This is a genomic window from Paenibacillus sp. MY03 (assembly GCF_002165585.1).
GTDB lineage: Bacteria > Bacillota > Bacilli > Paenibacillales > Paenibacillaceae > Pristimantibacillus > Pristimantibacillus agaridevorans.
Genome location: NZ_MXQD01000004.1, coordinates 230,687 through 461,372, shown reverse-complemented (window position 1 = coordinate 461,372; position 230,686 = coordinate 230,687). Strand labels below are relative to the sequence as shown.

The window sequence follows — 230,686 nt, the reverse complement described above, 5'->3', positions numbered from 1 at the left end:
TGAGGTAGGAGGAGAGCGTCGACTTGCCCGCCCCGGATGCGCCGACAATGGCGTAAGCCTGGCCTTCAATGGCGACCGCGCTGCCATGCAGCGGGAGAATCCGCTTCTGCATCAGCAGAATGCCCATACAGCTGCCAAGCAAATAAAGTTTGATTTTGTCCTCATCGGCCGTGGGGGAAGACGAGACCTCTATCGTACGGCCGTCCTTGATACCGAAGATGGCCGTATCCGGCACGCGAATAAGAACACTGTTTTCTCCTACGGCAAGAAATTCGTTTACTTTCGTAAGCTCCTGCCACAGCTTCTCGAGAGGCTGGCGAGTTATAACCACATCAGGCATGTTTCCATTCATACCGCTGTCGGTACTGTCGATTAAGCGAAGCTCAGGCAAGCGGAACTCGCTCTCGATGATCAGGCCGAACGAGCGATAACGTGTCGTCTTCTCCGGTATATTCATCGTAATCACTCCCTGTTGTCGTTAATGGGTCGCAGCCCGTCAGGCGGGCCGCCCTTGTACGATGATGTACAAGGGCGGCCCGTACAGTTGCGGCAGAACGAATGCAAATGACGACGGACTAACTGTAGTGGATGACTTCCGTCGGATCCGGTTGAATATCATCCGGCAATCTGACACCGGGTCCGGCCATTGTCATATTGACATTCAGCACCTCCAACTGCGGTTGCTGCCACGACTTTTTCGTTTGTTTTTCCATATAATCACCTCCTCTCAAGCGCTGAATATGACTTGCGGGCTTTAACCGCAACGCTGCAGGAATCGACGCAATATAACGGACCGCATCAGAATGCGGAATTCGTTATCGAATACGATCTCCGGTCGCGGCGAGGCTTTAACGGCATGCCAAGCGTGGTTTAGCCCCTTCACGTCCAAATAACCTGCGATACGGGGATCATCGATCGTATCCCTGAATTCCTGCACGAGTTCATTCCATGCCGGAAGCATGCGGTATAAACCGTCTGCTCCCTGGATGCCCCTCACTTGCTGATTCAGGCGAACGGAGTCGGGCAAATAACCGGAAGTTGCCCTCCGTATCAACGAGCGGCCGTAACCGTTTTGCACATACTGGTTCTCCGGCAATGACAAGCAGAACCGTATAACTCTAAGGTCATTAGTAGGATCGCGGTCCCACAACGAGTGGCGCAAGGATTGCATGCAGCCTACCTTGCCGGTTACCGTCCAGTAATAGGGCTTCTCGAATTGCTTGCGTCTGACATCGTACACGTTCTGTGAAGGATCGCCCCAGAAGTCGTAGCCATGCTCCCTTAAGCGTTCATATACATGGGTTCGTTCGGCGAACTCCGGATGAATCCATTCGGGCAAACCATCTCTTTGCTGAGAGTCGCTCCGACCAGAAAGGCGAGGGAACGCCTTGCGAGTAATGACGCGCGACATCTTTTTCCTGCTGACTCCGATGTTCTCGCAGAAGGAATTAAATTCTTGATACAGCGTAATCAGCTTGAATTTGCGCAGCAGCTCCACATGATAATCTTGGACGGGTCCCCAGGAGATCGTCCAATTGCCGCGGCTGCCACTGAGCAATACGCCCATGCCCGCTTCGCTTGCTTTTTCGTAAATGCCCTTCGTCCAAAATGAATTTTCGTAAAATTTATACGGCGACTCCAGAATATCCAGCCAGTCGTCGATTGCCGAGAGCGGATCATAGTTCGGAAAGTCATAATAACTGTCCTGAATATTGCCTACATAATCTACGGTTGCTTTAATGTTGTCCCGCTCGTTCGCAATCCGGCTTTTTGGCGTCCAGTCCGTGAAACCTTCGAGCGGCACGTAGCTGAACGTGTACAGCGTTTTATTGTGATTCTGCAATTCACGGGCAGCAAAGCTCGCGACAGATCCGGAATCCAATCCGCCGCTTAACTTGGAGCCGGCCTTTTTGAAGGTGCGAAGCTTGGAGGAAACGGCATTCCGGAATACGTCGCGGAACGCCTCTACATATTCCTCGTTGGAACGCAGAATGAGCTTCTTTTTCGTCGTAATCGTGCAATATCTGGCGAAGGAGAGGCGGCCGTCCCGGAGAAGGAAGCTATGGGCGGGAGGCAGCTGTCGGATCGATTTATATACAGTAGAGAAAACGTCGACCGATTCCGTCGAGATCGGAATTGCCAGAAACTCGGATAACCATAGTTCGTTCAGTCCGCGCTCTACGCCAGGCAGCGACAGCAGCGGCGCAATCGTCGTGCTAAATGCCGCGAATTCACCCGTAGTCGTGTAATAAAGCGTACGATTGCCGGAGAAGTCTCGCGCGCCGAACAAAGTTCGTTTTCTGGCATCCCAGATCAAGAACGCGAAATCGCCGACAAGGTACGCAGGACTTTCGTATCCCCACTTCTCGTAAGCAAGCAGCAATAGACGGCTGTCTGTCACGGCAGCCCGCTCCGATGCATGAATATGCAGGAGATCGAACAATTCCGTGCGGTTATCAATAATAGCGTCGGCCGTAATGGCGAGGCCGGATGCTTCATCCCAAGATGGAAGCCGCTCCGACAGCGATTCCGGAGTAATCCATTGGCCGTGGCAGCCAAGGAAGACATCATTTTGCTGCCACATGCCGACATAATCGGCCGGAAATTTCGCGAAACCATCCATCACGCGAGGACCGTATTCAACAGCCAAGGGCTGCCCGTTCAAACTGCAAATGCTACTGATTGCGCTCATAAGCCCTCCAAGTTGTTCTTGTTATAGAACAGTCAGACGAATAAGTGAACATCCCGTAAATATAAGGATATATCAATTGTTTATTTCAAATTAATTCGTTCTGAAAATCGTATAAAGTACGTTTTGTTCTTTATTAAGAACTCGAGATAAGGTTATCATCAACGTTATTCGTTGTCAACAGTTCCAAGCAGATTTTGAGGGGAAAACTTGGAACCGAGAAGGACATTGACAGTCTGGAAGATCGAATGATAAAATTTTTACGATCGTTCTTTATAAAGAACGAGTGGGAATAGAGGTGTTTGCATTGCATACAGCTTCGGAATTGTTTATGCCGGGAGAACCCGCGTTCTCGCTTTCCTTATTCCTGCCTATTGTAAGGCTGGAAAGCGGGAGGTGCGTCGAGGGAGGGAACGCCGAAGGAGCGTTGTCCGTGTTGTGGCCGGATCGGAGCCTGGCTTTTTACTTTAACGAAACGGGGAGCCGCATCTGGGGACTCTTAAGGGAATCGGTCACGGTCGGCGAAGTTGTCAACGCGCTTCTGATTGAGTATGATATTGATCGAACGACATGCGAGTCCGAAGTATTCGGCTTTCTCGCTAAGCTGTCCGGGGAGCGCTTGATTCAATTCGGCTTATCCTTCTAGGACGCAGGGAGGTGCTCAAGCGGCTGAGTGATCTTATAATCGTGCTGATTGCCTTAATAGGCATGTCGGCGCTCTTCTACTTATTATTGATAATGCCGACGCAATGGCTCAAAATCGAACGCGTCGCTCATCCTATTGGCCTGGGAAAACGTTTTTTGCAGATCAGCGATCTTCACGTCGATATGCTTCGAATTGGACCTGATAAGATGGAAGCCGTCGTCCGGGCGGAGAAGCCGGATTATATCGTGCTTACAGGTGATTATACGTACAGACGGGAGTATTTGCCCAGGCTGGCTCTATATTTGAAAGCCATTACTGCGGTCGGGGTCCCTGTCTATGCCGTGCTCGGCAATCATGATTACCAGCAGCCGCGCCCTCGGGAGATGTTGACGCTGTTCCGGGAGCAAGGCATTGCGATATTAAGGAACGGCAGCGTGTCGCTTCCCGAGTTTACATTGATTGGCATTGACAATTACAGTACAGGGCATAGCCGAATATCGGAGGCGTTCCTGAACATCGAGCGGAGCAAACCCGCGATCGTCATTACCCATGACCCTAATGTCGTATTAAAAATGAATCAAAATTATGATTATTTGATGGCAGGACATTTCCATGGCAAGCAGTTCAATATTCCTTTTTTCTTTAAGTTGAAGCCGAAGGGTCCGTTGTCTCAGCGGGGAATCTATCGTGGCCTTCATAGAAGCGAACAAGGAGCTTATTATATTTCGAAGGGAATCGGTCAGGCCGGCGTAAACGCAAGGTTTATGGTACGGAGCGAGGTGACGGTTCACGAACTTTGAAAATCGGCGCCCGGGGGCAGCCGGCACATGCCGGCTGCCACTACGGGCGCTCTTTAATGCGAATAGGGCTTACGGCTCGTCATGCACCTCGGGAACGCCAGCTCGATAATCGTCCTCGCCGGGATACTCCCGCGGCAGATCCTTGTGCAGCGACTTGTTCTCATAGCCGTAAGCGCTCTGTTTATGCTGCCCCATCCGCCAAGGCGAGCTTTTGCCAAGGGATTCTCTAAGCAAGTCCGAGCCGTAGGGTCCTTCGGGAAACTCCTCCGCGATCAGATCATTCTCATGAGATTGTTCGGTCAATAGCTTATCGTGATAATCGCGGTCGTCATAATCACCGTGAAACACTGGCTGTTTCCTCCCTGAATAAATAGTCATGGTTGTACATTAATAACGTACCCCGATTAATCGGTAAAATTCACCGTGCCAACGACAAAATATAAAAATTGCCTCAGCTCATCGCCTTCTTCCTCCGTCAGATTGAAGACATGTTCCAAATAACCTTCCTCTTCGAGATCGTCAGGACCGATGATGGCCGTTTTGCCGAACTGCAGATCCGTTACAAGCTTCTTGCCATAAAAGCGATTGGTCGTCAAGATGGCGAGGTCGAACCGCTTTAGGCCGGGCGTAATAAAAGTGACGAATCTGGTGGACGTATCCTCCAAGGAATCCGACAAAAAATCATAATTGGGCAGCTGCATAGAAATCCCTCCGTTAATGGATGCTGGTAGTCATTATACCCTACTCCTCGGGAAGCCGGCAGTGCGAATTTAAAGAGGGTACTGATAACCGAACTTTTTGAACACGCATTTAAAGTGTGCATGGATGTCCGTTCAGTTTCTGCTTGTAAATCTCTTGATGATATGGTAGCATGTAACCAATCGAATAGACGAACGGACTGTGTGATAACGAGGAAGCACCTCTTTTGCCATATTGGCGGAAGAGGTGCTTTTTTTTGTTCAAATATAGGAAAGTATATGATTTCGCCATACTTTCTCAATATTTCTCGGAATGAAACGCGCCGCGCCGCCAAAGGACGGCGTAGCCGTTTCACCTTGTTCTCCACGGTACGTTGTCGTTATTCGCTACCAATGATGAGGTGAAAGGTGAGTGACGTATGCAAATCGTATTCATGAACACATTTGAGAAATCGGCGGGGGATGCGGGGATCGAAAGCGCAAAGCTGTACATTGGGGAGGATCAAGGCAGGTGGTCCGTCGAATGGCGGGAGGATGCGGAAGAAGGGGAACGGATGGCGGTCTGGTTCGAGGGCACGTCATGGGAAGAGATGATGATTGCTTTCCGGCTTGGCATCGCCCGGATGATGGGAGCTGGTTTTATGCCCATTATTGACGGCATGCTGGAGAGCCCTCGCGCGGGTAACGGCGGGTACTTGACGATGCTGCAATGTTATGGAGAGCTGCATGCCGACCAGGAGCTGTTCCAAAGCCTTCGCGAATGGCGCAGAAAGGCGGCGGGGGCGGAGAAAAAGTCTGCCTACCTTGTGGCGACGAACCGGATGCTGTGGATGATCAGCGCATTCGTGCCTCAATCGGACGAGGAGCTGCGTCAAATTCCGGGCTGGGGCCAGGTCAAGCATGCCGCATACGGCGCAGATGTGTTAGCCGTTACAGCGGGCGCTTCGCGCACGACGACCTTCCCTCTGGATTGGGTGGCGGAACGGCTGGATCCTGACGTGTTCGCCACATGGCAATGCAAGCAGAAGGAAAACAAATATAAGCTGCTGATGGACCGCCAGCAAGAGAAGAAACAAATATTGAGCGTTCTTCAGCAAGGCGGACAACTAAGCCAGTTGGAAGAACAATTATCGCTGTCCAGACGGGAGCTGCTCATTCGAATCGAAGGATTGGAGGCGGAAGGATACGATGTCGAGCCGTTTGTGGAACGCGAGCTTAGCGAAGTGCCTGAATCCGAGAGACAGATGATTTGGGAAGCGATGTCTGCAATGGGCGACCGTTATCTTAAGCCCGTGCTTGAGCAAGTATACGGACAGCAGGAGGAAGGGAAGTCCGGTCGTCAGGTCGAGCAGCTCTACGAACGTCTTCGTCTGATGCGAATTCGTTATCGCCGACAAGCCGGCAGCAAGGCTGTTTGAAATAATCAACCTCACAGTGCAGGACCAACGGGCTTAGGTCTTAAGGAGCGTATCGCCATTTAGTAGTATACTTGTCCTAGTGATTCGAGTATAATAAGTCTCAAAAAGACAAACTGCGAATTTTGTCGAGAAAAAAGGAGCGCTTCCCTGTTATGAAGGCAGAGTATATAAACCCGTTTCTTGAATCTGCAAAAATCGTAATCGAGCAAGTCGTGCAAATTCGGCCTGCGACAGGACAGCTAGGTCTCAAGGACATTAAGTTTGTTGAGAATTATATCTGGATTCAGATCGGTCTCAATGGGCAGATGAAGGGCGATATTGTATTCGGACTAAGCGAACAGGTAGCACTCAAGATGGTGTCGGCTATGATGGGAGGCTTTGTGATTGCTGAGCTTGACGAGATATCCCGCAGCGCAATCTCCGAGCTGGGCAACATGATCAGCGGCAACGCCAGTACGATGTTGTACAATCAGGGTGTTAAGGTTGACATTACGCCGCCCAAGGTCATCCATTCCGCACAGACAGCCGGCTTTAACGCCAAGCAGGCACTGACGATTCCGCTAATAATGGAAGGAATCGGCGAGCTGGACATTCAAGTCCTCATCGCTTCATAATCGCAAGAAAGCTCCTTAGGGAGCTTTTTTTTGCTTCCGGGGTGAGAGTGAAGTAAACTTATGGATAATAGAGGTTATTCAAGAAGTGAATCGCAACCAATTCGGAGTGGTGATGTGAGATGCTGAAGGGGAAAATCGTTCTTATATCGGGAGCATCCAGCGGTATCGGGGCCCTTACTGCCGGCTTAATCGCACGCAGAGGTGGCATTCCTGTACTGACAGGGCGTAATGAAGCCAGGTTGGCCAGGACGGCTGGGACAATCGGAGGCCAGAGCTCCTACTTTGTCATGGATGTGACCGATATGAAGCAAGTGGAGGATGTAGTAGAGAAAGTCATCCGCCAATACGGTAGAATTGATATTCTGCTGAACAACGCCGGCTATGGTCAATTCGAGAGATTCGAGGATATGTCCGTGGAGAGCTTCGAATCGATGATGGATACGAATTATATGGGCGTTGTTCGCTGCACAAAAGCCGTGCTTCCTCACATGCGCAAGCAGGGCGGAGGACATATCGTTAATATCGCTTCCATGGCGGGCAAGATCGGATCGGCGAAGTCGACGAGCTACACCGCGACGAAACATGCCTTGCTTGGTTTTACAAATTCGCTGCGGATGGAGCTGCGTAGCGAAGGGATTGTCGTGTCGGCCGTGAATCCGGGACCTATCGACACGGAATTTTTTGCTATTGCTGATCCATCCGGCTCCTATACTAAAAATATTGGCTGGTTCATGATGAAGCCGGCTTATGTGGCCAAGGCAATCGTCCGTGTCATGGAGAGACGGAAGGCGGAGCTGGACCTGCCGCATGCCGCTTCGGTTGGAATCAAACTGTATGGATTAATGCCGCGGGTCGCGGATCGGCTGTTCGGCGGACTGCTTAATCGAAAATAAAGGAAGCTACAAGAGGGGCTAACAAGAAATGGAAAACGGCAAAACATGGGTAGAACTTGGCTTAAACGAAAAGCTGACAAAGCTGTTGGCGGAACGCGGAATGGCGGCGCCTACTGACGTGCAGGCGGATACGATTCCGGCCCTGCTTCAGGGGAGGGATGTATCTGCCCGCTCGCAGACGGGAACGGGCAAGACGCTGGCGTTCCTGCTTCCGATGCTGCAGCGAATCGATGCGGAACTGGGCCATATTCAAGGCATCGTCATCTCGCCGACTCAGGAACTGGCGATGCAGATCGTCCGCGTAGCGGAAGTATATGCTGAGCCGCTTGGCATTCGCGTTCAACAGCTTATTGGAGGAGCCGCGATGAAGCGCCAGGTGGAGAAGCTTAAGTTGCGTCCCCAGCTTGTCATCGGAACGCCGGGACGTATTCACGAGCTGCTGAAGAACAAGAAGCTGAAGCTGAACGAGATCCGTCTCGCCGTCGTTGACGAAGCGGATCAATCCTTTCAGCTGGGCTCCGAGAAGGATCTGGAAACGGTGCTGTTTGCCATGGGCAAGAATCGTCAGATTGCATTTTTCTCTGCTACGTATCCCGAAGAGATGGCCAGATACGAGGGGCGCTGGATGAAGGAGCCTGTCCGCTTCCAGCTCGCCATGGAGCATCGCGTATCGTCGACAATCGAGAACTTGTACGTCGTGAGCGACCGTCGAGATAAAACAGACACAACGCGGCGTCTTATCCGGCTGCTAAATCCAGCTTCCGCGCTGCTGTTCCTAAATGATACGAATGAGATCGGGAACTGGGAATCCAAGCTGAAATACGAGGGTTTCGCCGTAGAAACATTGTATGGCGACTCCGACAAGCAGCGCCGCGCGGCAACGCTGGCCAGGTTCCGGGAAGGGACATGCCAGTTGCTGCTTGCAACGGATGTCGCCGCGAGGGGTCTCGACATCGAGGGACTTCCGCTTGTGCTGCAACTGGATCCCGCCGTGGATGCGGATCATTATGTGCATCGCGCAGGACGTACGGGAAGAATGGGCAGGCGGGGGACGGTCATTACGATCGTGACGCCGCAGGAGTTGTTCATCATGGAGAAGTTCCGCAAGTCGCTGGGGATCGATCTCTCGGAGCGATCGATGTACAGGGGCAAGCTGCTGTCTGATGAGCAGCTCCGTGAAGCGACTCGACCAAGATCGCTCCGGAACGGGAGCAAGCAAGACAGCGCGGGAAGCGAGCCGGCCGAGCAGGCGGGAGAGCGGGGCAACGTCAACGTCAGTCGTGCGGCAATCTCGGCTGCCGCAGGTAAACAATCGGGACGGTCCGAAACGGGCGGGCGGTCCGATCGGCCTGGAGGTTCAAGCCGCGAGGCCGCAAGTTCGCGGACGAGTTCCAAGCCGGCACCAAGCAGGACTCAATCCCCCGGAAAAAAAGCAGAAAAATCTGCGACGAATCCGGCTGAGATGCCCGCTGCCAAGCCTGTCACGAAGGCTCAAGCCAAGGAGCAGAAGAAACGCGAGGGCAAAAATAAAGGTGCTCCGAAATGGTTAAAAGAGAAACGGGATTCGGCGAAAAAGCAATAAAAAGAGTGCGTGATTTTACCAGTTTGGGAACAATCACATAAATGTTCTGAAATATTAGAGGCGGGGCTCCCGCCTCTATTTTGCTTTCGACAGGGCAAGCAAAATGAAGCATAAAAGTATGCTTCAATGAGCCGAACTGGTGCTGAATCGTCGAATGAAGCATAAAAGTTTGTTTCATTGAGCCGAGCTGGTGCTGTATCCATACCTATAAAGTAGGCGAACGAGCAGCTATAGGCGTTAAAAACGCCGATGGACCGGAGTCGTCTAATCAAACGGATGCGAATCTCAGGTGCGAATAGGCAGTGAACAGCGGGTTGAAATTGCATAAGGAGATTGTCCCAAAAGACCGCTTTTGATCACAAAGCAGGTTGCCAAGCGTACCCGACATAAAATTATTTTAATAGCCACCCCCCTTAAACGGACTTCCCCATGCGAAAGGTATGGGCGAAGGTATAAAGCGGCATGTCCCGCTAACGTTTAAAGGAGAGTGGCTATTATGACGAAAAAGACTTTATGGAAAAAGACGGCGGTTACCGCGACTGCGGTACTGATGCTGGCAAGCGGCGCGACGTCCGCATTCGCGCACTCGAACGATTACGATAATGGCAAGAATGGTAAAGGTAAAAACTGGGATCAGCACGATAAGAAGAACAAAAACGACAAGGACGATGACAGAGACGACGATGACAAGTGGGACAAAAACAAAGGTTGGGGCGACAACGACAACAAATATAAGGTCAAGTGGAACTTCGAGGATGAAGACCAACTGGAGTGGGCGCTTGAATACATTATGCGTCTCGCGGCGAAAGGCGTGTTCACGGGTTACGAGGATGGCACGTTCAAGCCGAAGCAGCATATCTCCCGCATTGAGACGCTGACGGCTGCCGTCAGGCTGATGGGGCTGCGCGCACAAGCGGAATCCGCAGAGGAAATGGGTACGGAGCTGAACTTCAAGGATGCAGACAAGCTGAAGAAAAAATATCCTTGGGCAGTCGGTTACGTATCCGTAGCACTGGAAAATGATTTGTTCGCCGAAACGGAGACAGAGATTAAACCGGAGCAAAACGCTACACGGTTATGGTCGACGATCTTGTTGATCAAATCGCTTAAGCTGGAGGAAGAAGCAAAAGCTCTGAACAACACGAAGCTGGACTTCAAAGACGCGAAGGAAATTCCGGCAGGCTCTGTCGGCTATGTAGCGCTTGCCTTGCAGAAGGGCATCATTACGGGTTATGAGGACAAACATGGCAATAAGACGTTCCGTCCGAACCAGCCAGTAACGCGCGCCGAGCTGGCGGCGCTGCTCGATCGTACAGACAACGAGATGCCGGATCACGACGCACGCGCCATTCAAGGTACGCTGAAGACTGCAGCCAATGGTGCTCTGACGATCGTTCAATCCGATAATACCGAATTGGCGCTTGCCGTTGATCCTACGGTCTTTATCTTCCGCGATGACAAAAAAGCGACGATCGCCGATCTGAAAGCCGGTGACAAGCTGTTCATCCGTACTTACCAGAACAAGGTCGTGTTTATCGAAGTTACAGAGAAGGCGCCGGTAACTACGGCGTTTACGGAGCTTGGCGTCATCAACACGCTGAATTTCAACGCTCAGGCGAAGCTGGCTACGATTACGGTTACTCGCACGGAGTCCAACAATTCGACGACTACGCTCATCTATAACGTGGATGCCAACGTATCCGTCGTAGGCGACGCCACCAAGCTGAAGATCGGCCAACTGGTCGAAGTCAAGGGCGAAAACGGCACCGTCAAAACGATAACGATCAAATAATAATGCAATCATTGTCCGGCAATACGCCGGTCATAAGCTGAGGCTGTCCAATCGGGCAGCCTCTTTTCTATTTTTGAAATTTGCCTCCAACTTCGGTATGCTGATAGATAGTAAACATGCAGGGTAATTAAGGAAAACCGTGGAGAGGATGCTGGATGTTATGAACAAAATGGACAAAGTGCTGCAAGTAAGCGGCTTGACCGGCGGATATAGTCCAAAGAGGCCAGTGCTGCATGAAATTGAATTCAGCATCAGACCGGGCGAGATGGTGGGGCTGATCGGTCTCAACGGTGCGGGCAAAAGCACGACGATCAAACATATTCTGGGGCTGCTCACCCCGCAGCAGGGCGAGGTGGAGGTGGCGGGTGTGAGGCTGGCGCAGCATCCCGAGAAATATCGATCGGCGTTCGCATACGTGCCGGAATCCCCGGTGCTGTTCGACGAACTGACGGTGGAGGAACATCTCCGACTCGCCGGGATGGCTTACGGCGTACCCGGACAAGACTATGAGACACGCGCCGAGGAGCTGCTTATCGAGTTCCAGATGGTGCCGAAGCGCCGTGCATTCGCCGCTCATCTCTCCAAGGGAATGCGGCAGAAGGTGATGATCATGAGCGCGCTGCTGGCTTCGCCGCCTTTGTATATTATCGACGAACCCTTTTTGGGATTGGACCCGCTTGGCATTCGTTCGCTGCTAGACAGACTGGTTGAGGTAAAGCGCAGCGGGGCTGCCATTTTGATGAGCTCGCATATTCTGTCCACGGTGGAAGCCTATTGCGATTCCTTTATCGTCATGCATCAGGGACGTATCGCCGCACAAGGCAAGCTGGAGAATATTCGGTCCGCTGCGGGCTTTCAAGAAGGGACGGGGTCGCTGGAGGATGCGTTCTACCGGCTCGTTGCAGGAGGGGAGAGCTGATGGCGGAGGCTGGAGCCCGGCTTGCGGTGACTTGGAGCGAACGTGCCCGCGCATTCCGCAAGGAGATTTTTCCTTATTTGCGTTATATGGCGCAGAGCGGTTTTCCCGCTTTCCTATCATTATTGTTCATTGCTTCCGCCATCGGATATTTTGGTCTGATTCGGGACGTCCCGCCAGACTTCCCCTTAATAGAAGTTGGCGTCGTCTTCCTGACGCCCGTACTCTGCTGGAGTCCTCTTCGTACTTGGCTTGCCCCGGCGGATGTTGTTTATTTGATGCCGAGAGAGCATGAGATGAATGTATATCTAAATCGATCATTGCGCTATTCGGTCATCTGGAGCAGTATTCTGGCCGCGGCCGTGTTTTTGCTTTATGTGCCGGTCTACCAGCGCGGAGGCGGCGAGAACGATGTCTGGCTGTTGGCCGTGGCTCTGCTGCTCTTGAAAGGAGCCGGACATTACGGGGCTTGGCGCGAGCGGCGAATGTCATGGGGGGCTGCCCGGATTTTCTTTCGGATTGGCCGTTGGCTGCTGACGGCAGGCGTCACCTGCGCCTGGCTCCTCTATCCGGAATGGCAGGCTGCCTTGTTTATGTTTATTTGCATGGCGCTGCTCGCTGCCGCATATCGTCTGCCGCGCAATCAGCGGTTCCCTTGGGAGCGGCTCATCCGGGAGGAAGAAAGGACGCGGAAGCGGTATTATTCGGCCTTCGGCATGTTTATCGATGTGCCTGTCGTCTCGGCTAGCATCGCCCGCAGGCCTTATCTGTCCTGGCTTTTGCCGCGAATCCGCTACGGGCAGAACCATGCATATGTGTATCTGTACGCGGCATCGCTTATACGCACGGAGATCGGAGGCATCCTGATCCGTCTATTGCTGCTTGGCGGACTGGTATCCTATTGGGCTGCAGACGCCGCGACCCTCGAAGGATGGGGAGCTGCGATCTCCTATGCCATCTTCGCATTCGTTATGACGCTCCAGCTTGGAGGTCTGCGTTATGTGAACCGTTACACGGTTTGGAAAAACATTTATCCGCTCCCTTTGGATGGCCAGCGAGAGCAATTCGCCAGATTGGATAGGGCAGCATTGCTGACGGGACTCTCCATCCTGTGGTTGCCCGCGTCGTTGCCGCTGCTTCTCGGCGGTTATTACGTTGCGCCGATCTCCATTGCCGCAGCGATGCTGATCTATGTTCTTGCGATCCGTCCGGCGCGCTTGCGGAGAAAGCTCCTGCTTGAGGCGGAGGAGGATTAACGAACAAAAAAAGCTCGAACAACCATTCACAGACTTGGCCCGCAACCCCGCCAGTTCCATACGGAACCGCGGCTCGCCGGCCAGGTCTGTTTTTTTGCGGGCAACGGACTTAAAGTGGTCGGACTCGCGCTACGGCGATAATCCGACCGGAGAGTGGGCTCGCTGGCAGGTTCGGAATCCGATTCGAGTTCTATTTGCGCTTCTAACAGGCGATTAGCACATTTCGGACTGTTCAGAGACGGCTTTGCTGGCCTATCGTAGGAATCAGCCCGTGAAACGTCACTGGACATGAGGAAGGAGCAGAATACGGATGGGATTCATCAGGGAACTAACGAAAAATCGCCAGCTTTACGCGTTGGCTATTCCGGGTATCGTTTTTTTGGCATTGTTCTCCTACATCCCCATGGTCGGGCATCTGATAGCGTTTCAGCGTTTTCAGCCTGTCAAGGGAATTTGGGGTAGCGATTGGAGCGGACTTGCCAATTTCGAGTTTTTTTTCGGAGGACAGGATTGGCTGCGAGTTACCTTCAACACTGTTTATTTGAACGCGTTGTTTCTGGTGTTCGGCATCGGGGCGGCGCTGCTGCTGGCAATCTTTATAAACGAGGCAGGTTCGGTCCTGCTGCGAAAGCTTAGCCAGTCGCTCATCTTTCTTCCTTACTTTATTTCGTGGCTGGTCGTCAGCTTGATGATGCTTGCGTTTATGAGCTCGGACGGGCTGCTTAACGATTGGCTCGGCCGATTGGGTTTGGAAGGGGTGAACTGGTATCAGAACGCGAAGTTATGGCCGTTCATTCTGACTGTCGTCTACGTCTGGAAGTTTTCCGGTTATTATTCGATTATTTTTATGGCCGCCATTGTCGGCATTCCGAATGACTATTACGAATCGGCGCGAATCGACGGAGCGACACGGCTGCAGCAGATCGTTTACATTACGATTCCGTCGATCCGCTCCGTCATCGTCGTGTTGACGCTGCTCGGCGTCGGCCGAATTTTCTTTGGTGACTTCGGCATGATCTACGGCATTATCGGCGACAACTCGATCTTGTATCCGACGACCGACGTTATCGATACGTATTCGTTCCGGGCTTTGCGTCAATTAGGCAACTTCGGCATGTCTTCGGCCGTCGTGGTGTATCAATCCATTATGGGTTTGGCGACGATTTTGCTGTTTAACCGGCTTGCGCGGCGCATCGATCCCGATTCGAAACTGTTCTAGGAGGATGATGTTTATGGGCAATCAGCCGCAGCAATCTACCGTTCTGTCGCCTTCCGGGCAAACTCGTCAATCCGCTGGAAGGAGCGCGGGCGAATCCGTTTTTTTAACCGTCGTGTACGCGGTCATTGTTTTGTTCGGCGTCGTGTGCGTCGTGCCTTTCTGGCTCGTGCTTGCGAATTCTTTTGCGACGGAGGGCAGCTTTCTGGCGAACGGCTATCAAATGCTGCCGGAGGCCTGGAGCCTTGACGCCTATTCGTTCCTGCTGAAAGGCAAGCAACTGCTGCTCAGCTACCGCAACTCGCTGACGGTTGCCGTCGCGGGCACGGTCATCGCGGTGACGATTACGTCGATGTTCGCTTATGTAATTGCGCATCCGAAGGTGAAATACCGCAACATTATGGCATTTCTGACTTACCTCGCCATGGTGCTTGGCGGCGGGCTGGTCGGCTTCTATATTATGGTCGCCAATTGGCTTCATCTGAAGGACAGCCTGTGGGCGCTCATCCTGCCTTATGTATTGAATCCGTTTTACGCTTTTATACTGGTCGCCTTTTACAAGTCGCTGCCTTACGAGATCAACGAAGCGGCAACGATCGACGGAGCGGGCGATATGCGGCTGTTCTGGAGCATCATCATCCCCGTCTCCACGCCGGTTATCGCCACGGTATCGTTGTTCTACGCCATTCAATTCTGGAACGACTGGTATTTGTCGCTGCTGTTCATCGACGATTACAAGCTGCATCCGCTGCAGCTCATGATCCGGCAATTGATCTCGAATCTGAACATGTCCGCTTATGTCGGCGGCGGCGCGAGCTACCGGGTGGCGGCTCCGGCCAGCTCGATCCAGCTCGCGACAGTCTGTCTGACCATCGGTCCAATCGTGCTGCTCTACCCGTTTTTGCAGAAGTATTTTGTCAAAGGCATTACGATCGGCGCCGTCAAGGGCTGACGCCAAACTTGATTTAGCCGGAAATCTCGGTTAAATATACAATATACACTCAGGAGGTCGTAACAATGAATATTCGAAAAGGAATGGCGGGGACGCTGGCCCTGCTGCTGACGACGGGCATGCTTGCCGCGTGTTCTTCGAACGGCGGCACGGACGCTCCCGCCGCGAGTCCCGGCTCCACGGCGGCTACGCAAGAAGGCAAGCTGGATCCCGTCACGCTGAAAATTATGATTCCGGGCGACAGGCCGCGAGACTTCGACGCCGTCATCGCGGAAGCGGAGAAACGGATGGCGGACTCCCTGAACGTGAAGCTGGACGTCGTGTTCGTCCCGTTTGCGGATCTCGCCCAGAAGACGCAGGTGACGTTGTCTTCCGGCGAACCGATCGATCTTATTTTCGATGCGCCGTGGCTCCATATTACCCAACAGATCGCCGCCGGCAGCTATGCGCAGCTGGATGATCTGCTGCAGCAATACGGCCCGAACATTTTGAAGAACCGGCCGCAGGAAATGTGGGACGCGAACAAGTTCGACGACAAAATTATGGCCATCCCTAATGGCGTTACGTTCGTCCAGGGCCGCGTCTACTATGTGAGGAAGGATCTGCGCGAGCAGCTTGGCATTGCGCCGATCGAGACGTATGATGATCTTATCAAGTTCGCTTATGCGGTCAAGGAGAACATGCCGGACATCGTGCCGCTGCTTCCGTCGGGTCAGGATGTCAGCAAAGGGTTGTCGGAAGGCGCCTACCGCCGCTATTGGAAGGAAAACGTCGACAATGTGATGCCAAGTCCGGTGCTGCCGGAATCGCTGGTGCTGTATACGAAAAACAACGACGGAAAAATTTACAACCTTTTCGAAGAGATGGAGCCGTCTGTATGGTCCTGGATCGAAAACTCGCGCAAGCTCTATCAGGATCAAATTATTAGCCAGGACGTTCTGGCCATCAAAGAACTGCTTGAGCCTGCCAAACAAGGAAGAGTGGCGATCATTCCAAGCAACGAATTTGGCGTAGGCACCGATACGCAGCAAGCGCTCAAGAGCGTCAATCCCGAAGCCGAATTCGAGGCGGTTACGTTTATGAACGAGGAGAAAGGCGCCATCTTGACGAATGCGCTACAGTACAATTTTATAAGCGTGCCGGCCGTCAGCAAAAACAAGGAGCGCGCGATCCAGTTCCTGGATTGGGCGAATCAAAAAGAAAATTACGATCTGCTCGCCTACGGCATCGAAGGCACCAACTGGGAAGCGGTCGGCGATAACCAATACAAAGTGCTGGGCGACGGCTACGCCTGGTTCCCGTACGCGTGGATCTGGAATCCGACGCTGGACCGCCAGGATGCCGCCCAGGACGAAGAGACGTCGCGGCTCGACGCGTGGAGCGCGGACGTCGGCAACTTTACGATGGACGTGCTTGCCGGGTTTACGTTCGACAGCGCGCCGGTCGTCAACGAAATTTCGCAATACGTCAGCATCGAAGCCAAATATTATACGGCCATCTTTAACGGCGTTGTCGATCCGGACGATTATTGGAACCGTTTTAAGGCGGAAGCGGCGCCGCTGGCCAAAAAAATCCAGACGGAATTGCAGAGCCAGATCGACGCGTTTCTCGCTTCCCGCTAACGGCGACAGATAGAACGAGGCATGCAGGCAGTTAGCGGTTATTTCTCCATAAGCAGCCGGTAGTCGACTTTCGGGAGCGGGAATAAGAACAGATGAAGGGGAGTTACGATTGCGACTGTTGCCTGAACAGACATACCTTCGGAATTTTTTGAAAATCGGAATCGGGTTCGCGATTATTATTCTGATCTTCTCCTTTTTCCTGAGACGGGAATATGCCGAGCAAGCTTATGGCGACGTGAATCGGCTGATGAGCGCCAAAACCTCAAGCGTCAGCCAGGGACTGGAATACCAGTTGGATCAGCTGCGAGCGTACGCGCTCAACATGTACCAGGACCCGGATATTTTCCATTGGCTGATGGCGGATCGCGGCGAGCCGTTGGTTGCGTCTTCCGCGCTGAAGTCGATATCGAAATTTTTGAGCTTGCAGTCCTTTATCGATACGACCTATTTGATCAATATGAAGACGCGGCAGGTGATCGACTCCGGCGACGGCATTCATACATTCGACAAATTTGCCGATCGGGGGGTACTGGATCGCATTCTCGAGCAGCCTCCGTCTACGCTGCGGTTTTACAATCACGAAAGCCCGGACGGGAACGCCCGCCTCGCCCTGATCGCGCCGGCGTACAAAAGCGGGATCAGCAGCCAAGGTTATGTCGTGATTTTGCTGGACAAAGAGCTGCTTGAGACGTATTTGCTGCAAAATTTGAACGAGGCATCCACCAATATCATGGTTGTGGACGAATCCGGAGCCGTCATTCTCGGCGGTTCTCCGGATATCGACGCCGAACAGATTATCCGACGCGATCCGGCTACCCATGAAACGAAGTCGGGCGATCAAATTTATTTGGTTCACTCTTACGCGTTCAAAGCCGAGGAATGGACGCTCCATTCTACCGTGCGGGTAAAGGACATCAGCAAAAATATCGATCGGATCCAGTTCCGCATATTCGGCATGTGCCTGTTTCTGCTGATCGTATTGTCCGTCCTGTCCTACTGGAACTCGCGTCGCCAATTCAAGCCGTTCAGCCAGCTCGCAAGACAGATCAGGAAGACGGTTGCGCCGGATGCGCAGATGGCCGAACAACGCAATTATTCGGAGTTCGCCGTTATTAAGACGGGACTCGACCATATGGTAAAAACGATGGATGAAATGAACAACATCATTCGCAATCATCGCGACGTGGTCAAAAACGAGCTTCTGCGGCAATGGCTGCTGCAGGGCGGCTACAGCAAGGAAATGGAGGAAAATGAAGCGCTGAGGCCGTTTCTGGTTTCGGACATTCGGCTTGCGGTCATTCGGATCAACCGGTTCCAATCGTTTTCGGAACGGTATTCGTACGCCTCCAGGAAACTCCTGCTGTACGCCATGGGCAATATCGCGGGCGAAATATTGAGCCGGCACGGCTTCGCGGCAGAGAGCGTGGATCTCGGCAGCGATCAGCTCGTTTTGCTGGTCGGGGGAGGCGCGGAAGACGCCGATCCGGTGCTTGCGCTCAAAGAATCGGACGCGGCGATCGGGCAGTGGCTCAATCTGAATGTCACTTCGGCGATCAGCGATCGAACCCCGATAAAGGCGAATATGCGCGCCCTGTATGAAAAAATAAGCGATTTGACGCTGCTGCGGTTTTTTGACGCGGACGACAAGGTTTACGTGGAAGCCGATCTCGCACCTTATTTGCCTGAGCGGCAGTCGGATCTGGACGAAGGCGCCATCCATCAATTGATCGAGTCGACGAGGAAGGCGCAGAAGGAAGCGGTTCGCGAGCAGCTCGACTTCATGTTCGAAGAGCTCCAGAAGCTGACGTACGCGGAATGCCAATTCCGGCTTAAGCTGCTGTTGTTCCACGTCTTCAAGGCGTTCAGCAAGGCGATAGGCGAGCGGGAACAAGGCGCGGATCAGCTGCTTCGGCAATTCGACACCTTGATGGACGTCAAAGATTGGCTCTACAGGCAGCTCGAAGCTCTAATTGACAGCGCGGCGCTTCAACATTCGTCTTCCACGCGCAGAGAAGAGCTCGCCGCCGAAATATTCGATTACGTGAAGCAGCATTTGCACGATCCCATGCTGACGCTCGAAAGCATCGCGGACTATATGATGCTGTCAGGGAGTTATGTCCGTCTGGTATTCAAAGAGACTTATCACATCACGCTTTCCGGCTTCATCCATCAAGAACGTCTGGAGCAGGCGAAGCAGCTGCTGGTGTCCACGGACTGGCCGGTGCTCGACATTGCGGAGCGATCGGGTTTTCAATCCAAAACGACGTTTTTTACCTCGTTCAAAAAATATACCGGGCTTACGCCTAATCAATACCGCGAGCAGAATCGGGAATAGCCGGCTCTCGCCTGGCCGTATCGGAATCCATCCGAAATCGGCCGGCTTTAACCAAGAGTGAAAACGCTTTCAAAATAGGAGGTTACGAATGATATGAGAACAGCTGCTGGAAAAAAAGGGATTCATCTGCTTCTTGCCTTTTTGCTTGCCATCGGGTTATGGCCGCCCGCGCCCGCCGTGGCTGCGGAACCGCAAGAGACGAAAACCAATCTGCTCGCTGCGGATATGGACACGGGGTTCGACGGAGGGACAAGTCCGTTTACGCTTGAGATTCCCACGTCCGGCGGCTCGCAGCAGATTGTGCAGATCGGCGGCAATAACGCGCTGGAATTTCGCGACGCGTCGCTGGGCGCGAATGCAAACAGCAATTTCTATTACGAGCTGACAAGCGGAGCTTTGCTGTCCCGGATCAATGACATTTTCCGAATGCCGGTCGGGACGACGCCAACGGAATTTGTATTCGAATACAAGCTGCTCCGCAGCGCGGCGAGCACCAAGCCGGTGCCGGGCAATACATACGCCCAGCTGCAGATGGCGCCGTACGACAACGTGAGCGTTCCGAGATTTCCAGCGGGTTATCCGAGCATAACGGGAACGGCGGCTTACACCAATACGACGCCAAACGAGCTGAAGACGATTAACGACGAGGATCTCCCAAGCTACCGGTTCAGCATCGTGCCGAACGGGGGACAGAAGCTCATTACCAGCTTCAAGATCGCATTCAGCATTCGCGTAGATACGGGAGCAACGGACGAAGCTTACGTCATCGACGATCTGGCCATCTACGAAGCGGGGGGCGGCGTCCCTGGCGACGACGAAGCGCCAAGCGCGCCATCCGGTCTGACCGCTACGGACGTCACCGATACGAGCGTCAAGCTGTCCTGGACGGCGGCGACGGACAATACGGGCGTAACCAAATACGACATTTATCGCAACGGCGCGTTGTTGGCATCCGTAAGCGGTTCTACACTGACGCATACGGTTGCCGGACTGTCGCCCAACACGACTTACCGGTTCACCGTGAAAGCCGGCGACGGCGGAGGCAACGTCTCTCCTGCGAGCAACGAAGCGACGGCGACGACGGAGCCGTCTCCGGGCGCACTGCCGGAGCCGTTTGGCAACGGCGACATCGGCGACGCGAGACTGGCGGGCGACGCCGTATACGACGAAGAGACGGATACCTTCACGGTTCGAGGCTCCGGAGCGGATATTTGGGGCAATGCGGATGCATTCCATTATGTCTACAGGCCGTGGAAGGGGGATGGCCAGATCGTGGCGCGCATCTCCGGCATGTCGAATACGGTGGCGTGGACCAAGGCGGGCGTCATGATCCGCGGCGGCATCGCAGCCGGTTCGCCGAACGCGTTGATGATGCTGACCGGATCATACGGCACGAGTTATCAGAGCCGACTCCAAACGGGCGGCGCGACGACGCAGCAAGCCGGAGCGGCCGGCGTGACGGCGCCTTATTGGCTTAAGCTGACGCGGGAAGGCTCCATGATCAGCTCCTATCATTCCATCGACGGAGAGAACTGGACGTTGGTCAAGCGGGAGGGGATCGCCCTTGGCGAAACGGCCTACTTCGGGCTGGCGGTTACGAGCCACGACAACAACAAGCTGAGCAGCGTTGTGTTCGACAACGTCAGCGTAGGGCCGGTGCCGGCGGAAGAAAGCTCTTACGCGCCGCAGCCGGGGACGCTCGAGACCCGCCGCGAATGGTTGTGGAACAAAACAAAATCGATGTCGGAAGTCGGCGGGCAGCTCAATATTTCGCAGATTGTAGCCCAACTGCTGGACGGACAGAACGAAACCGTCAATCTGCAGAAGCTGAACACGATGTTCCAGTCGTACGACTGGGAGCAATACAAGACGGTTGCGAAGATGTATGCGTATCTGCTCGTGGGCGACAAATTCGACAGCGCCTTGACGGAGCATGTGCGGGATTATTTCGCAAGCTACGCCTATGCGAAGCTGCCTCAGACGGAGAACCTGCGGATGAGCAATTATGCAGCCGGTTATCTGGTCGGCCAATATTTCCCCGATCTTGAGGATTTAAACGGCGTATCGGGCGCGGCGCTCAAGAGCTCGAACCGCGCCAACGTCGAGGAGATGCTGGATGCGGGCGTCCGCTTCGGCTGGGCGGAATACGAAAGCCCTGAGTATACGTTTATGACGTACCTCTGCCTCAACGCCCTGTACCAGTTCACGGATGAGCCGGATTTCAAGCAGAAGGTGAAGATGGCGATGGACGTCATGTGGTTCGAATGGGCGAACGACTGGATCGACGGTATTTTTATCTCGACCTCGAACCGCGCGAAAGGCGACGCCGTCTCGGCCAACGATCCGTCCTGGAGAGGGGCCGACCATACGGCGCTGTCGTGGATGTATTTCGGCTCGCACCGCGCCCAGCAGAAGATCGGCGAATCGGATGCAGGCGTTCCCGCTTCCTACCGTCCGTTCCTGGAATATTTGGGCATGGCCGTTTACGAGGGAATGGAATACGAGCCGCCGGCGATGGCCGTCGAGCTTGGACAACTGAAGAATAAGGACTACATGTCGCGCAAAACGAATATGCAAAATTCCAGCGGCCGACTGCTCAATACCTATCGTCAGGCTTATGTGAAGCCGACCTGGGGCTTATCGACGGAGGTCACTTACAATCGCCAAGACAACTGGATTGAAGAAATCCCGGTCGCGCTGCGCTGGCAATCCGACGCGCCTAATCCGCTCTTCCGCGTCAACGCGGACCAGCCGGACGCGGCGATTGGCAACTATAATCAGCCGGAGAACCATCGCATCATGCAGGACGCCAAAGCGGCGCTCGGCGTGTACAAGTCGCTTAAGGAGCCCGGAGCCGCCGATAGCTATTTGACCGCCATGTTCCCGGACACGGGCTCCATTCTCGAATGGGAAGAGCAGGACGGCTGGGTATTTAACCGGACGGAGCAGATGTATTTCGCCTTCAAGATGATCAAGCCGTATACCTGGCATTACCAGACGCCGACGGATCCTGCCGACAAGGTGAAGCCGATGACGCCTCACCCGACGAAGCAATTGCATTATAACTACAACATTCTGCGCAGCAAGGCGGATACGAACGGCTGGGTGCTGGATACGGCGGAGATTGGCGAATACGGCGATCTTGACGCCTTCAAAAACGCGATTCTGACCGAGACGGAGCTAAACGCCGACGGGATTAATGCGGCCAGTCCGCGCCTTGTGTACACCAATCTGAGCGGCAACGAGATGGACATTACGTTCGACAGAGCTTCCGGCTCTTACGCAGGCACTCATCGGATCAACGGCGAGCCGATCGACTACGACAGCTTCAAGCTGTTCGACACGCCTTGGCTGCAGCAGGAGAGGGGGTCGGAGCTGTTCGCGGCGACCTACGGAGAAGAGTCGCTGACCTACAACTTCGGCAGCTGGACGGTGACGAGCCGCAATTCGAACGAGACGGTAGCCGTGACCGGCGTCGCGGTCAGCGAGACCGAGCTGACGCTGGGTGCGGGCAAGTCGTTCCGGCTGCATGCCGAGTTCAAGCCGGCCGACGCGACAAACCGGAACGTCGTCTGGAGCTCGAGCCGTCCGTCCGTCGCCGCAGTGAGCGGCAACGGCACGGTGACGGGCGTTGCGCCGGGAACCGCCGTTATTATGGTAACGACAGAGGACGGCTCCTTTACGGCGGAGACGGATGTGACGGTTGTGATCGAGCCGTTGTTTGAGGACGGCTTCGAGAACGGCATCGCGGCGTGGGAGCTGTTTGGAAGCGCGGACTGGCGCATCGAGGGCAGCGGAGCCGACGCGAAGCTGACCGGCTCGACGGTGCTGACGGGACCTCAGCGAGCCGTCGTAAAATCGTCGCTGCTCCCTTACGCCTCGACGGATTACAGCATGAGCTTTACGGGAGCGGGCAACCGATTCCGGGCGATGTTCCGCTATTCGTCCGGAACGAGCTATTATTTCCTGGAATTCAAGGACGGGAGCGCGGCCGAGCTGTGGAAATATCCCGGTACGTCTACGCCGGAGCAAGTCGGCGCGATCGTCCAGATCGGGGACGTTCTGCCGGGTTTTGCGCTCACGGATTCCCATGATTACGTCATTGAAGCCGAAGGCGGCGAGTTCCGCGTGTTCATCGACGGCACGCGGGTGGCGACCTTCGAGGACGACTCGCTGGCGGAAGGAGGCGTCGGCTTCTCGGTGAAGAGCGTCGGATCCGAAGCGAAGCTGGCCGTCGATCGGATCAGGGTGATGCCGCTGATCGAAGAGCCGGCTGCCGGAGGCGGCGACGACGACGATGACAATCCGCCTGCGGGCGGCGGCAACGAAAGTCCTCCTGCCGGAAGCGGCACCGGTAACGGAAGCAGCAGTACTGGCAACGGAAGCGCAACGGAAACCGACCACACGCTCATCGTGCCAGCCGACAAACTGCAAGGAAAGGCGGACGGCACCATCGTCATCGTGGCTCCTGCAGGCATAACGGAAGTCCGACTTCCGGCCGGAACGAGCGAACTGGTGGGCGACAACGCCATCGAAATACGTTTGGAGGAGCTGTCGCTCGTGATTCCATCCTCCGTGATCCGCGAGTTGACGGCCCTGCTGCCGGAAGCGGAACGGGCGAACGGAACCATTAAGCTGACGCTTGCGCCGTTGCCTGCCGCCGAAGCGCAGAAGGTCCGCGCAGCTGGAGAACGTGCGACCGGAGCGGTTATCCGGCTCGGCAGCGCCATCTATGAGCTTGGTCTGTCCATCGAAGGAAAGGCTTCCGCTTCGTTGACTCAATTCCCGGAGCCGGTCACGATCCGTTTAAAGGCTGATTCGGCGATTCGCAGCGAACTTGCCGGCATCTATTATTTGCCTGGAAGAGGGCGGCCGGAATATGTCGGAGGCGACTATGCAAATGGCTGGTGGACGGCGGAAGTGCGTCGCTTCAGCAGATATGCCGTGCTTGAAGTAGCAAAGTCGTTCGACGATCTGCCGGCCGCGCATTGGGCGTACAACGTAGTCCGCGGGCTATTTGCCAAGGGAATCGTCCAAGGCACCGGAACTTCGACATTTGCGCCGGAGCGGACCGTGACGCGCGCCGAATTCGCGGCGATGCTGGTAAATGCGCTGGGACTGACGAAACGGGGCGAGCTGCCGTTCGAAGACGTGCCTGCGGACGCCTGGTTTGCTGAGCCCGTGGCAATCGCATACCAAGCGGGCATCGTTGCCGGGAAAGGCGCAGCGATCTTTGATCCGAACGGTCTTGTGACCCGCGAGGAGATGGCGGTTATGGCGATGAGGGCGATCGGACTGCGCGGAGAAACCGCATCTGTCGACGCGGCTGCCGCCTATAGCGACGAATCGGAACTGTCTCCATGGGCTGTCGCTTCTGTAAAGGAGGCGTCCGAGCTGGGACTGTTGCTAGGTAGAGGCGAGGGCCGGTTTGCGCCTAAAAACGGAACGACCCGAGCCGAAGCGGCGCAGGTGCTGCACAGGCTGCTTGCGTTGACTTAGAAGCCGATCAGACAAGCCTCCTTAGCCGTTTGCCGCGGTACTGGAGGCTTGTGTCTGCCGGGAAAAAGAAATCGGACTTTTCCCCCGTGTTTTCGTCCTTCGCTCCGGTTTTCCAAGGCGCCGATTGCCGCTAAGCTTAAGCATGTAAGCATTTTCTTCGGGGGATGCGGTCAGTGAGAGGATGGGAGGAAAGCCGGATGGGAGAGGCGGCTGTCAAGGTTGCCGGTCGGAGAGAAACGCCGCCTGAGCGGCGGACAACAGGGTTAAGGAGGTTATGGAAATACAAGCTGCTGTACGTGCTGCTGATTCCCGCATTCGTCTGGGTATTTTTATTCGATTATTTGCCGCTGTACGGGATCAGCATCGCGTTCGTCGATTACAACGCGATTCAGGGATTGTCTGCAAGCCCATGGGCAGGGCTGAACTATTTCCGGATGCTGTTCGAATCGGAGATGTTCATGAACGCCTTCGTGAACACGCTGATCATCAGCTTATACAAAATGATAAGCGGTTTTATATGCCCCATCCTGTTAGCGCTTGCACTTAACGAAATCCGTTCGGCGTGGTTCAAAAAAACGTTGCAGACGGCGGTCTATTTGCCGAGATTCGTATCGTGGGTCGTGTACGGGGGCATCATCACGCTGCTCTTGTCGCCGGAGACCGGCATCATCAACAAGGTAGTCGAATTTTTCGGCGGCGATCCGGTCTACTTGCTCGTCGACCCCGCCTACTTTCGGACGATTCTGGTCGTTACGGATGCGATGAAGGAGATGGGCTGGGCGGCGATCATCTATATCGCGGCAATTGCCGGCTTGAACCCGGAAGTGTACGAAGCCGCCATTATGGACGGCGCGACGCGGTTCAAACGAATCGTACACATTACGCTGCCGGGCATTGCGAGCACGATCGTCGTTATTTTTATCCTGCGGGTCGGCTACGTCATGAGCGCGGGACTGGATCAGGTCATCAATCTGTACAACCCGATGGTTTTCGAGGTCGGGGATATTCTGGATACGTACATTTACCGGGTCGGCATCGAGCAGTTCAGCCTCAGCCTTGCGGCCGCGGCCGATGTCATCAAAGGCGCGATCGGACTTGTGCTGGTGCTGGTCGCCAATCATATCGCCAAACGAATCAACGACTCCGGTATTTTTTGAGGAAAGGGAAGAGAACGCATGAAGCTTACGCGAGGCGAGACGACCTTCGTCGTCTCCAACTATGTCGTCCTGACGCTTGTTACGATCATCATCGTCCTTCCGTTCTGGTACGTGATCTCCGTATCCCTGACGCCATACTCCATTTTCAGCGAACGGAACGGCATGATTCTGATGCCGACGTCGATCAGCTTCGATTATTACGAATATTTGCTGAAAAAAGGATCGATGATCTACGCCTCCTACGGAAACACGATCCGCAATACGGCGGGAGGCGTCGCGCTGGCGTTGTTCCTGACCGTAACGGCGGCTTACGCGCTGGCGGATAAACGGCTGCCGGGACGCAAAATCATCATTCTGTATTTCGTATTCACGATGTTGTTCCGGGGCGGCATGATCCCGACCTACATTACAATCAAAGGGCTCGGGCTGCTCAATACCGATTACGTCCTGATTCTCGTCATGGCGTTCAGCGCCTTTAACATGATTATTATGAAATCGTTTTTCGAAGGCATTCCGGAAAGTCTGAAGGAATCGGCGGCCATTGACGGGGCATCGGAATTTAGAATATTATGGCAAATTGTGTTGCCTCTGTCGCTGCCTGTCATCGCCACGGTTGGACTTCTTTACCTGGTCGTTTATTGGAACGATTTCTTTAACGCCATGCTGTACGTCACCGATTGGGACAAAGCGCCGGTCCAGCTCGTGCTTCGCTCGATTATTGCAAGCTCCAGCCTGCCTCCGGAACTGCTTGAGCAGGCGGGAACCGCGCCGCCGCCCACAATCGGGATACAGATGGCCGCCATCGTCATTGTCGCTTTGCCCATGTTGATCATTTATCCGTTCGTGCAGCGTTATTTTGAGCAAGGCATGCTGATCGGCTCGGTCAAAGGGTGAAGCGCCGTCAACCCGGTTTATCCCCTGCGGGGTAAATATAGTTTTATAAGATAGGACATTTGAGGAGGTCTATGAACCATGTCGAAGAAAAAGAAAGTTTGGCCAGGCGGATTACTGACCGCCGTAGTGGCAGGCACCATGCTGGTGGCGGGCTGCAGCACGCCCGACAACGCTCCGGAGGCGTCCCCCTCGTCGGCCCCGACCGAAGGAACGGTCGCCACGGCATCGCCGGCTCCCGCCGAGCCGTATGAGCTGAAATGGCTGAAGGCGCAAGACATCTCGAAGCCTTACGACCCGGCCAAGGACGTTGTCAAACAAGCCGTTGAAGAGAAACTCAATATCCGCATCGTGCCGGAGATGGTCGATGTCCAGCAGTACAAAACAAAGCTGAATCTAAAGATGTCGAGCGGAGATTTTCCGGATGTGGTCCGGATCGATTTCGTCGACGACTTCCAGAAGTATGCGCAGCAAGGCGCGTTCGTCGACCTGACGGATCTGATCAACGAGCAGAACACGCCTAACATTATGCGAGAGGTTCCGGCCGAAGTGTTGGAGCAAGCGAAGGTAGGCGGCAAAATATACGGCATCCCGTACCAAGGAGGGCCGGGCGCGGGTTATCGCTGGAATCTGGTCATGCGCAAAGATTATCTGGAATCAATCGGAGCGCAAACGCCGACGACGCTGGATGAATATTACAACGCGCTGAAACAAATCAAGGCGGAGAATCCGAAGGTTATTCCGCTAGGCGGTTACACGGCCCAGATCGGCGAGCCGAAATTCGCCAACAACTCGTTTGACCATATTTTCGGCGCGTTTGGCGTTACTCCTGGTTTCTTTACACAAGAGAACGGCAAGTTCGGCAACTACGACATCGATCCGCGAATGAAGGATGCGCTGTTGTTCCTGCAGCAAATGTACAAGGAAGGGCTTATCGACAAAGAGTTCGCGACGATCAAGGAAGAGCAGCTGCGCACAAAGCTGTATAACGGCCAAATGTTCTCGTGGATGGGCTGGTGGTCGACGGCCAACGGCTACGACACGATGGTGGAGACGGGCGAACTGATCAAAAAAGGCGAGCTTGCGGCCGACGGCAGCCTGCCCGACCAGAACGACCAGCCGTACAAATATTTGACGCTGACCTCTTCGCTCACCGGAGCGGACGGCAAGGCGGTAGCGCCTGCGGGAGCGCCTTTCTCCCAAATGAACGCGATTAGCGTCAAAACAAAAGATCCGAAACAGGTATTAGCCATTATCGAGGAGTCGCTGTCTCCGGAAAATCAAATGTTGACCGTCTGGGGCATCGAAGGCAAAGACTACAAATTCGAGAACGACAAGATGAAAGCCATTACGGATCTTGTCGATCCGCAAACCCAGCAGGATCCGGACGGCAACTACCGCGGCATCCAGAGCTACCTGTTCGCGCCGGGTCTTAACGGCTGGCCGCGTTACCTGGAGTCGCTGCCGCTCCGCGCGTCGGAAGCGCTGGACGTGGCGATCAACAACCCTTATCAAATTACGGACGCCTCCAACTACCTGGACTCGCCGACGAAGATCGCCAAGCTTGTCGAGCTGAACACGATGCGCGATTCTGTCTTTACCCAGATTATTATGGGCGCGGACATCGCCAAGTTCGACGAATTCGTAGAGAAGTGGAAATCGCAGGGCGGAACCAAAATTTTGGAAGAGCTTGAAGCTTCGTTCAAAACAAAAACGGGCCAATAAGCCGTCATCCCTCCCGCTTCGCCGCGCCAGCGGCGGAGCGGGAGCGGGCGTCTTTGGCTCCGCAAAAAGAAGGAGGAAAGCAAGTGAGAACAACTAGTCGCGGCATCGCGATGCTGCTGATCGTTGCATTATTGCTGCCGTTTCTGCCTGCTCCTGCAGAAGCGGCGGAGCAGGAACCCATCATCGAAGAAAGCTTCGCGGGCGGACTCGCCAATTGGGATTTGTTCGGGAGTACGGCCTGGCAGGTGCAGGGCAGCGGAGCGGACGCTTTGCTGACCGGGACGACGACGGCGACTTCGCCGCAGCGCGCCGTATTAAAACAATCGGCTTTTCCTTACAGCACCAAAGATTACAACGTCGAATTCAAGGCGCAAGCGGACCGGTACCGGTTGATGTTCCGCTATACGTCGGGAACCAGCTATTATTTTTTGGAATTCAAAAACACGAGCATGGTTGAACTGTGGAAATACCCCAATTCTTCGGCCAGCGTCATCGTCGGCGCGCCGGTAGACATCGCTTCCGTCGCTCCCGGCTTCAACATGGCCGACTGGCATGACTACAAGCTGGAAGTTGCCGGATCGGAATTCAAGCTGTTCATCGACGGCAGCCTGATCTCGGTATTCGCCGATTCCGACTTGACCGCAGGCGGCGCGGGTTTCTCGCTGCGCGCATTGAACGCGAGCACGCCCGCCAATCTGAGCGTGGAGCATGTCGCGATCAAACCTCCTGCAGCGGCGCCATCTACCTTTACGATTTCGCATAACCCGCTCTCCGAGCTGCCTTATAATGCGGATCTGCCGCTGATGTTTACGGTGGCGGACGGCAGCGCCGCAACGGCTGCATCGGTTCATTACCGTTATGGCGAAGAGGGGGCCGTTGTCGAAGCTCCGGCGCAGTCCATCGGAGGCGGCGCGTATTCGATTGCGATACCGGGATCGGGCAAGGCGGCGGACATTCGTTACTTCATCACGGCCGAGGATGGCGGCCGGTCGGCCCGTTATCCGGAGAACGGGGAGATTGTGGTGCCGATAGGGGAGATCGTGCCGTATCTGAACGACTTCGAGACCGATCTCGCGGGCAGCATCCCGAACGGCTGGACAACGGGCGGCAATACGAGAGTCATCGAGCTGCCGGACGGCAATCAGGTGCTGAACCTGAACGGATCGGGCAGCGCGAAGCTGAATCTGCCGATGTACCAGAACGCGGACAACTTCGTGATCAAGTTCCGCGCCAAATACGAGCGAACCAGTACGGCGGTGCAAAATACATGGCGCATCCGATACCGCGCGCTGGACGACGCCAACAACAACGCGATGGAGTGGGCGACGCACAACTCCAAATATTTTATTATGCGCAAAACGACGGTCGGCGGCAACTACTATACCGCGAACTACGTGCAATCGCTGCTGGACGAATGGCATTCGTATGAGTTACATGTAAGCGGTATCACGCATCGGCTTGTCATCGACGGCCAAGAAGTGGCGCGCGGCGAGGATTCCGACGTTCTCGCGCCGACGAAAGGTTATTTCCAATGGAACGTCGTCGGCGGCATCAACCTGATGGTGGACGACTTCTCCATCGAGCCGATCTCGGCCCCATACGTCGTCGATCTGCAGCCGGCGGGCAACTTCGCGGGCATCTACGCGATCGGCGAAACGGCGGGGCTGTCCGCGGCGTTCGACGCCGGGGCGGAAGCGCGCGAGATCGGGTTGAGCTACAAGGTGCGCCGGGCGGACGGCGATCAGGCGTTAGTCGCCGAAGGAACGAAGACGTACAGTCTGGGCCGCTACGAGCAACTAAACGATACGTTGTGGTTCGACGCCGGACTCGGCGGCATCGGGACGTACGAAACGTCAGTCGAGCTGACGATTGACGGTCGGCCTGCGCCGGAACTGACCAAGCGCATGCGACTGGCGGTTGTCGGCGAAGCGGCTCCCGTGCGCGAGCTTGATCTGGACAACGAAAGCAAATTCGGACTCAATACGCATTACAAGTTGAACTGGCGCGACGATATCATCGACGGAGCACGCAAGCTGGGCGCCCGCCATCACCGCTCCGGCATTACGTGGGAGGAAGCGGACCGCAACGCCAAGGACGGCGAAGGTGATCCCGTCTACGACTACAGCGACGTCGACGTCAGAATGAACAAGCTTGCCGGGCTGGGGTTCAACCAGATTACGGTGCTCGGCATCGACAAAAACCCGTATTACCAGGAAGGGACCGTCAATACGACCTCCGGACTCAAGTCGATGGGCGATTTTGTCTATGAAACGGTCGACCGCTACAAGGATATCGTTCGTCAATGGGAGATGCCGAACGAGCCGGAGCTGTTCGCCAAACCCTATATTCCGGCGGAATATGTACAAATCCAAAAAATCGCTTATTTAAATATGAAAAAAGCGGATCCGAACGCGATGCTGCTGGCGGGAGACCATACCTCCAGCGTGCTGAGCGTCCTGCCGGGCGAGCTGGAGCTGGGCTCTTACGATTACGCGGACGCCTACTCCTACCATCCGTACGTCTATAATTCGATGCCGGACGGCAATCTCCAGCGGCTGATGAACGGCGTGAAGGATCTGGTCAACGCTTACGGCGGCTGGAAGGACTATTATTTGACGGAAGGCGGCTGGCCGACGGCCAATGCCGGTTATCCGTCCGTCTCCGAAGCGGTGCAGCGCGATTACATCGTACGGGCGTTCCTGAATTACATGATTACGGATCAGATCAAAGCTTACGAATATTACAATTACAAAAACGACGGCACGGACGATCGTTACTACGATATTTTCTGGGGCATCACGGACAACGACGGCAGGCCGAAGCTGGCTTACGCGGCTGTCAACCAGCTCATGACGACGCTCGACCAGGCGCGTTACTTCGGCGCTTGGGACAGCGGCAATCCGGATGTTGCCGTACACGTGTTTCTCAACGACGGGGAACCGATCGTAGTGGCCTGGAAAAAAACGGATCACAAAGACAATCCGGCCGTGAAGCCGCCGGTCAGCACCATCTCGCTGCCTTTCGGAGCGGCGGGCTTGAAGTTGCAAGACATTAACGGCAAGACGCTGACTGCGACAGAAGCAGGCGGACAAACCCGGCTCGAAGTGTCGGGATCGCCGCTCTACATCGAGGGCGCGCCGGATTCGTTCGTAAGGCTTGCCGCCGGTCAACTGCTCGCCGCCAAGATTAACGAGGTCGCGGCCCGTCTGGAAGCGCTGCGGACACTGGACAATTCGGCGGCGCTGGATGCCGATCTGGCCGAACTCGCAGCCATTGCGGCTTCCATCGAAGACGCAGCGGGCGCTTCCGGCATTGCATCCGATTGGGAGGCGGTCATCGGGGACGTATATGACTTGATGACGGTTGTCGCAGGCCGGATCAAGCAGGAAGAAGTTGTATCCGCTCCTGGGTACGTCGCGCTTGAGGCGCTGTACAATCTGGCGGAGAGCGCGTCTGTGCCGCTCGCTTATATGAGCGCGGGCAGCGGTGGAAACGCGCCGGATTACGCTGAGGCCGCCGAATCGGCGAATGAGCTGTATGCGGAGAAAAAAGGCGAGTTCAGCGTCATGCCCGTCTCGACGTCGGCCGTGTACCGGTTGAACCGCTACGGCCGCATCGCGGATGCCGCCTACGAGCGGGGCAGCTATGCCGACAGCTATGCGTACAACGTGCTGGCGCGCGAATTCGCGGGGGCGGCTGCAGCCATCGCCGACTCCGAGCCGCCTAAATTCATCGGCGTTATCGGCAATGTCGTGCCGACGCAAACAAACGGCGAAGCGGGATATCCGAATACGATCCGGGTGTCGCTCGTTAACGACACCTCCTCTCCGCAGGATGTAAAGCTCGGCTTAAAGGTGCCGGCCGGCTGGGAAGCGGTACAATCCGATACGCTGACGGAAACGGTGTCTATCTCCGCCCTGGGATCGGAAGAACGTTCCTTTAAGATCCAGGTGCCGGAGCGCGCGCTCAAGGGAAGATACGAAATCGAGGTCGAGATGGAGCACGACGGCGTTGCGTTCGATACGAAGAAGATCCAGCTGACCGTCGAGGACGGCATCGACGCCCGCATCGTTCCCGCGCGGAAGTTGATCGAGGAGTTGGACATTTTGACGGTCGAGCTGACCGGCACATCCTCTTTCGAGAAGACGGGCGCCGTGACGGTGAAGGGACCGGACGGCAAGCCGCTTGTTCCGATCGAATCCGGCGAGTTCTCCGGGCTTCGCAAGGGAGACGCGCTGCGGCTCGACTTCCGCTGGACGTATCACGAACCTAAACCTTACAACGTCTACGAGGTCGATCTGTCGGTCGAGGATACCGTTAACGGCAAAACGATTTTCCGCGATGCGGCCATGCCGCTGGATTTCAACCTGGTCAACGCCGTGGTGGATATCGTCATCGACGGAAAGCTCGACGAATGGGCGGACGCCTTCCCGGTTCATCTGCGGCGAAAGTCGCAAAACGCGAATGAATTCCACGATCCGGCCAATCTCGAAGCGACTGCGTACGCCAAATGGAGCAATCAAGGGTTGTATGTTGCCGTAGCCGTGATGGATAATATTCACAAACAATCGGAGAATGCGGCGAACCTGTGGAAAAACGATTCCGTGCAAATTACGCTCGATCCGCTCGGCAACCGGCAGTCGCCCTATGGCTCCGACGATGTGGAATGGGGTTTCGCGCTGACCGATACCGGCGGGCTTCTCGTCAATGTGTTCAGCTCGAGCCTGCCTAACCCGAACGGAGATATCAGCGGCCAGACGCCGTTCGCGGCGGTTCGCGACGAAGCGGCGAAGACAACTTATTACGAGCTGCTCATTCCGACCGAATACGTCAAGGATCTGCGTCCCGCGTCCGGCGGCTCGCTGGGCTTCAACGTCGCGGTTAACGACGCGGACTTCCAGAACGGACGCGACAACTTTATTCAATGGACGAAGGGAACGGCGGATTCCAAAAACACGTCGTATTACGATTCGTTTGTATACGTGAATTACGAGCAGCCGCTTCCGGAAGAGGAGGAGGAAGAACCGCAAGGACCTTCGAATCCCGGTCCGCAGCCGAACGTCCCTCCAACCGCTCCTCCGTCCGGCGAGCTTGTTGTCACAGCCGGACAGCTGGGGGGCAGCGACGGCGGCAGAAGCGTGGTCGAATGGCCGGGCGAAGCCGACACGATCATTATTCCGGCCAACGCCGGCGAGCTGCTCGCGGGGAATACGCTTGTGCTGGCAGGGAAGAGCTTGTCGGTTGAGCTGCCTGCGGACTTGCTGGCGGCTTTGACCAAGGAGCTGACGCCGGAGCAGTTAAAAGACGCCCGGATCACGCTTCGGATCGATGAGTTGGCGCCTTCCGCGGCAGCCGGTCTGGTTGGCAAAAGCAAAAGATTGACGAAAGCCGACATCAAACAATGGGGCGGCGCGTTCGAGCTGTCGCTGTCGCTGACGGCCAAGGATGGCGACGCCCGGGAACTGACGGCATACGAGCCGCCGATTGCCGTAAGGATGAAGCCGGACCTGCTGCCGGATGCGAAACGTTCGGGCATCTATCGCATCGACGCCGACGGCAAGCTAAATTATGCCGGCGGAGAGCAAGGATCGTTTGGCGTCGCCGCCGAACTGCATCGCTCCGGCACCTACGCGCTGCTGACCGTCGACAAGACGTTTGCCGATCTCGGCATCGGCCACTGGGCTTACGAGACGGTCGGGGAGCTGTATGCGAAACAAATCATTCAGGGAACCGGCGTGTCGACGTTCGCTCCCAGCCGATCCGTCACGCGAGCCGAGTTCGCGGAGCTGCTGGTGAAGGCGCTGCGTCTGACGAAAGCGGGCGAAACGCCGTTTGCGGACGTATCTTCGGACCGTTGGTACGCGCAATCGATCGCCATCGCTTACCAGGCGGGGCTCGTCAGCGGCAAAAGCGCGTCCGAATTTGATCCGGACGGCGTCATTACAAGGCAAGAGATGGCGGCCATGCTGCTTAAGGGAGCAAGACTGCTTAACGCAGAGGCGCCGACGGGGCAGGCAGTATCCTTCCTAGACGAAGCGGATATCGCCGAATGGGCGCGTCCTCTCGTGGGCGAAGCGGCGCAGCTCGGGTTAATGCGCGGCCGCGGAGACGGCATGTTCGCGCCGAAGGGCGTTGCCAGCCGCGCGGAAGCGGCGCAAGCGATCTATAATATATTGTTCTGATAAACGAAGGGCGGGAATGGGCATGCGACTATGGAAGCGAAGGAAAGGTTCGGGACTGCTGTCCCGGCTGAACTTGCCGATATTTGTGCTGATCGTGGCTATTATCGCTTTTTTCGCAACGGCGGCAAGTTACATCCTGATCCGCGTCCAGAATGCCCATACCCGCGAAATCGCGGAGCAATCGATGAAATTTGTGTATCGCAATCTCTGGTATCAATTCGATACGATGAACAACGTATCGGCTTTCCTGATCAGCAACCAGTCGATCGACAATTTGCTTGAAGGAGCGTACCAACAGCCGTTCGAGGCGGTGGACGACTACTTCGCGCTGCAGAGCAATCTGGAAAATTTATCGCTGCTGTCGCTGCTCAACGATTTTGGCTCGCCCGCGGTAACCCGGCAGTCTTATGTGGTATCGCTGGCGCTGGAGCCGGAGAGCGGCCTGTACGGCATGGCGACGGAACATTTTGAGCCGATAACGGGCATTTTCAAGTCCGAGGATTTGCATGACGAAGAATGGTTCCGGGCTCTTGGCGAAGGCCGGCAAATGACGGTATGGTGGGGACAGCGGACGGGCAGGCCCGATACCGCGATGATCTACTCCGCCAGGCGGAAGTCGAGCATCAAGGACGGGCGAAGCATCGGCACGATCATGATCGGCGCCAATATCGGCAGCGTCCGGAGCGTGTTCGAGAACGCGCCGCTTGCGAACGGTTTCCATCTGCTGCTGGACGAACGGGGGCGGGTCATTTTTAGCGAACGATATTCGTTTCTCGAGGAGGCGGGGGAGCTGCCTTATGTGAAAGCTGCTGCCTCCGCTCCGCAAGGGACGATCGTCGCCCGTCTCGACGGCGAGCAGCATCGGATTATGTTCGACACGCTTGCGAACGGGTGGAAGCTGCTGACGGTGGTGCCGGAGAGCCACTTTGGCCAATATACGTTCGCGATATCGGCCATTGGGGCAGCTACCGCGGTCGCGGCTTTGCTCGTCGCGGCGTTCTGGCTGCGCCGGATCGTCGTACGCGTTACCGTGCCGATTACAAGGCTCGTCGCCGCCATCCAGCGGCCGGAGGTCGCGGAGTTCAAGGAACCGCTGCCGCATCCGAACAGCGGCATCTACGAGGTTGATGAGCTAAATCAGAAGTTTGCCTCCATGCTCGTCACCTTGCACGGCCTCATCGAAAATTCGTTTAAGGAAGAGATGGAACGGCAGGCGCTGCAGCTTGAGCTGCTGCATGCCCAGATCAATCCGCATTTTCTGTACAATACGCTGGACCTCATCAATTGCAGGGCGATTATGGCAGGCGACAGAGAGACCAGCAACATCGTCCGGTCGCTTGCGAACGTCTTCCGGTACGGCCTGAACCGCGGGCAGACCTGGATTTCGCTTGAGAAGGAACTTGCGCAGGTAGAAGCGTATCTTCATATTCAGCAAATGATGCGCGAGAGGCTGCACGTCGATATCGAAGCGCCGGAAGCGCTTCTGTCCGCGCGCATCGTCCATTTGGTGCTGCAGCCGCTGGCGGAGAACGCCATCGTGCACGGCTTCGCCGATTACGATCAGCATACGGATTGCCGTATTGCCGTTGCCGCCTATCTCGAAGGAAGCAGGCTCGTGCTGCGCGTGACGGACAACGGATGCGGCAGCGATTCCGATGCGATGAACGCGAGACTCGGAGAGCAGCCGGGCGGCGATTCGGCCGAGCGGGCGGGCGACGGGGGAGACGGCTACGGTACAATGAACGTGCATCGCAGAATCCAATTGCATTGCGGCAAGGCGTACGGTCTGCGTTACGTAAAGGTTGCCGAAGGCACCTGCGTCGAAGCGGTGCTGCCTTATTCGCCGGAGTGACGGGATAAAGAGAGGAGAGCGGTAGGATGTTCAAGCTGTTGATCGCGGAGGATGTCAAAATGGTGCGCGATACGCTGTGCCGCTCGATCGAATGGGAGAAGCTTGGCATCGAGCTGCTTGGAGCGGCGGAGAACGGCGAGGAGGCGCTGGCGTGGCTTGCGCGGGAGCCGGCCGATCTGCTGCTGACCGACATTGGCATGCCGAAAATGAACGGGCTGGAACTGATCGAGGCCGCTCAATCCCGATACCCGGACATTCGATGCCTGATTCTGTCCGGTCTGAGCGAATTCGAGCATGCGAGGCAAGCGCTCAAGCTGCAGGTAATGGATTACGTGCTAAAGCCGATCGATCCGTCCGAAATTGAGAGAGTATGCCTGCGGGCGATCGAGCAGCTGCGTCTGGAGAGGGCCCGTAAGGAAGAAGCGGAGTTCGCCATTCAAGCCGCCAAGGAGAAGCTGCCTACGCTGCTCGAAGAATTGCCGCCCGATGGATGGGCCGGCAATTTAAAGAAAAAGAAGCTGGTGGAGCGGGCGCTTCAATATGTGGGAGAACATTTTGGACACAGAGAGCTGTCTCTGGCGGACACGGCGGCGGCGGTTGGCTTAAGCGACAAATATTTAAACGCGATCGTTAAGGAAGTAACCGGCTTTACGATTAATCATTGGATGATTCGTCTGCGCATGGAGGAAGCGGCCCGGCTGCTTGAAGATCCGATGATCAAAATTTACGAGATATGCGACCGGATCGGTTATGCCGACCAGGATCACTTCCGCGAAAGCTTCAAAAAACAGTACGGCGTGACGCCGACGGAATTCCGCAACCGCCATCTGTAAAGGATCCGCTTGTGATCGCAAGCGCCGGGACAGGTTCGTCGAAAAAAAAGCGCAAGCTTGAGGGCCAATTCGGCCCCTGAGCCTGCGCTTTCTTTGTTCTATCAAATGCGAGAATGATGAATATGCGATTTAGTGCGCGGCGACTTCCGTAACCGCCTTGTAAATGATGTCGAACAGCTCTTCCAGATGTTCTTCCTCGATGCAGGAGAAGGCGACGCGAAGGTCGGTCTCCCCAAGCGCGATGGCGCCGATGCCGTATTCGTTAAGCAGATGCGAGCGAACGGCTTCGGCCGTGACGCCGGCAAGCTTAAGGCACATAAAGTAGCCGGAGTTGAACGGATAGTACTGGAGCGTATCGCCATAGCGGCCGCTGTCGAGCAACGACTTGACGCGGTTGGCGCGGCGTTTCATAATTTCGAACTTCTCGGCTTTTTGCGTCTCGTATTCAGGCGATTGCAGCGCGCGGAGCACGAACGTCTGGGAAGGATGCGGGCCGCTGGAAATCGTCGCGCGAATGATTCCGAGTGTCTTCTGCTCCAGGGCGGCAAGCGCGGCCGCGGATTCCGAAGCGAACGTAATGAAACCGACGCGGAATCCCCACACAAATTCTTCTTTCGTTGCGCCGTCGACCTTGACGGCCAGCACGCGTTCATGCAGTCCGGCGAGCTTAGGGAACAGCGACTCTTGAAGCGAATCCTCGAAGAACAGGCCGAAATACGCATCGTCTGTAACGGCAACTACGTTGATGCCTGCTTCCGCGGCATCAAGGATTGCGGCCACGATCGCATCGCCTTCTTTTGGCCCGGGCGTATAACCGGTTGGGTTATTAGGGAAGTTAAGCAGCACGATGGCTTTGCCTTTATCCTTCTGCGCGAGAAGCGCCTCCCGGAGTCCTTCGCTGTTAAATTGCATATCCTCATTGTACAAAGGGTATTCCACGATTGCCGCTCCGCGGCGGACGCCGAACGTCAGCTCGTAATTTTCCCAATTTTTATTCGGGATGATGACGGCGTCGTCGGGATCTGCAAATAAATCGGCTATGATGCTGAGGCCGTGCGTGAGCGCGTTCGTCACGACGGGATTGCCGAAGCTCTTCGATTCCAGCGACGGATTGTCCTTTATCATTTTGCCGCGCCAGGCGGTTCGCAGCTCCGGCTTGCCGGCAGGAGGCGCATATTCATATATATCTTTCGGATTGTAGGCGCTAAGCGTGTCTTGAATGAGCTTGAGATGCATGGGCTGTCCGCCTTCGGTTGCAATGCCGATCGTGGCGTTGAACTTGGTTGCCTTCGACTTGGCTTCGGCGGATTGGCTCAAAATGCCTTCTTTGGGAAAGTAGATGTTTTTGCCTAGATTGGACAACATCGCATAAACGTTCGGAATTTCTCTCTGCAAGGTCTCATTTAACTGCTGGGCCAGTGGGTTCATGGCTTGAATTCCATCCTTCCGAAAAAATATTTAAGATATGTTACTTTCTAATGTTCGTGATATTATACCATCTTTACGATTGCTAAACCATGAGATGCTGCTTTTTTTTCGTTGCTTGCAGGCGAACTTGTTTTATAATGAAAATAATTGCTGTCCGCTTTAGGGAAGGAGAATCATTATGCTTGAAATTTCGCCGGATTCGATCAAGCTGCTGCCGGCCTTTGCAAAGATCGTATGCGAACCTGGCTGGCGCTGGGCGAGGCGCGAGAAGCCGATGGCCAACTTCGATCTGTTTTATGTGTGGAGCGGCGAAGGCGAAGTGGAGGTGAACGGAGTCCATTATCAGGTTGGCAAGGGAAGCTGCTTCCTGTTCCGTCCCGGCGACTATACGAGCGCCACGCATCATCCGCAGCGGCCGTTGGTGCTCACCTATATCCACTTTGCGGTGGAGGACGAAATCCGTCAAACTCCCAAACGGTATCGCATGCTGTATGATACGGTCGACTTCGAATATATGTTATCTCGTTATGTCCGCCTCTTTCTCGTAAGCACGTACGCCGCCGAGACGGAAGCGCGGCTGGTGCTGAAGTCGCTGCTGATCCAGCTGCTTCGCGCAGATACCCAGGTGCCAGTGGAGAAAAAGGCGAGCAATCAGCTGACGGAAGCCATTCACGAGATTGCCAACTACATCCGGCAAAATCCCGGCATCGCGCACCGCGTGGAGGATCTGTCGACAAGAGCCCAGCTGTCGCCGAGATACTTCTCCATGAAGTTCAAGGAGATGATCGGCATGTCGGTGCAGTCCTACATGATTCGTATGCGCATCGAACGGGCAAAGCATCTGCTTATGCACGCCGGGATGAACGTAACCGAGGTGGCGGACGCGTTGGGTTATCGCGATATTTTTTTCTTCAGCCGGCAATTCAAACAATATACGGGCAAAAGTCCTTCGGAGATTCGATAAGTGTTCTGGATGCCTTCTGTTTAAGGCGGGGCTTCTCTTGTTTACTTCTAAATAAGAGGAGTGAGGCCAATGAAACAGGATTCAAAGCTGCTTAAATTTTTCGAAGATTTGTACTGCCGATTCCGTGATGATGATGTGCCTGCGATAGGCGCGCAGCTTACGTATTATTTTATTTTGTCATTTTTTCCGTTTCTTATTTTTGTGGTGAGCCTGATGAGTTTTGTCCAGTTGTCCGGAGACAGTGTCGTCGCTGAGCTGATTCGCCTGCTGCCGGAGCAGACGGGCGAAGCGGTTGAAAGCATTCTGCAGGAGGTAACGGACAATAGCAGGGGGACTCTTCTATCGATCGGTATGATCGCGACGCTCTGGTCGGCCTCCAATGGCGTGAATGCGCTCATAAAGGGTGTTAATAAAGCCTATGATGTCGAAGAAAGCCGGCCGTTCTGGAAGTTGAGAGCGATCTCGCTTGCGGCGACGCTTGTGCTAGCCCTTGTCATCATGCTGGCGATTGTATTGCTTATTTTCGGAGAGGTAATCGGTGAATTTCTGTTTGATTGGTTCGCTTCCCCGATCGGCTTCGGACTCATTTGGGGCATATTGAAATACGTCGTTCCCATCTCGTTCATGGTTGTTATATTCTCGCTGATCTACTGGATTGTGCCCAACCGCGAAATTCGGTTCAAAGCTGCCGTTCCGGGGGCTCTATTCGCGACCTTTGGCTGGATTGCAACCTCGTTGCTGTTCCAATTCTACATTAACAATTTCGGCAACTATTCCAAAACGTATGGAAGCATCGGCGGCATTATCGTCCTGCTGGTCTGGCTGTACATCAGCTCCAACATTATCATTCTGGGCGGGGAGGTCAATGCTACGCTTGCTGGCGGGCGAGCGCGGCCCGCTGCCGATATCGCGCAGCCCAATGGCGGCCGCAAGCAAGAAGCGCGCTCTTCTGAACTGAAGTCGGAATGCTAGCAAGCTGTATGACCCTGGAGCAGCAAAAAAGCGATAGCATGGCAAGGGGATCGTCCTTGACTGCTCTCGCTTTTATTTTTTTTATCCACAAGTGTTTACTTTTTGGCCAGATCCCCTAATCGCTGCCCCATCCTGACTTTGGCGCCCACGCCAATCGCGCCGTCAGGGGAATAGGTGCCGTCCTCCATCAGGAGTACAACGGTGGAGCCGAATTCGAAGTAAGCAAGCTCGTCGCCCTTGGCCAGACGATTACGCTGAGGTTCGACGTATCGAATGCTGCTTACGTTCATGGCGCCTACCTTTACGACGGCAACTTCTCCGCCGCCGTGCTTGATATATGTAACCAGCCTTTCGTTGCGGCTAAGCACTCGCGTCATGACCGTTAGTCCGAAATCGTTGACGGGATAAACCTTGCCTTTCAGGTGCTCGCGCTCCATGACGTCCCCTTCGATCGGGGAATGAATGCGATGGTAATCGGTAGGGCTCAAATATAGGACGTAATAATATCCGTTCATATAACTAGCCGCGCGAGGGGTGCGGCCCAGCAATTCTTCGATGGTGTAATCTTGTCCCTTGACGCTTAGCATGGTTCCTTGATTAATGGAGCCTGCTCCGGTAATTAAAGCATCAACCGGACTGACGAGGCTGCGATCGCCATGATGAATGGCGCGGGAGCCTGGCTTCAGCCGGCGGGTGAAAAACTCGTTGAGCGTCCGGTATTGCCCGAGTTCCTTCTCGGCTTCGTGCACGGCTATGCCGTACAGCTTGGCGAAGCGGGGGATAAAGACTCGGCTGGCGGACGATTGCGCGAACGTGCCCGTCATGCGGGAAATCCACTTGCGCGAATAGAGCTCGGTCATGGCCTTAAAGAGCCACTTGGTCATAACAGTCACGTCACGTCCTTTCCTTCTATGGCGGCAAGGCCCCGGGCCTTCCGTCCACCAAACAGTGTGACATAAACAGGCTATTTTATCAATAGCGGGAGACCTTCAGGGCAACTTCGGAAGCGACAGGTTTAACCTCGGAACACCTTAAGTGTTCTTGCGGTTTGATCGGAGTATCCGGTATGATAGGCTGATAAATAGACAAAGGAGTGTGGAAAGCTTGACGGAAAATAATTCCGGCAACCCCGTTGCCGTCATCTTCGATATGGATGGAACGCTGTTCGAGACGGATACGCTGCTCGTCTCCGTACATCGCCGCGTGTTCCAAACGCTTCGGGAGGAAGGACTGTACGAGGGAGAAGCGCCGCCGGTGGAAGAGTTGCTCGCCTGCCTCGGCATGCTGCTTGAGGATATATGGCGAAGGCTGATGCCGGATTCAAGCGAGGAGGCGCGCGCCAGGGCCGACGTACTTCTGCTTCAGTACGAGCTTGAGGGGCTTGCGGCGGGTGAAGGCCGGCTGTACGCCGGTGTCAAAGAGACGCTGGAGGCGCTCAAAGCAGGCGGCAGCAAGCTGTTCGTCGCCAGCAACGGGTTGGAAGCGTACGTGAAGGAAATTGCCAAGCACAAAGGAATCGCGCATTTGTTCGACGGCTTGTACAGCGCGGGCGAATACGGCACGGCAAGCAAAGTGGATTTGGTAGCGAAACTGCTCCGGGATCATGGGCTTGCTTCCTCGAGGGATATCTGGATGGTAGGGGATCGTTCTTCTGACGTAGAAGCGGGAAGCAAGAACGGCTTAACCACCGTTGGATGCGCCTATGCCATCTACGGCAAAGCCGCCGAGCTATCGGACGCCGACAAACGCATCGGCAGCTTCCCGGAACTGCTTGCCATCAAACCGCAACAATAGCTGGACATGGAACAGCCCGCCACACCCGATTATCGGGAGTGGCGGGCTGTTTAGCTTAACGATTCGTCCGCGGCTTGCAACGGGAGGTCGTTCGAAATCGGACTTTCGAACTCGTACCCTAAAGGCGGCGGCGTTTTTTTTTCGCGGATTTGCCCGGCTTTTCCGGAAGCAACGGCAATTCGTCTACATGCGGCGGATCCGGGGTGACGGGAGAGGAATCCGCCTCATCGCCGGCTTCGCGAGCCGCAGCGGCTGAGGCCGTTTTGCGTTTCTTTTGCTTGAACCGCCAGAGGGCGTATTCCAGCGGCTTGACGATGGCTTGCCGATAGACTTCGGTCTCGCCTGCGCGGAAGAATACCTCCCGCGCTGGCTTCGGGTTCACCTCGATCAGCCAGATACGCCCGCTCTTGTCGATGGCCAGATCGATCGCCAGCTCGCACAAGGCACCGCAGACCAGTTCCAGATAGGAGGCGATTCCGACACCGAATTCCGCGACCTCCCGTTTTACGGCCTCTCGCTTGGCAGCGTCCGTGATCCATTGCTCCAGCAGCCCATCCATCTTCGCCGCGCGACCTCCGCCATGCAGATTGGCCGTAATGCTGCCTGGCGCGCCTATGCGACCTGCGCAGCCGGTCACGGTCCACTTGCCTTCGCCGTCCTTCTGGACGAGCAGCCGGTAATCATGGACGCAGCCGCTCGGCAGCTTAAGCTGGAGGCCTTGCTGCGCGATGTATCGAACCTCCTTCAGATTCCATTTGGAGAGATAGCTCCCGAGCTTGTCGCTGCTCATGCGCTGGGGAGACACGATTCTACGATTTTTATCGCGGCCTTGCACGGTCAGCGAACCGTCCTTTAACCGTTCGACCCTGAGAATGCCTCGTCCGCCGGTTCCGTTAATCGGCTTTAAGTATAGCAGCGGATGCGACCGCAGCATTTCCCGGACATCGTTCACGGAGTTGATATAACGGGTCTTGGGCAAGTAGGCGCCGAAGCGGCTGTCCTTCGACAGCAGGTTATGAATTTGCCACTTGTTGCGGAGCGGCTTGTTCAAGTAGGTCAGGCCGTCGTAGCGCGATCGGAATTTCAACAGTTGGTCGTACCGATGCGAATGCTGAATGCGGCAGCGATCGAAGACGAGAGTCGGGAAGCCGGTCCAGCGCCTCGTCCACCGTCCCGTTCCGGGGTGATAAAATAAACCTCGAATTCTGTCTCCGGAGAGGCTTACGTCCTGAGGCGTGAAGACAAATACATGCAAGCCAAGTTTCCGTCCTTCCGTCGTCATCCGTTCGTAATAGCGCCGTTCTTCGAGCGAGCCCGCATCATTGAGGTAGAGTGTCAATATGCCCAGTACGGGCTGCGTCATGCAGCATTCCCCTTTCGAACCTGAGCGTCGATTTGCCTGTCGGTCCCTTGTGAATGGACACGGCTTTCATGCCGATCCGGAAGCATAACGCCATGCTGGGCACATTATCGGCGGCCACATGGCAGGCCAGCCTCCCCAGTCTGTCGATCATCGCCTTCATCAGCACGGTCCCCGCGCCAAGCCTTCTCGCCCTCGGATGTACAACGAGCAGGCAGCCGGCATCGCCGCCGCCCGCCGCGAAGCCGAGGCCGGTTAACCGGCCTTCATGCTTCGTTATGGCAATGACAGCCTGGCCGTGACCGCTGCCGTCCGTCTCCAGCCAATCGGGCTCCATATCTCTTAGCGCGCGAAGTGAAGCGGCCGTAATCCGTTTCTCTCCATGGCGCAAAACGAAGCCAAGCAGCCTCCTCCTTTCCGCACGCCATATTTCCGGTGTCAGAAGCTGCAGTTCCATGCTAAGCGCCTCCCGCTTTGTTCGATTTTTTGCGAGCCAGATAAGCGCTGTATTGGAAGATACGCTCCAGCGACTTCTGGCGGATATGCGGCTCGTCGAATTTCATCGGCTTGGAATTCGCCTCGAAAAACCAGAGGTGGCCGTCGCCGTCCACTCCCAGATCCATGGACATCTCCCCGAGCCGCAGACCCGAAGCCCGCTCGATCTGACGGGCGATCAGTACCGTCGTGCGCCTTACCTTCTGTAAAAGCATATGAGCCCGCTCTGCATCGAATGAATAGGTCAGCAGCTTCTCCGGATCCTCGATTTGACCGCCGCGGGGGACATGGGTCGTAATACTGGAGACTCCAGCAAGCCGTGCGCCAATTCCTGTCATCTCCCATACGCCAAGCCGGTTCTTCTGCACGAGCGCGCGCAGATCGAAGCGGCGGTCCTTAAAGGAAGCGAGCGCAATGCCTTGCTGGGCGATGTAGGCCTCGCCGCCGCTTTGTTTCTGGATGCGGGTCCACAGCTTTCCTAACGTGGAGCAGTTATAGGTGGTGCTCCGTTTGTTTTCCTGTATTTTGAGCCGGTACGGCAACGGTTTCTCATGATGGACCCGGACGGTCATAATGCCTTTGCCTGCCTTGCCGCTCTCGGGCTTCAGATAGAGATAGCCGTGCTTGCGCAGCAGTCTGCCCAGTCCGCCGACTTGAACGAGGCGTCTGGTCGTCGGTATGAAGGGTCTTGTTCGGCTGGATTTGCGAAGCCATTCGAACAATTGCCATTTGTTAAAGAAGGAAGGGTTAAACAGCGTCACCCGCGAATGTCGGCGGCAGTCCAGAATTTTCTGCCGGACGGCAGGCTGCATCTCGTCCTCGCGCTGCGGAATCCGGTTGTAGATAATGTCGGGAAACGGGAGCAGCGCCTTCTGCCACTGCCCGATCTCCTTGTGAAATACGAATCCTCTCAGTTTATTGCGATGGAGCAGAAGCTCCTTGACCGTTAAAACATACACAACAAATCCCATCGCTTGACCGGTACGAATGAGATCGGCAAAGTTGCTCCGGTTGCCCCGAAAGCCGCCGCCCGGCTCGTCGACGGTCAGGATCGCGAGCACCGGCACGGGCCTGCCCAGTACGGCGGCCTTGTGCTCATTCTCCTCTTGCGGCAGCATATTCATTGGCCTGTTCCCCCCTGGAAGCGGCTCAAGTATAGACAGTGGTCAACGATGTAGGAAACAGAGGCTTTCCCTTCGGAGCGCAGCGCGGGCAGTTTAAAGATGGAGCGTCCCGGCTTTGCGTTTGCCTCGAACATCCATACCTCTCCCGACTTGTCGATGCCGATATCGAGTCCCAGCTCTCCCAGCCGATGCGGATAGTTGCGTTCGATCGCTTCGGACAGCTTGACGGCGACCCGTCTGGCCTTGTCGAGAATAATGTCGGCATTGTCGCCAAACGTCCGTCCCAGCGCCTGGCTCGGCGTCATGAGCGAGCCGCCGTTCTTCACGTGGGTCGTGACGCTGCCCCGGCCCGCCTTCTTGGCGCCTATGCCTGCCGCGATCCAGCGGTTGCTCCCGTTCTTGTGCATATGGAAGCGGAAGTCGATCGGGCAGCGGTCCAGTTCGATGAGCCGAATGCCCTGCTGGGCGACATAGCTGCTCATTCGGCTGCCTAGCCGGGCCTGCAGCATCCGCATCATCGTCTGGAAGCTGCTGTAGCGGACAAGCACATTCTCGCTGCCGCGGCGATAACGGACGAAGTAGCCTCTGCGCGGATGGTACGTCAATCTGTAGATGCCGATGCCGAGACTGCCGCCGGTCGGCTTGTAATACAGAAATTTATGTTTGTCGAGGAGCTCCTTTATCTTGGCGGAAGAGGGATTAGGGACAGACTCCGGCAGATGGGCAAGCGCCTCGGGATCGTTGTCGAGCAGCTTGTAGACATCGGCTTTATTAAGAAAGCTCCAGTTAAAGATCGGAATCTGGCGCTTTACGAACCGCTCCCGGACAGCGCTGATATAAGCGGAAGTCTCCGCCTTGCGATTGGGCAGCCGGTTATAGATGACGTCGGGCAGCGGCACGATGCGGCGGTACCAGCCCCCCTGGGCGTTCAGGAAGTAGCCGTTGACCGTCTCCTGCTGCCAGTTGATGTCGCCGGGCGTAAAGCCGAACATGAATGCCTTGCGGTCGCCGGAGCGAATAACCTGTTTGATGAAGCCGGAGCGGGTGCCGAATGGATAACCCTCCGAAGAGTGGATCATATCCGTCAGAATGCCGACCAGCGGCCCCAGCTGGATTTCGTTGTCGCCGTTTGCTTGCACGAAGACATTGCCGGGCTTCGGAATCCGGATCGATTGACGTACCCCCGCGGATAGATACAAGTGGTTGCCGGCTCGCTTCAGCGGCTTGATCGCGGCGGCGATCGTCTCGCCTCCCAGCCGGAGAAGAATCGACTTCTTGCCGGACAGCCTGAGCTGCCCCATGAGCGGTCTGGAGACGTAAACGATCTTATCGGATGCTTGAGAGAAGTGGACGTTGCAAGTTGTCAAACTCATGGATGAACCTCCTGAACTTTTCAAGACCATTGCCTCATGGCCGAGATTTCGATTGCGGGCGGGAAAGGCGGTCCTTGGCGGATCCGCCGGCTGTCGTCAAGGCAGGGGCGTTGCGGCTTGTCAAGTAACGCGCATACTGCAGCAGTCTGGTCACTGCAAGCCTGGCGGCTTGCTTGTCGCCGGCTTGCCGGAAGGCTTCTCTGCCCGGCTTGGCGTTCGTCTCCAGCAGCCAAAGCTTGCCGCTCGGCTCGAGGCCGAAGTCGAAGGCAAGCTCTCCGAACCGGCCGAAGCTCTCTTCCAGCCGGAGCGCGACTTGCCCGCTCAAGGCATGGATTTTGCGAAGCAGATGCTCCGCCTTGGAAGGCGTGAAGTTGGCTCCAAGCGTATCGGCTGCCGCAACCGCGATGCCGCCTCCGTGCAGGTTGGAGGTCATGGAGTCGCGACGGCCCAGCCTGGCTGCGGAACCGGATACTTGCCATTCTCCGGAGGCATCCTTCTGCAGCAAAACTCGAATATCGTAAGGACGATCGTCGAACGTTCGGAGCGGGAGATAGGGCTGGAGCAGGAAAGGCGAACTTCCCATAAAGGATTGGAGCCAGGCGCCGAGCTTCTGGAAGTCCTTGAAGCTTTCCTTGAACGGCATGTTGTTCCGTGTCCTGCCCCGCACGATCAGCGCATCCGGCTTTAGCGGCGGGGCTTCGATATGCAGGAAACCTCTGCCCTGCATGCCCGCGGCTGGCTTCAGCACGACGCCGCGCGGAAGATCCGGCAGAAGACGTTCGAGCTGGGCGATCGATCGATAAGGTGCCGTTGCCGGCAAATAAGGAGCGATCGCGGAGTTATCGCGAAGACTTTCGTAAACGCGCAGCTTCGAGGGTAGCGATCCGTTCAAGCGTTCATGGTGTTTCCGCTCGCTCATGGCGCTGAGTACGGCCGAGCAGCGTCTCCGGCTCTCCGCCGTTTTGGGGAAGCTTCGGTCATAGACGACATCAGGCAGCGGGACGAGTTCCAGCTTCCAGGCTCCTGTTGCATACCGGCAGCCGAAGAGCGATCCCGAGGCGGGATCGAAGCCTTCGGGAGAGAATACGTATACGTCGATGTCGAGCGTTTGCGAGGCGACGCTTAAGCTGCGGCTAAGCCGGGGCTCCGGAGGGAGCAAGGTGCCAGGCGAATCCGGCCGCGCCCCATTGAGCGAGGCTGCCATAATGCCCAATACGATCTTGCTGTGCGGCATGGCTGCTGCCTCCTTTGTCTAGAATCCCGACAGATGCCGGGCATATTGAATCATCATTCGGACGGAAGGCCGAATCTTGCCTTCGTTTAGCGGGGTGTTGTCGTTTTTGGACGGCTTGGAATTGACCTCAAGCAGCCATACTTTGCCGCTGGTGTCCAGCGCCAGGTCGATCCCCAGCTCTCCGAAGTGGGCGGGAATATGGGTGTCGATTCCTTGCGCGATATGCAGAGCCGCGAGTCGGAGCCGCTTGGCGGATTCCAGCCGGCTGACGCTGGTGCTCAGGTTGCTTTTGGTCACGGCCGCGCTGACGGTGCTGAGCGAGCCGCCGCGCGCAAGATTGGAGACGAATTGCTGGTTTCCTGCCGTACGGGCGACGATGGAGGTAATGATCCACTTGCCGGCGGCGTTTTTTTGGACGAGCGCGCGGAAGTCGACGGGGCGCTTCTGAAACTCGATCAATTGCAGGCCTTGCTGAATCTGGTAGCGGGCTGTCTTCATCTTGGCGGAGATGGAGGCATACAGCTTAGGCAAGGAGGGATAGACCGCCCGCTTGGAGCCGGCGCTCATCGCATGGAGGGCTTGGTAGCTCTCGCCTTCCAGATGGGAGACGCGGATAATGCCCTTTCCCAGGCTGCCGCGGGCGGGCTTCAGGAAGACGTGGCTGTACCGCTCGCACATTTTTTTGAAGGTGGCGTAATTGCGCAGCAGATAGGATTCCGGCAAGTAGCGGTGAAGATCGGCATCCTTCTGGAGCGCGTCGAACACCTCGGGTTTGTCGAGAAACTTTTCATTGAATACCGCGGTTCCGTACAGCCGTTTCGCCTCGCTTAGAAAATGCTGCACGTTGGCGGCGTTCTCCAGCTTCCTTGAGGTAAGCCTGTTGTTCACGATATCCGGCGCCGGCATGCGGGTCTGTCTCCAGCCCCCGGCATACGTCCAGCCCTCGACAGAGCTTGCCGAGCCGCCGGACAGCGCGCCTGGCGTGAAGAAGTAGACGTGGGCGCCTTGCGCCTTGCACGCTTCGACGAGCTCTCGGCAGAACATGGTTATCGTGCCGAACGGCTTATCCGGCGTACTTGGGAAGTCGCGGCTGATAAGCACGCCGATCAGAGGTCCGATGGAGATCGTGCCGGAGCGGTAGTTGAACCTGAGCTGCGTACGTCCGGCAGGGGGGAGTCCCATTCGTTCGGCAAGCGCTGGACTGATACGTATTCCGTCCGTTTTCGCGGACGGGATGATTTTGAGCGATTGGCGGAACGCGCCGAATTTCAGCGGCACATGCTGCCCGACCGGTATTTTCCATAGCTTCACATAGGCATCGCCTAACATGATCGTATCCTCCGGAAGCGTCCCGGAGCTCGTCACCTGTATGGCAACTTTCGTTTTAATCATTTCGATTCTCCTTCCAAACCAGGAGCAATTGCGATTAGAGGCGTGGGCCTATGGGTGAATGCACGAACTAATTCATCATATGAACCGTGCGTCTTGTGTGTGATTGCCCCAGTCATAAGGAACGAGATGCCGGCATATACTGCTTACTGCAAGGAAACGCGGACAAGGTACGCGAAAGACGGAAGCGATGGGGTGTTGTTGGACGAGCCTATGGCTTGAAGAACTTTCATGCGAGGGGGAATGGGCAAGGTGAAGAATAAGGGCAAAGGGAAGCTGAAGCACTTCATGTATATTCTCATTGCGGCTGGAATGCTGTTCTATGCTTTCGCGGCAGTCGATTCTGCGGAATGGGGCGGTGCAGGCGGCGTATTCTGGTTCATGTGGCTGGCGTTCGCGATCGTCATTATCGCGGCTAACGCGAATATGCTGCTGCTGACGGAGGAGAAGCGGGAGGCGCTGTCCCACGTCAAGCGAGCCAAGGTGCTGCGCAGAGAGCAGGCCGCCATAAACTTCGTGAATCGCCAGGTCGAGAAGAAGGCGCGCAAAATACGCGGCCATTGACGCGGCTTACAAGCGGGGAAGAAGGCTGCAAAGTGTGGGGCGATAACGTAGCCAAAGTCGGGAAGTAGGTAAGCTCCGCGACGAATGCCAAGATGCTGTGAATCTTAGATGAAACTGTTGGCTCGGCTGTCGGTTTAGGAAATTATGCGAATATGTACAAATTTAGGGCGTGTCTGAATACTCCGAGGGGAGCAGATTTTGCCGAATTTTCGTTCCATGCAAGGAACTTTTGTGAAGGCGTACCGGGGGTACGTCAAGCAAAAGTGACGAAGCAGGGGGCGGAAAGGCGGTGAAAGATGCCCTTGAGCGGGTTTTCAGACACGACCTAATTGTCCGGCTTTCTAAAATAAATTAAATTGTACAATTATACTCAAATGATATTCATGTGAAGACGGAATGGGCCTGATTCAAACAAAAATTGTGTATATTTGAACAAAATTGTATGATTCAGTAACTTTTGGACCGGGAAATGTGTATAATTGCACAATTGATTAGCGGATTCCTCGACTTGCGAAAGCGCGAGCGCGCTTGTGGGGATGTGTGTTTATTTCGTTACGGACAGCTTGCATTGACTACCGACAAATTGCATTTCCTTCTTGGAATGGAAAGCGCCGCTCCGTTTTTGACGGACCGGCGCTTTTTGAAATTATAAGAAAGTATAAGTTTTCTCCATACTTGACCTATAATTCTCGGAATAAAACGCGCTGCGCCGCCAAATGACAGCGACAGCCGTTTCACCTTGATTGTCGTGGATCGCATGCCTTGGATGCAGCTGTTTTTACGGATTTCACCTAAGTTCGTTCGTTTCCGGCAACGTGGCATAGCCAATGACGCCGGTGCGGCGTTCGCTACTCCATCTCCCGGAACTGGACGAGCTGCTTGACGAAGCGATAGACGACTTCTTGCTCTTTGACACTCAGTCCTGTCATCTGACTGATGATTTTGTCTGAATAGCTTTCGGCTTCGCCGCCGTCGATGCGGTTTGAGTTTCCAACCTGCACGAGCTGCTCCAACGGCGTCTGCAGCGCGGCAGCAATTTTGCCCAGTACATCGATGGTCGGATTTTTTTCGCCCCGTTCGACTTGTCCCATATAAGATGCGTTGATCTCGGCGCGCAAAGCCAGCTGCTCCTGGCTTAATCCCTTGGATTTGCGCACGAGCCGAATGTTTTCGCCAATCTGGCGCCCAATGTCGCTCATCCGTGTCACCTCAGCCTAACGATAGGGTTTTGGCAGGTTTTCGATCAACGTTCTATAGTATTTGATTTAAATACCGTCTATAGTCATTGACTTTTAAGTGGATGATTTATTATAATTATCATAAAAATACCAAAAGTGATAGACTGGTGGCGAAAATGGGTGAAGCCGGGTGAGTCAGCAATGATGGTAGAAGAGTTCGAGTTTTATCGCAAGGTGAGAGCAAATTATTGCAATGTGGCTTTCAAGGTTTTGTTCACTTACAGGTTGTCGCATCGGCATAACAAGACGGCCGTTGCCCATGGTTCATTCAGCTGCGGGGTTAACGCCCATACACAGACGTTGGAATATACTCTAAACTTGAAGACGGAGCCGATTCAGAGACCCTATAGCGAGAGCGGGACCTTCTTGTTCTCCAGCGTATACAAGGAAATTCCTTCTCAAGTGATAGAATACGAGAATTATCCCATTCATAAGCAGCGTTACCGCGTTCCCATTACATACGATTGGCATGATTGCGTGCGGAGCGGAGCCAAGTCTGGCATTAATGCGATCTCGATCCAGGCTTTGTTGCGCAAGTGGACATTGCACGGGACCGACGATGAGCCTATCGACGCCATTCTCAAGGTGACAAAGCTGCAATTCGACTGGTAGTCGATATTTCCATTGCAATCTCCTATAATGGTAGCAGACGAGGAGTGATCGATGGATGGCTTCCACCCCAAGCAATGTGACGAGCACGAAGCACGAGCAGATTATGCAGCATATCCAAGGACTTAAGGTAGGCACCAAAATATCGGTGCGGGCCGTCGCCAAACATCTTGGTGTCAGCGAAGGCACCGTTTATAAGGCGTTCAAGGAGGCGGAGTCTTCCGGACTTGTCAGCACGAAGGAACGAATTGGTACCGTCCGCATCGATCGCAAGCGGCGCGAAGCGCTGGATCAGCTGACTTTCGGAGAAGTGGCGGAGATCGTCGAGGCCCGTTTATTCGGCGGAGGAGACGGTCTGGACAAGTCGCTTCACAAGTTTGTGATCGGCGCAATGGAGCTGGAAGCGATGATGAGCTATATCGATAGCGGCAGCCTGCTGATCGTCGGCAATCGCGTCAGCGCGCATCGCTGCGCCTTGGAGCAGGGAGCCGGCGTACTGATTACCGGCGGATTCGAGCCAAGCACGGAGATCGTTCGGTTAGCGGACGAGCAGGGGCTTCCGGTTTTGTCGTCGAGACATGACACGTTCACCGTCGCGTCCATGATTAACAGGGCGATGTTCGACCGGCTCATCAAGCGCAAAATCATGCTTCTCGAAGACATCGTGACGTTCAGCAAACCGGCCGATGTTATCAAATCCGGCAGCAATCTGTCGGATTTTCACCGTTTGTCGCGCGAGACAGGCAACTTCCGCTTCCCGGTTTTAGACGACAGAGGCAGAGTTATCGGCATGATTACGGCGATGGATGCGATGGGCTCAGCCGATGATGCGGCCGTTGACCGCGTGATGACTCGGCATCCCATTACGGCGGCGCCGAATATTACAGTGACGTCCGCAGCCCATACGATGGCGGCGGAGGGGATCGATCTATTGCCTATCGTCGATCGCAACCGCAAGCTTCTCGGCGTCGTGACGCGGCGCGAGGTGCTGGACGCGATGCGGTTCGCGGGCAAACAGCCGGAATCCGGCGAGACCTTCGAGGATTTGATGTGGTCCGGCTTCATTCAATCGGAGTCGAATGGCACGGAGGAAGCTAGCATCAGCTATCGCGGCGCCATTACTCCGCAGATGTCAGGCGCGCTCGGGATGGCTTCGGAAGGACTCGTCTCGACGCTTATGATGCAAGCCGCGAGGCAAATGATTCGGGAGACGGGCAAGCGGGACTTCCTGCTGGAAAGCATGACCTCCTATTATGTAAGGCCGGTGCAGATCGACAGCGAGGTGACGATCAAGCCCAAGGCGATGGAGCTGTCGAGGAAGTTCTCCAAGCTGGAGATCGAGGTGCTGGACGCGAAGGGGCTTGCGGCGAAGGCGATGCTTACCGCGCAGATGATCGATCCGTATTAATTCAAAAAAAAGAGCGGGGATTATCCCCGCTCCGTCGCCCGGTAGGCGCTTAAATTGCGCAGTCCGGCGAAGAGGTTGAACAGGCCGACCACCAGGAAGATGGCGCCGATGACGACCTTAAGCGTCGATTCATTTGACATGAACAGCTGAATGAAGGAGATGAACATCATCATGATGCCCATGCTGATGTTCATTCGTGCGGCATTGATGCCGCGTTTCCTCCCATCAGAGGAACGTCTCGACTTGTAGCTGAACACGACGGACAGCACTAGCGAGATCAGTATTACAGGGAACAGCACCCATTGCAGCAATTCCAATTGTCCCATATGTTGTGACGACTCCTTTGTAGAGGTTACACGCACTTGTATGCCTAATGAAACTTATCGTCGTCTATTGTACCATGTTCCGGCGAAGTTTGCCTTATCACGCTGGAGGTTTCGCCTTGACGCGGACCGTCATCCACACCTGCAGCACGTTGTCTGCCAGCAGCACTGTTTTGAGCTCGATTGCATAATCTTTGCCGCTTACGTCGTCGTATGTTTTGGATTCCAGCAGCTTCCGAACTAGATTGGCATCGGCGTCGATATCATAGATGCTGCGCCCGAGCAGGATGGATAGATCCTCCTTGACCCGCTTCACCAGCTCCGTCTCCGTCATCCGGTCCAGGCGGGCGGAACGCGTGGACTCTTCCAGTACGCGGATCTGAATGCTCTTGATCACCGTGTGCTGGTTCTTGTATTGCTTGAGCTTCGCGATATCCGCTTCGTATTGCCCCAGCCTGGCCTCCAGTCCGTACACCGTATTGTACATCGCCTCGAACTTCGCCACGAACAGGGAGTGCAGCACAACGCCCCCGACGATGCAACCTACAAGGAATACACCCAGCAATCGCAGCGCATCTGCGTATCGGTAGAAGGAAGGCACCCTCATGCGTTAAGACGCCCCTTTGCAAACCAGCTTTACAAGCTCCGTTGCCATATGCGCCCCCAGGAAAGCGAAAATAATAAACGCAATCTGTTGGGCCACCGGCGACAGTTGGCCGGCCGTAAAGTTGCTTTCGATGACTCTGACGGGATCGACCGAGCCGCCGATCGCGGCAACGATCGCCCATATTTTCAGCCGGAGCGCGGTATCCAGCATGACAGTGGCCGGCGGCAACGCCATAAAGACGGAGCCGACCCCCGCAAGCATGGAGCCTCCTAGCACGATGCCGAACGCAATAAAAAAATCGAGTCCCGCCTTGGACAAAAAATAGGACAAATGTTTCCCCTCCTCTGCATGCAACAACCTCTCCTATCATTCTATGGGCGTGTCCCGCATAATTATGATAAAATAGAAGAATACGAATCCATGTTCGGATTGCGAGAGGAGAGATCGGGATGACGGCAACAAGAGAGGCATCATTCGTTCACTTGCATGCGCATAGCGAATTCAGCTTGTTGGACGGGGCGGCGCGCATTCGCGATCTCACCGCCAGGGCGGCGGAGCTCGGGATGAAGGCGCTCGCTCTGACTGACCATGGCGTCATGTATGGAGCGATTCCGTTTTATCGGGCTTGTCTGGCGCAGGGGATTAAGCCCATTATCGGCTGCGAGCTTTATTTGACGGCGGGCTCGCGCTTCGAGAAGGGGGCGCGCAAGGACAATCCAACCTATCATCTAATCGTTCTGGCGAAAAACGAGACCGGTTACCGGAATTTAATGAGACTTAGCTCGATCGCTCACCTGGAAGGATTTCATTATAAACCTCGGGTCGACATGGAATCCCTCGCGGCCCACTCCGAGGGAGTGGTCTGTCTCAGCTCGTGTTTGAAGGGGGAGGTGTCCCAGCATCTGCTCCATGATCGCCGCGAAGAAGCGAAGGCGGCTGCGCTGCGCTATAGGGACATATTCGGCGATGACTTCTATCTGGAGCTGCAGGATCATGGCATGCTGGAGCAAAAGAAGGTGGCGGGCGAGATGATCGGATTGGCGCAGGAGCTCGGAATCCCGCTCGCCGCTACCAACGATGTGCATTATTTGCAGCCGGAAGATGCCGATGTGCAGGATGTGCTTATCTGCATCGGCACCGGCAAGACGGTGGAGGATAGCGATCGGCTGCGCATTGGAACAAATCAGCTTTATATGAAGAGCGCCTCCGAGATGGAATCGCTGTTCCGCCATGTGCCGGAGGCGATCGCGAATACGGTGGAGATCGCGGATAAGTGCAATCTGGAGCTTACGCTTGGCCGTGCCGCGCTGCCGGTGTTCCGCCCCGTGCCGGAAGGCAGGGATTCCTCGTCGTATCTGACGGAGCTGTGCCGGGACGGCTTGGAGAGCCGGTATGCGGCGCTTCCGGCCTGGACGGAAAATGAGGATTTCCGCAGGGAAGCCGAGCATCGTCTCGCTTACGAACTGTCCGTGATCGAAAAGATGGGGTTCAGCGATTATTTTCTCATCGTGTGGGACTTCATTCGGTTCTCGCACGAACGGGGGATCCGAACCGGACCTGGCAGAGGATCGTCGGCGGGAAGTCTTGTCGCTTACACGCTGCGGATTACGGATGTCGATCCGCTAAAGTACAAGCTGCTCTTCGAGAGATTCCTTAATCCGGAGCGGATTTCGATGCCGGATATCGATATCGACTTCAACGACGAGCGCCGGGACGAAGTGATCGCCTATGTCGCGGCCAAGTATGGCGAGGAGCATGTCGCGCAGATCATCACGTTCGGCACGATGGCGGCAAGAGCCGCCGTTCGCGACGTCGGCCGCGCGCTTAACGTGCCGTTCCAGGAGGTGGACCGCGCGGCGAAGCTCATTCCGGGCCAGCTGGGCATTACGCTTGCCGAAGCGATCCGTACGAGCGCCGAACTGCGAGAAGCCGCTGAGCGGCAACCGAAGACCGGATTGTTGCTGAACATGGCGATGAAGGTGGAAGGGATGCCGCGGCATGTTTCCACGCATGCCGCCGGCGTCGTCATCTCCCGCGAACCGCTGACGGATTACGTGCCGTTGCAGCAAGGCGGAGAGTCGATTCCGCTGACGCAATATTCCATGGAGCATCTGGAAGCGGTGGGATTGCTCAAAATGGACTTCCTGGGTCTGCGTACGCTATCCATTTTGGAGCGGTCGCTGGTCTGGATCAAGGAGCTGGAAGGCAAAGATATCGACTTCAGACTGGTTAACGATGCCGACCCCGAGACATACGCCATGCTTGGGCGAGGCGACACGACGGGCATCTTTCAGCTGGAGTCTTCCGGCATGAGGCGGGTGCTGCGCGAGATGAAGCCGACGGATTTCGAGGACATTATCTCGGTGCTGGCGCTGTATCGTCCGGGTCCGATGGAGTTCATCCCGCAATATATTGCGGGCAAACACGGCAAGGAGGCCGTGCACTACCCCCATCCTTCGCTTCGGCCGATTCTTGCCGATACTTACGGCATTATCGTGTATCAGGAGCAGATTATGCAGATTGCGTCCAGTATGGCAGGTTTCTCGCTGGGGGAAGCCGACTTGCTGCGCCGCGCGGTATCCAAGAAGAAACGCGAGGTGCTGGATGAGGAGCGGAGCCACTTCGTCAAGGGAAGCCTGGGACAAGGTTATTCCGGGGAGGACGCTAACCGCGTCTATGATATGATCGTTCGCTTCGCGGACTATGGATTTCCGCGCGCGCATGCAGCGGCTTACGGAGTGCTGGCGTTTCAGACGGCATGGCTGAAGGCGCATTATCCCGTGCCGTTTATGGCCTCGATGCTGGCGTCCGTCACGGGCAACATGCGCAAGACGGCGGAATACGTGGACGAGTGCAGGCGCATGGGCATTCCCGTGCTGCCGCCGGATGTGAACGAAAGCGAAGCTTCGTTCACGCCGGTTGGCGGCTCCGTCCGCTTCGGCCTGGCTTCTGTCAAAAACGTAGGCACGCAGGCGATTGAAGCGATTGCCAGAGAGCGGGAAAGCGGCCCTTACGACAGCCTGCTCGACCTGTGCAAGCGGGTCGATTTGCGCGTCGTGAACAAGCGCGTGCTCGAGTCGCTTATCCAGGCGGGCGCTTGCGACGCGTTCCCGGGGCATCGCGCCCAGTTGCTCGCGGCTCTCGACGAGACGGTAGAGACCGCGCAAAAGTGGCGCAAGGAAAGGGAAGAGCTGCAGATCGAGCTGTTCGGCTTCGAGGAAGTGCAGAACTGGGATGTGGAGCTGCCGGAAGTACGGCCGTTTACGACGTCGCAGCAGCTTGATTTTGAGCGGGAGCTGCTGGGATTGTATCTGTCGGGGCATCCGCTGGACCATGCCGCCGAGCAGTTGGAGGGAGTGGAACTGGACCGTCTCGTTGAGCTTTCGGACGCGCCTGACGGTTATGTCGCCTGCGTAGGCGTGATGGTGGCGGGGCTGAAGCCGTTCACGAACAAGAAGGGCAACGCGATGGGATTTCTGGAGCTTGAGGACCGCATCATGCGCGTCGAAGCCGTCGTGTTCCCGAACGTGTGGAAGCGAAGCGGGGACAAGCTGGAGCGGGAAGGACTGTACATCGTGCAGGCTACCGTCCAGCAGCAGGACGAGGACTACAAGCTGCTCGTCGAGGAAGTCGTGCCGATCGGTCCAGAGCTGACGACAGAGTCGCTCGCGGCTCAAGTGGGTCGTCTTCGCCAGCAGGCCCGCAACCGAGCTGCGCGGAGCTCCGGCTACGGAAACGGATCTGGCCGACCCGCGGTGCCCCAATCGTCAAGCAAAGATTCGTCACCTCTGCCCGCCAACGCTAAGCCGCCTAAGAAGCAGCGTATGTACATTAAGATCACGGTGGAGAAAGAACGATCGGATGTGCTGAATAAGCTTCAACGGTTGCTTGTCTCGCATCCCGGCCAGCTTGATACGGCGTTGTTTTACGAAGGCGAAGGCAAAGTTATCGCCTTAAACGACAGTCACCGGGTCTCCCCGTCGCAGGAGTTGAAGGCGTCGATCGAGAGGCTGCTGGGACCGGACACTGTCGTTATTAAGTAGAAGCAGCAAATGCCGGTTTCCGATACGTCCTGCGTCCAGTACTTGCAATTCTCATGCACATTATGGCCTGTACGAGCATATGCATAGAGATACAAGCCAAGAGGATGCGAGGAGATGAAGCCAATGAACGGTATCGAGAAGTGGCTGGCAAAACGCGGAGTAAGTGTCGACGACATCGCGGAGATCGTTTACACGCTGCAGCGACCCTATAATCCGGATTTGACGATGGAAGAATGTCAGGTCAGCGTTCGTGTGGTGCTGGAGAAGCGCGAAGTGCAATATGTGCTGTACACAGGCATAGCTCTCGACGAGTTGGCGGAGCGAAGGCTGCTGCCGGAGCCGCTGCAGGCCATCATGGAGCGGGACGAATCTCTGTACGGCGTCGACGAAACGCTGGCGCTGGGCATTACGAACGTTTATGGAATGATCGGCCTCACCAGCTTTGGTTATCTGGACAAGGTGAAGCCGGGCATCATACGCCAATTGAATATCAAGGGCGAAAAAATCCATGTGTTTCTGGACGATTTGGTGGCTGGCCTTGCCGCTGCCGCATCAGCGAGGATCGCGCATGGAGACCCCAATGCGAACCAATATCATTTGCCCGAATCGCAGTGACTATGTTATCATTATGACATCATATGGCCTTTGGTGGGGCTAAAGAAAAGACAATGACTCGAAGCGCGATGCTGGCTAGGAGAGGTTTCCTGCCATGCGAATCGGTGCTATACGGCCTGTCATTCGTTCGCGAAACGTTAGGCTTGAGATGCCAAGTGGCGGCAACTGCCGCTCGACATTGGCGTCAAGCTTCAGGAGGTACCATGATGTGGACGGTTATTTACATTGCACCAACAGCAAAAATGGCAGAAAACATCAGAAAACGGCTTACGGAAGAAAGTTTTTTGGTCAAAATCCGGCCCGTCAATCTGTCCAAACAGCAATATGAGATTCTGGTACCGTCCGGTGAGCTGGAGGAAGTACAGGAAGTATTCAATTCCATCATCCGCCCATAACGTGCAGAATTATTAATATTGCGCCTTGAGAGGTGTCGCATACGTGCAAATTAAGGACTTATTCTCGAAAAAAAAATACGCAACCATTCCTTCGGCGACCACGGAGCGTCCCAAACGCGATATTCCGGAAGGTCTGATGAACAAGTGCGCCAAGTGCGGCACGATTCATTACAGCAAGGAATTGGAGAAAAACTTGAAGGTGTGCTCGTCATGTGGGCATCATTACCGGCTTAGCGCGTGGGAGCGGATCGGAATGACGCTCGATGACGGGCGTTTGTTTGAGTACGACGCCGAGATGGAGTCCGTCGATCCGCTTAATTTCCCGGGTTACAAGGTTAAGCTGGAGCAGCAGAAGGCAAAGTCCAATCTGCGCGACTCCGTTGTTACGGGCGAAGGCAGCATTAGCGGATTCCCCGTTGTCGTAGCGGTTATGAGTTTCGACTTCTTTACGGGCAGCATGGGCTCCGTGGCTGGGGAGAAGATTACTAGAGCGATAGAAGCTGCTCATGAGAAGCGCCTTCCGCTTATTATCTTCTCCACCTCCAGCGGAGCTCGCATGCAGGAGAGTATCTTGAGTCTCATGCAGATGGCGAAGACCAGCGCGGCGCTCTCGAAGTTTCAGGGAGACGGCGGTTTGTACATTTCCGTATTCACGGATCCTACGACAGGCGGCGTATCCGCCAGCTTCGCGAGCCTTGGCGATTACAATTTGGCCGAGCCCGGCGCGTTGATCGGCTTCGCCGGACGGATCGTTATCGAACAGACGATTCGCCAGAAGCTGCCGGAGAACTTCCAGACTGCGGAATTTAATCTGCAGCATGGCCAGCTCGACAAGGTCGTTCATCGCAAGGACATGAAACAAACATTAACGCAATTGCTGGACATGCATACCGTGAAGGAGGTGTCGTTCGATGGCGAATGAGCTGCCTTTCGAGAAGCCGATCGTCGAGTTGCGTCAAAAGATTACGGAACTCAAGAGCCTTAGCGTTGATAAGGGGATCGACTTCACCGAAGAAATTCTCCGACTGGAGGAGCGCTGCAGGCAGCTCGAAGAAGAGCTGTACAACGAGCTGTCTCCCGCGCAGAAGATGCATCTGGCGCGCCATCACGGACGTCCGACGTCGCTGGATTTCATCGGAGCCATTTTTACCGACTTCATGGAGCTTCACGGCGACCGCCTGTTCGCGGACGATCTTGCGATCGTGGGCGGCCTTGCCAAGCTTGGCGGCTTGCCCGTGACCGTGATCGGCCATCAGCGCGGCAAAGACACAAGAGACAATATCGCCCGTTTCTTCGGCAGTCCTCATCCCGAAGGTTTCCGCAAGGCGTTGCGTCTGATGCAGCAAGCGAATAAATTTGGTCGCCCGATTATTACATTCATTGATACCAAGGGCGCTTATCCTGGCAACACTGCCGAAGAACGGGGTCAGTCGGAGGCGATTGCCCGCAATTTGAGGGAGATGGCCGGATTCGGCGTCCCTATTATATGCGTGGTTATCGGCGAGGGGGGCAGCGGCGGCGCGTTGGCGCTTGGCGTTGGCAACCGTGTACTGATGCTCGAAAACGCGATCTATTCCGCCATATCGCCTAACGGAGCGGCTTCCATCCTGTGGAAGGATGCCTCAAGAGCAGACGAGGCAGCCGCAGCGATGAGGATTACCGCCAAGGATCTGCTGGAATTCGGTATTATCGAAGGCATCATCGAGGAGCCGCAAGGCGGCGCGCATCGCGACCTCGAATGCCAGTCCGCTGCGATCAAGCGCGAGCTGATTGCTCATCTAAAGGAACTCCTCGACTTATCGCGGGAGGAACTTATCGAGGATCGGTACCAAAAATTCCGCAAGATCGGGTACTTCCAGATGGCGCAGGTAAAGCAGGCAGAGGAGCCGGTTAATGACGAATCATCTGATGCGCCTACGGCAGCCGCAGCCGAGCTAAACCAGGAAGCGGCTCCCGCGACGAACTAACAATCCGCACAATCGTTACAACCGCCCGCGCGAAGGACAAGCCTGGACCGGGCGTGCATGTATATTGGAACAAAAACAAAGACAAAGACATTCAGGCAATAAACGGAGGAACTTAACAATGCGTAAAACAAAGATCGTTTGTACAATCGGGCCTTCCAGCGAATCGTTGGAAAACACAAAAAAACTGATTCAGTCGGGCATGAACGTCGGCCGTCTCAACTTCTCCCACGGAGACTTCGAGGAGCATGGCAACCGAATCAAGAACATTCGCAAGGCGAACGCCGAGCTTGGCACTTCCGTCGCGATTCTGCTGGATACCAAAGGACCTGAGATTCGTCTCGGCAAGCTGAAGGAAGAGCCGATCGAGCTGATTCAAGGGGATGCCATCACGCTGACTACCGAGGAAATTCTGGGTGATCGCACTCGTATTCCGGTAACGTACACCAATCTTCCCAACGATATTTCAGTTGGTTCCACCGTTCTCATCGACGATGGTCTGATCGGTCTGACGGTCGAGTCTGTCGAAGGCACTGAAATTCATTGCCGCATCGTTAACAGCGGTCCTATCAAAGGCAAAAAGGGCGTTAACGTACCAGGCGTCAAAATTTCGTTACCTGGCATTACCGAGAAAGACGCAGGCGATATCGTCTTCGGTATCGAGCAAGGCGTCGACTTCATCGCGGCTTCCTTCGTGCGCAAAGCGAGCGACGTTCTGGAAATCCGGGAATTGCTGGAGAAACATGATGCAAGCCATATCCAGATCATCTCCAAAATCGAGAACCAGGAAGGCGTCGACAATCTCGACGAAATTCTTGAAGTGTCCGACGGCCTTATGGTTGCGCGCGGCGATCTCGGCGTAGAGATTCCTGCGGAGGAAGTGCCGCTTGTACAGAAGATGATGATCAAAAAATGCAATCGCGCAGGCAAGCCGGTTATTACGGCAACCCAGATGCTGGATTCCATGCAACGCAATCCACGTCCGACTCGCGCCGAGGCAAGCGACGTGGCGAACGCGATCTTCGACGGCACGGATGCGATCATGTTGTCCGGCGAGACGGCTGCGGGCAAATATCCGGTAGAATCCGTACAGACGATGTCCCGTATCGCCGAGCGCGCCGAGAGCGCTCTGGAATACCGCGAAATCTTCCTCAAGCAAGCAAACGCGCAGCAAGTATCGGTAACGGAAGCGGTAAGCCAATCCGTTGCAAACTCTGCGCTTGACCTTAACGCCAAAGCGATTGTGACTTCGACCCAAAGCGGCTTTACAGCGCGTATGGTGGCGAAATACCGTCCGAAATCGCCGATCATCGCGGTAACGACGGACGAGCGCATTATGCGCCGCCTGGCACTTGGCTGGGGCGTTTTTCCGGTAAAAGGCGCAGAGGCGTCTACAACGGACGAAATGTTCGAGACTGCCGTTAAAGGCGCAATGAGCACGGGTCTGCTTAGTCTGGGAGACACGATCGTCATTACGGCAGGCGTACCTGTAGGTCGCGCCGGCACGACGAACTTGATCAAGATCCATCATATTGGCGAGCTGCTGGCTCATGGCCAAGGCATCGGCAGCCAAACGGTAACCGGCAAACTTGTCGTTGCTCGCACGGCTGAAGAAGCTATCTCCAAGATGAACGTTGGCGACATCCTGGTAGCAGTCTCCACAGACAAAGAATATATGCCTGCATTCGAGAAAGCCGGCGCTGTCATCACAGAGCAAGGCGGCATTACGAGTCATGCAGCAGTATGCGGACTTAATCTTAGCATCCCTGTCATCCTTGGCGTTGCGAACGCAACGGACAATCTGCATGATGGCATGGAAGTAACCGTTTATGCGGAGACGGGCGTCGTCTACTCCGGTCAATCCAAAGTACTGTAACCTTGGAAGCAATAACATATTGAAGTATTGAAGAAGCGATGGTGAACTCACCGTCGCTTCTTTCTCCAATTCTAAGGAATTATACCGATGAAAGGAGCAAGGCTTGATGTCGGAACAAGCTTGGCATCTGCACCCTCTTCGCGTTCGTTACCAAGAGACGGATCAGATGAGCGTCGTATTCCATGGCAATTATGTAACCTGGTTCGAGATCGGACGTACTGAATGGATACGAAGTGCAGGCTACGATTATAAAACGATCGAAAGCAGAGGTCTGTTATTGCCTGTTGTGGATCTGCAATGCAAATATGTCGCGCCTGCCCGCTATGACGACCGCGTGTTAGTATGCACCCGGGTTGAGGAGAGTACGGCGCTTCGAGTGACTTTTGCGTCGCAAGTTAGGCGAGTGGAGTCGGATGAGCAGTGGCGTGTCATGACGATACCTCAGGGCGAAGCGTTGCCTGGCGAGCTGCTTGCGGAAGGCGGAACCAAACATGTATGGGTTGGTTCAGACTGGCAGCCCGTGCGCATGAACAGAATCATGCCGGAGCTGTATAAGTTACTTGCACATTCAGGCAAATAATAGGCGGATGGAATCAATTTTTGGCGAAGGGGTGGAATAGGATGTATAAATGGCTGCTCGCGCTCCTCTTGCTTGTGCCCATCATTGAGCTTTGGGGGATTCTTCAGATTGGCGAATGGCTTGGCGGGTGGACGACGTTCCTTGTCCTTGTAGGGATGGGGATTGCCGGAGCGTATTTCGCGAAGCTGGAAGGCCGCAAAGTATGGCTCGATGCTCAGCGTCAGTTAGAGAGCGGCATTATGCCCGGACGTTCGTTGATTGACGGCATTTGCGTGCTGCTTGGCGGCTTGCTGCTGCTTCTGCCCGGATTTATCTCCGATCTGTTCGGCATCGTCCTGCTGCTGCCCGTCACGCGACCCATCTTCCGCCGAATCATTTTGCAGTGGCTGGAGAAACGGTTGAGGAACGGTCAGTTCACGATCCGAAGATTTTAGCGGGATTGGAGAAATCCATAGAGTTAACGGATATTTTACAAAACGTTAATCTGCCAATAATAGTCGTCCGCCACAATGGAAAAGATCGTCATTAGCATGAATCCTGTAGGAGGAAGAAGATGACCAAGCAGGTATCGCATTATGTCAACCGGGATTTGAGCTGGATTGAATTTAACCGCAGGGTGCTGGAGGAAGCGCAGGATTTGAGCAATCCACTCTTGGAGAGAGCGAAGTTCCTATCCATCGTATCCAGCAATTTGGACGAATTCATGAGCGTCCGTGTGGCGGGCATTCAGGATCAGATGAGAGCCGGCTTGACGAAAATGGACTTCACGGGTTATACGCCGGCTGGACTATGGAAGCGGCTAATTAAACGTACAACCGCAATGGTCTTCGAGCAATACAAAACGTACCGCGAGATCTTCCGTTCACTAGGCAAGGAAGGCATCTGCATAAGAAGTATCGATGAGCTGAACATCGCCCAGACAAAAGCGGTATCCGACTATTTCCATGAAATTGTATTCCCTGTCTTGACGCCAATGGCGGTGGATCAGAGCCGGCCATTCCCGCTTGTTCATTCCAAGGAGCTGTATTTGGCCGTGCTGCTGCAGCGCGACGGTGCGGCGCCGGAGGAAGAGCCGTTATTCGCTATCGTACAGGTTCCGTCCATCCTGACGCGATTCGTTCCCGTACCAGGCAGAATTAACAGCAAAAAGCTGGAGTTCGTGCTGCTGGAGGAATTGATCGAGCGGTTCATCAATACGCTGTTCAACGGTTATACGCCCTATTCCGTTAATCCATTCCGTATTACGCGCAATGCCGATCTGACGCTTAACGAGGAAGGGGCAGAGGATCTCCTCGAGGAGATCGAGAAGGAGCTTCGGAGACGCCGCTGGGGCATTCCGGTTCGCCTGGAAGTCGTGAAGGGGATGGATCCCTATGCCTTGGAGATGCTTCGTGACGAATTAGAGATCGAAGATAATTTGTTCGAGATAGACGGACCGCTTGATCTAAGCTTCTTAATGCGATTCGCAGGCAGCTTGCCGGGTTACGACAATCTGCGTTATGAGAAACTGGAGCCCGTATATCCAAGAGAATTCGACGACACGGACGATATGTTTGAGGTTATCCGCCAGCGCGACGTGCTGATGTACCATCCCTACGAGTCGTTCGAGGCCGTCAATGACTTCGTTGAGCAAGCGGCGTATGATCCCAACGTGCTTGCGATCAAGATGACGCTGTACCGGGTGAGCGGTCAATCCGCACTTGTTCAGGCGCTTGCGAAGGCGGCGGAATCCGGCAAACAAGTGACCGTCGTCGTGGAGTTGAAGGCGCGCTTCGACGAAGAACGCAACATCGCTTGGGCGCGGCAACTGGAGAAGGCGGGCTGCCATGTGGTCTACGGACTCGTCGGACTCAAGACGCATGCCAAAATCCTGCTTGTCGTCCGCAGAGAACAAGGCACGCTGCGTCGTTACGTTCATGTAGGCACAGGAAACTATAATGACAGCACGGCTACGCTATATACGGATATCGGACTGTTTTCCTCCCATCCTGTTATCGGCGGCGACGCGTCGGCGCTATTTAACGAAGTGACGGGTTATTCTTCGCCATACGAATGGAAGGCATTTGGTGTTGCGCCATCCGATCTTAAAGAGAAGTTATATCGCCTCATCGACCGGGAAAAGGCGAATGCGCTGGCCGGAAAACGTGCTCACATCATTGCGAAGATGAACTCTCTGTCCAATCAGGAGGTCATCGACAAGCTGTACGAGGCGTCTCAAGCGGGAGTCAAGATCGAGCTGATCATTCGCGGCGTATGCTGCTTGCGGCCAGGCGTCCCGGGAAGAAGCGAGAATATTAAAGTGATCAGTATTGTCGACCGATTCCTGGAACACTCCAGAGTTATGTATTTCCATAACGGGGGTTCGGAAGAAGTTTATTTGTCCAGCGCGGACTGGATGACCCGCAATCTGACGAAGCGAATCGAGCTGATGTGTCCGGTGTACCAGCCTGAGCTGCGCGCCATTATGATCAAGATGCTGAAGATGAATCTGGAGGATAACGTCAAGGCGAGGGAATTAAAGCAGAACGGTCTATACGAATCTCTCGCCGGCAACCCGGACGCAAAACCTTTTCGCAGCCAGTTCGAGGCGAAACGGATTTCGATGTGGAAGGGTCACGGTTGAGCGGAATTCCCATCCCAATCCATCCTTTCATAATCTTTAAGCCTATTCCGTTACATGGAGTAGGCTATTTGGCGTTGGAGGCGACCGTTCAGGGACATTTACAGCAAATCCTGGCTTTGCTCGCCTTCCGTATAGATGGAAATCAGCACGATGGCCGTATCTTCCCCGACGTTCTTGACCCAATGCGGGGTACATGCATTCCAACTGAAAGAATCGCCTTCCGCGAACTCCTCGGCGTCTTCTCCTTGCTGGGCGAATATCTTGCCCCGAATGACCAGATGCACCTCCTCGCCTTCATGCGCATGCGGCGTTTCGCCTGTAGAGGCGCCCGGGGGAAATTCGACCAGCATCATCCTCATGTTTTTGGTGCTGCTTAGATGCTCGACCTTCAAGCGGTCGGTGCCGCTCGTCGTCGTTCTGCGCTCGCGAGCGCGAACCTGACCCATGCGATCTTCTTTTTTGAGCAGCAAGTAAGCCAAAGGCACTTTCAAGGCCGTGGCGATATTTTCGAGCGTAGAGATGGACGGAGACGTTTTATTGGTTTCGACCTGGCTCATAAACCCTTGCGACAGGCCGGTTTCTTCGCATATTTGGGCGATCGTCATGTTTTTGCGTTTGCGAATGGATCTGATCGCGGATCCGATATCCATGAGAAGCTACCTTCTTTCGGAATAATATTAGTAATAGCAACTTTAAATACATACTAACAAAAAAGAGGTTGACTTTCTAGCCTTCTCAAGTTAAATTACTTATACATAATATTTATTTGTATTTATAATATTTTTAGAAAAGGAGAGCTTCCCATGAATTCGTTGTATCATTACGATATACATCTCCCGGCCAATATGGAGCAAGGCAGGAAATATCCGGTGGTGTTCACGCTGCACGGCAAAGGCTCCAACGAAAAAAACATGTTCGGGCTGGTGTCCCCCTTATCCGAGCAAGCCATCATTATCGGCATACGCGGCAATCTGCCGCTGGGGGCCGGGTATCAATATTACGAGCTGGTGAGCTTGGGCAACCCGGTACGGAGCGTGTTCGACGATTCGGTTAAAGGGCTTCGGGCGTTTATCGATGACGCCACCGAACAATATCCCATCGATCCGGAAAAACGTTATGTACTCGGGTTCAGCCAAGGCGCCATACTGGCGATGACGCTGGCGCTGACGATGGGAGACGCGCTCAAGGGGATCGTGGCTTTAAACGGGTACGTACCCGGCTTTGTGAAGGAAGAATATCCGTTGCGGAATCTGGATAAGGTGTCCGTATTCGCCTCGCACGGAGAGTTCGATTCCGTCTTCCCGATCCGGATCGGCCATGAGACGAAAGCTTATCTCGAAGAGCGTGCTCCGCTGCTCACGTTTAAGGTCTATCCCGCCGACCACGGCGTCACGGAGGAGAATGCGAGGGACGTGTTGAATTGGATAAGACGGGATGCCGGTCTGGATCTCGGCGAGGAGGGCGAAGCACGATGATGCCAAGTTACTTTTTTGCGCATGGCGCCCCTTCCATCGTATTGGAAAACAATGCATACACGGAGCTTCTGCGAGATTTCGCGCGCGGTCATGCCCGACCGAAGGGCATCGTCTTGTTCTCGGCCCATTGGGAGGAGTCGGTTCAGAGCGTCGGCGTTGCGGATACCTTCGAGACAATTTACGACTTCGGAGGTTTTCAAGATGAGCTCTACAGCATGACGTATCCAGCTCATGGCGACCGCGCGCTTGGCGACGAAGTCCTGCGGTTGTTCGCGGAGAAGGGCATCAAAAGCGTGTCCAACGACAAGCGGGGCCTCGACCATGGAGCCTGGGCAGTGCTGAAGATGTTATTCCCGGAGGCTGATATTCCCGTCGTCGCGCTGTCCGTCAACCGCCATCTTACGGAAGCGGAGCAGTATGGAATCGGTCAAGCGTTGTCATCGCTCAGGGAACGGGATATTCTTATCATTGGCAGCGGAGGCACGGTTCACAATCTGAGAAGGTTGAATTGGCGGGCGGAAGGCGCGGAGCCTTGGGCCGAGCAGTTCGACAATTGGCTGCAAGAGAAGCTCGAGGCATGGGACACGGAAGCGCTGTTCCGGTACATGGTGCTTGCACCCCATGCCAAGGATGCCGTTCCGACGAGCGAGCATTTTATTCCGCTTTTGCTCGCTATGGGGGCCGGAGACGCGACTCGTCAAGCGAAGCTGCTTCACCGCAGCTATCAATACGGCAATCTGAGCCTGAGCTGCTGGCAATTTAATTAACAATTTTTTTGAACAACCTCTATAAGAGTGGAAGGGAAAGGCGTCCATGTCGCAAGCTACGAAAACCGCAATGGAGAGGACCGTGGTCCTCTCCATTGCCGCTGTTTATATGGTGCAGCAATTAACGGGGCTCAAGGGGCTTCAGGTACTGCTTGGCATACTTGTTTTTGCAGCGATCGGGCTGTTGTTGCCTAAGCTGAAAGGCATGACTTTGTGGCTGTCGTCATCTTTTCTACTCATAGGCGCTATTCTGATGTTCGTTCGAGGCGCGGACGCCGCGGAATGGTTCCAAGCCGCGGGTATCAACGTCACGATCGTGACATTGTTCCTGTTTGCGCCGTTGTTCGGCATACCCGTGCGGCTGCCGGAATACGTGGCGGGGCTGAAACGATTGATCGACGCCAGCGCGAGAAGCCGGACGGCCTTGTTGACGGGCACGCAGCTGTTGACGCAGGTGCTCGGCGTCTTCCTCAACGTCGGCGCCATTCCCGTCGTTTACGGGATGGTGTTCGTTATGCCGCAGCCGCTCCTGTCCCGGCTGCTTGCCGGAGCGCTTAACCGCGGCTTCGCGGGGGCGATCTTTTGGTCGCCGTATTTCGCGGCCATGACGATAATTACGACGATGCTGGAGTTGTCATGGTCGTCGATATTGCCGTACGCGCTGGGACTCGCGGTGCTAAGTCTGTTAGTGAGCATGCTGGCGAATCGGCGGGAATTGAAGGAATTGGCGGGCAGCGCTTCGATGGAGGCGGAGGAGCAAGGAGGCGAGACTGTTCCTTTCGCCGGGCAAGATGGCAGGAAGACGGATGAAGCGAGCGCGGCGGCGTTCCCGAAGGGGCTCGTGCTTTATTTGGCGCTGACCATGGCGGCGATTCTGCTCCTGGAGCGGATGGTTCCGCTTCCCATGGTGATGCTGATTTGTTTCTCCGCCGTTGTACTGCCATTGTTATGGTGCGTGTTCAGACGTTCGGCCGGCGTATACGCGGATGGACTTAAACATCATCTCAGCGTTACCTTTCCCGCGCTGCAGAAGGAGATTACGCTGTTTTTGGCCGCGGGATTTTTTAGCGGCGCGATCGGGGCGACGGGGTTCGGCGCGGAGCTGCCCGCATGGCTCGGACATATTCCGCTCCCTGTTTCGCTGACGTTCTCGGCGTTCACCGTGCTGCTTATCGCGGGCACTTCCCTGATCGGGCTGCATCCCATCGTGCCCGTGACGATTCTGGCGGGCGGAATCGTGCCGGAGAGCGTAGGCATCAGCGGCGTTTATTTCGCGGTGCTCCTGCTTGGCAGCTGGGGTTTGTCCAATCCGATCTCGCCGGCTACGGCGGTCAACAATCTGCTGGCCGGCCTGACGGGGCGGACGCCGTTCCAGATGGCATCCGACAATTACAGGTTCGCAAGCTGGATGGCGCTCCTGATGCTGCTGTATTTGGCGATGGTGGGATGGTTGGTCCCAGGGTGATAGGCAGGGCGCGAACTGGTGGGTTTGGGGCTCGTGCGTATGAAAAATCATACACAATGGTGCCGGAACAGTAGATTCGAGGTACGCGAGTATGAAAAATCATACACAATGCGCGCGAACTGGTGGGTTTTGGGCTCGTATGTATGAAAATTCATACACAATGGCACCGGAACAGTAGATTCGAGGCACATGAGTATGAAAAATCATACACAATGGCGCTGGAATAGTAGATTCGAGGCACATGAGTATGAAAAATCATACACAATGAGCGCGAGCGCCAGGGGTAGCACCGGCAAAGAGGAAAGAAGGAAAGAAGGAAAGAAGGAAAGAAGGAAAGACGGAAACACGGAAGGGGCTGTCCCGAGCGGGACGGCCCCTTCCGCGTTTGCATGACGTTTGGTTGCTGTAGACGGTTGCTACCCCTCCAGAACCGGCTCCAGTAACCAATGTTTCCTGAATTCGGCGGCAAGTTCTCCCACCTCGCGCCGCTCGACGGCAAGCGAGCCGAGGGGAGCCAGCGGAGCCAACAGGAGACGTGTGCCGTCTATCGTAATCAGCAGGTCGCCGATTCTCTGCGTCTCGCTGCGATCCAGGGCCGCGGCCAGCTGCAACAGCAAGCCTAGCTTGCCTACCAGATCCAGGTCGGCTTCGGAGACGAGTACGCGGTATGGAGCCGTCTGCGTCCTGGCCTTGCCTTTGCCTCGGAATGAGGCGATGGCGGCCGTCATTACGATCTCGCGGTGCGTCAATCCGTTCAACTGAGAGTGCACGATGAGATAGAAGGAATGGGGAGCGTAATCATAATAATCGATCGATGCCCCTATTCGATGAAGCAGCGACGCGACGTGCAGAATGGTTCGCGCCTCAGGAGGCAGCTCGATCGTCGTTTCCAGCGTTTCCAGCAGATTCAGCGCCAGCCGGTTCACTTGCATGACATGCTGAGTGGGCGCTTCGGTGTGCAGAGAACTGATGTTTTTTAAGCTGAACGCAAGCGGATCGGCGAGCTTGGGCTGATCAGGGAATCGCGTCGAGTGGAACAAGCCGTCTCGAAGCCCGGCACCGCATATGCGGTAATGTCTCGCACGCGCAGCGCGGAAAACGGCTCTAAGAATCGCGACGCCGGGTATGATGACGTCGGCACGATCCTTGGACAGCCCGGGCAGCTTGCGCCGGCGATCCAGCGGCATGGCGCGCATGGCATGATACAACTCGTCGACGCCGTTCTTCTCGATGACGTAGTTGTGCGTCTGGCGGAACGGATAATCGACAGCCGCCTGATGCACCTTGCCGAGGGCGCGCACCGTGCCCCCGACTCCCACGAGCGGCAGTCCGGGAAGCTCGCCGATCCAGAGATTCTCCTTCACGGCCGACATCACGATGCTCTCGATCGATTTCAGCGCGTCGTCCGTCAAACCATCCTTGGAATCGAATTTTTTGTTCAAGCTGACGCATCCGAACGGAAAGGAGACGGAGTGTACCAGCTCACGATCCATAAAAAGCGATACCTCCGTACTGCCGCCGCCTATGTCGATGAGATATCCGTTGTCAGCTTGCAGGGAGTTGATCATGCCGAGAAAGCCGTATGCGGCTTCGTCCTCACCGGATAGCAGCTCGATGAACAGGCCGGTCTCGCGGTGGATCTCATCCAGTATTTGATCCCGGTTCGCGGCGTTGCGGATGGCCGCCGTAGCGACCGTGCGTATTTGGGAAATTCCGTGGTGGGAACAGATCAGCTTGAAGTGCTGAAGCGTGTCTATAAGTTCGGCGATATCGCCAAGGGGCAAAGCCCCGCTCTCATCCATTCTCCCGCTTAATCGCGTGGAGCGCTTGCTGCCGTCGACGACGCGATGCCCGCCGTTATCCGTTCTCTCGTACACGACAAGGCGCACGGAGCCCGAGCCAATGTCGATAATGCCGATACATTGTCCTATCAAAGGCGAATCCTCCGTTTCATTCCGGCATGTTATTGTGGTATGCTGTAAGTCTTCTGGACATTTTATCACACAATGGGCGGCAATTCGAAGTATAATCCATATGCGGCCGTGGAATAATTACTTGTCGAGGCTGGGGATGCCTTCCTTAGCCAAGATGTTGTCCGGCTTGCCGATTTATTTTATGAATGATGCCGATAAAGCATTTTTATGTCCCATTTTGTTGGCTTCATCCCAAAAATCATTTATGATTGATTACGATGAGCAAAAATGGAATCCCATTAATCATTTGATTAATATTTTTGAGTATAAAGGAGAGAGAACGATGACAGCAACTAAAGGTCTTGAGGGCATCGTCGCTGCGGCTTCGTCCATCAGTTCGATCATTGATGGCGTCCTGACTTACCGCGGCATTAACATCGACGATCTCGCAGAGAACGCCTCTTTCGAAGAAGTCGCTTACCTGCTATGGTACGGCAAGCTCCCGAATCGTTCCGAGATTGAAACGCTTCAGAAGCAATTGGACGAGTACGCGGTTGTACCGAATGAAGTGCTTGAGGGCATGAAGCTGTATCCGAAGAATACGAATTCCATGGCGGCTCTTCGCACGGCTATCTCCAGTCTTGCTTTGTACGATCAAGCTGCTAACGACATGTCGCCTGAAGCCAATCAGCTGAAAGCGATTAAATTGCAAGCTCAGTTGCCTGCGGTCGTAGCGGCATTCTCCCGCATTCGCGAAGGCAAAGAACCAGTCGCTCCCAAAAAAGGCGTATCCATCGCCCATAACTTCCTGTACATGCTGTCGGGCAACGAGCCATCCGACGTGGCTGTAAAAGCGCTGGATCAAGCGCTAGTCCTTCATGCCGACCATGAGCTTAACGCATCAACGTTCGCCGCTCGCGTAACGGTAGCTACCCTTTCGGACATCTATTCCGGCATTACTTCCGCTATCGGCGCTCTCAAAGGCCCGCTGCACGGCGGAGCAAACGAAGCCGTTATGGTCATGCTGGAGGAGATTGGTTCGTTCGCGAACGTTGAGGGCTACATAAACAATGCGCTTGCGAACAAACAGAAAATCATGGGCTTCGGTCACCGCGTCTACAAGAACGGCGACCCGCGCGCGAAGCATCTGCAAAAGATGTCCCGCGAGCTTGGCAAGCTGAGAGGCAATATGGAGCTTTACGAGATGTCGGTTAAGATCGAAGAGCTGGTAACGGGCCAAAAGGGTCTGAAGCCAAACGTCGACTTCTACTCCGCATCCGTCTACACGGCGCTCGAGATTCCGCGCGATCTGTTTACGCCGATCTTCGCCATCAGCCGCCTGTCCGGCTGGAGCGCACACATTCTGGAGCAGTACCAGGACAATCGTTTGATCCGTCCGCGTGCCGACTATGTCGGTCCGGTAAACGCCAAGTACGTCCCGATCGAGCAACGCTAATTGACAACAACCAGAGAAGAGAGAGCAAGCGGAAGCTTGTTCTCCTGTTCAAGATCATAAGATACAACCCATTTTTAGGAGGAATTCATTCATGGCACAGTTCGAGAAATACGCGCTTCCAACAGAAGGCGAGCAAATTACAATTGACAACGGCAAACTTCAAGTTCCTAACCAGCCGATCATCCCGTTTATCGAAGGCGACGGCACGGGCCGCGACATCTGGCGCGCATCCAAGCGCGTTCTTGACGCAGCTGTAGAGAAAGCTTACAACGGCGAGAAAAAGATCGCTTGGTATGAAGTATTCGCCGGCGAAAAAGCGTTCAACGAATATGGCGAGTGGCTTCCTGCCGACACGCTGACGGCTATTCGCGAGTACATCGTTGCCATCAAAGGTCCATTGACGACGCCAATCGGCGGCGGCATTCGTTCCCTTAACGTAGCGCTTCGTCAAGAGCTGGATCTGTACACTTGCCTTCGTCCCGTCCGTTACTTCGACGGCGTGCCTTCCCCGGTGAAACGTCCGGAGCTGGTTAACATGGTTATTTTCCGTGAAAATACAGAGGATATCTATGCGGGCATCGAGTACGCGGAAGGTTCTGCGGAAGTCAAGAAAGTGATCGAGTTCCTGCAGAAGGAAATGGGCGTTAACAAAATCCGTTTCCCTGAAACGTCCGGCATCGGCATCAAGCCGGTATCCGCTGAAGGTTCGAAGCGTCTGGCTCGCGCCGCGATCGAATACGCGATCAAACACGGCCGCAAGTCCGTTACGCTGGTACACAAAGGCAACATCATGAAATTCACGGAAGGCGCGTTCAAGAACTGGGGCTACGAAGTGGCCGAGCAAGAGTTCGCTGAACAAACCTTCACTTGGGGACAATATGACCGCATCAAGGACGCTGAAGGCGTTGACGCGGCTAACAAAGCACAAGCCGATGCTGAAGCAGCCGGCAAAATCATCGTGAAGGACGCTATCGCGGACATCGCGCTGCAGCAAGTACTGACTCGTCCAACAGACTTCGACGTGATCGCTACGTTGAACCTGAACGGCGACTACCTGTCCGACGCCCTGGCTGCTCAAGTCGGCGGCATCGGCATCGCGCCGGGCGCGAACATCAACTACCTGACTGGCCATGCGATCTTCGAAGCTACGCACGGCACGGCTCCGAAATACGCGGACAAAGACGTCGTGAACCCTGGCTCCGTCATTCTGTCCGGCGTTATGATGCTTGAGCATCTGGGCTGGCAGGAAGCTGCCGACCTGATCTACAAAGGCATGGAAACATCCATCAACAACAAAACGGTTACTTACGACTTTGCACGTCTGATGGAAGGCGCAACGGAAGTTAAATGCTCCGCGTTCGCCGATCAAATCATCGAAAACATGTAATCAAAGTCGCAGCATACCCTCGGTCGCATAAATAGCGTGTTCAAAAAGTTCGGTTTTCAGCACCAAGAAGATTGGAGGCAGGTAGAAACTGAGTAGCGGAGCGTAGTGGAAGCTACGTGAGCAACGGAAGTTTCGCCTGCATTCAAGATTCGATGTCGAGTAAGCTTCTTGGCATACATCGTGGTGGGAAGCGGACTTTTTGAACTACCTTTAAAAGGCTGGGGGCTTCGGCGTCTTTAAAATGGAAGGGGATCACTCTCATGGCAATCAAACGCAAAAAGATTACGGTAGTCGGAGCGGGCTTTACAGGCGCAACAACGGCGCTTATGCTGGCGCAAAAGGAACTTGGAGACGTCGTATTGCTTGATATCGCGCCGCTGGAGAACCCGACCAAAGGGAAGGCGCTCGATATGCTGGAGGCAACTCCGGTTCTTGGCGTGGACGCGAATATCGTCGGCACGGCGAGCTACGAAGACGCCAAAGATTCCGATGTCGTTATTATTACGGCAGGCATCGCGCGCAAGCCCGGCATGAGCCGGGACGACCTTGTAAACACGAATGCGGGCATCGTCCGTTCCGTTTGCGAGAGCGTAAAGGAAACAAGCCCGAACGCCTACGTCATTATATTGAGCAATCCGGTTGACGCGATGACGTACGTGGCTTTCCAGAGCCTCGGTTTCCCGAAAAACAGAGTTATCGGACAATCCGGCGTCCTCGACACGGCTCGTTACTGCACGTTTATCGCGCAAGAGCTGAACGTATCCGTAGAAGACGTGCGCGGCTTCGTGCTGGGCGGCCATGGCGACGACATGGTACCGCTCGTGCGCTACTCCAACGTTGCAGGCATCCCGATCGAGAAGCTGATCCCGGCTGACCGCATCGAAGCCATTGTGCAACGGGCTCGCGTGGGCGGCGGAGAAATCGTAGGTTTGCTGGGCAACGGCAGCGCGTATTACGCACCGGCGGCTTCACTCGTGCAGATGACGGAAGCGGTGCTGAAGGACAAGAAACGGATTATCCCGGTTATCGCTTATCTGCAAGGCGAGTACGGCTACAATAACTTGTTTATGGGCGTGCCTGCGGTGCTTGGCGGCGACGGCATCGAAAAGGTGATCGAGCTGGAGCTGACGGACGAAGAGAAGGCGGCGTTGGACCGTTCGGCGCAATCCGTACGGAACGTTATTAATGTCGTCGAGGCAGGTTAGCAGCCGGTCGGCAATTCATATTATGTGTTGACGGCCGTATAACGCGGCCGGTACAGGAGGACCCTGACAGATGCTGCCAGGGTCCTTTTGTTTTTCGGGAGCCATCGAAGGAGGGGGAGAGGAATGGAGCAAGCATTATCGTTATTAAAGCAAGTGTATGGCTATGACAGCTTCCGCAAAGGGCAGGAGGACATTATCGCCGGAATCGTGGACGGGCATGACACGCTGGCCATTCTGCCGACGGGCGGGGGCAAATCGATCTGTTACCAGCTGCCAGCCCTGCTGCTGCCCGGCACGACGCTCGTCATCTCGCCGCTGATCTCGCTGATGAAGGATCAAGTAGACAGCTTGCGGCGACTCGGCGTGTCGGCGGCATTTTTGAACAGCTCGCTAGGCGCAGCCGAATACAGGGAGGTGCTGCGAGGAGCGATGCAAGGCGACTATAAGCTGCTCTACGTCGCGCCGGAGCGTCTGGACTCCGCTATGTTCCAGTCGTTGTCGGAGCAGCTTCAAATCCCGCTAATCGCCATTGACGAGGCGCATTGCGTCTCGCAGTGGGGGCATGACTTCCGGCCGAGCTACCGGCAGCTGGCCGGCTGGATCGGCCGCATGCAGAATCGTCCGCTTGTAGCGGCCTTTACCGCGACAGCGACGCCGGAGGTGGCCGAGGATATCGAAGCTATGCTCCGCCTGAACGAACCTCGCCGTTACGTGACGGGGTTCGCCCGCCCGAACCTGTCGCTCTCCGTTGTGACGGGCGTCGACAAGAAGCGGTTCCTCGCGAAGTTTATAAAGGAGCGGGAGGGCGAATCCGGCATTATCTACGCGGCGACCCGCAAAGAGACGGAAGAAGTATGCGCCATGCTGCAGAAAAACGGGATTGCGGCGGACAAATATCATGGCGGCCTCGGAGATGCCGAGCGTGCGGAGGCGCAAGAGTCGTTCCGCTTCGATCGCAGCCGTGTGATGGTTGCGACTAACGCTTTTGGCATGGGCATCGACAAACCCAACGTTCGTTTCGTACTGCACTGGCAAATGCCCGGCGATCTGGAGTCTTATTACCAGGAAGCGGGCAGGGCTGGCCGGGATGGCGAGGAAAGCGACTGTGTCCTGTTGTTCGAGCCTGCCGACATGCAGGTCCAGCGATTTCTCATCGAGCAAGGCTCCGGCGACACGGATCGCAAGTCGATCCAACTGTCCAAGCTCCATCAGATGATGAACTACAGCCGGACGCAGCGCTGTCTGCAGCAGTTCATCGTCGATTACTTCGGCGAAACGGACGTGCAGCCGTGCGGCAAGTGCAGCAGCTGTCTCGACAAGAGCGAAGCGGTCGACCGTACGGAGGAAGCGAAGATGGCGTTGTCCTGCGTCGGCCGGATGAAAGGCCGCTTCGGCGTGACGATGGCCGCCAAGGTGCTTAAGGGCTCCCGCGACAAACGTCTGCTGGAGTTCGGGCTGGACAGGCTTTCCACCTACGGCCTCATGAGTCGCTTGCCCGAGAAGGAAATCGCGGACTGGCTGTACTGGCTCGTGGCGGAAGGGTATATGCGGCTCAGCGAAGGGCAGTATCCCACGGTATCTTTGACAGCGAACGCCTTGCCGGTGCTGGAAGGCAAGCAAGTGATCACGCAGCGCGTACGAGCTTCTGTGCGGCAATCCAGCGGCGGCATGACGGCAGCAGAATCATCGCCGTTGTTCGAAGCGTTGAAGCAATGGCGGAGAGAAGCGGCAGCCCGGGAGAGCGTGCCTCCGTTCATGATTTTTTTCGACTCTACGTTGAAGGATATTGCAGGCGCACGGCCGAGGCATGCGGAGGAGCTCATGTCCATCAAGGGGATCGGCGCGGCCAAGGTGAGCAAGTACGGCGAGGACATCGCGCGAATCGTAGCGGAGTTCGGGGGCGAAATATCCCAAGGGGACGCCGGATCGGGCGGGACCGGTGCTGCGAATCGGTTGACCGGACATGCCGGAGGAGCCGGATCCGTAGGTAAGCAGGGAACTTCATCCCAAGTGACGCGAACTGCCTCCGGAGATGAAATGCCGAGCCATCTGCTCTCGCTGGAGATGTTCAACGAAGGGATTACGACGGGGGACATCGCCAAGGAGCGGGGACTGGGTCAAGTCACTGTGGAAGGACACATCATTCGCGCGGCGGGAGAAGGCTACGAGGTAGACTGGGATCGTATCGTTCCTCCAGTGCAAGAGCCGCTCATTCTTGCGGCCATCGAGAAGGTTGGCGCGGAAAAGCTGCGTCCCATCAAGGACGAGCTGCCGCCGGATGTTTCCTACTTTGCCATTCATGGCGTGCTGTGCAAGCACGGAATTATCTCATAAACGATTCTAGTTCGCCCGCCGGATCCTACCGGCGGGTTTGTTTGTGAATGCCCACTATAAGTTCGAGCGATCCAATTACCGACATAAACCTAAAATCGTGATTTTTTTCACAGCGCCAATATGCTCCTTTATGGTGAAATAGAGATGATCAAAGCAATAGCGGGAGGAGTGATCTCATTGTTATCCGGCGTTATTCTGGCTGGCGGCGCACACCGCGGAACGAACGGAAAAAATCGCGCATTCCTCACAATCGGGGGAGAGACTCTGCTGGAGAGGCAAATTCGTGAAATGAGAACCTGCTGCGACGAAATAACGATCGTGACAGGCGAGCCGGATTTATTGCGCCGTTCGGTGGACCGGGATGTCCGTATTATCAGCGATTACTTCGGCGGCGAGGGGTTGCTTAGCGGGTTCCATGCAGGCATTGCCTTGTCTGGAAATGAGGAAGTGTGGGTGCTGGGCTGTCATATGCCGTTCCCCTCATCACAAGCAGCTATGCTTCTCTACTCGCGAATGATGCAGGGGGGAGGCCTGGCGGCAATTCCGTTTATTAGAGGGGCGGCGATTCCGTTGCACGGGATTTACGATAGATCCGTGTCCGAGATTAGCGGCAAGCTGCTGGATCGCGGGCGGACGGAGTTTTCCGAGCTGCTTGCGGCCATTGACGTCGTCAAGGTTGAAGCCTATTCATTCGAGAGCGAAGGCGTCAACGGCAAGTTCGCAAGATCCGTTAGGACGGATGAAGAGTATCAGGCGATTGTTGCGGAAAGCGAAGCTCGAATAGCGAAAGCGTGAATCTGAAGTGGAGGCGAATAGAATGGCAACGACGGAGAAGGATAGAGCGATCAGAACTACTGTGAACGAAGCTTGGCGGGGGTTTGCGTTCGGCGAATGGACGAAGGGAATCGACGTTAACTCCTTTATCGAGAAAAATTTGACGTCCTACGAAGGGGACGAGCGCTTCCTGGCCGGACCGACCGACCGTACGACTTCTTTGTGGGATCAAGTCAGCATCCTGCTTAAGGAAGAACGCGAGCGCGGCGGCGTGCACGACATTGATGTTCATACCATATCGACGATTACCTCGCATGGTCCCGGTTATATCGACAAGGAGAAGGAGACCATCGTCGGGCTGCAAACCGACGCGCCGCTCAAACGTTCGATTCAGCCGTTCTGCGGCATTCGGATGGCGATTGACGCATGCGAGGCGTACGGCTATAAGCTGGATCCCGAGATCGAAGCTATATTCCGCGATATTCGCAAGACGCATAATCAAGGCGTATTCGATGCTTACACGACTGAGATGAGGCTTGCCAGGAAGGCGGGTATCGTCACGGGGCTGCCCGACGCTTACGGCCGCGGCCGCATCATTGGCGATTACCGGAGAGCCGCGCTTTATGGCGTGGATGCGCTCATTGAGGCGAAGAAAGCCGATCAGCTGGCGCTTGAGCCGGATGTGATGAGCGAGGATGTCATACGTCTCAGGGAAGAGCTGTCGGAGCAGATTCGGGCGCTGTCGGAGCTTAAAGAGATGGCGGCCGCTTACGGGTACGACATTTCGAAGCCGGCCCGCAATGCAGGCGAGGCCGTGCAATGGCTTTACTTCGCATATCTTGCCGCCATCAAGGAGCAAAACGGCGCGGCGATGAGTCTGGGCCGCGTATCGAGTTTCCTCGATATCTATATCGAGCGGGATCTGCAAGAGGGCACGCTAACGGAAGCGGGCGCACAAGAACTGGTCGATCACTTCGTCATGAAGCTGAGACTTGTAAAATTTCTTCGCACGCCGGATTACAACGAACTGTTTAGCGGCGATCCCACTTGGGTGACGGAGTCGATCGGCGGCATGGGGCTGGATGGCCGTACGCGAGTAACAAAGAACTCGTTCCGCTTTCTGCACACCTTGTACAACCTGGGACCGGCTCCCGAGCCGAACCTGACCGTCTTATGGTCCAAGAGCCTGCCCGAAGCCTTTAAGACGTACTGTGCGCGCGTCTCGGCCGAGACCAGCTCGATCCAATACGAAAACGACGATCTGATGCGTCCGCAATTCGGCGACGATTATGGCATCGCTTGCTGCGTATCGGCCATGCGGATCGGCAAGCAAATGCAATTTTTTGGCGCCCGCGCGAATCTGGCGAAGGCGCTGCTATACGCGATCAACGGAGGCAAGGACGAGAAGCTTGGCATTCAAGTGGGGCCGGTCATGGCGCCGATCACATCGGAGGTGCTGGATTACAGCGAAGTGATGGCCAACTTTGATCTCGTAATGGATTGGCTGTCCAAGCTGTACATGAATACGCTGAACGTCATCCACTACATGCATGACAAATACGGCTACGAGCGCATCGAGATGGCGTTGCACGACAGGGATATCGTCCGGACGATGGCTTGCGGCATTGCGGGCTTGTCCGTTGTGGCGGATTCGCTCAGCGCAATCAAACACGCAAAAGTGCGGCCAATTAGAGACGAGCGCGGCATTGCCGTCGACTTCGAGATTATCGGCGACTATCCGCAATACGGCAATAACGATGATCGCGTAGACGACATAGCGGTTTCGCTTGTAGAAGGTTTCATGAATCGGCTGCGCGGTCACAGGGCGTATCGCGACGCGATTCCGACGTTGAGCGTGCTGACAATTACGTCGAACGTCGTCTACGGCAAAAAGACGGGAACGACGCCGGACGGCCGCAAAGCCGGAGAGCCGTTCGCGCCAGGGGCGAATCCGATGCATGGCCGGGACCGCAAGGGCGCCCTCGCTTCGCTGGCTTCCGTGGCCAAGCTGCCTTACGAGCACAGCCTGGACGGCATATCGAATACGTTCTCGATTATTCCCAAGGCGCTCGGGAAGGAAGAGGAGGTTCGCCATCGCAACCTGTCCGCGCTGCTAGACGGTTATGCCGCAAGCGGCGGCCATCATCTGAACATCAACGTCTTCAATCGCGAGCAGCTTCTGGACGCGATGGAGCATCCGGAGTCGTATCCTCAACTCACGATCCGGGTCTCGGGCTACGCGGTCAACTTCATAAAGCTGACGAGGGAGCAACAGCTTGACGTCATCGGCCGTACATTCCACGGAGAAATCTAGATTAAACATGCGATAGGAGCGTGGCACTCATGTCAGGACGAATTCATTCGATAGACACTTTTGGAACGGTGGACGGACCTGGCATTCGCTTCGTCCTGTTCATGCAGGGCTGCGCTTTGCGCTGCGACTTCTGCCACAATCCCGATACTTGGGACACGGCGGGAGGAAGGCAGGTGGAGGTTGAGGATATTCTTAGCGAGATTGAGCCGTACTTGCCATACTACCAGGGTTCGGGAGGAGGCATAACGGTAACGGGAGGCGAGCCTACCCTGCAGGCGCCGTTTGTCGCCAAGCTGTTCAAAGCATGCAAGGAGAGGTTCGGGCTTCATACGGCTTTGGACAGCTCAGGCTTCTGCGACCCTTCTCATGCAGGGGAGCTGATGAGTTATACGGATCTTGTGCTGTTGGATCTGAAGCAGCTTCATCCGGATAAGCATATCCGGTTAACCTCGCAGCCTCATGATCGCATTTTGAAATTCGCAAGCTGGCTGTCGGAAATCCGCAAGCCGGTCTGGATCCGCCACGTCCTTATACCCGGACATACAGACGACAAAGAGGACTTGAGCCTGCTGGGACAATTCATGGGCGAACTAAGCAACGTCGAACGGCTCGAGCTGTTGCCGTACCACGAGATGGGCGTGTACAAATGGGAGCGGCTCGGCAAGGACTATCCGCTGGCAGGCGTGCGGCCGCCCGATGAGGAAGAGGTCAAGCGGGCGCGTCGCATCATCGAGGAGTCCGCCCGCTCAGTCGGGACGGCTCATGCTTGACAGGGATCCTCGCCATCCGTCGAATATTCAGGGAGATTCCTCCCGTTTAATCAGTGCATTCCCCGATGCGGCTGCTGCGGTCCATAGCGTATGATAAATATAGAAGAAACGTACGGGAGGGATTGGCGTCATGACAGTGACTGCGGGAAGACAGAGCGGATTCGGAGCGATATTGACGGACGAGAGCTTCGAGAGGCTGCGGGGCATCATGTACATCAAGAGCGTAGAAAAGGGCAGCTGCCTATTCTGGGAGGGAGACGCAGCCGACAAGCTGTTCTACATTTTCGAAGGCCGAATCAAATCGACGAAGATGTCTGACGCAGGCCGATCTTTGACCCTCTATCTGCATCAAAACGGCGATCTCATCGGCCAGATGGAGCCTTTTAAAGATTCCACGCACAGCACCTCTGCAGAGGTGACGGAGGATGCCAAGGTGGGCGTTATCCAGCGCAAGGATCTGGAGACTCTGCTCTGGCAGCATGGCGACCTGGCTTTGGAATTTATGAAGTGGATGGGGCTGATGCATCGGCTGACCCAGACGAAATTCCGTGATCTCATGTTGTTCGGCAAGACCGGCGCCCTCTGTTCGTTGCTGATCCGTCTATGCAATTCTTACGGAGAAGAGAACGAAGAAGGTATCCGGATCGATCTGAAGCTCAGCAACACAGAGATGGCGGACATGATCGGCGCAACCCGCGAGAGCGTCAATCGGATGCTTGCCGATCTTAAAAAGGAAAATGTGATTACGTACAAGGACGGCCACTATACCGTAAATCGGATTGAATACTTGAAGGAAGTATGCTGCTGCGAGAATTGTCCGAAGGAAGTATGTCGAATGTAACGTAATTAGGAGTGCGTGTTCAAAAGTCCGGTTTAAGACTTTTTGACCAATCTCTAGAAGTCCCCGCCCGCAGACAGCCGGCGGGGACTTCTCGTTAACGATGCGGCCGGGCGCATACCCAGGTGGGGATAAGCGAGGCTTGAGAGGAGGAGCAATTGTGGAGTCATGGGAAGCTCTAAATGGTTACGATAGGCTGGCAACGGCGCTGGAAGATGCTGCACGGGAGCTAGGAGGCGATTTTGCGGCATTGGCGAAGCTTGTCTTACCCGATCGAAGAGGCAGATGGATCAGCACTTATGGTGCAAGCAGTTCGCGCCTTGCGCGAATGGAGCTGAGATCGGGCTTGGGTGTAGGCGGCATGGCTATTCGGCTCGGAGTACCCTATCAGGCAAGCGCCGAGAAAAATGCCCATATGCTTGGCGAATGTCCCGTCATGCTGGCGGAGCGGCTGGCAGCCGCGATCGCCATTCCTTTGCCTGCGCCCGCGAACGAATACGGAAGCAGCGTTCTTGTGGTTGGCAGAAGGGAGGAGGCGCATTCGTTTGAGGAGATTAAAATTCGGCAAATTTCCTCCAAAATGCCATTATGGATTGAACTATCGGCACTCTGGCGGTATGATGGGGGGAAATGGAATGTCATGATGAATGGAGGAGTGGGATGATTAGGATTGTCATCGTGGATGACCATGCCATGGTTCGTTCCGGCCTGAAGATGCTGCTTAGCAGCAAGGGAGAAATCGAGGTCGTGGCAGAAGGCGCCGACGGAGACGAAGGCATTCGGGCGGCGATGGAGCATCATCCGGACGTCGTCCTTATGGATCTGAGCATGCCTCAAGGGAAAGACGGAATTACAGCTGCGTCGGAGCTCAAAAAGCTGCTGCCCGATGTGGCTGTTCTTATGTTGTCGATGCACGACGATTCGGAATATCTATTCCGCGCGATTGAGGCGGGGGCATCGGGGTACGTCCTAAAGAGCGCTCCCCACGAAGAGCTGCTGAACGCGATTCGCACCGTATCTTCGGGGGCAGCCTACTTGTATCCGTCGGCAACCAGGCAGCTGATGAATCGTTATGTGGCTGGCGCGAAAAAGGATGAAAGCGACGCCTTCGACTCCTTGTCGGAGAGAGAGAGGGAAGTGCTGTCCCTTGCGGCCAAGGGATATGGCAATAAAGAGATCGCCGAGCTTCTCTTTATTAGCGTGAAGACGGTAGAGTCTCATAAGAGCAACGTCATGGAGAAGTTGGGACTGAAGACGCGGCCGGAGCTGATTCAATACGCTATGAAGAAGGGACTGCTGCAATTTGACTAAAGGCGAGAATGCCGGGGAGAGCCTTCAAGGCAACAGAATGATTGCGGGACGGGTCGACGCTTTGTTGTCCCAGCTGGCAGACCATGTAAGTGACGTGAGGTTCCGCGAGGAGCTGCGCCAGTCGCTCAAGCAACTTGCGGACGTGAAGTTTGCGCTCGATGAATCGTCGATTGTAGCCGTTACGGATGCGAGAGGCAAAATCGTATACGTGAATGATAAATTTTGCGAAATTTCCAAGTATCCGCGCGAAGAGCTGATGGGAAAAGATCATCGGATCATTAATTCAGGTTATCATCCCAAGTCGTTTATGCGGGAGCTTTGGGCGACGATCGGTTCGGGCAAAGTATGGTCGGGCGATATTAAGAACCGCGCCAAAGACGGATCGAATTATTGGGTGAATACGACGATTGTGCCTTTTGTCGGCGAGAACGGAAAACCGTATCAGTATTTGGCCATCAGAAGCGAGGTTACCCGTCTCAAGAAGGTGGAGGAAGAGCTGAAGGAGACTCTGGAGAAGGTGTTGACGATCCAGGAGGACGAACGCAAGAAGTTTTCCAGGGAGCTCCACGACGGCATCGGACAAAGCTTGTTCTCGTTGCTCATCCAGTTGGATCGCGTCATTGCGAATCCGGATCGGGAAGTCGGCGATTTGCGGTTCTTGCGGGAAAATGTAGCCGGCATCATCGAGGAGGTCCGCGGTCTTGCATGGGAGCTGCGCCCATCGGTATTGGATGATATGGGCATTGAACCGGCGATTCGCTCGTATATCGGCAATTATGAGTCGCATTACGGCATCGAAATCGATTTTAAATGCAAGCTTGCGACCCGTCTCGGTATCCGAGTCGAGACGGTGATGTATAGAGTTATCCAGGAGGCGCTGACGAATATCGCCAAGTATGCAGACGTGTCCGATGCCGCGGTATCGATTCTTGAAGACGGCGAAGAGGTTGTAGTCCGGATCGTCGATGATGGCGCCGGCTTCGATACCACTGCAGTCTCTGTAGGCGTAGGACGCTTTAGCATGGCAGAGCGGGCCCGGATAGCCGGAGGCAGTCTTAACGTGGAGTCGGAGCTTGGCAGGGGAACGATCGTTACGCTCAGAATTCCGCATTCGCGGAAAAATTAATACATTGTGATTTAAATCACATACCCATTCAAAATCGTAGCTTATAATAAGAATCAAGAAGGAGGTTGAAGGCCATGAACAAGACGGCTTTCGTCATCGGATGCCAAGGAATCCGCTTCGCCAGAGTCAAGCGGCGATCCTGCCGCAGAAAATCGCAAGAAGTCGTATTCGTCTAAATGACGGATTCCTCTACTCAATAATGTGAAATAAATCACATACTATACTATGGGAGTGAACAATCATGATGAAATGGCTGAGAGAAAATGTGTACGCTGCTGGTATCGTAACGATTGTAAGGTTGATTGTCGGCTGGGCTTGGCTGGATGCGGGCTTCCATAAACTAAAAGGAGGCTTTGATGCAACAGGATACTTGAAAAACGCCGTTGCCAACCCTGTCATGGATAAAGCAACGAACGAACTGGTGTATCCGACATTCACCAAATTCATCGAGCACTTCGCATTGCCTAACGTAAAGCTCATTAACATCTTGATCCCCGTCGGTGAGTTCCTGGTCGGCGTAGGGTTGATCGTCGGCGGACTGACGGCGGCGGCCGCTTTCTTCGGACTCGCGATGAACTTCATGTTCCTCTTCGCGGGAACGGTAAGCACAAACCCTTGGCTGGTACTGCTGGGCGTAATCGTACTCCTTGCAGGAACCAACGCCGGCAGATTCGGACTTGACCACTACCTGCTGCCGATCATTCGCAAAGGCTGGCTTCGTGTAAAAGGCAGAGGCGGAGCGGCGGGAACGGGAACAGGAGCGGGAGCGGGCGGCAAACTGAACGGAAATACGCTTTAATACGATCACAATTCAAGGAAGCGGAGGCGTTGAACATGACTGCACAGGCAAAGAACGAGGACGTCGACAACGAGCTGACCCAATTCATGCTGCATCATTGCTATACCTGTCCCGACGCGAACGAGTGCGACACGGAGGCCAGATGCCGGGCTTGCATGGAGGAGAAGCGAGAGAAGAGGGAGGAGGAAGAGGGAAGGCAGCTGACTCGAAATCAATTAAAGGAATACGCGCTGTAAAGCGCGAAGCGCCTCAAGAGGCCGAGGGAAACCACGGCGCCTGAGGCGCTCTTTTTTTATCGTACATTTGAAAATATCGCGGATTCTGATAAACTATTAGCTATAGGTAAATTGAAACAGGAGGAATAGGACATGTATGAAGCAATGGTATTGTTACACGTGTTAGGAGCAGTCGGAATGGGGTTTTATGTCGTGCTGCCGATTATGCTGGGGGGAGCCTCCAAAAGCGACGGGAACGGACAAGCCGGTTTGGCGAAGGGACTATTATCCGCCAATCGCATTGCGCAATACTTTCTCATTGTGCAGCTGCTGACGGGCGGATATCTGATGTCCCAAGGCGATTACGCCGTCGCCTGGATGATTATCATAACGCTCTTGTTTCTTGGCATTGCCGCTCTCGGCGGAATCGCATCCAAGCCGCTTAAGGGAATCGTATCGGCTATCCAGTCGGGTCAAAGTACGACAGCTTACGTCAATAATGCAAAGATCATGAGCTTGATTATTCTCGTGCTATATGTAGCAATCGTTTATTTTATGGTATTCCGATTCTAAAATAATAATTTGAGTTGTTAGTACATTGAGGGGGAAGTTGCCGTGCGTGAGGGTTCACCACAGATTGTAACGTTCGGAGAGACAATGGCTCTCTTTATGCCGGAAGAGCACAAGGCGATTGAGAGGGCTTCCAAGCTTGAGCAAGGGTTCGGAGGCGCGGAAAGCAACGTGGCCATCGGACTTGCAAGGCTGGGTGCTTCCGTAGGCTGGTTCGGCGCGCTTGGCAACGATCCGTTTGGCAAGCTGATCTTGAAAACGCTTCGCGGCGAAGGCGTCGATGTATCCCGCGCCAACCTAAGCGGCGAAGCGCCGACAGGGATGATGTTCCGCGAGCATGTGGCGGGCCGTCTCGCCGTCCATTATTTCCGCAAACATTCGGCTGCCAGCCGCATGCGTCCCGAGGATCTCGACGAGGACTACATCCGCGGAGCGAAGCTGCTTCATATCACCGGCATTACGACCGCGCTCAGCGATAGCTGCCGCAGTACGGTCCGCCGCGCCATAGACGTCGCCAAGGAAGCGGGCGTGCAGATCAGCTTCGATCCTAACCTTAGGCTGAAGTTATGGTCCATCGAGGAAGCTCGCGAGACCTTGCTGCCGCTTATACAGGAAGCGGATTATTTCCTGCCGGGCTGGGACGAGCTGAAGCTGTTGTATCAGACCGACGATTACAAGGAGGTCAAAGCCAAGCTTGCAGAGCTTAAGGCAATCAGCGTAGTTAAAGGAATGGGAGACTCGACGATAGTGCTTAATAAAGGCGAAGAGACTTCCATTCCTTTCTACCCTGCGGAGCAGGTTGTGGATACCGTCGGCGCAGGCGACGGCTTCTGCGCGGGTTTCCTTGCGGGTCTGATGAAGGGCATGTCGCCCGTAGAGGCCGTTCGTCTCGCCAGCATTAACGGCTCGCTCGTCGTTCAGATGCGCGGCGATTGGGAAGCGTTGCCGGAATGGGAAGTCGTGGAGCAGCGGATGTCGGCGAAGGCGTGGGTGGAACGCTAATGACGACGGAGCTTACCGGAGGTTCCAAGGGCCAGCGACGGAGGGAAGCGATTTTGCAGCTGTTAAAGCAGCAGGGACGCATTACGATTACGGAGATGGTGGAGCGGTTCGGCTGCTCGGAGGCGACCGCGCGCAGAGATTTGGAGCAGATGGAAGGCGTATATCCCGTTATTCGCACGATCGGCGGAGCCATGTACGATGGCATGGGGACGATGCGAGAGCTGCCTTTCGCGGAGAAGGAAGGACTCTCTATTCTCGAGAAAGAGAAGATCGCGGCGCTTGCCGCGACGCTGATTCACGAAGGGGACGTCATCGGCCTTTCCGGCGGGACGACCAACTTCCTGCTCGCGAAGCTGCTCAAGCTGCGCAAGGGCATTACCGTCGTGACAAACGCGGTCAATATCGCGATGGAACTGGCAGGCAGTCAGATCCAGGTTGTCGTCACGGGCGGCATTATGCGCCATAACAGCTTCGAGTTATGCGGGCCTTTGGGCGAAGGGATGATCACGAATCTCCATATCGGCAAGATGTTCATCGGCATAGACGGCATCTCGGCAGCGGGCGGCATCTCTTCTTACTCCGAGCAGGAGGCGCAGATCGCGAAGGCGCTTATCAAGCGCTCGCAGGAAACGTATGCCGTATTCGACCACACGAAGAGCAACCGCAACTCGTTGTTCTCGGTAGCGGGCGTCGCAGAGCTGAAGGCCGTCATTACCGATCAGACTCTGTCGGGAGCCCTCGCCGCAGAGCTTGAGAGGCACGGCGTTGCGGTTTATGTAACGGACTAGTATAAAACAGCGGCATCCCAGGACTTTTCTATCGTCCAGGGCATGCCGCTGTTTTATTTTAAAGGCAAATCCAATGCGTTCCGCAGTTGAGGCCCGCTATTCCATTATGACATTGTCGAAGTAGAAGGTGCCGGTCTGTTGCTTGTAAGCATGCAGCACGACGCGTACCTGGGAGCCCGCGGCGGTAAAGGTGAGCAGCTTGTTCTGCACCAAGCTGCGGTAGTCGCCGACCTCATGAACGGCTGAGCCGTTGTAAACCCGCAAATAACCGTATGTCGCGTTATCCGAGCTCCACATGTCGGCGCTGATCGTATAGGATTGGTTCGGCGTCACGGCTACGTATTGCTCAGATTCGGCGGAAAAAGCGGTTGACGGGCTTAGGTTCAGCTTACCTCCCGAGATCAACGCCGATGCGGGAGATGCCGAAATATCCGTCCAGCCGGTCGTGTCCGAGAAGCCGCCATTGACGATCAAGTTCGGGCCGGAGGTCGGAGTGGGCGTGAGCGTAGGCGTCGGACTTGGCGTTGTTGTCGGACTCAGAGTTGGCGTAGGGGATGGACTTGGCGTAATCGTAGGCGTTGGACTCGGCGTCGCTGTCGGCGAAGGCGTGCCGCCGGTAGATTGCGCCTTCGGGTATTGATCGAAAGAAGCCCAATCGTTCGTGCCAGGGAAATACGATTCCGGAACGGCGACGTCGCCTGCTTGGTTAAACGGCGTAATGCGAACCCAGTCGACGACCATCTCCGTCGTGTCGAAGTTGGCTTTGCCCGCCCAGTTGCGAGGGAACCACGCCGCGATCCAGAATCTTGCCGTGTTGGTTGGGACATGCGTATAGGTCGTGTTCACCAGTTGGTCGTCGACGTAAAATTCGACGCGCGGCGTCTGGCCGGAGTCGCCCGTATGCCAATCGAAGCGATACGTATGGAACTGGCCGTCGTCCTGAGGCGAACCCAGATCGGTGTAGTTGGTCGTATATTCGTCTTCGTTCTCGCCGACCCATGTATTAAGAAGCGCCTTGCTGAACGAGAAGTTTTCGTGCGCGGCGTTCGGCCGTCCCGGGAATTCGATGTCGATCTCGTGATTGATCGCGTAATAGCCGTCATCGTCGATGCATCCCACCGGCTTGCATTGGAAGCCGGGATCGGCCGGATACAGCTCCTGGTAGTGGAAGGTCCAGAGGGCCGACGAGACGCCAAACTTCGGCGCAACCTTCATTCGCACCTCGTACGAGCCCGAGCCGTAGTAGGCGTTGGTCGCCACGGCGGCTCCGACGCGCTTGCCGTCGGTTCGCTGGCTGCCGTCCTTGTTGATGCCCATGACGGGTCCGGTGTATTTGTTGCCATGGGCTTCTAAGATCAGATTGCCGTCACGCAACTTTACGTTCTGCGGCACGACTCCGCCGTTAAAGCTCATTTGCCCGCCGAGCTGACCGCCCCAGTTTTTATTGGCGATCTTCCATTTGCCGGGATCCAGCGCATCGCCCGTGAAGTCGTCGAACAAAACGTCGGTCTGGGCGGCAGGATCACGGTCGGACCAGCCGTCGTTCGGGAACGACTCCGGGAACCAATCGTCGCCGGGCTGCTCGAACGGCGTAATGCGAACCCAATCGACATCCAGCGTCTCGGTGTCGAAGTTCGGCGTGCCCGCCCAGTTGTTCGGGAACCAGGCGCCGATCCAGAGGCGGCTTGCGTTGGTCGGCACATGGTCGTAGTTGGTCTGAAGCAATACGTCGTCGATGTAGAACTCGACGCGTTTCTGCTCGCCGTCGCCGCCCGTATGCCAGTCGAACCGGTACGTGTGGAACTGGCCGTCGTTGACCGCTTGCCCAAGCTCTACGTATTCGGTCGTATATTCGTCTTCGTTTTCTCCGATCCACGTATTGAACAGTCCCCGATCGTAGGAGATATTCGTATGCGCGGGACCGGGTCTGCCAGGGAACTCCATGTCGATCTCATGGTTGACGGCGTAATAGTCTTGCCCGCCAACGGGCTTTTCCTTGTAGGCGGGATCTCCCGGATAGAACTCTTGATAGCTGAACGTCCAGATCGCGGAGGCAACGCCAAGCGAAGGCGCAACCTTCATGCGAACCTCGTAGCTGCCCGAGGCAAAATAATCTTTGGTAGCGATCGCTCCGCCAACGCGCTTGCCGTCGGCGCGCTGCGAGTAGTCCTTGTTTATGCCTTTGACAGAACCGGAATATTGATCTCCATAAGCCTCGATGATCAGCTTTCCGTCGTCAACCGACACGTTCTGAGGCAGAACGCCTCCGTTGGCGCCGCTGCCTCCCCATTGTCTGTAAGCCTTCAGCCATTTGTTGGTGTCGAGCTCGTCGCCTTCAAAATCGTCGAAGAACACTTCTGTCCGATACGCGTTCGTAGAGTTCGGTTTCTCCAGCGCTATCATCCCCATTAATAGCGCGATGACCAGGAAGGCGATTGCAGGTACAGAATAAAATCTGAATTTTACACTCACCATTCATTCCTCCTAATTGTGAAGTTCCTCTGACTGAACGCGCTAGCATTCTTCTACTCGCCTACAATCCGGAAGTCGATATTGTTAGGCGGCGGAAAGGACAGCTTCACCTCCTTGATATGCTGCTCGCCGAACGGTTCTCCGAGCTCTTTCGCAAGCTTCCTCGCGTGATAGCCGTACCAGAGATCGATGATCAGCAGCTCCCCTTCGCGGATGACCGCGAATTCCTGCAGGAACAGGCGGTTGATAAATGCTTCTTCTCCCAGCTCCAGCGCAGCCGCCCCGACGATGATCTGAATGCGGTCCGCGGATTGTTGCTTGCCCGGCAGAGATTTATAAAAGCTCCAAGCATCTTGGTAGCGTTCGGCCTCGATCAGCAGCCGGATATATTCTTCGGAGAGCGCCTGATCCGGGAAGATTGGAGTCAAAGACAGCGCCTCGTCCCAATAGGCTAGTGCTTCCGCCAGCTTCCCGTCGCGTCGCATCGCTTCCGCAAGATTGCGGTACGCCCATATGGACGGCTGCAGGGAGAGCGACGTACGCCACGCCTCGATGGCTTCTTCCTCGCGGCCATGCTCGTATAACATGACGCCGAGATGGAGATGCTCGTTCCAGCTGCCATGGCGGACTGTCGACACAATGTCGGACAGCAGCGTCAACCATTCGTCCTGTACCATCCAGGAGCGGGGCTGCTCTTCCGGTGTTCGCTCCGGCATGCGACCATCCGCGAGCAAGCGGAGCCAATCCGCATATTCGGCATCCGCGTCTTCCGGATCGAGCGGAGGGAATACAAAGCCTTGCGGCAGCGATCCTAGGCCTTGCCGCTCGCGGCGAGCCTGTTCGAGCGATCCCCAGCCGGAGCCCGCGAACAGCGTTTCGCCAGGCGGCTTCAAACTTTCCTCCGCCAGCGTTTCGTGCAGCCTCAGCAGCTCCTCTTGCGGAATCCGCAGCTCCACTTGATCCCGGACATATCCGTTCGCCGGGTGCCAGTCTGGTCCGATCGCCCGATCGACGGCCACGTCCGACATGCCGAATACTTGGGTAAAAGACCACTCCGTGTCCGGCGGCATGTCCAGCCCATGCATTTGCGTCGGAGCGAAGCCGCCTTGAATCTCGATATAGTTGCCTTCGCCGGGACGCGACAGGAAGTCGCACCAGCGCCTGCCGCCGGCATGATGGCCCCAGCAGAACATCTTGCGGTAACGCAGCAAAGAGGAGGAACGCTCGTAGAACATCCTGCCGTCTTCATAGACGACCGCTTCCCACGGCGCCTTGGCCGCCTCCGGCGTCTGGAAAAAATATTCGTTCGAGAACGGGAAGTTCATCGGATACGACACGTCGGCGCCGGGAACGGTCGGCAGCAGGGGAAGGGTGCCGAGCCCGAATCCCTTGACGCCGTGGTCGATATAGATCACCTCGTCCGTTTCCGAAAATACGCGCGCCTGCGGTGTCTCCGGAACCGCGATATTCGTCCACCAATACATGGGCACCGAAACGTCGTTATCGTTGACGATCCGGACATGGAGCTGCAATTGCTCCGAGCCGGGAGGCAGATGGAAATCCATTTGCCAGAACACGTTTTTGCAGCGCTCGTAATCAAACAGGCGAAGGAACTCATGGCCGTTTGAGTCGGCCAACTTGGCGGCGTGCATGGGGGAGCAGGTGCCGAACGTATGACCGACCTGCCCGATGTTCCATTCGATGCCCCCCGAGAACCAAGCGTTTAGAATCGCGAGATTGCCGGGGCGGAAGACGGGATTGGCATACAAGATATCGCGATTGGTCTCTTTGTCGACGAGGGAATACAGCCTGCCGCCATAGCGGGGGAGAAAGGTGGCGCGCAGCTTCTCGTTCTCGAGCACGATCGTTTCGATATTCATCGGTTGGAGTTTACGGGAGTAACGGTCTTGCATGCGGTAAGGCAAGTAACGCTCCCCCGTCTCGTATCCGAGCTTTTCGCGCTGCCGTTCGGTCAATGTCCCGTTGTCGTTCGTTTCCCGGTTCCGATTGCGGCTCATGAACATGGGCAGCGGATTGTTGCCTTCTATAGGGGCTCCGTCCAACTGAAGCATGGATGGATACACAGCCATGAATCTCAGCCTCCTGGCGTTAGGTATGATGGCCCTCCAACACGTTTTTGCGGTATTCGGAGGGGCTTACGCCGACCATTTTCTTAAACAGCCGGTTAAAATAAAAAGGGTCCTCGATCCCGACCGACAATGCGACTTCCTTGATGCGCGCGTCTCGTTGCTTCAGGAGCTCCACGGCGCGGTCTATTTTGAGCTCGTTAATATATTGAAAAATGCTCTTGCCGGTATCCTGCTTAAAAATCCGGCAGAGATAACTTTCGTTGAGGCTGACGCTTGTGGCCAGCATATCCAGCGTCATCTTGTCGTCCAGGCGCTCGTGCAGGATGGCGATGACCTGCAGCACTTCCTTGCGGCAACTATGCCGCTTGGCGTCCCGCAGCATGGACGAGAGATGGCGCAGCGCCTCCCGTGCCGCCTCCGTGAGCTGTCCCAGCGATTCGGCCTGTATAATACGCTGCCGGAACGCTGTCATGGAGCCGCCGCCAGACGACTCGACGCTGCGGTCGTTCAGCTTTCGCCACTTGGCGACGATGTGCTCCAGATCGGTAAACAGAATCAGGAAGACATTGCATACGAGCTCCGGCGCGCAGCACGCATCCGACATTTCGCCCAGTATGCCGGACATTAGCGCATCTAGCCGTTCTCCGTTTTCTTCTTCGAAGGCGGACTTGAAGCCGGCGGACCAATCGGGAAACCGCGTGCCCGTCAGCCTCTCGTCAAATGTGACGGAAGAAGCCGTCAGCACGAACCCCGCCTCCCGATAGAAGCTGATGACGGACGCGCCGCGGCATAACCGGAATTGCTGTCGCAGCTGGCCCAGTCCGTCAAACCGACCGCTGATCGCGACGTTGACGTCCAGGTTCAAATACGTGCGTATTAGCCTAACGATATGGGAAGCAAGCTGCAAGCTGTCCGCGCCTTCCTCGGTCCAAGCCGTATCATACAGCAGGGCGGCATAGTGCCCGTCGCCAAAGTCGACCAGTTCCATGTCGGTCACGTTCGACGCGATCTCTTTGATAATATTGATGACGGAAAAGTGCAGCAGCTTTCTGTTCTTCAGCTTGCCGGTCGCCAGCGTTTCCTTGTATCTGCAGATGGAGACGTAAAACAGATGCCCCTCCAGCCGGTCGAGCGGAATGGAGCATCGCTCCGCTTCGCGGATTGCGTCCTTTAATCCGCCGTCGTCCTCCAGAAGAAGCTCCTTCCAGGCGGCATTGCGCTTCTCGAGTTGCGTTTCGGTCAACTCGCGCTGAAGGCGCAGGCGATGCTCCCGGTCCTTGCGGTCCCGGGACAGCAGCTCGCCCGCCTTGCCGATTGCCTGGAGTAGATCGTCGGGCCGCAAAGTCAGCTTAAGCAGGTAGTCTACGGCGCCGATCTTCATCGCCTCCCGGACAAGCTCGTAATCGCCATGGTTGCTGAGCACGACGCTTCGTCCGGAGAAGCCGCGTTCCGCCAAGGCGTGCAGCAGCTCGATGCCGTTCATGTTCGGCATCTTGAGATCGGTAATGACGATATCGATCGGGGAGGCGTCGATTAATTGAAGCGCTTGCTTGCCGTCGGCGGCGGTGTCGACCAACTCCAGGCCGTTTTCTTCCCAGGAGATCATGGTGCGCATGGCAACCCGGATTGTCCGTTCATCGTCGACGATAATAACGCGCAGCATCGCCATCCCTCCTTCGTTCTATGTTGCGGATATAGAACCAATTCGAGCGAAGAGTGCCTTTATCCTTTAACCGCGCCTACCGTTATGCCGGATACGATTTTACCCGAGATAAAGATGTACAGGACGAATGTCGGAACGAATACGACCATCGAAGCGGCGAAGATGCCGGCATAGTTGCCGGAGTTGGTAAAGCCCTGCACGATGGATTGCAGCGCCAGTGCCAACGTGTGCGTCTTCGGGTTGTTGGCGAAAATCAGCGCGAAAATATAGTCGTTCCAGATGGCGATGAAGTTGAAGATCGATACCGTGATGAGGCCCGGTTGGGCGACGGGGAGCATCACCTTGACGAACGACTTGACCGGACCGCAGCCGTCGATGGCGGCGGACTCCTCCAGCTCCTTCGGAATGGAGGAGAAGAAGCCCGACAACAGGAAAACGCTGAACGGCACGTTGGTGCAAATATAGATCAGCACAAGCGTCAGGAGGGAGCCCGTCAGCTTTAGCTGAACGAACATGGTGAACAACGGAATCGTGATAAGCAGCGCCGGGATGGACAGCGCGGACAGGAACATCGTCTCCACCAGTCTTCGGCCCCGGAAGCGGACTCTGCCCAAGATGTAGGCGGCAGGCGCCGCGACGACGAGGACGCCGATGCAGGCGCTCACCGTGTAGATAACGCTGTTGAGGAAATAACGGCCCATGTTCATGTCTTTGAACAAAACGAGATAATTGGAGACATGCAGGCCGCTCTCGAAAAGTTCATTCGTGAAGATGCCTCTTGTCGTGCTAAACGACGCCAGGATGGCGAAGCCGAACAGGACGATCGTGAACATCAGCCAGAGATAAAGCGGGACGTAACGGATTTTATTGGCCATGGCGAAGTCCTCCGGTTAATATTCGAGACGCTCTTGGCGCCGGAACAAGAAGTTGATGATGGCCGAGATGACAAGAATGGACACCGTAATGATAACGCCGACGGTTGCGCCCGCTCCTACGTTAAAAGCAGACTCCTGATAGACGCTCGACTTGGCGCCGAACACCTTGATGTACATGTAGTAACCCGGCGTCATCGTCTCGGGACTTTCCTGCCCGAACGTGGCGGACCAGACGAAGAAGTTGATCGCTGTGATCGTCCAAAGCACCAGGGTCATGCGGAAAACATCCTGCAGGAGCGGCAGCGTAATGCGGAAAAACTTGGTCAATGGTCCGGCTCCCTCCAGCAGAGCCGCCTCGTAGAAGTCGTGCGGAATACGCTCCATGCCCGCGTTTAACAGCAGCATAAAGTAGCCGATGGAGCCGAAGCAATAAGCGATCAGCATGGACATGAACAGGTGGTCGTCGCTCGTCCATTGCAAATCGGCGAGGCCGTCCAGTCCGAGGAAGCGGAAGACGGTCGTCAGGAACCCGTAGCTGGAATTGAAAATGTAATGGAGCCAAACGACGCTAAGCACGACCGGTGTGACGGTGTTGGGCAAATAGACGAGCGACCGCCAAAAGCTTTTGCCCTTGACGCCGGACGACAGAATGGCAGCGAAGAGAAAAGCGAAAACCATGACGATGATGCCGCCGATCAGCCATATTTTGAACACGTTCCAGGCCGAATCGATGAAATAGGAGTTGTGGAGCAATTGCCAGTAGTTGTCGAAGCCGATAAACGACCAGTCCGACATACGGCTCGCGATGTTCGGGATTTCGAAGAAGCTCATGAGCAGCGCGCGAACGGTCGGATATAGGAAGATGCAGAGGTACAGCACGACCGCCGGCAGCAGAAATAAGGCAATGGTCGATCTGGTGATGCGCATGTCGTTTCCCTCCTGGGTGTAAAATGGGACCGAAGACGACCTGTATGCAGCAACTCTCGCGAATTGCTGCACATGGTCGGCACTGCCCCCGGATTAGCCCGCGCTATGGAATTTCTTCGCCTCGGCGCTCATCTTGGCGACGTATTCTTCGGCGGTCATCTTGCCCGAGACAAGCTCCATAAAGACGGGGATGATCGTGCTCATGGCAAGATCGGCGTTATTATTGATGCCGGCTCCCCATGGCTGATTCAACTCCGCGCGATCCATGGCCGCGCTGGCTTCTGCGAGCGCGGCCGGCCACTCGGTGTCGACCGTGGCGGGAATCGCCTGCGCTTGCTGGACCATGCCTTCTTGAGCGGATTTGCCGATCAAATATTTGACCAGCTCCATCGCCGCCTCTTTGTTGCCGCTTTTTTTGTTCAACATTAACGCCTGAGCGCCGAAGGTCAGTTCCTTATGACCGCCTTTGCCGTTGCCGTTAGGGATTGTAGGGAATTGGAACGCCCCCCACTTGAAGTCCGGGCCGGCAGTCGCGGATACTTCGTTCGGCAGCCAGGTGCCGTTGAGATAGGCGGCGGATTGTCCAAGCACCAGATCTTGCTGCCCGGCCGGGTACTTGCTGCCGGCGATCTTCTTGGAGAAGTAACCTTTCTCGCGCATCGTTACAATGTCGTTCGCAAACTGGAGAACGATGGGATCCTTCCACATGTCGCCGGTTTTGTCGTTTACGAGTTGATCGACCCATTCGTGTCCCATCGCGCTGCTGAGGTAACCGCCGATAAACAGGTCGCGGTATGCATCGTCGAAGGTGATGGGATCGACGCCGGATTGTTTGATTTTTTCATTCGCGCTCATAAATTCATCCCAAGTCGTCGGAGGCGTAGTTACTCCGGCTTTCTCGAACACTTCTTTGTTGTAGAAGAACAGCACCGCGAAAGGCTGCTGCGGCAGGGCGTAGTAGCCTTCTTCGAGACCCGCCGCAACCGACAACGACTTGGTCCAGCTCATGAGGCTCGGCAGCAAGGATTGCTCCACCGTTTTGCCGTCCATGCCGATCGATGGCTGGCCTACATATTCGTCCAGCTTAAGCAAGTGGTCCTTGAGGCTGCTTATGGCGTTGGCGGGATCCCCTTCGAAAATATCGATTGCTTCGCCGCCGTCCAGCGCCGGCTTAATCAGCTTATTGATTTCGCGCCCCGTAAATTTGACGTTGACCTTTACGTCTGGATTGGCCGTCTCAAATGCCTTGACTGCCGTTTGGATGACTTTGGCCTGCGGCTCCGTGTCGCTCCACATGGACCAGAACACGACATCTCCGGACAGCTTGGACCCTCCATTGCCCGTATTCTCAGTTGGGGCCGGGCTAGGGTCCGCACCCGCGGGGGAAGGGCTGACGTTGTTGTTCGTTCCTGCATTGTTGCCGGAGCATGCGGCGAGCGTAAGGGCCGCGGCCAGCGTTAGCGATGCGATTGCCGTTTTTTTCATGGGTGACTCCTCCTTTTGTCGTAAGTATATCGCCCGCCGCCGCAGTCGGTACATGCACGATCTTGAACAGTACCTTGACGATCTTGAACAGATTGCACAAAAAAGACGCCAACAAGTTGGCGCCGGATCGGCGATGCGAAGTTACTTCACTTTGTCCAACAAATCCCTGAGCCTGGCGAACGTCTTCTCGACGTGGTCGATCCACTGGTCGACCGACATGTCTCCTTTCATCACCGTATTGATCGGGTTAAACACCTCGTCGTTGATGCTAAAAGGCGTCGGCGGCGTCACCCTCCATTCGAATAGAAACGGCTGGACGCCGCGCTCGAACACCGTCGCGGAGTCGTACACGGAGGCGGGCAGCGAGTCCTTGGCGAGCTCGGCTCCGCTCCGTACGGCGATGACGCCAGTCGATTTCTCGGCGTTTAGCCGAATGATGTCGTCCCGATACTGATATTTGATAAACTCCATCGCGAGCTCCTTGTTTTTGGCTTTCTCCGGGATAAACATCGCTTCGAAGCTGATCCGGGCAAATTGCGGGTCGTCCGGCTCGAAGGTCGGCGTGAGCAGGAAACCGAATTCGAATCCCTCCGCGCGGGAAATATCCTTCATTTCGCCCTCCAACCAGCTGCCGTTCGGGATAAACAGCGCTTTGTTTTTCAGAAATTCGGACTGCGCCTGAGTATGGTTAAGGGCGACCGTGCCGGGCATCAGCGCGCCACTGTCGGCCATCTTCTCGAAGAGCTCGAGGACGCGCTTGACCTCCGGCGTGCCGAAGGAGCCTTTCTCGTAGTTCATGATGGCTTCTACCCCCGCAACCCCGCTCTCCGACGCGATGGAGGACCAAAGCATGGAGCCGATGTATCCCGGGTAGACGCCCGGATAAGTGAACAAGGCGATGCCTTCGGTGCTCGCCGCCTCGCCCAGCGCCCAGAATTCATCCCAGGTGCGGGGAGGCGACCACCCCTTCTCCTTAAAGAGAGCTTTGTTGTACCATAATCCCTCTGTCGTTACATAGTTGGGGGCCATATAAACTTTACCATCCCCATAGGGTCTGGCGTAATCCAGAATGCCGTCCATCATGATCCCTTTAAGCGGCACGTCTTGTCCAAGCGCGGGGCTGTCGAACAGTCCCGTCAAATCCATAAACGATCGGCTGCCGATCATGCTCCGCACCATGTTGGTGCTCTCCGTAAACGGCGCGTACAGGAAGTCGGGGGGATTGCCGGCGATGTTCATCGGCTTGATGACGTCCATGATTTTGGGGTTGGCGATAATATTGACCCGCACGCCGGGATAGTCGGCTTCGAACCGCTTTACGACCTCCTCCCAATAGGATTTGCCGTAAGCGCCTTCAAATACCGCTATGGTCAACGCCTTGTTCGAGAAGCCGGTCGAGGCATTTTTGACGGTTTCGGGAGCAGGTTCATGAGAGACTCCCAGCTTGCAGGCTGTCAATGTTACGAAGAAAAAAACACAGAACAGGCCGATCGATATTTTCCGTATCACGACGCATGACCTCCAGTATGGGATGATTGACGGTTCTGCCATTTACTTGTACTATAAGGCCATTCCCGCGAATCGCGCAACGGGAGAGTTAGGAATCGAGAGTCTGGATGAGAGTCTGGCCGGGAGGATGAGCGGCATGCGATGGGTAAGTGGATGGTACCGACTGCTTCGGAATACGAAAATCAAATCGCGGCTTATCTTTGCGCTCCTTTTGCTGACGACGGTGCCGATCTTGTTGTCCGGCATCTACTCCTATCTCAAAACCAGCGAAGCGATCGAATCGAAGATCAGCACCTATTCGGCGGAAATCATGAAGCAACTGCTCAAAAACGTACAGCTCGAAAACCGGAAGTATATCGGGCTCAGCGATTCCATTATGCTTAATGCGCGCGTCCAGCAATACGCGACGTCGTACGAGTCGCTCGACGAATTCGCCAAACGCGATATGAACGTCTACATCAATACATTGCTCAGCGATCAATTGGAGCTGCTCCAAAATATTAAGAACGTGAGGATCGTCTCCACACAAGAGACCGTCATTTACGATATGGGCTACAGCTCCATCGGCGAAGCCGAATTCGCAAGGCTTGCCACGTTAATCGACCAAGCGGACGGAAGCGATCAGTGGTCCTACGTTTCGACGGAGCAGGGCGAGCCCTGCCTTGTCATCGCCCGCAAAATCAATTCGCTCGAAGATTGGAACAAGCCGCTTGGCTATATTTACGTCAGCATCAGCGAACCTTTGTACTCGCAGCAGCTGTACGCGGACGTCGATATGGGAACCGGCACGGATCTGTTTATACTGGACGGCAACGGCAACGTCGTCTCCAGCCGCAACACCGAAATTCTTTTGCACGCTCCCTATCCCGACGCCGAATTGATTCCGCTTATCCGCGAGCATGAGGCGAGAAGCGAAGGCGTGTTCCAAGCCGAGGTTAGCGGCGGAACTCATCTCGTCGCCTATGGATTCGACATCTATTCCGGCTGGTATCTGGTGAGCACGATCCCTGACGCTTATTTGAATTTGGAGACGCGCAGCATCCAGCGGAACATTCTCTTGCTCAGCGGCGTGCTTGTCGTCGTGTCGTTAACCTTTGCGCTTTTGATATCCAATTCCATCTATCGGCCGCTGACTGCGCTCGTAGAGCAGACTTCGCGGATCATCAGAGGCAATTTAAATACGTCTATCTCCGACCCCGGCAAGGACGAAATCGGTTATTTGTCGGATAAATTCAACGTTATGGTGGATACCATCAATGGGCTTCTGGAGCAGACGAAGCTGGAACAGCAGCAGAAGCGAGAGGTCGAGTTGCAGATGCTGCAGGCGCAGATTAACCCGCACTTTCTGTTCAACACGCTGAATTCGTTGAAATGGACGGCTCAGCTCAGCCAGGCGGAGAGCGTCAGCGTCGGGTTAAGCGCGCTTGCCGAGCTGCTTAGAAACACGATCGTCGATAAAAAGGAATACGTCACGATCCAGGAAGAACTCCGCAATATTGACAATTACGTCGAAATTCAAAAAATCCGCTACGGCTCGACCTTTGACGTCGCAGTGGAGGTCGAAGCGGGCGTGGAGACCTGCCTGGCGCCGAAGTTTATTCTTCAGCCCATTGTAGAGAATGCGATCATTCACGCCCAAGACGGCATCGATTACGACTTGCTCATTACGATCAGGTGCCAGTCGGAAGACGAGCTGCTTCGCATCACGGTCGCGGATAACGGCAAAGGAATGGCGCAGCATACCGTCGAGCATTTGCTTCAGGGGAGGGAGTCGTCGCCCGAAGGCAGGTTGTCCAACATCGGCATCTCCAACGTAAACGAGCGCATCCGTTACAGCTTCGGCAACGAATACGGCTTGCGGATCGAAAGCGCGGCGGGGGAAGGAACAACGGTAACTTTAACGATGCCCAAGATGGAGGCCGCGACCAAACTTTAATTTACTGACAGCATGACCCATCTTCGTTTGCCGTCCCACTCCAGATTGAAACCAAACGATTCGACTACAAATCGAATAGGAACCATCGTGTACCCATCCTCGATGTAAGGTTTAGCATCCATTTTCTGTTTCTTGCCATTTACGAGCATTTCATTGGAATCGATGGTTAAAATGATTTCCGAACCCTTATAGCTCATAGCGACCTGTCTGGTCTTTCCATCCCATATAAATTCAGCGCCGATCCACTCCAATAACGCACGCAGCGGGACCATAACTCTTCCCTTATTCTGAATCGGGCGAACCGGGAACATTTGAACCTCCTGATTGATGAACACCTTTGGCGACGTATAGGGGTTATCCGGATAAACCGAATTTCCTACTGCTTTAAATTTTTCAATAAATTGTTTCGATCGTTCGTTTAAGAGCAACGTATTCGCGCCGTAAATGACTTTTAATGTGCTCATCGTTTCCAGAGGTGAAAGATCTGTTATATCCGTATTGGATATCTCGACACTTAAAAACTTTAGTTGCTGTACAGGTGTCAGGTCCTTCACTTTATTGTTGGTAACGTTAAGCGTAAGCAATGCATCGAGATGTCCGAACGGGGATAAATCCGTGAACAGGTTCCCGTCCGCATTTAAATATTCGAGTTCAGTCATGTCCTGCAATCCGCTAAAATCCGCAATGAAATTATCGCTCAAGTCCAGACTCACCAGCTTCGTCAAAGCGTTTAACGGCTTCGGATCGGCTACAAAATTTACCGACAGGTCCAACGTTTTAAGAGTCGTCATGGATTGCAACGATGTTACATCGGTTATTTTATTCATGGATAAGTCCAGGTGAGCAACCTGGTTTAGCTCCCGTAACGGGCTAAGATCCGATATTTTATTGTCATATAAGGAAATGTTCTGTAGTTGGCGAAGTCCCGAGAGCGGACTCAGATCGCTGACATCCCCGTTCATAATACGAAGCTCTCTTAAATTGACGGCGTACTCCAGTCCTTTCAAGCTCGTAACCCTGTACCCTGCCACCGAGCGCAGGCTTGCCATATCTTCCCGGGTGAGTTCGCCTTCGGGCTTTTGCAAAGCCATTCTTACGATCCTTTCGAGGCTTGCGCTTTCGAGTTGCACCCCTGACTTCTCAGCATGAATTTCTGTCTCGGCGGCAAACAGAAAGCATAAACAAACGATCATAAGTACCTTCGCTAGCCGTACAAACCGACTTTTACCTGAGCAAACCATCCGATAACCACCTTCGAATCCATTTATATAATCAGACTAGAGGTATTGGGAAAATGTTGCAAGCTTACATTGGAGTGGCGCAGATAGGGTAACACTTCCGCTTCACCCATAATATGATGAGTCTAGAAATACAAAGAGGTGAGCCAATGGCAGTCGTAAAAGCCAGGAAACAGGATATTGATATGTTGGCAAGGTTGCTCCGCGCCGAAGCTGAGACCGAAGGCGAGATGGGCATGCTCCTTGTTGGAAATGTCGGTATTAACCGAATAAGAGCGAATTGCTCCGATTTTAAAGAAATCCGGACAATTCCGCAAATGATCAACCAGCCTCATGCATTCGAAGCCTTGCAACATGGTATGTACTATCAAGGCGCAAGAGATAGGGAACGACGTCTGGCGCAACGGTCTGTAAACGGGGAACGGAATTGGCCGGGTAAATTCTCCCTATGGTATTTCCGTCCAGGAACGTTCGAAAATCCCGGCCCATGTCCGCCAACCTGGTATAATCAGCCGTTAGCAGGACGATGGAAGAAGCACTGCTTTTATGAGCCGACCGCGGAAGAATGCGAAAATGTATATAATACGTTTTAATCAAAAGAGCCGAAGCGAATCTAATGATTCCCTTCGGCTCTTTTGTATGAATAAAATCTAAGCTTCTTATTGCTGCTCTGCCGAATAAATCGTGCGGCCAGCCGCCCAAGTATGCGTAACGTTGAGCGAAGAGTCGAGCAGCACGAGATCGGCTTGCTTGCCTGCGGCAATGGAACCGGTGCGGTCGTAGATGCCGAGCTCGCGCGCAGCGTTGCCGCTGGACATGGCGCTGACATCGCTCAGGCTGAGTCCGAAGCCGCCGTTTAGCATAAAGCGGAACGCTGATATCATCGTCAGCGAGCTTCCCGCGAGCGCGCCGCCTTCGATAAGGCGGGCCGTTCCACCCTGCACGGCAACGGCCAGGCCGCCAAGCTCGTATTCGCCGTCCGGCATGCCAGCCGCTTCGATCGCGTCCGTGATCAGGATAACGCGATTTTTCGGCTTGGCCGCCAGCATGAGCTTGATGGCCGCGGGATGAACATGCTCGCCGTCGGCAATAAGCTCAGCGTGGATACGGTCATCCGTCAACACGGCTCCAAGCGTTCCCGGCTGGCGATGATGCAGACCCCGCATTGCATTGTAGGTATGCACCGCGTGCGAGAGACCGGCGTTTGCCGCGCCGATTACATCGTCATACAGCGCATCCGTATGTCCCGCAGATGCAATAATCCCTTGACTTGCCAGCCAGGCGATGGCCTCGCGCGATCCGTCTTTTTCCGGGGCAAGCGTCACCAGCTTGACGAGACCCGGATAACGTTCCGACCATTCCTGCAGCCAAGGCAACTGCGGATCCCGAATGAAGGCGGGGTTCTGGGCGCCAGGCCACTTCTCGCTTATAAACGGTCCTTCGAGATGGACGCCGATCAGAGGGGTATGGGCCATGCCGTGCAATCTGTATTCCGCTACGGCCTCCAGAACGGCGTCGATAGCTTCCTTGCTGGCGGTCATCGTCGTCGCCAGCATGCCGGTCGTGCCATGTCTTGCGTGGAAGGCGGTAATTTTGTCGAAGCTCTCGCGGCTGGCATACATAAAGTCGCCGCCAAATCCGCCGTGAACGTGAAGATCGATGAATCCCGGAAGAAGTATGCCTCCGCCGCCGTCGATTACGTTCCAGCCCTCGCGTCCCGCAAGGCCATCCGCCTCTTTGCCGATGGCAGCGATCTCTCCGTTCTCTACGGCAAGATAACCTTCCGTCACTTCGTCCTCCAGCACGATTGTCACATGATTAATGATGAAACGTTCGTCTGCGGTCGTCATCTATACCAGCATCCTTCCTGCTTCCCGATCCAGCAGCACGATTACGCGCGGATGAGTCTGCAGCAAGGAGGCTGGCACTTGTGTCGAAACGGGGCCTGTTAATGCCTCCTTGACGATGCTTGCCTTCTCCGCGCCGCGAACAACCAGCAGAATCGTATTCGCCTTCAATATGGAACCAACGCCCATTGTAAACGCAGCGGCAGGCACTTCGTCCATGGAAGCGAAGAAGCGCGCATTGGCTTCGCGCGTCTCGTTCTTTAGCTTCACGACATGCGTGCCGGCGGACAAAGCCGAGTCAGGCTCGTTAAATCCAATATGCCCGTTATGGCCGAGACCGAGCAGTTGAATATCGGCATGGCGTTCTTCGAGCATAGCTTCGTAACGCGCGCACTCCGCTTGCGGATCGCTCGCCATGCCGTTCGGCAGATGGGTGCGCTCCGGCGAAATATCAATGTGGGAGAAGAGATGTTGATTCATATAATAAGCGTAGCTTTGATCGTTGTCCGGAGTGAGGCCGACGTACTCGTCCAGATTATACGTCGTTACTCCGCCGAAGCTTACGTTTTGTTGTTTGGCTTGTTCTACTATTTTGGCATAAATGCCGACAGGTGTCGATCCCGTCGCCAATCCCAGTACGGCATCAGGCTTGGACTTAATCAAATCGATAAACAGGTCGGCGGCGAACCGGTCCAATTGCTCCGAGGTGTCGAAAACATGAATCTTCATATGAAATATCCCTCCAGGTCAAGATCTTGTTCTGTTTAATCTACTAATTTAAGTGTATATGATTCTAAAGAATAACACAACGAAAATGATTGCATGGGACAAATAAATGATTGAAAAAATCAAAAAATCAGAACTGAAGGACTTCATTGTCGAAGAACAGAGATCACCATCAGGAGCATGCGAGGACAAATTATGTTATGCTAAAACGAAAGCGCGGACTGTGCTGTCCAGGCGCGAAAATCGTGAAATCGTTGATTAACAGGGGGAAAGCATCGTGACGGATCAACAACGGGGCGGTCAAGACGCGACTTCGGCACGCAAGGGAGAACACATCCGAATTTGCCTGCAGGAAGACGTGAGCGGAATGGGCGTGCGGACGGGCTTCGAGAATTACCGCTTCCGTCATAACGCGCTGCCGGAACTGAGCTTGGATGACATCCGATTGGAAACGGAGCTGTTCGGCGCGCCGCTTCGCGCGCCGCTGCTTGTCAGCTCCATGACCGGAGGAAGTGATGCGACGGGCGCCATCAATCGGCGATTGGCCGTGGCAGCCGAGGCGCGCGGCTGGGCGATAGGACTCGGCTCCATGCGCGCCGCCATTGAGAAGGAGGAGCTCGCGGCGACATTCCGCATTCGCTCCGAAGCGCCTACGGTGCCGATCATCGCGAACTTGGGAGCGGTTCAGCTCAATTACGGCTTCGGTGCGGAAGCATGCCGCAGAGCGGTGGATATGGCGGAAGCCAATGCGCTAGTGCTGCATCTTAACAGCATGCAGGAGGTGTTCCAGCCGGAGGGAAACACGGATTTCCGAGGATTGCTGGTTAAGATCGAAGAGGTTTGCCGGACGCTGCCGGTGCCTGTAGGCGTAAAGGAAGTTGGCTGGGGCATCGACGGGACGACGGCCCTTAGACTTAAGGACGCCGGCATAACGTTTATCGACGCGGCAGGCGCAGGAGGCACTTCCTGGAGCCAGGTCGAAAAATATCGGAGCAAGGATGACATGAAACGTCAAGCCGCGGAAGCTTTTGCCGACTGGGGCATCCCAACGGCAGATTCCGTCGCAGAGGTTAGAACCGTGCTTCCGGATGTCACGCTAATCGCGAGCGGCGGACTGTTTAACGGCGTTGACGCGGCAAAGGCGATCGCGCTGGGAGCCGACCTCGCGGGCTTCGGCCGGGCCTTGCTGCCTCAAGCGGCTAGCAAAGCGGGAGAGCAATCCGTGGAGGGGCTGATCTCTCAATTTGGACGGATCGAATTCGAGCTAAGAGCCGCCATGTTCGGTATTGGGGCAGCCAGCCTGGAGGAACTGAGGCAGACGGACCGTCTCGTCCGCTCCAGCAATAATTAACAATGCCGCGGGGCTTATTGACGGAAGTGGGAACAATGCTTATATACGCCGATTTAATCGGCTAGAACGACAATGGCAGGGAGAGCAAATATGACAGACATCGATACCATAACCGAATTGCCGGATGGCTGGAAACGTGTGAAGGTTCCGCTCCCCTTCTCCTTGAAGTGGGTCAACAGCTACATTGTGCCGGAAGGAACAAGCTATACGATCATCGATCCGGGATTGCGAACGGAACAATCGGAGCGTGTTTGGGAAGAGGCGCTGCAGGCATGTGGAATAGGATGGGAGCAGATCGCCCGGATCGTCCTGACGCATCAGCATCCGGATCATTACGGATTAGCGGGAACGATCCAGGAGAAGAGCGGCGCGCCAGTCCTTATGACGGAACGTTCTCATCGATATGCAAGGCGTTTGTGGGGAGGAAGCAGCGAGTATGCGGAAGCGCTATCCGCCCTGTTCCTCTCGCACGGCATGCCGGGAGAACTCATGCAGAGCATCGCGCTCAATTTGGAAAGCTTCGTCGAGAAAGTATCTCCACAGCCCGGAGTCACCTATATCGAAGCAGGCGGCCAACTGACATTGGGGAAAAGGGATTGGCTGCTGATTGACGCTCCCGGACATGCGTATGGAGCCCTGTGCTTGTACGATCAAACGAAAGGTTGGATGATATGCGGCGATCAAGTGCTGCCGCAAATAACGCCAAACGTAAGTGTCGTCCCGGGAGAGGAAGCCGATCCGCTCGCGGATTTCCTGGAAAGTTTGGCGCATCTCGAGCAGTACGACGTTGAGCTGGCTTTGCCGGGCCACCGAGATCCATTCGCCGGTTTTCGAAAACGAATTGCGGAATTGCAGAGCTTCCACCAGCGCAGGCTTTCCGAGATGAGAAATCGTCTGGCACGGCAGCCATTGACGGCTTTTGAGCTGTGCGAAAACTTGTTCGGGGCGCGATTGCGGGATAACCCGCACAATCTGCGCTTTGCCATGGCCGAGACGCTAGCGCATTTATTCCACCTGGAGAACAGAGGTCTCGTCAGTTCCCGCTCAAAGAGCGGTGTTTTCTTATATGATAGCGAATCCCCGGGGGCGGGCTAACGTGTTCGCAAATTTCTACCGCAAGCGCATACGGAACAGTTTATTCGGCAAATGGATTCTGTTATTCGCTTTGATCGCGGTCGTCTCCATCGTGACGCTGGCATACGGGGCTTATTCTTACATGTCTCAATCCGTCGTGGAGGAAGTGCTGGATAACCAGAAGAAAACGATGGATGCCGTTGGCGAAGAGATGACCAGAACGTATGAGGCCGCTCAATCTGCCGTGGAGAATTTGTACCGGGACCAGGTGCTTGCCGATCATGCGTCGTTCCTGCTGCAGCATTCCTTTGACGAATATATCCGGCATAAGCTCGACAGCTTCTACGAACAGAGCGGAAAAGGCGTCAACGTGCTGACGTATTTCGATAATTGGATCGACGATCATCCCAGCGCCGAGCATTTGCTGCTGTACAGCACGGATCGGCAATTTCTCTATGCGTTCAAGCAGCAAGGGCAATCCAGGCTGATCGGAGCCCATGCCGCCCGCTCCTACATCCCCGACGCGATGTCGCTGGACGCGCAGCCCGTCGGTCCCCCCAATGCCTGGCTTCTCAAGGAGCTGGGATTAAGCGCCCGCGCAAGCGGTCTGATCTCCTTCAGAGTTCCAATCAGTGATAAAAATACTTACAAAAACATCGGGCAACTGCTTGTTTTCTATCGGAACGACGCCATCGAACGCACCGTGCGACGAATAGGGGGAGAACAGAAGGGCTCCATCCTCGTGTTGTCCGCAGAAGGGGTCGTCTTGTATGACTCCTCCGGCAAATACGTCGGAGCAAGGCATCCTGACGCGGATATTCTGCAATCGCTGGATGCGGAAGAGAAGCTGAAGGAGCGGGCTTACGTCAATAAACTGACGAACAGCCAAGCCGGTTACACCGTCGTCGGCATAGCTCCAAAAGCGGAGGTGTCGGAAGCGTACAGCGGATTTCGGCTCGTGATCCTGCTGGCGGCCGCCTTGAGCATCGTCTTCGTCGTATTGCTTCCCGGAGCGCTGGTTGTCAATTATGCGAAACGGACGGGCAACATCATCCGCTTTATGCGCAAGGTGGAGCAAGGGGAGCTGACGCCGCGTATTCCGGATGAGAAGGATGATGAGCTTGGACAAATTGCCCGGAGCTTCAACGAGATGCTGGACGAGCTGTCCCGCTACATTGATCGGGTTTACAAGGCCGAAATCCGCCAGAAACGGACGGAATTTGCGGCGCTTCAAGCCAGGGTGAATCCGCATTTTCTATACAATACGCTGGAGGTCATCCGGATGAGAGCATTGTCCCAAGGGGCCGATGACGTGGCGGAGATGATTTACAGCTTATCCGCGCTGTTTCGCGGCGTTGTCCGGGACAAGACCGTGTACACCGTCAAGGACGAGATCGAAATGTGCCGTTTGTATTTGGAACTGTTCCGGATACGATATAAGGACAAATTCGCCTATGAAATCAAGGTGAAGCCGGGGACGGGAAGCGCGGAGACAGTGAAGCTTCTGCTGCAACCCGTCATCGAGAACTACATCGTGCATGGCATGCGGCACGACAGCTTCGATAATTTGATCGAGATCGAAGCCTATACGGACCAAGAGAACGTTGTCATTGAAGTGCGCGATAACGGCACAGGGATACCGGAAGATAAACTGAAAGCCATCGAATCGTATCAGAATCAGAGAGAAGAAGAGGGCGAAGGAGGTTCGTTCGGTCTTCGGAGCGTGCGGGAGCGCATTCTGTTGATGTACGGAGAGGAAGGCGGGCTGACGGTTGCTAACCGGTCCGAGGGAGGCGCGCGCGTAACGCTCGCATTCCCTTTCAGGAAAGGAGAGCAAGGGCTGCATGTATAAAGTATTCCTGACAGATGACGAACCTTTTATTTTGGAGGGTCTTCGCGACGCTCTGGATTGGTCCAGCTTCGAGCTGGAGATCGTAGGTACGGCGGAGAACGGACGGAGCGCGCTGGAAAAGCTTCGCGAGATGCGCGCGGATATTCTCATCACCGATATTTCCATGCCGGTGATGAACGGTCTGGAGCTTATTCGCGAAGCCAGATCCATCTATCGCGATTTGCACGTCATTATTTTGAGCGGGTTCAATGATTTCGATTATTTAAAGCAAGGGATGAGACTCGGGATCGAAAATTATTTGCTGAAGCCCATTAATCTTCACGAGCTAAAGGCAACGCTGGAAGGGATCATCGAGAAGCTGGACAGTCGAATCAAAGGTTCGCAGGACTGGCTGCAGGAAGATATCGGAGTGCTGCGCGACAATATCGTGAACCGTTGGCTGCGCGGCGAGATCGGTCCGGGCGAGCTGCATGAACGCGCCGAGATGCTGGGCCTAGACCTCGACAAGGAATGGATTCAGGTTGCCCTGGGAGAGGGAAGCTTCCATAAGGAGGACTTGCGTCTGGAACTCCATCGTCTCGCGGAGCGGGATGGCTTAGGCATTCCCTTTACCGACAGAGATGGAACGGCGGGCGTCGTCATGTTTCCTGAGCATCCGGAACAAGGCGAGAAGATCGTTCGGGAGCTGCTGGATCTGCTTCACTCGGCGCTGCCCGGCGAGGATATACGAATCTCCATCGGCGATGTCGTATCGGGAGAAGAGCAAGCTGGGCATAGCTACGAGCAAGCGAAGAAGGCGATGGAATTCGCGTTTATCCATCCTAAGCTGGAGCTGCTGGAGTATGTTTCGCTGGCAAACCATCTGCTGTCGGCGGATAAGTCGTTGTCGCTGGATTGGAGCGATTACGCCAAGCTGCTTGCCGCAAAGGAGACGGACCGGATGCATGCGAAGATCGACGAAGATTTCGCCAGGCTGGCCGAAGCCCCCGGCATGACGCCGTCGCGGCTCCAGAATGCGGCTTTGGAGCTGATCCTGCATTTGAAGCTGGAGCTTGGCGCCATCAAAAAAACGACGGAAACGGAGCTTATACGCGAAGATACGGCGAGGAGAGTGATGGGAGCGGAGACGCTGGGAGCCATGACGGCGATCGTCAAAGAGATCGGGGAGATTGCGGTAGATTCGCTTGTCAGCGACACCAAAAGTCCCGTCATCGGTCAGATTCTGGCCAAAATTCATGAGAATTGCGCGGAAGAGCTGTCGCTGAAGTCGCTAAGCGCCAAATACAACATCCATCCCGTCTACCTCGGACGGCTGTTCCAGAAGGAGACGGGCGACAGCTTCTCGGAATACTTGAACCGCTTCCGGATCGAACGGGCCAAGGAGCTGCTGGGCAATCCCGCCCTCAAAGTAAACGAAATCGCCCGAATGGTGGGGTATTGGGAGATGGGCTACTTCTACAAGCAATTTAAAAAGCATGTCGGCGTTTCGCCGACGGAATACAAATCATTGCTCCAGGCTTAACGGCTTGGAGTTTTTTTTGTAGTCGGCAAAGCATTCCTCGCTTTTTAAAGACATGTTTTTGCAATAGCCAAGTTTATTTTGGAGATGATAGGTTTAATAAGTCGCCTATTTGTAACTGTTTTCATGCGGTACTGTTGTAGTAGGCCATCCGGCCGGACAAGATAGACATATTCAAGGGAGGAAATGACGAAAATGGGGAACTTGAAAAAGAGAATGCTTCCGATGACCGCGGTTGTGCTTGCGACTTCGCTCGTGCTTGGAGCATGCGGCAAATCCGAGGGAAATGAAAGCGCTAGCGGATCCGAAAAGCCGGTGGAGCTGATCTGGTACACGATCGGAACGCCGCAGAAGGACGTTAACCGCGTCATGGAGGAAGTTAGCAAATATACGGCGGAGAAAATCGGCGTAACCGTAAAGATGAACATGATCGACTGGGGCGACTACACCCAGAAGCTGCAAGTCATGACGGCATCGGGCGAGCCGATGGACATTATGTTCACGTCCTCGTGGGCGTTCGATTACGTGCAGAATGCGCGTAAAGGCGCGTTCCTGGAAATCGGCAGCCTGCTCGACGAATACGGCAAAGGCATCAAAGACACGCTGGACCCGGCCTTCCTCGAAGGCTCCAAGGTCGACGGAAAAAACTACGGCATCCCGGCCAACAAGGAACTTCCGGCGCAGGAAGTTTGGCGCTTCAACAAAAACCTGCTCGACAAATACAATCTGAGCATGGACGGCGTGTATACGCTCGAGAGCCTCGAGCCTCTTCTGCAAACGATCAAGGACAACGAGCCGGGCACGGCGGCGCTCGCGGTGGACAAAAACTACAAGCCTTACGTGCCGTACGACTTTATCATCGAGAACATGCCGTTCGCGGTGAAACTCGACACGACCGACTACAAAGTCATCAACATTTTGGAAACGCCGGAGATGAAGCAAGCTCTGACAACGATGCACAAGTACTACAATGCCGGCTTTATTCCGACGGAAGCCGCTACGCTGGATTCCCTGACGGATATGCAAACGACGGGCAAATGGTTCTCGGACAAAGCGACGACGCAGCCTTTCGCCGACAATCTCTGGTCGCAAAGCTACGGTTATCCGGTCGTTTCCACGCCTCAGAGCGAATCGCTGATCTACAACTGGTCGGTTATGGGCTCCATGCAGGCGATCTCCGCCAACTCCGAATACCCGGAGAAAGCGATGGAGTTCCTGAACCTGCTCAATACCGATCCCGTTCTTCGCAACATGGTGGATTCCGGCATCGAAGGCGTTCACTTCAAAAAAACAGGCGACAACGTGATGGAGAACCTGGACGAGTCCAAAAACTACGACATGCCGACGTTCTCTCTTGGCAACGTCATGCTGACTTACCTGAACCCTACCGATCCTGAAAACAAATGGGAAGAGTTCAAAACCTTTAACGAACAAGGCAAGGAAGCTCCGTTGCTCGGCTTCAACTTCGATCCTTCTAAAGTAACAACCGAGCTGGCGGCAGTATCCAACGTCAAGGAAGAATATTGGTCCGCTCTTATGACGGGCACCGTAAATCCGGACGTACAACTGACGAAAGCGATAGAGAAATTTAAAGCTGCGGGCTTGGATACCGTCCTGGCCGAAATTCAGCGTCAAGTCGACGAGTGGAAAGCGACTCGATAATTCGCATAACGAAAAAAGAAAGGACGGATGGCAGCATTCGTCCTTCTTTCCGCGTCGGGCGGAGCACATTATGGATGACAAGGAGTGAGTGGACATGGGAGCTATCGGACGCTTCTTCAAGGATTTGAACCGCAACAAGGCCATGCTGCTGATGGTGCTGCCGGCATCGCTCTGGTTTCTGTTTTTTTCGTATTTGCCCATGGCGGGACTCGTCATCGCCTTTAAGCAGTACCGAGTAAGCCGCGACGGCTTCTGGGCGAGCATCGTAAACAGCGACTGGGTAGGTTTTACCAATTTTAAATTTTTGTTCAGCACGAACGACGCTTACATCATTACGAGAAATACGGTGCTGTACAACGTCTTCTTTATCGTGGTCGGATTGATCCTGTCGGTCGGTCTCGCGATCGTCTTGTCGGAAATCGCGAACAAACGGCTGGCGAAAGTGTATCAAACGGGCATGTTTCTGCCTTATTTCCTGTCGTGGATCATCGTCGGTTACTTTGTGTTCAGCTTCCTGAGCCTCGACCGCGGCGTGTTGAACCAAGTGCTGGCGAACTTCGGAGTCGACCCCATCAACTGGTATTCCGATCCGACCTGGTGGCCGGTCATACTTGTCGTGGTGTTCCTGTGGAAAGCGGTCGGCTACAACAGCGTCGTTTACCTGGCCGCAATTATGGGCATCGACCGGTCGCTCTACGAAGCGGCGATGATCGACGGCGCGAACAAGTGGCAGCAGATACGCAACGTCACCATACCGATGCTTAAGCCGCTGATCATTATTTTGACTTTGCTAGCCATAGGCAAAATCTTCTACGCAGACTTTGGCTTGTTCTACCAAGTGCCTCGCGATTCCGGACCGCTGTATTCCGTGACCAACGTTATCGACACTTACGTCTATCGCGGCCTCAAGGCAACCGGGGAGATCGGCATGAGCACGGCGGCGGGACTTTACCAATCGCTGATCGGCTTTATACTCGTCGTTACATCCAACGCCATCGTACGCCGATTCGACAAGGACAACGCCTTATTCTAAGGGAGAGGAGCAATCGCCGTGATTAAAACCAACAAGAAACCCCGCGACTTCACAAGACTGTCGACAGGGTGGAATATCATCTTCAACTTCATCGCGGGAATCGTTGCTTTCTTGTGCGTATTCCCGTTCCTGTTCGTTACCATCATCTCTTTTACGGATGAAAGCACGCTGGCCATGAACGGCTACAGCGTGTTCCCGGAAAAACTCAGCCTGGAAGCCTACAAATACGTCTTTCAGACCGGCGACCAGTTACTGCGTTCCTATGGCGTCACGATTCTTGTAACCGTCCTGGGCACGCTGATCAGTTTGGTCATTACGACTTTGTTCGCGTATGCGATCTCGCGCAAGTCGTTTAAATATCGCAATTTCTTCGCGTTCTACGCTTTCTTCACGATGCTGTTCAACGGCGGTCTCGTGCCGACTTACATCGTGGCGACGCAGCTGCTGGGCCTCAAAAACTCCATCTGGGCGCTTGTGATGCCGCTGCTCGTCAACGCCTTCTACATCATGATCATGCGAACGTTCTTCGCGACGATGGTGCCCGGAGCCATTATCGAATCCGGCAAAATCGACGGCGCCGGCGAGTTCGGCATTTTCGCCCGGCTCGTACTTCCGCTGTCGCTTCCCGGCATCGCTACGATCGCGCTGTTTAATACGCTGGGCTACTGGAACGACTGGTTCAACGCGCTTCTGTATATCGACGATCCCAATTTAGTGCCGCTGCAGTCGATGCTGATGCGGATCGAGAACAGCATGCAATTTATTTTGCAGAACTCGCAGAACGCCTCCATCAACATGGGCATTCTGCAGGACATGCCGCAGGATACGTCGCGGATGGCGATGGTCGTGCTGGCCACGGGTCCTATCGTATTTGCGTATCCGTTCTTCCAACGTTACTTCATCCAAGGCCTGACCATCGGCGCTGTAAAGGAGTAAGACGGAGCGGCCGAAAACTCTATTAGAGGTTGTTCAAAAAGCCCGCTTCCCATTACGAAGTAATCCAAGAAGCATACTCGACGTCGAATATTGAATTCAGCCGAACCTTCCGGTGCTCACGTAGCTTCCACTACGCTCCGCTCCTCAGGTTCTAGCTTCATCCAATCTTCTCGGTACTGATAACCGAACTTTTTGAACACGCACTATTAGCGAATCATAACGACAATTGGAGGATTACGTAGACATGGAACAATTCCGACTTCCAAAAATAAACATGCCGCATCTTCCGCTTCCCGCGGCGGTGCAAGAGGTGCTGGACGAAGCGCGCGAGAAGCTGGCGCATCGCCCGAAGCTGCTGAAGCAATTTCTTAATTGTTTCCCGAATACGCTGGAAACGACGACGAAGCTGCTGGACGACGGCACGACATTCGTCATTACCGGCGATATCCCGGCGTGCTGGTTGCGCGACTCCGTCGAGCAGGTTATCCATTACGTGCCGCTCGCGGCCAACGATCCGGAGCTTCAACGCATTATCGGCGGCCTCATCAAACGGCATGCGCAATACATCGCAGTCGATCCTTACGCCAACGCGTTCAACGAAACGGCGAACGACTGGCATTGGAACGCGACGGATGTCACGGACATGGGGCCATGGGTGTGGGAGCGCAAGTTCGAGCTGGATTCCGCCTGCTTTACGATCCGTCTTGCGTTCGAATATTGGAAGGCGACGGGGCTGACCGACATTTTCGACAGCGGGTTCAAAGCGATGCTCCGCTCGATTTTGGCCATGTGGAAGACGGAGCAGCGCCATGCGGAGCTTTCGCCGTACCGCTTCACCCGCAACAACGGCATTCCGACGGATTCGCTTCGTGGCGACGGCTTGGGCATGCCGGTCAATTACACGGGCATGATCTGGTCGGGCTTCCGCTCCAGCGACGATGCCTGCGACTTCCATTACAACGTGCCGGCCAACATGTTCGCGGTCGTGGCGCTGCGCCAGATGCAGGAATTCGCGGAATGGGTATTCCGCGACATGGACCTGCTCGCGGAGCTCAAGAAGATGGAAGAGGACGTCGCGCACGGCATTACGTTATACGGCATCTACCGCCATCCGGAATTCGGGCCGATCTACGCTTACGAGACGGACGGATTCGGCAACTACTGCCTCATGGACGACGCGGGCACGCCGGGTTTGATGTCGATCCCGTATTTGGGCTACGTGTCTGCCGATGATCCCATCTACCAGAACACGCGCAGATTCGCGCTGAGCAAGGAGAATCCGTTCTACTTCGAAGGCAAGGCGGCGAAAGGAATCGGAAGCCCGCATACGCCGGACGGCTACATCTGGCATATGGCGTTGTCCATGCAAGGTCTAACGGCCGGGACGGCCGAAGAGAAGCTGGCGATGATCGACCTGCTGGAATCGACGGACGCGGACACGGGCTTTATGCACGAAGGATTCCACTCCGACGATCCTTCCGTCTTTACTCGGAGCTGGTTCGCCTGGTCCAACAGCCTGTTCTCCCAGCTCGTCTACAAGGCGATGAAAGAGGGATTGTTATGACCGACGTCATCATCTTATGCGATCCGTCTTTCCCGTCCGCGGGAAGCGTGCCGTCGCCGGAAGCACGTGCCCTACTTTCCAGGGCAAGCAAAATCGTCTCCGCCGGCGAATTGGCCGAGGCGCTGCGCGAGGCGCGGCCCGGGGCGTTCGTCAATCTGCATGCGCCTTTTTTCCCGAAAGATGCCTGGGGAGCAATCGCGGCGTTCCTTAAGCGGGGAGGCGGCTTGATCTCCGCCGGGGGAGCTCCCTTTAAGAAGCCGGTCCGCCGCAATGACGGCGGGGAGTGGGTCGCCGAAACGGAACAGACCGCGTACCATCAGGAGCTCGGCATTCACGAGGCTCTGCGCGTGGCTCCCGCTTCCGTCGAATCCCTGGTTCCTTCGGAGGATATTCCTCTGTTGGCGGGCAGCGAAGATTTATTCGACGCCAAAGCGGATACTTGGAACCTGGTGCCCCATGTGACGAAGAGCAGCGACCTGCCGCATCAGATGGGCTCCGCGGGACCGATGGACGCCCGGATCTATCCACTTCTTGCAGGCACGAGCGCCGATGGCCGCCGCCGTACCGCGCCGGTCGTCCTGTGGGAGCGTCTGCTCGGCGATTACGCCGGCGGCCGCTGGCTGTTCGTCGGCCAGCCGCTGGGCGAAGCTTTCTGGAGCGGCGGCGGAACGGAAGCGCTGGCGAGTTGGATCGCTTTCGTCGCGACCGGCGTGACGGAATGGTGGCTCAAGCCGGATTACGCCAGCTACGAGCCCGGCGAACGACCGCTTCTGACGCTGCAGGCGCAGCGTCTCGGCAAGGGACCGGCGTCGCCTTCCGGCACGTGGAACGTGGCGATCGCCGTCTGGCGCATCGGCAAGGACGGCAACGGCGAGACGCTCTGGGAAGGAACGGCATCGCTCGACGTGAGCGAACACTTCAAGCCGATCCGCCTATCCTTGCCGATCGAGATCGTCGCGGGTTATTACAGCGTAAGCGCGGTCGCGATATCGGCCGGCGGCGAACGCCGTTCGCTGCGACAGGGCTTCTGGGGTTTTGATAAGGAACTGCTGGCGGAGGGTTCGCCTGTGACGGCGGGACGCGACTATTTCCAGCAGGACGGAAGACCTCTCCCTGTCGTGGGCATGACTTACATGACAAGCGACGTCGCCCGCAAATTTCTGACGCTGCCGAACGCCGCCGTCTGGGATCGGGACATGGCGCAGATGCGCGCCGCGGGCATCAATTGGATCCGCACGGGCATCTGGACAGCCTATCGCAATATTATGGAGGTCGACGGACACGCGTCGGAAGCGGCGCTTCGCGCCATCGACGCGTTCCTGATGACGGCCAAGCGCCACGGCCTCCAGGTGACGTTCACGTTTTTCTCCTTCACCCCGGAGACCTGGGAAGGGCTGAACCCTTACCTGGATCCCCGCAGCGTGGAGGCCCAGAAGCGGTTCGTCCGCTCCATCGTCGGCCGTCATAAGGATACGGTAGGCGTGGACTGGGATCTCATCAACGAACCTTCCATGTTCGACCCGCCGCGCATCTTCTCGGACGGCCCGCGTTCCGCACGCGACCCGTTCGAGCGGGAAGCCTACTCCGTCTGGCTGCGGGAGCGGCATGGAACCATCGAAGCGCTGCAAGAGCGCTGGAACATGACGCCGGGCCAGCTGCCGTCGTTCGAAGCCGCGGCTCCTCCGGAGCCGGAGGAGATCAACTTCGACGTGCAGGACATGCACAAGGCCAAGAAAGGCGGCAAATGGCTGGATTACGTCCTGTTCTCCATGGATATGCATAATGTATGGGCGAGCCAGCTGTACGAAGCGATCAAGGAAGTTTGTCCGGACCATATGGTGACGGTCGGCCAGGACGAGGCGCTCGGCGCGCAGCGGCCGTCGCCGTTTTTCTACGAGGACGCCGCGGATTACACGACCGTGCATTCGTGGTGGCTGAACGACCATCTGCTATGGGACGGGGTGTTCGCCAAGACGGCGAACAAGCCGAATCTGGTCCAGGAGACGGGCATCATGTACGTGGAGACGCCGGACGGCCGGGCGAAACGTTCGGAGGAGGAGCTGCGGTCGATTTTGGAGCGCAAATACGCTTACGCGTTCGCTGCTGGCGGAGCCGGCGCGATCCAGTGGATCTGGAATACGAACTTCTACATGGACAACGCGAACGAGTCGCATATCGGCGCCTTGCGGGCGGACGGCACGGAGAAGCCGGAAGCGGACGTATCCTACGATTTCGGACGTTTCATGGAGGGAATCCGCGATCTGTTCGTCGAGAGGGAAGCGGAGGAGATCGCCGTCGTGTTCCCGTATTCCAACGACTTCTCCAACCGGAAGCTGGCGTTCGACGCCACGACCAAGGCGGCGCGCGTGCTGGGCTACCGGTTAAACGCACCGTTCCGCGGAGTGGGCGAATACCGACTCGACGACTTGCGGATGCGCCCGGCCAAGCTCATCATCGTGCCGAGCCCGCATAACTTCGACGACGATGCTTTCGACTCCCTCGTCGCGATCGCGGCGGATACGGGGGCGACGCTGCTCTGGACGGGACCGATCGGCCTCGATCCGTATTGGCGCCAGGCGAAGCGGCTGCCGGAATTGCTCGGCGAGCTGCGCCACGAGAATATTCGTCGGGAAGAACGGCTCTGGCTGAACGAGACGGCGGGCAGCGGCTTAGACGCGGTATCGCCGGTCGAGCTGTCCTTCGGAGCCCGTCGAATCGCCGAAACGTTGAAAGAAACAATCTTGCGCGAGGACGGCCCGGCCGATGGAGATCGACTCGTTGAAGCGGCGATCGGAGCAGGAACCTTGCTCTGGAGTCCCATCCCGGTGGAGCTGAACGAGCGCTCCGAATCGGTGGAGCGGCTGTACCGGCACGCGATGGAGAAAGCCGGCGTATCGGAGGACCTGATCTGGCTGGAGAGCGGTGAGCTGCCCGGCGTTTACGGACGCAAGCTGCGGTTCGGAGGCGGAACGCTGTTTACGTTCGTCTCGGAATGCGGATTCGACGCGAAGATTGCCGTGAAGGATCCCGCTAACGGAACCGTCTATTCCTTCGAGCTTCCCCGCGAACGGTCCGTCTTGTTCGCGGCGGACGGAAACGGGGATTTGCTGGCGACTTACCGGGCAAATGAAATGAAGATCTCGACTGAACGATAGATGAACGATTGAATTGAGAAGGAGGGCGGACAGCATGACCAACCGCACGACGGCGCACATCATCTCGCATACCCACTGGGATCGGGAATGGTATCTGCCCTACGAGAAACATCATGCCCGGCTAATCGCGCTGATGGACACCCTGTTGGATACGATGGCTGCCGATCCGGAATACAAGAGCTTTTTCCTGGACGGTCAGACGATTATCATGGAAGACTACCTGCAAGTAAGGCCGGAGCGGAGAGGGGAACTGGAAGCTCTGATCGCCGCGGGCCGCATCGGCATTGGGCCTTGGTACATTTTGCAGGACGCGTTCCTGACCAGCTCCGAAGCCAACGTGCGCAACATGCAGATCGGACATCGGGACGCGAAGCCTTACGGCACGATCGCCAAGGTAGGGTACTTCCCCGATACGTTCGGCATCGTGGGGCAAGCGCCTCAGCTCATGAAGCAGTCCGGCATCGACAACGCCCTGTTCGGACGCGGCGTCAAGCCGACCGGCTTCAATAATCAAGTGGCGGATTCCGAATACGAATCGTCGTTCTCGGAGCTGATCTGGGAAGGTCCGGACGGCTCCCGCGTGCTGGGCATTCTGTTCGCGAATTGGTACAGCAACGGCAACGAGGTGCCCGTGGACGAGGAGGAAGCTCGCGATTACTGGACGCGCAAGCTGGACGACGCTAGGCGCTACGCCTCCACGGGCGAGCTGCTCTACATGAACGGCTGCGACCATCAGCCCATCCAGACGGATCTGCCTTCCGCGATCCGGAAGGCCAAGGATCTTTATCCGGATATCGACTTCGTGCATTCCAACTTCGAGGATTACCTGGCCGCGGTCCGTTCATCGCTTTCGGGCGACCTGTCGGTCGTTCGCGGCGAGCTGCGCAGCCAGCGCACGGACGGCTGGTCGACGCTTGTAAACACGGCTTCCGCTCGCGTCTATCTGAAGCAGATGAATCAGCGCGGGCAAGCGATCCTGGAACGGACGGCGGAACCGCTCGCGGCCATGGCGCATCTGCTCGGCACGCCGTATCCGCATCATCTGTTCGTGTACGCCTGGAAGACGCTCATGCAGAACCATCCGCATGACAGCATCTGCGGCTGCAGCGTCGACGAGGTGCACCGCGAGATGGTGACCCGCTTCGACAAGAGCCGCCACATGGCGGAATCCATCGTCCAAGACAGCTTGGCAACCATCGTGAGCGGGATCGACACGAGCCGGTTCGCGGACTTCGGCGACGATGCTCTGCCGTTCGCGGTCTTCAACACAAGCGGCTGGGAACGCTCCGGCGTCGTAACCGTGGAGCTAGACGTCAGCCGCCTGTACTTCCGCGACGGCGTGCCGCTTCCGGAGATGAACCGGCGCATGGAGGCGATCAGCCTGGAGGGCCGCGCGCTCGTGAACGAGCTCGGCCAGCCGGTGGCTTGCGAGTTGGAGGATCTGGGGCTGCAGTTCGGCTACGATCTGCCGGACGACAAGTTCCGCCAGCCGTACATGGCCCGCAAGGTGAAGCTGACGTTTCGGGCTTCTGGCGTTCCCGCGCTCGGATGGCGTTCCTACGCCTGGGTACGTGAGACTGTGTCCGGGGCCGGCGAGTCCAAGCCGGACTTCTCCATTCTGCAAGGGGAGCGCGCCCTCGATAACGGCTTGCTGCGCGTCGAGCTTGCCGAAGACGGCAGCATGACGCTCTTCGACGCCGCAAGCGGCAGAACGTACCGCGACCTGCTCGTGTTCGAGGATGCCGGCGACATCGGCAACGAATATATGTTCAGGCAGCCGGAAGGCGAGTCTGCGATTCTGACGAAAGGCAAACCCGCCGTCATCTCCGTCGAGGAGAACAACGCATTCCGCGTGTCCTTGTCGATCGTGCACGAGCTGGACATTCCGGCTTGCGGCGACGACCTGTTCGAGAAGGAGAAGCGGGAAGCCGTGTATTTCCCCGATCGCCTTGGGGGAAGAACGAAGGAACGCACGGTCAAGCTTGTCATCCGCGCTCTCGTGACGCTGGAGCGGGACAGCCGCGAAGTCGGCATCCAGGTGAGCTTCAACAACGAAGCCAAGGATCACCGCGTTCGCGCGTTGTTCCCGACGGATATCGGGGCTTCCCATCACTACGCGGATTCCGTGTTCGAAGCCGCGAAGCGGGACAACGAGCCGGCCGCCGAGTGGAGGAACCCGAGCAACTGCCAGCATCAGCAGGCATTCGTGGACGTGAGCGGGGAAGCGGCGGGACTTGTCGTGTCCAACCTGGGTTTAAGCGAATACGAGCTGCTGCGCGACGGTCGCAACACGATCGCGGTCACGCTGCTGCGCGCCGTCGGCGAGCTTGGCGATTGGGGCGTCTTCCCGACGCCGGAAGCCCAATGTCTCGGCGAGCATTCCTTCGCCATGTCGCTGCTGCCTCATGACGGCGAGAGCGGCCGCTTCCAGGCTTACGCAAAAGCGTACCAGGCTCAGACGGAGTGGCAAAGCGCGCAGACCGGCGTTCACGGCGGCAAGCTGGAGCCGGCGGCGTCCCCGCTGAATTGGACGGGCGAAGCGCTCGCGTTCTCGTCGATGAAGATCGCCGAGGAATCCGGCGATCTCATGCTTCGCTGGTTTAACATGGGCGGGGAGCCCGAAGCACTGCGGTTGCGGCTGCCCGAGGGAGCCGCGCAAACCTATGTTAGCGATATTCTGGAACGGCATACGGATGAGGTTGCGGTTCCCGTCGAACAAGGCGACAACGTCGTGCTAAACGTACGGCCTTTCGAAATCTTAACGGTTGGCTGTCGCGTATGACAACGTACTGAGAGCGGAAGACATCATTATTGAATCCTTTCCAGAATAAGAGAAGCGAGTCCAGCCATACAGGCGGGCTCGCTTTATTTGTTTTATAGGAAATTATGCAACTCCCAGACTTGTGAAAAATCTAACAGCGATGATGCCAATAAGGTCGTGTATGTCCGATAGACACTAAGTAACTGGACGTTTTGTGTTTTGAGCGCTTAATCAAGCATTTGGAATTCCCCCGGCGGCGTGCCGTAGTGTTGCTTGAACACGTAAGAGAAATGTTTGACGCTGAGGTAGCCGACCTTTTCGGCGACGTCGTACACCTTCTCCGGCGGTTTGGCCCGGAGCAGCTGCGCGGCGCGTTCCATGCGGACGCGAGTCAAATATTTGATATACGATTCCCCGGTGTTCTGATGGAAGAGGCTGCTGAGGTAGCCCGGCGACATGCCCATCTTGTCCGCGATTAGCGAAAGACTGATCGGCTCGGCATAATGCGCCTGAATATACTCCTTCATTTTGGTGACGGTCTCGTGCTGCTCATGTTCGCCGCGGCCGTCGGCCTGCGCGAGAAGCCGGTGCTCATCCGCGAAATGTCGACCTTTCATGGCGGCTCCAGCCGAGCGATACGAGGCGCCAAGCTGGAGCGCGTCCAGCTCCGCCGAGCCGGCCGCGCCCCACAGGCCAAGGCCGGTCATGCTTAAGACGGCCTGTGCGAGCCGGGCGTACAGATCGGCGCAGCGCCGGGCGACATCGTCGCCGTTGTCGCCCGGTACAAGCAGGGCGGTTCGTTGTTGATGATCCGCAAAGAGGACGACGCCCGCATCGTCTTCGGTCAGCTCCGCCGCAGTCTGGTGGACGATGTAGCGGAACAAGGCCTGGTCGCTCGGCGTAATGCCGCGCTCCAGCAGCTGGCCTTCGTCCAGATCGACCAGCAGGACGGCGCCTTCCGCTTCCAGCAGATTGATCTTGAGCCGGTACAGGAGGGGGTGGAGCACTTTGAGCTCCATGTGATTGTCCGTCACGACGGCATGCAGGAAGTTGCGGGCGACTTGCTCCCGGGATTGTTCGGATAAGGCGTGGGAGGCGGCCAGCTCCGCTCGTTCCGCATCCAGCTCGGCCGCCATCCGGTCGAGCACGGCGATCAGCTCTTCGTTCACAAGCGGCTTCAGCATATATTCGTTCACCCCGTAACGCATCGCTTCCTTGGCAAGCGCGAACTCGTCGTAGCCGGACAAAATAACCATTCGCGCCTTCACGGGTCTGCCCGACAGCTCCTTGGCCAGCTCGATGCCGCTCATGACCGGCATTTTGATATCGGTGACGATAAGGTCGAACGTTTCCCCTCGTTCCATCAACTCCAGCGCTTCCTGCCCGTCTCCGGCTTCGCCGGCGCAGACCCACGCTTGATGCAGCCCGCCTATCTTGTTTTTTATATACTCCCTCGTCATCGGCTCGTCGTCGACGATCAGCAATTTGTACATGGCGGCTCAGCTCTCTTTCGTATCCGGGTATGGAATCGCGAGCGTTACGGTTGTGCCCGGTCCCGGCGCGCTTTTGACAAACAATCCGTAATCGCCGCCGTATTTGACCTTTATCCGTTTGTTCACATTCACGAGCCCGATGCCGGTACGGGGGCGATCGGCGTCACCCGCATCCTCCATCCGCTCGATCTTCCGTCTCAGCAACGCAATCGTATCCGCGTCCATGCCGGGCCCGTCGTCGCGCACCTCGAGCAGCAGTCTGCCCGGCTCCATCGCCGACGACACCGCGATCGTCGTCGGGTCCTTACGCCGCTCGCAGGCGTGGACGACCGCGTTCTCGACGATCGGCTGCAGCAGGAGCGCAGGGACGGGATGGTCGAACAGGGCGGGATCGATATCGATCGTGTAGATTAACCGCCCCTCGTACCTGCTGCTCTGAATGCCGAGATAAGCATGCAGCAGCTCGACTTCCTTGCGCAGCGGCATCTCCTTGTCCCATAATGACATCCCGCGCAAAATGCTGCTCAGCGCATTAATATGTTCGATCGCCTTCTCCTGTTTGCCGGATTGCATGGACAGGCTGATCAGGTTCAGGGTATTGAATATAAAATGCGGCCGGATCTGGTTGAACAGCGCGTTAATTTGCGCTTCCTGCTGCAGCAGCTTCGATTCGTACACTTCCTTCACCAGCTCCGTATTCTCCCGCAGCATTATGCCGATCCGACCGACTAACCGATTGAACGCCGCCGCGAGATAACCCATCTCGTCCCGCCGGTCGCTCTGGAAGGTGACGTCGGTTCGTCCCAACTCCACCTCCTTCATCAGCTTGACGATCGACAGCAGCGGTTTCAGGAAATGCCGGGTCAAGACGATCAGCGCAACCATGGCGATCAGCGCGGCTCCGACGGAGAACAGCAGCGCCCGGTTGCGGGTTGCGATCGCTTCGCGGTTCATCTCCGAGACGGAGCTGACGGCGACGATCGTCCAGCCGATGCGCGGCACGGCAGCTTTGTTAAGCAGATAGCCGCCCGAGATGGAGGCCGGCGAAGCCAGCGCGGACAATGCCGTATCCTTGTGTTCGTCGGCGGACGAATAAACAAATTCGTTGCCGGCATCCAGAATATAAAGTCCGCCTCCGGCTCCCATCCCCGCTTTCTCCAAAATATCGATAATGCCGCTATAATCGGCGTCCGCTTTAATAACGCCCAGTATAACCTGCGTATTGCTGATGCTGCGAAGCTGCTTGACGACGGAGAAGGTGCGCACCTTGCCGCCGCTCTCGCCCGCGGCGCTACCGCTGTCCGGCACAAAGATGTATTCCCGGCTGGAGAGCGCTTGTTTGTACCAATCGTATTCCTTCATTTTCTCGTCCGGCACGAGCTTGGTCGGCAAGCGGGCGCTGGAGTAGATTTCGTCCGTAACGATGGAGACGCGCACGATATCCCCGCGGGGGAAAATCATGATTTCGTCCAGATAATTTTCGATCAGCCGCCGCTTCTCGAGCTGCTCCAGCTCGGTGCCGCCGGGCGGCGCCTCAAGAGCTTCCATAATGCCTTCGTTCCGGTAAGGATACAGCGTCAGCCGGTACAAGTCGTCGAGATACGTATCGATATTAAGCGTCACCTGGTCCAAAATTTGCTGAACCTTCTCGGAGGATTGCCGTTGAAAGTCGCGCGTATAACGTGTATAAGACAGATAGGATTCAAAAAAAACGGAGCTGAGGAGCAGCAGGCCGGTCATGGCGAGCAGCTTCGTCTTAATGCTCCATTCGCGATAACTTCGGATCGGGACAATGGATTTCATGGCGCTCCTCCTCTTTTTCTCCATTGTATAGACGATCGCGGCGCCTTGGAAGACGATCTGAAAAAACCGTACCGCAATCTTATTTTTCAGGTATTCCAACAAGCATCTCACACCGTTTAAGCTTAACGTGCAGCACAAAATCGATCCTCGGGGGAGGAAACACAGTGATTTTACGTAAAAAAACGAGTTGGTTCATTAGCGTCATCCTGATCTTGACCCTTGCCGCTGCCTGCAGTTCCGGCAACGGCGGCAACCAGGGAAGCGCCTCTACGGCGCAACCTTCGCCAAGCGCCTCGGCGACAGAGAAGCCGCAGGAGAAGGTTACGCTGAAGTTTTTTACGGGCAAGGTGGAGACGGTGGATCTCATCAATGAACTGATCGCGAAGTTCGAAGCCGACAATCCGAACATCAAGGTCGAGCAGGAATATCAGAAGGATGCGAGCAATGTCATTAAAGTCAAGTTCGCCTCCGGCGACATTCCAGACATTACGACCGTCTACGCGCAGGATTATGTCGATCAGGGCAAATATCTCGATCTCTCGAACGAGCCGTTCTGGTCCCGCGTCCTGCCGGCGATCAAGGAACTGAATACCGACATCAAGTCGGGCAAACAGTATCGCGTCGCGACGAATGTGACGATGGCCGGCATCTTCTACAACAAGAAGGTGTTCGAGGAGTTGGGCCTGAAGGAAGCCCATACGTGGGCGGAGTTCAAAAGCAATCTGCAGACGATCAAGGACAAGAAACCCGACATGACGCCGATGTTCCTGGCCGGCAAAGATTCGTGGACGCTCGGCCATCTGATCGAATTTATGGCGCATGGCGTCATCAAGCAGAAGTACGGCGTGGCGGACGCCCGCGCGGCATTTATCAACAACGAAGCGGATAAATTGCAATTCGACGCGCAGGGCGGAGGCATCGAGGCGTTCGCCGGCAGGCTGATGGAGCTGAAGGAAGCGGGTCTCATGAACGACGACGCCCTCACGGCGACCTACGACAACCAGAAGGAAGCGTTCGTCACCGGCAAGTCCGCGCTGTTTAGCCAAGGTATGTGGGTGCTTGGCGATCTGCTGGCGCTGAACCCGGACATCGCGGGCGATATCGGCTTCTCGCCGTTCCCGGCTATCGTCGACGGCACGCAGCCGGTGACGCTGTCGGCGGAGGATTCCGTCTACGCGATCGCGGCGGAGTCGAAACATCCGGAAGAAGCGAAGAAGTTTCTGGAGTTTCTGTTCCAGCCGGACAATCTGAAAGCTTACAGCGAATTTCTGAAATCGCCTCCTGCGTTCACGGACGTCAGCGCGGATTGGGGACCGCTCAAAGACCAGGCGGCAGCCGCGCTGCAAGCTGGAGTCAACATCGCGTTTACCGACACGCCGTCTGGTTTCTCCGGCGACGATGCGGGGCGCATGGTGCAGGAGCTGCTGGCTAGCAAATACAAAACATCCGTCGACTTCGCTTCCGCTTACAAAGAAGCGTGGGACAAAGCGTGGAACGCAACGAATAAATAAAGTCCGAACGGCGGGAGAGAGAAACCATGCGCATCATGTTCCGAAAAATAAACGGAAACCTGCATCACTTTATGGCGGTTCCGGCGATCCTGCTGTTCGGTTTGTTTTTCCTCTATCCGCTTATGCAGGGGATCGGGATCAGCCTGACGGATTCCAACGGCATGACGGAACCGAACTTCGTCGGATTTCAAAACTTCTTCGACTTCTTCCGGGACGACCGGGCGCGGAACGACGTCATGATTACGGTCTGGTTCGCGCTAGGCAGCGCGCCGCTGCTCAATCTGTTCGGCTTGCTGTACGCGCTGTTCCTGGACAGGAAGCTGGCAGGCAGGGGGATCGTCCGCGCGGCGGTCTACCTGCCGGCCGTTATCAGCCCGCTCATTATGGGCTACATCTGGTATTTCATCCTGCAACCGGAGCGGGGGTATCTCGCTCACGTGCTGCAAGGAATCGGACTTGGTTCCCTTGACGTGAATTGGCTGGGCGAAAGCTCCTCGGCGCTTATCGTGCTCATCGTCGTCAACGTCTGGCAATACGTCGGGATGACGATGATCGTCTACCTGGCCGGCTTGCAAGGGATTCCGGCGGATATGTACGAAGCCGCGCGGATGGACGGGGCGGGGAGATGGGCGGCGCTTCGTTATGTGACGCTGCCGCTGCTGTACCCGTCGATCAAGATCAACGTCGTAACGAACATCATCGGCTCGCTGTCGGTGTTCGAGATTATCGTGGCGTTGACGGACGGGGGGCCGGGCTACGCGACGGAGTCGCTCAGCATTTACATTTTGCGCATGCTGTACGGCAGCTTTACGGGTTATTCCACGGCAGTCGCGTTGATCCTGTTCGTCATTATTTTGATCCCCGTCGCGTTGTTCCTTCGATTTACGAGAAAGTCCGAATACGAGCTTTGAGAGGGTACCCGCCATGACAATGAATCGAAAGTTATCGGCCGCGGCCAAATATACGATTGCGGGGATCATGGTGCTGATCGCCCTGATTCCCTTCTACGTCTTGCTTTATCTGTCCATGAACACGCCGTCGGCGACCGTCTTCGGCGGCCTGCTTCTTGTGCCGGACTTTCACCTCGGCAACTTCGCCGACGCGTGGGCTGGATCGAAGCTGGGACGGTCCATGATCAATTCCTTGATCATTACGTTCGGGGCGGTGGCGCTGATCGTCTTCGTCGCCAGCTCCGCCGGTTATTCCATTGCCAGGTTCCGCAGCAGGGGGAATTTGGCGATTTTCAACACGCTGCTCGCTTGCCTTATGATCCCTGCGATCATTATTACGGTGCCGCTGTATACGCTCATGCGATCCATCGGCGGCATCAACACCCACTGGGCGATGATTTTGCTGACGGCGGCGAACGCGCTGCCCTTGTCGGTATTTCTGTATACAAGCTTTATTCGCTCGCTTCCCAAGGAAGTCGAGGAGTCGGCCGTAATGGACGGCTGCACGTACTTTACCGCGTTCTGGCGGGTTACGTTCCATTTTCTCCGACCCGTCACTTCGGCGGTTATTATATTGACCGGGCTTGGCATCTGGAACAACTACGGACAGGCGGTCTTTTTCCTGCAAAGCCAGGAGATGCGCACCGTGCCGCTTGCGGTGTCGATGTTCTTCCAGACGTACGGGGCGAAGTGGAACCTGATGGCGGCCGCGGCCTTGATCGGTCTGGCTCCGGCAGTGCTGGCGTTTCTGGCGTTCCAGCGGTATTTCATTAAGGGCATTACGGCGGGCGCGCTGAAAGGATGAGGTTATAGTTGGAGGCAAAAGAAAAAGGGATCGCGATAACGGATATTTATCCCTTGAAGGCGCAATATCGCAGCGGGGAGACGGTCACGCTTGCTGTCGAGCTTGCGAACCGCTCCGGCGCAGCGGCGAAGGGGAGCTTGCGCTGCGAAATCCGCGAGCTGGACGCCGTCGTGCAAGTGGCCGAGCGGCAAGTGGACGTCTCGGCGAACGGAACGGCGACGATACGGCTCGACGTCGGGCCGTTCGTTACCGACTTTGCCGGTTATGGGGCAGACGCCGAGTTGATGGAGGCAGCTGCCGGACCAGCGGGCGCGGATGCAGTCCCTGCGGGCGAGACATACGCCAGTCAGTCCGTTTCCCGCATGTCTACGGCGTTCGACGTCGTCTCGGATTGGCGGCGGGCGGCCCGCTACGGCTTCCTGAGCGACTTCGGTCCGGAGGAGGCCGGCGATGACGGGGATATTCGGTGGATGTCGAAGCTGCATGTCAATCTGGTGCAATTTTACGACTGGATGTATCGGCATGACGACCTTGTGAGCGGGGAGGCGGCATATACCGATCTGATGGGCAGAGTCGTAAGCCGGGGCGTGGTCGAGGAGAAAATAACGTTGTGCCATGAACATGGCATGAAAGCAATCGCCTACGGAGCGGTGTATGCGGCCAGCAAGCCGTTCGCCGAGCGGCATCCCGACTGGCGATTATACACGGGAGCGGGAGAGCCGTTCGATTTTATCGGTATCTTCAACATTATGAATATTGCGCGGGATTGCCCGTGGCATGGCCATATCGTCGGCGAATACCGCAAGGCGGTGGAGGTGCTGGACTTCGACGGCATCCATATGGATACGTACGGGTTCCCGAAGACGGGGTGGTCGAGGTTGGACGGCCGGCCGCGGCTGGAGCGGCTTGCGGAGCAGTTCCCTGCTTTGATCGAGTCGACGCGGGAGGCGCTGGCGCCGCTTAAGGACGACATCTGCCTGATCTTCAACAACGTAGGCAATTGGCCGGTGGATACCGTCGCAAGCGCGAGCCAGGATGCCATCTACGTGGAAGTGTGGAAGCCGTATGAGCGTTACCATCATCTTAGGGATATCATTGCTTGGGCGAAACACTTGAGCGGCGGCAAAAATATCATTCTCGCGGCCTACTTGAAGCCGTTCCGGGAAGTCGGGCCGCTTGGCGAGGACGGAGCCGAACACGGGTTCCGGCTGCTGAATGCGGTCGTAACCGCACATGGAGCGAGCCACTTGCTGCATGGGGAGAACGGCGGCGTGCTGACGCAAGGTTATTACGTCGACCATTCGAAGCTTCGCGGCGGTTTCCTGCGGACGGTGCGGGAGTATGCCGATTTCAGCGTGCGGTACGGGCATTTGTTGAACGCTCCCGGGCTGCGTGACGTGTCCATGACGCATGCGGATGGCGACAATCTGGAATACGCTTTCGAAGGGTTCCATTACAGTACGTATGGGGAAGCGGGCAAAACGTGGACCATTATCCGGGAAAACGAACAATTGAAGCAGATTCATTTCGTCAATCTGGCGTCCGCAACGGACGATCTCTGGAATGAAGCCAAGGAGCAGCCGACGCCAGTCGTGGGGCGAATCGTCCGGATCGAAGTGGCGGATGCGCCGGCGTCGGTCCTCCTTGCAAGCCCGGATTCGAACGGGGGACGGCCGGTCGCGATCGACTACAGGCTGGAGAAGACGGACAGAGGCAACGTTGCCGTTATGGCGCTGCCGCCTCTCCGCTGTTGGGATATGCTTGTGATTAGGAATCCCGGAATTCCTGCGGCGTGACGCCGTATCGTTCCTTAAACACCTTGATGAAATAACTGGTTTTCTGATAGCCGACCATGGCTGCGATCTCGTAGATTTTTTCCTGCGAGGAGCGCAGCATATGGGCGGCTTTTTCCATTTTCAACCGGGACAAGTAATCGCTGATCCCTTCGCCGGTCTCCAGCTTGTACACCTTGGACAAGTAAGACGGATTCAGGTACACATGCTCGGCAATCGTGCTCAAGGAGGCGCTGTCCAGATGGGAGGAGGCATATTCCTGCACCTTCTGAATGACGCCGGAGCGGGAGTCTTGGGCGCGTCCCGACACATTGAGGCGGTAGGCTCCAACGACCTCGGTCGTCCATGCTTCGAGCTGATGAATCGTATGGAAGTGGGGACCGCTGAGCAGCTGATTGAAGTCGGGTCCCATAATATCCGCCATCCACAGCTTGTTCTTGTGAATGCTGTAGCTGAGCGAGCTCACGATGGAATAATAGGTTTCCAGAATATGTTCGTGGCTCTCTCCCCACTTCTGCGCGAGCTCCGCGAAGATGGCTCCGAGCTTTTCCTCCGCGGCATTCCATTGACCTGCTTCAAGCAGGTGATGGAGGAGCGGAGGCTGATATAGCTGCGACAACGAGCTCGCCTCCGAGGATTCCTGATCCTCCCCGAGCGTGTAGAAGAAGTCGCGTTCGCCGCCGATCCGCTGGCGGAAGCTGCTCAGCAGGCTTTCGTAGGTGCCCGCTATATCCCGGGGGAACCTCGCTTCGCGGCTGGCGGCAAGCGATACAGTGCCCTTTAGATAAAGCTTCACGCAATGCTGCAAATGAGTCATTTTCTGCTCGATGGCTGGCAGATCCAGACCTTCTCCTTCGACTTTGGGAAGAATAAGGAAGACGCAATACCCGTAATCGTCCTTCATATGCCAGAGCTTGAAGCCGTCCGCGAATATTTCCTCGGCCATGTTTGCGATGGCGTATTGGAAGAGGGAGCCGTCGCTTTCCTTTTGGCCGACAAAATAATCCTCCATTCGCAGCAGCATCATGCACATGGACGATTCCGGAGCGAGGCCCAGCTCCAGCATGGCCAGCTTCTTCTTCCATTCCGCCTCGGCATGACGTTGGCCCTTGAGCAAGGCGCCAAGGAGATGGCTTCGCACGATGGGCAGATTGTCCTTGAGCGTCGCCACCGCGCTTTGATGGGAGCTGACCTCCATCCATCTGGTCTGCAGGGAGGCGATGGCGGCTTGCACCGCGTTCAACAGCTCCTCGTCCTCGACGGGCTTCAAAAGGTAATCGCTCGCCTGGCTCTTCAGGGCGCGCTGGGCGTATTCGAAGTCGTTGTAGCCGGAGAGCAGAATGCAGCGAACATGGCTCCACTGCGCCCGAATGGTCTCGATCAGGTCGAGACCGGATATGCCCGGCATTCGAATGTCCGAGATGACGATATCGATCGGCGTCTCCTTCATGATGCCGAGGGCTTCCGCCCCGGAGCCGGCCTGGAAGACAGCCCCGATGCCTATGCTATCCCAGGGAAGCATCGTCGCCAGGTCTTCCACCAGATCCGGCTGATCGTCGACTATTAGTAATTGATACATGGCTTATCGCTCCTTCGATGAGTTCAAATGGTCATTGGACGGGCCATCTCAGATAGACGGCGACTCCGCCTTCGGGTCTCGGCCGGAAGGTCAGCGTCGCGCCGTCTCCGAATTGGAACAATAGCCGCTGCCTGATATTCCAGAGCGCGCAGCCCGTGCTGTCGTCGGGCGTCTCGAGAATTTTGGCTTCCAGCCTTCGCAGCTCCTCATCGGTCATGCCAATTCCGTTGTCCTCTACGCAAATTTCGTGCCAGCCTTCCTCCGTCTTGCCGAAAATGGCGATCAGCCCGTCCCCGTCAAAGCGCTCTATGCCGTGCAGCACCGCATTTTCGACCACGGGCTGCAGCAGCAGGCGAGGCACTTCAAGTTCCAACATTGTCTCCGGAACGTCGATTAAGTAAGACATGTGCTGGATATGGAAACGCTGGATTTCCAGGTAGCTTTCCAGCAACTGCAGTTCCTCGCGCAGCGTGGCAGTCAGCTTCTCGACACGGGTCGTGTAGCGATAATATTTGGACAGATGCATGGACAGCTTCATGACGGATTCCTTCTTGTCCAGGCGGGACAGGCTGCGGATGAGCGCAAAGCAATTGTACAGAAAATGCGGATTGATCTGCGATTGCAGCTGTTTCACATTGGCTTCCCTGCGCCTAAGCTCCTCGACGTATACCTTGCCGATCAGCCGTTCCGTCTCAGCCGCCATATCGTTGAATCGCTGGAATAAATAACCGAATTCGTTTTTCGGATTTACGTTGATCCGAGTAGCGTAATTGCCGTCCTGCAGCCGCTTGACGTTGCGAATGAGCAGGCCGATCGGCCGCTGTACGTTGCGGTAAAGAAGATAGGCGGCAAGCAGGCTCATTGCCAACAGAAGAATGACGGAGCCGTAGAACAGAATTTGCGTCTTCACAATTGGCTTCATGACATCCTGGAGCGGCATGTAGTCGACAAGATACCAGCTCAACGTCCGGATCGGCGCGATGGTGACGAGATATTCGCCTCCGCCCATCTTTACGATCTCGTTGCTGGCGGCGGCGAGAGAAAGCTCCTCCTTGCGGAGAAGTTCTCCGATGCTGGCGATTATTTCGGGATCCGAGCTGCGGTTCAGAATGCTGTCGCCGTCCTTGCTCATTAGGAACGGATCGCCTTTGCCCGTCTGCTTAAACGCGTCGAGATCCTTGATAATATGCTCGTCGGGGAAGGATATCTCTACGATGATGCCAGCCTGTTCGACGTTCGAGATTTTGCTGGCGGGCTTGACGATATGCCGCACGAACCTCATTTGTTTAAAATTTTGCGTAATCATCTCTTCGTATTGCCATGTCGGCGCAAGCAGCTTTTTCACGGATTCGAGATCGTATTGCAGGTATGTGTTGGTGGAGACGAACTGTTCGTTCTCCGGAGAAAGGATGCTGTACTGGGTGTCCCAGCGCTGGGAGACGTTGAGCAGACGGAGCCGTTCCATGATGCGGAGCCGTTCGCTGTTGCGCTCATAAGCGCTCTCCAGCAGATGGATGGTCTGCAACTGCTGGATATGGATGTCTTCGCTGAGCAGGAAGCCGAGCGACGACAGCGTCGTGACGCTGCGGTCGATTTCGTTCGCCAGATAGGTGATGTCCTTCTGCTTTAGCGACTGCATTTCGTCCCGGATGACGTTCATGCTTGTCTGTGTTGAAAGCGTATACAATAATATGATCGGTATCAATAAGAGAACGATCAGGGTGATGATTTTGGCGAACGTGTTTTCTCTTAATCGCATCGCTATCCCTCTCTATGTTTTGATATCCCCCAAGAAAAGGGCATGGTTCTAAAGATTGCGGCATGTCGGCACAGGAGAGTCCGCTGATAGAATAAATCATACAGGAGAGTCAAAAAAATTCAATCCAATTTTTTGAAAGGGGGCAATTTCAATGGGTAGTGCGATAAACGAACCGCTTGAAACGACAAGGCGGGGGAAACGAAGCACGCAGCAAGAGCGCGCAAAAGAGAAGCTGAGTCGCACTTGGCCCTTGCATCTCATGCTGCTGCCGGCGGCAATCGTTACTTTGATCTTCGCATATGTGCCGATGGGCGGCCTAATTATGGCATTTCAGGATTTCAAGCCGTACGACGGGATGTTAGGCTCGAAGTTTATCGGCCTGGAGCACTTTCGCTTCATGTTCGAATATCCGGACAGCAAGCAGGTCATTTGGAACACTTTGATTATTTCCAGTCTGAAGATCGTATTCGGCCTCATCGTTCCGTTCGTATTCGCGATTTTGCTTAACGAGATCCGGAAAATGTTCTTTAAACGAGTCGTGCAAACGCTGGTGTATTTGCCGCACTTTATCTCGTGGGTTATTCTCGGCGCTATTTTGACGGATATGCTGGGGAGCAAAGGCATCGTGAACTCCATGCTGAACACGATGGGACTGAATTCGGTTTTTTGGCTGGGAAACGGGGACTGGTTCCGATTCACCGTCGTGGTCAGCGACATTTGGCAAAACTTCGGCTTTAATACGATCGTGTTCCTCGCCGCATTGGCAGGGGTGAACCCATCTCTCTACGAGGCAGCGGAGGTGGACGGCGCCAACCGCTGGAAACAGACGACTCACATTACGGTTCCCGCGATGATTCCGATCGCGGTCGTCGTAGGCACGTTATCGCTCGGCAACATCCTGAACGGCGGCTTTGACCAAATTTTTAACCTGTACAATTCGCTCGTGTACGACAAGGGCGACATCATCGACACCTTCGTCTACCGGACGGCAATTTTGAACGGGCAGTACAGCTTCGGCACGGCGGTCGGGTTGTTTAAGTCGCTGATTGGCCTGATCCTGATCGTGTTCTCTTACCGGATGGCCTACAAATACGCGGGATACCGAATTTTTTGACAAAGAGGGTGAGAGAACATGTATCATAAATCCAAAGGCTATAAAGCGTTTTCAGTTTTCAACTATCTATTGCTGGCTTTAATCTGCATCTCTTGCGTATTGCCGCTCGTGCATATTTTGGCCGTCAGCTTTAGCGCAAGCGCTCCGGCGAACTCCAATCTCGTCGGCTTGTGGCCGATCGGCTTCAATCTTGAGGCGTATACAAAGACGTTGAACAACGACAACTTCCATCACGCGCTGTTAAAAGGGCTGGAACGCACCGTGCTGGGCACGATCATCGGCATGTCGCTTATGCTGCTTGCCGCCTACGCCTTGTCCAAGGACGGCAGGGGCTTTAAGAGCCGTTCGTATTATGTGTGGTTCTTCCTGTTTACGATGCTGTTTAGCGGCGGAATCGTGCCGTCTTACATGCTGATCCGCAATCTCGATCTCATGAATACGATCTGGGCGCTCGTGCTTCCGCTTGCTATCAACGTGTTTAATATGGTGCTACTCATGAACTTCTTTCGGGCGGTGCCGAAGGAACTGGAGGAGGCGTCGCTGATCGACGGAGCGGGACACTTTCGAACGTTGTTCAGCATTTACTTGCCGATCTCGATGCCGGCAATCGCGACGATCTCGCTCTTTACGATGGTCATGCATTGGAACTCCTGGTTCGACGGATTATTGTATATTTCCGATTATCGAAAGTATCCATTGTCTACCTTCTTGCAGACGATTATCGTGCAGCAGGACTTTAATAAAATCAACCCCGATGTCAACGAACTAAAGAACATTTCGCAGCGGACGGTCAAGTCGGCGCAGATCTTTATCGGCACGCTTCCCATCTTGCTCGTATACCCGTTCCTGCAGCGTTATTTCGTCAAAGGCATCATCCTGGGCGCGGTCAAAGAATAGGCGAGAAAAGGGCATGAATAACAAAATTGTGGTCTTTAACGGCCTTGGCTGCGGCATTATGATTACATTATAACGATTTAGAAAATATCGTTATCTATAACATTATTTAACTTATAGGGGGTAGCAGGATGAAGAAGAAATGGCTTTCTACGCTGCTGGTATTGACTTGCGCGGCTTCCATCGCGGCTTGCTCGGGCAATGAAAGTGGCGGCAGCAACGGCGGTGCGGCAACGAACAAGCCGGACAACACGGGCGGCGAGGCGACGAAAGCGGCGGATGCCGGCGATAACGGCTTCGTAAACGGCAAATATTCGACTCCGATTACATTGACGACGGTATGGGGCTTGAATGAGAACGGCGCGATCTTTAAGGAAGGCGAGACGATCGAAAATAATATTTTGACGCAGACGATCAAGGAACGTCTTGGCATCGAAATCAAATACAACTGGGTTGTTACGAATACAAATGACGCCTACAAAACGAAGCTTCGTCTGATGCTCTCCTCCGGCGAGAAGATGCCGGATGTCGTGGCGTACCGCGGCGATCTGGAGACGGTCAACATGTTGATCGATTCCGGACAGTTTATGCCGGTGGGCGATCTGGTCGACCAATACGCAAACGAAACGTACAAAACAGGTCTCGAGCTTGACCCTGCTATCTGGCTCCCTATCACTCGCGATGGCAGCAAAATGGCGTTGCCGATTCTCGACTATGCCTACAACGGCGACCATGTCATGTGGGTCCGCCAGGACTGGCTCGAAAATGTAGGTTTGCAAGCGCCGACAACTATCGCCGAGCTGGAGACGGTAATGGACGCGTTCGTGAACGGCGATCCCGACAAGGACGGTCAGAAAAACACGATCGGTCTCGCTACGGGCTTCAAGAACGGCTTTAACAACTGGATGACGGACATCGGCTTCGTTTTCGGCGCCTTTGGCACCATGCCGGGCCAATGGAACCTGAACGCCGAGGGCAAGCTGGAGCACGGCTCCGTCAACCCGGCTGCCAAGGAAGCGCTCGCCAAGCTGAAGGAATGGATGGACAAAGGATATATTTCGCAGGACGCGGCGCTGTATGACGAAACGGCGGGATCCGAGCTGTTTACGAAAGGCGAAGCGGGCATTATGTTCGGACCGAACTGGCTGCCGGCATGGCCGTTCCCGGATCTGAAAACGAACGTGCCTGGCGCGACCTTCAAGGCTTATCCGGTACCTGGCGGCAACGACGGCAAGATCGGCTCCGCGGGCGGCAACCCGCCGTCCAACGGTTATCTCTTCATTAACAAAGACGCCAAACATCCGGAAGCTGTGCTTCATTACTACAACTGGTTCTTCGAAAACACGGCTAACCCGCAACCGGACAGCGAGTTCGCCAACGGCTTTAAGGAAGGCTACGATTACGCGCTGCTGCCTGACGGCACGCTGACTGCAGACATCGCGAAGTATCCGGAGCTATTCCCTGGACTAAAGGATAAGGCTGCTCCGCCGCTTTTCTACGCGCTGACTTACGAAGGCGCTCGTATTCCAAGCCTGTACGCTGACACGCATGTGAAGCTGGCAAGCGGCGCGGCGGCCGAGACGCCTTACGAGAAACAAGAGTTCAATACGCGTACCAAAGAAAATACGGACGCGATGAAAGTCGTCGTCGACCAAAAGGACATTCGCATGAAAAACTATTACATGGGTCCGCTGACCGAAACGATGCAGAGCAAAAACGAGCTGCTGAACAAGCTGCTTAACGAAACATTCAGCAAAATCATCTACGGCCAGCAGCCGCTGGATTCCTTCGACACGATGGTGGAGAACTGGAACAAGTCGGGCGGCGAGCAAATCACCAAAGAAGTCAACGAGTGGTATGACAAGGCGAAATAAATGCAAAATCTTTAATAAAAATAAGGTTTAAAAAATCGATTTTCAGCACCGAGAAGGTTGGATGAAGCTAGAAACTGAGGAGCGGAGCGTAGTGGAACTACGTGAGCACCGTAAGGTTCGGCTGAATGCAAGATTCGACGTCGAATTGACTTCTAGATATACTTCGTGATCAAAATTGTTTTTTTAAACTACCTCTGAAAAAGCAGCCGGCCAACTTTGCGTTTCTCTGTGGGAACTCCAAGGAGGCAGGCTGCTTTTCTCATGTCGATGTAAGCGTTATCGAATTAAACTCTTCTATTAATGTCAGGTTAGGAGTGTATACATTCATGCGAAAAAAATGGCTTAGTTGGTTCTTGATCCTGGCAATCGTATGCAGCCTGATTCCGGCGCCGGCTTCCGCTTCGATAGACGATTCCGGCAAGGAGGCAGCCGTTCCGAGCGAGAAGCTCTGGGGGGAAGCGTTAATGCGGGATTGGATCGCGCGAGGGCTGCTATCCGGCTATCCGGACGGCTCGCTGCGCCCGAATGAGCCCGTAACCCGGGCACAGTTCGCGAAGCTTCTAAATACTTTATTCCAATACATAGAAGGTGGCTCCGTTGCGTTCAGCGATGTGGAGAACGGGGCATGGTATGCGGCGGATGTCAGAAACGCGGCAGCTGCAGGCGTAATTTCGGGTTTCCCTGGCGGTTTATTCAAACCAGGCGATCCCATTCGAAGGCAGGATGCGGCAAAGCTTTTGGATACCGCCTTTCATCTCACTTCCTTGAAGAAGGAGACGGGCAAGGGCCTTTCGGCCTTCTCCGATGCCGCATCCGTTCACGGCTATGCGGCGAAGGCGATCGAGCGACTCGTCTCCCGCGGCTATATGAACGGCTATCCGGACGGGACGATCCGGCCGCTGCGTGCGGTAACGCGTGCCGAAGCAGTCTCTCTGCTGGCTGCGCTGGCTGGCGAAGTCATTGGGAAAGCAAGTGTTATTCGGGATGTTGTATATGAAGGCAACCTTTTGATTGGAACAAGCGGTGTTCGGATTATGGACTCCACCATAAAGGACCATGTCTACATTGCGCCGGGGGTTGGAGAAGGCGAGGCGTTTTTCGAGGGAACGTCGATTTTGGGGAATTTGTTCGTAAGCGGAGGCGGAGTAAACAGCATTTATCTGACAGATACCGATGCAGACGAGCTTGTTGTCAACAAAAAGGGCGGACCCGTGCGCATCGTAGTTGGCGAGGGATCGCAGGTTGGCACTCTCCAGGTGGAGAGCGAAGCGATCATTGAGCTTGAGAATGATGCTCGCATCGATAGCCTTGTTTTCCGGTACGGGGCGGAAGGAAGCGAACTCCGCGACAATGGCGGCTTCATCGGCGAGATCGTGAACGATGCCGGCATTGCGATTCAGGGAGGCAGCAGTACGAGACGGCCAAGTCCGACTCCGACATCCCGGCCGGTAACGGGACCAACGACCGGACCGACGGCGGGTCCGACGGCGAGTCCGACCGCTGAGCCGTCCGCTGAGCCTAGTCCAAGCCCTACGACGGAGCCGGAGAAAGCCTGGAGGCTGGTATGGAACGATGAATTCGACCGTTCCGGGGATAATTTGGACGACAACGGAATCGACTTGGACAAATGGGGATACCAGCTGGGCACCGGCGCGCAATACGGGCTGGACGGCTGGGGGAACAACGAACAGCAATATTACAGATCCGAGAACATGATCGTCGACGAAGAGACGGATATGCTGATCGTGACCGCCAAGAAGGAGACGCACCAAGGCAAGCCGTATACGTCCGGCCGGATTTATACGGAACCGACATTCTCCCAAACGTACGGCAAGTTCGAAGCCCGCATGAAGCTGCCCGCAGGCGAAGGCGTCTGGCCAGCGTTCTGGATGATGCCGAAGGACAGCGAATACGGCGTCTGGGCAGCCTCGGGCGAGCTCGACATTATGGAGGCGCGCGGACGGCTTCCGGAGGAGGTCGGCGGAACGATCCATTTCGGCCGCAATTGGCCGAACAACAAAGCGACGGGAGACGAGTACCATTTTCCCGAGGGAGAAGACATTACGGGTTTCCATACGTACGGCGTGGAGTGGGAGCCGGGAGAGATTCGCTGGTACGTGGACGGGAATTTGTATCAAACCTTAAATAATTGGGATAGCTGGGGGGCGGACCAGCCGGCGAAATACGCCTATCCGGCACCGTTCGATAAGCCCTTTTACATGATTTTGAACCTCGCGATCGGGGGCAATTACGACGGCGGGAGACTGCCGAAGGAAAGCGATCTTCCCGCTCAGATGCTCGTCGATTACGTCCGTGTGTACGAACCTGATGGCTGGGAATACCGCGAGCCCCTCGAACCGCAAATTGATGCGGAGCCATATCCCGATGCATATAAGGCGCCCATAAACGGCAATTTCGTCTACGACGGCGAGTATGGGGAGACCTTTACGAACGTTACGGAGGCCGGCCAGTCTTTGAACGAGGACTTCTGGAATTTCGTGACCGTAGGCACGTTTCTCGGCCAAGCAACGGTTTCTGTGGAAGAACTCGACGGGAAGCGGTTCGCCAAAGCCGATATCGAAGCCGGAGGAAACGCGGCCCATGCGGTACAGCTTATTCAGAACGTGACGCTGGGCAAAGGCAGATGGTATAAGCTGTCGTTCGATGCCAAGTCGAACGCAAGCCGCACGATGACCGTCAAGCTCGGCGGCGGGGAGAACCGGGGCTGGTCGGTCTACTCCGACAGTCTGGAGGCAAGGCTGAACGATTCGTTGCAAGGTTACGAAATGACGTTCCAGATGACGGCGGAGACGGATACGCTGGCGCGGCTGGAATTTAATATGGGACTCGCCACGTATCCCGTCTGGATCGGGAATGTGAAGCTGGAAGAAGTGGCTGCGGCGGATCCTTACAAGGAAAATGATCCCAAGACGCCGCTGGCGGATGGCAATCACGTATTTAACGGCAACTTCGATCTCGGACATTTGAACCGACTCACTTACTGGAAGCTTTCCACGAAAGCGGGAGCGGAAGCGGCCGTCTCGGTAGATCCGATCGAGAGGCAGCTCGAGGTAAGCATCTCCCGGGCAGGGGGCGAGGCAGGGGACATCGTGCTTGCGCAGAGAGGGATCGAGCTTATTGAAGGCAATGATTATTCCCTGTCGTTCCAAGGAAGCGCCGCAGCCAACAGAACGGTAACGGTTGCGTTAGCTTCGACGGATGGCGCTGTCTACGACGAGGAGCAAGCAGCACTTGAGCCCGGCGATTTGACGGGCCGTAGCGTATCCCTTCGCATGGATGGAGCTAACGATCGCAACGCGGTATTGCTGTTGATGTTCGGCGGAGCGGATGCCGATGTTCGGATGGATGATATTCGTCTGACCAGGCTGACGAACAATAACGTAGGAGAACCCGATCTGAATGCGCAATACCCGCTGAAGAACGGCGATTTCTCCAATGGCAAGTTATTCTGGAGCGAGCATGTGCAGGGGCGGTATGACGGTTGGGACGGAGCTACGTCGTTCTCCGTTGCGGAAGGCGCCATGAATGCTTTCGTGTCCAGCACGGGCAACAATCCTTGGGATGTCATGTTGATGCAGACCGACTTCGAGCTGGCGAAAGGGCTGACCTATGTCGTATCCGTCGACGCCCGTTCGACCGTCGCGAGGGAAACCGAGCTGGTCGTGGATTCCGGCAATACGAGGCTGCTATCGGAGCGGGTCGGCTTGACTTCGGAGTGGCAGACGTTCAGCTACGAGCTTCCTGTTACGACAGACGTGACGGCTTCCTTTAAGATGCTGCTCGGCAGGCTGGACGGCGCTGCGGCGCTGTCCGCGCATGAAGTATATGTGGACAATGTCAAGCTGGAGTTGAAAGGGGCGCGCGACGCGGCATTCCTGGCGAAGAACGGTTATTTCGACGATGGGTTGGCTGGCTGGAACAGTCATGTGCAGGGCGTCTATGACGGTCCGTCCGCGGCTGCGGTATCCGGGGAATCAGGCGCGCTTAAAGCCGATATCGGGCACGCCGGGCTGAATCCTTGGGACATCGTGGTCTCGCAGGACGCGGTGGAGCTGAAGAAGGGCAAAACGTATATCGTGAAGTTCGATGCCCGCTCGACGATGCCGCGCATCATTGAAGTTACAGCAGAGAACGCGGCTTACACGCGGTTCTTGAATCAGCCTGCGCGGCTGGAAGATTACACGCAAACCTACAGCTACGAATTTACGATGAACAGCGACGAGAACGCGAGTCTCAAATTTCTACTCGGCAAGATGGCGAATCAGGACGGGACGATCGGTCATGAGCTGTTTATCGATAACGTAAGATTCGAGTTGAAAGGCGCCATGGAGGCGACTGGCGAAAAAGCCCGCACGTCGAACGACATTACGTTGCCGAAGCCCCCAGCCGTCTCCCCGGACGCGACGGGAAATCTGATCGATGCTCCGCTGACTCTTACGTTCGCTGACTCGGCGGTCTGGCGGGAAGGCATCTATGCCGTAATCGTCAACGGCGAGGCATTGGAACTGGGCGATTATACGATCGGCGCCGGAACGATTACGCTTGCGGCGGGCGTGCTGGGACAACCGGGCATGTATGCCATTACGATCAAAGCTGTCGGCTACGAGCCTGCTTCCGTCTCGCAGGAAGTGCTGGCCGAAGAGATGTGGACGCTTGTCTGGAACGACGAATTCGACGGAACGGGCACGCAGCTTGACGACAACGGCCTTGATCTGGCGAGATGGGCCTACCAGCAAGGAACGGGCAGCGATTACGGCCTCGACAGTTGGGGCAACAACGAGCTGCAATATTACAAGAAAGACAACGTAAAGGTTGAGAATGGCAGCTTGCTACTGGAAGCGAAACCGGACACCTACGGCGGCAAGACGTATACGTCGGGAAGGTTGTGGACGTCGCCGACGTTCGGCAAGGCATACGGCAAATTCGAAGCCCGCATGAAACTCCCTGCTGGGCAGGGACTTTGGCCGGCGTTCTGGTTGATGCCGAGGGATTCCGAGTACGGCGGCTGGGCCTCCTCCGGCGAGATCGATATTATGGAAGCGAGAGGGAGGCTGCCGGAGACGGTTGACGGCACGATCCATTACGGCAAGGGCGCGCCCAACAACAAGGCGACAGGCTCGCACTACGTGTTCCCGGAAGGCGAGGATTTTACCGGTTTCCATACGTATTCCCTGGAGTGGGAGCCCGGCGAGCTGAGATGGTACGTGGACGGCAATCTGTACCAGACGATTAACGACTGGCATAGCTGGGGAACGGGGCAACCGGACAAATACGCGTTCCCGGCTCCGTTCGACAAGGAGTTCTACATCATTATGAATCTCGCGGTAGGCGGCAATTACGACGGCGGACGGCTGCCGGACCCCGGTGCTTTCCCGGCGACAATGGAAGTCGATTACGTCCGCGTATACGAATTGACGGGGCGGCCTTATTCGGAGCCGGTTGAGCCGCAGCTTGTCGCTGACGAATTCCCCGAAGGCGGCAAGGAAGCCATAGGCGGGAATTTCTTGTACGACATCGGCTTTGCGGAGGGCATTAACAGCGTGACGGATGCTGCGCCGGACATGGATCCCGTCTATTGGAACTTCCTGCACGATAATCAGTTCGGCGGCTCCGGGACGGCGAGCGTCGAGACGATAGACGGAGCGAAGTTCGCCAAGCTGGATCTGACCGCGGGCGGCAACGCGAATTACGCTTTGCAGCTCATTCAATATTTGACGCTGGTCAAAGGCAAGTCGTATAAGCTTAGCTTCGACGCGAAAGCGTCGGCGGCCCGGAATATGAGCATCAAGTTCGGCGGGGATGCCAACAGCAATTGGGCGATCTATTCCGACAACTTCGATGCGGGATTAACGGAAGTCGTGAAATCCTATGAATATCGGTTCCAGATGACTGGCGACACCAACACGGCGGCTCGCTTGGAATTCAATGTGGGGCAGAATGTTGCCGATGTCTGGATCGGCAAGGTCCGCGTCGAGGAGATCGACATGGTAAACACGCCGGACGATCCCAAGAATCCGCTGGACAACGGCAATCACGTCTACAACGGCTCCTTCGATTTGGGGACGATGGACCGCATGAAATATTGGCATGTATATGCGGGAGGCACGGCTTCGGCGGTACTGGGAGTGAAGCCCGACGAACGTTATTTGAGCGCGAGTATCGAAGCAGGCGGCGCGTCTCCTTCGGATATCGTACTGAGTCAGAAGGGCATCGAGCTGCTGCAGAGCGATACGTACCGGCTGTCGCTGGAGGGATGGGCGGACGGAGCGCGAAGCATTGAGGTGCGGCTGCGGGGCAAGGACGGCGCCGTCTTTGCCGGACCATTCAGCGTGCTGCTCGGCACGGAACGGGCAACGATTGCCGTAGCGGAGTTCGATATGCCGGCCGGCGTGTCGGACGCGGAGGCGGAGCTTGACATTGCGCTTGGCGGCTCTTCGGTTGACGTTTACCTGGACAATGTGACCCTGATTCGCACGTCGAACCGAAATGTAGATTTCGCGGGAGTTGATCTGTATCCCGTGCGCAACGGCGACTTCCATTTCGGTCTGAGCGGTTGGGAGCCGTTTGTCCAGGGCGGTGCGGCGACGTTCGAGAGCGTGGGGGGCGAGGCTCGTATTAACGTGACGAACGTCGGCTCGGCTGGTTGGAACATCATGTTGAACCAGTCGAACCTGAAGCTGGAAGGCGGACTCACCTACGTCTTGTCCTTCGAAGCATCCGCGAGCATAGCTCGCGACATCGAGGTATCGCTGGAGAATGCGGGTTATGTCAGGCGGTTCTTCTCGGGAGCGCTTGCGTTGACGGGGGAGAAACGGCGCTTCGAATTCGTCTTCAGAATGCCGATGGACGAAATTTTGGCGCTCAAAATCATGACCGGCAAGACGGCGAACAGTCCTTCGGGAGCGCATGCGATAACGATCGACAACGTGGTACTCGCTGTGCAGTACTCGCCGCTTCTGCAGCCCGCGACCGTCATGTCGGACGAATCGGATAATCGCATCGGCGAAGCCGTCGCGCTGCTTCATTCTCCATCGGTTGGTTGGGCGGAAGCGCTGACGCAGGTTGCGGTGAACGGGACGGCGCTGGACGCCGGTTTGTACGAGAAGGGCGACGGCGAGATCGTCATCGCGGCGGAAGTTTTTGCGGAAGAGGGACTCTACGATATCGTGTTGAAGTCGTCGGGATATGCGGATGTCGCGGTGCTTCAGCAGATGCTGGCCGGCGACGGCAATTTGGTCTTGAATGGCGGCATGTCGCAAGGTCTAGCGAATTGGGAGACATGGGAAGGCGAAGGAGGGGACTCTACCGTTACGGCGGATAATGGCGTCGCCAAAGCTGTTATCCATTGGCATGGGGGCATGCATCCGACTTGGAACGTGCCGGTAGGGTGGTCGACGCAGTTTATGCAATCCGGCATCAGGCTGGAAGCGGGCAAGACGTATGAGCTCAGCTTCAACGCCTGGGCGACAGCGAGCAGGCCTATTGTTACGGAACTTGGCGGCTACAACAATAACCAGTCGCTAACGTTTGCCTTGACGACTAACGCAGCCGACTTGCACAAGACGACGCTGCGTCCTTCGTCGAATGTAAATCTGTCGCTGAAATTCCTTCTTGGCAATGTCGTTAGCGGGGCGTTAACGACGCCGGACGAGGAACATACCGTCTTTATCGACAACGTTGCGATCAAAGAAGTGAAGGCTCCGCCGGTCCTTGCCGCCGACTCGGTGGACAATAAGCTGGGTCAGCCAATCACGTTGACCTTCGACGATGACGCGGAGTGGCGCTCGGCGGTAGCTCGCGTGCTTGTAAACGGCGCAGCGGCTTCGCTTGCGCAGGTGACGATGGAAGCAGGCGTCATCACGCTGGCTGCGGAGCTATTCCCTGCAATCGCGACTTATTCCATCGCGATCGAGGCGCCGGGCTATGGCGTTGCATCGGTGCAGCAAAAGATGCTGACGGCAGCGCCTAATGTGGCGCTCCCTCGCGCTGGCGGCGCAAGCGCGTCTAGCGAAAACGGCGCGGCCGGGGCCGCTTCCCGCGCGTTCGACGGCAACGCAGGCACTCGTTGGGAGTCCGTTACCGGAGCGGACCCGCAGTGGCTCGCTATCGATCTTGGCGGCGTTTATGCGCTGGACGGCATTACGCTCCAATGGGAGGGAGCTTACGCCAAGGCATATAAGCTGCAGGCATCAACCGCCGTCGTTCCGGGCGAGGGAGATTGGGTCGATCTGTTCAGCGAGGCAAACGGCAACGGAGGACTGGACGAAATCGCGCTTGGCGGAGAAGAGGCAAGGCATATCCGGATGTACGGCACCGTTCGCGGCACGCCTTGGGGATATTCGCTATGGGAGCTTGAGTTGTACGGCTCGCTTGTAAGCGAAGGGGACGGCTCGTTCTGACTTGGGAACGTGCCTACTGGAACATTCCAGATGCAGACGAAGGCTGCAGGGAGTGGTCTCAGTGCAGACAGCAACAAATAGTGAATGGAGAAAAGGGTTCTTACCACATGGTAAGGACTCTTTTTTGTTTTTCGGAAAAGTGTGCCTAGCTGTAAGAGTAGATCGATGTGACCGACTTAAACACGGACCAAAAATAAAAATGATGATTTAATGAAGATTCCACCCCTATATATTGCGTCATAATTAAATATATGATACATATTAAATAATGAAAATGAGTGCTAATAGATGAATGTAACCCAAAAAAGAGATGAACCTACGAGGAGAGAGCGAGTATGGAGAGAGAGCTTGCGCTAGAAATTGTAAGAGTTACGGAGCTGGCGGCATTGGCTTCGGCGCCATGGATGGGCCGCGGAGACAAAAACGGAGCAGACGGAGCCGCAACCTCCGCAATGAGAGCGATGTTCGATTCGGTGTCGATAAGGGGAACGGTCGTCATTGGCGAAGGCGAGATGGATGAGGCGCCCATGCTATACATTGGCGAAGAGGTGGGCAGCTTGAACGGTCCCGAGGTCGACGTCGCAGTGGATCCGTTGGAAGGGACCGAGATCGTCGCCAAAGGGCTGAATAACGCATTGTCCGTCATTGCAGTCGCGGGCAAAGGTCAATTGCTGCATGCGCCGGATATGTATATGGAGAAGCTGGCTTACGGGCCTGCTTTGGTCGGCAAGCTCAGCATTACGGATCCCCTGGAGGAGACTCTGTCCAAAGCGGCGGAAGCACTGAACAAAAAGGTGTCCGATCTGACGGTTATGATTCTCGACCGTACCCGTCATGAGACGATCATCAAAGTGCTAAGGAAGGTTGGCGTTCGCATCAAATTTTTATCCGATGGGGACGTGGCAGGGGCTATGGCGCCGGCTTTTCCGGAGGCGGGAATTGATTTGTACGTGGGGTCGGGCGGTGCGCCGGAAGGGGTGCTCGCGGCTGCTGCGCTGAAATGTCTAGGAGGCGAATTGCAGGGGAGATTGATGCCCGCCGACGCGGCGGAATACGACCGCTGCATCGCGATGGGCATTGCTGAGCCTTACAAGGTGCTGACGATGGAAGATATGGTCGGAACGGAGGATGTTATTTTCGCGGCTACGGGGGTCACCCCGGGCGAATTTCTTGGCGGCGTCCGATATTTCCCGGATGAACGGGCGGAGACCCATTCCATCGTCATGCGCGCCAAAACAAAAACGGTTCGTTTCGTGCGCTCCATTCACTATTTGCCCAACAAGACATTCCTCCAGACAGCGCGTTGAATGTTGTATTGGCGACGAGTGGTAACCTCGTTACCGAATCGGAATAATTTTCTCCTACTTGGAGTAGAAGCACATATGTCTTACGCAAAAGAGGGCAGTCCTCAAAGTCTCCGTTGGATGACTTTGGGGATTGCCCTCTATTTGCTCAAGAGTATATGCCGACCATCCCGGCTTACAGCCGCTATCCGCGCGCTACTAGTCCAGCGGAGGCGTCGTCACGCCCTCGCGTTCCGCCTGCTTGCGGTGAGCGATGCGGCTGGCCGCGGACGCCGCGATGGCGCCGACGATATCGTCCAGGAAAGTGTGGATCTCGCCTTCCGTCTTGCTGTTAAGCCTAACGAGGATGCCCGGTTTCACTTTGTCGATGAAACCGAAGTTCGTAAACCCGATGCTGCCATACACGTTGACGATCGATAAGGCCAATATTTCGTCGCAGCCGTACAAGCCCTCGTCATGTTGAATCATCTCCTGCAATGGGGGCAGCAGCTTGCCCTCCTCCGCCAGCATATCAAGCTGAATGCCGGTCAGAACGGCGTTCTGCACCTCGCGCTTCGACAACACGGCATCTACATGAATCATACATTCGTCCAGCGTCAGCTCAGGGAAATAATCCTTCTGCAGGAAATGCACGAGCTCGGCAATTTCCATTTTGGTGACTCCGCGTTTCTCCAGCCATTCTTCTGTGGCTTCAGCCACCTTTTTACTATTTAAGCTATATTTTGCGGGATTGCTCATCTTCTTTGTTCCCCCTCATGATTTTGTGGACAAAACTGGTCTAAAACAGGGAAGGGCTCGTATACATAGTACTACAAATAAGGAGTTGTACAAAGCCGACAGGCAATATTCATTGGGGAGGAATTGTAATCATGGTTCAAAAAAGATGGATTCGCCATACCGCATTAACCGCCGTACTCGTATTGCCGGTCATTACGGCAGGCTGCGGACTGTTCTCGCAACAAACAAGCAAGTCGATCGATCCGCCGCCGTCACAGGTGGAAACGACGGAAAACAACGACCCTACCGGACAGGCTCCGGTGGACGGGCAAGCGGGGGGCTCCAGCCTGACCGTGTATTTGCAAGATCGAAACGGTTACTTGGCGCCAATCTCGATTCCGATCGCTTACGGAGCCGAAGAGATGCCGGGACAGAAGGCGCTGGAGCTGATGGTGGATGGCGGCACATACGCGTCTACGCTGCCGGAGGACTTCCGCGCGCTGATACCGCAAGGCACGCAGATTTTGAGCTACAACTACGATAAGGAGCGTCAGATCGCCCAAGTCGACTTCTCCGAGCCGTTTATTAGCTACAACGCGGCGGACGAGCGTGACATTATCGAATCCATCACTTGGACGCTGACCGCCATGAGCGGTATTAAAGGCGTAGAACTATCCGTGCAAGGCGAACCGTTGACAGAAATGCCCGTAGCAGGATTCCCGATTAATGGCGAGCTTACCCGTGCAATCGGCATCAACATCGAGCTGGCGGACGGCGTCGCCATTACGAACTCTTCGCCGGTGACGCTGTACTTCTCGGCCGATACGATGAACGACGAACAATATTATGTGCCGATCACTCGCCTGATCTCACGCTCCGATTCGCCAGCCTTGGCGGCCATGGATGAGCTCATCGCGGGTCCGCAGAATACAAAAGCGTTAAATAGCGTCATTTTGCCGGATGTTGAAGTGGCGAGCATCGAAGAGAAGGACGGCATCGTAGTCGTCGATCTTGAGGACGCTACTTACGAGACGGGGGTCCAATTGCCAGCGGAACTGATGCAAGCGGTCGTATTGTCCCTGACGGAGACGACGGGAGAAGCCGAAGTCCAGATCCGCATCAATGGCGAGTCCAATCTGGTGGACACCAACAACAACGATTACAGCAAGCCGGTCGGCCGGCCGCATCATGTGAACGCATTGAAATCATAATATTTCCGCCCCGCTTGGAAAACGAATTTCTGCAAGAAATGGGACCTCATCCTCCACTTTGAAGTGGAATTGAGGTCCTTTCGCTTGTAACGCGGATATTCACATGTTATTCGAACGCTTCGGGACAGTTGCTTCGTATTATAAGTTTAGTTTATGTCACCTCTAAATAGCTAAAAATGCGGCCGTAAATGTAACAATTCCGGGATTGTTTGAAACCCCTTTCATCCCTAAGATGAAGGGGCAGGCGATATGCAAACGTTTTCTTGAGCATGTGTTGGAGGCGCCTGACAATTTATGGTGGAAGAGGGGGAAGAGCATGATGAAAAAAGGTTTGGCCATTTTGCTGGCTGCGGCGTTGCTGTTAGCCATGCTGCCGTACGGGCAGAGGGGGCTGCCGATTGCAGCGGCAGCCCCTGACGAAACAGAGGGAGAGAAGCTGCATTATTACATTATCCCCAGAAATTTCACTTCTTTCGGTTCATGGTCGTTGACAGGCGAACATGTGACAGGACGCGCGACGGCTTCCGCGCCGGGAGGCGGCATAGACGAGGGAGAGCCGGCAGTGGCGAAGGTGAGCATTCAATCGGCCGGCGAATACAGGGTGTGGGTGCGGGATCGCGATTATGCCACCAATCAACCCGGTACAAGAACATTTCAGGCAAGCGTGAATGGCGAACGAATCAGCCATACCTTCGGAGCCCATGGACAGGAAGGTTTTCGCTGGAGCGATGGGGGCACGTTTACGCTCCATGCCGGTGTGAATGAATTGGCTCTTCACGATACTTCGGGTTTCTACGCCCGCAATGAGGGATTTTTCCTGACGAAAGAGCTATCGCTGATTCCACCGGAAAATTTGGACGAACTGAGAGCGCTGGCCGAACCCGAAAATCCGTTTTCGTTCCTGCCCGACGCGAATTTCCCTGCGTGGGCTGTAGCGGATGACATGGTGGCTGCAGAAACGGCATCCATTGAAAACGAGAAGTTCAGAATTGTGTTTTATCGCGGCGAAGGGGAACAGGGATCGCTGGTGCAGAACGAAATTTACATCAACGATTCTGGCCAGTGGGTGCGGGTCAAGGCCAGAACGGAAGAACTGGGTTTCCTGATGATGGCGGCGGCCGGCAGCGAGCTTGTCGGGCAGTCCGGCGAGTTCCTGCAATTCAAACAGGAGCTGAATGTGGACGGCAGTAAGGTCAATATGGTGGTGGACGACTTCTTCCGAACAGGCGTGCCGGTATGGTTCGTCCCAAGCAGCTTCGAGCAGGTGAATGAGAAGCGGATCGATCTGGGGTTCGGGAATTCGGAAGCCGAATTGACTGTTCGATTCGAGTTTGACGATGTGACTCTCGATCCCAAGGTTACGCTGGATGCCGAATTTGAGGAGGCGGGCGCGTATTCCTTCATGCTGTACAATGGCAACGAGACGCCGTACGAGGACTACGACACCGTCACGGCGCCGATGCTCTATGTCAAAAAAACGGTTCCGGCTGCGCCGACCGTCATCCCGGAAGCCTATATGTTCACGCCGATGGCTACGCTACATTATGCGGCCGGGAACGACCGGTTCCAAGGGGCGGAAATGACGGCCGGCATCGTGATGGACCCAGCTTCCGTGCCGCAGGACTTCGCCTATCCCGACACCTCTTCGTTCGGGCTGGTTCTGCGCGGTCCCGAAGGCGACGTCAGGCCGCAGCTTACGGCTCCGATGTTCGGCACGGAGCATAGCCGCTTCGATGCGGGCGAACGATATACGGTTTCGTATCGCATTCTCTATGAACAGGGCTCCTGGTACAATACGTTCCGACATGTCAGCGAAGACTTGTTCAAGGTCAGAGATTTGCGGACGAATTATTTCCATTCCTTGAATGAAGCCATATATAACGCTACCGACCTGATGATGGACGATGATTTCGGCGGCTGGGATGCCGTCAATATGGCTCATTACAATATGGAAGAACAGGATATGACCACCTTGTCCAACGCCATGTCGGCTTTGCAGCGCTACCTGCTGACGGAGGACGAAAGCCTATTGGAGCAAAGGGCCGTGCCTACGCTTGCTTTCATGCTGAGCCGTCAGAAGCAGCATTTCAAGATAACGGACAGCAAGGGCGGAGCCAGCTACTCCAGCGTGCTGCCGACGCCGCTCGGCGGTCCCGTGCAGTTGTTCAGTGCCCATGTATACGGCGGCTTGTACGAAATGACGCAGGGAAGAATGCCGTTCCTGCTGGATTACGCGCTGGACGCCGCTTCGACGCAGTCCAACCTGACGGGAATAGCCGATCAGGCCAGCCTGTACAAATATACCGGCGATCAGACGCATCTGGATAATCTTGTGGAGTTGGCCGATCGTTACCTGACCAGCCATCCGAATGCGGGAGCGAACAGGGAAGCCCGGTTTATGGGCAGCTTTATCTACAGCGATTATATCCTTCCGTTAACGGCGTTTATGGCAGCCTACGAGGCGACCGGGGAGCAGCGTTATCTGGATGCGGCCGAGGAAACCGGAAGGCTGCTGCTGACCTCGCTGTGGACAACCGGGTACCATGACGACTATGCGGAGACGGACTACACGGTCACGCAGGAGAAGACGGGACCGCGCCTGCTGAATGCGGAGAAATATACGTTCTGGTGGCATGGGGACAAGCAGTGGCGGCTCGGCAATGAGGACGGAGGGGCCAAGCCGGCACAGGAATTGAACTTGCCGCTGCCGGCGGAGACGGCTCCCGGCTGGCTTGGAGGCCGGGTCGGCATGGGCACCGAGCATACGGTGACGCCCGGTCACGGCAACATCATTACGATGAACAACTGGGCCGGGATGCTGTCGAGGCTGTCCGTCTATACCGACGATCCGTATTTCTATACGATGGCCCGCAATGCCATGATCGGCCGGTTCGGCAACTACCCCGGCTATTATCAGGATCGCATCATTTTCCATCAGATGAAAGAAGACTACCCGTACACCGGGCCCGACTACACATCGATCTACTGGCATCATATCCCTGTATTCATCAGCATGCTCGAGGATTTCCTGATCAACAGCGTTTGGGTCAAATCAGAGCAAAATATTTCGTTCCCGTCGCTCTACCAATCGGGGTACGCCTATTTCGCGTCCAATCAGTTCGGCCATGCGCCGGGCGCGTTCTATGACGAGGACGGGATGTGGTTGTGGCTGGACCGGGACATTATCGAGCCGGACTCCAAGGAGATCAACTACATCGCCGCGCGCAAGGACGGCGTTCTCGGACTGGCGCTGATGAACGAGGGCAACGATCCGCTGCAAACGACGATTCGTCTCGGGGCGAAGACGAATCCCAATTATACAGGCATCGCCACCGTTTACGACGCTGACGGCAACACGTCGACCGTGCAGATTGAAAGCGGCGAGTTTACCGTCGACATTCCGGCCAAAGGCATCAAGTCCGTTATGATCCGGAATTTGGCCGAGGTGCGCACGCCGGCTTTCGCCAACCCGGATTTCGAATATTCGGATTATACGGAAGGCAACACGGTGGAGCACGGGCGGGGCAAAGGCCATGTCATCCAGGTCGCTCCGGATCATTATTACGCCTATGTGTACGTATCGGATTTGAACAGCGCGACCGAGAAGGTCACGCTTCACTACATGATTGGAGACGAGACGTTTACGCAAGAGAAGAGCGGTTATCCTTACGAGTTTCTGATCAAGGTGGACGATCCCGACGAAACTTTCCGTTACGAATTGGTTGCCGACAGGGTCGGCGGTTCGACGGAGCTGCTCAGCGGCGGGGAGCTGAAGCCGTATGATTTCACCCATCCGGGGCTGAGCGTGGAACCGAAGCAATTGGGGCCTGTGCTGGAGCTGGACTCCAAGGCGCTGCGCAGCGGCATGAGCCCGACATCCGGCACGCTTCGATTTGTAGTGCCCGCAGAGGATTTTTTCCCGATACTGCCCGCTGTCGATACGCTGAAAGGCATGAAAATATCGGGAACACTGACGCACAAGACGGACGGCTCGGTCAAACGGCTGATCAGCGAGGTGGTCGCCAGCGAAGTGAATACGGGCGCGGATACCGGCACACTGACGGTGGTCGTGAAGCCGACCATATCGGTGCCGCTGGCCGCTTACTCCGATCATGACGTAAGACTGACGGTGACCGTTCCTGCAGACCAAGTGCTGGCCTTTAATCCGCTCCCGGTTGCGGTCACGCAGGTCGGCATGGCCGCAAGCCGGAACGAAATCAGGCTTGTCGTCTCCCAGTCCGACTTCCCGCAGCCGCTTAAGGAGAATCAACTGAGCGGCCTTCGGATAAGCGGAACGCTGACAAGCAAGACGGATCAGTCGGTGCTGCAGCTGGCCTCCGTCATCAGGGGCAATGAAATTCGCGCCAACGGGACGACCGTTCTGGTCGTCGAGCCTACGCCGGAGGTGCCGCTAAGGGAATACAGGGATTACGACTTCGATATTGCGGTCGATTATCCGGCGTTCTGGGAGCCGCTGCCGATCGACGAGCCGATTGACTTGACGGTGGCGCAAGCAGGTACGAGCCCTTCTCAGAAGATGCTTCGTCTTGTCGTGCAGACATCCGATCTGCCGTTCACCCCGGTGAATGGCGATCTGAAGGGTTTGCGCGTAGCGGGAGAAATCCGCAATCTGAGCACCGGGGACATCCTGAGCTTGAACAGCTTCATTATGAACACGGAGGTTGTCGCCAACAACAGGACGGTGTTGGTCATTCCCCCCACTTCGACAGTTTCTCTTCGGGAGTATAAAGTTAGCGACTACGAAACGACGCTGACGGTGTACCCGCAGATCGCGGGCGCATGGAACATGAAGGCGGAGCGCAGCGGGGAATGGCAATACGAGCTCAATTCCGAGGGCAATGCGGTCACGCTTGTCGGTTATAACGGACTTGGCAGCCCCGTCATTCCGGAGAGAATTGCCGGTTTGCCCGTAACCGCCATTGGCATGTCGGCCTTCCGGAACAAAGACATCCGGAGCGTATCCATTCCGGACAGCGTAGTCGAGATCGGTCATTCCGCATTTCGCGGCAATGATCTGACAGTCGTCACGGTACCGGACGGAGTGGATCGGATCGGCGATTCTGCCTTCCGTCACAACAAACTGCAGACGTTAGTTGCGGCTGGCGCCGCTACGGTGTTCGACGGAACCCCGCTTGCTTTGAACACGGCAGGGCTGACGATATACGGCTTCGCAGATTCGACGGCCGAGCAGCATGCAGCTCAGCAGCAATATTCATTTGTTGCCATAGAGCCGATCGAACTTGATATGCAGCCGGACGGCATGGAGGGCTGGACCAGATCGGTTCAAGTCGAAGCGGCGGCTTCGAATGGCGATATCGCCATCGAAGGGATATGGTCGCAAGAATCGGAGACGCCGGGCGACGATGCGGATTGGACAGCTCCGACTCCGGGAGCGGGCTTCGAGCTGGCGGGGGCGGACGGAATTTGGTATTTGCACGTCCGTGCCGAGGATGCGGCAGGTCTTCGCTACCACAAGGTTTCACAGCCGTTCCGGCTGGACAATACGCCTCCGGACATTGAGCTGCAGATGAACGGAATCGAGTCCTCGAGCCCATCTGTCACGGTAGGGATATCGATTCTGGACGACGGGGCGGGAGTCGATCCGGCAAGCTTGCTGTACGCTTGGACGGCAAGCGCCACGGAGCCTGGTAACGATGCGGAATGGAAATCGTTCGAACCTGACGATGAAGTCGTTCTGAATCTGGGGTGGGGGGACTGGTACTTGCATGTTCGCGCCGCCGATCACGCGGGCAATGAAGCCGCGTTGCACTCGAATACATTCCGTCTGCTCAATCCGAACGCTGCGGGTCCGACTCCGTGGGTTCCGCCAGCTAATGATGATCACCCTTTGGAAGAGCAAGAGGAGAGTGGGGAACAGGGGGAGCCGGAGAAGGATGGTACAAGTGAAGAAGTGCGTCCGACTCCCGTATTTCATGATATTTCAGGCCATTGGTCCGAACAGGTGATGAATGAACTGGCAGCCAAAGGAATCATTTTGGGTTATCCGGACGGCAGCTTGCAGCCGGACCGGACAATGACGCGCGCCGAATTTATCGCTTTGCTGGCGCGGGCCTTCCACGCGCAAGCGGAATCAGCAGGAAAGCCGGACTTCGAAGATATGGCGGAACATTGGGCGCAAGCGGAGGTGGCCGCCGCCCAACGTTTGGGATGGATAAGCGGCACGGGCAACGGGCGCTTCTCGCCCGACGAATGGATAACCCGCGAACAGATGACGGTTATTCTGATGCGTATCGTTCAGCCGCCAATGTTGAACGGAGGCGGAGAAACCTTCGGGGATATGGACAAGATTGCGCCATGGGCGCGCGAGTCGGTGTCCGCGGCTGCGGGCATCGGCATCATTGCCGGATACCCCGACGGCAACTTCCGTCCGGCTCAAGCCGCCACAAGAGCGGAGGCGGCCGCCGTACTGGCGAGAATACTGCTGCTGGACGGAATCGGCGAAGGTGAATGAATGAAACATGGGGCCGTTCGCATGATACGGGAATGCCCCGATTTATACGTGAAAGGACCTCAAATTCACTGCAAAGTCGAATTTGAGGTCCTTTTTCTTGAAAAAAAACCGTCTTAACATGGGACTCAAAAAATCATGAATTGGCTGTTTGGGAAAGCCCGTTAGTTGAATCAACACCCCTAAATGTAAAGGTGGTTGGATTGTCGTATAAAACGTGGCACAATTATAATGAATAAGATAATGACAGCGCTTACAGTCGAGACGGCCATTTCTGCATGAGGAGGAGACATATGTATAGGCTGATTATCGTCGACGATGAAGAGGACATTCGGGAAGGACTGGCCGATCTGATTGATTGGCCCGGACTGGGCTTTGCGGTTGCGGCGATGTTCCAGGACGGAAAAGACGCCATTCGTTATATACAGGAGCATGGGACGGATGTTGTGCTTACGGATATTAAGATGACTTATGTCAGCGGCATCGATCTTGCACAATTCGTGCATAAACAAAATCTGCCCGTCAAGGTGGTCATATTAAGCGGATATCAGGAATTTGCGCTGGCCAGGGAAGCGATTCGTTACAACGTGTCGCATTATTTGCTTAAACCTACCGACATCGAGGAAGTATCGGACGTCTTCCGTAAAATTCACGAGGAGCTGGATCGGGACAAAATGAATCGAGAGCGGGAGCAGCGTAATCATCAGCATGTGAAAACGCTTCGGCCTCTGCTGATGGAGCAGTTTTTTGCCCATTTGCTGCATGGAGGCAGTCCGAATCGCGGGACCGATTACTACAAGGAGCAGTTGATGGTGCTTGGTCTGTCGCCCCATGCGGCGGACAACCGATGCTGTCTGCTTGAAGCCGAATGGTCGGATACATCATCGAGCGCCGGCAAACGAGATCAGGATCATCGCCAAGCCATTAACGTGATAGTGACAAAAGAGCGTGAACAGATTCATTATGCTTGCATTCATAAGGACGACCGGCGCTTCTCCATTATCGGCAATGCTCTGACGGACGTATCCGAGGAGCTCCTGCTGAAGAAGGCGGAACATTATTTTCTGCATATTCAAGGCTCCTTGTCGGTTTTGCCCGGGTTATCTGTCAAGCTGGACAATCTGAGGCTGTATCCGAATCTGGCCGAGCTGATCCATAGCGTTCGCGGGCCAACGGGGGAAGCGCAAATACACGAGAACGCGTCCGATAACGTTGCGGAGGCGGCGCACGGCGAGGAGCGCATGATTATTCGGCAGGCCAAACGTTTCATGGAAGAGCGCTTCGACGCCGACCCTTCCATGGTGGACGTGGCCGACCACGTAGGGCTGAATCCTGTCTATTTCAGCCGCTTGTTCAAGCAGGAGACGGGACAGACCTACTCGGACTATTGCATCGATGTGAGAATAAAAAAAGCGATTCAGTATTTGAAGGATCCCCGCTACAAAATTTACGAGATTGGTTATCTGGTCGGCTATAAGAATACAAAATATTTCCTCAAGCTGTTCAAGCGGCAGACCGGACTAACGCCGTCGGAATACAGGGATCAGCTATGAAAAAAACGGAAATGAATTATTGGCGCTACATCCGCCACTATAAATTCAACAGTATATTGCTAAGAAACTTTTTGCTGATTATGACCCTCATCATCGTTCCGCTGGTTGGTATCAGCGTGTTCGTCTATGCGCACAATGATGCCAATATGCGGGCGGAAATCGAAAATTCCGCCCATAGCGAGCTGGCGCGGATCCGGGAATCGATGGATTTGATTCTGTCCGATGCGGAGCAATTGTCCGTCAGGCTTAAGGTAGACCCCGATGTCGTCATTCTAATGACTAGGAAGCTGTCTGCGCCGCTCAGCTACAACGACGCGCAGCGAATTTTACGGATTCAGCAAATCTTGCAGACGATCAAGCTGACCAATTCGTATTTGGACTCCATCTTTATTTATTCGGAGCTGAACGACTTTCTGCTGACCGCGGGGTTCAGCACGACGCAAACCGACGATTATTACGCTCATTGGGGAACGCTCGGATTCATGCGAGACCGACCCCATTATTGGGCGGCGGATTCGGCGCCGAACAGCGGGAAGCCGCTGCTCAGCTTTATTAATCGACTGAACGAAAGAGCCCCGGGAACCGGTGACGACGGCAGGATCGCGATCAACATGAATTTGAACAGTCTGGGCGATTTGCTGGGGGGCAACGAACAGCAAAACGTGTACATGCTGGATGACCGCGGCCAAATGATGTACAGCGGCGACGCGACGAAACTTAATCGGACGCTGGAGGAGAGCAATCCGGAGCTGGCGAGTCAGCTGGGAAGCATCCCGGCATCGCGCATTGTCAAGGTAAACGGCCTTAACCAGGTGCTGAGCAAGTTGCCGTCCGGCGTCATACGCGACTGGAGCTACGTGTCCGCCGTGTCGCTGGAGCGTTACCACCCCGAACGTTCAAGGGTTATTCATCTGATGGCGATTCTGTTATTGGTGAGTATCGGTACGGCGATTATTCTTGCCTTTATTATCGCTTTGCGCAGCTATCGTCCGATTCGTGAAATTTTATCGTTGATCGAGAATAAGGGGAACCCGTTCCATATCCTTGGCAAGTCCGATCAGCCAGACTGGAATGAATCGAGGTACATTCTGACCAATCTGTCGGAGTCCTTTGATCAGAGTCACAGCATAGAGGCGCAACTGCAGGAGAAATACGAGCTGCTGCGCAAAGCTCAGGCGATCGCGCTGCAAGCCCAGATCAACCCGCATTTTTTGTACAATACGCTGGATTCTATCAATTGGAAAGTGATGAGATTGACCAGCGGCAAGAACGAGGCTTCGCAAATGATTCGTTCGCTGTCGCTGCTGCTGCGGCTTGCGCTGGAGACGAAAGAGGATTTTGTGCCGATCGGCAAGGAACTGGAGCATGTGAAGTTATATGTGGAATTGCAGAAGCTGAGATACAAAGAACAAATATCGTTCGAATGCGTGGTGGAGGAACGGCTGCTGGAATGCCGCATCGTCAAGCTGATGCTGCAGCCGCTGGTCGAAAATGCGATCTACCACGGCGTCAAGCAAAGCGGACATAAGGGAATGATTAACGTCCGCATCTATTCAAGCAGAGACGTCATTATTATCCGTGTGCGGGACAACGGCGTGGGCATCCCGCCGCTTGTGCTGCAAGCGTTGAACGACAGCTTGCGCAGGGATCACTTGCAGGAGAACGAGCATATCGGTCTGCGCAACGTGAATCAGAGAATCAGGCTCGCTTTTGGAGAAAAATACGGTCTGACCGTGCGTAGCAAGCTGAATGCGGGGACGATCGTGGAGATGAGGCTGCCTATACTTCATACGGATTAGACGGCGGGGCGCAGGATGCCCCCCGTTTTTTTTGAATTATAGGAAAGTATATGATTTCGCCATACTTTCTCTATAATTCTCGGCAACGTTACGCGCCCCGCCTCCAAAGGACGGCGTAACCGTTTCGCCTTGATTGGAAATGAAAGTATTTTATTGGCGGCTAAATAAGCATCCTTAAATGTAAAGTGCGCGGGATTGTTTGGAAGCGGATTCAACACTATTCTGATAACACAGGCCGGCGCCAATCAACGACACAATAAGAAAGGAGGCGACAAGATGCAGCATATGGAGGCTGCCGCGTCAGCAGGCGCGCATCAGCGAAGTCAACCAAGTCGCCGAGAAGATTTTATGAAACATATGGTCAGATACAAATGGCTGTATCTGTTCCTGGTTCCGGGCTGTCTTTATTTGCTGATATTCAAATATATTCCGATGTTTGGCATCATGATCGCATTCAAGGATTTCAGTCTTGTTCGGGGCATCTGGGCAAGCTCGTGGATAGGGTTCGAAAACTTTGAATATCTGATCCGATCCGCCGATTTCTACAAGGTATTGCGCAACTCATTAATTTTAAGCTTCTATCATCTTGCGTTCGGATTTCCCGTGCCGATTATTCTGGCGCTGATGCTGAACGAAGTGCGGAATATGATATTCAAGAGGGTCAGCCAGACGCTGTTGTACCTGCCTCATTTTATATCATGGGTTGTGCTGTCGGGGATGGTCATCAACTTTCTGTCTCCCTCGACGGGTCCGATTAATTTCATCATCAAGGAAATGGGGTTTGACCCGATTCCGTTCCTGCTCAAGCCGGAATATTTTCGAACGATTCTGGTATCGGCGGAGATCTGGAAGGGAGCTGGATGGGGCACCATCATTTATTTGGCGGCGATGACCGGCATCGATCCTTCGCTCTACGAATCCGCCAAGCTGGACGGGGCGTCGCGCCTTCAGCAAATCCGGTACATTACGCTTCCGGGCATTGCCTCGACGATTACCGTGCTGCTGGTGCTGCAAATGGGACATGTGCTCGACAACGGGTTCGAGCAAGTATTCCTGCTGTACAATCCGGCAACCTATGAGGTGGCCGACGTGATTGAAACGTATACGTACCGAATCGGTCTGATTGACGGCCGAATGTCCTTTGCGGCTGCCGTAGGTTTGTTCAAAGCGGCAGTGGGTCTGGTCATGGTGCTGGCTGCTAACCGGGTGGCTCGTTTGTTTGGAAATCAATTATGGTAGGTGATGGATCGTGATCCGGAGAAAACCGGAGATGCTGGACGTAATCAATTATACGCTTATAACGCTGATATGCGTCGTGATGTTGTATCCGTTCATGAACGTCGTGTCCGTTTCCTTAAGCTCCTACAGTTCTTATGTGCAAAACCCTCTGATGGTGTGGCCGGAAGATATGACGCTCGGAGCTTACAAGGAAATCATGAAAAGCGGAATGCTCTGGAGAAGTTATGCGAATACGATCATCGTCACGGTCAGCGGCGTTGGCATAGGCATCCTGTTGTACATTCTGACCGCTTATCCATTGTCCAAGAAGGTGCTGAAGGGACGCAGAACGCTGATGCTGCTCATCGTGTTCACTATGCTGTTCAACGGCGGGCTGATCCCGAATTTCTATTTGATGCGTTCGCTAGATTTGCTGGACACGCTGGCATCACTGGTGCTGCCGGCGCTGTTAACCGGATTCAACCTGATTCTGATGAAAAATTTCTTTGAGTCGCTTCCCGAGGAGATCGAGGAGGCTGCCCGCATCGACGGGGCTTCAGACCCTTACATTTTGTTCCGTATCGTGGTTCCATTGTCCAAGCCGATTATCGCCACGTTATGCCTGTTCGCGGCGGTCGGCTATTGGAACAATTTCTTTAACGCCATTGTCTACATTCGCAGCCCGGACAATTGGCCGCTTATGCTGTACTTGCGGGAGGTGATAGAAGGAGCGAGCACGATGGCCCGCTCGGCCAACGCAGCTGAAATGGGAACGGAAATGATGACTAGCGAAACAATCAAATACGCTACGCTGGTTCTCGTCATGATACCGATATTATGCGTATATCCATTTCTGCAGAAATATTTTGTCAAAGGCATTATGCTAGGCTCTGTCAAGGGATGAAACGGGCAATTACTAAAAAATGTTGGAGGGGTTCAAGATGCAATCGAAACACAAAATCTTGTTTGGCTCAATGATGGCCGGCTTGCTGCTTCTTGCCGCATGCTCGGGCAACGGCGGCAATCCGGCGAGTCCGTCGGCCCAGCCGAGTGCGTCCGCACAAAACGGCAATGCGCAAAGCGGCAAAACGCAGGACGAAGCGCCGCTTGAAATTAAAATAATGGCTAATTATACGAAGCCGGAATTAACGGATAGCGATAAGAAGTTTATTGAAGAAATCGAAAAGCTGAACAATGTCAAACTTAATTTTGAAATTCCGCCAGCAACGGGGTACAGCGAGCAACTGCAGCTGATGCTTGCTTCCGGCACGTATCCGGACGTCGTCATGTTTACCGACACGGCCAACCAAAGCTTCCAGAACGCGGTGAAGGACGGCCTTCTTATCCCGGTGAACGAATATATTGAAAACGCCGAATATTTGCAGCAATATACGTATCAGGCTTCATGGGATCAATTGAAAATGAATCAGGACGACAATATTTACGGTATACCGCGTACGTCAGTGGTACGCAACGACGCCTATTTTGTCCGTCAAGACTGGTTGGACAAAATCGGTTTTGAGGTGCCGGCGGATTTTGCGGTTACGCTTGACGAATTCGCCTATATCCTCGAGCAGTTTACGAAAGGCGATCCCGACGGCAATCAGAAGAACGACACTTACGGCTACGGCGGCGCCTACAACGGCAATAAAGTGTTGGATCCGATCGTACCGGGCGCTTTTGATCTGACGGGCTGGCAAGCGATGGAAGGCGACGAATACGCCTATATGAATCCACTGTACGACCGCAACGGCGACAATTTCAAAAAAGCGCTGGAGTTCAGCGCCCGCATGTACACAAGCGGCTATTTTGACCCCGATTCGGCAACCAATGATTACAGCAAACAGCGTGAGCGCTTCGTCAAAGGGCTTACCGGCGTATTCCCGGGTTTCTCCGGCCATTACGACCGATTGATCAACGATCTGAAGCAAACGAATGCGGACGCAGAACTGACGTATCTGTTTGTCAAAAACGAAAACGGCGAAGTGAAAGGCGGCTCGCTGGCAGCCTCGTCGACAGGGCTGTGGGGCTTCTGGGGCATTACGTCCACGGCAAAAAATCCGCAAAAAATTGTCGAAGTGCTGAACTCATGGATTTCCGACGATATGTGGGATAAAACGGCTAAGGGTTACGAGGGAGTGGATTATGTCGTCGTCGGCGACAAGAAGGCGCCGACCGATCCGCCCGCGGTTGTGGCGGAGGTCCGCCAATCCACGATGCGGCGGGCCAACGACACGTCGTTTTTCCTGACGGTCAGCCTGACGGATGAGCAACGCGCCAAGATTGTGCCATGGCTGGAGAAATCGATTGAGACGGTCGTGCCCGCGAAGGACAATGCCTTTATCCCGGAAGCGGCGAAAAAGCCGGATTTTATGGATTACACGAAAACATGGCAGCAAACGATCATGCAGATCATCATGGGCGAGAAGCCGGTGAGCGAGTTTGACAGCTTGCTGGAGGGCTGGTACAAAAACGGCGGCAGCGACTATGTGCAGCAAATGAACGATTACATCGCGAAGATGGAAAGCTCCAAATAAACGATAGCCGGAGGAGAGCGGGAAAGTCGAGCTCTCCTCCGGCCATTGCAAGGAGGGTGGCCGATGAATGCGGTTCAAGAAGTGATTACAGCCGATGTGCTGATTGCCGGCGGAGGGACGGCAGGCTGCAGCGCAGCGATTGCGGCCGCCAGGGAAGGCGCGCGCACGGTGCTGCTCGATATGGATGACGGCGTAGGCGGTGTAGCCGTTCGCGCCAATGTTAGCGACTATCATTTCGGCTCCCGCGGCGGGTTGCAAAATGAAGTTGATCGACGAGTAAAGGCCAGACAAAACATTCTGGGGGGGAGAGAGGCCATCTCGCACCCGGAAGCCAAACGTTCCGTATATGGGGAACTGCTCAGCGACTGCGGAGTTCGGACCATGCTGGGGCATCTGATCTATGACGTATTGGTCGAGGACGGAGCCGTTGTCGGGGTGCTTGCGGCGGGGCCGGAGGGCCCAACGGAGATTCGCGCAAAAGTGACGGTGGACTGCACGGCGGAAGGCGACGTGTCGGCGATGGCGGGCGCTTCCTATTCGGTTGGCAGGCAATTCGACGGGGTGTCCCATTCGTATTCCTTATGTCCCCGCATCATGCTGCATAATCCGAAAACGGGCAAGCTTCGCCTGCATTTGAAAAACTTCGATGCCGGATGGGTCCATTCGCCCAGCGCCGAGGATGTCAGCCGTGCTTACCAAGAAGGCAGACGGCATCTTCTGAATTTGCTGGAGAGCGGGAAGACGGATGTACATATGTTGTCCGTGGCCCCAAAGCTCGGGATCAGGGAAGGGCGGCATATTGTCGGCGATTATGTGCTGGCGCTGGACGACTTCCTGCACGATCGCCATTTTGAAGATGTGATCGCAAGAGCTTTTTCCTATTATGACACTCATGCGCGGGATCTCGGGAATGAATCGGATTTTGCGCAAATCTGGCTGGTCATGCTGGATATGACTGAAAAAAAAGGCCTCTGGTGCGATATTCCGTACCGCAGCCTGCTGCCTGGCGGGGTCGAAGGTTTGCTGGTTTCCAGCCGCGCGCTATCGGTCGATCGGGACGTGTCGATGGCGATCCGGATGCAGCGGGATATTCAGAAGATCGGCGAGGCGGCGGGCGTGGCCGCCGCGATGGCCGTTCGTCTGCAAGTGAAGCCGCGGGAAGTGTCCGTGCCCGATTTGCAGCGCAGACTGGTGGAGCTTGGCGTATTAAACGAACCCGATTTGATTCGGACGGATACGGCCAATATGCAATTTCGCAAGGGCGAGCTGGCCGAGCGATCGCTTTCCCCGGAGCTTGTGAGCCAGTTGCCGCCTGCGGAGGCGCTGACGCTGGCGCGGCTGCTGGCGGAGCGGCTCGGCGCGGAGGAACAAGCGCTCGCGGTCTGGTGGCTGAGGCTGCTCGGAGAGCGAGCGGCCGAGGCGCTGCTGGAAGCCTTCGGCAGGGAGCCCGCTTCTTGCGCCAACGCTGAGTCGGAGGAAGCCGCAGGCATCGAGCATGCAGCGCGGGCCTGCGGGGCGCCGCCGGAAGTGGAGCTTGCGTCGGGAGCCTGCGGGGCGCCGACGTCTGGATGCCGCATGGCGGCTATGGCTCTTGCGCTGCTGGGAAGACGGGAAGCAGAGCCTGTTCTGCTTCATATGTTCCGGAGCAGGTTGAACGGCAGGGCCAATCCGGGCTCCTACCCCGAATGGATTGCCGCCCTTGCCGCGCTCCGGCTCATGGGCAGCAAGGCGCTGGCCGCATCCGAAATAGTGGCTGCGCTGCATGAGAAGGATTATAATACCGGCATCTGCAGCATGCTGCTTCAATATTTGGAGACGGTATGCGGGGAAGTGAAGGCAGAGGATCGGGATAAGCTGGCGGAAGGCTTGCTGCAATGGTCCAGCCGGCCGGGCATCGGCGACAATTACGTGCCGCCCGAGGCTGACGCGCAATTGTCCGTCCGCTGGAACTTGCAAATGCGAACGGGCATTATTGTGGCTCGCTTGGGTCTGGGCCGGCAAGGGCGCGGGCTTTGTGAAACATGGCTGAATGACGAGCGGGTGTCCGTCAGGCGGGCTGCCGCCAAGGCGTTGGAGCGCATAGAGTCGAATACGCGCACGGAAACGTTCGAACAGAGGGGAGACAATGCGGGATGAGGCGGATACGATATGATGCGGTAGTTGCAGGCGGGGGATTGGCGGCCATGATGCATGCATGCGCTCTGGCGGAATCGGGGCGCAAGGTGCTGATCGCGAACAGCGGCACATCGCTTGCGCACGAGATCGGGCTGTCGCGAATGCCATTGGCAGGAATGCGCGAGCTTGCGGACCGCTATCCGCTCTTTCAATCGTGGCTGAATGAGCTGTCCGCATGCGGCGCCTTGAAGGGAGATCGTATGGATCCGGTGCGCACGCAGCTTCTTGCGGATCGTTTCGTCCGGGATAGAGGCGTGGACGTACTGTTCGAGACGTTCCCCGTCGAGCTGCTGCATGACGACGATGGGAGCGAAGCGCATGTTCCGGGCGCAAGCGGAGAAACGCGGGTAACGGGTATGCGCTTCGCCACGCGCGAGGGGATGTGCGTCGTCGCATGCGACGCTGTGGCCGATTGCACGGAATCGGCGGTACTTGCTTCGCAATTGCTGGCAATGGAGCGGGTCAACCCGTCCGAGCTGCCCGCCTTGTGGACGCTGACCTTCCTGAAGCAGGGCATACCGGTGGAAGGCGGAGGCGAACAAGCCCAAGACGGCGAGACGATTGTTGCGGAAGCGGCGCGTTCGAAAGGGGATCTCCGCCATCCGGAAAGTTTTTCCTTCGACCTGGGCTCTGCACATTTCGAATGTCTGGTCCAGCCGGCCTTTCGCGAAGAAGAATACTCCGTCATGACGGCCGTATATTCGCCAGACGGCCGTGCGGGGACGGAGATCGGGTTTACGGCGATGCTGGAGCAGGTGTATACGCGCATCAAGAGTCAAGTTGACACGCTGCTCGGCCCGCTGCTGCATGTCAGCGAGAAGTGCTGGACCGCTCCGAGGTTTGTATGCTCATCGTTGCTTGCGGGAAGGGTGGAACAAAGGAATGCTGCCTGGTTGGAAACGTCGGACGGATCGTTCGCCGTTATCGGGTGTTGGACGATGGAGAGCCGGCGGATCATTAAGGCTGCCGGGGCGCACGGGATGGGAGGGGAGGCGCTGCGGCTGCAGGTGGATGCGGCCATGGAAGCGGCCCGGGCCGTGCGGCTGCCGGGATGAAGTCCGGAAAATACGGATTACAGGGAGTTTACCAACAGCATCTGACTTTGCTGAAGTCGTCGTTTGCCCTCGATATGTATGCGGATGTCGGCAAACATTCATTTACACATGCGTTCATGGGCTGGACACTTATCGAACGCTTGTCTGCCCGAGTTCTGTGACTGTCTCTCCTCCTGGAATGGGTTGACCCGCCTAATTTGCGGCGCATTCCGATTAATCTTCGCGCTTCGGGTGCAATTAAAGTTCTGTTTTGATAAAATAGACAGGACTTAAGGGACAGACCATAATCAGGAGGCATACATAGGATGAGAAACGATGGCAGGCAACCGAATGAGCTTCGTTCGGTCACCATAACGGCAAACGTAAATAAACATGCGGAAGGTTCCGTCATGATCGAGTTCGGCGATACGAAGGTGATCTGCACCGCAAGCGTGGAGGAACGCGTCCCTCCTTTTATGAAGGGACAAGGCAAAGGCTGGGTAACGGCGGAGTACGCGATGCTGCCGCGAGCGACCCATTCCCGCAATCAGCGCGAAGCGGCGAAGGGCAAGCTGACGGGTCGGACAATGGAAATTCAGCGTTTGATTGGCAGGGCCTTGCGGTCGGTCGTCGATCTGCAAGCGCTTGGCGAACGCACGATTACGCTGGATTGCGATGTGATTCAAGCGGATGGCGGAACAAGGACGACTTCGATTACCGGCGCATTCGTCGCGCTCGCGATCGCCGTGAACAAGCTGTCAGTGAACGTCAATTTCTCCAAGTTCCCGATCCGCGACTTCCTGGCATCGGTTAGCGTAGGGGTCATTGGGGAGCGTGCGCTGCTCGACCTGAACTACGAAGAGGATTCCAAGGCGAAGGTCGACATGAACGTTGTCATGACGGGCCAAGGAAGATTCGTCGAGGTGCAAGGAACGGGCGAGGAAGCGACGTTCTCCCGCGATGAGCTGAACGAGCTGCTCGGGCTGGCCGAAGGCGGCATTAACGAGCTGTTCGCGAAGCAGCGCGAGGTGCTGGGACCGATCGCCGACCGGATCAGAGGTTGACCGTATGGGAAAGAGCAATCTTATTGCAGGTAGCCGAGACGGATTAGGGAATGACGTCATTGTCGTCGCGACAAAAAATAACGGCAAAGTAAAGGAATTCGCCCATGCACTGGGTAAGCTGGGCAAACGCGTCCTTAGTCTGCACGACTTCCCGGAAATTCCGGACATTGTGGAGGACGGCGACACTTTCGCGGCGAATGCCCGAATTAAAGCGAAGACGACTGGCGACGCGTTAGGCGTACCGGCGCTTGCGGACGACTCGGGTCTGCGCGTTGAAGCGCTCGGCGGAGAGCCGGGCGTCTATTCGGCCCGATATGCAGGGGAAGGAGCGGCCGACGAAGAAAATAACGCCAAGCTGATTCGGGAGCTTACGAGCATCGGCGCCAGCTGTTCGGAGCAGCGACTGGAGGATGGTTCTCGGCAACTCAGCAAAGCGCAGTTCGTCTGCGCCCTTGCGCTGTACGACCCTGCCACAGGAGAATTCGTGGAAGCGGAGGGCACGGTAGACGGCGTCATCACGGACAAACCGCACGGAGCCGGAGGTTTCGGCTACGATCCTCTCTTCTGGCTTCCGCAGCTTGGCAGAGGCATGGCGGAGCTGAGCAAGGAGGAGAAGGGAGCCATCAGCCATAGGGGCGATGCGCTTCGAAAGCTGATTCCTCTACTTATGAAGCAGCAATAATTTCGAGCGATGTCTCCTAATGAAGCGGCTGCCCCGAAAGTGTTCGCGTGACATGAAAACATCCCGAATTACAAACGAAAGGACCTCGAATTCCACTTTAATGTGGGGGTTGAGGTCCTTTTCTTGAAGAAAATCGCTTTTTATTCTCTCAGCCTACGCTTACCTTGTAATGCTTCAGCCACAGGTTGACCTGGTACAAATACGCGAATATTTGCGGGCCTGACATCAGTTGGCCGAACCAAGGAATGTTGGACTTCGCAGAATCGGATTCCGCCAACGACCTGACTTTTTTTATATCGATCAAAGGAAGAATCGGGGAGTTCGGATCGTTTAGCACGTCGAGCAATAGCTCCTTGACCGCGGTCAAATAGTTGGGGTTATGCGTTTTCGGGTAAGGGCTTTTTTTGCGATAGAGCACATCGTCCGGCAGAACGCCTTGCAGCGCCTTGCGAAGAATGCCCTTCTCGCGGTCTCCCGCCGTCTTAATCTCCCAAGGGATGTTCCACACGTATTCGATGAGCCGATGATCGCAAAACGGGACGCGCACCTCGAGACCCTCCGCCATGCTCATCCGGTCCTTGCGGTCCAGCAGCGTCGGCATAAATCTCGTTATGTTGAGGTAAGACATGCGCCGCATCCGGCTTTGCAGCTCATCCTCGCCGGCCAGCTTCGGAACTTCGGCCACGGCGTCGGCATAACGGTCGTTGATATACTCCTGCGGCTTGATCCAGGCGGCCACCTCCGGGGACAGGAGGTCTGCGCGCATCGCCGTAGCGAGCGACCAGGGGAACGTATCGGCCTTCAGCGCTTCCTCGCGGTGGAACCAAGGGTAACCGCCGAATATTTCGTCCGCAGCTTCGCCTGACAATGCCACGGTTGCGCCTTTCTTGATCTCGCGGCAGAAGAGCAGCAACGACGCGTCAACATCGGCCATGCCTGGCAGATCGCGGGCAAGCGTAGCGTCCAAAAGCGCGTCGACGAGTTCGGGCGTGTCGAACTGGATCGGATGATGGATCGTTCCGAGATGGGAGGTCATCCGTTCAATCCAAGGCGCGTCGCTGTTCGGCTGGAAGGCATGGGCCTGAAAATGTTTGTCATTATCCCGATAGTCAACGGAATAGGTATGCACATTGCCTTGCCCATTAGCATCATAATATTGGACCGCAAACGTCGTTAGAGCGCTGGAATCGAGGCCTCCAGACAGCAGCGTGCAGACAGGCACGTCGGAAACAAGCTGACGTTCTACCGTATCGCGCAACAACTCTCCGACATGTTTTGCCGTCTCCTCGACGGAATGCTCGTGAGGCGTGCTTCGAAGCTGCCAATAAGTGATCGTTTTGACTCCGGCACGGCTAACGACCATGCATTGACCGGGTTTCAGTTCAGTGAGATTTTTATACACGCCATGGCCCGGCGTGCGCGCGGGACCCATGACAAAGATCTCCGCGAGTCCTTCGGCCCCGACTTCGGCTTTAACGGCCGAGTGCTCCAGAATGCATTTCGGCTCGGAGCCGAACAGGAAGAGCCCCTCGACTCTGCATATAAACAAGGGCTTTACGCCAAGCCGGTCGCGCGCGAGGAACAGCTCCTGCGCTGTCACATCCCAGATTGCGAATGCGAAAATGCCGTTAAACCGCTCGACGCAGGAGCGGCCCCATTCCATGAAAGAGACGAGCAGCACTTCGGTGTCGCACGTCGTCGTGAACGTTCTTCCTCTGCTTTGCAGTTCCTTGCGGAGCTCGGGCGCGTTGTACAACTCGCCATTATAGACAACGATGTATTGATCGTCGCCCGTGTACCTGATCATCGGCTGGGCGCCATTCTCGGGATCGATGACGGACAAGCGGCGATGTCCTAGCGCGCAATGCGCGGAAATCCAGGTGCCTGCGGCGTCCGGCCCGCGCGGCGCAAGCGTTTCGGTCATGCGCTCCAGATCGGCACTTTCCCGGGTCAAGTCACTGTTCCAATCGATCCAGCCGGTAATTCCACACATCTATCTCATTCCTCTCTATGCTGGACTCCAGTTGCGATAATAAACAGTTATATGCGGAAAAAAGGGATAAAATGTCTGTCCACAAGGGGAAGCTAAGGAAGGCATAACCCGAAGTTTGTCGCAAGCTGTACAAGCGATGGAGGTGAATTCAGATAATGGAAGGTCAAGGCGAGCAATTGCACGGAAGCGACGAGGAACGGCAGCATCTTTATGTATCCGTCCAAGCGGGGCAAATATTGACCGATCCCGAGGCGGCCGCTTACGAGTTGGATATCGTTGCGAACGAAGAGGAAGTGTCGCGTCTTCGCGAGCTGTTCGAAGAGCTGTCGAGTATGGCGGAGGCGGAGCTTGGCTATTACGCAAGGCCTGTCGCTAAGAGCGACCATGACGAAACGATTAACGGCGCCAGCGATGAAATTATTACGAGGATCTACCGGTTGTTATACGAATGCGGCACGGAATCCACGAGGAGACATATTTCCTCTATGGGACTGCTATAGCCAGCTTCATCATCCCGATCACCATCGGCGGCATTCCTCACTGCCGCCTTTTTGCCTTCTAAATTCAAAACAACAACCGCCCGTTGATCCGGGCGGTTGTTGTTCTGGTCGGACACCGGAGCCTTGCCGTTAAGCGGGCGGCGGCGTTTCCTCCCTGTTCTTGCGTGTTCGGATGTACAGCTCGTACGATTTGACTCCTACGATCTTGACGATCATGTAGATCGGAATGACGAGCAGGAAACCGACGATGCCGGCTATGTCCCCGCCTACCAGGACGAGAATGATCGTGGTCAGCGGGTGAATATCCAGCTTTTTGCCGAATACGTAAGGCGCGATCAGATTATCCTGAACCTGCTGGGCCGCGAGAATGATCACCAGCGACCAGATGGCCGTAGCCGGGGACACGATCAGCCCGATGATCACGATCGGAATGCTGGACAGGATCGCGCCGATGACAGGGAAGAAGTTCAAGATGACCGCGACCACCGTTAGCAGAAGCGCGTAGGGCAGCCCGATAATAAGAAAGCCGATGTACATAAGAACGCCGAGCGCCAGATTGACGATGACCCTTCCGACGATAAAATTGCTTAACGCCTGATCGATGTCCCCCAGCATGGAACGGCCATCCTCCTTATAGCGGGAAGGAAAAAACCACACGAGCCGATTTTTGAACTTGCCCCCTTCCTTCAGCATGTAGAAGAGCATGATCGGGAAGGTGATCAGCACGATCGCAAAGTCGGAGAAGAAGGTGAACAGACCGGATACAGAGCTGCTAACCACGTTAAAACCTTTGTTCAATAACTCGGTGACCTGTCCCGAAATGTCCGTGTTGGCAGGCAGCAACGGCGCGATAAACTCGTTGTCGCTCAACTTCTCGAGCTGTTCGTTGATGCCCGCGAATATGGCTGGAGCGTTATGCACCAAGTTCATCACCTGGCTCTTCAGAGAAGGCCAGACTCCGATGAAGAACACCGCGAGCAGCAAGGAAATAACGAGGTAAAGCAGCAGAATGGCGAGCGACCGGTTCAGCTTCTTGCCTTCCAAATAATCGATGAGCGGCCTCATCAAATAATAGAAAAACCCGGAGAGCAGAAGCGGCGTCAGAATAATGCTGAAAAGCGAGAGAAGAGGGGTGAAGATGAAGGAGACGAGCGAACTCAAATAAATAATACCCAATACCAACAACACTGCGATACATATCCGTATAAAGACGTTTAGCTTGGTCATCGTTTCTCTCCTGTTCCTGTCCATTCCTAAGCATCGACGCGATGCAACAAATCAGTAATACGCGGGATGAAGCTGCCGGTAGCAACAAAAGAGTCCAGTTGTGTAAAATCCAATATATGGAACCCATATCTTTACATAGGGTTAGGGGGTATGTTAAATTGTATACAAAGGAGTTGATTGAATTGGAACATACAATACTTGAGGCTGCCTCATGCGACCATACTTCCTCTACAGAGCGGAAAAGTCATCATTCCGAAAAAACGAAACGCGGTTTGATGCATCGTCTAAATCGGATCGAAGGGCAAGTGCGCGGGGTGAAGGGGCTGATCGAACGAGACACTTACTGTGATGATGTGTTGATTCAAATTGCTTCGATTCAGTCCGCTCTTAATGGATTGGGGAAGCAGCTTTTGGAACACCATTTAAAAAGTTGCGTCGTTGGACGGATCGAAGAAGGTGATCATGAAGTTCTAGACGAGCTTTTGATCACGGTAAATAAGTTGCTAAAATAAGCCAAATAGGGGGATGCTTTAGAAAAAGCAATCCCCCTTTAATTGTTTTTTACGCAATCATCTTCCGGCATGCTTCCGCACAACGGAAACAGGCTTCAGCACAACGTTTGCAATGCTCGTGGTGTTCGTGCTTCGCGCATTCATTGCCGCAAGCCTCACAGATCTCGGCACACAAGCGGCAGATTTCCTTAGCAAAGGGGCTATTTCTGGACATGGCCGCAGCGGCCAGTGAGCAAATGTCGGCACATTCGCGATCCAGTCGGATGCAATCGGCCATCATCTTAACGTTATCTTCCTTTAGGCAAGCGTCGTAACAGTGATTACATTCCTGCATACATTTCAGACATTCTTCGATACATTGTTTGTAATGTTCATGCATGGGGTATTCACTCCTTTTTTTGGATTCATGTATAGTATACCCCTGTGTACTATATGCGAATCACTTTTGACAACTATACTCTAATCAAAAAAAGAATGGCAGGGAACGTTATGAAAACCATCTTAATTGTCGACGATGAAGACAATATTCGCGAGGTTATTCGATCTTATTTACAAAATGAAGGTTACCGGACGATTGATGTGGAGACAGGGGGTGAAGCCCTTCAATGTGTGCGCAGTCAGCCGGTGGATTTTGTGATACTGGATTTAATGCTGCCCGATATGGAGGGGGAGCAAGTATGCAAGGCCATCCGGCAGATCGATTCCGTTCCTATTCTCATGCTTACAGCTAAAGTTTCCCAAAACAATCGTATTCGAGGGCTTTCAGTCGGTGCGGACGATTATGTGTTAAAACCATTTGACCCTAGAGAGATTGTGGCGAGGGTTCGAACGATATTACGGCGTTCGGATGATGATGTGCTTCTAGCCGACCGCTTGACGTTTAATCATGGCGAACTAATGATTGATTCGATGAAGCAGCAAGTTTTTCGCTCCGGCGAGCCGGTAAATCTGACACCGAACGAGTACAAAATTTTGCTGTTGCTCGCCAAATATCCGCAACGATGTTTTCAAAGGGACGAGCTGATTGAGCGCGTTTTGGGCCATGATTTTGAAGGTGATGTTCGTACCATTGATCAGCATGTAAAAAATCTCCGTCACAAGATCGAAAGCGATCCGAAAAAGCCGGTTTATCTAGTGACCGTGTACGGTTTCGGATACCGTTTCGCAGGTGAAACGGTATGAATCGTCGACTCTATTCGAGGCTCGCGTTCATTATTATTGGCACTGCGGTCGGCATCGTTTTAGTTTCTAGTGCGGTACTAATTATAACAACACACTACCATTTTCAGATGTATCAATCGCAGGCTTCTGTTGTAGGCCATGACTTGATTGAACTGAATTACCATTTGGAGCTGGCTTTGTTGCAAACGATTATTTGGACATGCATCGTGTCGATTGTGCTGGCGATCGTGCTTGGTTTTTATGTGGCCAAGCGGATCTCGTCCCCTCTTGTCCATATGAAGCGTGTGGCTGAAAAGATGACGGTTGGTGAGTGGCACGCACGGGTTTCGCTTTCTGGGACAGACGAACTGGCTGAATTGGGAAGGTCTATCAATACACTGGCGGCGCAGTTGCAGCATCAGGAACAGCTTCGGGTCACGATGACGGAGAACATTGCTCACGAACTGCGAACACCATTGACAACTCTGAAAAGCCATATGCGGGCGCTGGAAGACGGCATTTGGGAGCCGACCCCGGCGCGCATTCATACCTGTTACGAAGAAATTGAACGCTTGACAGAGCTGGTAGCCGAACTGGAGGATTTAAACCAGCTCGAATCGCCCGGCTTTCAATTGGTACGAAAGGAAGTACGACTTGCGGAGGTCATCGAACATGCTGTCAATCTAGTCGATGCGTCATATCGGGAGAAGCATGTCCGCTTGGGTTATTCGGTCGATCCGGATATTAGGGCACTCATAGATCATGACCGGATGATTCAGGTTTTGGTGAATTTGCTGAGCAATGCGCTCAAATTTACATCCGAACACGGTGAAGTAAATATATCGGCAGCAGAAGAACAAGCGGAGATCCGGATCGTTGTAGAGGATTCGGGCGAGGGGATTCCTCCCGAAGATCTGCCCAACGTGTTTGAACGCTTTTACCGTGCAGATAAATCGCGAAGTCGCAGAATCGGAGGGAGCGGACTCGGATTAACCATTGTAAAACAGCTCATAGCGGCTCACGACGGGCGCATTAAAGTAGAAAGCGAAAAGGGTACAACATTTACGATTCGACTTCCCAAACTCTTAAATGAATCTACACAAGTTCTTCAAAAGTATAAGGTAGATTAGTTGTGTAAGTCGAAATACATTACTGAAAGGAGTAAAGAAAATGAAAAAAGCGCTGATCTTATTTGGTCTTGCCGCTACACTCGTGCTTAGCGCATGCGGGAACGGCAATAATGACACGTCTTCCGAGCCGAATAAAGGTAACAATGAGATACAGAAAGAGGGGGAGAACGGTCACGCTGGCATGGATCATTCCGGTTCAAGCGGGGCTCCGGAAGGGATGCAAAAAGCCGCCAATCCGACGTTTCCCGAGGGAAGCGAGGCCGTCATTACGGATGCGCATATGGACGGTATGAAAGACGCGGCAGCTATGATTGCGGGCGCTTATGACACGACGGTATATACCGTGTCTTACACTCCTGCAAACGGCGGTGATCGTGTAACGGATCATAAGTGGGTTGTTCATGAAGAAATCAAGGATGCAGGCAAAGAACCGCTCAAGCCCGGCGATGAGGTGGTTTTGGAGGCTGACCATATGACGGGGATGGAAGGTGCTGAAGCAACCATTGATTCTGCGGAGCAGACGACCGTCTATATGATCGATTTCACCTCAACGACAACCGGCGAAGAAGTGAAAAACCATAAATGGGTGACGGAAGACGAGCTGGCTTTGCCATAGAAAAACAACAACCAAGCCGACGGGTTACTCAACCGCCGGCTCTTTCTTCGTGGGGAGCATGCTGGAATGTCTGAACGGGTAAATATATATCGAAAAAAAATCAAAGTTTTAGATCAACCGTTTAAGAAAAAATGTGTCATAACGGGATCGCCGGTGATTGACAGTGAATCCGAACAAATAAAAATCCCCGCTGGCCCAGTAGAATGAAGGGCTCGCGGGGATTTCATTATGTATCAAAATTATTGATATGCAACGTAATGGCGTCCCAGGAGGGATTCGAACCCCCGACAACTCGCTTAGAAGGCGAGTGCTCTATCCGACTGAGCTACTGGGACACTGTACGATAATATATCATGCCGACCTAAGGTATTGCAAGTAAAAAAATGGAGGAATTCAAAAAAAGATTGCCGAACATAACGATGGTCTTTGAATATATAGGACTTTGTTTGGCGCGGACGACCATGCGTGGTATAATCGATCGCAGGATTATTCAGAACCTATTTACGAGCATGCCTTAAGGCGGTGTTATCATTACGACTCCTCAAGAGCCACATAACGATGGCAAGGACAATGTTTATTTATTCCCCAGCATGCTGGATCAGTACCAGATCTCGCTTACGAGGATGCTGGAGGCCGAACAATACAGGGAAGCGAAGGAGCTTCTCCGATTTCTGCTGCAATGCCAGGGGCAGGAGAAACGCCATTATGAGGAATGGGCGAATTTGCTGAGCTGGCTGGACATGGCGTTCCCGGTGGGGAGCGAGGCTGCAGAAGAGAACGCGCAGGAAAGCGGACAGGACGAAGAGGCGCTGCGTGCCGAGCTGCTGAAGCCGCCCGTTCAAGATGAAGCGTATATCAGCCAAGTTCTCTATATCATGCGCAACCATCCTATGATGGACCAGCAGCAGCTGGCACTGGAGCGCGCCGTCTACATCGATGATCCCGGCGTTGACGCTGCCATCCTGGAATGGCTGAAGGATGAAAGTCTTCATCCCATCCTTCAATTCAAGGCGCTGCAATGTCTTAAGCGGAGAGGGGCGACAGGGGAAATACGGCTTAGACGGCTGGATGAGGATGTCATGCTGGAAATCGAAGCGACCCCGCTGTCGCTGGAGGAATTCCCGGCTCCGGTTGGCGACATCCTGGAGCGTACGATCGCGGTTGCGGAGGTTGACGACCCGACGCTGCCTCATTTCGCCACGGAATTATGGAAGGAGAGCCTGCAATTCCTTTATGGGACATCGCCTTACGGGTGGATGCTTAGAGACGAGGATGCGACGGTGGATTGTTTCGCGGCTGCGCTGCATCTTACGCTGCATCTGACGGTGTACGGCTCGGCGAACGACGACGATATACGCGATACATATGGCATTTCCGACAGTCTCAGATTTCGTTATGAACAGGCTTGCCGAACGCTCAGAGGCATCGCGATGCTGCTGCAAACGGGCGGCGATGAACATCAGCCTTGATAACTTGTCCATCTTTGTTTATAATAGAATGGTTTATGTAACGTGAAAACTATGGATGCATGCGCATTTTTGGAGGGGAAGGCATAAAATGAAAGCAACTTGGGAAAAAATAGACAAGAACATCGTATCTATCGATGTTGAGGTGGACGCGGACAAAGTGACCGGCGCTCTGGATCAAGCCTTTAAGAAAGTGGCGGCGAAGGTTAACGTTCCTGGTTTCCGCAAAGGCAAAGTTCCGCGGGGAATCTTCGAATCCCGATTCGGAGTAGAGAGCCTTTATCAGGATGCAATCGACATTCTGTTGCCAGAAGCTTATACGACTGCCGTTCAAGAGAACGAGCTTCAGCCCGTAGACCGTCCCGAGATCGACGTGACGCAATTCGCGAAAGGACAATCGTTCAAGTTCGTCGCGAAGGTAACGGTTAAGCCCGAAGTAACGCTCGGCGATTACAAAGGCCTTGAGATCGAAGCGGTCAGCTCCGAAGTTACGGAAGAAGAAGTAGCGGCAGAGCTGGAGCGTCTGCAGCAGCGCCACGCCGAACTGACGGTTGTCGAAGAAGGAGCCGCGCAGAACGGCGACATCTCCGTGATCGACTTCGACGGATACGTGGACGGCGAGCAGTTCGAAGGCGGCTTCAGCGAGCGCTATTCCCTGGAGCTTGGGTCGAACTCCTTCATCCCCGGCTTCGAGGAGCAAGTAGTAGGCATGCAGCTTGGCGACTTCAAGGACGTGGAAGTTACGTTCCCTGAGACGTACCATGCAGAGCACCTCGCTGGCAAAGCTGCCGTATTCAAAGTGAAGCTGCATGAGCTGAAACGCAAAGCGCTTCCTGCCCTGGACGACGAATTCGCCAAAGACGTAAGCGAGTTCGACACGTTGGAAGAATACAAAGCCGACTTGAAAACGAAGCTTCTGGAAAGCAAGGAGAAGGAAGCGGAGCAAGCGCGTGAAGTAGCGGTTGTCGACAAAGCGACGGCAGCGGCCGAAGTCGAAATCCCGGAAGCGATGATCGACACGGAAACCGACTATATGGTGAAGGACTTCGAGAACCGTCTGCGCATGCAAGGCATGAACATGGATCTGTATTACCAGTTCTCCGGCCAGAACGAAGAAGCGCTGCGCGGTCAAATGCGTTCCGACGCCGAGAAGCGCGTACGCAACAACCTCGTGCTGGAAGCGATCGCGAAAGCCGAAGGCTTCGACGCGACGGAAGAGGATCTGGCTGCAGAGCTGGAGAACCTGTCCAAGCAATACAACCGTCCTGCGGAAGAACTGCGCGACATTTTCGAGAAGAACGGCAACATTAGCAACCTTCAAGAAGATATTCTTCTTCGCAAAACGATCAAGTTTCTGCTTGACAACAGCAAAACTGCCTAAAAGTGTAACCTCTTAATACCGTTTGACATACGCTCCATGCGTGTGCATGGGAAGCGACATAGAAGAATAGGTTAGATCGAGGATAAGGCGCGTGCATGTAACGTGCCTTATTTTCACCCTACATATGAAATAGGCGGATCTCTTCGACCGCCAGGGAAGCGTACATATCAGGCGTCGGACGCCGTATACTGTAGTATTCGGCGAAATGACAATCCATAACTTAACGTGTTACAATAAGGATGCATTCCAAGTCCACAACGAAAAGAGGTTGGTCGCATGAACCTGGTACCGATTGTAGTCGAACAGACGAATCGCGGAGAACGGTCCTATGACATTTACTCCCGATTGCTGAAAGATCGCATTATTTTTCTCGGGAGTGCCATTGATGACGATGTCGCGAACTCCATCATCGCTCAGCTGCTGTTTTTGGCGGCCGACGATCCGGAGAAGGACATCCATCTGTATATCAACTCTCCCGGCGGCTCTGTAACCGCTGGAATGGGAATATATGATACGATGCAGTATATCAAGCCAGAAGTATCCACGATCTGCATGGGTATGGCGGCAAGCATGGGCTCCCTTCTTCTTACAGCCGGTGCGAAGGGCAAACGCTTTGCTCTGCCAAACGCAGAAGTGATGATCCACCAGCCTCTCGGCGGCGTCAGAGGCCAGGCAACGGATATCAAGATTCATGCCGACTGGATTCTCAAGACGAAGCAGAAGCTGAATCAAATCTATGTCGACCGCACAGGTCAGCCATATGAGAAGATTGATCGCGACACCGACCGCGATTACTTTATGAGCGCGGAAGAAGCCCTGAATTACGGTCTGATCGACAGGGTCATTACGGCGCCGCTGGGCTAACATAAACATTCAAGGGGTGAGTACATGTTCAAATTCAATGACGAAAAGGGTCAATTGAAGTGTTCGTTCTGCGGCAAATCGCAGGATCAGGTGCGCAAGCTGGTCGCCGGTCCTGGCGTCTATATATGCGACGAATGTATCGAGCTTTGCACGGAAATCGTGGAAGAGGAGCTCGGCAACGATGAAGAGCTTGATCTGAAGGATATTCCGAAGCCGAAGGATATTCGCGCCATTCTGGATTCCTATGTCATCGGTCAAGACTTCGCCAAGAAGTCGTTATCCGTTGCCGTCTACAACCATTACAAGCGGATTAATTCCGGCAGCAAAATCGATGACGTCGAGCTCCAAAAGTCGAATATTCTGCTTTTGGGTCCTACAGGCTCCGGCAAGACGCTGCTGGCGCAAACCATGGCCAAAATTCTTAACGTGCCGTTTGCAATCGCTGACGCCACTTCCTTGACGGAAGCCGGCTACGTAGGCGAAGACGTTGAGAATATTTTGCTCAAGCTGATTCAAGCCGCCGATTACGATGTGGAGAAAGCTGAGCGCGGCATTATCTACATCGACGAGATCGACAAAGTAGCCCGCAAGTCCGAGAACCCGTCGATTACGCGCGACGTATCCGGCGAAGGCGTACAGCAGGCACTGCTAAAAATTCTGGAGGGTACGGTCGCATCCGTTCCGCCGCAAGGCGGACGCAAGCATCCGCATCAGGAATTTATCCAGATCGATACGACGAACATTCTGTTTATCTGCGGCGGCGCATTCGACGGCCTCGAGCAATTGATCAAACGCCGGATCGGCAAAAAGGTCATCGGCTTTAACTCCGCGGGAGACACGACAAAGGATTTGAAGCCGGGCGAATACTTGGGCATGGTATTGCCTGAGGATCTGCTGAAATTCGGTCTTATTCCGGAGTTTGTGGGCCGTTTGCCTGTCATTTCGACGCTGGAGCCGCTTGACGAGCCGGCATTGGTACGGATTTTGTCCGAACCGAAGAATGCTCTTGTCAAGCAATACCAGAAACTGCTCGAGATGGACAACGTAAAGCTCGACTTCGAGCCCGGAGCGCTCGACGCGATCGCGAAGGAAGCCATCAAGCGCAATACCGGCGCCCGCGGTCTTCGCGCCATCATCGAAGGCATTATGCTCGACGTGATGTACGAAGTTCCGACGCGAGATGACGTGAACACTTGCCTGATTACGGAGAAATCCGTGCAGGAGAAGATCATGCCTGAGCTTTCCGCCAAGAAGGGCAAGAAGAAGGAAGAAAGCGCCTGATAAGGGACGATACTCCACCCCGTGGCCTGCGATAACACGCTTGCCGCGGGGTGGACTTTGACGTTTTTGTCACCTTTCCGCTGATTTGGCGTAGTAGTTATAGCATGTTCAAAGTCCAATTGTCGGCACCATCTTCGTACTACGTTTCCCGAGATTGGACGCATGATGGGAGAGATCATAATGTATAAACGCCAGGATACGATTCCGGTGAAAGTCGGCGATCTGACGATCGGCGGCAGCAATGAAGTCATCATTCAGAGCATGTGTACGACGAAGACTGCTGATGTAGAGGCGACCGTGGCCGAGATTCTTCGTCTGGAGGAAGCGGGCTGCCAGATCGTTCGCGTAACCGTCAATAACAAAGAAGCTGCAGAAGCGATCAAGGAAATTAAGAAACGTATTCATATTCCGCTCGTTGCGGATATTCATTTTGACTACAGACTGGCCCTTGCAGCAATCGAAAACGGCATCGACAAGGTTCGGATTAATCCCGGCAACATCGGCCGCCGCGAGCGTGTGGAAGCTGTTGTGAAAGCTTGCAAGGAACGGGGGATTCCAATCCGGATCGGCGTCAACGCAGGTTCTCTGGAGAATCACTTGCTGGAGAAATACGGTTATCCGACGCCGGAAGCCATGGTGGAGAGCGCGCTTTTCCACATTGGCATTCTCGAGGAGCTCGACTTTCACGACATTATCGTTTCGCTAAAGGCGTCCGACGTGCCAATGGCGATCGCGGCCTACAGCATGGCTGCAGAGAAGATCAAATATCCGCTGCATCTTGGCATTACGGAAGCAGGCACTCTGCATACCGGCACGATCAAGAGTTCGGCGGGCATAGGAGCTTTGCTGGCTCTGGGCATCGGGAATACGGTTCGGATCAGCCTCAGCGCCGATCCTGTTGAAGAAGTAAAGGTTGCGCGCGAGCTGCTTAAGACTTTCGGTCTCATCACGAACGCGGCTACGCTCGTCTCCTGCCCGACATGCGGCAGATTGGACATCGACTTGTTCTCTATCGCTAACGAGGTAGAGGAGTATATCTCCAAGATCAAGGTACCCATCAAGGTGTCGGTGCTGGGTTGTGCGGTTAACGGTCCAGGAGAAGCACGCGAGGCGGATATCGGCATCGCGGGCGCTCGCGGAGAAGGCATGCTGTTCCGTTACGGCGAGATGATTCGCAAAGTGCCGGAAGCGGAGCTGCTTAACGAGCTGAAGAAGGAAATCGACAACATCGTGACCGTATTTGAGGCCACCGGCGAAATTCCGGGACGCAAAAATCACGCCCACGCCTAATGTACAATAAATGAGGTTATCTGAACCGTCTAACGACTGTCAGAAGGCCTCTTCTTTTTTTCTGGCGGGGCAAGCGATTATTCCTGTATCCAAGCGGCAATACTGACAGAATACGGTTGGTATGAAAGGAGCGGGAAGGTTATGAGTTTAAGTTTGGTATTAATGCTGATTCAAGTGTTCTTTGCCGTGGTAATTGGATTGTACTTCTGGAATTTGCTTCGCAACCAGAAGACGAACCGATCGGCTGTTGATAGAGAGTCCAAGAAGGAGATGGACAAGCTCAGAAAGCTTCGCTCCATCTCGCTTACGAAACCTCTCGCGGAAAAAACGCGTCCGCAGACGATGAACGATATTATCGGACAGCGAGACGGTCTGCGCGCGCTGAAGGCCGCGCTGTGCAGCGCCAATCCTCAGCATGTCATTATTTATGGACCGCCCGGCGTCGGCAAGACGGCGGCAGCCCGCGTCGTGCTGGAAGAAGCGAAAAAAAATCCGTCATCGCCGTTCCTGGCCGAAGCGAAATTCACGGAGATTGACGCGACGACGGCCAGATTCGACGAGCGCGGCATTGCGGATCCGCTCATCGGCTCGGTTCATGACCCGATCTATCAAGGGGCCGGAGCGATGGGAGTGGCGGGCATTCCGCAGCCAAAGCCGGGCGCCGTAACGAAAGCGCATGGGGGGATTCTGTTCATCGACGAAATCGGGGAATTGCATCCCGTGCAGATGAATAAATTGTTAAAGGTGCTGGAAGATCGCAAGGTATTCCTCGAAAGCGCCTATTACCATTCCGAGGATGCCAATATTCCGTTATACATACACGATATTTTCCAGAACGGATTGCCTGCGGACTTCCGTCTTGTAGGCGCCACGACACGTTCCCCCGGCGAAATCCCGCCTGCGATCCGTTCCCGCTGCATGGAAGTATACTTCCGGCCGCTGCTGGCGGATGAGATCGCGCAGGTGGCGGAGAATGCCGTGAAGAAGATCGGATTTCCTCCGTGCCCGGAGGCGATCGACGTCGTGAAGCGGTATGCTACGAATGGCCGGGAAGCCGTCAACGTTATTCAATTAGCAGCAGGCGTGGCGCTTTCGGAGAAACGGGACGCCATCGCGGCAGCCGATATCGAATGGGTTGTCAACAGCAGCCAAATTCCGCCTCGCCCGGACCGCAAAGTGCCAAACGAGCCCCAGGTGGGATTCGTGAACGGTCTTGCCGTCTACGGTCCCAATATGGGGACGCTGCTGGAGATCGAAGTGAGCGCTATTCCCGCTGATGCCGGCAAAGGTACATTCAACATTACTGGCGTTGTTGACGAAGAAGAGTTGGGAGGAGGCTCGCGTACGCTCAGGCGTAAGAGTATGGCGAAGGGTTCTGTCGAGAATGTGTTGACGGTGCTCCGCAGAATCGGCCTGAATCCGCAGGACTTTGACTTGCATATCAACTTTCCTGGCGGGACTCCAATCGATGGGCCATCCGCGGGCATTGCGATGGCAACGGCGATCGCTTCGGCAATTCGGGAGATGCCGATCGACAACAAGCTTGCCATGACGGGCGAGGTTGGCATTCATGGCAACGTGAAGCCGGTCGGCGGCGTGCTCGCCAAGGTGGAGGCGGCATTTCAGGCCGGGGCGGTGCAGGTCATCATACCCAAGGAGAATTGGCAGGCGATTTTCGCCGATTTGGACGGTCTCAAGGTTATTCCTGTCGATAAGGTGGAAGAGGTATTCAGGCACGTATTTCCAGAGTTGGAGACCGCTCGAGAGGAGAAAGAAGTGCCTGCCGTGAGCGAATTGTTTAGGCCAAGCAGCCTTCCTTATTTGCAGGCGGATTCCGCGGAGTGATAAGATAAGGTAGATGCTGTAGAAATGGAGGTGCAGGTATGGGACCAAGCAAGTCGAAAGGTCGCCGGCTGCCCTTGCTTCCGCTGAGAGGATTACTTGTTTATCCAAGCATGGTGCTCCACCTTGATGTGGGCAGGGATAAATCCGTCCGCGCGCTGGAGCGGGCAATGGTCGAAGACCACATGATTTTATTGTGTTCGCAGTCGGAGGTCAATATCGAAGAACCGACGCAGGAGGATATTTACAAGGTTGGCACGATCGCGAAGGTCAGGCAGATGCTTAAGCTGCCTAACGGCACCATTCGCGTGCTCGTGGAGGGCGTCGTTCGCGCAGAGGTGCAGAGCTATGTAACGAATGACGAGTTCTATGAGGTTATGGCGAAGGAGCTGCCGGAGGAGGATACGGACGATCCAGAGGTGGACGCCTTGATGCGCTCCGTCCTGAGCCAGTTCGAGCATTATATTTCGTTATCGAAAAAGGTTACTCCGGAGACCTATGCGGCAGTATCGGATATCGACGATCCTGGCCGCCTGGCGGACGTCATTACAAGCCATTTGTCGCTCAAGATCAAGGACAAACAGGATATTCTCGAAACGATCGATGTGGCTGCGAGGCTGGAAAGACTGCTGGATCTGCTGAATAACGAACGCGAAGTGCTGGAGCTGGAGCGTCAGATCAACCAACGCGTCAAGAAGCAGATGGAGAAGACGCAGAAGGAATATTACCTCCGCGAACAGATGAAGGCCATCCAGAAGGAGCTCGGCGAGAAGGAAGGCCGGGCGGGCGAGGCCGAAGAGCTTAGAAGCCAGTTGGAGGAAGCCGGCGTTCCCGAAGCGGTTAAGGAAAAGGTCGTCAAGGAAATCGAACGGCTCGAGAAGATGCCGCCTTCCTCGGCAGAGGGCGGAGTCATCCGCAATTATATCGATTGGTTACTCGCGCTGCCGTGGAACAAGAGAACAAATGATGATCTCAGCATCGAGAAGGCCGAGGATATTTTGAACGACGATCATTATGGCCTGGAGAAACCGAAGGAGCGCGTACTGGAATATTTGGCGGTACAACAGCTCGTGGGCAAGATGAAAGGACCTATCCTCTGTCTCGTAGGCCCTCCCGGCGTCGGCAAAACATCGCTGGCCCGATCCATTGCGAAGTCGCTCGACCGGAAGTTCGTGCGCATCTCGCTGGGCGGCGTGCGCGACGAAGCCGAGATTCGCGGTCATCGCAGAACGTACGTCGGCGCGATGCCGGGCCGCATCATGCAGGGGATGAAGACGGCCGGCAGCCTTAACCCGGTGTTCCTGCTCGACGAGATCGACAAGATGGCGTCGGACTTCCGGGGGGATCCTTCGTCAGCATTGCTTGAGGTGCTCGATCCCGAGCAGAACAACACGTTCAGCGACCATTACATCGAGGTTCCTTTCGACCTCTCCAACGTGATGTTCGTGACGACGGCGAATGCGCTGCACAACATTCCGCGCCCGCTGCTGGACCGGATGGAAGTGCTGTACATTCCGGGTTACACGGAGCTGGAGAAGGAACAGATCGGCGTGCGTTACCTGCTGCCGAAGCAGAAGCGCGACCACGGTCTTGAGGAAACGCAGCTGGAGCTGACGGACGAGGCGCTGCAGCTGTTAATTCGCGAGTATACGCGCGAATCCGGCGTACGAAATCTGGAGCAGCAGATCGCAGCCGTTTGCCGCAAGGCGGCCAAACATTTTGTATCCGAGGTAAAAACAGCTGAAGAAGGTTCGGAAGAGCAGGAGACGAAGCCGTTAAAGGTGGACAGCGAGCTCGTTAAGCAATGGCTTGGACCTCCGAAGTTCCGATACGGCTTGGCCGAAAGCGAAGATCAGATTGGCGCCGTTACGGGGCTGGCCTGGACCGAGGTCGGCGGCGATACTCTGGTCATCGAGGTGACCGTCATGCCGGGCAGCGGCAAGCTGACGCTGACGGGCAAGCTGGGCGACGTGATGAAGGAGTCCGCGCAGGCTGCATTTAGCTATACGCGTTCCAAAGCGTTGGAGTTATCCATTGACCCGAGCTTCCACGAGAAAAACGATATCCATATCCATATCCCGGAAGGAGCCATTCCGAAGGATGGTCCATCCGCTGGCATTACGATCGCGACGGCGCTCATCTCCGCGCTGACGAATCGGTATGTTTCGCGCGAAGTGGCAATGACCGGCGAGATTACGCTCCGCGGCCGCGTGCTGCCGATCGGCGGCTTAAAGGAGAAGTCTCTTGCCGCGCATCGGGCGGGTATAAGGAAGGTACTGCTTCCGAAGGATAACGAACGCGATTTAAAGGACATCCCGGACAGCATCAAAGCAGATATGACTTTCGTGCCGGTGGGTCATATGGACGAGGTTCTTCTCCAAGCACTCGTTCCGGCAGGAACAGCAGAGAAAGCGGGTACCCCAATTTCATGAAAATAAAAGATTCTCAATTCATCATCAGCGCGGTTAAGCCGCATCAATACCCCGAGGATGCCTTGCCGGAGATTGCTCTGGCAGGGCGTTCCAATGTGGGTAAATCCTCGTTGATCAACAAGATGATCATGCGCAAAAACCTGGCTCGTACGAGCTCGCAGCCCGGGAAAACGCAGCAGCTTAACTATTATCGGGTCAACGATATGGTTTATTTCGTCGACTTCCCCGGCTATGGTTACGCCAAAGTATCCAAAACCCAGCGAGAGCAGTTCGGCGAGATGATCGAGACGTATCTTAGGGAACGGGAACCGCTCAAGCTTCAATTGCTCGTTATCGATGTCCGCCACGAGCCCTCCAAGGACGACGTGCTGATGTACCAATGGCTCAAGCATTACGAAATCCCCACTTGTATCGTAGCGACGAAAGCGGACAAGATCCCGCGTTCCAAGTGGGACAAGCATATCAAGATGATCAAGACGGCGCTGGAAGCCGACCCGCGCGACTCCGTCGTCCTGTTCTCCTCGGAGACCGGGCTTGGCCGCGATCAGCTCTGGGACGTCATTACGGATGCGATCGGCTACAATAGCGAGCAAGAAAACGATGTTCTACCATAAGGATGAGAATTCAGCGCAATTGTATCGATTTGTAAAGAAATCCTACATTTACACATAAGCTATTGCGCTGGAGGCATAAGTGAAGCTTCGGGGCGAAGGGAAAGCGGCCGCGCACATGCGGCCGCTTTTTATTGTTCTTGTCCGTTAGGAGATTACTGGACGTTTTGTTCTTGCAGAGATCTAACGGCATTAACGGCTGCTATACGGCGGTCAAAATAATGGGTTCATTCTTCGTAATGATAATGGTGTGCTCGTGTTGCGCAACGAAGCTATTGTCGGGCACGCTTAAAGTCCATCCGTCCGCTTGCTCGACGACATACCCCGCGCCCGTGGACAAAAAGGGCTCGATCGTAATGACCATTCCTTCTTTTAATACCCGTTTATCGTGCTTGTTGTAAACCGGCAGTATCTCCTGCGGCGCCTCGTGCAGGGCTTTCCCGATGCCGTGGCTGCACAGATTCTCAATGACGTTATAGCCGCCTTTTTTGGCCTCGCTTTCGATAATCCTTCCTACTTCGTTTAACTTCACTCCATGTTTCAGCGACGAGATCACTTTCATCATCGTATTGTGCGTGTATTGGCATAGTCGCGTTAACGCCGGCTTGAATGGAGCGATCACAAAGGAATGTCCAGCGTCCGCGTAATAGCCTCCCAATTCAGCCGAAACATCGATGTTGATCAAATCGCCAGGCTTAATGACGCGTTTGCCCGGGATGCCGTGTGCGACTTCGCGGTTGATGCTAATGCAAGTGTCGCCGGGGAAATCGTAAGTTAACTTAGGCGCGGAAACGGCTCCGTGTTTTGCCAGAAACAGTCCCCCGATTTCGTCTAATTCCTTTGTCGTCATTCCGACGCGCGCGCTGCTTTTCATTTCTTGAATCGTCAATGCGACGATTTTGCCGATCTTCTTCAGTCCATCCATGTCTTCTTGCGAGCCTACTGTCATAAAAATACCTCCAAATCCCGAATTGATTGATTTATTATAACACATTTTCGAATGCTCCCTTGGAGAGGCAATCCATGGTTATTTCTTTGCGGAATAAGGGAAATACTATGCTACATCGACCGCTGGACGGTACATATTATGTAATCCGCGCGGATTTCTTCAAACATTGGTCAAAAATGAACCCTGCATGAATGTCGAACTGTGCTATAATAATTCCAATCAACGGATTATCGGACCAAAAAGAACGTGGCGAAGACGGACAGGCTTGCGCTCGCGGAGGAAGGGGGGAATACCACGCATGCACATCATCGCGGTTGGATTGAATTACCGGACGGCGCCCGTAGAGGTTAGAGAGAAATTTACGTTCGCGGAGAAAGAGCTGCCGGAAGCGCTAAACGCCTTGATCGGAACGAAAAGCATCATGGAAGGTGTCATCGTGGCGACCTGCAACCGAACGGAGATGTACGCCGTCGTCGACCGTCATCAATTATGCGGGCATTATATTCGCAGCTTTATGGAGAAGTGGTTTGGTTTGCCGCGAGAGCAATTTACCAACCATCTCTACATGTACGAGGACGAAGCCGCCATTCGTCATCTCTTTAAGGTGACAAGCGGCCTGGATTCCATGGTCATCGGGGAGACCCAAATTCTCGGTCAGGTGAAGGACGCGTTCCTGCTTGCCCAGGAGAAAAAGACGACCGGCACCGTATTTAATATGCTCTTTAAGCAGGCGGTAACGATGGCGAAACGCGCCCATTCGGAGACAACGATCGGCGAATCGGCTGTTTCCGTAAGTTATGCGGCCGTAGAGCTTGGCAAGCAGATTTTTGGACAATTCAACCGCAAGACGGTTATGATTATCGGGGCAGGCGACACAGGCGAACTAACAGCTAAACACTTGTATGCGAACGGGGCAGAGCGTATTCTTGTCGTAAATCGTACTTTCGAGCGCGCTGCTCAGCTGGCAGACAAGTTCGGCGGCACCCCTTTATCGCTGGAGGAAGGTTTAAAGAAGCTGCCGGAAACGGACATAATTATTAGTTCGACGGGCTCGGAGAGTTATGTTCTTAATCGACTGCAGGTTGCCGAAGCCATGAAGAGCCGGAAGTCCAAGCCGTTGTTTATGATTGATATTGCCGTTCCGCGTGATCTGGATCCAACGATCGCTGCCGTCGAGAACGTCTTTTTATATGATATTGACGATCTGGAAGGCATCGTGGAGAGCAATCTGGATCAGCGCCGCCGCGAAGCGGCGAAAATCGATGTTATGATCGACGACGAAATGGTTGCCTTCGAGCAATGGTACAAGACGCTGGGCGTCGTGCCGCTTATCCGATCGCTGCAGACGAAGGCGACGGATATCCATGACGAGACGATGAACAGCCTGACGAAAAAGCTGCCTGGCCTCAGCGAACGCGAGCTAAAGGTGATTCGCAAGCTGACCAAAAGCATGATGAACCAAATGATACAGGATCCCATATTGCGCATTAAAGAGATGGCCGGCGAAAAGCGGGCAGAGGAAGCGATGGACATGTTCGTGAAGCTGTTCGCGCTGGAGGAGCTTGCGGAATCGCAGCAGCAGTCCGGACTATATCCGGGAGCTGCCGAGAAGGCGGCGGGCGCCTCCAAGCCGAACGCATCGACGGCTCTGGTCAAGAATGCTCAGCAACAGGCGGGGGCACCTGCTTTTGCCCCTACTTGATCGGCTGGAAGGTTTCAACGCGGAGGGGTTATGGGAACAGCGAATTGGTTATACGATACGATACTGTATGTTTACGCCCTGAGCCTTCTGTTTTATTTCTCCGACTTCATGAATGCAAGCCGGAGAGCAAAACGGATAGGCACAGGGCTCCTTGTTTTTGTATGGGTGCTTCAAACGGGCTACCTGATTACGAGGCTGGTCTCCCATCTGGATTTATCTCAAATATCCACATTCGAATACTGGTTATGTTTTTCATGGCTGATCGTGACCGTATCGCTTGTGATGAGCCGCTTTTATTCCATCGATTACATCGTCTTTTTCGTTAATGTCGTCGGATTCGCCGTATTGGCCCTTAATTTATATGCCGGAGCGGCCCAAGGCAACGAGAATGCGGTAGGGCAGACGACTCGAGAGCTCTTATACGTACATATCAGCCTTATTGTATGCGCATATGCGGCGTTGACCTTCGGGGCCCTGCTCGCGGGGATGTACATGTTTCTTCATCATCGCCTTAAGAGCAAACGCTGGTCGAAGTTCGTGAGGCGTTATCCCAGCCTGGATATGATCGAACGTTTCTCGGATCGCGCCGTGATGATCGGAGTTCCGCTGCTCGCGATGTCGCTTTCTATCGCCGTTACCTCGCTGCTTGTTGAGGGGCGAATCGTGTTGCTGCTGGATTGGAAGGTGCTGTCCTCGTTTGCCGCGCTTGTCATGTTTATTGTGTACATCTATCAGCGCGCCAGAAACAGGCGTACCGGGGAGCAGCTTGCCAAGCTTTATCTGATCGCGTTTCTTGTGCTCCTGCTGAATTTGGCTTCCAGCGCCTTCTCTTCCTTCCATTGACGGGGACGGGGATGTTCGGCTCGACATAGTAACTTGAGAGGGGGCATCGTCACGGTGGAACTGGCAAGGGAACATAAGGTGAGACCAACGTATTACGCTGCCGCGCTGGACTTAAAGGGCAAGTTATGCGCCGTTATCGGCGGAGGGATTGTGGCGGAGCGGAAGCTGAAGGGACTGCTGGAGGGGGGCGCCGATCGGGTTCGATTGGTAAGTCCTGCGGTGACGCCAGGCATTGCCGCCCTTGCAGACGGGGGAAACATCATTTTAGAGCAGCGTGCCTACCAGGAGAGCGATCTGGCGAATGTGTGGCTGGTCTTCGCTTGCACGGACGATGCGATGTTGAATGCCGCAATTGCGCTGGCTGCGAATCGGCGCCGAATATGGTGCAACGTGACGGACGATGCGGCGTCGGGCAGCTTTATTTCGCCGTCCGTCGTGCGCAGAGGCGATTTGCTGCTGGCCGTGACAGCTTCTGGAGCAAGCCCTTCTTTGTCGGCTTTGATCAGAACCGAGCTGGAACGGCAGTACGGTCCGCAATATAAAGAACGCGTGGAGCGGCTGCGACAGTTAAGGGAATATGTATACAAGACGCAAAAGAACGAACGGGTTAGACGCGAAGTGTTGAGACTTGCAGCCGAAGGCACGTTAATGGATGACGGGGCTGCAGGAACGCTTGGATTAGATGAGTGGTATGCTGTGTTGCTGGAGATAACGATTGGGAGGCAGATGGAATGAGCAGAGAGGAACGCGTGATTACGGTAGGAACGAGACAAAGCGCGCTTGCGTTGACGCAGACGGGACAAGTCATTGACCAGCTCGAGGCGATATGCGAGGAGCATGGATTGCCCTATACGTTCGAAATTCGCAAAATCCTGACCAAAGGCGACCAGATTCTGGATGTCACTTTGTCCAAGGTGGGCGGCAAAGGGCTGTTCGTCAAGGAAATCGAACAAGCGCTTATCGATAAAGAGATTGATCTTGCCGTACATAGCATGAAAGACATGCCTTACGAGCTTCCGGAAGGGCTGATTAACGGCGCTACGCCTAAGCGGGTCCATCCCGGCGACTGTCTGATCATGAAGAAAGGGAACAGCCTGCAGGATCTGCCGCTTGGCGCCAAGGTCGGCACAAGCAGCTTGCGACGCTCCTGCCAGCTGAAGCATGCGAGACCGGATCTGCAGCTGGAGTCGATCCGCGGCAACATTGATTCCCGTATCCGCAAGCTGGAGACCGAAGGGTTCGATGCCATCGTTCTCGCCGCAGCAGGCTTGTCAAGAATGGGCTGGGAGGATCGAATCTCCGCCCATGTTCCGATGGATATCTGCACGCCGGCGGTCGGGCAAGGCGCTCTTGGCATCGAATGCCGGGAAGGCGATTCCGACGTCAGGGAGCTGCTGAATCTCTTTAATGATTCCGAAACGGAGCTGACAGTGAAAGCCGAGCGGAGCTTCCTGGGCACGCTGCAAGGGGGCTGCCAAGTGCCGATCGGGGCGCATGCCGTCATCGTTGACCGTGCCAGTGCCGTGCCGGTGCTGGAATTGACCGGCATCGTCGGCTCGCCTGACGGCGTTACGCTATTGAAAGAGATCAAACGCGGGACCGATCCCATCGAGCTGGGCAAGGAAGTGGCGAATGCGCTGCTCGCGGCAGGCGGAGATGTCATTCTGGCGGAAATCGGGGGATAACGATGGACAAGGGGAAAGTATATTTGGTCGGCGCGGGTCCGGGAGATCCCAAGCTGATTACGGTGCGCGGCCTGCAATGTCTGGAGCGATGCGACGTCGTCGTCTATGACCGTCTGGCAAGCCCGCGGCTGCTCCGGCATGTCAAGCCGACTGCGGAATTCATCTACGTCGGCAAGCTTCCGGACCGCCATACGATGAAGCAAGAAGCGATCAATCAGTTGCTCGTCGATCTGGCGCTGGCCGGGAAGACGGTAACGCGGCTCAAAGGCGGAGACCCGACGATTTTCGGGCGCGTGGGAGAGGAAGCGGAGCTGCTTTACGATAACGGCATCGAATTCGAGATCGTACCCGGCATCACTTCGGCCATTGCCGTTCCGGCTTACGCCGGCATCCCGGTCACCCATCGCGATCTGGCTTCCTCGTTGTCTATCGTGACGGGCCATGAGAGCCCGGATAAGCTGGACCGTTCCATTTATTGGGACAAGGTGACGAATGCGACCGGCACGCTGTTGTTCCTCATGGGCGTAGCCAAAATTGGATACATCGCGGAGCAGCTTATGAAGCACGGCAAACCCGCGTCTACTCCGGTAGCGCTGGTCCGCTGGGGAACTCGCGTGGAGCAGCGGACGCTGGTCGGTACGCTTGCCGATATCGAAGAGAAGGTCAAGGCGGCGAACTTCCAGCCGCCAGCCGTCATTATCGTCGGCGAAGTCGTGCTTCAACGGGAGAAGCTGCGCTGGTTCGAACGCAAGCCGTTGTTCGGCACGAGAGTGCTTGTGACTAGAGCGCGCGCGCAGGCAAGCGAGCTGTCGGAGTCCATCGAGGAATTGGGCGGCGAGCCTTGCGAATTCCCGGTCATCGATATTCGCGAGCCGGAGGGCGAAGCGGAGGTTCAGGCACTGAAGGAGAAGCTGGCGGAAGCGGGGAGCTACGACTGGCTGATCTTCACGAGCGTGAACGGGGTCGATTATTTCTTCCGCTGGCTGCGCCGGTTCGGTCTGGATATACGTGCCTTCTCAAAGGCTCGAATTGCAGCTGTCGGACCCAAGACGGCGGAGGCGTTGGCGCATAGGGGGCTGCTGACTGAGGAGCTGCCTGTCAAATTCCACGCGGAGTCGCTGCTGGATCGGGTTGAAGGCTGGATGAAGCCGGGAGAGAGAGCGCTGCTGCCAAGAGGCGATCTCGCGAGGGATGTATTGCCGAGGCTGCTGCGGGAACGAGGCGTGGAGGCGGTCGAGGCGGACGTATACGAGACGTCGATTGCCGATACGCAAGACGAATTCGTGATGGATTGGCTGCGCGAGGGAGCTATCGGCATCATTACGTTTACCAGTTCCTCGACCGTAACCAACCTGATGACCCTGCTGCGGAAAAACGGGATCGAGGAGCCCGCGCGGGCTCTGTCGGGCATCCCGATTGCAAGCATTGGCCCAATCACTTCCGAGACGGTGCGAAGCGTCGGCCTTGAGGTGACGGTCGAAGCGGAAGAAGCTACAATTGATGGTTTGCTGGCCGCGGTCGTCGATTGGCGGCATAAGGATAAAGCATCGAAGGAGGACGATTAATATGGCATTCCCGATTACAAGACATCGCAGACTTCGCAGAACGGCGGGCATTCGCGGCATGGTGCGCGAGACGTTATTGACGGCGGAGGATTTTATATATCCCATCTTCGTAACGCACGGTACGAACGTGAAGGAAGAAATTCCGTCCATGCCCGGCGTCTACCATTTCTCCATGGATCGATTGGAAGAGGAGATTCGCGACGTAGTGGCTTCCGGCGTGAGGTCCGTGCTTCTGTTCGGCGTTCCCGAGCACAAAGATTCGATCGGCAGCTCCGCCTATGACCGGGATGGAATCGTGCAGCAAGCGATTCGGGCAGTCAAGAGTTGGGCGCCGGAGCTGGTCATCGTAGCCGATACTTGCCTCTGCCAATTTACGGATCATGGCCATTGCGGCATCGTGCATCAAGATACGGCGTCGGGTACGGCAGTGGTAGACAATGATCAATCGCTGGAGTTGCTCGTGCGTACGGCGGTATCCCAAGCAGAGGCCGGCGCGGACATTATCGCTCCATCCAACATGATGGACGGATTCGTCCATGCGATCCGCAGCGGCCTGGACGATGCGGGCTACAGCGATATCGCGATTATGTCTTATTCCGTCAAATACGCTTCCGCCTTCTACGGGCCGTTCCGCGATGCGGCGCATTCCGCTCCGCAATTCGGCGACCGCAAAACGTACCAGATGGATCCCGCCAACGTTAGGGAGGCGATCCGGGAAGCCGATTCCGACGTTGCGGAAGGCGCGGATATGCTAATGGTGAAGCCGGCACTTGCTTATCTCGACGTGCTGCGATTGCTCAAAGAGCAATTTGACCTTCCGCTGGTCGCTTACAACGTCAGCGCGGAATACTCCATGGTGAAGGCGGCGGCCGCGAACGGCTGGATCAATGAGCGCGGCATCGTGCTGGAGACGCTGACTGGCATGAAGCGCGCCGGCGCGGACATTATTATTACTTACCATGCCAAGGACGCATCCCGCTGGCTGAGAGGAGAAGAGGTCTAATGAGCGAGAATTCGAGAGTTAGGCAAGATGCCAAGTCCGCAGAAGCGTTCGCGAGAGCGAAGAAGGTGATCCCGGGCGGCGTGAACAGTCCCGTACGGGCGTTTAAGTCCGTTGGACTGACTCCCGTTTATATGGAACGAGGCGCAGGCAGCCGTGTATACGATATCGACGGCAACTCTTATATCGACTACGTTGCCTCCTGGGGCCCGCTTATTATGGGCCATGCTCATCCGGAGGTTGTGGAAGCGCTCCGGAAGACTGCGGAGAAGGGGACGAGCTTCGGCGCGCCTACGGAGCTGGAGACGCTCATGGCTGAGCTTGTCTGCGAGCGAGTGCCGTCCGTGGACGTCGTGCGGATGGTCAACTCCGGCACGGAAGCGACGATGAGCGCGCTCAGGCTCGCTCGCGGCTATACGAAGAGGAGCAAGATCATGAAGTTCGAAGGCTCCTACCATGGACATGCCGACAGCCTGCTCATCAAGGCGGGTTCCGGCGTCGCGACGCTCGGCCTGCCGGACAGCCCAGGCGTGCCTGAGCATGTCGCTTCCCACACGATAACGGTGCCGTACAACGACATCGAGTCGGTGAAGCTGGCGTTCGAGAAGTTCGGCGAGGAGATTGCTTGCGTCATCGTGGAGCCAATCGCCGGCAACATGGGCGTAGTGCCTCCGCTGCCAGGTTTCCTGGACGGTCTGCGGGCCATTACATCGGAGTACGGCAGCCTGCTGATCTTCGATGAGGTCATGACGGGCTTCCGCGTTGGATATTCCTGCGCGCAAGGACTCTACGGGATCACCCCTGATCTGACTTGCTTCGGCAAGGTCATCGGCGGCGGATTGCCGGTCGGCGCCTATGGCGGCAGACGCGAAATTATGGAGATGATCGCGCCAAGCGGCCCCATCTACCAAGCGGGCACCCTGTCGGGCAATCCGCTGGCCATGGCTGCAGGCTACACGACGCTTAAGCTGATGACGCATGACAAGTACGAGCTGCTGGAGCGCCAGGCGGTCAAGCTTCAGCTTGGCATCGAACGCAATGCCGCAAAGCACGGCATCCCGATAACCATCAACCGGGTGGGCTCCATGGTATGTCCGTTCTTTACGGAGAAGACGGTCATCAACTACGATGCCGCGAAGACATCCGATCTGGAACGGTTCAAGACTTATTTTGCGGCTATGCTGGATCTCGGAGTTAGTCTCCCGCCATCCCAGTTCGAAGGCATGTTCGTATCCGCCGTCCACTCCGACGAGGATATTGAAGACACGATCGCGGCCCATGACGGGGCGCTGGGTCGTCTATAGAGGTTAGAGGAGGTTGGCACGGAGGATGGATATCGCGTATGTACGCAGAGGGGAATGGCTTGAGCTGGATGCCGGAACGCTCGCCTTATCCGCCGGAGCCGGGCCGATCGAAGCCGGCAGTCACTCGCATGAGGTGCGAAAGTGGCTGCTGGCTTGTTCCGTATTCCCGGACAAATGGATCAATCGCCTCTACTCCGTCGGGGGCATCAAAATGACGGAAGGAGGGCGGATCGCCTTGCTGGCATTCCCAAAGGCGGATGAACGGCAATCGCTCCTCTATGTCGCGGCTGGCAAGGAACCGGATCTGATCGTGCCTCCGGTTTTGTACGAAGACGACTTCTGCCTTGTGCTGGACAAGCCGGCGGGGATGTCCGTGCACGGGTCGCATCCGGGGCAAGCCGGAACGCTTGACGTAGCGGCCGCTAAACATATGCTCGCGCAAGGCGACAATCTCCCTGTCCGCCATATTCACCGGCTTGACGACGACACATCCGGTCCCATGCTGTATTCCAAAAACGATCTCGCTCAGCATCGTCTCGACGAGGCGATGCGGGAGAAGGTGATCGACCGGATCTATATCGCGGTCGTCCACGGACGTCTCCGCAAGCCTGCCGGCATCATTGATGCGCCTATCGGCAAGGATCGCCATCATAAGTCCAGGCGGATCGTTACGCCTGGCGGGGATGAGGCGGTTACGCGTTATGAACGGCTGAGCGTTTCGGACGCCATCTCCATTGCCAGAGTGGAGCTCGAGACGGGCAGGACGCATCAGATCCGCGTCCATATGAGCCATCTTGGGCATCCGCTGATCGGCGACTCGCTGTATGGGGGAAGGGAGGCGGGAGGCTACTCTCTCGGGCATCAGGCTCTTCATGGAGAGAAGCTGCTGTTCCCCCACCCCCTTACCGGTGCGCGGGTTGAGGCGGATTCGCCTTGGCCGGCGTGGCTCGCGAGGCTGTTAAACGGGTAACAGGTTTGTCCATGCCAAGTTTCCTGTCTTCCAATTCTTGTTGGCTATTGAAAAAAGACAGTCATGCTCCCGCTTGCAAGGCCATATAGATAAGTAGTGTATGTGCCATTAGACCAAGCATTCAGTATGAGAAGGGAGGACTTTGGCGTGTCGAATCAGAGCAACGGTTTACGATTTGACGTGTATGAGCGCGTGCATCTTCCGGATGACGTCGCGGCGATAGACGAGTTGGAGGAGATAGAGCTGGTTCCCCGCATCCAGGTCATTGATCAGGGGGACCAAGCCGTCCTGAAGGGACAATTACTGCTAAGCGGAGTCTATCGGGGACAAAACGCGATCGCGGGACCGCTGACGCTGGAGCATTGGATCCCGGTGGAAATCTCGCTGCCGATGAACCGCGTGTCGCGGCTTGACGACATCTCGATGGAGATCGACAACTTCGACGTGGATTTGATATCCGCGCGTACGCTTAACGTGACGGGCGTATTATCGCTCAGAGGCATCTTGGTTGATCCAATCGAAGAACAGTCCGCGCAGCCTTGGGAGGAAGAACCCTTTACGGCGTCGCATGAACGCGAGGCGGGCTTCCAGCAAGAAGGAGACGACAACGGCATACAAACCGTTCAGACGTATGGTGTCGGGTCGTACGGCAACGTCGATGAGACGGCGGACGGAGAAGCGTCGCAGATCTGGTTCCAGCAGCAACAGCAGCTTCGCGAGCAGCAAGAGGCGCAGCTCTGGGCCCAGCAACAGCAGCAGCAACAACAGCAACAGCTTCGCGAGCAGCAAGAGGCGCAGCTCTGGGCTCAGCAACAACAGCAGCAGCAGCAACAGCAGCTTCGCGAGCAGCAAGAGGCACAGCTCTGGGCTCAGCAACAGCAGCAACAGGATCAGGAACAGCTTCGCGAGCAGCAAGAAGCGCAGTTCTGGGCTCAGCAACAGCAGCAAGAGACAGCTCAGCAAAACTTTCAAGACCGACAGCAGCAGGAGTGGAATCAGAACGACATCACGCCGCCGTCATTTCAGGCTGAGCAGAACGAGCAAGGCTACATAGCGGGCGAGCAGGCGAAAGCATGGACGGAGGACGGGCAGCGGGAGATTACGATCGCGTCCCAGCAAGGGGGAAGCGACAGCTGGCTGCAATGGAGCGCTCTTGCGGGATCCGGTCAGAACAACGTAGATAACCAGCAAACGGTCCAGTCCCAAGAAGAGCTTGCTTCTGTAGCGCAGCCTTGGACAACCGATGCGGCGAACGCCTCATACGTTCAACAAGAAGTCGTCCGTCCCGAAGACGAGAATGTTTTTCCTTCGGCAGATGAGGCGGCAACTGACATGTATGCCGCCGAATCCGAAGAAGATACCGGCATACGGCAGGAGCTTGAAGAATCTTCGGAGGATGTTGGCGAAGCTCAACAAGAGCAGGATGCGCGCAGACAGCAAGAAGTTCAGATCGCTTTCGCCAGCAAGTCGCCGTCGGGCAGCGGAGAAGAACGACCCGATGTGGGCTTCCGAGCAATTCTGCAATCGAGTCAGCGCGAGCAAGCGGCTCGCGAGGCGGCGGAACAATACAATCAAGAGCAGCAGGCACAGCAAGAAGGCTCGCGGACGGTTGCTGTCGAGGAAGAGATTGAATGGAAGAAGCTATTCCTCAGCAAGGCCGAGGGCAACGAGTTCCGCAAGATCAGGATGTGTATCGTCCAGAAGGAAGAGACGCTGGAGCAGATCGCGATGCGCTACAGCATGAATCCGCGGGAGATTCTGAATCATAACGGCTTGCATGAATCGGCGATCGAGGAAGGGCAACTGCTCTATATCCCTTAGTACGTCCGCCGTCCCAAGCCCAGGCAAAGCCTTCAGGCTCGCTCATGAAGCGGGATTTGGGGGCTTTTGTCGTGTGTACGAAAAATCATACACAATCGCCCTGAGATGGCGGTATCGAGGCACACGAGCTCGTTTATTCTACTCGTGTACTTGACACCCTGGTTGACTCCGTCCGTTAACAAATGTATGATAGAGCATATGTATGTATAAGTGCGAGTTCAAAAAGCTGGTTTTTTTTGAACAACCTTTATAAGAGAGACCTTGAAGGGGAGTAGTACGCAGTAGGCCTTCAGAGAGCAGAACCGTTACGCTGTGAGGTTCTGCAGGATTGGACTGCATACGGGTCGCCCCTGAGTCGCCGCGCTCAACGCGGAAGGTGGCAAGACAATTGTCACGGTTCCCGCCCAAGCCCGGCCGGCCGCAGCCGTTATCTGCTCCAAGTGCCGCGCGTGCAAGCGCTGCGGAACAAAGGTGGTACCACGGAAGCTAACCTTTCGTCCTTTACGGGACGAAAGGTTTTTTTGATTTTCAAGAGATACAGGAAAGTATAGTTTTTCTTCCTACTTGACCTCTATTTCTCGAAATGAAACGCGCTGCGCCGCCAAAGGAATGGCGACAGCCGATTCACCTTGGATTTATGTATTATTTATGTATTATATCTTGTTGCATGAATTTGCGCAGAAGAATGAATGGAGATGACACGATGTCTGACATGGAGAACAAATCGGCAATGCCCACGACGTACGACCCCAAATCTGCGGAGCAGAAGTGGTATTCGTATTGGGTGGAGGGCAATTATTTTCAAGCGGGAAAGAGGCCGGAGGCAGAGCCGTACACGATTGTCATCCCGCCGCCTAACGTTACGGGCATGCTGCATATCGGGCATGCGCTCGATTTCACGCTGCAGGATATATTGATTCGCACAAAGCGGATGCAGGGCTATGACGCCTTGTGGCTGCCGGGTACGGACCATGCGGGGATCGCCACGCAAACGAAGGTGGAGCAGAAGCTCCGCGAGCAGGGCTTGACGCGCCACGATCTGGGCCGCGAAGCTTTTCTGGAGAAGGTCTGGGAGTGGAAGGGACAATACGCGGACACGATCCGCGCGCAATGGGCGAAGATGGGGCTGTCGCTTGACTATTCCAGGGAGCGGTTCACGTTGGACGAAGGACTGTCCAAAGCTGTACGCGAGGTGTTCGTCCGCCTCTACGAGAAAGGCCTGATCTATCGCGGCAAAAAGATCATTAACTGGGATCCTGCAGCCCGCACGGCCTTATCCGACATCGAGGTCGAATACAAGGAATTGAACGGCCATCTCTACCATCTGAGATATCCGCTAAAGGACGGCTCCGGCTTTATCACGGTCGCGACGACGCGTCCGGAGACGATGCTCGGCGATACCGCGGTAGCGGTTAATCCGTCGGATGAACGTTACAGCCATCTGATCGGCGCCACGATCGTATTGCCGGTGCTTGGCAGGGAAATTCCGATCATCGCCGACGAATATGTCGAGAAGGAATTCGGCTCCGGAGCCGTAAAGATCACGCCTGCGCATGACCCTAACGACTTCGAGGTCGGCGAGCGTCACGGTCTGCCTCAGATTATCGTCATGGATGAATCCGGCGTCATGAATGCGGAGGCGGGTCCTTATCAGGGGCTTGATCGCTTCGAATGCCGCAAGCAGCTCGTGAAGGATCTGCAGGAGCAAGGCGTCTGCATCGAGATCGAGGACCACGTGCACCAGGTTGGCCATAGCGAACGCAGCGGCGCTGTGGTCGAGCCTTACTTGTCGACGCAATGGTTTGTGGCGATGAAGCCGCTCGCGGAAGCGGCCATCGCAGCGCAGAAGTCGGGCAAAGGCGTTCAATTCGTGCCGGAACGCTTCGAGAAGACGTACTTGAACTGGATCGAGAACGTACGCGACTGGTGTATTTCCCGTCAGCTATGGTGGGGGCACCGCATTCCGGCATGGTACGATGACGCGACGGGCGACATTCACGTGTCCCGCGAAGATATGGAAGGCGATCACCTGCGTCAGGACAACGATGTGCTGGATACGTGGTTCAGCTCGGCGCTGTGGCCGTTCTCAACGCTGGGGTGGCCGGATCAGACCGGCGATCTGCAACGTTTCTACCCGACGAGCGTGCTTGTAACGGGTTACGATATTATTTATTTCTGGGTGGCTCGCATGATCTTTACCGCCCTGGAATTCACGGACGAGATGCCGTTTAAGGACGTGCTTATGCATGGTCTCGTGCGCGACAAGGATGGCCAGAAGATGTCCAAGTCGCTCGGCAACGGCGTCGATCCGCTTGAGGTCATCGAGCAATACGGAGCCGATGCGATGCGCTTTATGATCTCTACCGGCAGCACGCCTGGACAGGATCTGAAATTCCGCTTCGAGAAGGTGGAGCAGGCCCGCAATTTCGCAAACAAGATCTGGAACGCGTCGCGCTTCGCCCTGATGAATCTGGAAGGATTTACGGCCGCCGACATCGACATCAACGTCAAGCTGGGTACCGCAGATCGTTGGATTTTGCATCGACTTAACGAGACGGCGCGCGACGTAACGCGTTTGATCGACAGCTACGAGTTTGGCGAGACCGGCCGCGTGCTGTACAACTTTATCTGGGATGACCTCTGCGACTGGTACATCGAATTCTCCAAGCTGAGCTTGAACGGCGAAGACCAGGCTGCGCGCCGGGCGACGCAATCCGTTCTTGCGTTTGTGCTGGACCGGACGCAGCGGCTCATTCATCCGTTCATGCCGTTTATCAGCGAAGAAATATGGCAGCATCTTCCTCATGAAGGCGAGACGATTACGCTCGCGGCCTGGCCGGTATACGATGCCGCGCTTGAGGCACCGGATGCGGTCAAAGAGATGGAACTGCTCATGGAGATGATTCGTTCCGTCCGCAATATCCGCGCGGAAGTTAACGTGCCGATGAGCAAGAAGGTCGAGCTTTTGATCAAGCCTGCCGGCGAGGCGGAAGAAGGCATTCTTCGCCGCAACGAAGAATTCGTACGGCGGTTCTGCGGAACGTCGCTGCTTGAGATAGGCCGCGCGCTGGCCGCGCCGGACAAAGCGATGACGGCCATCGTAACGGGCGCGGAGCTGTATTTGCCGCTTGCCGGCCTCATCGATATCGCGCAAGAGATCTCGCGCCTCGAGAAGGAACTTAAGACGTTGATCTCCGAGGTAGAACGCGTGGAGAAGAAGCTGGGCAACGAAGGTTTCGTCGCGAAAGCTCCGGCGAAGGTGATTGAAGAAGAACGGGCTAAGATGAACGATTATGCGGAGAAACGCGATAAGGTGCTTGCACGAATCTCGGAACTGCGCGGTTAACGGACGCGATCAAGGCAAGAGGAAGAAGGGATATGCATGACTTCAGAAGGAATCAAGGGGACAGCTGCGCTGTCCTCCTATCAGGAAGCGGTAAACTGGATTACGGGACTTATCCCGTTCGGTATCCGTCCCGGCCTGGAGCGAATTGAGCTGTTAATGGAACGTCTTGGCAATCCGCATCGCAGGCTCAAATTCATTCATGTCGCGGGCACGAACGGCAAGGGCTCCACCTGCGCCTATCTGACCAGCGCGCTTATGAAAGGCGGATACGATGTCGGGACGTTTACGTCGCCGTACATTACGAAGTTCACGAACCGCTTTCAATATAACGGATCCGATATCGAAGAGGAGACGCTGCTCTCGCTCGCGAACGAACTTCGGCCGCATGTATCGGCCATCGCGGAGACGGAGCTGGGCTCGCCGACGATGTTCGAAGTGTCAACGGCGCTGGCTATTCTGTTCTACGCGAAAGTAACTTTCCCGGACTATGTCGTATGGGAGACTGGTCTCGGCGGCAGGCTTGATGTCACGAACATCGTGTATCCGGTTCTATCGATCATTACGAACATCGGCCATGACCATATGGACCGGCTTGGCGGTACGTTGACGGCCGTAGCCCGGGAGAAGGCCGGCATTATTAAGCCGGGTGTGCCCGTAGTCAGCGCAGCGACGCAGCCGGAGGTCGTCGAGGTGCTCAGACGCACGGCAGCGGAGCGCAAGTCTACTTTTTATTGTATGGGGGATCAATTTGGCGAAGTGCCGTTAGAAGTCCGCGAGGACGAGCAGTCCTTCCGGTTCGAAGGATTGTTCCGAACAATCGAGCCGCTTGCGATTACGCTCAACGGCGCGCATCAACGTACCAACGCCGCAACGGCCGTCATGGGTTTGGAAGTGCTGCGTCAATACAGCGCTCTCGTGCTGGATGACGATATGCTGCGCGAAGGGCTGCGGGAAGCGGCGTGGCCGGGCAGACTGGAGATGGTAGCCCGGGAGCCGCGTATCCTGCTGGATGGCGCTCATAATCCTGAAGGGGCGGAGATGCTCGCAGGAGCGTTGAAATCCACGTACAAATTCAATAAGCTGCATCTTATGATGGGGATGCTGGAGAATAAGAATCATCGGGATACAATTAAGCATATACTACCAATAGTGGATACGCTTATATTGACGGAACCGGATTACCGTATGCGAATGGACGCGGCGGAACTGGCCGCAATTGTCCAGGAGCTGTGCGAAGACATGCCCGAGCTCCCTCCGTTTCAGATCATCGTCGAGAAGAATTGGCAGCAAGCATTAAACAAATTACAGCAGATAACCGGGAACGAGGATCTCGGGGTCGTGACGGGGACGCTTTATTTGATAGCGGACGTACGCTCCCGCGTGATTGGCGGATCGGCTGCTGAAAAAGGGTGGTGAACCGTCTTTGAACAGTGCAGAACACGTTCATTTCATCGGAATCGGCGGTTACGGGATGAGCGCGATCGCCAGGGTCATGCTCGAGATGGGTTATAAAGTATCCGGCTCCGACGTTGCTCGCCAAGAGTTGACGGAGAAGCTGGCCGCCAAGGGGGCGGACATCTTTATCGGCCATCAGCCTGAGCATGTAAACGGTGCTGATCTCGTCGTCTATTCTACCGCGCTGACAAGCGATAATGTAGAGCGCAAGGCCGCCGAGGCGTTAAACATTCCCGTTCTACACCGCTCTCAGATGTTAGCCAGGCTGATGAATGCCGGCAAAGGTGTTGCCGTAGCGGGAGCGCATGGCAAAACGACGACATCCTCGATGATCGCGCTCGTTATGGAAACCTGCGGGATCGACCCCACTTATATCATCGGAGGCGAGATTGTCAACGTTGGCACGAATGCCAAAGCAGGCAAGGGGGAATACGTCGTAGCGGAAGCGGACGAAAGCGACGGCTCCTTCCTGCATTATCATCCCTCCATTGCGATCGTGACGAACATTGAGCCCGACCATCTGGAAAATTACGATGGCGACTTTGAGAAGCTCAAGTCGGCATACGTCCAATTTTTAAGTCAGGTAAGCGAAGGCGGCAAAGCGATAGTCTGCTCAGACGATCCCATCGTCCGGGAGCTGCTGCCAAGAGCTTGCGGGGGAGAGTTCGAATTGCCGGGGTCAGCCGTCATTACTTACGGCATAGAGGGGGATTCGGCCTATAAAGCGGAGAATATCGAGCTCGGCGATCGCAAGGTTTCCTTTGATATGAGCCTGCAAGGCGAAAGCCTTGGCAATGTCGAGCTGTCCGTGCCCGGCATTCACAACGTGTACAATGCCATGGCTACCATCATAACGTGCCTGGAAGCGGGGCTGTCGTTCGAAGCGGTTAAGGAAGCCATCAAGTCGTTCCGAGGTGCGAAGCGCAGATTTCAGGTGCTTGGCGAAGTAAACGACATTCTTGTGATCGACGATTATGCGCATCACCCTACGGAGATTCAGGCGACGATCAGCGCGGCGAAAGCGACGGGCAAGCGGATTATTGCCGTGTTCCAGCCGCAGCGCTATTCGCGAACGTTTTTCTTGTTCGAACAATTTAGCAAAGCGTTCCCCGAGGCGGATCAGGTTATCATTACGGATATCTATTCGCCGGCAGGAGAGAAGCAGATCGAAGGCGTCAGCTCCGGCAAGCTCGTAGAGCTCATTCGGAGCAATAGCAATGCCAGCGCCGAATATATCCCGACAAAGGAAGAAGTGCTGGAGACGCTCAAGGCCCGCATAGCGCCGGGAGACCTGGTCATTACGATGGGTGCCGGCGATATCTGGAAAGTAGCAGACGCGCTTGCGCGAGCATTAAACGAAAAATAGAACTTAGTCCAATAAAGAACCGTTTCCGGAGAGCGTTTAACTGCGCCGGGACGGTTCTTTTTGCCGTCTGCCCCGAAGTCTCTCGTCATAACTCTCTTAAAGCGTTCATAGACTACTAATAGACCAGGTAGAGGGAGTGATCGACATGAAACCGAACAACCGAATTACGTACCGCTTTGACGTTCAGGGAGCGCAGACCGCGAAGGACAAGCCGGAGCGCGAAAAAGTTGTCGGGGGTGAGCCCCTATCTGCGGAGTTAGACAAACATTCCGGACAAGCGCTGCATGGGAAAAATAATGTTGTACCCTTATATCAACGGAATGCTGCGAATGGTATAGGCGAGGTTCAGCCATGGAATAACGCCTATCAGGAGGATATTGGCGCGCTGGAGCAGCTCATCCGCGAGGCAGAAGCAGAAGGTGCTCAACCGCCGGTTGAACCTTCAACTCCGAATGCAGATGACCTCAGCCGTTGGCCTGCCATTGTACAGCAACCGTCGTTTTCGGAAGCAAAAAGTTCCGAGAAGCAATGGCCGGTCATTAATCCCGATGCCGAATGGATTTCGCGGGGAGGCGATAGCGGCTACCAACCATCGGTCGAGCCTTTCGGCAATCGCCAATCCCCGGTGATCATTGCCGGCGATACGCGTCGTACGGGCGGCAAAGGCCCATCCTGGCTGCATGTCTTCCTGTCTGTAAGCGGGGCGCTGGCAACCGGCGCCATATTCGGGTATTTGATACTGACTTTGTTTACGGGAGGTCCTGCTCAGCCCGACCGGGATACACAAGGCGACACCGGAATTCCGGTCGTGCAGCCGGGGACGAAGGAGACCATCGGTCTTGACGACCTGACCGGAGTACCCGTGGGAAGCAAAGAGGGCGAGGGTGGTAAGGATGGCAAAAATGGCGAGGTTGTCGATCCAGGAGCAGCAAATGCGGCAACCGTTAACGTTGCCGGTATCCAAAGGACGTATACCTTGCTGCAATACGGCGTATTCAGCAATACGGAAGGAAGGGACGCTGCGCTGGGTCAGCTGAAGGACGTCGGATTGGCAGGTTCGTCGATGAAGACCCCAGAGGGCTACCGCGTCTATGCAGGCATCGCGCTTGACGGCACGAAGGCCGCCGTCGTTACAGGAGGTTTGCCGGACATCCTGTTGTACAAAAAGGAAGTGGCTGTGCAAGGTCCGGATAAGCTGACATTCGCCGGAGGAGCGGAAAAAGCGGAAGCTTTTTTTGCCGCCACCAACGACTTGATCGGGACTTGGTCCGACCTTGTCGTTGCGCAGTTAGAGCAGCCTTCTCTGTCTAAACTGGGCAAGGCGGCGTCAGAAGGCTGGCAGGCCCAGCTGGCGCAATGGACTGCGAACGCCGCGGAGATGGAGTCTGGGCTGCCGGAGGATGTCCGCTCATCTTATTTCGTTAAGCTGAAGAAGGCAATGGATACGGCTGCCGGATCGATGAAAGCATACGACGAAAATCCTTCCAAAGCTCAGTTATGGTCCGTGCAAACGGCACTAATGGAAGCGGTCCTGGTGCAAAAAGAATGGTTTGAGTCTCCAAGCGCATTGTAAACGGAAAGTATAGTGCGTATAATGGTTATAGGTGTCATTTCGTGGCGAGGGGATTTATACGATGAAGAAAAACGGATGGATACTATTTTTGTTTATTGTGCTCGGGATGATTGCAGGGGCGCTGGTCGCAAGATGGCTGGATTCCGTGCCGGGCGTATCCTTCCTGACGAGACCGATTCAGACGACTTGGTCGCCAAACGTCGATCTTTATGTCCTAAGCTTCAACTTGTCGCTCTCGCTTCAGATTAGTCTGCTGAGCATCGCGGGTGCCGCCGTCGCCATCTGGCTATATCGCAAAATGTAAGCTGCGAATCCGGGATTATGGCACGCATAAGGAGTATGAACCTATGATCGAAAACCAACTCAACCAAGCAACGATAAGCCGGATTGTGCTGGCTTCATCGTCTCCGCGCCGGAAGGAACTGGTCGCATCTTTGGCCCTTTCCTTGCCGGTTTCTATTTTGTCTACGGACACTGACGAGACTTACGAAAAGGATTGGACGCCGGCGGAAGTCGTGGAGCGATTGAGCCTTCGCAAAGGCATCGCTGCGGAAGCCATGCTGGCGAAGCAAGAAATGCCTCTCGAGGGCACGCTGATATTGGCCGCGGACACGATCGTTGTGTTGGATGGGGCAGTGCTGGGCAAGCCTGCAAACCGTGATGAGGCGGCTGCCATGTTAACCTCCCTGCAGGGCCGCTCGCACGATGTGTATAGCGGCATCGCGCTTTTGGAGGCAGGATCGGGCAAGCGGATCGTGGCGAGTCGGCGGACCCGAGTGGCGATGAAACCTCTCTCCGAGGAAAGGATCCGACGTTATGTCGCTTCCGGCGAACCGATGGACAAGGCCGGGGCATATGGCATTCAAGGTCTTGGAGCGGCTCTGGTAGAAGGGATTGAGGGATGCTACTTCAATGTTGTTGGCCTGCCGATCTCGCTGCTGACGGACAAGCTTGAGCTATTCGGAGTTCGAACGTATTAAATCGGAAATAAGAGGATGGGATATTTATGGAAATACATGGAAATGTATTGCGTGATGTCCCCCATGAAGAACGTCCAAGAGAGCGCATGATGCGATATGGGGCAGAGGCGCTCAGCCATGCTGAGCTGCTTGCAATCTTGTTAAGAACGGGTACGAAGAAACAGTCTGCGGTACATCTGGCAGGCTCCATTCTTAAGCAATGCGGCAGCTTGCGAGGGCTGCTCGACATGAGCGTGGAGGAGATGACGGCCATTAACGGCATCGGCCCTGCGAAGGCGCTTCAGCTGCGTGCCGGCATAGAGCTCGGCAGGCGGATGATTCGAACACGGCATGAAGACATCATTACGATTCGGAAGCCCAAGGACGCGGCGGATCAGGTTATGGAGGAACTTCGATATTTGGACAAGGAGCACTTCGTTTGTCTTTTTCTGAATACGAAGAACGGCATTATTGCCCGGGAAACTTTGTCCGTCGGAACGCTTAATGCCTCGCTGGTCCATCCCCGTGAAGTGTTCCGGGCCGCAATCAAGAGGAACAGCGCATCGGTCATCTGCGCCCATAATCATCCCAGCGGCGATCCTGCGCCCAGTCCCGAGGATATCTCGCTGACCAAGCGGCTTGCGGAAGCCGGGCAGCTTGTCGGCATAGAAGTACTGGATCATATCGTCGTTGGCGATGGCCGCTTCGTAAGTTTGAAGGAGCTTGGTCATCTGTAATATAATAATAAATACGTGGAAACACATCTGCGGCATCGCGTTGTAATGGAGAAGGGAGCAGTAACAATGTTTGGTAGATTGAACAAGGATTTAGGAATCGATCTTGGTACGGCGAATACGCTTGTATTCGTTAAGGGAAAAGGAATTGTCGTGAGGGAGCCTTCCGTGGTGGCCTTGCGTACCGATACAAAAACGATCGAAGCAGTCGGCGAGGCAGCCAAAAAGATGATCGGCAGAACGCCCGGCAATATTCGCGCCGTACGTCCTATGAAGGATGGAGTAATCGCCGACTTCGAGACGACGGCAACGATGATCAAATATTTTATCCGCTCCGCTCAGAAGCAGCGGTCTCTCTTTCCGCGTCATCCCAACGTTATGGTATGCGTGCCTTCCGGCATTACGGCTGTCGAGCAGCGCGCCGTCGAGGACGCAGCGAAGCAAGCCGGCGCCAGAGAGGCTTTTACGATCGAAGAGCCGTTTGCGGCCGCGATCGGCGCCGACCTCCCGGTATGGGAACCGACGGGCTCCATGGTCGTTGATATTGGGGGCGGAACGACGGAGGTGGCCGTCATCTCTCTTGGCGGCATCGTGACGAGCCGTTCGATCCGGGTAGCCGGCGACGATATGGACGAGGCGATCATTCAATATATCAAGAGACTCTATAATCTGATGATCGGCGAGCGAACGTCGGAGCAGCTGAAGATGGAGATCGGTTCCGCCTTGCAGCTCGACAAGCCGGAGACATTGGAAATTCGCGGCCGAGACCTTGTGTCGGGATTGCCGAAGACGCTGGCGATTACATCGGACGAAATTACGGATGCGCTTATGGATACGGTCAATTCCATAGTGGAAGCCGTCAAGGTTACGCTGGAGAAGTGTCCTCCGGAGTTGTCCGCCGACATTATGGATCGCGGTATCGTTTTGACAGGCGGCGGGGCGCTGCTTCGTAATATGGACAAGCTTCTGCAGCGCGAGACGGGCATGCCGGTCATCGTGGCGGACAATCCGCTTGACTGCGTAGCGATCGGAACGGGCCGTTCGTTGGATAACATCCATTTGTTCAAGAGCAGAGGCACTTCGAATCGTTCGAAGCGCTAGGCGCTCGAGATAGAATGTACGGATATGAGACAGGCAGGTGATCGGGCTGTTTAATTTCATGAGAAATAAGCGTGTTTTTATGCTTATGATCGGATTTATTTTGTTTATCGCGATCATCGGCTTCTCGCTCAGCGATCGCAAAGAGCTCACGTGGCCGGAGAAGTTCCTTAAGGACACCTCCGGTTTCGTGCAGCAGTGGTTCTACAAGCCCGCTGGTTATATAGCGGGTTTCTTTGAGGATATCCGCGATTTCCGGATGATCTACGAAGAGAACGAGCGGCTTAAGAGTACCGTTGCCGCGTATGCGCGGGACAAGGTGGAATACAACTTTATTAAAAAGGACAATGAGCGCTACAAGGAGTTGCTTGGCTTCAGCGAGCAACAGAAACAGATGTATGATTACAACTATCTGATTGCTCAAGTCATCTCCATCAGCAATGACGCGAACAACCGGACGATGACGATTAATTTGGGATCGAAACATGGCATCGAAAAAAATATGGCTGTGACGACCGTCGACGGTTTGGTCGGGCTGGTGAGTTCCGTGACGCCTTTTACGGCGGCGATCACCCCGATCACGGAGCTTAACGAAACGTCGCCGACTTTTAATTCCATCTCCGCGACGATCGAAGGCCGCGAGAACGAATCCTTCGGCATTCTGAGCAGCTTCAACAAAGAGACGAACCGGATTTTGATGACGCGGATCGGCGAGAACGACAAGATGGAGATTGGCGATACCGTTATCACTTCCGGCCTTGGCGGCGTTTATCCAAGAGGGCTCCGAATCGGCACGGTAGAGACCAAGCAGGTCGGCGACTTTGGCTTGACCTACACGGCAAGCGTCAAGCTTGCGACCAACTTCGACCATCTGGCCGAGGTGTTCGTCGTTCAGGCTGCGAGCGCTGAGGAGAACGCTCCATGAGCATGAACCGAATCGTTGCGATTATGCTGTTGCTATTCTTTATCGAGGGCTCGCTCATGCCATGGATTATCCCGGAGGGATACGGGAGCCGGATTATACCGCACTTTATATTCGTATTCGTCTTATTTTCGGCATTGTACGGCAATCGCCATATGGCACTGTTGCTGGGAGCGGGCTTCGGCCTGCTGCAGGACGTCGTCTATTTCGGCCAGTTGCTTGGACTTAACTTTTTTGCGATGGGGATTATTGGCTATTTTACGGGCGTGCTGCTGGAGAGAAAGCGGGCGACGGTCATGATGGCGATTACGGTCATCGGCTTCGCGTGTATTTTATACGACACGGCCCTCTTTTTTATTTACCAGGTATTCCGGATTACGAGCGCATCCTATGCGTGGGCGCTGCTCAATCATATATTGCCGAGCTTGTTCCTCCAGCTGGCCTTCGCGCTGGTTTGTTATGTGCCGGTCAGACGTATGTTCGAGTCGCGCAAGGAAACGGGAGAAAACGGAGAAGAAGAATAAAGCGGGACGGAAGCAGCAGGAATTCGGGACCAGCATCCAGAATTGAATAGGTTGGGGAGGGACAAATGTGACCGAAAAGCAGCATATTATGATTAAAGGCGTTAAGGAAGGTCTTCTGTTCCTTCTCGACGATCAATGCGTGTTCGATGCGCTGGTTGCCGAACTCAGGCACAAGCTGGAGAAAACGCACCAGCAGTTGCTGACGGGACCGCTCGTTCATATACATGTCAAGCTGGGCTCCAGAATCATAACGGACGAACAAAGGGAGCAGCTTGCAAGCATCATCGGCGCACAGGGAAACTTGATGATTCAGTCGATGGAATCCGATCCTCCGGCGAAGCCGGAGAGCGGCGGGGGAGCGGCGAACATGCACGTTTTGTCATCCATCGTTCGCTCCGGGCAGACGCTGCAGCACGAAGGCGACCTGCTTTTAATCGGGGACGTCAATCCGGGGGGCTCCATCCTGTGCACCGGCGATATCTATGTATTGGGAGCGCTTAGGGGGATGGCGCATGCGGGCTTCGCGGGACGCACAGATGCCATCATCGCGACTTCGCTCATGCGGCCGACGCAGCTGCGAATTGCCGATGTCGTCAGCAGGCCGCCGGAGGAATGGCTGACTTTCGATTCCGCGATGGAATTCGCGTATCTTAATGAAGGTCAGATGCAGATTGACAAGTTGTCGCAGCTATTCCGCATCAGGCAGAATCCTATCCTATTTAGAGGGGTGTAGAGTATGGGAGAAGCGATCGTAATTACATCAGGCAAAGGCGGCGTCGGCAAGACGACGACCTCTGCGAACATCGGAACAGCTCTTGCGTTGCTTGGCAAAAAAGTGTGTATGGTGGACACGGATATCGGTCTGCGCAATCTGGATGTCGTTATGGGGCTTGAAAATCGCATTATATATGATCTGGTCGATGTGGCGGAAGGACGCTGCCGCCTGAACCAGGCGTTAGTCAAGGACAAACGTTTCGACGAGCTGTACATGCTGCCGGCCGCACAGACGAAAGATAAAGACTCCGTTAAGCCGGAGCAGATTCGAGACATCGTGCTGGAGCTCAAGCAGGGTCATGATTATATCATTATCGATTGCCCGGCCGGTATCGAACACGGCTTCCGCAACGCTATTGCCGGCGCGGACCGCGCAATTGTCGTCACAACGCCGGAGAATGCGGCCGTGCGGGATGCCGATCGTGTCATCGGATTGCTGGAAGGAAACAAAATTCCGTCCAAGCTGGTGATTAACCGGATTCGGCCTTCTATGGTAAAGAGCGGAGAAATGCTGGATATCGACGAAATCTGCCAGGTTCTTGCCATAGATCTGCTGGGTATTGTTCCTGATGACGAAAAGGTCATTACGGCGGCCAACAATGGGGAGCCGACGGTTATGAACCCTGCATCCCGTGCTGCCATCGCGTACCGCAATATTAGCCGCCGAATATTGGGCGATATGGTGCCGTTAATGGTGCTCGACGAGAAGGCAGGCGCGTTCAAGCGGTTCCGCAAGTTTCTGGGAATAGGATGATTGACCTGTGCTTAATAAAATAAAGAAACTGGATTGGGGCATAATCCTTATTCTCGGATGTCTCGCGGCGATCAGCGTTATCGCCATACATAGCGCGACTGCGAATCATCCGGGATATGCCAATTACGAAATCAAACAGCTGGCGTTTTACGGTCTTGGATTTGTCGTGGCTATTGCCGCGGTGTTGTTCGATTACCGGATCATCCTGAAGTTGTGGCATGTGTTGTATGGCATCGGCGTTGTATTGCTGATATTGGTTTATTTCATTGGAGTGGAAATAAACGGTGCAAAGGGATGGTTCAAGCTTCCGGGCGATTTTTTGTTTCAGCCGGCAGAAATGGTCAAGATCATACTGATCATAGGCATTGCATATTTGTTAGGTCGACGTCAAGGAGATCGATTGCATTTTTCAAGCGATATTTTGATGATTGGCGCATTCTCATTCCTGCCCTTCTTGTTGGTCATGATTCAGCCCGACCTCGGAAATGCGATTATTTATATCGTCATCGTGATCGGGATGCTTTGGATCGGCAATGTCAAGTATTCGCATGTAGCGATCGGACTGGCTGTCGTAGTAGCAGGCATCATCTTGTTTATGTTCCTCTTTAATGCCTTTAACGAAGAAATCAAAACCTATCTCGTCGACAATTCCAAAGGGCACTGGTACGAACGAATAAATACGTTCATCAATCCCGAGTTGGCTTCTTCCGATAATAAACATCAGTCCATGTATGCTCAGATGGCGATCGGGTCAGGCGGATTAAACGGGGAAGGATTTCTGGAAGGCAATCTCAAGAACGGCGGGTATATCCCTTATGCCTATTCTGATTCCATCTTCGTCGTCATCGGCGAGGAATTCGGATTCCAGGGCGCCGCGATTCTGCTGCTGCTTTATTTCCTGCTCATCTATCGAATGATTATGGTCGCCTTCAAGTGTTACGACAGGCGGGCCTCGTACATGGTCATCGGAATCGTCTCCATGTTCGTCTTTCAGGTGTTCCAGAACATCGGCATGATGATAGGGCTCATGCCCATTACAGGCATTACGCTGCCGTTCGTCAGTTACGGCGGCACTTCGCTGCTGCTCAACATGATCTCGATTGGTCTTGTGTTCAGCATCAAAGCCCATCAAGAGGTGTATGAGCTCGCCGAGTAACGGGAGCTGGGTGCTGGGCGCAGGCCCGTTTAGGAATCTAGAGTAATAAAAGGGCTTCAAACGACAGGCAGGCCGCTGCGGACGAATCCGCGGCGGCCTGCCTGTTGTGCGCTCCGATTTGGGTGGCAAACGGTTATGAGGTTCCGACCGGCTTATGGTCTTATTGTCTTATTGGCTTAGGAAGACTGGTGTTCATCGGACTTTGCGTCCTTTCGTTTCGCTTAATCTGGGAATTCAATAAAGGGAAAACGTCCCTTTATTTTTTGGATTTCGGGTAGTTCTAGGGAAATAAAGGGAAATTGTCCAACTAAACGTCTGGGTGGCGTTAGGAAAAGTTGATTTGTTCGGAAATAGAGGGCTTTTTTCCAACTAATTCGCCCTGTGAAGGGGGAACCGGAAAAATAAAGGGAGGATTTCCCTTTATCACTGACTTCAGACCAGTTAACTCAGCTGCCGGCCCGTTCAATTCTGCTTTCAACCTCCATTAGAGCAACATGTTTATTGTTCAAATATAGGAAAGTATATGATTTTTTCATACCTTTTCTATATTTCTCGTAATGAAACGCGCCGCGCCGCCAAAGGACGGCGTAGCCGTTTCACCTTGTCCCAACTGTTGCAGGCTTGTTCGCATACTTGTCCTTGGAGCTTCATAAATATGAAGATAGGACAAGGCAGCGGGGAGGATGGTCCATATGGGACTGAGGGATGACGTAAGGCATCGAAGGCATGAGAAAATAAAGTTACTGCTCGAGGAATATGCGGCTTCTGAACGGCAGGAGAATAAGGTAGATATGCTGCAGAGGCAGCAAGAGCAACGACGTCTAGGAGAACGCGTGTCGCACCCGCGACTCGGCAATGAACGCGGGGAGTCCGCGCATGAGTCGCACTCGTGGCCTGGCCACGAACGCGAGGAGTCCATGCATAAGTCGCCCCCGTGGCCGGGCAACAAAGACAAGAAGTTCGCGCATGAGTCGCACTCATGGCCTGGCCACGAACGCGAGGAGTCTGTGTATGAGTCGCATCCATGGCCAGGCAAGAAACGCAAGCAGGTTGCAGCGGAACCTAAGAGACCAGGCTCGCAAGGGCAGGACGAGATGCATTTAATGTTCCCGGAAGGGCCGTCAGCGAGCAGCGAACGTGGAGGGGATCGCGAGGAAATACCGGGTGATCCTCATGATCCAGAAGTTGCCTGGAAGCGTAATCCTAACCCTTGGGTTTCCTGGGAGGAGGAAACGGTCATTCCGGGAGGCAAGCAGAGTTATGTCAGGCAGACGCGCACATACGACGATTCCTCCCCGCCCCGCAGCGGCTGGAGGCGTTTTCTGCACAGCCTGCGCTGGAAGACGATTGTTGCGCTTCTCGCGTTTGGCGTTATTTACGCCATGTTTCAAACCAGCAACGATTTGGCGCTGCGAGGTCAGCAATACGTAAAGCAGGCGCTGACGCAAGAAATCGATTTTGCGGCGGCAGCGGTGTGGTACAAGCAAGCGTTCGCGGGAGCGCCATCCTTCATACCGATGTTTCGCGGCGAGGATCAAGGCGCCGTCGGGGTAAACGGAGTTGTAAGGAAGGCGGCCGTCGTGCCGATCGAAGATGCTTCTCTAATTCGTACCTTTGCGGAGACGCTTAATGGAATTGAACTGTCCGGTTCGTCTGAGGCACCCGTTGCCGCAGCGGAGACGGGCAGAGTGATTATGGTGACGGAGGAAAGCATTCTCATTCAGCATGCCAACAACCGCGTAACCATCTACGGCAAGCTTGGCCGAGCGGATGTAGCGGTAAACGACTGGGTAGAGGCTGGCGATATTATCGGGAAGCTGCAGGAGGGAGATGCGAGCGGGCAAAGCTTGTTCTATTTCTCCGTGAAGCAAGGCGACCGTTATATGGACCCGCTGGATGTGATCACGCTTGATTAAGTGGCGCGGGATCGCGTGGTCTATTCATCCTCTATTCGTAATGATCATGATGGCTTCCGCCATTACGGGATATTTTGCCGAATTAACGGTGTTATTTCTCATCGTCATCGTACACGAGCTTGGACATGTATTCGCGGCCAAAAGCTTCGGATGGCGGATCAAGGAGGTTAAGCTACTTCCATTCGGAGGAGTGGCAGAGGTCGAGGCGGGAGGCGCCGGCGCAAGGGAAGAAGCCCTCGTGGCACTTGCAGGACCTCTTCAGAACGTATGGATGGGGCTGCTGGCTTGGACCTGCGGCGTGACGGGATTGTGGAGCGAACCATGGGCGGACTATGTTGTACAGGCTAATATGATGATTGCTTTATTTAACCTGCTTCCGATTCATCCGCTCGACGGAGGCAAGCTATCCCATTCAATGATCAGCGTATTCCTGAACTATTATCAAACGTTGCTTTGGTCGGCAAGACTCAGCCTTGGCTTTAGCATGATTATGATCGCGGCCGCCGCGGTGCCTCTATGGATTCCTGGTTACGGGGACGGCGTACAGCTGAATCTTCTGGTCGTTGGCGTATTCCTGCTGCTCAGCAACTGGACATACTATCGAAATGTGCCTTATTTGTTCGTGCGATTTCTGACCCATCGGCGCCGCTCCTCCCTGACCGCGCTGGATAACGGGAAAAAGGCGACGCCGATCATCGTTAACGGCTATCAATCGATATTGTCCGTTGCCAAGAGTCTTAATCGGGAACGTTATCATCTGATCTATGTGCTGGATCCGTCCGGCAAGGAGCTGCGCGTGCTGGCGGAAGACCAGATTGTGGAGAGCTGCTTGTCCGGTTTGAATCCAAACCGTGCAGTCCGGGAGCTTTTGGGCTAGAATAGAGGAAAAGCGACAGAAGGAATGGTTGTTTAATGAAGCAGATGCTTATGCACGTGGATGGCGATACGCTGCAGACGGCCGTTCTGGAGAACGGGCAGCTGACGGATTTTTTAATGGAACGTTCGAGTGGCGCGAGTCTGGTGGGCAACATTTACAAGGGGAAAATCGTAAACGTGCTGCCGGGGATGGATGCGGCCTTCGTCGATATCGGCATCGGCAAAAACGCCTTCTTGTACATTGACGATATGCTTCATCCCCATGCGGACAAGCAGCCTAAAAACAAACCTCCTATCCGGGAACTGGCGCAGCCGGGACAGGATATCATCGTGCAGGTTGTCAAAGATCCGCTTGGCGGAAAGGGAGCGCGCGTGACGACGCACTTCAATTTGCCTGGACGCTGGCTTGTCTATCTGCCGTTCGCCGATTACGTCGGCGTATCCAAGAAGGTGGCCAGCGAGACGGAGCGAGAGCGCCTTCGCATAGCCGGCGAGCGGTTGAAGCTCGACGAAGAAGGCATTATTATGCGAACCGCAGCCGAAGGCGAGGAGCTGGAATCGTTGCAGGCCGATGTGTCCAAGCTGAGGGAGCGCTGGCGCTCGATCGGTGACAAGGCGATACACGCGGTCGCGCCGGCCATATTGCATTGCGAAGAAGGGTTGCTGCACCGAGTAATCCGCGATACGTTTTCCTCCGATATGGACGAGCTCTGGATCGACCATTCGGCCCGTTTCGGCGAAGCGACGGAGCTGCTCAAAGACATCTCGCCTGCGTTCGACGGGCGGGTCAAGCTGTACAGAGGCGGCGGCGGCCGCGGCATATTTCAGGAGTTCCGGGTCGCGGAGCAGATCGAGACGGCGTTCTTGAGACGAATACCTATGGGGAGCGGGAGCTACCTCATCTGGGAGGAGACGGAGGCGCTGACCGTCATTGACGTGAATACGGGCAAGTTTACCGGCTCGGACAATTTGGAGGATACGGTGTTCCGTACCAACTTGGAGGCGGCTTCGCTTATTGGCAGGCTGCTGCGAGTGCGCGATGTCGGCGGCATTGTCATCATCGATTTTATAGATATGGAACGCGAAGAGAGCCGATCCAAAGTGCTTGCAAGGCTGGTGGAGGAGGCACTCCGGGACGGTACGAAGACGTCCATTGTGGGCTGGACCCGACTGGGACTGATGGAGTTGACGCGCAAAAAAGCGCGTATGGGCGCAAGCCATCATTTGGCTCAGCGCTCATAATGGAGAAGATGTGATCAAAAGCGAATTTTTTGAACAACCTTTTGTACAACCTCTTGAAACCGTATAGTGTAATGTGATAAACTGTTTTGGTGTATGTTACGTATCATTATTGAAACTGACGTACAGGTACCGCTCCGAACAGGTTACATAAGCGCAGCGCATCAGCGATTTGCCACCTGACTCAGGCGAGTCTTCGAAAATAAGGAGGTGCACCTATTATGTTCGCAATCATCGAAACTGGCGGCAAGCAATACAAAGTTCAGGAAGGCGATGTGATCTACATCGAGAAACTGAACGGCAGCGAAGGCGAAAGCGTAACGTTCGATCGCGTTCTGGCCGTATCCGGCAAGGACGGTCTTGTAACGGGAGCTCCGGTGGTTTCCGGCGCAAGCGTTACTGGCAAAGTCGAGAAACACGGCAAAGGCCAAAAGATCATCGTTTACAAATTCAAAGCCAAAAAGAACTACCGTCGCAAGCAAGGCCATCGTCAACCTTACACGAAAGTAACGATCGAGAAAATCCAAGCGTAAGCATGAGGATTTGAGCTATGATTACAGTTACTCTCGTAAGGAATGAGAAGGATAGGCGCATCGTATCGTTTGCGGTCGAAGGACATGCCAAATATGCGAAGCCCGGCAAGGACATCGTCTGCGCCGGCGTGTCGGCGGTATCGGTCGGCACGGTTAACGCGATTGAGACTTTAGCGGGGATCGAGCTGCCTGCCACGGTTAAGAACGGCTGGCTGTCCTCGGATGTTCCGGTTCTGCCCGATGCGGAGTCGGACAGCCGCATGCAGCTGCTGCTCGAAGGCATGGTTGTCATGCTCGAGACGATCGCTACATCATACGGCAAGCACGTCGTTATCCAGGAGCAGCTCCGATAAGGCTGTCCTGCGAGACGTTATCAATTCAAGAAGGAGGGGTACTCCATGTTGAAACTGAATCTTCAGTTGTTCGCATCCAAGAAGGGCGTAGGTTCCACGAAGAACGGACGCGACTCGCAATCCAAGCGCCTTGGCGCTAAACGTGCGGACGGTCAAATCGTATCCGGCGGCAGCATCTTGTTCCGTCAACGCGGAACGAAGATCCACCCGGGAACGAACGTAGGCATCGGCAAGGACGATACGTTGTTCGCGAAAGTAGACGGCGTTGTCAAGTTCGAGCGTCTGGGTCGCGATCGTAAGAAAGTGAGCGTATACCCTGTTGATCAAGCTCCTGTTGCAGCTGCAGTAGAAGCTTAATTTGCAACCACCAGCCCCGGCCAGCATGTCTTGGTCCGGGGCTTTTGTCATTGTCGGGAAAGCCCTCTAATAGACGATGTCGTGGTTGTCTTCGCGCGCTTTTCGAAATTATAGGAAAGCATTCGGCATACGTTTTCTATACTTCTCGTTATGAAACGTACTGCGCTCCAAAAGAACGGCGCGGCAGTTTCACCTTTGCTAATGACCGCTTTGGACGAGCGTGTTATACTGGGAAAGCTAGCAGCTAGCAATTCCCTTAAGAAGGCAGGTTCTGGGCATGATAGCCATGACAACGGCAAAGTATTATGTCGCGGCGACGGCGATCGCGCCGGCAGCCGCGCTTCTGGTCTGGCCAGGCAGCCGCTTGCTTATAATCGGTTGCTTGATCTGGATTGGGGCCGCTGCGGCCTATTGGATTCGCAGCGAACGAATGGAGCATCGGGCTCGAATTACGGCTACGATTACCGCCATGCAGTCAGCCGGCGTCCGTACTTTAAATCATCATCGGCATGACTGGATGAACGATCTTCAAGTGCTTTATGGATACATTCGACTCGGCAAGCTGGATAAGACGGTGGGCTGCGTGGAGAAAATAAGGGATAGAATGAATGCCGAAAGCGCAATCTCCCGGCTTGGCGTTCCTTCGCTCATCAGCTATATTCAGTCATTTCGCACGCTGACGAATTCTCTTGCGCTGGAGGTCGAGATCGATAACGGTATTAATTTGCAGGAAATGGTACAGGATGCAGAACGTGTAGCGGAGACGCTTATACATACAATCAATGTTTATCGGTTGTCCGCGAAGCCTGGCACAGGGGAGCAGGCGCTGCTCCGGTTGCGGCTGGCGACGGAGAGCGGCATGCTGTACGCCTCCTTCTATTATGACGGCGAATTGATCAACGAACGGCAATGGCAGCACAAAATGAAAGAGCAGTTGAAAGGCGCATCGCTCTCTCCAATATCCGAGGAACAGTCGTACAATGAGATGGTTCTAAAGACGGAGCTGCGCGAGATAGGCGCTTGAACGGAGGCATGACATGTTTGTCGACAAGGCAAAAATATTCGTAAAAGGCGGAAACGGCGGGGACGGCATCGTATCCTTCCGCCGCGAAAAATATGTAGAGAATGGCGGTCCCGCCGGCGGCGACGGCGGCAACGGAGGAGATCTGATCTTTCGCGTAGACGAAGGGCTTCGAACGTTGATGGACTTCCGTTACCAAAAGCACTTCAAGGCCGAGCGCGGCGAGCGCGGCAAGGTTAAGAGCATGCACGGCGCGAGTGCCGACGACACGATCGTGCGCATCCCCCCGGGAACGGTCATAATTGACGACGACACCAACGAAATCATCGCGGATTTGACGCGTCACGGTCAACAGGTTGTTGTCGCAAAAGGCGGACGTGGCGGACGCGGCAATACCAGATTCGCAACGCCGACGAATCCGGCTCCTTATATTTCGGAGAATGGCGAAGAAGGCCAGGAGCGCTGGGTCGTTCTCGAGCTCAAGGTGATGGCGGATGTTGGTCTGGTCGGCTTCCCAAGCGTCGGAAAGTCTACGCTGTTATCGGTCGTATCCGGTGCCAAGCCGAAGATCGGCGCCTATCACTTTACTACCATTACGCCGAATTTGGGCGTCGTCGACGTCGGCGACGGACGGAGCTTCGTTATGGCGGATCTGCCGGGTCTGATCGAAGGCGCTCATGAAGGCGTTGGTCTTGGCCACGAGTTCCTTCGTCACGTGGAGAGAACGCGGGTTATTATTCACGTCATCGATATGGCGGCGTCGGAAGGGCGCGATCCGTTCGACGACTGGCAGAAAATCAACGCGGAGCTGACTCACTATAACGAGAAGCTGGCGGATCGTCCGCAGATCATTGCGGCCAACAAGATGGACATGCCGGAAGCGGAGGCGCAGCTGGCCCTCTTCAAGGAGCAACTGGATGAGGTCAAGGGCGATAAGGATTACGTCGTTATGCCGATCTCTTCTCTTACGAAGGAAGGCATTCAGGAATTGCTGTACAAGGCGGCGGATGTACTGGATACCGTGGAGGCGTCGATCGAGGTCGAGGAAGTGAAGGACATCGAGGAACGCAAGGTGTACACGTACGAGAAACGCGACGAAATTACGTTCACGGTTCATCGCGAGGACGAGGTATTCGTCGTCGAGAGCGAAGGCATCGAACGGATGATGAAGCGGATGAACCTGAATTCCTACGATGCAGTCATGCGATTTGCACGTACGATGCGTAAGCTGGGCGTCGACGAGAAGCTGCGCAAGGAAGGCGCCAAGGATGGAGATATGGTGCGGATCGGCGATTTCGCGTTCGAATTTTTTGAAGGCACCGATTACGACCCTTACAACTAAATTTCGTGTTGGACTGTCCCGGCGTTTCGCGACGGGAAGTTTAGCCTCTCATGGAGAAAGACGACGGCAGTCGTCTTTTTTTTATCGGCCTATTGCCGCGCCACCTGGATTTCGATATAATGTCCACTATAGGTGTACAATTGTCTTTATGAGGAGGACGGATGTGGCTGAACGCTATTATGTCGTCCGGGAGGAACTATTGCCCGAAGCGATTCTGAAGACGATTCAAGTGAAGGAGCTGCTTAGCAGCGGCGCGGTGGCAACTGTTCATGAAGCTGTGGAGCGGGCGGGACTCAGCCGCAGCGCCTTTTACAAGTACAAGGATGGCGTGTTCGCGCTGAACGATATTGCCCGCGAACGGATCGTGACGATCTCGATGGAGCTGGAGCATAGGGCGGGAGTTCTCTCCTGCGTGCTGGGACTGATCGCAGGTCAGGAAGGCAATGTGCTGACTATGAATCAGAGCATCCCGCTGCAAGGATTCGCAAATGTTGTGTTGTCGGTGGACATCGCGGGACTTGCAGGAGAACTGTCCGATCTATTGGAACTGCTGAAGCGGCAATCCGGCGTGAGGAAGGCAGCGGTCATCGGTCAAGGTTAAATCATGGAGCGGAGGAATATAGATGAAGCCGATAAAGGTAGGATTGCTCGGACTGGGTACAGTGGGAACGGGCGTCGTACGTATTGTGGAAGGGCATCAGGAGGATCTTCAAAGCCAGGTTGGTTTGCCGATCGTCATTGAGAAGGTGCTGGTACAGAATAAGACGAAGTCTCGTTCGATCTCCATTGATCCGGATAAGCTGACGGAGGATCCGTGGGATATTATCCGCCATCCCGATATAGATGTCGTCGTAGAAGTCATGGGCGGCATTGCGGGAACAAAGGAATACATTATCGAGGCGTTGTCGCGGGGCAAACATGTCGTGACGGCCAACAAGGACTTGATGGCGCTCCACGGACCGGAGATTGTGGCCAAAGCCAAGGAGAATGGCTGCGACATCTTGTACGAAGCCAGCGTAGCTGGCGGTATTCCCATTTTGCGTACGTTGGTCGACGGCTTTTCTTCCGATCGGATTACGAAGATCATGGGCATTGTTAACGGTACGACGAACTATATTCTGACGAAGATGAGCCAGGAAGGAGCCTCCTATAGCGACGTGCTGAAGGAAGCGCAGGAACTTGGTTACGCCGAAGCGGATCCCACCTCCGACGTGGAGGGTTTGGATGCGGCACGCAAGATGACGATTCTGGCGACGCTTGGCTTCCGGACGAACGTATCTCTTGCGAACGTATCGGCAAAGGGAATCTCGCAAGTCAGCAAGGAGGATATTCTGTATGCCAAACGTCTGGGCTATGAGCTGAAGCTGCTTGGCATTGCGGAGAGGCAGGACGATCTCGTCAGCATAAGCGTACAGCCGACCATGGTGAAGCAGACGCATCCCATCGCATCCGTAAACGGCGTGTTTAACGCGGTATATGTTTACGGCGATGCGGTTGGAGAGACGATGTTCTACGGAGCGGGCGCCGGAGAGCTGCCAACGGCTACTTCCATCGTCGCGGATCTGGTTGCCGTCGTAAAGAACCTGAAACTCGGCGTGAGCGGCAAGCAGAACGGCGTAGCGGACTATAAGGAGACGAAGCTGAAGTCGGATGACCAGATTTCGTCCAAATATTTTCTCCTGCTGCATGTTGCCGACCGTGCAGGCGTTCTTGCGCGCATCACTCAGGTTTTCGCCGAATTCGAAGTCAGCCTGGAGTCGGTGCTGCAGCAGCCGAACCCGAACAATCCCGACGCCGAGATCATCATCATTACGCATGATGCGAGCAAGGCGGCCATCCAGAAGGTCATCGACACGTTCGGATCGCTGGATGTGGTGTACAAGGTGAAGAGCGTCTATCGCGTTGAGGGGTAATACAATGAACGGAGCGGGGAGCATGGAGAGCATAATGGCAGTAAAAAAAGCATATACGGACAACCGCCGCGTCACCGTTAAGGTGCCGGCAAGCACGGCTAATTTGGGCCCGGGCTTCGATTCTCTCGGCATGGCGCTCTCGATGTACGCATGGATCGAAATGTCGGCATCCCAAACTGGAGAGACGGTCTTCCGGCTGCACGGGGATGGCATGGATGGACTGCCCACGGACAAAAGCAATCTGCTCTACAAGGTTGCTCAGCTCGTATTCGACGAAGCTGGCGTCAGCATGCCGGAGCTTACGATCGAAATGTATAGCGAAATTCCGCTGGCACGCGGTCTTGGGAGCAGCGCGACCGCCATTATCGCCGCGCTCGTCGCGGCAAACGCCCTGATTGGCAGTCCGTTGGACGATCTCAAGCTGTTCGAGCTCGCTACAAAGCTGGAGGGGCATCCGGATAACGTCGGCGCATCGCTGTTCGGCGGCATCATCGTCGCTGCATGGGATGGCGAGACCGTGCAGCACGCACGCATTGAGCCGCCTGCAAGGCTTGAGACGCTGGTAGCCATACCGGCGTTCGAGCTGGCTACGGAGAAGGCTAGGCATGCATTGCCTTCTGGGCTGGCGATGGCCGACGCCGTCTTTAACGTCGGCTGCAGCTCGCTGCTCGTCGCGGCTCTGGCCAGCGGCGAGCTTGGGCTTATCCGTCATGCCATGAAGGATCGGCTGCACCAGCCTTATCGTGCGCCTCTTATTCCCGGCATGACGGAGATTCTGGAGCGCGCGACGGACTTCGGCGCGCTTGGAGCTGCGCTCAGCGGAGCGGGGCCGACAATGATCGCGTTCGTGGACGCGGAGTCGGAGTCCGGTTCCAAGGCCGAGCTGGAGAGTTTCCTGCAGGAGACTCTGCGCAAGGAAGGCATCCAGGCGGAGACCCTATGGCTCGCGCCGTGCGTCTCCGGTCCAGTTGTTACGGTAGAGAGTGCAGATGCCGACCATGATGGGGAGACCTTCCTGGAACGGATTAAAGGAGAACGGGCATGATGAAAACGATAGCTTTATTACCTGCTGGCTCCGTGTCCGACGAAGCGGCAAAACAACTGTTCGCGGGAGAGACGCTGAATTGGAAGCACCATCGGCTTATATCCGACGTCTTCCTGTCCACGGTGAACGGGATCAGCGACTACAGCGTTATTCCGATGGAGAACACGATCGACGGGTCCGTCAGTCTGCATTTGGATTGGCTGGTCCATGAGGTCGATCTTCCCATGCAGGCGGAATGGGTGTATCCCTCCATTCAGAATCTGATCGGAAGACGGGAGGAGTTTTCCGGACAATCCGGCGAGCCTGACTTGACAACGATCAAAAAGGTGATCAGCCATCCAGTGGCAATGGCGCAATGTACGCAATTTCTTCGCGAGCATATGCCGCAGGCGGAGAAGGAGCATGTGGGCAGCACGGCCGAAGCCGTGCGTATCGTACGCGATCATGCCGGCGAAGGAATTGCCGCGATTGGCACCCGCAGCGCGGCGGCGAACAACGGCCTTGACCTGCTCGCGACCGAGGTAACGGATCACGATAACAACTATACGAGATTTATGCTGGTAGGGGCGGAGCCGTATACCGCCAGGCAGTCGGACCGCGTGAAGACAAGCATCCTTATCACTTTGCCGGAGGATTATCCGGGAGCGCTGCATCAGGTGCTGTCGGCATTCGCCTGGCGCCGCATCAATCTGACGCGCATCGAGTCAAGGCCGACGAAGAAGAAGCTGGGCAGTTATTATTTTTATATCGAGATTGAGATGTCGCTGGATACGGTGCTGCTGCCGGCCGCGCTTCAAGAGATCGAAGCCATAGGATGCCAGATTCGCATATTGGGCTGTTATCCGAGCTTTACTTACGAGCAACTGCTGTAACTTCAAGCCACGAAGGTGTAACAACAGGCGATTCCCAAGGCTTCAAGGAACCAACACAAATACAAGATGAACAATTTCGCGGAGGTGCAAGGGCAGAGATGGCACAGCAATGGATTTACCTAAACGGCGATTACGTAACAAAAGAGGATGCGAAAGTATCCGTGTACGATCACGGATTTTTATACGGAGATGGCATCTTCGAGGGCATTCGCATCTATGACGGCAACATCTTTAAGTGCAAGGAACATCTGGACAGGCTGTACGACTCTGCGAAATCGATTATGCTCGATATCCCGCTCTCCCTGGAGGAGATGCAGGGCGCGCTCGTGGAGACGATTCGCCGCAACGAGCTGCGCGACGGATATATTCGGCTCATCGTATCCCGCGGTCCCGGCAATCTGGGGCTTGATCCGCGTCGCTGCCCTTCCGCATTCGTCATTATTATCGTGGAGCAGCTCTCGATTTACCCGGAGGAAGCTTACAAAAACGGCCTGGTATCCGTATCCGTGTCGCAGCGACGCAATATCCCGGATGCGCTTAACCCGAAGATCAAGTCGCTTAATTACCTGAACAACATCCTGGTCAAAATCCAGGCGAATCTTGCCGGAGTAGGCGAAGCGATTATGCTGAACTCCCAAGGCTACGTGGCGGAAGGATCCAGCGATAATATCTTTATTATCAAAAATAACGTCGTCTACACGCCTCCTTGTTACGTTGGAGCACTGGAAGGCATTACCCGCGCGGCGATCATGGAGCTTTGCGCCAAACACGGCTACAAGCTCAAGGAAGAGCCGTTCACGCTGCACGACGTATATGTAGCCGACGAAGTGTTCTTTACGGGCACGGCGGCCGAGGTTATCGCGGTACGCGAAGTCGATGGACGCAAGATCGGCTCCGGACAAGCCGGTCCGATCACGACGCATTTGCTGGAACAATTCCGCGCGATTGTTTCGGTAGACGGCGTCAAAGTATACGAATAACGAGATTTTATTAAGCGGCAACCTGCCCGAAAGACATGGAGACATGTTCCGGGCAGGTTTTTTTGCGCGAAGATGGCGACACTTGCCTATTTGCTGCATAGGATGTAGAGATTGATAACAGGCATTAGCCGTGCCAAGTTATCCAGAACGTGACAGGAGGTCATCGGCGAGTGAAAATCCATATCGTGAAAAAAGGCGATACCCTGTATTTCATCGGCAAAAAATACAATGTATCGATCGAGGAAATTTTAAGCTTGAACCCTGGCATTACGAATCCAGATGTGCTGGAAGTAGGGATGAAGCTGAAAATTCCAAGTGCTCAAGGACAAAATGGCATCGGAGGCGTGGAAGTCATGCATCAGCACGTCGTCAAGCAAGGAGATACGCTTTGGAAGCTGTCCAAAGCTTGGGGCGTGCCGCTGGCGGCGATGGTATACGCGAATCCGCATTTGAAGAACCCCAACGTCCTGCTGACGGGCGAGATCGTCAACATTCCGAAGGCGGACACCGTGGTTCCTCCAACGGCCATGCCGGGTAAAACGAATACGGCGGTTAAGCAGACCGGAGGCGTTCATCCGCTGCATCCGACTTCGATTATGCAGGGCGTGCAGGGCATGGTCGGCAAGTTGTCAACAGCCCCGGTTATCGGCAAGAAGAATACGGCCCCCGTGCAAGAAAAGGCTCCTACAGCACCGATCTCGCCGGTACCTGCCCCCGCGCCTAAGCAGAAGGAGAAGGAAGCGAAGGTCGAGCCGCTGGAAAAAGGCAAGGTAGAGCCTCTGGCTACGAAGGTCGAGCCGCTGGAAAAAGGCAAAGTAGAGCCTCTGGCAACAAAGGTCGAACCGCTGGAAACGGGCAAAGTAGAGCCTCTGGCAACAAAGGTCGAACCGTTGGAAACGGGCAAAGTAGAGCCTCTGGCAACGAAGGTTGAGCCGATGGCTATGGGTAAAGTAGAGCCTTTGGCAACGAAAGTTGAGCCGATGGCTATGGGTAAAGTAGAGCCTTTGGCAACGAAGGTTGAGCCGCTTTCGGGTCATAAAGTCGAGCCTTTGTCCTCCAATGTCGCCCCGCTCTCGACAGGCAAGACATTGCCGAACGCGGTAGCACCGCTTTCGACTGGCAAAACGCTGCCGAACGAGTCAATTATGCCGCTCTCGACAGGCAAGACATTGCCGAACGCGGTAGCACCGCTTTCGACTGGCAAAACGCTGCCGAACGCGTACGTCGCTCCGATGGCGGCGAACAATTATGCGCCACTGTCGACGAACGTATCGCCCATGAGCATGAACAACGTTGCGCCACTGTCGACGAACGTATCGCCGCTGAACACGAACAACGTTGCGCCGCTGTCGACTAACGTATCGCCCATGAGCATGAACAATTATGCGCCACTGTCGACGAACGTATCGCCCATGAGCATGAACAACTATGCGCCAATGACGAACGTAGCTCAGAAGGCATTGCCGATTCAGAAGATGGCGGAGCAAAAGGTTACTCCGGCACAATCGGAATACATGCAATATATGGACATGGACTTGTTCCAGCAATACAACATGCCTGCTACGGAAGCCATGTATATGGGGAACCAGCCGAATGTTGCTCCGGTGTTGCCGAATGCGGGTATGATGCCTTACGGCGAGATGCCTTACGGTGAGAAGCCTTCCATGTATCCTTACGATTGCCCGCCAGGCGCAGGCATGATGGGATATCCCGCACCTTCCATGATGCCATACGGCGGCGCGGGGGGCTGGGGATACCCCGGCGGCGGTTATGCAGGAGTCAGCGAGAATAATATGATGATGCCATTGTCCAATATGCCGAACCATGCTGGAATGGTATCGCCATTGTCAGGCATGCCTACCAAAGGTTTGCCGCAAACGATGTCCACCATGTCGGCGCCGGTTTACGGCGGAGCCGGTTATCCCATGACTTACCCGCCATATGCTCCATCGCCGTTATGGCAGCAAAATGCTAATGTCTCGTCCGGGCCGACTGTCCAATCGACGGCTAACGATGATTGCGGCTGCGGCGGCAAGCGGGAGGATGAGCTGGAGCTTCAGCAAGAAAAGAAGTCGTCGTTGTCCAAATCCGCCACTTCAAAACCGCGCAAAAAAGCCAAAAAAGCCGTTATCCGGACAGTGGCGCCGCGACCCAAAAAAAGAACGTCTAGCGGCAGCCGCCCTTGGCTGAACCGTTAAAGCAAAGGCAAATGCAGTTCCCTCATAATGCTGAACGCAGGCAAGCTCCGATAAGGGGCTTGTTTTGTTGTTCATGTATTTCCGGAGTCTGAATAATTAACCATTTCTGGCGCACACTATGGGCAAATATCATCACCAGCCAAAGGGGGCTTCCTCATGATGACGTTCAGCCTGTGGAAGCAAGTCAAAAAGCGTATACGAAGAAATCGCCGTCCGATCTGGAAGTTAGGCGGACTAGTCTTGTTCGTCTCGCTGGCAGTCATGCCGCAGCATGCATCGGCGAGTTTCGCGAGCGAAGCAACCCTCGACGAACCTTCCGTCAGCCGCATGCTGCAAGACAGAAATGCTCCGGTTCAAGTTATGCTGCATCGTTTGTACGTTTGCGGCGAGGAGACAGAGCCGCTCGGGTTGATGAAACCCGAGACGATCATCAAGCTGCTTAGCCAGCATCCGGAATGGCGCACCAGTCTCGATGAGGATGGGCAGACGCTTCGCGTGATGCAGCAGATTGACGATTTGTCGGCCGAATGCAAGTCCAATGCTTACTTCGGCGTGGACCGCAATGGGAATTTCTCGTTGTTTGACGGAGAGCCCAGCAACGAAAAAGTGATGCGGACATTTTTCCAGCTTGATGTCCGGTTTATGGAGAGCAGCTTGCCGAAGGACCAACTGGATCAGCTTTCGGATGGCATTCGGGTTAGCGACATCGACGAATATAACAGCGTATTGTCGACCTACAGCGATTATGCGATGGAAACGGGCGAAGCGAAGCAAGGTTATTAAACACTCGAGTTTTATACAGATATGTAATTGGCCGCTGCCACAATGGAACGGCAAAACAACACTCATCGATATTGAACCGGTGAGTGTTTTTTTTGTGCTTGCTCCAGCAAGAGCACCGGACTAACCGACAAGACTTGCTGCCGCAGTTCTACCAAGGCAGCGGTGAAATATACGACAATGCCCTCCCCCCCGCTCAATCGGGAAACGCTTGAGCGCGAATGAACAAACGTTCGTTCTCATTTCGGGTATCTTTTGTTATAATGAAGGGCGGGCAACATGGGAAGGCTGCGAGGGCAGCTTGCAACCGTAGCACTCATATTTTCGTTATTACATAAGTTAGGGGTTGGCGGCTTGCGCGTATTAGGCATTGACCCCGGCATAGCCATTGCGGGATTCGGATTCGTGGACAAGAACGGGCATAAGCTGACGCCCGTGCAATATGGCGCAATTACAACGGAGGCTCATACGCCTCAGGAGACCAGGCTTGTGCAGATTTATGAATCGGCAGGCGCCCTGATGGATCGGTACAAGCCCGATTCCGTCGCGGTGGAGAAACTGTTCTTCAACCGCAACGTGACGACGGCATTCGCCGTTGGACAGGCTCGCGGCGTTATTATTCTGGCGGCGGCCCAGCGGGGACTTCCCGTTGCGGAATATACGCCGCTGCAAGTGAAGCAGGCTGTCGTCGGCTATGGCAAGGCGGAGAAGAGGCAGGTGCAGGAGATGGTTAAGATGTTCCTTAAGCTGTCTGCGGTTCCCAAGCCGGACGACGTAGCGGACGCGCTTGCCATAGCGATCTGCCATGCCCATTCGGCCGTACTGACGAACAAAATCAACGAGGTGAATCGTTCATGATCGATTATTTGAGAGGTCCGGTCGTACATATAGAAACGGAGTACATCGTTATGGACGTCAGAGATACGGGATATCGCGTGTTTATGCCGAATCCGTATGCGTTCGCGGGCAAGAATGAGCCGGTAGTCGTCTATATCCACCATCATGTCCGTGAGGATGCGATCCATCTGTTCGGTTTCGAGTCGAGAGAGCAGCAGACGATGTTCCGCAAGCTGCTTGATGTATCCGGCATCGGCCCGCGAGTAGCGCTCGGCGTTTTATCGGCCGGCCGGCCGGAAGCGATCGCGGGCGCGATTCAACAAGAAAATTTGTCGTTCCTGACGAAACTCCCCGGCATCGGAAAAAAGACGGCTCAGCGCATGGTGCTGGATCTGAAGGACAAGCTGACGGGTTACGGCGACGAAGGTCTGCTTAGCGCAGCGGGCTTCGGCGCAGAGCCGGGCTTGGCCGGTACGGGTAACGGGCAAGGAGCCGGAACGGCATGGGAAGAGGCGCGCGACGCGCTGGCAGCGCTTGGTTATACGTCTGCCGAGCTGGACCGCGCCTGGAATGGTTTGCAGAGCAGCGTGACGCCGGAGGAAACGGTCGACTCGTTAATGAAGCGGGCGCTGCAGCAGCTGTTCAAGGGGTAACGGAAAGGAGCGAAGCCGGACATGGACGATAGAATTATCTCCGCGAACCTTATGATGGAAGACCAGGCGGTCGAGCTGAGTCTCAGACCCCGTTATTTGGCCGAATACATCGGACAGAATCAGGCAAAAGAAAATCTTAAAATCTATATCGAAGCGGCCAAGATGCGCAAGGAAGCGCTGGATCATGTGCTGCTCTATGGTCCGCCTGGACTGGGCAAAACGACATTGTCCAATATTATTGCTAACGAACTGGGCGTCAACTTGCGTACGACGTCAGGTCCGGCGATCGAACGGCCTGGCGATCTGGCGGCGCTGCTTACGAATCTGCAGGAAGGCGATGTCTTGTTTATCGACGAGATTCACCGGCTGCATCGGACGGTGGAGGAAGTGCTCTATCCCGCGATGGAGGACTTCGCTCTGGATATTATGATCGGCAAAGGCCCAAGCGCCCGCTCG

177 protein-coding genes and 1 tRNA gene (2 of these 178 cut by a window edge) are annotated in these 230,686 nt (G+C 55.1%); 139 read left to right on the top strand and 39 right to left on the bottom strand.

The features are described from left to right. The 3 genes from B1748_RS04520 to B1748_RS04515 all read right to left on the bottom strand — a co-directional run. Positions 1–457, bottom strand: partial view of a phosphoenolpyruvate carboxykinase (ATP) gene (locus tag B1748_RS04520; protein ID WP_179215382.1) — the beginning only. Its footprint begins 488 nt before the window's first position; only the first 457 of its 945 coding nucleotides appear in the window; its start codon is at positions 455–457; the stop codon falls past the left edge of the window. Positions 458–575: 118 nt separating this feature from the next. After that, positions 576–713, bottom strand: a complete 138-nt coding sequence (locus B1748_RS36295; protein WP_108993708.1) for a paeninodin family lasso peptide — start codon at positions 711–713, stop codon at positions 576–578. A 41-nt stretch (positions 714–754) separates the two neighbouring features. Then, positions 755–2,692: an asparagine synthase-related protein gene (locus B1748_RS04515; RefSeq protein WP_087566660.1), complete on the bottom strand. Its 1,938-nt coding sequence runs from the start codon at positions 2,690–2,692 to the stop codon at positions 755–757. Between the two features lie 304 nt (positions 2,693–2,996). Here B1748_RS04515 and B1748_RS04510 point away from each other — a divergent pair, with 304 nt between their 5' ends. Beyond that, positions 2,997–3,335, top strand: a complete 339-nt coding sequence (locus tag B1748_RS04510) for a PqqD family peptide modification chaperone (RefSeq protein WP_087566659.1) — start codon at positions 2,997–2,999, stop codon at positions 3,333–3,335. An 11-nt stretch (positions 3,336–3,346) separates the two neighbouring features. Further along, entirely contained in the window at positions 3,347–4,135 is a 789-nt protein-coding gene (locus B1748_RS04505; RefSeq protein WP_256975522.1) for a metallophosphoesterase, read from the top strand. A gap of 69 nt (positions 4,136–4,204) precedes the next feature. Here B1748_RS04505 and B1748_RS04500 read toward each other — a convergent pair whose 3' ends face one another. Next, complete coding sequence (locus tag B1748_RS04500) at positions 4,205–4,483, bottom strand: hypothetical protein (RefSeq protein WP_087566658.1); 279 nt, start codon at positions 4,481–4,483, stop codon at positions 4,205–4,207. A gap of 56 nt (positions 4,484–4,539) precedes the next feature. Continuing rightward, a complete protein-coding gene (locus B1748_RS04495; RefSeq protein ID WP_179215380.1) occupies positions 4,540–4,836 on the bottom strand; it encodes a DUF3055 domain-containing protein in 297 nt (98 codons plus the stop codon). Positions 4,837–5,252: 416 nt separating this feature from the next. Here B1748_RS04495 and B1748_RS04490 point away from each other — a divergent pair, with 416 nt between their 5' ends. The 18 genes from B1748_RS04490 to B1748_RS04405 all read left to right on the top strand — a co-directional run bounded on the left by B1748_RS04490 (position 5,253) and on the right by B1748_RS04405 (position 37,568). Beyond that, positions 5,253–6,251 carry an HRDC domain-containing protein gene (locus B1748_RS04490; RefSeq protein WP_087566657.1) on the top strand — a complete coding sequence of 333 codons (999 nt, stop codon included), beginning with the start codon at positions 5,253–5,255 and terminating at the stop codon, positions 6,249–6,251. Positions 6,252–6,403: 152 nt separating this feature from the next. Then, the gene (locus tag B1748_RS04485) at positions 6,404–6,865 is read left to right on the top strand and encodes a chemotaxis protein CheX (protein WP_087566656.1); all 462 of its coding nucleotides are present in this window, start codon (positions 6,404–6,406) and stop codon (positions 6,863–6,865) included. A gap of 119 nt (positions 6,866–6,984) precedes the next feature. Then, positions 6,985–7,758, top strand: a complete 774-nt coding sequence (locus B1748_RS04480; RefSeq protein WP_087566655.1) for an SDR family NAD(P)-dependent oxidoreductase — start codon at positions 6,985–6,987, stop codon at positions 7,756–7,758. Positions 7,759–7,786: 28 nt separating this feature from the next. Next, positions 7,787–9,340 carry a DEAD/DEAH box helicase gene (locus tag B1748_RS04475; protein WP_087566654.1) on the top strand — a complete coding sequence of 518 codons (1,554 nt, stop codon included), beginning with the start codon at positions 7,787–7,789 and terminating at the stop codon, positions 9,338–9,340. A 496-nt stretch (positions 9,341–9,836) separates the two neighbouring features. Then, on the top strand, positions 9,837–11,132 hold the full coding sequence (locus B1748_RS04470) for an S-layer homology domain-containing protein (protein ID WP_087566653.1): 1,296 nt from the start codon (positions 9,837–9,839) through the stop codon (positions 11,130–11,132). Positions 11,133–11,301: 169 nt separating this feature from the next. Next, positions 11,302–12,051, top strand: coding sequence for an ABC transporter ATP-binding protein (locus B1748_RS04465; RefSeq protein WP_087566915.1), 750 nt, complete (start codon positions 11,302–11,304; stop codon positions 12,049–12,051). Then, positions 12,051–13,304: an ABC transporter permease gene (locus B1748_RS04460; protein WP_087566652.1), complete on the top strand. Its 1,254-nt coding sequence runs from the start codon at positions 12,051–12,053 to the stop codon at positions 13,302–13,304. The genes B1748_RS04465 and B1748_RS04460 overlap by 1 nt, the downstream gene beginning before the upstream one ends. A gap of 310 nt (positions 13,305–13,614) precedes the next feature. Next, the gene (locus B1748_RS04455; RefSeq protein ID WP_087566651.1) at positions 13,615–14,523 is read left to right on the top strand and encodes an ABC transporter permease; all 909 of its coding nucleotides are present in this window, start codon (positions 13,615–13,617) and stop codon (positions 14,521–14,523) included. Positions 14,524–14,536: 13 nt separating this feature from the next. Next, the gene (locus B1748_RS04450) at positions 14,537–15,472 is read left to right on the top strand and encodes a carbohydrate ABC transporter permease (RefSeq protein WP_087566650.1); all 936 of its coding nucleotides are present in this window, start codon (positions 14,537–14,539) and stop codon (positions 15,470–15,472) included. A gap of 65 nt (positions 15,473–15,537) precedes the next feature. Then, complete coding sequence (locus B1748_RS04445) at positions 15,538–17,094, top strand: extracellular solute-binding protein (protein ID WP_087566649.1); 1,557 nt, start codon at positions 15,538–15,540, stop codon at positions 17,092–17,094. Between the two features lie 109 nt (positions 17,095–17,203). Continuing rightward, positions 17,204–19,429 carry an AraC family transcriptional regulator gene (locus B1748_RS04440; protein WP_087566648.1) on the top strand — a complete coding sequence of 742 codons (2,226 nt, stop codon included), beginning with the start codon at positions 17,204–17,206 and terminating at the stop codon, positions 19,427–19,429. A 93-nt stretch (positions 19,430–19,522) separates the two neighbouring features. Next, positions 19,523–24,928 (top strand): S-layer homology domain-containing protein, encoded by a 5,406-nt coding sequence (locus B1748_RS04435; protein ID WP_087566647.1) that lies wholly within the window; start codon positions 19,523–19,525, stop codon positions 24,926–24,928. A 173-nt stretch (positions 24,929–25,101) separates the two neighbouring features. Beyond that, positions 25,102–26,085, top strand: a complete 984-nt coding sequence (locus tag B1748_RS04430; RefSeq protein ID WP_256975521.1) for an ABC transporter permease — start codon at positions 25,102–25,104, stop codon at positions 26,083–26,085. Between the two features lie 18 nt (positions 26,086–26,103). After that, positions 26,104–26,979 carry a carbohydrate ABC transporter permease gene (locus B1748_RS04425; RefSeq protein WP_087566645.1) on the top strand — a complete coding sequence of 292 codons (876 nt, stop codon included), beginning with the start codon at positions 26,104–26,106 and terminating at the stop codon, positions 26,977–26,979. A gap of 78 nt (positions 26,980–27,057) precedes the next feature. Beyond that, positions 27,058–28,701: an extracellular solute-binding protein gene (locus tag B1748_RS04420; RefSeq protein ID WP_087566644.1), complete on the top strand. Its 1,644-nt coding sequence runs from the start codon at positions 27,058–27,060 to the stop codon at positions 28,699–28,701. A gap of 83 nt (positions 28,702–28,784) precedes the next feature. Continuing rightward, positions 28,785–34,883 (top strand): S-layer homology domain-containing protein, encoded by a 6,099-nt coding sequence (locus tag B1748_RS04415; RefSeq protein WP_087566643.1) that lies wholly within the window; start codon positions 28,785–28,787, stop codon positions 34,881–34,883. Positions 34,884–34,905: 22 nt separating this feature from the next. Then, positions 34,906–36,735 (top strand): cache domain-containing sensor histidine kinase, encoded by a 1,830-nt coding sequence (locus tag B1748_RS04410; RefSeq protein ID WP_179215378.1) that lies wholly within the window; start codon positions 34,906–34,908, stop codon positions 36,733–36,735. Positions 36,736–36,761: 26 nt separating this feature from the next. Then, entirely contained in the window at positions 36,762–37,568 is an 807-nt protein-coding gene (locus tag B1748_RS04405) for a response regulator transcription factor (protein WP_087566641.1), read from the top strand. A 129-nt stretch (positions 37,569–37,697) separates the two neighbouring features. Here the strand turns inward: B1748_RS04405 and B1748_RS04400 are convergent, their stop codons facing one another. Then, the gene (locus B1748_RS04400; RefSeq protein WP_087566640.1) at positions 37,698–38,996 is read right to left on the bottom strand and encodes an aminotransferase class I/II-fold pyridoxal phosphate-dependent enzyme; all 1,299 of its coding nucleotides are present in this window, start codon (positions 38,994–38,996) and stop codon (positions 37,698–37,700) included. A gap of 178 nt (positions 38,997–39,174) precedes the next feature. Between B1748_RS04400 and B1748_RS04395 the strand changes: the two genes are divergently transcribed. Next, entirely contained in the window at positions 39,175–39,960 is a 786-nt protein-coding gene (locus B1748_RS04395) for a helix-turn-helix domain-containing protein (protein ID WP_087566639.1), read from the top strand. Positions 39,961–40,029: 69 nt separating this feature from the next. Further along, on the top strand, positions 40,030–40,932 hold the full coding sequence (locus tag B1748_RS04390) for a YihY/virulence factor BrkB family protein (RefSeq protein ID WP_087566638.1): 903 nt from the start codon (positions 40,030–40,032) through the stop codon (positions 40,930–40,932). 95 nt (positions 40,933–41,027) lie between these two features. Here the strand turns inward: B1748_RS04390 and asd are convergent, their stop codons facing one another. Beyond that, positions 41,028–41,816: an archaetidylserine decarboxylase gene (gene asd, locus B1748_RS04385; protein ID WP_087566637.1), complete on the bottom strand. Its 789-nt coding sequence runs from the start codon at positions 41,814–41,816 to the stop codon at positions 41,028–41,030. A 220-nt stretch (positions 41,817–42,036) separates the two neighbouring features. Between asd and B1748_RS04380 the strand changes: the two genes are divergently transcribed. Further along, entirely contained in the window at positions 42,037–42,726 is a 690-nt protein-coding gene (locus B1748_RS04380) for an HAD family hydrolase (RefSeq protein ID WP_256975520.1), read from the top strand. 118 nt (positions 42,727–42,844) lie between these two features. Here B1748_RS04380 and B1748_RS04375 read toward each other — a convergent pair whose 3' ends face one another. From B1748_RS04375 to B1748_RS04350, 6 genes are read right to left on the bottom strand one after another with little or no spacing between them, the layout of a single operon-like run. Further along, positions 42,845–44,089, bottom strand: a complete 1,245-nt coding sequence (locus B1748_RS04375; protein WP_087566636.1) for a YheC/YheD family endospore coat-associated protein — start codon at positions 44,087–44,089, stop codon at positions 42,845–42,847. Next, on the bottom strand, positions 44,046–44,543 hold the full coding sequence (locus B1748_RS04370; RefSeq protein WP_087566635.1) for a GNAT family N-acetyltransferase: 498 nt from the start codon (positions 44,541–44,543) through the stop codon (positions 44,046–44,048). Before B1748_RS04370 ends, B1748_RS04375 begins: the two co-directional genes overlap by 44 nt. 1 nt (position 44,544) lies before the next feature. Further along, positions 44,545–45,705 carry a YheC/YheD family endospore coat-associated protein gene (locus B1748_RS04365; RefSeq protein WP_373271248.1) on the bottom strand — a complete coding sequence of 387 codons (1,161 nt, stop codon included), beginning with the start codon at positions 45,703–45,705 and terminating at the stop codon, positions 44,545–44,547. Further along, on the bottom strand, positions 45,702–47,078 hold the full coding sequence (locus B1748_RS04360; protein ID WP_087566634.1) for a YheC/YheD family endospore coat-associated protein: 1,377 nt from the start codon (positions 47,076–47,078) through the stop codon (positions 45,702–45,704). Before B1748_RS04360 ends, B1748_RS04365 begins: the two co-directional genes overlap by 4 nt. A gap of 34 nt (positions 47,079–47,112) precedes the next feature. Further along, positions 47,113–48,312 (bottom strand): YheC/YheD family endospore coat-associated protein, encoded by a 1,200-nt coding sequence (locus B1748_RS04355; RefSeq protein WP_087566633.1) that lies wholly within the window; start codon positions 48,310–48,312, stop codon positions 47,113–47,115. 18 nt (positions 48,313–48,330) lie between these two features. After that, complete coding sequence (locus tag B1748_RS04350; protein WP_087566632.1) at positions 48,331–49,704, bottom strand: YheC/YheD family endospore coat-associated protein; 1,374 nt, start codon at positions 49,702–49,704, stop codon at positions 48,331–48,333. A gap of 249 nt (positions 49,705–49,953) precedes the next feature. On the opposite strand from B1748_RS04350, the gene B1748_RS04345 reads away from it, so the two are divergent. Beyond that, a complete protein-coding gene (locus tag B1748_RS04345) occupies positions 49,954–50,265 on the top strand; it encodes a hypothetical protein (RefSeq protein WP_143810236.1) in 312 nt (103 codons plus the stop codon). 848 nt (positions 50,266–51,113) lie between these two features. Here the strand turns inward: B1748_RS04345 and B1748_RS04340 are convergent. Then, entirely contained in the window at positions 51,114–51,464 is a 351-nt protein-coding gene (locus tag B1748_RS04340) for a helix-turn-helix domain-containing protein (protein WP_087566630.1), read from the bottom strand. Between the two features lie 180 nt (positions 51,465–51,644). Here B1748_RS04340 and B1748_RS04335 point away from each other — a divergent pair, with 180 nt between their 5' ends. Together B1748_RS04335 and B1748_RS04330 are read left to right on the top strand one after the other, a co-directional pair. Next, on the top strand, positions 51,645–52,115 hold the full coding sequence (locus tag B1748_RS04335; protein ID WP_087566629.1) for a hypothetical protein: 471 nt from the start codon (positions 51,645–51,647) through the stop codon (positions 52,113–52,115). 55 nt (positions 52,116–52,170) lie between these two features. Further along, the gene (locus tag B1748_RS04330; protein ID WP_087566628.1) at positions 52,171–53,520 is read left to right on the top strand and encodes a DRTGG domain-containing protein; all 1,350 of its coding nucleotides are present in this window, start codon (positions 52,171–52,173) and stop codon (positions 53,518–53,520) included. A 20-nt stretch (positions 53,521–53,540) separates the two neighbouring features. On the opposite strand, the gene B1748_RS04325 is transcribed toward B1748_RS04330, so the two are convergent. From B1748_RS04325 to B1748_RS04315, 3 genes are all read right to left on the bottom strand, one after another. Continuing rightward, positions 53,541–53,846 carry a YtpI family protein gene (locus B1748_RS04325; protein ID WP_087566627.1) on the bottom strand — a complete coding sequence of 102 codons (306 nt, stop codon included), beginning with the start codon at positions 53,844–53,846 and terminating at the stop codon, positions 53,541–53,543. 97 nt (positions 53,847–53,943) lie between these two features. Next, the gene (locus tag B1748_RS04320) at positions 53,944–54,450 is read right to left on the bottom strand and encodes a sporulation membrane protein YtrI (protein WP_087566626.1); all 507 of its coding nucleotides are present in this window, start codon (positions 54,448–54,450) and stop codon (positions 53,944–53,946) included. Positions 54,451–54,453: 3 nt separating this feature from the next. Then, positions 54,454–54,780 (bottom strand): YtrH family sporulation protein, encoded by a 327-nt coding sequence (locus B1748_RS04315; protein WP_087566625.1) that lies wholly within the window; start codon positions 54,778–54,780, stop codon positions 54,454–54,456. Between the two features lie 119 nt (positions 54,781–54,899). On the opposite strand from B1748_RS04315, the gene B1748_RS04310 reads away from it, so the two are divergent. The 9 genes from B1748_RS04310 (at position 54,900) to ppk1 (ending at position 66,546) form a co-directional block, all read left to right on the top strand. Then, on the top strand, positions 54,900–58,493 hold the full coding sequence (locus B1748_RS04310) for a DNA polymerase III subunit alpha (protein ID WP_087566624.1): 3,594 nt from the start codon (positions 54,900–54,902) through the stop codon (positions 58,491–58,493). A gap of 114 nt (positions 58,494–58,607) precedes the next feature. Further along, positions 58,608–59,108, top strand: coding sequence for a phosphatidylglycerophosphatase A family protein (locus B1748_RS04305; RefSeq protein ID WP_246608555.1), 501 nt, complete (start codon positions 58,608–58,610; stop codon positions 59,106–59,108). 206 nt (positions 59,109–59,314) lie between these two features. Continuing rightward, positions 59,315–59,503 carry a glutamate decarboxylase gene (locus tag B1748_RS04300; RefSeq protein ID WP_087566622.1) on the top strand — a complete coding sequence of 63 codons (189 nt, stop codon included), beginning with the start codon at positions 59,315–59,317 and terminating at the stop codon, positions 59,501–59,503. Between the two features lie 43 nt (positions 59,504–59,546). Next, complete coding sequence (accD, locus tag B1748_RS04295) at positions 59,547–60,425, top strand: acetyl-CoA carboxylase, carboxyltransferase subunit beta (RefSeq protein WP_087566621.1); 879 nt, start codon at positions 59,547–59,549, stop codon at positions 60,423–60,425. Beyond that, complete coding sequence (locus tag B1748_RS04290; RefSeq protein ID WP_087566620.1) at positions 60,415–61,470, top strand: acetyl-CoA carboxylase carboxyltransferase subunit alpha; 1,056 nt, start codon at positions 60,415–60,417, stop codon at positions 61,468–61,470. Before accD ends, B1748_RS04290 begins: the two co-directional genes overlap by 11 nt. A 118-nt stretch (positions 61,471–61,588) precedes the next feature. Next, positions 61,589–63,343: a pyruvate kinase gene (gene pyk / locus B1748_RS04285; RefSeq protein ID WP_087566619.1), complete on the top strand. Its 1,755-nt coding sequence runs from the start codon at positions 61,589–61,591 to the stop codon at positions 63,341–63,343. A gap of 106 nt (positions 63,344–63,449) precedes the next feature. Further along, complete coding sequence (locus tag B1748_RS04280; RefSeq protein WP_087566618.1) at positions 63,450–63,923, top strand: acyl-CoA thioesterase; 474 nt, start codon at positions 63,450–63,452, stop codon at positions 63,921–63,923. Positions 63,924–63,964: 41 nt separating this feature from the next. Then, entirely contained in the window at positions 63,965–64,357 is a 393-nt protein-coding gene (locus tag B1748_RS04275) for an FxsA family protein (RefSeq protein ID WP_087566617.1), read from the top strand. A 119-nt stretch (positions 64,358–64,476) separates the two neighbouring features. After that, the gene (ppk1, locus tag B1748_RS04270; RefSeq protein ID WP_087566616.1) at positions 64,477–66,546 is read left to right on the top strand and encodes a polyphosphate kinase 1; all 2,070 of its coding nucleotides are present in this window, start codon (positions 64,477–64,479) and stop codon (positions 66,544–66,546) included. Positions 66,547–66,644: 98 nt separating this feature from the next. Here ppk1 and B1748_RS04265 read toward each other — a convergent pair whose 3' ends face one another. Then, positions 66,645–67,196 carry a helix-turn-helix domain-containing protein gene (locus B1748_RS04265; protein ID WP_087566615.1) on the bottom strand — a complete coding sequence of 184 codons (552 nt, stop codon included), beginning with the start codon at positions 67,194–67,196 and terminating at the stop codon, positions 66,645–66,647. Between the two features lie 153 nt (positions 67,197–67,349). On the opposite strand from B1748_RS04265, the gene B1748_RS04260 reads away from it, so the two are divergent. The 3 genes from B1748_RS04260 to B1748_RS04250 are packed head-to-tail and all read left to right on the top strand — an operon-like array spanning position 67,350 to position 70,253. After that, positions 67,350–68,021, top strand: coding sequence for an alpha/beta hydrolase (locus B1748_RS04260; RefSeq protein WP_087566614.1), 672 nt, complete (start codon positions 67,350–67,352; stop codon positions 68,019–68,021). Beyond that, entirely contained in the window at positions 68,018–68,788 is a 771-nt protein-coding gene (locus tag B1748_RS04255) for a DODA-type extradiol aromatic ring-opening family dioxygenase (RefSeq protein ID WP_087566613.1), read from the top strand. Before B1748_RS04260 ends, B1748_RS04255 begins: the two co-directional genes overlap by 4 nt. 46 nt (positions 68,789–68,834) lie before the next feature. Next, the gene (locus B1748_RS04250) at positions 68,835–70,253 is read left to right on the top strand and encodes a hypothetical protein (protein WP_087566612.1); all 1,419 of its coding nucleotides are present in this window, start codon (positions 68,835–68,837) and stop codon (positions 70,251–70,253) included. 416 nt (positions 70,254–70,669) lie between these two features. On the opposite strand, the gene B1748_RS04240 is transcribed toward B1748_RS04250, so the two are convergent. Then, the gene (locus B1748_RS04240; RefSeq protein ID WP_087566610.1) at positions 70,670–72,187 is read right to left on the bottom strand and encodes a Ppx/GppA phosphatase family protein; all 1,518 of its coding nucleotides are present in this window, start codon (positions 72,185–72,187) and stop codon (positions 70,670–70,672) included. 322 nt (positions 72,188–72,509) lie between these two features. On the opposite strand from B1748_RS04240, the gene citZ reads away from it, so the two are divergent. The 16 genes from citZ to B1748_RS04160 all read left to right on the top strand — a co-directional run bounded on the left by citZ (position 72,510) and on the right by B1748_RS04160 (position 89,055). Next, complete coding sequence (citZ, locus tag B1748_RS04235) at positions 72,510–73,622, top strand: citrate synthase (RefSeq protein ID WP_087566912.1); 1,113 nt, start codon at positions 72,510–72,512, stop codon at positions 73,620–73,622. Between the two features lie 91 nt (positions 73,623–73,713). Then, a complete protein-coding gene (icd, locus tag B1748_RS04230) occupies positions 73,714–75,009 on the top strand; it encodes an NADP-dependent isocitrate dehydrogenase (RefSeq protein ID WP_087566609.1) in 1,296 nt (431 codons plus the stop codon). A gap of 260 nt (positions 75,010–75,269) precedes the next feature. Further along, the gene (gene mdh, locus B1748_RS04225) at positions 75,270–76,214 is read left to right on the top strand and encodes a malate dehydrogenase (RefSeq protein WP_087566608.1); all 945 of its coding nucleotides are present in this window, start codon (positions 75,270–75,272) and stop codon (positions 76,212–76,214) included. A gap of 123 nt (positions 76,215–76,337) precedes the next feature. Continuing rightward, positions 76,338–78,548 (top strand): DNA helicase RecQ, encoded by a 2,211-nt coding sequence (gene recQ, locus B1748_RS04220; RefSeq protein WP_087566607.1) that lies wholly within the window; start codon positions 76,338–76,340, stop codon positions 78,546–78,548. Between the two features lie 144 nt (positions 78,549–78,692). Continuing rightward, positions 78,693–79,343: a molybdenum cofactor guanylyltransferase gene (gene mobA / locus B1748_RS04215; protein ID WP_256975519.1), complete on the top strand. Its 651-nt coding sequence runs from the start codon at positions 78,693–78,695 to the stop codon at positions 79,341–79,343. Positions 79,344–79,365: 22 nt separating this feature from the next. Then, positions 79,366–81,636 carry a formate C-acetyltransferase gene (gene pflB / locus B1748_RS04210; protein ID WP_087566605.1) on the top strand — a complete coding sequence of 757 codons (2,271 nt, stop codon included), beginning with the start codon at positions 79,366–79,368 and terminating at the stop codon, positions 81,634–81,636. A gap of 29 nt (positions 81,637–81,665) precedes the next feature. Further along, entirely contained in the window at positions 81,666–82,406 is a 741-nt protein-coding gene (gene pflA / locus B1748_RS04205; protein WP_087566604.1) for a pyruvate formate-lyase-activating protein, read from the top strand. Between the two features lie 130 nt (positions 82,407–82,536). Beyond that, positions 82,537–83,247: a Crp/Fnr family transcriptional regulator gene (locus tag B1748_RS04200; RefSeq protein ID WP_087566603.1), complete on the top strand. Its 711-nt coding sequence runs from the start codon at positions 82,537–82,539 to the stop codon at positions 83,245–83,247. A gap of 157 nt (positions 83,248–83,404) precedes the next feature. Next, positions 83,405–83,908, top strand: a complete 504-nt coding sequence (locus tag B1748_RS04195; RefSeq protein WP_087566602.1) for a hypothetical protein — start codon at positions 83,405–83,407, stop codon at positions 83,906–83,908. Further along, entirely contained in the window at positions 83,905–84,555 is a 651-nt protein-coding gene (locus tag B1748_RS04190; protein ID WP_087566601.1) for a response regulator transcription factor, read from the top strand. The genes B1748_RS04195 and B1748_RS04190 overlap by 4 nt, the downstream gene beginning before the upstream one ends. A 37-nt stretch (positions 84,556–84,592) precedes the next feature. After that, complete coding sequence (locus B1748_RS04185) at positions 84,593–85,681, top strand: PAS domain-containing sensor histidine kinase (protein WP_087566911.1); 1,089 nt, start codon at positions 84,593–84,595, stop codon at positions 85,679–85,681. Positions 85,682–85,922: 241 nt separating this feature from the next. Beyond that, entirely contained in the window at positions 85,923–86,480 is a 558-nt protein-coding gene (locus B1748_RS04180; RefSeq protein ID WP_373271247.1) for a DoxX family membrane protein, read from the top strand. Positions 86,481–86,515: 35 nt separating this feature from the next. Then, positions 86,516–86,716, top strand: a complete 201-nt coding sequence (locus B1748_RS04175) for a hypothetical protein (protein WP_087566599.1) — start codon at positions 86,516–86,518, stop codon at positions 86,714–86,716. A 132-nt stretch (positions 86,717–86,848) separates the two neighbouring features. After that, on the top strand, positions 86,849–87,268 hold the full coding sequence (locus B1748_RS04170) for a hypothetical protein (protein WP_087566598.1): 420 nt from the start codon (positions 86,849–86,851) through the stop codon (positions 87,266–87,268). 42 nt (positions 87,269–87,310) lie between these two features. Further along, positions 87,311–88,267 carry a sugar kinase gene (locus tag B1748_RS04165; protein WP_087566597.1) on the top strand — a complete coding sequence of 319 codons (957 nt, stop codon included), beginning with the start codon at positions 87,311–87,313 and terminating at the stop codon, positions 88,265–88,267. Next, positions 88,267–89,055: a DeoR/GlpR family DNA-binding transcription regulator gene (locus tag B1748_RS04160; RefSeq protein ID WP_087566596.1), complete on the top strand. Its 789-nt coding sequence runs from the start codon at positions 88,267–88,269 to the stop codon at positions 89,053–89,055. Before B1748_RS04165 ends, B1748_RS04160 begins: the two co-directional genes overlap by 1 nt. Before the next feature lie 96 nt (positions 89,056–89,151). On the opposite strand, the gene B1748_RS04155 is transcribed toward B1748_RS04160, so the two are convergent. The 7 genes from B1748_RS04155 to B1748_RS04125 all read right to left on the bottom strand — a co-directional run bounded on the left by B1748_RS04155 (position 89,152) and on the right by B1748_RS04125 (position 100,076). Beyond that, complete coding sequence (locus tag B1748_RS04155; protein ID WP_087566595.1) at positions 89,152–91,530, bottom strand: family 16 glycosylhydrolase; 2,379 nt, start codon at positions 91,528–91,530, stop codon at positions 89,152–89,154. A gap of 50 nt (positions 91,531–91,580) precedes the next feature. Beyond that, complete coding sequence (locus B1748_RS04150; protein ID WP_087566594.1) at positions 91,581–93,617, bottom strand: DUF5107 domain-containing protein; 2,037 nt, start codon at positions 93,615–93,617, stop codon at positions 91,581–91,583. A gap of 19 nt (positions 93,618–93,636) precedes the next feature. Beyond that, positions 93,637–95,280, bottom strand: coding sequence for a response regulator transcription factor (locus B1748_RS04145; RefSeq protein ID WP_179215376.1), 1,644 nt, complete (start codon positions 95,278–95,280; stop codon positions 93,637–93,639). Between the two features lie 59 nt (positions 95,281–95,339). After that, the gene (locus B1748_RS04140; protein ID WP_087566592.1) at positions 95,340–96,155 is read right to left on the bottom strand and encodes a carbohydrate ABC transporter permease; all 816 of its coding nucleotides are present in this window, start codon (positions 96,153–96,155) and stop codon (positions 95,340–95,342) included. Between the two features lie 15 nt (positions 96,156–96,170). After that, positions 96,171–97,082 carry a carbohydrate ABC transporter permease gene (locus B1748_RS04135; protein WP_087566591.1) on the bottom strand — a complete coding sequence of 304 codons (912 nt, stop codon included), beginning with the start codon at positions 97,080–97,082 and terminating at the stop codon, positions 96,171–96,173. Between the two features lie 93 nt (positions 97,083–97,175). Further along, the gene (locus tag B1748_RS04130; protein WP_179215375.1) at positions 97,176–98,567 is read right to left on the bottom strand and encodes an ABC transporter substrate-binding protein; all 1,392 of its coding nucleotides are present in this window, start codon (positions 98,565–98,567) and stop codon (positions 97,176–97,178) included. 141 nt (positions 98,568–98,708) lie between these two features. Next, complete coding sequence (locus B1748_RS04125; RefSeq protein WP_179215374.1) at positions 98,709–100,076, bottom strand: carbohydrate ABC transporter substrate-binding protein; 1,368 nt, start codon at positions 100,074–100,076, stop codon at positions 98,709–98,711. On the opposite strand from B1748_RS04125, the gene B1748_RS04120 reads away from it, so the two are divergent. After that, complete coding sequence (locus B1748_RS04120) at positions 100,012–102,012, top strand: cache domain-containing sensor histidine kinase (RefSeq protein WP_087566589.1); 2,001 nt, start codon at positions 100,012–100,014, stop codon at positions 102,010–102,012. The two genes, B1748_RS04125 and B1748_RS04120, sit on opposite strands and share 65 nt — an antisense overlap. Here B1748_RS04120 and B1748_RS04115 read toward each other — a convergent pair. Then, on the bottom strand, positions 102,009–103,103 hold the full coding sequence (locus tag B1748_RS04115; RefSeq protein WP_179215373.1) for a stalk domain-containing protein: 1,095 nt from the start codon (positions 103,101–103,103) through the stop codon (positions 102,009–102,011). The genes B1748_RS04120 and B1748_RS04115 overlap by 4 nt on opposite strands. A gap of 296 nt (positions 103,104–103,399) precedes the next feature. On the opposite strand from B1748_RS04115, the gene B1748_RS04110 reads away from it, so the two are divergent. Beyond that, positions 103,400–103,843, top strand: coding sequence for a cell wall hydrolase (locus B1748_RS04110; protein ID WP_087566587.1), 444 nt, complete (start codon positions 103,400–103,402; stop codon positions 103,841–103,843). Between the two features lie 66 nt (positions 103,844–103,909). Here B1748_RS04110 and nagA read toward each other — a convergent pair whose 3' ends face one another. Both nagA and nagB read right to left on the bottom strand, forming a co-directional pair. Continuing rightward, positions 103,910–105,100 carry an N-acetylglucosamine-6-phosphate deacetylase gene (gene nagA, locus B1748_RS04105; protein ID WP_087566586.1) on the bottom strand — a complete coding sequence of 397 codons (1,191 nt, stop codon included), beginning with the start codon at positions 105,098–105,100 and terminating at the stop codon, positions 103,910–103,912. Then, a complete protein-coding gene (nagB, locus tag B1748_RS04100) occupies positions 105,101–105,826 on the bottom strand; it encodes a glucosamine-6-phosphate deaminase (RefSeq protein ID WP_087566585.1) in 726 nt (241 codons plus the stop codon). Positions 105,827–106,097: 271 nt separating this feature from the next. Between nagB and fni the strand changes: the two genes are divergently transcribed. The 10 genes from fni (at position 106,098) to B1748_RS04050 (ending at position 122,751) form a co-directional block, all read left to right on the top strand. Beyond that, positions 106,098–107,174, top strand: coding sequence for a type 2 isopentenyl-diphosphate Delta-isomerase (gene fni / locus B1748_RS04095; protein ID WP_373271256.1), 1,077 nt, complete (start codon positions 106,098–106,100; stop codon positions 107,172–107,174). A 90-nt stretch (positions 107,175–107,264) separates the two neighbouring features. Beyond that, positions 107,265–108,269: an MBL fold metallo-hydrolase gene (locus B1748_RS04090; protein WP_256975518.1), complete on the top strand. Its 1,005-nt coding sequence runs from the start codon at positions 107,265–107,267 to the stop codon at positions 108,267–108,269. Between the two features lies 1 nt (position 108,270). Continuing rightward, positions 108,271–110,100 carry a sensor histidine kinase gene (locus tag B1748_RS04085; RefSeq protein WP_179215372.1) on the top strand — a complete coding sequence of 610 codons (1,830 nt, stop codon included), beginning with the start codon at positions 108,271–108,273 and terminating at the stop codon, positions 110,098–110,100. Then, positions 110,093–111,622 carry a response regulator transcription factor gene (locus B1748_RS04080; protein ID WP_087566582.1) on the top strand — a complete coding sequence of 510 codons (1,530 nt, stop codon included), beginning with the start codon at positions 110,093–110,095 and terminating at the stop codon, positions 111,620–111,622. The genes B1748_RS04085 and B1748_RS04080 overlap by 8 nt, the downstream gene beginning before the upstream one ends. A gap of 192 nt (positions 111,623–111,814) precedes the next feature. Then, complete coding sequence (locus B1748_RS04075) at positions 111,815–113,281, top strand: ABC transporter substrate-binding protein (protein WP_087566581.1); 1,467 nt, start codon at positions 111,815–111,817, stop codon at positions 113,279–113,281. A 94-nt stretch (positions 113,282–113,375) separates the two neighbouring features. Beyond that, positions 113,376–114,314 carry an ABC transporter permease gene (locus tag B1748_RS04070; protein WP_087566580.1) on the top strand — a complete coding sequence of 313 codons (939 nt, stop codon included), beginning with the start codon at positions 113,376–113,378 and terminating at the stop codon, positions 114,312–114,314. Positions 114,315–114,332: 18 nt separating this feature from the next. Next, a complete protein-coding gene (locus tag B1748_RS04065; RefSeq protein WP_246608558.1) occupies positions 114,333–115,250 on the top strand; it encodes a carbohydrate ABC transporter permease in 918 nt (305 codons plus the stop codon). A gap of 244 nt (positions 115,251–115,494) precedes the next feature. Next, entirely contained in the window at positions 115,495–116,814 is a 1,320-nt protein-coding gene (locus B1748_RS04060; RefSeq protein ID WP_087566579.1) for a glycoside hydrolase family 125 protein, read from the top strand. Further along, positions 116,811–119,969: a beta-galactosidase gene (locus B1748_RS04055; RefSeq protein ID WP_087566578.1), complete on the top strand. Its 3,159-nt coding sequence runs from the start codon at positions 116,811–116,813 to the stop codon at positions 119,967–119,969. Before B1748_RS04060 ends, B1748_RS04055 begins: the two co-directional genes overlap by 4 nt. A gap of 34 nt (positions 119,970–120,003) precedes the next feature. After that, positions 120,004–122,751, top strand: coding sequence for an alpha-mannosidase (locus tag B1748_RS04050; protein WP_087566577.1), 2,748 nt, complete (start codon positions 120,004–120,006; stop codon positions 122,749–122,751). A 206-nt stretch (positions 122,752–122,957) separates the two neighbouring features. On the opposite strand, the gene B1748_RS04045 is transcribed toward B1748_RS04050, so the two are convergent. Then, positions 122,958–124,223: a response regulator gene (locus tag B1748_RS04045; protein ID WP_087566576.1), complete on the bottom strand. Its 1,266-nt coding sequence runs from the start codon at positions 124,221–124,223 to the stop codon at positions 122,958–122,960. Positions 124,224–124,229: 6 nt separating this feature from the next. Then, positions 124,230–126,026: a cache domain-containing sensor histidine kinase gene (locus tag B1748_RS04040; RefSeq protein WP_179215368.1), complete on the bottom strand. Its 1,797-nt coding sequence runs from the start codon at positions 126,024–126,026 to the stop codon at positions 124,230–124,232. A gap of 164 nt (positions 126,027–126,190) precedes the next feature. Between B1748_RS04040 and B1748_RS04035 the strand changes: the two genes are divergently transcribed. From B1748_RS04035 to B1748_RS04020, 4 genes are read left to right on the top strand one after another with little or no spacing between them, the layout of a single operon-like run. Then, positions 126,191–127,537 (top strand): ABC transporter substrate-binding protein, encoded by a 1,347-nt coding sequence (locus B1748_RS04035; RefSeq protein ID WP_179215367.1) that lies wholly within the window; start codon positions 126,191–126,193, stop codon positions 127,535–127,537. Between the two features lie 26 nt (positions 127,538–127,563). Next, entirely contained in the window at positions 127,564–128,448 is an 885-nt protein-coding gene (locus B1748_RS04030; protein ID WP_087566573.1) for a carbohydrate ABC transporter permease, read from the top strand. A 13-nt stretch (positions 128,449–128,461) separates the two neighbouring features. Beyond that, complete coding sequence (locus B1748_RS04025) at positions 128,462–129,292, top strand: carbohydrate ABC transporter permease (RefSeq protein ID WP_214628753.1); 831 nt, start codon at positions 128,462–128,464, stop codon at positions 129,290–129,292. Positions 129,293–129,300: 8 nt separating this feature from the next. Continuing rightward, on the top strand, positions 129,301–131,088 hold the full coding sequence (locus B1748_RS04020) for a glycoside hydrolase family 66 protein (RefSeq protein WP_087566572.1): 1,788 nt from the start codon (positions 129,301–129,303) through the stop codon (positions 131,086–131,088). Here B1748_RS04020 and B1748_RS04015 read toward each other — a convergent pair. Together B1748_RS04015 and B1748_RS04010 are read right to left on the bottom strand one after the other, a co-directional pair. Then, complete coding sequence (locus B1748_RS04015; RefSeq protein ID WP_087566571.1) at positions 131,060–132,664, bottom strand: response regulator; 1,605 nt, start codon at positions 132,662–132,664, stop codon at positions 131,060–131,062. The two genes, B1748_RS04020 and B1748_RS04015, sit on opposite strands and share 29 nt — an antisense overlap. A gap of 31 nt (positions 132,665–132,695) precedes the next feature. After that, positions 132,696–134,423 carry a sensor histidine kinase gene (locus B1748_RS04010; protein ID WP_087566570.1) on the bottom strand — a complete coding sequence of 576 codons (1,728 nt, stop codon included), beginning with the start codon at positions 134,421–134,423 and terminating at the stop codon, positions 132,696–132,698. Between the two features lie 259 nt (positions 134,424–134,682). Between B1748_RS04010 and B1748_RS04005 the strand changes: the two genes are divergently transcribed. The 5 genes from B1748_RS04005 (at position 134,683) to glpX (ending at position 148,032) form a co-directional block, all read left to right on the top strand. Beyond that, entirely contained in the window at positions 134,683–135,537 is an 855-nt protein-coding gene (locus B1748_RS04005) for an ABC transporter permease (protein WP_256975540.1), read from the top strand. An 18-nt stretch (positions 135,538–135,555) separates the two neighbouring features. Next, positions 135,556–136,434: a carbohydrate ABC transporter permease gene (locus tag B1748_RS04000; RefSeq protein WP_087566568.1), complete on the top strand. Its 879-nt coding sequence runs from the start codon at positions 135,556–135,558 to the stop codon at positions 136,432–136,434. A gap of 128 nt (positions 136,435–136,562) precedes the next feature. Continuing rightward, positions 136,563–138,305 carry an extracellular solute-binding protein gene (locus tag B1748_RS03995; RefSeq protein WP_087566567.1) on the top strand — a complete coding sequence of 581 codons (1,743 nt, stop codon included), beginning with the start codon at positions 136,563–136,565 and terminating at the stop codon, positions 138,303–138,305. A gap of 326 nt (positions 138,306–138,631) precedes the next feature. Further along, positions 138,632–146,725, top strand: coding sequence for a carbohydrate binding domain-containing protein (locus tag B1748_RS03990; RefSeq protein WP_087566566.1), 8,094 nt, complete (start codon positions 138,632–138,634; stop codon positions 146,723–146,725). Positions 146,726–147,060: 335 nt separating this feature from the next. Continuing rightward, positions 147,061–148,032, top strand: a complete 972-nt coding sequence (gene glpX, locus B1748_RS03985; protein WP_087566565.1) for a class II fructose-bisphosphatase — start codon at positions 147,061–147,063, stop codon at positions 148,030–148,032. A 195-nt stretch (positions 148,033–148,227) separates the two neighbouring features. On the opposite strand, the gene B1748_RS03980 is transcribed toward glpX, so the two are convergent. After that, positions 148,228–148,767, bottom strand: coding sequence for a phosphatidylglycerophosphatase A family protein (locus B1748_RS03980; protein WP_087566564.1), 540 nt, complete (start codon positions 148,765–148,767; stop codon positions 148,228–148,230). Between the two features lie 131 nt (positions 148,768–148,898). On the opposite strand from B1748_RS03980, the gene B1748_RS03975 reads away from it, so the two are divergent. The 11 genes from B1748_RS03975 to rdgB all read left to right on the top strand — a co-directional run bounded on the left by B1748_RS03975 (position 148,899) and on the right by rdgB (position 168,509). Beyond that, entirely contained in the window at positions 148,899–149,957 is a 1,059-nt protein-coding gene (locus tag B1748_RS03975) for a GerMN domain-containing protein (RefSeq protein WP_087566563.1), read from the top strand. Between the two features lie 316 nt (positions 149,958–150,273). Continuing rightward, on the top strand, positions 150,274–156,450 hold the full coding sequence (locus B1748_RS03970; protein ID WP_179215366.1) for an S-layer homology domain-containing protein: 6,177 nt from the start codon (positions 150,274–150,276) through the stop codon (positions 156,448–156,450). 290 nt (positions 156,451–156,740) lie between these two features. Then, positions 156,741–158,000, top strand: coding sequence for a response regulator (locus tag B1748_RS03965; RefSeq protein ID WP_179215364.1), 1,260 nt, complete (start codon positions 156,741–156,743; stop codon positions 157,998–158,000). Next, on the top strand, positions 157,997–159,799 hold the full coding sequence (locus B1748_RS03960; RefSeq protein ID WP_087566560.1) for a sensor histidine kinase: 1,803 nt from the start codon (positions 157,997–157,999) through the stop codon (positions 159,797–159,799). Before B1748_RS03965 ends, B1748_RS03960 begins: the two co-directional genes overlap by 4 nt. Positions 159,800–160,075: 276 nt before the next feature. Next, complete coding sequence (locus B1748_RS03955) at positions 160,076–161,038, top strand: ABC transporter permease (RefSeq protein WP_256975517.1); 963 nt, start codon at positions 160,076–160,078, stop codon at positions 161,036–161,038. 10 nt (positions 161,039–161,048) lie between these two features. After that, positions 161,049–161,921: a carbohydrate ABC transporter permease gene (locus tag B1748_RS03950; RefSeq protein ID WP_087566559.1), complete on the top strand. Its 873-nt coding sequence runs from the start codon at positions 161,049–161,051 to the stop codon at positions 161,919–161,921. A gap of 37 nt (positions 161,922–161,958) precedes the next feature. Then, positions 161,959–163,554, top strand: coding sequence for an extracellular solute-binding protein (locus B1748_RS03945; protein WP_179215363.1), 1,596 nt, complete (start codon positions 161,959–161,961; stop codon positions 163,552–163,554). 63 nt (positions 163,555–163,617) lie between these two features. Next, on the top strand, positions 163,618–165,690 hold the full coding sequence (locus B1748_RS03940; protein ID WP_087566557.1) for an FAD-dependent oxidoreductase: 2,073 nt from the start codon (positions 163,618–163,620) through the stop codon (positions 165,688–165,690). Continuing rightward, positions 165,687–166,784 (top strand): FAD-dependent oxidoreductase, encoded by a 1,098-nt coding sequence (locus B1748_RS03935; RefSeq protein WP_087566556.1) that lies wholly within the window; start codon positions 165,687–165,689, stop codon positions 166,782–166,784. Before B1748_RS03940 ends, B1748_RS03935 begins: the two co-directional genes overlap by 4 nt. A gap of 305 nt (positions 166,785–167,089) precedes the next feature. After that, positions 167,090–167,827 carry a ribonuclease PH gene (rph, locus tag B1748_RS03930; protein WP_087566555.1) on the top strand — a complete coding sequence of 246 codons (738 nt, stop codon included), beginning with the start codon at positions 167,090–167,092 and terminating at the stop codon, positions 167,825–167,827. 4 nt (positions 167,828–167,831) lie between these two features. Then, complete coding sequence (gene rdgB / locus B1748_RS03925; protein ID WP_087566554.1) at positions 167,832–168,509, top strand: RdgB/HAM1 family non-canonical purine NTP pyrophosphatase; 678 nt, start codon at positions 167,832–167,834, stop codon at positions 168,507–168,509. A 148-nt stretch (positions 168,510–168,657) separates the two neighbouring features. Here the strand turns inward: rdgB and asnB are convergent, their stop codons facing one another. Further along, positions 168,658–170,502 (bottom strand): asparagine synthase (glutamine-hydrolyzing), encoded by a 1,845-nt coding sequence (gene asnB, locus B1748_RS03920; RefSeq protein WP_087566553.1) that lies wholly within the window; start codon positions 170,500–170,502, stop codon positions 168,658–168,660. A 155-nt stretch (positions 170,503–170,657) separates the two neighbouring features. Between asnB and B1748_RS03915 the strand changes: the two genes are divergently transcribed. After that, positions 170,658–171,002, top strand: a complete 345-nt coding sequence (locus B1748_RS03915) for a hypothetical protein (protein ID WP_087566552.1) — start codon at positions 170,658–170,660, stop codon at positions 171,000–171,002. 129 nt (positions 171,003–171,131) lie between these two features. On the opposite strand, the gene B1748_RS03910 is transcribed toward B1748_RS03915, so the two are convergent. Continuing rightward, positions 171,132–172,229, bottom strand: a complete 1,098-nt coding sequence (locus B1748_RS03910; protein ID WP_087566551.1) for an AI-2E family transporter — start codon at positions 172,227–172,229, stop codon at positions 171,132–171,134. Positions 172,230–172,504: 275 nt separating this feature from the next. On the opposite strand from B1748_RS03910, the gene B1748_RS37345 reads away from it, so the two are divergent. Next, a complete protein-coding gene (locus B1748_RS37345) occupies positions 172,505–172,741 on the top strand; it encodes a metal-sensitive transcriptional regulator (RefSeq protein WP_246608796.1) in 237 nt (78 codons plus the stop codon). 49 nt (positions 172,742–172,790) lie between these two features. Here the strand turns inward: B1748_RS37345 and B1748_RS03900 are convergent, their stop codons facing one another. Further along, positions 172,791–173,120: a four-helix bundle copper-binding protein gene (locus tag B1748_RS03900; RefSeq protein ID WP_087566550.1), complete on the bottom strand. Its 330-nt coding sequence runs from the start codon at positions 173,118–173,120 to the stop codon at positions 172,791–172,793. Positions 173,121–173,230: 110 nt separating this feature from the next. Between B1748_RS03900 and B1748_RS03895 the strand changes: the two genes are divergently transcribed. The 3 genes from B1748_RS03895 to B1748_RS03885 are packed head-to-tail and all read left to right on the top strand — an operon-like array spanning position 173,231 to position 175,648. Continuing rightward, a complete protein-coding gene (locus B1748_RS03895; protein WP_087566549.1) occupies positions 173,231–173,923 on the top strand; it encodes a response regulator transcription factor in 693 nt (230 codons plus the stop codon). After that, a complete protein-coding gene (locus B1748_RS03890) occupies positions 173,920–175,032 on the top strand; it encodes a sensor histidine kinase (RefSeq protein WP_087566548.1) in 1,113 nt (370 codons plus the stop codon). The genes B1748_RS03895 and B1748_RS03890 overlap by 4 nt, the downstream gene beginning before the upstream one ends. Before the next feature lie 40 nt (positions 175,033–175,072). Then, positions 175,073–175,648 (top strand): YdhK family protein, encoded by a 576-nt coding sequence (locus B1748_RS03885; RefSeq protein WP_087566547.1) that lies wholly within the window; start codon positions 175,073–175,075, stop codon positions 175,646–175,648. Between the two features lie 258 nt (positions 175,649–175,906). On the opposite strand, the gene B1748_RS03880 is transcribed toward B1748_RS03885, so the two are convergent. After that, positions 175,907–175,983, bottom strand: a tRNA-Arg gene (locus tag B1748_RS03880). Positions 175,984–176,271: 288 nt separating this feature from the next. Between B1748_RS03880 and B1748_RS03875 the strand changes: the two genes are divergently transcribed. From B1748_RS03875 to yihA, 8 genes are all read left to right on the top strand, one after another. Continuing rightward, the gene (locus B1748_RS03875; protein WP_256975516.1) at positions 176,272–177,117 is read left to right on the top strand and encodes a hypothetical protein; all 846 of its coding nucleotides are present in this window, start codon (positions 176,272–176,274) and stop codon (positions 177,115–177,117) included. 88 nt (positions 177,118–177,205) lie between these two features. Then, positions 177,206–178,495, top strand: coding sequence for a trigger factor (gene tig, locus B1748_RS03870; protein ID WP_087566545.1), 1,290 nt, complete (start codon positions 177,206–177,208; stop codon positions 178,493–178,495). A gap of 276 nt (positions 178,496–178,771) precedes the next feature. After that, the gene (gene clpP / locus B1748_RS03865) at positions 178,772–179,359 is read left to right on the top strand and encodes an ATP-dependent Clp endopeptidase proteolytic subunit ClpP (protein WP_087566544.1); all 588 of its coding nucleotides are present in this window, start codon (positions 178,772–178,774) and stop codon (positions 179,357–179,359) included. Between the two features lie 24 nt (positions 179,360–179,383). Then, a complete protein-coding gene (gene clpX / locus B1748_RS03860; RefSeq protein WP_087566543.1) occupies positions 179,384–180,640 on the top strand; it encodes an ATP-dependent protease ATP-binding subunit ClpX in 1,257 nt (418 codons plus the stop codon). A 180-nt stretch (positions 180,641–180,820) separates the two neighbouring features. Continuing rightward, a complete protein-coding gene (ispG, locus tag B1748_RS03855) occupies positions 180,821–181,930 on the top strand; it encodes a flavodoxin-dependent (E)-4-hydroxy-3-methylbut-2-enyl-diphosphate synthase (RefSeq protein ID WP_087566542.1) in 1,110 nt (369 codons plus the stop codon). A 141-nt stretch (positions 181,931–182,071) separates the two neighbouring features. Beyond that, positions 182,072–183,775: an ATP-dependent protease LonB gene (gene lonB, locus B1748_RS03850; RefSeq protein WP_087566541.1), complete on the top strand. Its 1,704-nt coding sequence runs from the start codon at positions 182,072–182,074 to the stop codon at positions 183,773–183,775. Between the two features lie 38 nt (positions 183,776–183,813). After that, the gene (lon, locus tag B1748_RS03845; protein WP_087566540.1) at positions 183,814–186,204 is read left to right on the top strand and encodes an endopeptidase La; all 2,391 of its coding nucleotides are present in this window, start codon (positions 183,814–183,816) and stop codon (positions 186,202–186,204) included. Beyond that, entirely contained in the window at positions 186,201–186,818 is a 618-nt protein-coding gene (gene yihA, locus B1748_RS03840; protein WP_087566539.1) for a ribosome biogenesis GTP-binding protein YihA/YsxC, read from the top strand. The genes lon and yihA overlap by 4 nt, the downstream gene beginning before the upstream one ends. A 199-nt stretch (positions 186,819–187,017) precedes the next feature. Here the strand turns inward: yihA and map are convergent, their stop codons facing one another. Next, on the bottom strand, positions 187,018–187,764 hold the full coding sequence (gene map, locus B1748_RS03835) for a type I methionyl aminopeptidase (protein WP_087566538.1): 747 nt from the start codon (positions 187,762–187,764) through the stop codon (positions 187,018–187,020). Positions 187,765–188,062: 298 nt separating this feature from the next. Between map and hemA the strand changes: the two genes are divergently transcribed. The 40 genes from hemA to ruvB all read left to right on the top strand — a co-directional run. After that, positions 188,063–189,466 (top strand): glutamyl-tRNA reductase, encoded by a 1,404-nt coding sequence (gene hemA, locus B1748_RS03830; RefSeq protein WP_087566537.1) that lies wholly within the window; start codon positions 188,063–188,065, stop codon positions 189,464–189,466. Positions 189,467–189,496: 30 nt separating this feature from the next. Continuing rightward, on the top strand, positions 189,497–190,309 hold the full coding sequence (gene ccsA, locus B1748_RS03825; RefSeq protein WP_087566536.1) for a cytochrome c biogenesis protein CcsA: 813 nt from the start codon (positions 189,497–189,499) through the stop codon (positions 190,307–190,309). A 54-nt stretch (positions 190,310–190,363) separates the two neighbouring features. Then, the gene (locus B1748_RS03820; protein WP_179215361.1) at positions 190,364–191,044 is read left to right on the top strand and encodes a precorrin-2 dehydrogenase/sirohydrochlorin ferrochelatase family protein; all 681 of its coding nucleotides are present in this window, start codon (positions 190,364–190,366) and stop codon (positions 191,042–191,044) included. After that, positions 191,041–191,994: a hydroxymethylbilane synthase gene (gene hemC / locus B1748_RS03815; RefSeq protein ID WP_087566534.1), complete on the top strand. Its 954-nt coding sequence runs from the start codon at positions 191,041–191,043 to the stop codon at positions 191,992–191,994. Before B1748_RS03820 ends, hemC begins: the two co-directional genes overlap by 4 nt. Positions 191,995–191,996: 2 nt before the next feature. Continuing rightward, the gene (gene cobA / locus B1748_RS03810) at positions 191,997–193,559 is read left to right on the top strand and encodes a uroporphyrinogen-III C-methyltransferase (RefSeq protein ID WP_087566533.1); all 1,563 of its coding nucleotides are present in this window, start codon (positions 191,997–191,999) and stop codon (positions 193,557–193,559) included. 1 nt (position 193,560) lies between these two features. Then, the gene (gene hemB, locus B1748_RS03805) at positions 193,561–194,562 is read left to right on the top strand and encodes a porphobilinogen synthase (protein ID WP_087566532.1); all 1,002 of its coding nucleotides are present in this window, start codon (positions 193,561–193,563) and stop codon (positions 194,560–194,562) included. Continuing rightward, positions 194,562–195,863 (top strand): glutamate-1-semialdehyde 2,1-aminomutase, encoded by a 1,302-nt coding sequence (gene hemL, locus B1748_RS03800; RefSeq protein ID WP_087566531.1) that lies wholly within the window; start codon positions 194,562–194,564, stop codon positions 195,861–195,863. Before hemB ends, hemL begins: the two co-directional genes overlap by 1 nt. A gap of 25 nt (positions 195,864–195,888) precedes the next feature. Beyond that, positions 195,889–196,833, top strand: a complete 945-nt coding sequence (locus tag B1748_RS03795) for an RluA family pseudouridine synthase (RefSeq protein ID WP_087566530.1) — start codon at positions 195,889–195,891, stop codon at positions 196,831–196,833. A gap of 147 nt (positions 196,834–196,980) precedes the next feature. Next, the gene (locus B1748_RS36715; RefSeq protein ID WP_179215359.1) at positions 196,981–198,654 is read left to right on the top strand and encodes a LysM peptidoglycan-binding domain-containing protein; all 1,674 of its coding nucleotides are present in this window, start codon (positions 196,981–196,983) and stop codon (positions 198,652–198,654) included. A gap of 712 nt (positions 198,655–199,366) precedes the next feature. Beyond that, the gene (locus B1748_RS03770; RefSeq protein WP_373271255.1) at positions 199,367–202,000 is read left to right on the top strand and encodes a valine--tRNA ligase; all 2,634 of its coding nucleotides are present in this window, start codon (positions 199,367–199,369) and stop codon (positions 201,998–202,000) included. Positions 202,001–202,036: 36 nt separating this feature from the next. After that, positions 202,037–203,416: a bifunctional folylpolyglutamate synthase/dihydrofolate synthase gene (locus B1748_RS03765; RefSeq protein ID WP_087566525.1), complete on the top strand. Its 1,380-nt coding sequence runs from the start codon at positions 202,037–202,039 to the stop codon at positions 203,414–203,416. Positions 203,417–203,423: 7 nt separating this feature from the next. Further along, the gene (gene murC / locus B1748_RS03760; protein WP_087566524.1) at positions 203,424–204,821 is read left to right on the top strand and encodes a UDP-N-acetylmuramate--L-alanine ligase; all 1,398 of its coding nucleotides are present in this window, start codon (positions 203,424–203,426) and stop codon (positions 204,819–204,821) included. Positions 204,822–204,966: 145 nt separating this feature from the next. Beyond that, a complete protein-coding gene (locus tag B1748_RS03755) occupies positions 204,967–206,394 on the top strand; it encodes a hypothetical protein (RefSeq protein WP_087566523.1) in 1,428 nt (475 codons plus the stop codon). Between the two features lie 61 nt (positions 206,395–206,455). After that, a complete protein-coding gene (locus B1748_RS03750; RefSeq protein WP_087566522.1) occupies positions 206,456–206,698 on the top strand; it encodes a DUF4321 domain-containing protein in 243 nt (80 codons plus the stop codon). A 43-nt stretch (positions 206,699–206,741) separates the two neighbouring features. Continuing rightward, the gene (locus tag B1748_RS03745; RefSeq protein ID WP_087566521.1) at positions 206,742–207,374 is read left to right on the top strand and encodes a Maf family protein; all 633 of its coding nucleotides are present in this window, start codon (positions 206,742–206,744) and stop codon (positions 207,372–207,374) included. A 26-nt stretch (positions 207,375–207,400) separates the two neighbouring features. Further along, positions 207,401–208,090, top strand: coding sequence for a RadC family protein (gene radC, locus B1748_RS03740; RefSeq protein WP_087566520.1), 690 nt, complete (start codon positions 207,401–207,403; stop codon positions 208,088–208,090). Between the two features lie 66 nt (positions 208,091–208,156). After that, complete coding sequence (locus tag B1748_RS03735) at positions 208,157–209,188, top strand: rod shape-determining protein (RefSeq protein ID WP_087566519.1); 1,032 nt, start codon at positions 208,157–208,159, stop codon at positions 209,186–209,188. Between the two features lie 58 nt (positions 209,189–209,246). Then, positions 209,247–210,110, top strand: a complete 864-nt coding sequence (gene mreC, locus B1748_RS03730) for a rod shape-determining protein MreC (protein WP_179215358.1) — start codon at positions 209,247–209,249, stop codon at positions 210,108–210,110. Continuing rightward, entirely contained in the window at positions 210,107–210,631 is a 525-nt protein-coding gene (gene mreD, locus B1748_RS03725) for a rod shape-determining protein MreD (protein ID WP_087566518.1), read from the top strand. The genes mreC and mreD overlap by 4 nt, the downstream gene beginning before the upstream one ends. An 88-nt stretch (positions 210,632–210,719) precedes the next feature. Beyond that, positions 210,720–211,364, top strand: coding sequence for a septum site-determining protein MinC (locus B1748_RS03720; RefSeq protein WP_087566903.1), 645 nt, complete (start codon positions 210,720–210,722; stop codon positions 211,362–211,364). 3 nt (positions 211,365–211,367) lie between these two features. Continuing rightward, the gene (minD, locus tag B1748_RS03715) at positions 211,368–212,159 is read left to right on the top strand and encodes a septum site-determining protein MinD (protein WP_087566517.1); all 792 of its coding nucleotides are present in this window, start codon (positions 211,368–211,370) and stop codon (positions 212,157–212,159) included. Positions 212,160–212,166: 7 nt separating this feature from the next. After that, positions 212,167–213,315, top strand: coding sequence for an FtsW/RodA/SpoVE family cell cycle protein (locus B1748_RS03710; RefSeq protein WP_087566516.1), 1,149 nt, complete (start codon positions 212,167–212,169; stop codon positions 213,313–213,315). A 692-nt stretch (positions 213,316–214,007) separates the two neighbouring features. Further along, positions 214,008–215,231, top strand: coding sequence for a M23 family metallopeptidase (locus tag B1748_RS03705; RefSeq protein ID WP_179215357.1), 1,224 nt, complete (start codon positions 214,008–214,010; stop codon positions 215,229–215,231). Further along, on the top strand, positions 215,224–216,108 hold the full coding sequence (locus B1748_RS03700) for a M50 family metallopeptidase (protein WP_087566514.1): 885 nt from the start codon (positions 215,224–215,226) through the stop codon (positions 216,106–216,108). Before B1748_RS03705 ends, B1748_RS03700 begins: the two co-directional genes overlap by 8 nt. Before the next feature lie 35 nt (positions 216,109–216,143). Further along, entirely contained in the window at positions 216,144–217,349 is a 1,206-nt protein-coding gene (locus tag B1748_RS03695; RefSeq protein WP_256975514.1) for an Rne/Rng family ribonuclease, read from the top strand. A gap of 218 nt (positions 217,350–217,567) precedes the next feature. After that, positions 217,568–217,879 (top strand): 50S ribosomal protein L21, encoded by a 312-nt coding sequence (rplU, locus tag B1748_RS03690; protein ID WP_087566513.1) that lies wholly within the window; start codon positions 217,568–217,570, stop codon positions 217,877–217,879. Positions 217,880–217,896: 17 nt separating this feature from the next. Further along, positions 217,897–218,232: a ribosomal-processing cysteine protease Prp gene (locus B1748_RS03685; protein WP_087566512.1), complete on the top strand. Its 336-nt coding sequence runs from the start codon at positions 217,897–217,899 to the stop codon at positions 218,230–218,232. Positions 218,233–218,277: 45 nt separating this feature from the next. Beyond that, positions 218,278–218,589: a 50S ribosomal protein L27 gene (gene rpmA / locus B1748_RS03680; RefSeq protein ID WP_087566511.1), complete on the top strand. Its 312-nt coding sequence runs from the start codon at positions 218,278–218,280 to the stop codon at positions 218,587–218,589. 277 nt (positions 218,590–218,866) lie between these two features. After that, the gene (locus B1748_RS03675) at positions 218,867–219,613 is read left to right on the top strand and encodes a Spo0B domain-containing protein (protein WP_087566510.1); all 747 of its coding nucleotides are present in this window, start codon (positions 218,867–218,869) and stop codon (positions 219,611–219,613) included. A gap of 13 nt (positions 219,614–219,626) precedes the next feature. Beyond that, on the top strand, positions 219,627–220,952 hold the full coding sequence (gene obgE, locus B1748_RS03670) for a GTPase ObgE (RefSeq protein WP_087566509.1): 1,326 nt from the start codon (positions 219,627–219,629) through the stop codon (positions 220,950–220,952). 163 nt (positions 220,953–221,115) lie between these two features. Then, on the top strand, positions 221,116–221,553 hold the full coding sequence (locus B1748_RS03665) for an ACT domain-containing protein (RefSeq protein WP_087566508.1): 438 nt from the start codon (positions 221,116–221,118) through the stop codon (positions 221,551–221,553). 22 nt (positions 221,554–221,575) lie between these two features. Then, positions 221,576–222,865: a homoserine dehydrogenase gene (locus B1748_RS03660; RefSeq protein ID WP_087566507.1), complete on the top strand. Its 1,290-nt coding sequence runs from the start codon at positions 221,576–221,578 to the stop codon at positions 222,863–222,865. Between the two features lie 34 nt (positions 222,866–222,899). Beyond that, complete coding sequence (thrB, locus tag B1748_RS03655; protein ID WP_087566901.1) at positions 222,900–223,910, top strand: homoserine kinase; 1,011 nt, start codon at positions 222,900–222,902, stop codon at positions 223,908–223,910. Next, positions 223,910–224,782 carry a prephenate dehydratase gene (pheA, locus tag B1748_RS03650; RefSeq protein WP_087566506.1) on the top strand — a complete coding sequence of 291 codons (873 nt, stop codon included), beginning with the start codon at positions 223,910–223,912 and terminating at the stop codon, positions 224,780–224,782. Before thrB ends, pheA begins: the two co-directional genes overlap by 1 nt. Positions 224,783–224,880: 98 nt before the next feature. Beyond that, complete coding sequence (gene ilvE, locus B1748_RS03645) at positions 224,881–225,762, top strand: branched-chain-amino-acid transaminase (protein ID WP_087566505.1); 882 nt, start codon at positions 224,881–224,883, stop codon at positions 225,760–225,762. A 170-nt stretch (positions 225,763–225,932) separates the two neighbouring features. Beyond that, positions 225,933–227,960, top strand: coding sequence for a LysM peptidoglycan-binding domain-containing protein (locus B1748_RS03640; RefSeq protein WP_143810231.1), 2,028 nt, complete (start codon positions 225,933–225,935; stop codon positions 227,958–227,960). Positions 227,961–228,116: 156 nt separating this feature from the next. Then, a complete protein-coding gene (locus B1748_RS03635; protein WP_087566503.1) occupies positions 228,117–228,743 on the top strand; it encodes a BofC C-terminal domain-containing protein in 627 nt (208 codons plus the stop codon). A gap of 351 nt (positions 228,744–229,094) precedes the next feature. After that, complete coding sequence (ruvC, locus tag B1748_RS03630; protein ID WP_087566900.1) at positions 229,095–229,598, top strand: crossover junction endodeoxyribonuclease RuvC; 504 nt, start codon at positions 229,095–229,097, stop codon at positions 229,596–229,598. After that, complete coding sequence (gene ruvA, locus B1748_RS03625; RefSeq protein ID WP_087566502.1) at positions 229,595–230,230, top strand: Holliday junction branch migration protein RuvA; 636 nt, start codon at positions 229,595–229,597, stop codon at positions 230,228–230,230. The genes ruvC and ruvA overlap by 4 nt, the downstream gene beginning before the upstream one ends. Before the next feature lie 21 nt (positions 230,231–230,251). After that, positions 230,252–230,686, top strand: the 5' portion of a protein-coding gene (gene ruvB, locus B1748_RS03620) for a Holliday junction branch migration DNA helicase RuvB (protein WP_087566501.1). Its footprint extends 570 nt past the window's final position; the window shows 435 of its 1,005 coding nt (coding positions 1–435); the start codon lies at positions 230,252–230,254; the stop codon falls past the right edge of the window.

What these genes read in the sequence shown, in the direction of transcription:
- B1748_RS36295 (WP_108993708.1), bottom strand. Translation starts at nt 713, where the DNA reads ATGGAAAAACAAACGAAAAAGTCGTGGCAGCAACCGCAGTTGGAGGTG.
- B1748_RS04515 (WP_087566660.1), bottom strand. Translation starts at nt 2,692, where the DNA reads ATGAGCGCAATCAGTAGCATTTGCAGTTTGAACGGGCAGCCCTTGGCT.
- B1748_RS04495 (WP_179215380.1), bottom strand. Translation starts at nt 4,836, where the DNA reads ATGCAGCTGCCCAATTATGATTTTTTGTCGGATTCCTTGGAGGATACG.
- B1748_RS04490 (WP_087566657.1), top strand. Translation starts at nt 5,253, where the DNA reads ATGCAAATCGTATTCATGAACACATTTGAGAAATCGGCGGGGGATGCG.
- B1748_RS04485 (WP_087566656.1), top strand. Translation starts at nt 6,404, where the DNA reads ATGAAGGCAGAGTATATAAACCCGTTTCTTGAATCTGCAAAAATCGTA.
- B1748_RS04480 (WP_087566655.1), top strand. Translation starts at nt 6,985, where the DNA reads ATGCTGAAGGGGAAAATCGTTCTTATATCGGGAGCATCCAGCGGTATC.
- B1748_RS04475 (WP_087566654.1), top strand. Translation starts at nt 7,787, where the DNA reads ATGGAAAACGGCAAAACATGGGTAGAACTTGGCTTAAACGAAAAGCTG.
- B1748_RS04470 (WP_087566653.1), top strand. Translation starts at nt 9,837, where the DNA reads ATGACGAAAAAGACTTTATGGAAAAAGACGGCGGTTACCGCGACTGCG.
- B1748_RS04465 (WP_087566915.1), top strand. Translation starts at nt 11,302, where the DNA reads ATGGACAAAGTGCTGCAAGTAAGCGGCTTGACCGGCGGATATAGTCCA.
- B1748_RS04460 (WP_087566652.1), top strand. Translation starts at nt 12,051, where the DNA reads ATGGCGGAGGCTGGAGCCCGGCTTGCGGTGACTTGGAGCGAACGTGCC.
- B1748_RS04455 (WP_087566651.1), top strand. Translation starts at nt 13,615, where the DNA reads ATGGGATTCATCAGGGAACTAACGAAAAATCGCCAGCTTTACGCGTTG.
- B1748_RS04450 (WP_087566650.1), top strand. Translation starts at nt 14,537, where the DNA reads ATGGGCAATCAGCCGCAGCAATCTACCGTTCTGTCGCCTTCCGGGCAA.
- B1748_RS04445 (WP_087566649.1), top strand. Translation starts at nt 15,538, where the DNA reads ATGAATATTCGAAAAGGAATGGCGGGGACGCTGGCCCTGCTGCTGACG.
- B1748_RS04435 (WP_087566647.1), top strand. Translation starts at nt 19,523, where the DNA reads ATGAGAACAGCTGCTGGAAAAAAAGGGATTCATCTGCTTCTTGCCTTT.
- B1748_RS04425 (WP_087566645.1), top strand. Translation starts at nt 26,104, where the DNA reads ATGAAGCTTACGCGAGGCGAGACGACCTTCGTCGTCTCCAACTATGTC.
- B1748_RS04420 (WP_087566644.1), top strand. Translation starts at nt 27,058, where the DNA reads ATGTCGAAGAAAAAGAAAGTTTGGCCAGGCGGATTACTGACCGCCGTA.
- B1748_RS04410 (WP_179215378.1), top strand. Translation starts at nt 34,906, where the DNA reads ATGCGACTATGGAAGCGAAGGAAAGGTTCGGGACTGCTGTCCCGGCTG.
- B1748_RS04405 (WP_087566641.1), top strand. Translation starts at nt 36,762, where the DNA reads ATGTTCAAGCTGTTGATCGCGGAGGATGTCAAAATGGTGCGCGATACG.
- B1748_RS04400 (WP_087566640.1), bottom strand. Translation starts at nt 38,996, where the DNA reads ATGAACCCACTGGCCCAGCAGTTAAATGAGACCTTGCAGAGAGAAATT.
- B1748_RS04395 (WP_087566639.1), top strand. Translation starts at nt 39,175, where the DNA reads ATGCTTGAAATTTCGCCGGATTCGATCAAGCTGCTGCCGGCCTTTGCA.
- B1748_RS04390 (WP_087566638.1), top strand. Translation starts at nt 40,030, where the DNA reads ATGAAACAGGATTCAAAGCTGCTTAAATTTTTCGAAGATTTGTACTGC.
- asd (WP_087566637.1), bottom strand. Translation starts at nt 41,816, where the DNA reads ATGACCAAGTGGCTCTTTAAGGCCATGACCGAGCTCTATTCGCGCAAG.
- B1748_RS04375 (WP_087566636.1), bottom strand. Translation starts at nt 44,089, where the DNA reads ATGACGCAGCCCGTACTGGGCATATTGACACTCTACCTCAATGATGCG.
- B1748_RS04370 (WP_087566635.1), bottom strand. Translation starts at nt 44,543, where the DNA reads ATGGAACTGCAGCTTCTGACACCGGAAATATGGCGTGCGGAAAGGAGG.
- B1748_RS04365 (WP_373271248.1), bottom strand. Translation starts at nt 45,705, where the DNA reads ATGAATATGCTGCCGCAAGAGGAGAATGAGCACAAGGCCGCCGTACTG.
- B1748_RS04360 (WP_087566634.1), bottom strand. Translation starts at nt 47,078, where the DNA reads ATGAGTTTGACAACTTGCAACGTCCACTTCTCTCAAGCATCCGATAAG.
- B1748_RS04355 (WP_087566633.1), bottom strand. Translation starts at nt 48,312, where the DNA reads ATGCCGCACAGCAAGATCGTATTGGGCATTATGGCAGCCTCGCTCAAT.
- B1748_RS04350 (WP_087566632.1), bottom strand. Translation starts at nt 49,704, where the DNA reads ATGATTAAAACGAAAGTTGCCATACAGGTGACGAGCTCCGGGACGCTT.
- B1748_RS04340 (WP_087566630.1), bottom strand. Translation starts at nt 51,464, where the DNA reads ATGAGCGACATTGGGCGCCAGATTGGCGAAAACATTCGGCTCGTGCGC.
- B1748_RS04335 (WP_087566629.1), top strand. Translation starts at nt 51,645, where the DNA reads ATGATGGTAGAAGAGTTCGAGTTTTATCGCAAGGTGAGAGCAAATTAT.
- B1748_RS04330 (WP_087566628.1), top strand. Translation starts at nt 52,171, where the DNA reads ATGGCTTCCACCCCAAGCAATGTGACGAGCACGAAGCACGAGCAGATT.
- B1748_RS04325 (WP_087566627.1), bottom strand. Translation starts at nt 53,846, where the DNA reads ATGGGACAATTGGAATTGCTGCAATGGGTGCTGTTCCCTGTAATACTG.
- B1748_RS04320 (WP_087566626.1), bottom strand. Translation starts at nt 54,450, where the DNA reads ATGAGGGTGCCTTCCTTCTACCGATACGCAGATGCGCTGCGATTGCTG.
- B1748_RS04310 (WP_087566624.1), top strand. Translation starts at nt 54,900, where the DNA reads ATGACGGCAACAAGAGAGGCATCATTCGTTCACTTGCATGCGCATAGC.
- B1748_RS04305 (WP_246608555.1), top strand. Translation starts at nt 58,608, where the DNA reads ATGAAGCCAATGAACGGTATCGAGAAGTGGCTGGCAAAACGCGGAGTA.
- B1748_RS04300 (WP_087566622.1), top strand. Translation starts at nt 59,315, where the DNA reads ATGTGGACGGTTATTTACATTGCACCAACAGCAAAAATGGCAGAAAAC.
- B1748_RS04290 (WP_087566620.1), top strand. Translation starts at nt 60,415, where the DNA reads ATGGCGAATGAGCTGCCTTTCGAGAAGCCGATCGTCGAGTTGCGTCAA.
- pyk (WP_087566619.1), top strand. Translation starts at nt 61,589, where the DNA reads ATGCGTAAAACAAAGATCGTTTGTACAATCGGGCCTTCCAGCGAATCG.
- B1748_RS04280 (WP_087566618.1), top strand. Translation starts at nt 63,450, where the DNA reads ATGTCGGAACAAGCTTGGCATCTGCACCCTCTTCGCGTTCGTTACCAA.
- B1748_RS04275 (WP_087566617.1), top strand. Translation starts at nt 63,965, where the DNA reads ATGTATAAATGGCTGCTCGCGCTCCTCTTGCTTGTGCCCATCATTGAG.
- ppk1 (WP_087566616.1), top strand. Translation starts at nt 64,477, where the DNA reads ATGACCAAGCAGGTATCGCATTATGTCAACCGGGATTTGAGCTGGATT.
- B1748_RS04265 (WP_087566615.1), bottom strand. Translation starts at nt 67,196, where the DNA reads ATGGATATCGGATCCGCGATCAGATCCATTCGCAAACGCAAAAACATG.
- B1748_RS04260 (WP_087566614.1), top strand. Translation starts at nt 67,350, where the DNA reads ATGAATTCGTTGTATCATTACGATATACATCTCCCGGCCAATATGGAG.
- B1748_RS04255 (WP_087566613.1), top strand. Translation starts at nt 68,018, where the DNA reads ATGATGCCAAGTTACTTTTTTGCGCATGGCGCCCCTTCCATCGTATTG.
- B1748_RS04250 (WP_087566612.1), top strand. Translation starts at nt 68,835, where the DNA reads ATGTCGCAAGCTACGAAAACCGCAATGGAGAGGACCGTGGTCCTCTCC.
- citZ (WP_087566912.1), top strand. Translation starts at nt 72,510, where the DNA reads ATGACAGCAACTAAAGGTCTTGAGGGCATCGTCGCTGCGGCTTCGTCC.
- icd (WP_087566609.1), top strand. Translation starts at nt 73,714, where the DNA reads ATGGCACAGTTCGAGAAATACGCGCTTCCAACAGAAGGCGAGCAAATT.
- mdh (WP_087566608.1), top strand. Translation starts at nt 75,270, where the DNA reads ATGGCAATCAAACGCAAAAAGATTACGGTAGTCGGAGCGGGCTTTACA.
- recQ (WP_087566607.1), top strand. Translation starts at nt 76,338, where the DNA reads ATGGAGCAAGCATTATCGTTATTAAAGCAAGTGTATGGCTATGACAGC.
- mobA (WP_256975519.1), top strand. Translation starts at nt 78,693, where the DNA reads ATGATCAAAGCAATAGCGGGAGGAGTGATCTCATTGTTATCCGGCGTT.
- pflB (WP_087566605.1), top strand. Translation starts at nt 79,366, where the DNA reads ATGGCAACGACGGAGAAGGATAGAGCGATCAGAACTACTGTGAACGAA.
- pflA (WP_087566604.1), top strand. Translation starts at nt 81,666, where the DNA reads ATGTCAGGACGAATTCATTCGATAGACACTTTTGGAACGGTGGACGGA.
- B1748_RS04200 (WP_087566603.1), top strand. Translation starts at nt 82,537, where the DNA reads ATGACAGTGACTGCGGGAAGACAGAGCGGATTCGGAGCGATATTGACG.
- B1748_RS04190 (WP_087566601.1), top strand. Translation starts at nt 83,905, where the DNA reads ATGATTAGGATTGTCATCGTGGATGACCATGCCATGGTTCGTTCCGGC.
- B1748_RS04185 (WP_087566911.1), top strand. Translation starts at nt 84,593, where the DNA reads ATGATTGCGGGACGGGTCGACGCTTTGTTGTCCCAGCTGGCAGACCAT.
- B1748_RS04180 (WP_373271247.1), top strand. Translation starts at nt 85,923, where the DNA reads ATGATGAAATGGCTGAGAGAAAATGTGTACGCTGCTGGTATCGTAACG.
- B1748_RS04175 (WP_087566599.1), top strand. Translation starts at nt 86,516, where the DNA reads ATGACTGCACAGGCAAAGAACGAGGACGTCGACAACGAGCTGACCCAA.
- B1748_RS04170 (WP_087566598.1), top strand. Translation starts at nt 86,849, where the DNA reads ATGTATGAAGCAATGGTATTGTTACACGTGTTAGGAGCAGTCGGAATG.
- B1748_RS04160 (WP_087566596.1), top strand. Translation starts at nt 88,267, where the DNA reads ATGACGACGGAGCTTACCGGAGGTTCCAAGGGCCAGCGACGGAGGGAA.
- B1748_RS04155 (WP_087566595.1), bottom strand. Translation starts at nt 91,530, where the DNA reads ATGGTGAGTGTAAAATTCAGATTTTATTCTGTACCTGCAATCGCCTTC.
- B1748_RS04150 (WP_087566594.1), bottom strand. Translation starts at nt 93,617, where the DNA reads ATGGCTGTGTATCCATCCATGCTTCAGTTGGACGGAGCCCCTATAGAA.
- B1748_RS04145 (WP_179215376.1), bottom strand. Translation starts at nt 95,280, where the DNA reads ATGCTGCGCGTTATTATCGTCGACGATGAACGGACAATCCGGGTTGCC.
- B1748_RS04140 (WP_087566592.1), bottom strand. Translation starts at nt 96,155, where the DNA reads ATGGCCAATAAAATCCGTTACGTCCCGCTTTATCTCTGGCTGATGTTC.
- B1748_RS04135 (WP_087566591.1), bottom strand. Translation starts at nt 97,082, where the DNA reads ATGCGCATCACCAGATCGACCATTGCCTTATTTCTGCTGCCGGCGGTC.
- B1748_RS04130 (WP_179215375.1), bottom strand. Translation starts at nt 98,567, where the DNA reads ATGAAAAAAACGGCAATCGCATCGCTAACGCTGGCCGCGGCCCTTACG.
- B1748_RS04115 (WP_179215373.1), bottom strand. Translation starts at nt 103,103, where the DNA reads ATGGCTTTGCAAAAGCCCGAAGGCGAACTCACCCGGGAAGATATGGCA.
- B1748_RS04110 (WP_087566587.1), top strand. Translation starts at nt 103,400, where the DNA reads ATGGCAGTCGTAAAAGCCAGGAAACAGGATATTGATATGTTGGCAAGG.
- nagA (WP_087566586.1), bottom strand. Translation starts at nt 105,100, where the DNA reads ATGACGACCGCAGACGAACGTTTCATCATTAATCATGTGACAATCGTG.
- nagB (WP_087566585.1), bottom strand. Translation starts at nt 105,826, where the DNA reads ATGAAGATTCATGTTTTCGACACCTCGGAGCAATTGGACCGGTTCGCC.
- B1748_RS04090 (WP_256975518.1), top strand. Translation starts at nt 107,265, where the DNA reads ATGACAGACATCGATACCATAACCGAATTGCCGGATGGCTGGAAACGT.
- B1748_RS04080 (WP_087566582.1), top strand. Translation starts at nt 110,093, where the DNA reads ATGTATAAAGTATTCCTGACAGATGACGAACCTTTTATTTTGGAGGGT.
- B1748_RS04075 (WP_087566581.1), top strand. Translation starts at nt 111,815, where the DNA reads ATGGGGAACTTGAAAAAGAGAATGCTTCCGATGACCGCGGTTGTGCTT.
- B1748_RS04070 (WP_087566580.1), top strand. Translation starts at nt 113,376, where the DNA reads ATGGGAGCTATCGGACGCTTCTTCAAGGATTTGAACCGCAACAAGGCC.
- B1748_RS04060 (WP_087566579.1), top strand. Translation starts at nt 115,495, where the DNA reads ATGGAACAATTCCGACTTCCAAAAATAAACATGCCGCATCTTCCGCTT.
- B1748_RS04055 (WP_087566578.1), top strand. Translation starts at nt 116,811, where the DNA reads ATGACCGACGTCATCATCTTATGCGATCCGTCTTTCCCGTCCGCGGGA.
- B1748_RS04050 (WP_087566577.1), top strand. Translation starts at nt 120,004, where the DNA reads ATGACCAACCGCACGACGGCGCACATCATCTCGCATACCCACTGGGAT.
- B1748_RS04045 (WP_087566576.1), bottom strand. Translation starts at nt 124,223, where the DNA reads ATGTACAAATTGCTGATCGTCGACGACGAGCCGATGACGAGGGAGTAT.
- B1748_RS04040 (WP_179215368.1), bottom strand. Translation starts at nt 126,026, where the DNA reads ATGAAATCCATTGTCCCGATCCGAAGTTATCGCGAATGGAGCATTAAG.
- B1748_RS04030 (WP_087566573.1), top strand. Translation starts at nt 127,564, where the DNA reads ATGCGCATCATGTTCCGAAAAATAAACGGAAACCTGCATCACTTTATG.
- B1748_RS04025 (WP_214628753.1), top strand. Translation starts at nt 128,462, where the DNA reads ATGACAATGAATCGAAAGTTATCGGCCGCGGCCAAATATACGATTGCG.
- B1748_RS04015 (WP_087566571.1), bottom strand. Translation starts at nt 132,664, where the DNA reads ATGTATCAATTACTAATAGTCGACGATCAGCCGGATCTGGTGGAAGAC.
- B1748_RS04010 (WP_087566570.1), bottom strand. Translation starts at nt 134,423, where the DNA reads ATGCGATTAAGAGAAAACACGTTCGCCAAAATCATCACCCTGATCGTT.
- B1748_RS04005 (WP_256975540.1), top strand. Translation starts at nt 134,683, where the DNA reads ATGCTGCTGCCGGCGGCAATCGTTACTTTGATCTTCGCATATGTGCCG.
- B1748_RS04000 (WP_087566568.1), top strand. Translation starts at nt 135,556, where the DNA reads ATGTATCATAAATCCAAAGGCTATAAAGCGTTTTCAGTTTTCAACTAT.
- B1748_RS03995 (WP_087566567.1), top strand. Translation starts at nt 136,563, where the DNA reads ATGAAGAAGAAATGGCTTTCTACGCTGCTGGTATTGACTTGCGCGGCT.
- B1748_RS03990 (WP_087566566.1), top strand. Translation starts at nt 138,632, where the DNA reads ATGCGAAAAAAATGGCTTAGTTGGTTCTTGATCCTGGCAATCGTATGC.
- glpX (WP_087566565.1), top strand. Translation starts at nt 147,061, where the DNA reads ATGGAGAGAGAGCTTGCGCTAGAAATTGTAAGAGTTACGGAGCTGGCG.
- B1748_RS03980 (WP_087566564.1), bottom strand. Translation starts at nt 148,767, where the DNA reads ATGAGCAATCCCGCAAAATATAGCTTAAATAGTAAAAAGGTGGCTGAA.
- B1748_RS03975 (WP_087566563.1), top strand. Translation starts at nt 148,899, where the DNA reads ATGGTTCAAAAAAGATGGATTCGCCATACCGCATTAACCGCCGTACTC.
- B1748_RS03970 (WP_179215366.1), top strand. Translation starts at nt 150,274, where the DNA reads ATGATGAAAAAAGGTTTGGCCATTTTGCTGGCTGCGGCGTTGCTGTTA.
- B1748_RS03965 (WP_179215364.1), top strand. Translation starts at nt 156,741, where the DNA reads ATGTATAGGCTGATTATCGTCGACGATGAAGAGGACATTCGGGAAGGA.
- B1748_RS03960 (WP_087566560.1), top strand. Translation starts at nt 157,997, where the DNA reads ATGAAAAAAACGGAAATGAATTATTGGCGCTACATCCGCCACTATAAA.
- B1748_RS03955 (WP_256975517.1), top strand. Translation starts at nt 160,076, where the DNA reads ATGCAGCATATGGAGGCTGCCGCGTCAGCAGGCGCGCATCAGCGAAGT.
- B1748_RS03945 (WP_179215363.1), top strand. Translation starts at nt 161,959, where the DNA reads ATGCAATCGAAACACAAAATCTTGTTTGGCTCAATGATGGCCGGCTTG.
- B1748_RS03940 (WP_087566557.1), top strand. Translation starts at nt 163,618, where the DNA reads ATGAATGCGGTTCAAGAAGTGATTACAGCCGATGTGCTGATTGCCGGC.
- B1748_RS03935 (WP_087566556.1), top strand. Translation starts at nt 165,687, where the DNA reads ATGAGGCGGATACGATATGATGCGGTAGTTGCAGGCGGGGGATTGGCG.
- rph (WP_087566555.1), top strand. Translation starts at nt 167,090, where the DNA reads ATGAGAAACGATGGCAGGCAACCGAATGAGCTTCGTTCGGTCACCATA.
- rdgB (WP_087566554.1), top strand. Translation starts at nt 167,832, where the DNA reads ATGGGAAAGAGCAATCTTATTGCAGGTAGCCGAGACGGATTAGGGAAT.
- asnB (WP_087566553.1), bottom strand. Translation starts at nt 170,502, where the DNA reads ATGTGTGGAATTACCGGCTGGATCGATTGGAACAGTGACTTGACCCGG.
- B1748_RS03915 (WP_087566552.1), top strand. Translation starts at nt 170,658, where the DNA reads ATGGAAGGTCAAGGCGAGCAATTGCACGGAAGCGACGAGGAACGGCAG.
- B1748_RS03910 (WP_087566551.1), bottom strand. Translation starts at nt 172,229, where the DNA reads ATGACCAAGCTAAACGTCTTTATACGGATATGTATCGCAGTGTTGTTG.
- B1748_RS37345 (WP_246608796.1), top strand. Translation starts at nt 172,505, where the DNA reads ATGCATCGTCTAAATCGGATCGAAGGGCAAGTGCGCGGGGTGAAGGGG.
- B1748_RS03900 (WP_087566550.1), bottom strand. Translation starts at nt 173,120, where the DNA reads ATGCATGAACATTACAAACAATGTATCGAAGAATGTCTGAAATGTATG.
- B1748_RS03895 (WP_087566549.1), top strand. Translation starts at nt 173,231, where the DNA reads ATGAAAACCATCTTAATTGTCGACGATGAAGACAATATTCGCGAGGTT.
- B1748_RS03890 (WP_087566548.1), top strand. Translation starts at nt 173,920, where the DNA reads ATGAATCGTCGACTCTATTCGAGGCTCGCGTTCATTATTATTGGCACT.
- B1748_RS03885 (WP_087566547.1), top strand. Translation starts at nt 175,073, where the DNA reads ATGAAAAAAGCGCTGATCTTATTTGGTCTTGCCGCTACACTCGTGCTT.
- B1748_RS03875 (WP_256975516.1), top strand. Translation starts at nt 176,272, where the DNA reads ATGCTGGAGGCCGAACAATACAGGGAAGCGAAGGAGCTTCTCCGATTT.
- tig (WP_087566545.1), top strand. Translation starts at nt 177,206, where the DNA reads ATGAAAGCAACTTGGGAAAAAATAGACAAGAACATCGTATCTATCGAT.
- clpP (WP_087566544.1), top strand. Translation starts at nt 178,772, where the DNA reads ATGAACCTGGTACCGATTGTAGTCGAACAGACGAATCGCGGAGAACGG.
- clpX (WP_087566543.1), top strand. Translation starts at nt 179,384, where the DNA reads ATGTTCAAATTCAATGACGAAAAGGGTCAATTGAAGTGTTCGTTCTGC.
- ispG (WP_087566542.1), top strand. Translation starts at nt 180,821, where the DNA reads ATGTATAAACGCCAGGATACGATTCCGGTGAAAGTCGGCGATCTGACG.
- lonB (WP_087566541.1), top strand. Translation starts at nt 182,072, where the DNA reads ATGAGTTTAAGTTTGGTATTAATGCTGATTCAAGTGTTCTTTGCCGTG.
- lon (WP_087566540.1), top strand. Translation starts at nt 183,814, where the DNA reads ATGGGACCAAGCAAGTCGAAAGGTCGCCGGCTGCCCTTGCTTCCGCTG.
- yihA (WP_087566539.1), top strand. Translation starts at nt 186,201, where the DNA reads ATGAAAATAAAAGATTCTCAATTCATCATCAGCGCGGTTAAGCCGCAT.
- map (WP_087566538.1), bottom strand. Translation starts at nt 187,764, where the DNA reads ATGACAGTAGGCTCGCAAGAAGACATGGATGGACTGAAGAAGATCGGC.
- hemA (WP_087566537.1), top strand. Translation starts at nt 188,063, where the DNA reads ATGCACATCATCGCGGTTGGATTGAATTACCGGACGGCGCCCGTAGAG.
- ccsA (WP_087566536.1), top strand. Translation starts at nt 189,497, where the DNA reads ATGGGAACAGCGAATTGGTTATACGATACGATACTGTATGTTTACGCC.
- hemC (WP_087566534.1), top strand. Translation starts at nt 191,041, where the DNA reads ATGAGCAGAGAGGAACGCGTGATTACGGTAGGAACGAGACAAAGCGCG.
- cobA (WP_087566533.1), top strand. Translation starts at nt 191,997, where the DNA reads ATGGACAAGGGGAAAGTATATTTGGTCGGCGCGGGTCCGGGAGATCCC.
- hemB (WP_087566532.1), top strand. Translation starts at nt 193,561, where the DNA reads ATGGCATTCCCGATTACAAGACATCGCAGACTTCGCAGAACGGCGGGC.
- hemL (WP_087566531.1), top strand. Translation starts at nt 194,562, where the DNA reads ATGAGCGAGAATTCGAGAGTTAGGCAAGATGCCAAGTCCGCAGAAGCG.
- B1748_RS03795 (WP_087566530.1), top strand. Translation starts at nt 195,889, where the DNA reads ATGGATATCGCGTATGTACGCAGAGGGGAATGGCTTGAGCTGGATGCC.
- B1748_RS03770 (WP_373271255.1), top strand. Translation starts at nt 199,367, where the DNA reads ATGGAGAACAAATCGGCAATGCCCACGACGTACGACCCCAAATCTGCG.
- B1748_RS03765 (WP_087566525.1), top strand. Translation starts at nt 202,037, where the DNA reads ATGACTTCAGAAGGAATCAAGGGGACAGCTGCGCTGTCCTCCTATCAG.
- B1748_RS03755 (WP_087566523.1), top strand. Translation starts at nt 204,967, where the DNA reads ATGAAACCGAACAACCGAATTACGTACCGCTTTGACGTTCAGGGAGCG.
- B1748_RS03750 (WP_087566522.1), top strand. Translation starts at nt 206,456, where the DNA reads ATGAAGAAAAACGGATGGATACTATTTTTGTTTATTGTGCTCGGGATG.
- B1748_RS03745 (WP_087566521.1), top strand. Translation starts at nt 206,742, where the DNA reads ATGATCGAAAACCAACTCAACCAAGCAACGATAAGCCGGATTGTGCTG.
- radC (WP_087566520.1), top strand. Translation starts at nt 207,401, where the DNA reads ATGGAAATACATGGAAATGTATTGCGTGATGTCCCCCATGAAGAACGT.
- B1748_RS03735 (WP_087566519.1), top strand. Translation starts at nt 208,157, where the DNA reads ATGTTTGGTAGATTGAACAAGGATTTAGGAATCGATCTTGGTACGGCG.
- mreC (WP_179215358.1), top strand. Translation starts at nt 209,247, where the DNA reads ATGAGAAATAAGCGTGTTTTTATGCTTATGATCGGATTTATTTTGTTT.
- mreD (WP_087566518.1), top strand. Translation starts at nt 210,107, where the DNA reads ATGAGCATGAACCGAATCGTTGCGATTATGCTGTTGCTATTCTTTATC.
- B1748_RS03720 (WP_087566903.1), top strand. Translation starts at nt 210,720, where the DNA reads ATGATTAAAGGCGTTAAGGAAGGTCTTCTGTTCCTTCTCGACGATCAA.
- minD (WP_087566517.1), top strand. Translation starts at nt 211,368, where the DNA reads ATGGGAGAAGCGATCGTAATTACATCAGGCAAAGGCGGCGTCGGCAAG.
- B1748_RS03705 (WP_179215357.1), top strand. Translation starts at nt 214,008, where the DNA reads ATGGGACTGAGGGATGACGTAAGGCATCGAAGGCATGAGAAAATAAAG.
- B1748_RS03695 (WP_256975514.1), top strand. Translation starts at nt 216,144, where the DNA reads ATGAAGCAGATGCTTATGCACGTGGATGGCGATACGCTGCAGACGGCC.
- rplU (WP_087566513.1), top strand. Translation starts at nt 217,568, where the DNA reads ATGTTCGCAATCATCGAAACTGGCGGCAAGCAATACAAAGTTCAGGAA.
- B1748_RS03685 (WP_087566512.1), top strand. Translation starts at nt 217,897, where the DNA reads ATGATTACAGTTACTCTCGTAAGGAATGAGAAGGATAGGCGCATCGTA.
- rpmA (WP_087566511.1), top strand. Translation starts at nt 218,278, where the DNA reads ATGTTGAAACTGAATCTTCAGTTGTTCGCATCCAAGAAGGGCGTAGGT.
- B1748_RS03675 (WP_087566510.1), top strand. Translation starts at nt 218,867, where the DNA reads ATGATAGCCATGACAACGGCAAAGTATTATGTCGCGGCGACGGCGATC.
- obgE (WP_087566509.1), top strand. Translation starts at nt 219,627, where the DNA reads ATGTTTGTCGACAAGGCAAAAATATTCGTAAAAGGCGGAAACGGCGGG.
- B1748_RS03660 (WP_087566507.1), top strand. Translation starts at nt 221,576, where the DNA reads ATGAAGCCGATAAAGGTAGGATTGCTCGGACTGGGTACAGTGGGAACG.
- thrB (WP_087566901.1), top strand. Translation starts at nt 222,900, where the DNA reads ATGGCAGTAAAAAAAGCATATACGGACAACCGCCGCGTCACCGTTAAG.
- pheA (WP_087566506.1), top strand. Translation starts at nt 223,910, where the DNA reads ATGAAAACGATAGCTTTATTACCTGCTGGCTCCGTGTCCGACGAAGCG.
- ilvE (WP_087566505.1), top strand. Translation starts at nt 224,881, where the DNA reads ATGGCACAGCAATGGATTTACCTAAACGGCGATTACGTAACAAAAGAG.
- B1748_RS03635 (WP_087566503.1), top strand. Translation starts at nt 228,117, where the DNA reads ATGATGACGTTCAGCCTGTGGAAGCAAGTCAAAAAGCGTATACGAAGA.
- ruvA (WP_087566502.1), top strand. Translation starts at nt 229,595, where the DNA reads ATGATCGATTATTTGAGAGGTCCGGTCGTACATATAGAAACGGAGTAC.